Source organism: Rhodanobacter sp. UC4438_H5, from assembly GCF_052978405.1.
The window spans coordinates 3,333,119-3,556,062 of the sequence record NZ_CM129672.1; the positions used below are offsets into that span (position 1 = coordinate 3,333,119).

General features: G+C 69.0%; 204 protein-coding genes, 2 tRNA genes, 1 other RNA gene, 6 pseudogenes and 1 riboswitch (2 of these 214 running past the window's edge). Of the genes and pseudogenes, 131 read left to right on the forward strand and 82 right to left on the reverse strand.

What is annotated here, in order from left to right; translation table 11 throughout:
* The 5 genes and pseudogenes from ACVCL9_RS15180 to ung form a co-directional block, all read left to right on the forward strand.
* Positions 1-1,562 (forward strand): annotated as a pseudogene (locus ACVCL9_RS15180) (DEAD/DEAH box helicase); it begins 80 nt to the left of the window's first position.
* Positions 1,563-1,761: 199 nt separating this feature from the next.
* Positions 1,762-2,439 (forward strand): cell division ATP-binding protein FtsE, encoded by a 678-nt coding sequence (gene ftsE, locus ACVCL9_RS15185; RefSeq protein WP_136258070.1) that lies wholly within the window; start codon positions 1,762-1,764, stop codon positions 2,437-2,439.
* The gene (gene ftsX, locus ACVCL9_RS15190; protein WP_447097494.1) at positions 2,436-3,416 is read left to right on the forward strand and encodes a permease-like cell division protein FtsX; all 981 of its coding nucleotides are present in this window, start codon (positions 2,436-2,438) and stop codon (positions 3,414-3,416) included. Before ftsE ends, ftsX begins: the two co-directional genes overlap by 4 nt.
* Before the next feature lie 115 nt (positions 3,417-3,531).
* Positions 3,532-4,383, forward strand: a complete 852-nt coding sequence (locus ACVCL9_RS15195; RefSeq protein WP_395121039.1) for a response regulator — start codon at positions 3,532-3,534, stop codon at positions 4,381-4,383.
* Complete coding sequence (gene ung / locus ACVCL9_RS15200) at positions 4,380-5,087, forward strand: uracil-DNA glycosylase (protein WP_395121040.1); 708 nt, start codon at positions 4,380-4,382, stop codon at positions 5,085-5,087. Before ACVCL9_RS15195 ends, ung begins: the two co-directional genes overlap by 4 nt.
* On the opposite strand, the gene thiD is transcribed toward ung, so the two are convergent.
* The 7 genes from thiD to thiC are packed head-to-tail and all read right to left on the reverse strand — an operon-like array spanning position 5,033 to position 11,237.
* A complete protein-coding gene (gene thiD, locus ACVCL9_RS15205; protein ID WP_447097493.1) occupies positions 5,033-5,866 on the reverse strand; it encodes a bifunctional hydroxymethylpyrimidine kinase/phosphomethylpyrimidine kinase in 834 nt (277 codons plus the stop codon). The two genes, ung and thiD, sit on opposite strands and share 55 nt — an antisense overlap.
* Complete coding sequence (locus ACVCL9_RS15210; protein ID WP_447097492.1) at positions 5,863-6,849, reverse strand: ThiF family adenylyltransferase; 987 nt, start codon at positions 6,847-6,849, stop codon at positions 5,863-5,865. Before ACVCL9_RS15210 ends, thiD begins: the two co-directional genes overlap by 4 nt.
* Entirely contained in the window at positions 6,846-7,454 is a 609-nt protein-coding gene (locus ACVCL9_RS15215; protein ID WP_447097491.1) for a thiamine phosphate synthase, read from the reverse strand. The genes ACVCL9_RS15210 and ACVCL9_RS15215 overlap by 4 nt, the downstream gene beginning before the upstream one ends.
* Positions 7,451-8,221: a thiazole synthase gene (locus tag ACVCL9_RS15220; RefSeq protein WP_395121044.1), complete on the reverse strand. Its 771-nt coding sequence runs from the start codon at positions 8,219-8,221 to the stop codon at positions 7,451-7,453. The genes ACVCL9_RS15215 and ACVCL9_RS15220 overlap by 4 nt, the downstream gene beginning before the upstream one ends.
* A gap of 3 nt (positions 8,222-8,224) precedes the next feature.
* The gene (thiS, locus tag ACVCL9_RS15225) at positions 8,225-8,422 is read right to left on the reverse strand and encodes a sulfur carrier protein ThiS (RefSeq protein ID WP_447097490.1); all 198 of its coding nucleotides are present in this window, start codon (positions 8,420-8,422) and stop codon (positions 8,225-8,227) included.
* Positions 8,407-9,393 carry an FAD-dependent oxidoreductase gene (locus ACVCL9_RS15230; RefSeq protein ID WP_447097489.1) on the reverse strand — a complete coding sequence of 329 codons (987 nt, stop codon included), beginning with the start codon at positions 9,391-9,393 and terminating at the stop codon, positions 8,407-8,409. Before ACVCL9_RS15230 ends, thiS begins: the two co-directional genes overlap by 16 nt.
* A 5-nt stretch (positions 9,394-9,398) precedes the next feature.
* Positions 9,399-11,237 (reverse strand): phosphomethylpyrimidine synthase ThiC, encoded by a 1,839-nt coding sequence (thiC, locus tag ACVCL9_RS15235; RefSeq protein WP_447097488.1) that lies wholly within the window; start codon positions 11,235-11,237, stop codon positions 9,399-9,401.
* A gap of 69 nt (positions 11,238-11,306) precedes the next feature.
* Positions 11,307-11,407: riboswitch (TPP riboswitch) on the reverse strand.
* A gap of 268 nt (positions 11,408-11,675) precedes the next feature.
* Here thiC and rpoH point away from each other — a divergent pair.
* The gene (gene rpoH / locus ACVCL9_RS15240) at positions 11,676-12,536 is read left to right on the forward strand and encodes an RNA polymerase sigma factor RpoH (protein ID WP_447097487.1); all 861 of its coding nucleotides are present in this window, start codon (positions 11,676-11,678) and stop codon (positions 12,534-12,536) included.
* Between the two features lie 125 nt (positions 12,537-12,661).
* On the opposite strand, the gene ACVCL9_RS15245 is transcribed toward rpoH, so the two are convergent.
* The 3 genes from ACVCL9_RS15245 to ACVCL9_RS15255 form a co-directional block, all read right to left on the reverse strand.
* Complete coding sequence (locus ACVCL9_RS15245; RefSeq protein WP_447097486.1) at positions 12,662-13,948, reverse strand: NAD(P)/FAD-dependent oxidoreductase; 1,287 nt, start codon at positions 13,946-13,948, stop codon at positions 12,662-12,664.
* 55 nt (positions 13,949-14,003) lie between these two features.
* A complete protein-coding gene (locus tag ACVCL9_RS15250) occupies positions 14,004-15,359 on the reverse strand; it encodes a S41 family peptidase (RefSeq protein WP_447097485.1) in 1,356 nt (451 codons plus the stop codon).
* 110 nt (positions 15,360-15,469) lie between these two features.
* The gene (locus ACVCL9_RS15255) at positions 15,470-16,642 is read right to left on the reverse strand and encodes a murein hydrolase activator EnvC family protein (protein ID WP_447097484.1); all 1,173 of its coding nucleotides are present in this window, start codon (positions 16,640-16,642) and stop codon (positions 15,470-15,472) included.
* Between the two features lie 121 nt (positions 16,643-16,763).
* Between ACVCL9_RS15255 and ACVCL9_RS15260 the strand changes: the two are divergent.
* From ACVCL9_RS15260 to ligB, 3 genes and pseudogenes are all read left to right on the forward strand, one after another.
* Positions 16,764-17,087: pseudogene (locus ACVCL9_RS15260) on the forward strand (NRDE family protein); the annotation flags it as partial.
* A 463-nt stretch (positions 17,088-17,550) separates the two neighbouring features.
* A pseudogene (locus tag ACVCL9_RS15265) lies at positions 17,551-18,000 on the forward strand (NRDE family protein); the annotation flags it as partial.
* A gap of 100 nt (positions 18,001-18,100) precedes the next feature.
* Positions 18,101-19,780 carry an NAD-dependent DNA ligase LigB gene (gene ligB / locus ACVCL9_RS15270; protein ID WP_447097483.1) on the forward strand — a complete coding sequence of 560 codons (1,680 nt, stop codon included), beginning with the start codon at positions 18,101-18,103 and terminating at the stop codon, positions 19,778-19,780.
* Positions 19,781-19,783: 3 nt separating this feature from the next.
* Here ligB and ACVCL9_RS15275 read toward each other — a convergent pair whose 3' ends face one another.
* From ACVCL9_RS15275 to dinG, 6 genes are all read right to left on the reverse strand, one after another.
* Positions 19,784-20,185: a YchJ family protein gene (locus ACVCL9_RS15275; protein ID WP_395121054.1), complete on the reverse strand. Its 402-nt coding sequence runs from the start codon at positions 20,183-20,185 to the stop codon at positions 19,784-19,786.
* Positions 20,186-20,222: 37 nt separating this feature from the next.
* A complete protein-coding gene (locus tag ACVCL9_RS15280) occupies positions 20,223-20,819 on the reverse strand; it encodes a DUF938 domain-containing protein (RefSeq protein WP_447097482.1) in 597 nt (198 codons plus the stop codon).
* Positions 20,820-20,832: 13 nt separating this feature from the next.
* A complete protein-coding gene (locus ACVCL9_RS15285) occupies positions 20,833-21,030 on the reverse strand; it encodes a hypothetical protein (RefSeq protein ID WP_395121056.1) in 198 nt (65 codons plus the stop codon).
* Between the two features lie 91 nt (positions 21,031-21,121).
* Positions 21,122-21,700 carry an NnrU family protein gene (locus ACVCL9_RS15290; protein ID WP_447097481.1) on the reverse strand — a complete coding sequence of 193 codons (579 nt, stop codon included), beginning with the start codon at positions 21,698-21,700 and terminating at the stop codon, positions 21,122-21,124.
* 73 nt (positions 21,701-21,773) lie between these two features.
* On the reverse strand, positions 21,774-22,328 hold the full coding sequence (locus tag ACVCL9_RS15295; RefSeq protein WP_447097480.1) for a HutD/Ves family protein: 555 nt from the start codon (positions 22,326-22,328) through the stop codon (positions 21,774-21,776).
* On the reverse strand, positions 22,325-24,427 hold the full coding sequence (gene dinG / locus ACVCL9_RS15300) for an ATP-dependent DNA helicase DinG (RefSeq protein ID WP_447097479.1): 2,103 nt from the start codon (positions 24,425-24,427) through the stop codon (positions 22,325-22,327). The genes ACVCL9_RS15295 and dinG overlap by 4 nt, the downstream gene beginning before the upstream one ends.
* Positions 24,428-24,650: 223 nt before the next feature.
* On the opposite strand from dinG, the gene ACVCL9_RS15305 reads away from it, so the two are divergent.
* Positions 24,651-27,551, forward strand: coding sequence for a bifunctional diguanylate cyclase/phosphodiesterase (locus ACVCL9_RS15305; protein ID WP_447097478.1), 2,901 nt, complete (start codon positions 24,651-24,653; stop codon positions 27,549-27,551).
* A gap of 10 nt (positions 27,552-27,561) precedes the next feature.
* On the opposite strand, the gene ACVCL9_RS15310 is transcribed toward ACVCL9_RS15305, so the two are convergent.
* From ACVCL9_RS15310 to ACVCL9_RS15330, 5 genes are all read right to left on the reverse strand, one after another.
* Positions 27,562-28,224: a DsbA family oxidoreductase gene (locus ACVCL9_RS15310; protein ID WP_395121061.1), complete on the reverse strand. Its 663-nt coding sequence runs from the start codon at positions 28,222-28,224 to the stop codon at positions 27,562-27,564.
* Positions 28,225-28,300: 76 nt separating this feature from the next.
* The gene (locus ACVCL9_RS15315) at positions 28,301-29,959 is read right to left on the reverse strand and encodes an NAD(P)/FAD-dependent oxidoreductase (protein WP_447097477.1); all 1,659 of its coding nucleotides are present in this window, start codon (positions 29,957-29,959) and stop codon (positions 28,301-28,303) included.
* Between the two features lie 124 nt (positions 29,960-30,083).
* Positions 30,084-30,308: a hypothetical protein gene (locus ACVCL9_RS15320; RefSeq protein WP_395121063.1), complete on the reverse strand. Its 225-nt coding sequence runs from the start codon at positions 30,306-30,308 to the stop codon at positions 30,084-30,086.
* A gap of 223 nt (positions 30,309-30,531) precedes the next feature.
* Positions 30,532-31,038 (reverse strand): DUF1993 domain-containing protein, encoded by a 507-nt coding sequence (locus ACVCL9_RS15325; protein ID WP_447097476.1) that lies wholly within the window; start codon positions 31,036-31,038, stop codon positions 30,532-30,534.
* A complete protein-coding gene (locus tag ACVCL9_RS15330) occupies positions 31,035-32,390 on the reverse strand; it encodes a TCR/Tet family MFS transporter (protein ID WP_447097475.1) in 1,356 nt (451 codons plus the stop codon). The genes ACVCL9_RS15325 and ACVCL9_RS15330 overlap by 4 nt, the downstream gene beginning before the upstream one ends.
* A gap of 125 nt (positions 32,391-32,515) precedes the next feature.
* Here ACVCL9_RS15330 and ACVCL9_RS15335 point away from each other — a divergent pair, with 125 nt between their 5' ends.
* Positions 32,516-34,222, forward strand: a complete 1,707-nt coding sequence (locus tag ACVCL9_RS15335; RefSeq protein WP_447097474.1) for a dipeptidyl-peptidase 3 family protein — start codon at positions 32,516-32,518, stop codon at positions 34,220-34,222.
* Between the two features lie 88 nt (positions 34,223-34,310).
* Here the strand turns inward: ACVCL9_RS15335 and ACVCL9_RS15340 are convergent, their stop codons facing one another.
* Together ACVCL9_RS15340 and hemH are read right to left on the reverse strand one after the other, a co-directional pair.
* The gene (locus ACVCL9_RS15340; RefSeq protein ID WP_447097473.1) at positions 34,311-35,165 is read right to left on the reverse strand and encodes an alpha/beta fold hydrolase; all 855 of its coding nucleotides are present in this window, start codon (positions 35,163-35,165) and stop codon (positions 34,311-34,313) included.
* Positions 35,162-36,217 (reverse strand): ferrochelatase, encoded by a 1,056-nt coding sequence (hemH, locus tag ACVCL9_RS15345; RefSeq protein WP_447097472.1) that lies wholly within the window; start codon positions 36,215-36,217, stop codon positions 35,162-35,164. Before hemH ends, ACVCL9_RS15340 begins: the two co-directional genes overlap by 4 nt.
* Before the next feature lie 108 nt (positions 36,218-36,325).
* On the opposite strand from hemH, the gene ACVCL9_RS15350 reads away from it, so the two are divergent.
* The 4 genes from ACVCL9_RS15350 to tatC are packed head-to-tail and all read left to right on the forward strand — an operon-like array spanning position 36,326 to position 38,548.
* The gene (locus ACVCL9_RS15350; RefSeq protein ID WP_447097471.1) at positions 36,326-37,015 is read left to right on the forward strand and encodes a lipid-binding SYLF domain-containing protein; all 690 of its coding nucleotides are present in this window, start codon (positions 36,326-36,328) and stop codon (positions 37,013-37,015) included.
* Between the two features lie 59 nt (positions 37,016-37,074).
* Entirely contained in the window at positions 37,075-37,314 is a 240-nt protein-coding gene (tatA, locus tag ACVCL9_RS15355; protein ID WP_447097470.1) for a twin-arginine translocase TatA/TatE family subunit, read from the forward strand.
* Between the two features lie 27 nt (positions 37,315-37,341).
* Positions 37,342-37,782: a Sec-independent protein translocase protein TatB gene (gene tatB, locus ACVCL9_RS15360; RefSeq protein WP_447097469.1), complete on the forward strand. Its 441-nt coding sequence runs from the start codon at positions 37,342-37,344 to the stop codon at positions 37,780-37,782.
* Positions 37,769-38,548, forward strand: a complete 780-nt coding sequence (gene tatC, locus ACVCL9_RS15365) for a twin-arginine translocase subunit TatC (protein WP_447097468.1) — start codon at positions 37,769-37,771, stop codon at positions 38,546-38,548. The genes tatB and tatC overlap by 14 nt, the downstream gene beginning before the upstream one ends.
* 4 nt (positions 38,549-38,552) lie before the next feature.
* Here the strand turns inward: tatC and ACVCL9_RS15370 are convergent, their stop codons facing one another.
* Both ACVCL9_RS15370 and ACVCL9_RS15375 read right to left on the reverse strand, forming a co-directional pair.
* Positions 38,553-40,727, reverse strand: coding sequence for a primosomal protein N' (locus tag ACVCL9_RS15370; protein WP_447097467.1), 2,175 nt, complete (start codon positions 40,725-40,727; stop codon positions 38,553-38,555).
* Positions 40,728-41,101: 374 nt separating this feature from the next.
* Positions 41,102-42,295, reverse strand: a complete 1,194-nt coding sequence (locus tag ACVCL9_RS15375) for a DUF3667 domain-containing protein (protein WP_447097466.1) — start codon at positions 42,293-42,295, stop codon at positions 41,102-41,104.
* 106 nt (positions 42,296-42,401) lie between these two features.
* Between ACVCL9_RS15375 and ACVCL9_RS15380 the strand changes: the two genes are divergently transcribed.
* Both ACVCL9_RS15380 and sppA read left to right on the forward strand, forming a co-directional pair.
* Positions 42,402-43,805 (forward strand): MATE family efflux transporter, encoded by a 1,404-nt coding sequence (locus ACVCL9_RS15380; protein WP_395121075.1) that lies wholly within the window; start codon positions 42,402-42,404, stop codon positions 43,803-43,805.
* A 17-nt stretch (positions 43,806-43,822) separates the two neighbouring features.
* Positions 43,823-45,688 (forward strand): signal peptide peptidase SppA, encoded by a 1,866-nt coding sequence (gene sppA / locus ACVCL9_RS15385; RefSeq protein ID WP_447097465.1) that lies wholly within the window; start codon positions 43,823-43,825, stop codon positions 45,686-45,688.
* Positions 45,689-45,698: 10 nt separating this feature from the next.
* On the opposite strand, the gene ACVCL9_RS15390 is transcribed toward sppA, so the two are convergent.
* Positions 45,699-45,905 (reverse strand): hypothetical protein, encoded by a 207-nt coding sequence (locus ACVCL9_RS15390; RefSeq protein ID WP_395121077.1) that lies wholly within the window; start codon positions 45,903-45,905, stop codon positions 45,699-45,701.
* 109 nt (positions 45,906-46,014) lie between these two features.
* Here ACVCL9_RS15390 and ACVCL9_RS15395 point away from each other — a divergent pair, with 109 nt between their 5' ends.
* On the forward strand, positions 46,015-46,809 hold the full coding sequence (locus ACVCL9_RS15395) for an SDR family oxidoreductase (RefSeq protein WP_447097464.1): 795 nt from the start codon (positions 46,015-46,017) through the stop codon (positions 46,807-46,809).
* 22 nt (positions 46,810-46,831) lie between these two features.
* Here the strand turns inward: ACVCL9_RS15395 and ACVCL9_RS15400 are convergent, their stop codons facing one another.
* The gene (locus tag ACVCL9_RS15400) at positions 46,832-47,776 is read right to left on the reverse strand and encodes a DegV family protein (RefSeq protein WP_447099494.1); all 945 of its coding nucleotides are present in this window, start codon (positions 47,774-47,776) and stop codon (positions 46,832-46,834) included.
* Positions 47,777-48,134: 358 nt separating this feature from the next.
* On the opposite strand from ACVCL9_RS15400, the gene ACVCL9_RS15405 reads away from it, so the two are divergent.
* Positions 48,135-51,074, forward strand: coding sequence for a TonB-dependent receptor plug domain-containing protein (locus tag ACVCL9_RS15405; RefSeq protein WP_447097463.1), 2,940 nt, complete (start codon positions 48,135-48,137; stop codon positions 51,072-51,074).
* Positions 51,075-51,152: 78 nt separating this feature from the next.
* The gene (locus ACVCL9_RS15410) at positions 51,153-52,970 is read left to right on the forward strand and encodes a sulfotransferase (RefSeq protein WP_447097462.1); all 1,818 of its coding nucleotides are present in this window, start codon (positions 51,153-51,155) and stop codon (positions 52,968-52,970) included.
* 131 nt (positions 52,971-53,101) lie between these two features.
* Here the strand turns inward: ACVCL9_RS15410 and ACVCL9_RS15415 are convergent, their stop codons facing one another.
* Together ACVCL9_RS15415 and ACVCL9_RS15420 are read right to left on the reverse strand one after the other, a co-directional pair.
* Positions 53,102-54,739 (reverse strand): tetratricopeptide repeat-containing sulfotransferase family protein, encoded by a 1,638-nt coding sequence (locus ACVCL9_RS15415; RefSeq protein ID WP_447097461.1) that lies wholly within the window; start codon positions 54,737-54,739, stop codon positions 53,102-53,104.
* 6 nt (positions 54,740-54,745) lie between these two features.
* On the reverse strand, positions 54,746-56,329 hold the full coding sequence (locus ACVCL9_RS15420; protein ID WP_447097460.1) for a tetratricopeptide repeat-containing sulfotransferase family protein: 1,584 nt from the start codon (positions 56,327-56,329) through the stop codon (positions 54,746-54,748).
* Positions 56,330-56,478: 149 nt separating this feature from the next.
* Between ACVCL9_RS15420 and ACVCL9_RS15425 the strand changes: the two genes are divergently transcribed.
* Positions 56,479-57,798: an aspartyl/asparaginyl beta-hydroxylase domain-containing protein gene (locus ACVCL9_RS15425; RefSeq protein WP_447097459.1), complete on the forward strand. Its 1,320-nt coding sequence runs from the start codon at positions 56,479-56,481 to the stop codon at positions 57,796-57,798.
* Positions 57,799-57,858: 60 nt separating this feature from the next.
* Here the strand turns inward: ACVCL9_RS15425 and grxD are convergent.
* The 3 genes and pseudogenes from grxD to ACVCL9_RS15440 all read right to left on the reverse strand — a co-directional run.
* Positions 57,859-58,461: pseudogene (grxD, locus tag ACVCL9_RS15430) on the reverse strand (Grx4 family monothiol glutaredoxin); the annotation flags it as partial.
* Between the two features lie 62 nt (positions 58,462-58,523).
* Positions 58,524-59,147, reverse strand: coding sequence for an SGNH/GDSL hydrolase family protein (locus ACVCL9_RS15435; protein ID WP_447097458.1), 624 nt, complete (start codon positions 59,145-59,147; stop codon positions 58,524-58,526).
* Between the two features lie 9 nt (positions 59,148-59,156).
* On the reverse strand, positions 59,157-60,401 hold the full coding sequence (locus ACVCL9_RS15440; RefSeq protein WP_447097457.1) for an aminotransferase class I/II-fold pyridoxal phosphate-dependent enzyme: 1,245 nt from the start codon (positions 60,399-60,401) through the stop codon (positions 59,157-59,159).
* Positions 60,402-60,566: 165 nt separating this feature from the next.
* On the opposite strand from ACVCL9_RS15440, the gene rsgA reads away from it, so the two are divergent.
* The 5 genes from rsgA (at position 60,567) to aceE (ending at position 69,136) form a co-directional block, all read left to right on the forward strand.
* Positions 60,567-61,622, forward strand: a complete 1,056-nt coding sequence (gene rsgA / locus ACVCL9_RS15445; protein WP_447097456.1) for a ribosome small subunit-dependent GTPase A — start codon at positions 60,567-60,569, stop codon at positions 61,620-61,622.
* Positions 61,623-61,691: 69 nt separating this feature from the next.
* Positions 61,692-62,963, forward strand: a complete 1,272-nt coding sequence (locus ACVCL9_RS15450) for a flavohemoglobin expression-modulating QEGLA motif protein (protein WP_447097455.1) — start codon at positions 61,692-61,694, stop codon at positions 62,961-62,963.
* Between the two features lie 103 nt (positions 62,964-63,066).
* Complete coding sequence (locus ACVCL9_RS15455) at positions 63,067-65,358, forward strand: NADP-dependent malic enzyme (RefSeq protein ID WP_447097454.1); 2,292 nt, start codon at positions 63,067-63,069, stop codon at positions 65,356-65,358.
* A 34-nt stretch (positions 65,359-65,392) separates the two neighbouring features.
* On the forward strand, positions 65,393-66,259 hold the full coding sequence (locus tag ACVCL9_RS15460; protein ID WP_447097453.1) for a class I SAM-dependent methyltransferase: 867 nt from the start codon (positions 65,393-65,395) through the stop codon (positions 66,257-66,259).
* A 150-nt stretch (positions 66,260-66,409) separates the two neighbouring features.
* The gene (gene aceE, locus ACVCL9_RS15465) at positions 66,410-69,136 is read left to right on the forward strand and encodes a pyruvate dehydrogenase (acetyl-transferring), homodimeric type (protein ID WP_447097452.1); all 2,727 of its coding nucleotides are present in this window, start codon (positions 66,410-66,412) and stop codon (positions 69,134-69,136) included.
* 54 nt (positions 69,137-69,190) lie between these two features.
* Here the strand turns inward: aceE and ACVCL9_RS15470 are convergent, their stop codons facing one another.
* From ACVCL9_RS15470 to ACVCL9_RS15485, 4 genes are all read right to left on the reverse strand, one after another.
* Positions 69,191-70,789 (reverse strand): MFS transporter, encoded by a 1,599-nt coding sequence (locus ACVCL9_RS15470; RefSeq protein ID WP_447097451.1) that lies wholly within the window; start codon positions 70,787-70,789, stop codon positions 69,191-69,193.
* 108 nt (positions 70,790-70,897) lie between these two features.
* Positions 70,898-71,239 (reverse strand): hypothetical protein, encoded by a 342-nt coding sequence (locus ACVCL9_RS15475; protein ID WP_395121091.1) that lies wholly within the window; start codon positions 71,237-71,239, stop codon positions 70,898-70,900.
* Between the two features lie 91 nt (positions 71,240-71,330).
* The gene (locus ACVCL9_RS15480) at positions 71,331-72,002 is read right to left on the reverse strand and encodes a glutathione S-transferase family protein (RefSeq protein ID WP_447097450.1); all 672 of its coding nucleotides are present in this window, start codon (positions 72,000-72,002) and stop codon (positions 71,331-71,333) included.
* A 216-nt stretch (positions 72,003-72,218) separates the two neighbouring features.
* Positions 72,219-73,136 (reverse strand): arginine deiminase-related protein, encoded by a 918-nt coding sequence (locus ACVCL9_RS15485; RefSeq protein WP_447097449.1) that lies wholly within the window; start codon positions 73,134-73,136, stop codon positions 72,219-72,221.
* A 129-nt stretch (positions 73,137-73,265) separates the two neighbouring features.
* Here ACVCL9_RS15485 and ACVCL9_RS15490 point away from each other — a divergent pair, with 129 nt between their 5' ends.
* The 3 genes from ACVCL9_RS15490 (at position 73,266) to ACVCL9_RS15500 (ending at position 74,890) form a co-directional block, all read left to right on the forward strand.
* Positions 73,266-73,568, forward strand: coding sequence for a DUF3247 family protein (locus ACVCL9_RS15490; RefSeq protein ID WP_395121096.1), 303 nt, complete (start codon positions 73,266-73,268; stop codon positions 73,566-73,568).
* Between the two features lie 75 nt (positions 73,569-73,643).
* A complete protein-coding gene (locus tag ACVCL9_RS15495; RefSeq protein ID WP_447097448.1) occupies positions 73,644-74,372 on the forward strand; it encodes a hypothetical protein in 729 nt (242 codons plus the stop codon).
* Positions 74,373-74,440: 68 nt separating this feature from the next.
* Entirely contained in the window at positions 74,441-74,890 is a 450-nt protein-coding gene (locus ACVCL9_RS15500) for a DUF6491 family protein (protein ID WP_447097447.1), read from the forward strand.
* Positions 74,891-74,904: 14 nt separating this feature from the next.
* Here the strand turns inward: ACVCL9_RS15500 and ACVCL9_RS15505 are convergent, their stop codons facing one another.
* Positions 74,905-75,321 carry a universal stress protein gene (locus ACVCL9_RS15505; RefSeq protein ID WP_395121100.1) on the reverse strand — a complete coding sequence of 139 codons (417 nt, stop codon included), beginning with the start codon at positions 75,319-75,321 and terminating at the stop codon, positions 74,905-74,907.
* A 228-nt stretch (positions 75,322-75,549) separates the two neighbouring features.
* Between ACVCL9_RS15505 and ACVCL9_RS15510 the strand changes: the two genes are divergently transcribed.
* The 8 genes from ACVCL9_RS15510 to ACVCL9_RS15545 all read left to right on the forward strand — a co-directional run bounded on the left by ACVCL9_RS15510 (position 75,550) and on the right by ACVCL9_RS15545 (position 80,976).
* On the forward strand, positions 75,550-76,008 hold the full coding sequence (locus tag ACVCL9_RS15510) for a hypothetical protein (protein WP_395121102.1): 459 nt from the start codon (positions 75,550-75,552) through the stop codon (positions 76,006-76,008).
* Between the two features lie 105 nt (positions 76,009-76,113).
* On the forward strand, positions 76,114-76,644 hold the full coding sequence (locus ACVCL9_RS15515; protein WP_395121104.1) for a peroxiredoxin: 531 nt from the start codon (positions 76,114-76,116) through the stop codon (positions 76,642-76,644).
* On the forward strand, positions 76,644-77,195 hold the full coding sequence (locus ACVCL9_RS15520) for a hypothetical protein (protein WP_395121105.1): 552 nt from the start codon (positions 76,644-76,646) through the stop codon (positions 77,193-77,195). Before ACVCL9_RS15515 ends, ACVCL9_RS15520 begins: the two co-directional genes overlap by 1 nt.
* Before the next feature lie 74 nt (positions 77,196-77,269).
* Entirely contained in the window at positions 77,270-78,148 is an 879-nt protein-coding gene (locus tag ACVCL9_RS15525) for an energy transducer TonB (protein WP_447097446.1), read from the forward strand.
* A gap of 120 nt (positions 78,149-78,268) precedes the next feature.
* Complete coding sequence (locus ACVCL9_RS15530) at positions 78,269-79,054, forward strand: DUF2884 family protein (RefSeq protein ID WP_447097445.1); 786 nt, start codon at positions 78,269-78,271, stop codon at positions 79,052-79,054.
* 79 nt (positions 79,055-79,133) lie between these two features.
* The gene (locus ACVCL9_RS15535) at positions 79,134-79,709 is read left to right on the forward strand and encodes a DUF924 family protein (RefSeq protein WP_447097444.1); all 576 of its coding nucleotides are present in this window, start codon (positions 79,134-79,136) and stop codon (positions 79,707-79,709) included.
* Positions 79,710-79,755: 46 nt separating this feature from the next.
* Positions 79,756-80,058, forward strand: a complete 303-nt coding sequence (locus tag ACVCL9_RS15540; protein WP_395121112.1) for a hypothetical protein — start codon at positions 79,756-79,758, stop codon at positions 80,056-80,058.
* 75 nt (positions 80,059-80,133) lie between these two features.
* A complete protein-coding gene (locus tag ACVCL9_RS15545) occupies positions 80,134-80,976 on the forward strand; it encodes a mechanosensitive ion channel family protein (RefSeq protein WP_395121114.1) in 843 nt (280 codons plus the stop codon).
* Between the two features lie 9 nt (positions 80,977-80,985).
* Here ACVCL9_RS15545 and ACVCL9_RS15550 read toward each other — a convergent pair whose 3' ends face one another.
* Both ACVCL9_RS15550 and ACVCL9_RS15555 read right to left on the reverse strand, forming a co-directional pair.
* Positions 80,986-84,570, reverse strand: coding sequence for an ABC transporter permease/M1 family aminopeptidase (locus ACVCL9_RS15550; protein ID WP_447097443.1), 3,585 nt, complete (start codon positions 84,568-84,570; stop codon positions 80,986-80,988).
* A gap of 23 nt (positions 84,571-84,593) precedes the next feature.
* The gene (locus ACVCL9_RS15555) at positions 84,594-85,478 is read right to left on the reverse strand and encodes an ABC transporter ATP-binding protein (protein ID WP_395121118.1); all 885 of its coding nucleotides are present in this window, start codon (positions 85,476-85,478) and stop codon (positions 84,594-84,596) included.
* A 232-nt stretch (positions 85,479-85,710) separates the two neighbouring features.
* On the opposite strand from ACVCL9_RS15555, the gene aceF reads away from it, so the two are divergent.
* Positions 85,711-87,060 carry a dihydrolipoyllysine-residue acetyltransferase gene (gene aceF, locus ACVCL9_RS15560; protein ID WP_447097442.1) on the forward strand — a complete coding sequence of 450 codons (1,350 nt, stop codon included), beginning with the start codon at positions 85,711-85,713 and terminating at the stop codon, positions 87,058-87,060.
* Here the strand turns inward: aceF and ACVCL9_RS15565 are convergent.
* A complete protein-coding gene (locus ACVCL9_RS15565; protein WP_447099605.1) occupies positions 87,027-87,215 on the reverse strand; it encodes a hypothetical protein in 189 nt (62 codons plus the stop codon). The genes aceF and ACVCL9_RS15565 overlap by 34 nt on opposite strands.
* Between ACVCL9_RS15565 and lpdA the strand changes: the two are divergent.
* Together lpdA and dapB are read left to right on the forward strand one after the other, a co-directional pair.
* A pseudogene (gene lpdA, locus ACVCL9_RS15570) lies at positions 87,133-88,973 on the forward strand (dihydrolipoyl dehydrogenase). The gene ACVCL9_RS15565 and the pseudogene lpdA overlap by 83 nt on opposite strands.
* A gap of 103 nt (positions 88,974-89,076) precedes the next feature.
* A complete protein-coding gene (dapB, locus tag ACVCL9_RS15575) occupies positions 89,077-89,877 on the forward strand; it encodes a 4-hydroxy-tetrahydrodipicolinate reductase (protein WP_447097440.1) in 801 nt (266 codons plus the stop codon).
* Positions 89,878-89,973: 96 nt separating this feature from the next.
* Here dapB and ACVCL9_RS15580 read toward each other — a convergent pair whose 3' ends face one another.
* Both ACVCL9_RS15580 and ACVCL9_RS15585 read right to left on the reverse strand, forming a co-directional pair.
* Positions 89,974-90,438, reverse strand: coding sequence for a hypothetical protein (locus ACVCL9_RS15580; RefSeq protein WP_447097439.1), 465 nt, complete (start codon positions 90,436-90,438; stop codon positions 89,974-89,976).
* Positions 90,435-91,016: an RNA polymerase sigma factor gene (locus tag ACVCL9_RS15585; protein ID WP_395121126.1), complete on the reverse strand. Its 582-nt coding sequence runs from the start codon at positions 91,014-91,016 to the stop codon at positions 90,435-90,437. Before ACVCL9_RS15585 ends, ACVCL9_RS15580 begins: the two co-directional genes overlap by 4 nt.
* A gap of 115 nt (positions 91,017-91,131) precedes the next feature.
* Between ACVCL9_RS15585 and ACVCL9_RS15590 the strand changes: the two genes are divergently transcribed.
* The 4 genes from ACVCL9_RS15590 to ACVCL9_RS15605 all read left to right on the forward strand — a co-directional run bounded on the left by ACVCL9_RS15590 (position 91,132) and on the right by ACVCL9_RS15605 (position 94,525).
* Complete coding sequence (locus tag ACVCL9_RS15590) at positions 91,132-91,458, forward strand: hypothetical protein (RefSeq protein WP_395121128.1); 327 nt, start codon at positions 91,132-91,134, stop codon at positions 91,456-91,458.
* 57 nt (positions 91,459-91,515) lie between these two features.
* Complete coding sequence (locus tag ACVCL9_RS15595; RefSeq protein WP_447097438.1) at positions 91,516-92,142, forward strand: trimeric intracellular cation channel family protein; 627 nt, start codon at positions 91,516-91,518, stop codon at positions 92,140-92,142.
* Positions 92,143-92,261: 119 nt separating this feature from the next.
* On the forward strand, positions 92,262-93,212 hold the full coding sequence (locus ACVCL9_RS15600) for an ABC transporter ATP-binding protein (protein WP_395121131.1): 951 nt from the start codon (positions 92,262-92,264) through the stop codon (positions 93,210-93,212).
* Positions 93,209-94,525 (forward strand): ABC transporter permease, encoded by a 1,317-nt coding sequence (locus ACVCL9_RS15605; RefSeq protein ID WP_447097437.1) that lies wholly within the window; start codon positions 93,209-93,211, stop codon positions 94,523-94,525. Before ACVCL9_RS15600 ends, ACVCL9_RS15605 begins: the two co-directional genes overlap by 4 nt.
* A 7-nt stretch (positions 94,526-94,532) precedes the next feature.
* Here the strand turns inward: ACVCL9_RS15605 and coq7 are convergent, their stop codons facing one another.
* The gene (gene coq7 / locus ACVCL9_RS15610; protein ID WP_447097436.1) at positions 94,533-95,174 is read right to left on the reverse strand and encodes a 2-polyprenyl-3-methyl-6-methoxy-1,4-benzoquinone monooxygenase; all 642 of its coding nucleotides are present in this window, start codon (positions 95,172-95,174) and stop codon (positions 94,533-94,535) included.
* A gap of 194 nt (positions 95,175-95,368) precedes the next feature.
* Between coq7 and rplM the strand changes: the two genes are divergently transcribed.
* The 4 genes from rplM to ACVCL9_RS15630 all read left to right on the forward strand — a co-directional run bounded on the left by rplM (position 95,369) and on the right by ACVCL9_RS15630 (position 98,375).
* Positions 95,369-95,797: a 50S ribosomal protein L13 gene (gene rplM / locus ACVCL9_RS15615; protein ID WP_136258848.1), complete on the forward strand. Its 429-nt coding sequence runs from the start codon at positions 95,369-95,371 to the stop codon at positions 95,795-95,797.
* Between the two features lie 10 nt (positions 95,798-95,807).
* On the forward strand, positions 95,808-96,200 hold the full coding sequence (gene rpsI / locus ACVCL9_RS15620) for a 30S ribosomal protein S9 (protein WP_136258847.1): 393 nt from the start codon (positions 95,808-95,810) through the stop codon (positions 96,198-96,200).
* Positions 96,201-96,213: 13 nt separating this feature from the next.
* Positions 96,214-96,288: transfer RNA gene (locus ACVCL9_RS15625), tRNA-Gln, on the forward strand.
* Positions 96,289-96,452: 164 nt separating this feature from the next.
* Positions 96,453-98,375, forward strand: coding sequence for a chloride channel protein (locus tag ACVCL9_RS15630; protein ID WP_395121135.1), 1,923 nt, complete (start codon positions 96,453-96,455; stop codon positions 98,373-98,375).
* Between the two features lie 68 nt (positions 98,376-98,443).
* On the opposite strand, the gene rpiA is transcribed toward ACVCL9_RS15630, so the two are convergent.
* The 6 genes from rpiA to ACVCL9_RS15660 all read right to left on the reverse strand — a co-directional run bounded on the left by rpiA (position 98,444) and on the right by ACVCL9_RS15660 (position 101,178).
* Positions 98,444-99,085 (reverse strand): ribose-5-phosphate isomerase RpiA, encoded by a 642-nt coding sequence (rpiA, locus tag ACVCL9_RS15635; RefSeq protein WP_447097435.1) that lies wholly within the window; start codon positions 99,083-99,085, stop codon positions 98,444-98,446.
* A gap of 130 nt (positions 99,086-99,215) precedes the next feature.
* A complete protein-coding gene (locus ACVCL9_RS15640) occupies positions 99,216-99,668 on the reverse strand; it encodes an EVE domain-containing protein (RefSeq protein WP_395121139.1) in 453 nt (150 codons plus the stop codon).
* Positions 99,665-100,297: a 5-formyltetrahydrofolate cyclo-ligase gene (locus tag ACVCL9_RS15645; RefSeq protein WP_447097434.1), complete on the reverse strand. Its 633-nt coding sequence runs from the start codon at positions 100,295-100,297 to the stop codon at positions 99,665-99,667. Before ACVCL9_RS15645 ends, ACVCL9_RS15640 begins: the two co-directional genes overlap by 4 nt.
* Before the next feature lie 78 nt (positions 100,298-100,375).
* Positions 100,376-100,562, reverse strand: a non-coding RNA gene (ssrS, locus tag ACVCL9_RS15650) — 6S RNA.
* Positions 100,563-100,627: 65 nt separating this feature from the next.
* Positions 100,628-100,936, reverse strand: coding sequence for a cell division protein ZapA (locus ACVCL9_RS15655; RefSeq protein WP_395121142.1), 309 nt, complete (start codon positions 100,934-100,936; stop codon positions 100,628-100,630).
* Positions 100,937-100,944: 8 nt separating this feature from the next.
* Entirely contained in the window at positions 100,945-101,178 is a 234-nt protein-coding gene (locus tag ACVCL9_RS15660) for a TIGR02449 family protein (protein ID WP_136258838.1), read from the reverse strand.
* A 108-nt stretch (positions 101,179-101,286) separates the two neighbouring features.
* Here ACVCL9_RS15660 and ACVCL9_RS15665 point away from each other — a divergent pair, with 108 nt between their 5' ends.
* From ACVCL9_RS15665 to cydB, 4 genes are all read left to right on the forward strand, one after another.
* Complete coding sequence (locus ACVCL9_RS15665; RefSeq protein ID WP_447097433.1) at positions 101,287-101,850, forward strand: UPF0149 family protein; 564 nt, start codon at positions 101,287-101,289, stop codon at positions 101,848-101,850.
* Positions 101,847-103,187, forward strand: a complete 1,341-nt coding sequence (locus ACVCL9_RS15670) for an aminopeptidase P N-terminal domain-containing protein (protein WP_395121146.1) — start codon at positions 101,847-101,849, stop codon at positions 103,185-103,187. Before ACVCL9_RS15665 ends, ACVCL9_RS15670 begins: the two co-directional genes overlap by 4 nt.
* Before the next feature lie 100 nt (positions 103,188-103,287).
* Positions 103,288-104,664: a cytochrome ubiquinol oxidase subunit I gene (locus tag ACVCL9_RS15675; protein WP_447097432.1), complete on the forward strand. Its 1,377-nt coding sequence runs from the start codon at positions 103,288-103,290 to the stop codon at positions 104,662-104,664.
* Positions 104,665-104,666: 2 nt separating this feature from the next.
* Complete coding sequence (gene cydB, locus ACVCL9_RS15680; RefSeq protein WP_395121149.1) at positions 104,667-105,677, forward strand: cytochrome d ubiquinol oxidase subunit II; 1,011 nt, start codon at positions 104,667-104,669, stop codon at positions 105,675-105,677.
* Between the two features lie 106 nt (positions 105,678-105,783).
* Here the strand turns inward: cydB and pepQ are convergent, their stop codons facing one another.
* From pepQ to rph, 6 genes are all read right to left on the reverse strand, one after another.
* Positions 105,784-107,100, reverse strand: a complete 1,317-nt coding sequence (gene pepQ, locus ACVCL9_RS15685) for a Xaa-Pro dipeptidase (protein ID WP_447097431.1) — start codon at positions 107,098-107,100, stop codon at positions 105,784-105,786.
* A 111-nt stretch (positions 107,101-107,211) separates the two neighbouring features.
* Positions 107,212-107,571 carry a PilZ domain-containing protein gene (locus ACVCL9_RS15690; protein ID WP_395121153.1) on the reverse strand — a complete coding sequence of 120 codons (360 nt, stop codon included), beginning with the start codon at positions 107,569-107,571 and terminating at the stop codon, positions 107,212-107,214.
* The gene (locus tag ACVCL9_RS15695) at positions 107,568-109,901 is read right to left on the reverse strand and encodes a DUF1631 family protein (protein WP_395121155.1); all 2,334 of its coding nucleotides are present in this window, start codon (positions 109,899-109,901) and stop codon (positions 107,568-107,570) included. The genes ACVCL9_RS15690 and ACVCL9_RS15695 overlap by 4 nt, the downstream gene beginning before the upstream one ends.
* Before the next feature lie 73 nt (positions 109,902-109,974).
* A complete protein-coding gene (gene hemW, locus ACVCL9_RS15700; protein ID WP_447097430.1) occupies positions 109,975-111,141 on the reverse strand; it encodes a radical SAM family heme chaperone HemW in 1,167 nt (388 codons plus the stop codon).
* Complete coding sequence (rdgB, locus tag ACVCL9_RS15705; RefSeq protein ID WP_447097429.1) at positions 111,138-111,737, reverse strand: RdgB/HAM1 family non-canonical purine NTP pyrophosphatase; 600 nt, start codon at positions 111,735-111,737, stop codon at positions 111,138-111,140. The genes hemW and rdgB overlap by 4 nt, the downstream gene beginning before the upstream one ends.
* A gap of 1 nt (position 111,738) precedes the next feature.
* Complete coding sequence (gene rph / locus ACVCL9_RS15710; protein WP_395121160.1) at positions 111,739-112,464, reverse strand: ribonuclease PH; 726 nt, start codon at positions 112,462-112,464, stop codon at positions 111,739-111,741.
* Positions 112,465-112,540: 76 nt separating this feature from the next.
* Between rph and ACVCL9_RS15715 the strand changes: the two genes are divergently transcribed.
* The 9 genes from ACVCL9_RS15715 (at position 112,541) to ACVCL9_RS15755 (ending at position 118,962) form a co-directional block, all read left to right on the forward strand.
* The gene (locus ACVCL9_RS15715; protein WP_395121161.1) at positions 112,541-113,401 is read left to right on the forward strand and encodes a YicC/YloC family endoribonuclease; all 861 of its coding nucleotides are present in this window, start codon (positions 112,541-112,543) and stop codon (positions 113,399-113,401) included.
* Positions 113,402-113,538: 137 nt separating this feature from the next.
* Positions 113,539-114,078, forward strand: a complete 540-nt coding sequence (locus ACVCL9_RS15720; RefSeq protein ID WP_447097428.1) for an AHH domain-containing protein — start codon at positions 113,539-113,541, stop codon at positions 114,076-114,078.
* Positions 114,075-114,623 (forward strand): hypothetical protein, encoded by a 549-nt coding sequence (locus tag ACVCL9_RS15725; protein WP_447097427.1) that lies wholly within the window; start codon positions 114,075-114,077, stop codon positions 114,621-114,623. Before ACVCL9_RS15720 ends, ACVCL9_RS15725 begins: the two co-directional genes overlap by 4 nt.
* 96 nt (positions 114,624-114,719) lie before the next feature.
* Positions 114,720-115,349, forward strand: a complete 630-nt coding sequence (gene gmk / locus ACVCL9_RS15730) for a guanylate kinase (RefSeq protein ID WP_447097426.1) — start codon at positions 114,720-114,722, stop codon at positions 115,347-115,349.
* Between the two features lie 74 nt (positions 115,350-115,423).
* Positions 115,424-116,260 carry an ABC transporter ATP-binding protein gene (locus ACVCL9_RS15735; protein WP_447097425.1) on the forward strand — a complete coding sequence of 279 codons (837 nt, stop codon included), beginning with the start codon at positions 115,424-115,426 and terminating at the stop codon, positions 116,258-116,260.
* Positions 116,257-117,033: a lipid asymmetry maintenance ABC transporter permease subunit MlaE gene (gene mlaE / locus ACVCL9_RS15740; protein ID WP_447097424.1), complete on the forward strand. Its 777-nt coding sequence runs from the start codon at positions 116,257-116,259 to the stop codon at positions 117,031-117,033. Before ACVCL9_RS15735 ends, mlaE begins: the two co-directional genes overlap by 4 nt.
* Positions 117,034-117,067: 34 nt before the next feature.
* Positions 117,068-117,922 (forward strand): outer membrane lipid asymmetry maintenance protein MlaD, encoded by an 855-nt coding sequence (gene mlaD, locus ACVCL9_RS15745; protein WP_395121169.1) that lies wholly within the window; start codon positions 117,068-117,070, stop codon positions 117,920-117,922.
* 60 nt (positions 117,923-117,982) lie between these two features.
* Positions 117,983-118,666: an MlaC/ttg2D family ABC transporter substrate-binding protein gene (locus ACVCL9_RS15750; RefSeq protein WP_395121170.1), complete on the forward strand. Its 684-nt coding sequence runs from the start codon at positions 117,983-117,985 to the stop codon at positions 118,664-118,666.
* Positions 118,663-118,962, forward strand: coding sequence for an STAS domain-containing protein (locus ACVCL9_RS15755; protein ID WP_447097423.1), 300 nt, complete (start codon positions 118,663-118,665; stop codon positions 118,960-118,962). Before ACVCL9_RS15750 ends, ACVCL9_RS15755 begins: the two co-directional genes overlap by 4 nt.
* Positions 118,963-118,978: 16 nt before the next feature.
* Here ACVCL9_RS15755 and ACVCL9_RS15760 read toward each other — a convergent pair whose 3' ends face one another.
* Positions 118,979-119,779, reverse strand: coding sequence for an MlaA family lipoprotein (locus ACVCL9_RS15760; protein WP_395121174.1), 801 nt, complete (start codon positions 119,777-119,779; stop codon positions 118,979-118,981).
* A gap of 226 nt (positions 119,780-120,005) precedes the next feature.
* Here ACVCL9_RS15760 and rpoZ point away from each other — a divergent pair, with 226 nt between their 5' ends.
* The 7 genes from rpoZ (at position 120,006) to ACVCL9_RS15795 (ending at position 128,333) form a co-directional block, all read left to right on the forward strand.
* Positions 120,006-120,296 carry a DNA-directed RNA polymerase subunit omega gene (gene rpoZ / locus ACVCL9_RS15765; protein ID WP_007509529.1) on the forward strand — a complete coding sequence of 97 codons (291 nt, stop codon included), beginning with the start codon at positions 120,006-120,008 and terminating at the stop codon, positions 120,294-120,296.
* Between the two features lie 121 nt (positions 120,297-120,417).
* Positions 120,418-122,586: a RelA/SpoT family protein gene (locus ACVCL9_RS15770; RefSeq protein WP_395121176.1), complete on the forward strand. Its 2,169-nt coding sequence runs from the start codon at positions 120,418-120,420 to the stop codon at positions 122,584-122,586.
* A gap of 218 nt (positions 122,587-122,804) precedes the next feature.
* The gene (locus ACVCL9_RS15775; protein WP_447097422.1) at positions 122,805-123,188 is read left to right on the forward strand and encodes a RidA family protein; all 384 of its coding nucleotides are present in this window, start codon (positions 122,805-122,807) and stop codon (positions 123,186-123,188) included.
* A gap of 81 nt (positions 123,189-123,269) precedes the next feature.
* Entirely contained in the window at positions 123,270-125,384 is a 2,115-nt protein-coding gene (recG, locus tag ACVCL9_RS15780) for an ATP-dependent DNA helicase RecG (RefSeq protein ID WP_447097421.1), read from the forward strand.
* A gap of 73 nt (positions 125,385-125,457) precedes the next feature.
* Positions 125,458-126,393 (forward strand): nucleoside hydrolase, encoded by a 936-nt coding sequence (locus ACVCL9_RS15785; protein WP_447097420.1) that lies wholly within the window; start codon positions 125,458-125,460, stop codon positions 126,391-126,393.
* A 74-nt stretch (positions 126,394-126,467) separates the two neighbouring features.
* Positions 126,468-126,722, forward strand: coding sequence for a type B 50S ribosomal protein L31 (locus tag ACVCL9_RS15790; protein WP_395121183.1), 255 nt, complete (start codon positions 126,468-126,470; stop codon positions 126,720-126,722).
* 315 nt (positions 126,723-127,037) lie between these two features.
* Complete coding sequence (locus tag ACVCL9_RS15795) at positions 127,038-128,333, forward strand: citrate synthase (RefSeq protein ID WP_447097419.1); 1,296 nt, start codon at positions 127,038-127,040, stop codon at positions 128,331-128,333.
* Positions 128,334-128,414: 81 nt separating this feature from the next.
* Here ACVCL9_RS15795 and ACVCL9_RS15800 read toward each other — a convergent pair whose 3' ends face one another.
* Both ACVCL9_RS15800 and ACVCL9_RS15805 read right to left on the reverse strand, forming a co-directional pair.
* The gene (locus ACVCL9_RS15800) at positions 128,415-129,089 is read right to left on the reverse strand and encodes a hypothetical protein (protein WP_395121187.1); all 675 of its coding nucleotides are present in this window, start codon (positions 129,087-129,089) and stop codon (positions 128,415-128,417) included.
* Between the two features lie 57 nt (positions 129,090-129,146).
* Complete coding sequence (locus tag ACVCL9_RS15805; RefSeq protein ID WP_447097418.1) at positions 129,147-131,678, reverse strand: penicillin-binding protein 1A; 2,532 nt, start codon at positions 131,676-131,678, stop codon at positions 129,147-129,149.
* Between the two features lie 254 nt (positions 131,679-131,932).
* On the opposite strand from ACVCL9_RS15805, the gene ACVCL9_RS15810 reads away from it, so the two are divergent.
* The 11 genes from ACVCL9_RS15810 (at position 131,933) to ACVCL9_RS15860 (ending at position 144,391) form a co-directional block, all read left to right on the forward strand.
* Positions 131,933-132,991: a pilus assembly protein PilM gene (locus ACVCL9_RS15810; protein ID WP_395121191.1), complete on the forward strand. Its 1,059-nt coding sequence runs from the start codon at positions 131,933-131,935 to the stop codon at positions 132,989-132,991.
* Positions 132,991-133,710, forward strand: a complete 720-nt coding sequence (locus ACVCL9_RS15815; RefSeq protein WP_395121193.1) for a PilN domain-containing protein — start codon at positions 132,991-132,993, stop codon at positions 133,708-133,710. The genes ACVCL9_RS15810 and ACVCL9_RS15815 overlap by 1 nt, the downstream gene beginning before the upstream one ends.
* Entirely contained in the window at positions 133,707-134,357 is a 651-nt protein-coding gene (gene pilO / locus ACVCL9_RS15820) for a type IV pilus inner membrane component PilO (protein ID WP_395121195.1), read from the forward strand. Before ACVCL9_RS15815 ends, pilO begins: the two co-directional genes overlap by 4 nt.
* Positions 134,357-134,899, forward strand: coding sequence for a pilus assembly protein PilP (locus tag ACVCL9_RS15825; RefSeq protein WP_395121197.1), 543 nt, complete (start codon positions 134,357-134,359; stop codon positions 134,897-134,899). Before pilO ends, ACVCL9_RS15825 begins: the two co-directional genes overlap by 1 nt.
* Before the next feature lie 55 nt (positions 134,900-134,954).
* Positions 134,955-137,174: a type IV pilus secretin PilQ gene (gene pilQ, locus ACVCL9_RS15830; RefSeq protein WP_447097417.1), complete on the forward strand. Its 2,220-nt coding sequence runs from the start codon at positions 134,955-134,957 to the stop codon at positions 137,172-137,174.
* 170 nt (positions 137,175-137,344) lie between these two features.
* Complete coding sequence (locus ACVCL9_RS15835; protein WP_447097416.1) at positions 137,345-138,340, forward strand: AAA family ATPase; 996 nt, start codon at positions 137,345-137,347, stop codon at positions 138,338-138,340.
* Positions 138,337-139,272 carry a DUF58 domain-containing protein gene (locus ACVCL9_RS15840; RefSeq protein WP_447097415.1) on the forward strand — a complete coding sequence of 312 codons (936 nt, stop codon included), beginning with the start codon at positions 138,337-138,339 and terminating at the stop codon, positions 139,270-139,272. Before ACVCL9_RS15835 ends, ACVCL9_RS15840 begins: the two co-directional genes overlap by 4 nt.
* Positions 139,269-139,805: a DUF4381 domain-containing protein gene (locus ACVCL9_RS15845; protein WP_395121205.1), complete on the forward strand. Its 537-nt coding sequence runs from the start codon at positions 139,269-139,271 to the stop codon at positions 139,803-139,805. The genes ACVCL9_RS15840 and ACVCL9_RS15845 overlap by 4 nt, the downstream gene beginning before the upstream one ends.
* On the forward strand, positions 139,798-140,781 hold the full coding sequence (locus ACVCL9_RS15850; RefSeq protein WP_447097414.1) for a VWA domain-containing protein: 984 nt from the start codon (positions 139,798-139,800) through the stop codon (positions 140,779-140,781). Before ACVCL9_RS15845 ends, ACVCL9_RS15850 begins: the two co-directional genes overlap by 8 nt.
* Complete coding sequence (locus ACVCL9_RS15855; RefSeq protein ID WP_447097413.1) at positions 140,778-142,685, forward strand: tetratricopeptide repeat protein; 1,908 nt, start codon at positions 140,778-140,780, stop codon at positions 142,683-142,685. The genes ACVCL9_RS15850 and ACVCL9_RS15855 overlap by 4 nt, the downstream gene beginning before the upstream one ends.
* Positions 142,682-144,391: a BatD family protein gene (locus ACVCL9_RS15860; protein ID WP_447097412.1), complete on the forward strand. Its 1,710-nt coding sequence runs from the start codon at positions 142,682-142,684 to the stop codon at positions 144,389-144,391. Before ACVCL9_RS15855 ends, ACVCL9_RS15860 begins: the two co-directional genes overlap by 4 nt.
* On the opposite strand, the gene ACVCL9_RS15865 is transcribed toward ACVCL9_RS15860, so the two are convergent.
* Positions 144,378-144,929 carry an O-acetyl-ADP-ribose deacetylase gene (locus ACVCL9_RS15865; protein WP_395116005.1) on the reverse strand — a complete coding sequence of 184 codons (552 nt, stop codon included), beginning with the start codon at positions 144,927-144,929 and terminating at the stop codon, positions 144,378-144,380. The two genes, ACVCL9_RS15860 and ACVCL9_RS15865, sit on opposite strands and share 14 nt — an antisense overlap.
* Positions 144,930-144,993: 64 nt before the next feature.
* Here ACVCL9_RS15865 and ACVCL9_RS15870 point away from each other — a divergent pair, with 64 nt between their 5' ends.
* The 3 genes from ACVCL9_RS15870 to ACVCL9_RS15880 all read left to right on the forward strand — a co-directional run bounded on the left by ACVCL9_RS15870 (position 144,994) and on the right by ACVCL9_RS15880 (position 149,869).
* Positions 144,994-145,455, forward strand: a complete 462-nt coding sequence (locus ACVCL9_RS15870; protein ID WP_395116007.1) for a MarR family winged helix-turn-helix transcriptional regulator — start codon at positions 144,994-144,996, stop codon at positions 145,453-145,455.
* 177 nt (positions 145,456-145,632) lie between these two features.
* Complete coding sequence (locus ACVCL9_RS15875; protein ID WP_447097411.1) at positions 145,633-146,763, forward strand: efflux RND transporter periplasmic adaptor subunit; 1,131 nt, start codon at positions 145,633-145,635, stop codon at positions 146,761-146,763.
* Positions 146,764-146,770: 7 nt separating this feature from the next.
* Positions 146,771-149,869: an efflux RND transporter permease subunit gene (locus ACVCL9_RS15880; protein ID WP_447097410.1), complete on the forward strand. Its 3,099-nt coding sequence runs from the start codon at positions 146,771-146,773 to the stop codon at positions 149,867-149,869.
* Between the two features lie 40 nt (positions 149,870-149,909).
* Here the strand turns inward: ACVCL9_RS15880 and ACVCL9_RS15885 are convergent, their stop codons facing one another.
* The 3 genes from ACVCL9_RS15885 to ACVCL9_RS15895 all read right to left on the reverse strand — a co-directional run bounded on the left by ACVCL9_RS15885 (position 149,910) and on the right by ACVCL9_RS15895 (position 152,635).
* Positions 149,910-151,346, reverse strand: a complete 1,437-nt coding sequence (locus tag ACVCL9_RS15885) for a M20/M25/M40 family metallo-hydrolase (RefSeq protein ID WP_447097409.1) — start codon at positions 151,344-151,346, stop codon at positions 149,910-149,912.
* 106 nt (positions 151,347-151,452) lie between these two features.
* Positions 151,453-151,866: a large-conductance mechanosensitive channel protein MscL gene (gene mscL, locus ACVCL9_RS15890; RefSeq protein WP_395116015.1), complete on the reverse strand. Its 414-nt coding sequence runs from the start codon at positions 151,864-151,866 to the stop codon at positions 151,453-151,455.
* Between the two features lie 82 nt (positions 151,867-151,948).
* The gene (locus ACVCL9_RS15895) at positions 151,949-152,635 is read right to left on the reverse strand and encodes a fumarylacetoacetate hydrolase family protein (RefSeq protein WP_447097408.1); all 687 of its coding nucleotides are present in this window, start codon (positions 152,633-152,635) and stop codon (positions 151,949-151,951) included.
* 238 nt (positions 152,636-152,873) lie between these two features.
* Here ACVCL9_RS15895 and ACVCL9_RS15900 point away from each other — a divergent pair, with 238 nt between their 5' ends.
* Genes ACVCL9_RS15900 through ACVCL9_RS15915 form a run of 4 tightly spaced genes read left to right on the forward strand, consistent with a single transcriptional unit; the run spans position 152,874 to position 157,308 of the window.
* Positions 152,874-154,115: an efflux RND transporter periplasmic adaptor subunit gene (locus ACVCL9_RS15900; protein ID WP_447097407.1), complete on the forward strand. Its 1,242-nt coding sequence runs from the start codon at positions 152,874-152,876 to the stop codon at positions 154,113-154,115.
* Between the two features lie 43 nt (positions 154,116-154,158).
* Complete coding sequence (locus ACVCL9_RS15905) at positions 154,159-154,845, forward strand: ABC transporter ATP-binding protein (protein ID WP_447097406.1); 687 nt, start codon at positions 154,159-154,161, stop codon at positions 154,843-154,845.
* A gap of 10 nt (positions 154,846-154,855) precedes the next feature.
* Positions 154,856-156,022: an ABC transporter permease gene (locus ACVCL9_RS15910; protein ID WP_395116023.1), complete on the forward strand. Its 1,167-nt coding sequence runs from the start codon at positions 154,856-154,858 to the stop codon at positions 156,020-156,022.
* A gap of 11 nt (positions 156,023-156,033) precedes the next feature.
* Positions 156,034-157,308, forward strand: coding sequence for an ABC transporter permease (locus ACVCL9_RS15915; protein ID WP_395116025.1), 1,275 nt, complete (start codon positions 156,034-156,036; stop codon positions 157,306-157,308).
* A 41-nt stretch (positions 157,309-157,349) separates the two neighbouring features.
* Here the strand turns inward: ACVCL9_RS15915 and ACVCL9_RS15920 are convergent, their stop codons facing one another.
* From ACVCL9_RS15920 to ACVCL9_RS15930, 3 genes are all read right to left on the reverse strand, one after another.
* Positions 157,350-158,738: a short-chain fatty acid transporter gene (locus ACVCL9_RS15920; RefSeq protein WP_447099493.1), complete on the reverse strand. Its 1,389-nt coding sequence runs from the start codon at positions 158,736-158,738 to the stop codon at positions 157,350-157,352.
* Positions 158,739-158,927: 189 nt separating this feature from the next.
* Positions 158,928-159,851 carry a drug/metabolite exporter YedA gene (gene yedA, locus ACVCL9_RS15925; RefSeq protein WP_447097405.1) on the reverse strand — a complete coding sequence of 308 codons (924 nt, stop codon included), beginning with the start codon at positions 159,849-159,851 and terminating at the stop codon, positions 158,928-158,930.
* Between the two features lie 63 nt (positions 159,852-159,914).
* The gene (locus ACVCL9_RS15930; protein WP_447097404.1) at positions 159,915-160,193 is read right to left on the reverse strand and encodes a hypothetical protein; all 279 of its coding nucleotides are present in this window, start codon (positions 160,191-160,193) and stop codon (positions 159,915-159,917) included.
* 77 nt (positions 160,194-160,270) lie between these two features.
* Between ACVCL9_RS15930 and ACVCL9_RS15935 the strand changes: the two genes are divergently transcribed.
* Positions 160,271-160,642, forward strand: coding sequence for a Rieske (2Fe-2S) protein (locus tag ACVCL9_RS15935; RefSeq protein WP_395116031.1), 372 nt, complete (start codon positions 160,271-160,273; stop codon positions 160,640-160,642).
* A gap of 28 nt (positions 160,643-160,670) precedes the next feature.
* Here ACVCL9_RS15935 and ACVCL9_RS15940 read toward each other — a convergent pair whose 3' ends face one another.
* The 3 genes from ACVCL9_RS15940 to ACVCL9_RS15950 all read right to left on the reverse strand — a co-directional run bounded on the left by ACVCL9_RS15940 (position 160,671) and on the right by ACVCL9_RS15950 (position 165,889).
* Positions 160,671-162,512, reverse strand: a complete 1,842-nt coding sequence (locus ACVCL9_RS15940; protein WP_395116033.1) for an SLC13 family permease — start codon at positions 162,510-162,512, stop codon at positions 160,671-160,673.
* A 392-nt stretch (positions 162,513-162,904) separates the two neighbouring features.
* Positions 162,905-163,609 carry a tRNA (guanosine(46)-N7)-methyltransferase TrmB gene (gene trmB, locus ACVCL9_RS15945; RefSeq protein WP_447097403.1) on the reverse strand — a complete coding sequence of 235 codons (705 nt, stop codon included), beginning with the start codon at positions 163,607-163,609 and terminating at the stop codon, positions 162,905-162,907.
* A 147-nt stretch (positions 163,610-163,756) separates the two neighbouring features.
* Positions 163,757-165,889: a DUF6600 domain-containing protein gene (locus tag ACVCL9_RS15950; protein WP_447097402.1), complete on the reverse strand. Its 2,133-nt coding sequence runs from the start codon at positions 165,887-165,889 to the stop codon at positions 163,757-163,759.
* Positions 165,890-166,154: 265 nt separating this feature from the next.
* Between ACVCL9_RS15950 and ACVCL9_RS15955 the strand changes: the two genes are divergently transcribed.
* From ACVCL9_RS15955 to ACVCL9_RS15975, 5 genes are all read left to right on the forward strand, one after another.
* Positions 166,155-166,228: transfer RNA gene (locus tag ACVCL9_RS15955), tRNA-Gly, on the forward strand.
* A gap of 36 nt (positions 166,229-166,264) precedes the next feature.
* Positions 166,265-166,741, forward strand: a complete 477-nt coding sequence (locus ACVCL9_RS15960; RefSeq protein WP_395116057.1) for an ATP-dependent zinc protease family protein — start codon at positions 166,265-166,267, stop codon at positions 166,739-166,741.
* Entirely contained in the window at positions 166,738-167,625 is an 888-nt protein-coding gene (rimK, locus tag ACVCL9_RS15965) for a 30S ribosomal protein S6--L-glutamate ligase (RefSeq protein WP_447097401.1), read from the forward strand. The genes ACVCL9_RS15960 and rimK overlap by 4 nt, the downstream gene beginning before the upstream one ends.
* Before the next feature lie 527 nt (positions 167,626-168,152).
* Positions 168,153-168,839, forward strand: coding sequence for a response regulator transcription factor (locus ACVCL9_RS15970; RefSeq protein ID WP_395116067.1), 687 nt, complete (start codon positions 168,153-168,155; stop codon positions 168,837-168,839).
* A complete protein-coding gene (locus ACVCL9_RS15975) occupies positions 168,823-170,106 on the forward strand; it encodes a sensor histidine kinase (protein ID WP_395116069.1) in 1,284 nt (427 codons plus the stop codon). The genes ACVCL9_RS15970 and ACVCL9_RS15975 overlap by 17 nt, the downstream gene beginning before the upstream one ends.
* Before the next feature lie 41 nt (positions 170,107-170,147).
* On the opposite strand, the gene dinB is transcribed toward ACVCL9_RS15975, so the two are convergent.
* From dinB to ACVCL9_RS15990, 3 genes are all read right to left on the reverse strand, one after another.
* A complete protein-coding gene (gene dinB / locus ACVCL9_RS15980; RefSeq protein WP_447097400.1) occupies positions 170,148-171,233 on the reverse strand; it encodes a DNA polymerase IV in 1,086 nt (361 codons plus the stop codon).
* Between the two features lie 64 nt (positions 171,234-171,297).
* Positions 171,298-172,611 carry a hypothetical protein gene (locus tag ACVCL9_RS15985; protein WP_447097399.1) on the reverse strand — a complete coding sequence of 438 codons (1,314 nt, stop codon included), beginning with the start codon at positions 172,609-172,611 and terminating at the stop codon, positions 171,298-171,300.
* A 25-nt stretch (positions 172,612-172,636) separates the two neighbouring features.
* A complete protein-coding gene (locus ACVCL9_RS15990; RefSeq protein ID WP_447097398.1) occupies positions 172,637-173,551 on the reverse strand; it encodes an ATP-grasp domain-containing protein in 915 nt (304 codons plus the stop codon).
* Between the two features lie 93 nt (positions 173,552-173,644).
* Between ACVCL9_RS15990 and ACVCL9_RS15995 the strand changes: the two genes are divergently transcribed.
* The 10 genes from ACVCL9_RS15995 (at position 173,645) to ACVCL9_RS16040 (ending at position 186,925) form a co-directional block, all read left to right on the forward strand.
* Positions 173,645-174,982 (forward strand): APC family permease, encoded by a 1,338-nt coding sequence (locus tag ACVCL9_RS15995; protein WP_395116078.1) that lies wholly within the window; start codon positions 173,645-173,647, stop codon positions 174,980-174,982.
* 33 nt (positions 174,983-175,015) lie between these two features.
* The gene (locus ACVCL9_RS16000; protein ID WP_447097397.1) at positions 175,016-177,151 is read left to right on the forward strand and encodes a beta-galactosidase; all 2,136 of its coding nucleotides are present in this window, start codon (positions 175,016-175,018) and stop codon (positions 177,149-177,151) included.
* A 95-nt stretch (positions 177,152-177,246) separates the two neighbouring features.
* Positions 177,247-177,873, forward strand: a complete 627-nt coding sequence (locus ACVCL9_RS16005; protein WP_395116082.1) for an OmpH family outer membrane protein — start codon at positions 177,247-177,249, stop codon at positions 177,871-177,873.
* A gap of 67 nt (positions 177,874-177,940) precedes the next feature.
* Complete coding sequence (locus ACVCL9_RS16010) at positions 177,941-178,867, forward strand: M14 family metallopeptidase (RefSeq protein WP_447097396.1); 927 nt, start codon at positions 177,941-177,943, stop codon at positions 178,865-178,867.
* 327 nt (positions 178,868-179,194) lie between these two features.
* Positions 179,195-179,962 carry a TerC family protein gene (locus ACVCL9_RS16015; RefSeq protein WP_447097395.1) on the forward strand — a complete coding sequence of 256 codons (768 nt, stop codon included), beginning with the start codon at positions 179,195-179,197 and terminating at the stop codon, positions 179,960-179,962.
* 367 nt (positions 179,963-180,329) lie between these two features.
* The gene (locus tag ACVCL9_RS16020; RefSeq protein ID WP_395116088.1) at positions 180,330-180,530 is read left to right on the forward strand and encodes a hypothetical protein; all 201 of its coding nucleotides are present in this window, start codon (positions 180,330-180,332) and stop codon (positions 180,528-180,530) included.
* Between the two features lie 73 nt (positions 180,531-180,603).
* Positions 180,604-182,235, forward strand: a complete 1,632-nt coding sequence (locus tag ACVCL9_RS16025; protein WP_447097394.1) for a carboxylesterase/lipase family protein — start codon at positions 180,604-180,606, stop codon at positions 182,233-182,235.
* A gap of 93 nt (positions 182,236-182,328) precedes the next feature.
* A complete protein-coding gene (locus tag ACVCL9_RS16030) occupies positions 182,329-184,518 on the forward strand; it encodes a M3 family metallopeptidase (RefSeq protein WP_447097393.1) in 2,190 nt (729 codons plus the stop codon).
* Positions 184,519-184,682: 164 nt separating this feature from the next.
* Complete coding sequence (locus ACVCL9_RS16035; RefSeq protein ID WP_447097392.1) at positions 184,683-186,449, forward strand: sensor domain-containing diguanylate cyclase; 1,767 nt, start codon at positions 184,683-184,685, stop codon at positions 186,447-186,449.
* Positions 186,446-186,925, forward strand: a complete 480-nt coding sequence (locus tag ACVCL9_RS16040; protein ID WP_447097391.1) for a YbaN family protein — start codon at positions 186,446-186,448, stop codon at positions 186,923-186,925. Before ACVCL9_RS16035 ends, ACVCL9_RS16040 begins: the two co-directional genes overlap by 4 nt.
* Positions 186,926-186,973: 48 nt before the next feature.
* Here the strand turns inward: ACVCL9_RS16040 and ACVCL9_RS16045 are convergent, their stop codons facing one another.
* Positions 186,974-187,663 (reverse strand): murein L,D-transpeptidase catalytic domain family protein, encoded by a 690-nt coding sequence (locus tag ACVCL9_RS16045; protein ID WP_447097390.1) that lies wholly within the window; start codon positions 187,661-187,663, stop codon positions 186,974-186,976.
* A gap of 148 nt (positions 187,664-187,811) precedes the next feature.
* On the opposite strand from ACVCL9_RS16045, the gene ACVCL9_RS16050 reads away from it, so the two are divergent.
* Together ACVCL9_RS16050 and ACVCL9_RS16055 are read left to right on the forward strand one after the other, a co-directional pair.
* The gene (locus ACVCL9_RS16050) at positions 187,812-189,506 is read left to right on the forward strand and encodes a L,D-transpeptidase family protein (RefSeq protein WP_447097389.1); all 1,695 of its coding nucleotides are present in this window, start codon (positions 187,812-187,814) and stop codon (positions 189,504-189,506) included.
* Positions 189,507-189,733: 227 nt separating this feature from the next.
* On the forward strand, positions 189,734-189,979 hold the full coding sequence (locus tag ACVCL9_RS16055) for a hypothetical protein (RefSeq protein ID WP_395116102.1): 246 nt from the start codon (positions 189,734-189,736) through the stop codon (positions 189,977-189,979).
* Here the strand turns inward: ACVCL9_RS16055 and tsaA are convergent.
* Positions 189,974-190,537, reverse strand: coding sequence for a tRNA (N6-threonylcarbamoyladenosine(37)-N6)-methyltransferase TrmO (gene tsaA / locus ACVCL9_RS16060; protein ID WP_447097388.1), 564 nt, complete (start codon positions 190,535-190,537; stop codon positions 189,974-189,976). The two genes, ACVCL9_RS16055 and tsaA, sit on opposite strands and share 6 nt — an antisense overlap.
* 45 nt (positions 190,538-190,582) lie before the next feature.
* Between tsaA and ACVCL9_RS16065 the strand changes: the two genes are divergently transcribed.
* Together ACVCL9_RS16065 and ACVCL9_RS16070 are read left to right on the forward strand one after the other, a co-directional pair.
* Entirely contained in the window at positions 190,583-190,957 is a 375-nt protein-coding gene (locus ACVCL9_RS16065; protein ID WP_395116106.1) for a YciI family protein, read from the forward strand.
* A complete protein-coding gene (locus ACVCL9_RS16070; protein ID WP_447097387.1) occupies positions 190,957-191,676 on the forward strand; it encodes an HAD family hydrolase in 720 nt (239 codons plus the stop codon). Before ACVCL9_RS16065 ends, ACVCL9_RS16070 begins: the two co-directional genes overlap by 1 nt.
* 46 nt (positions 191,677-191,722) lie before the next feature.
* Here the strand turns inward: ACVCL9_RS16070 and ACVCL9_RS16075 are convergent, their stop codons facing one another.
* Complete coding sequence (locus tag ACVCL9_RS16075) at positions 191,723-191,977, reverse strand: hypothetical protein (RefSeq protein WP_447097386.1); 255 nt, start codon at positions 191,975-191,977, stop codon at positions 191,723-191,725.
* A 79-nt stretch (positions 191,978-192,056) separates the two neighbouring features.
* On the reverse strand, positions 192,057-194,045 hold the full coding sequence (locus tag ACVCL9_RS16080) for a winged helix-turn-helix domain-containing tetratricopeptide repeat protein (RefSeq protein ID WP_447097385.1): 1,989 nt from the start codon (positions 194,043-194,045) through the stop codon (positions 192,057-192,059).
* Positions 194,046-194,331: 286 nt separating this feature from the next.
* Between ACVCL9_RS16080 and ACVCL9_RS16085 the strand changes: the two genes are divergently transcribed.
* The 3 genes from ACVCL9_RS16085 (at position 194,332) to ACVCL9_RS16095 (ending at position 196,206) form a co-directional block, all read left to right on the forward strand.
* Positions 194,332-195,363, forward strand: a complete 1,032-nt coding sequence (locus ACVCL9_RS16085) for a hypothetical protein (protein WP_447097384.1) — start codon at positions 194,332-194,334, stop codon at positions 195,361-195,363.
* A 139-nt stretch (positions 195,364-195,502) separates the two neighbouring features.
* Positions 195,503-195,961 carry a putative toxin-antitoxin system toxin component, PIN family gene (locus ACVCL9_RS16090; RefSeq protein ID WP_395121324.1) on the forward strand — a complete coding sequence of 153 codons (459 nt, stop codon included), beginning with the start codon at positions 195,503-195,505 and terminating at the stop codon, positions 195,959-195,961.
* A 56-nt stretch (positions 195,962-196,017) separates the two neighbouring features.
* Positions 196,018-196,206, forward strand: a complete 189-nt coding sequence (locus ACVCL9_RS16095; RefSeq protein WP_395116116.1) for a CPXCG motif-containing cysteine-rich protein — start codon at positions 196,018-196,020, stop codon at positions 196,204-196,206.
* Between the two features lie 83 nt (positions 196,207-196,289).
* Here ACVCL9_RS16095 and pncA read toward each other — a convergent pair whose 3' ends face one another.
* On the reverse strand, positions 196,290-196,919 hold the full coding sequence (gene pncA / locus ACVCL9_RS16100; RefSeq protein ID WP_395116118.1) for a bifunctional nicotinamidase/pyrazinamidase: 630 nt from the start codon (positions 196,917-196,919) through the stop codon (positions 196,290-196,292).
* A gap of 108 nt (positions 196,920-197,027) precedes the next feature.
* Between pncA and ACVCL9_RS16105 the strand changes: the two genes are divergently transcribed.
* Both ACVCL9_RS16105 and ACVCL9_RS16110 read left to right on the forward strand, forming a co-directional pair.
* Positions 197,028-197,399: a hypothetical protein gene (locus ACVCL9_RS16105; RefSeq protein WP_395116120.1), complete on the forward strand. Its 372-nt coding sequence runs from the start codon at positions 197,028-197,030 to the stop codon at positions 197,397-197,399.
* A 705-nt stretch (positions 197,400-198,104) separates the two neighbouring features.
* Entirely contained in the window at positions 198,105-198,713 is a 609-nt protein-coding gene (locus tag ACVCL9_RS16110) for a hypothetical protein (protein ID WP_447097383.1), read from the forward strand.
* Between the two features lie 223 nt (positions 198,714-198,936).
* On the opposite strand, the gene cls is transcribed toward ACVCL9_RS16110, so the two are convergent.
* The 4 genes from cls to ACVCL9_RS16130 all read right to left on the reverse strand — a co-directional run bounded on the left by cls (position 198,937) and on the right by ACVCL9_RS16130 (position 203,209).
* A complete protein-coding gene (gene cls / locus ACVCL9_RS16115; RefSeq protein ID WP_447097382.1) occupies positions 198,937-200,328 on the reverse strand; it encodes a cardiolipin synthase in 1,392 nt (463 codons plus the stop codon).
* Positions 200,329-200,346: 18 nt separating this feature from the next.
* Positions 200,347-201,714 carry an FAD/NAD(P)-binding protein gene (locus tag ACVCL9_RS16120; protein WP_447097381.1) on the reverse strand — a complete coding sequence of 456 codons (1,368 nt, stop codon included), beginning with the start codon at positions 201,712-201,714 and terminating at the stop codon, positions 200,347-200,349.
* Positions 201,715-201,746: 32 nt separating this feature from the next.
* Entirely contained in the window at positions 201,747-202,325 is a 579-nt protein-coding gene (locus ACVCL9_RS16125) for a cysteine dioxygenase (protein WP_395116154.1), read from the reverse strand.
* 227 nt (positions 202,326-202,552) lie between these two features.
* A complete protein-coding gene (locus ACVCL9_RS16130; RefSeq protein ID WP_447097380.1) occupies positions 202,553-203,209 on the reverse strand; it encodes an energy transducer TonB in 657 nt (218 codons plus the stop codon).
* Positions 203,210-203,448: 239 nt separating this feature from the next.
* Here ACVCL9_RS16130 and ACVCL9_RS16135 point away from each other — a divergent pair, with 239 nt between their 5' ends.
* Together ACVCL9_RS16135 and trhA are read left to right on the forward strand one after the other, a co-directional pair.
* Entirely contained in the window at positions 203,449-203,877 is a 429-nt protein-coding gene (locus ACVCL9_RS16135; RefSeq protein WP_447099492.1) for a hypothetical protein, read from the forward strand.
* 94 nt (positions 203,878-203,971) lie between these two features.
* Positions 203,972-204,640: a PAQR family membrane homeostasis protein TrhA gene (trhA, locus tag ACVCL9_RS16140; RefSeq protein WP_447097379.1), complete on the forward strand. Its 669-nt coding sequence runs from the start codon at positions 203,972-203,974 to the stop codon at positions 204,638-204,640.
* A 9-nt stretch (positions 204,641-204,649) separates the two neighbouring features.
* On the opposite strand, the gene ACVCL9_RS16145 is transcribed toward trhA, so the two are convergent.
* Together ACVCL9_RS16145 and ACVCL9_RS16150 are read right to left on the reverse strand one after the other, a co-directional pair.
* Complete coding sequence (locus ACVCL9_RS16145; RefSeq protein ID WP_447097378.1) at positions 204,650-205,132, reverse strand: DUF456 domain-containing protein; 483 nt, start codon at positions 205,130-205,132, stop codon at positions 204,650-204,652.
* Positions 205,133-205,330: 198 nt separating this feature from the next.
* On the reverse strand, positions 205,331-206,107 hold the full coding sequence (locus tag ACVCL9_RS16150; protein ID WP_447097377.1) for a ferredoxin--NADP reductase: 777 nt from the start codon (positions 206,105-206,107) through the stop codon (positions 205,331-205,333).
* 409 nt (positions 206,108-206,516) lie between these two features.
* On the opposite strand from ACVCL9_RS16150, the gene ACVCL9_RS16155 reads away from it, so the two are divergent.
* The 18 genes and pseudogenes from ACVCL9_RS16155 to ACVCL9_RS16240 form a co-directional block, all read left to right on the forward strand.
* Entirely contained in the window at positions 206,517-207,497 is a 981-nt protein-coding gene (locus tag ACVCL9_RS16155) for a sigma 54-interacting transcriptional regulator (protein WP_395116164.1), read from the forward strand.
* Between the two features lie 263 nt (positions 207,498-207,760).
* Positions 207,761-209,206 (forward strand): C2 family cysteine protease, encoded by a 1,446-nt coding sequence (locus tag ACVCL9_RS16160; RefSeq protein ID WP_447097376.1) that lies wholly within the window; start codon positions 207,761-207,763, stop codon positions 209,204-209,206.
* 243 nt (positions 209,207-209,449) lie between these two features.
* The gene (locus ACVCL9_RS16165) at positions 209,450-209,725 is read left to right on the forward strand and encodes a hypothetical protein (protein WP_395116168.1); all 276 of its coding nucleotides are present in this window, start codon (positions 209,450-209,452) and stop codon (positions 209,723-209,725) included.
* Between the two features lie 37 nt (positions 209,726-209,762).
* Positions 209,763-211,280, forward strand: coding sequence for a phage tail sheath family protein (locus ACVCL9_RS16170; RefSeq protein WP_447097375.1), 1,518 nt, complete (start codon positions 209,763-209,765; stop codon positions 211,278-211,280).
* Between the two features lie 10 nt (positions 211,281-211,290).
* On the forward strand, positions 211,291-211,818 hold the full coding sequence (locus ACVCL9_RS16175; protein WP_447097374.1) for a phage tail protein: 528 nt from the start codon (positions 211,291-211,293) through the stop codon (positions 211,816-211,818).
* 5 nt (positions 211,819-211,823) lie between these two features.
* Positions 211,824-212,561, forward strand: coding sequence for a T4 family baseplate hub assembly chaperone (locus tag ACVCL9_RS16180; protein ID WP_447097373.1), 738 nt, complete (start codon positions 211,824-211,826; stop codon positions 212,559-212,561).
* Positions 212,558-213,304: a hypothetical protein gene (locus ACVCL9_RS16185; protein WP_447097372.1), complete on the forward strand. Its 747-nt coding sequence runs from the start codon at positions 212,558-212,560 to the stop codon at positions 213,302-213,304. The genes ACVCL9_RS16180 and ACVCL9_RS16185 overlap by 4 nt, the downstream gene beginning before the upstream one ends.
* Entirely contained in the window at positions 213,301-214,545 is a 1,245-nt protein-coding gene (locus ACVCL9_RS16190; RefSeq protein ID WP_447097371.1) for a DUF4255 domain-containing protein, read from the forward strand. The genes ACVCL9_RS16185 and ACVCL9_RS16190 overlap by 4 nt, the downstream gene beginning before the upstream one ends.
* Positions 214,542-216,692, forward strand: coding sequence for an ATP-binding protein (locus ACVCL9_RS16195; protein WP_447097370.1), 2,151 nt, complete (start codon positions 214,542-214,544; stop codon positions 216,690-216,692). Before ACVCL9_RS16190 ends, ACVCL9_RS16195 begins: the two co-directional genes overlap by 4 nt.
* Positions 216,689-216,976: a hypothetical protein gene (locus tag ACVCL9_RS16200; protein ID WP_447097369.1), complete on the forward strand. Its 288-nt coding sequence runs from the start codon at positions 216,689-216,691 to the stop codon at positions 216,974-216,976. The genes ACVCL9_RS16195 and ACVCL9_RS16200 overlap by 4 nt, the downstream gene beginning before the upstream one ends.
* Before the next feature lies 1 nt (position 216,977).
* Positions 216,978-217,799, forward strand: a complete 822-nt coding sequence (locus tag ACVCL9_RS16205) for a hypothetical protein (RefSeq protein WP_447097368.1) — start codon at positions 216,978-216,980, stop codon at positions 217,797-217,799.
* Positions 217,800-217,812: 13 nt separating this feature from the next.
* Positions 217,813-219,927 carry an eCIS core domain-containing protein gene (locus ACVCL9_RS16210; protein ID WP_447097367.1) on the forward strand — a complete coding sequence of 705 codons (2,115 nt, stop codon included), beginning with the start codon at positions 217,813-217,815 and terminating at the stop codon, positions 219,925-219,927.
* A gap of 52 nt (positions 219,928-219,979) precedes the next feature.
* The gene (locus ACVCL9_RS16215; protein ID WP_447097366.1) at positions 219,980-220,636 is read left to right on the forward strand and encodes a hypothetical protein; all 657 of its coding nucleotides are present in this window, start codon (positions 219,980-219,982) and stop codon (positions 220,634-220,636) included.
* Between the two features lie 22 nt (positions 220,637-220,658).
* Positions 220,659-220,742: pseudogene (locus ACVCL9_RS16220) on the forward strand (peptidoglycan-binding protein); the annotation flags it as partial.
* 45 nt (positions 220,743-220,787) lie between these two features.
* Positions 220,788-221,273, forward strand: a complete 486-nt coding sequence (locus tag ACVCL9_RS16225; protein WP_447099491.1) for a M15 family metallopeptidase — start codon at positions 220,788-220,790, stop codon at positions 221,271-221,273.
* 42 nt (positions 221,274-221,315) lie between these two features.
* Positions 221,316-221,636: a LysM domain-containing protein gene (locus ACVCL9_RS16230; RefSeq protein ID WP_447097365.1), complete on the forward strand. Its 321-nt coding sequence runs from the start codon at positions 221,316-221,318 to the stop codon at positions 221,634-221,636.
* Positions 221,629-222,765: a hypothetical protein gene (locus ACVCL9_RS16235; RefSeq protein ID WP_447097364.1), complete on the forward strand. Its 1,137-nt coding sequence runs from the start codon at positions 221,629-221,631 to the stop codon at positions 222,763-222,765. The genes ACVCL9_RS16230 and ACVCL9_RS16235 overlap by 8 nt, the downstream gene beginning before the upstream one ends.
* A protein-coding gene (locus ACVCL9_RS16240) for a phage baseplate assembly protein V (protein WP_447097363.1) crosses the window boundary here: on the forward strand, positions 222,762-222,944 show its beginning. It continues 324 nt past the right edge of the window; the window shows 183 of its 507 coding nt (coding positions 1-183); it begins with the start codon at positions 222,762-222,764; the stop codon falls past the right edge of the window. The genes ACVCL9_RS16235 and ACVCL9_RS16240 overlap by 4 nt, the downstream gene beginning before the upstream one ends.

A 222,944-nucleotide genomic window follows, 5' to 3' on the forward strand; every position in this document is an offset into this window, starting at 1 on the left:
CGGTTTCACCCGCTGCACGCCGATCCAGGAAATGACCCTGGCGCCGGCGCTGGCCGGCCGCGACGTCGCCGGCCAGGCGCAGACCGGTACCGGCAAGACCTGTGCCTTCCTGGTCGCGCTGATGAATCGCCTGCTCACCACGCCGGCCGTGGCCGACCGCAAGGATTCGGACCCGCGCGCGCTGATCATCGCGCCGACCCGCGAGCTGGCCATCCAGATCGACAAGGATGCCCAGGCGATCGGCCGCCACACCGGCCTGAAAACCGCGCTGATCTACGGCGGCGTCGACTACGACAAGCAGCGCCAGCAGCTGAAGGACGGCTGCGACATCATCATCGCCACGCCCGGCCGCATGCTCGACTACCACAAGCAGGGCGTGTTCAGCCTCAACAGCGTCGAGGTGATGGTGATCGACGAGGCCGACCGCATGTTCGACCTCGGCTTCATCAAGGACGTGCGCTTCATCTTCCGCCGGCTGCCGCCACGCGAGCAGCGCCAGGTGCTGCTGTTCTCCGCCACGCTCAGCCACCGCGTGCTGGAGCTGGCCTACGAGCACATGCACGAGGCCGAGAAGCTGGTGGTCGAGAGCGACCACGTCACCGCCGACAAGGTGCGCCAGGTGGTCTACTTCCCGGCCAAGGAAGAGAAGATGCCGCTGCTGCTCAACCTGATCGACCAGCACAAGCCCGCGCGCAGCATCATCTTCGTCAATACCAAGGCCGCCGCCGAGCGCGTCACCGAGCGCGTCAAGCGCCACGGCTGCCGCGTCGGCGCGATCTCCGGCGACGTGCCGCAGCTGAAGCGGCAGAAGTTGCTGCAGCGCTTCCAGGAGGGCCAGCTCGACATCCTGGTGGCCACCGACGTGGCTGCGCGCGGCCTGCACATCCCGCATGTCAGCCACGTGTTCAACTACGACCTGCCGCACGAGGCCGAGGATTACGTGCACCGCATCGGCCGCACCGCGCGGCTGGGCGCCGAGGGCGACGCGATCAGCTTCGCCTGCGACCTGTACGCGATGTCGCTGCCGGACATCGAGGCCTATATCGGCCAGAGCATCCCGGTGGCGTCGATCGACCCTGCCTGGCTGGTGATGCCCAAGCCGCATGCCGTGGACGCGGAGTTCGCCGCGAACGCGGCGGCCGACAGCGCGGCGTTCGGCGACGTGGTACCGCCGCGGCCGGGCGAGAAGCCGCGCCGTACCGGTGCGAGCGGCCGCGGGGGTCGTGACGGTGAGCGTGGCGCGTCGAGGCCGCGGCGCGAACACAAGCCGGCCGTGGCGGAAGCGCCGGCCGTGGCGGTCGCCGCGGCGGCGCCTGCCGCCGAGGCTGCACCGGCCAGCGACAACACCGAGGGCACGCGCAAGCCGCGTCGCCGTCGCGGCGGACGCAATCGCCGCCGCGACGGCGCGCCGGTGGCCGGCGCCGAGGTGACCACGCCGACGCAGGCAGCGCCTTCGGGCCACCACGGCGGTCGCGGCGAACGCCGTCCGCCGCGCGAGCGCACCGCGGGCGAAGCGTCCGCCGCCGTCCACCACGCCCGCCCGTCGCGCCAGGTGGCGGTGACCTCCGGCAAGGCGGTCGAGCATGCGCGTCCGGACAAGCCCGGCCTGTTCCGCCGACTGACCCGGCTGTTCACCGGCAAGTAGCCGCGCCCGCTCCGCGCAGACGACACGCATTCGGCGATGCCGGCAGCCGCACCTGGTTGCTTCGCTTCCCTTATCCTTGGGGTCGGCATGACCACATCCAGGTGCGGGGAGCGGCGGTGATCCAGTTCGATCAAGTCAGCAAACGCTACGAAGGCGGCCACGAGGCGCTGTCGCAGCTGTCCTTCGAGGTGCCCGACGGCGAGATGGCGTTCGTCACCGGCCACTCCGGCGCCGGCAAGAGCACCTTGCTCAAGCTGCTCGGGTTGATCGAACGCCCGTCGCACGGTTCGATCAGCATGGACGGCAAGAAGCTGTCGAAGATCCGCGCCAGCGGCGTGCCGAAGTGGCGCCGGCGGGTCGGCATGGTGTTCCAGGACCATCGGCTGCTGATGGATCGCACGGTGTTCGCCAACGTGGAGTTGCCGCTGGTGATCGGTGCGGTGGCGCGCGCCGAGCGCGCCCGCCGCGTTCGTGCGGCGCTGGAGAAGGTCGGCCTGCTCGCCTACGAACGGCAACTGCCGGCCACGCTGTCTGCCGGCGAGCAGCAGCGCGTGGGCATCGCCCGCGCGATCGTGGCCCGACCGGCGCTGCTGATCGCCGACGAGCCCACCGGCAATCTCGACCCGCAGCTGGCGCTGGAGATCATGGCGCTGTTTGCCGAGTTCCAGCAGGTCGGCACCACCGTGCTGGTGGCCAGCCACGACCTGCCGCTGATCAAGCGCATGAAGAAACGCGTGATCGTGCTCGATCACGGTCGGCTGGTGGCCGACCTCGCCGCGCAGGAGGTCTTGTGAACAAGGCACCCGAGCAGCGCGCCGCGCCCGCCGACGCACCGGCGCGCAACGAACACAGCCGCGGCCGGCGCTTCGCCAGCTGGCGCGAGCACCACGGCTGGAGCGCCGCGGCGAGCCTGCGCCGTCTCGCCGCGCGCCCGCTGGGCAGCGTGCTGACGATCGCCGTGATGGGCCTGGCGCTGGCCTTGCCGCTGGCGTTCTACCTGCTGCTGGGCAACGTGCAGCGGCTGGGCGATGCGCTGGGCCAGAACCCGGCGATCAGCGTGTTCATGAAGTCCGACCAGGGCGCGCAGCAGGCGCAACTGCTGGCCAGCGACCTGGGCGCCCGTGCCGAAGTGGCGTCGGTGGCGATCAAGACGCCGCAGCAGGGCATGGACGAGCTGGCGAAGATGCAGGGTTTCTCCGGTGCGCTGCAGACGCTCGGCGACAACCCGCTGCCCTACGTGCTGCAACTGCAGCCGCGCGACGGTGCCAGCGCCGCGGCGCTGGAACAACTGGTGGCCGACGTGCGCGCGATGCGCAGCGTCGAGCTGGTGCAGGACAGCGGCCACTGGCGCCAGCGACTGGAGGCGTTGCTGGGCGTGGGCAATCGCATCGTGCTGATCGTCGCCTCGCTGCTCGCGCTGGCGGCGCTGCTGGTGGTGGGCAACACGGTGCGGGTGGATATCGCCAGTCGCAGCGAGGAGATCGGCGTGCTGCTGCTGGTCGGCGCCGGCAAGGCGTTCGTGCGCCGGCCTTATCTGTATGCGGGGATCTGGTACGGCCTGTTCAGCGGCATCCTCGCCGCCGCGCTGGCGGTGGCGATCGAGCTGGTGCTGGCGCGGCCGGTCGCACGACTGAGCGCGGCGTACGATGGCCAGTTGCAGGTGGGCGGGTTGCCGGCCTGGCTGCTGCTGGCCGTGCCCGTGGCGGCCGCGTTGCTGGGCTGGCTCGGCGCACGCCTGGTCAGCGCCTGGCAACTGCGCACGGTGGCGTGATGGCGCGGCGCGGCGGTGACGTGAATCGCAGCCTGCGACGCCCTGCTTCGGGCATCATCGACGGATCGGGGTGCGCTCTTCGGCACGGATCGCGGATCAGTCGGGTGAGTGAGGCATGAGTACAAACATCAGCGGTCGTCTGCTGACCGAGGCACCGCGCGTGCTGGTGGTCGACGGGTCGCGCGTGGTGCGCAAGTTGATCGGGCGCGTGCTGAACGAGGAGCTGCCGGGCGTGGAGGTGGTCGGTTGCGACACCGGCGCCGAGGCGCAGCAGGTGCTCGGCGAGGGCGCCTTCGACTTCGTCACCATCGCGCTGCGCCTGCCGGACATGGACGGGCTGGAACTGGCGAAGTTCGTGCGCGAATCCGGCGCGCAGGCCTACGTGCCGATCGTGGTGGTGTCCGGCGACGTGGACGCGCGCCTGCACCGCCGCTCGCTGGGCGAGCACGTCACCGACTATTTCGACAAGGCGCTGGGTTTCCAGGCACTGGCCGAATTCATCCGCGGCTACGTCAGCCCGCAGGTCAGCGCCGAGGGCAGCGTGTTGTACGTGGAAGACAGCCGGGTGGTGGCGCTGGCCACCCGCCGCATGCTGGAGAAGATCGGCTTGACCGTGCGCCACGTGGTCAGCGTGGAGGATGCGATCGCCCTGCTGGAAACCGACCGCGCGCTGGGCTGGATCGGCGCCGACGTGGTGCTGACCGATGTCAGCCTGAAGGGCGAGCTGACCGGCGGCGACTTGCTCGAACACATCCGCACCGTGTTCGGCTACGGCAAGGGCCGCCTGCCGGTGCTGGTGATGACCGGCGACGAGAACCCGGCCAACCAGACCGCGCTGATCCGCGCCGGCGCCAACGACCTGGTCGAGAAACCGGTCGAGGAAAAATTGCTGATCACCAAGTTGCTGTTCCAGCTGCGCGTGGCGCGCCACCTGCGCGAGCGCGAGCGGGCCGACAAGGACGCATGAGCGGGCATCCGGTCAGGCTGGAGCCGTCCTGGAAGGCGCGCATCGGCGATTACCTGCAGCGGCCGGACATGCAGGCGCTGGCTGCCTTCCTGCGCGAGGAGAAAGAGGCCGGCAAGCGCATCTATCCGCCCGGGCCGGAGATCTTCGCCGCGTTCGCGCACACCCCGTTCGACGCCGTGCGCGTGGTGATCCTGGGCCAGGACCCGTACCACGGCCCCGGCCAGGCGCACGGCTTGTGTTTCTCGGTGCGCCCCGGCGTGCGGGTGCCGCCGTCGCTGGAAAACATCTTCAAGGAAATCCAGCGCGATCTCGGCATTGCGCGCCCTGACCACGGCTGCCTCACGCCGTGGGCCGACCGCGGCGTGTTGCTGCTCAACAGCGTGCTGACGGTGGAAGAGGGCCGCGCCGGCGCGCACGCCAATCGCGGCTGGGAAGGCTTCACCGATGCGGCAATCGACGCCTTGAACCGCGAGCGCGAAGGGATCGTGTTCCTGCTGTGGGGCAGCTACGCCCAGCGCAAGGGGCAGCTGATCGACGCCCGCAGGCATTGCGTGCTGAAGAGCGTGCATCCGTCGCCGCTGTCGGCGCATCGTGGCTTCCTCGGCTGCGGCCATTTCTCCGCAGCCAACCGCTATCTGGAAAGCCGCGGTCAAGCACCCATCGACTGGTCGCTGCCGCCGCGGGCTTCGTTTCCCGCCGGTTGAGATGCAGACGGTCGGTGCTGTCGACCGACCAGCACGGCTCGCACGTGGGCTTTCGCGCGACAGACGGCGTCACCCAATGGATAACCCCGGGCGACGTTGGCCGCGATGCCGGCCGCGAGCATGCAACCGGTGCCGTGCAGGCGGCGGGCAGCCACCCACGGCGCGGCGAAGCGCTGCGTGCCTTCGCCGGTAACCAGCAGATCGACCGCTTCCGGCAGCGCGGCATGGCCGCCCTTCATCAGCACCGCGTGCGGCCCGAGGGCGAGCAGGGCGCGGCCCTGCGCCGCCATGTCCGACTCGCTGCCGGCGCAGGACGTGCCCAGCAGCGTGGCGGCTTCGGCCAGGTTCGGCGTGAGGCAGTCGACCTGCGGAAGCAGGCGCGCGCGCAGCAGCTCCAGCGCTTCGGCATCGAGCAGCCGGGTGCCCGAACTGGCGTGCAGCACCGGATCGAGCACCACGAACGACGAGCGCCGGTATTGCAGGTGCTCGGCCGCGACCGCGACGATCTCCGCGTTCGCCAGCATGCCGAGCTTGACGGCACGGATATCCATCGCCTCGAACACGGACTCCAGTTGCGCCCGCACCATCGCGGCGGACATCACCTGGATGGCGCGGATGCCGTTGGCGTTCTGTGCGGTGACTGCGGTCACCACGGTGGCGCCGTCGACGCCGAAGGCGGCGAAGGTCTTCAGGTCGGCCTGGATGCCGGCGCCGCCGCAGGAGTCGGAGCCGGCGATCGAGAGCACGCTGACCGGCGGCGGCATGCGTCTGCGCGTCATGATGGCAGGCCGGCAAGAGTCACCAGTGCCAGCTGCCGGTAGCCGCGGGATTGCAGCTGCCGCGCGGCACGCCATGCGCGCAGACCGCTCTGGCAGCACAGCACCACCCGGCGGTCGGTGGGCGGGTGTTCGGCAGTGAACGCGGCGAGGCGTTCCGGAGTGAAGCGCAAGGCGTTCGCCAACGGCGAGGTCGGCGCTTCGTCAAGACCGCGCAGATCGATCACGACGTCGCGGGGCGTGACCTCGTCGACGTCGATGAAGCGCAGCACCTCGCCTGCGGGTTCGCCGGCGTGGTGGAAGTCGAAGCCGCCGAACGCCAGTCGGCCGGCGTCGAAACTCGTCAGTCGACCCAGCGGCGACGGCTCGATGCCCAGCAGCCACTGCAGCACGAATTGCGCCTGCAGGCTGCCAAGCAGGCCGACGACGCTGCCGAGCACGCCGGCGCTGCTGCAACTGGGCGCGCGTGCGGGCATCTCGGAAAATACCGCGCGGTAGCTGGGCGCGCCGGCACAGAAGCCGCCGACGTAGCCGGCCAGGCCGACCGCCGACGCGCTGATCAGCGGCGTGTGCTGTTGCAGGCAGGCGTCGCTCAAGACGTAAGTGGCGGCGAGGCTGTCCGCGGCATCGACGACGATGTCGGCCGTGGCGACCAGCGCCGCTGCGTTGCCTGGTGTCAGCCGCTGCGGCCGTGCTTCCACGGCGATGGTCGGATTCAGGCGCAGCAGGGCCGCGTGCGCCGCTTCCACCTTGCGAGCGCCGATGTCGGCCATCGTGTAGAGCGGTTGCCGGTGCAGGTTGCTCTCTTCGACGCGGTCAGGGTCGACGACGATCAGCCGGCCGATGCCGGCGGCGGCCAGGTAGTGCAACACGGGACAGCCGAGACCGCCGGCGCCGATCACCAGCACCCGCGCGGCCGCGAGTCGGGCCTGGCCGGTCGGGCCGACGTCGGGCAGGGCGATCTGGCGCGCGTAGCGATCGGTCATGCGCGCGCACCGGCGAAATCGACCCAGTCCGTGACGCGGAGAGTCGGGTCCGGATGCCGGGTCACGTCGCTGACCATGGCGACGCTGTCCGCGCCGGCATCGAAACAGCCGGCGGCGCGTTCCAGCGTGATGCCGCCGATCGCCACCAGTGGCCGCGCGCCGATCCGCCGCTTCCACTCGCCAATGCGCGGCAAACCCTGCGGCGCCCACGGCATCGCCTTGAGCGTGGTCGGATAGATCGGGCCCAGCGCGACGTAGTCCGGGGCGAGAGCCAGCGCCCGCTCCAGCTCGGCGTGATCGTGCGTGCTGATGCCGAGCTTCACGCCGCGCGCGCGGATCGCCGGCAGGTCCGCCGCGAGCAGATCCTGCTGGCCGAGGTGGATGAAGTCGGCGCCTTCGTCCAGCGCGATCTGCCAATGGTCGTTGACCACCAGTTGCACGTGTCGCGCGCGGCAGATCGCCAGCGCCGCGCGCACTTCACGACGGATCAGCTCCGGCGGCCGTTCCTTGATGCGCAACTGCAGCAGCCGGACGCCGAGCGGGGCGAGTCGGCCGACCCAGTCGGCGCTGTCCACGATCGGGTAGAACGCGGGGAACGCGTTCATGCCAGCCACGCCGTGCCCGCGACCGGCGTCGAGGGCACGGCGAGATCGCGCGGCTCCATCGGCTGCGCCTCGAAGCCGGCGCGACCCGCCTCGACCGCCCGGGCGAACGCCCCGGCCATCGCCACCGGATCGCCGGCCAGAGCCACCGCGGTGTTCAGCAGCACGCCGTCGACGCCCAGTTCCATCGCCTGCACCGCGTGGGACGGGCGGCCGATGCCGGCGTCCACGATCAGCGGCACGTCCGGGAAATGCGCGCGCAATGCACGCAGGCCGAACCCATTGTTGAGGCCGCGGCCGCTGCCGATCGGCGCACCCCACGGCATCAGCACGCGGCAGCCGGCCTGCAGCAGGCGATCAGCCACCACCAGGTCTTCGGTGGTGTACGGAAACACCTCGAAGCCGTCGGCGGCCAGTTCGGCCGCGGCCTCGACCAGGCCGAACACGTCGGGCTGCAGCGTGTCGGCATCGCCGATCACTTCCAGCTTGATCCATGCGGTGTGGAAGATGTCGCGCGCCATCTTCGCGGTGGTCACCGCCTCCTTCGCCGAGTGGCAGCCGGCGGTGTTCGGCAGCACGCGCACGCCGAGGCCGCGGATCAGCGACCAGAAGTCCTGGCCGCTGCGCTGCGTGCCGGCTTCGCGACGCAGCGACACGGTGACCACCTCGGTACCCGAGGCGCGCACCGCGTCGGCGAGGATCGCCGGCGAGGGGTAGCGTGCGCTGCCCAGCAACAGGCGCGATGCCAGTTCGACGTCGTAGAGCTTCATCGCTCAGCCGCCCTGCATCGGGGCGAGGATTTCCAGCGCATCGCCATCGGCAAGAAGCAACTCTTCGCGTGCGCCTGCCGGCACGAACACGCCGTTCACGGCGGTGGCGACGGCGGCCTGCCGATAGCCGAGCACTTCGAGCGCCTGTGCCAGGCGGGCCACCTGCAGGTCGTGGCTGACGCCATTCACGCGGATGTGCATGCGGGGGTTTCCGTGGTGTGGGGGAAAATCAGCCGTGCGGCCTGTTGCGCCATGGCGGGCGCCAGCAGGAAGCCATGGCGGTAGAGTCCGTTGAGGTACACGGTGCGGCCGCGCCTGAGCACGCGCGGCAGGTTGTCGGGGAAGGCCGGGCGCACGCCCACGCCCAGTTCCAGGATCTCGGCCTCGGCGAACGCCGGGTGCAGCGCATAGGCGGTGTTGAGCACGTCCATCGCCGAACGCACCGTCATCGGATCATGGCTGCTGCTTTCCAGCAGCGTGCCGCCAAGCATGAATACGCCGTCGCCGCGCGGCACCACATACAACCCGAAACGCGGATGCAACAGGCGCACCGGGCGCGACAACTGGATGTCAGGCGAGCGCACGACGATCATTTCGCCGCGCACGCCGCGCAGATCTTCCAGCGTGTCGCGCGCCGCAAGGCCGCGGCAATCGACTATCCGGTCCGCATCGATGCGCGCGGCATCGGCGTCCACGCCGTAGCGGATCGTCACGCCCGCGGCGGTCAGTTGCGCGGCCAGTGCGGGCAGCGCACGACGCGGATCGAGGTGGGCTTCGTCGGGGAAGAACAGACCCTGGCGGAAACGCCCGGCCAGCTCCGGTTCCAGCGCGCCGATGCGCTCGGCATCGATCGGTTCGAAGCGTTCGGTACGCCGGCCGAACAAGGCCAGCTCGCCGGCGTCGCGGGTGGCCGTGACGACCAACGTGCCGCGCTGCACGGTCCCGTCGAAATGGCGCTGCCACCACGCGACGGCGGGCGCGCCCAGCGTCGCCACCTGCGGTTCGGCGGTGGCCTGCTCGCACCACGGCGCCAGCATGCCGCCGGCGACCCACGCGCAAGCCTCGGCGTGGTCTGGCGCGCGCTCGATGATCTCCACCCGGGCGCCGCGCCCGGCCAGCTCCACCGCCGTGACCAGGCCGGCGACGCCCGCACCGAGAATGCCGATGCGCATGGCCCCTACTCCCCGGTCGGCACGTAGAGCGTGGCGCCGCGTTCGACGAACTCGCGCGACTTGCCGTCCATGCCGGCGCGCAGCGCGGTCTCCTCCATCGCGCGCACCTCGCGGCGCAGGTCCTGGGTGATCTGCATCGAGCAGAATTTCGGCCCGCACATCGAGCAGAAATGCGCGGTCTTGTGCGCCTCCTTCGGCAGGGTGGCGTCGTGGTAGGCGCGCGCCGTGTCGGGATCGAGCGACAGGTTGAACTGGTCCTCCCAGCGGAATTCGAAGCGCGCGCGCGACAGCGCGTCGTCGCGGCGCTGCGCGGCCGGGTGGCCCTTGGCGAGGTCGGCGGCGTGCGCCGCGATCTTGTAGGTGATGACGCCGGTCTTGACGTCGTCGCGATTCGGCAGGCCGAGATGTTCCTTCGGCGTGACGTAGCAGAGCATGGCGGTGCCGAACCAGCCGATCATCGCCGCGCCGATGCCCGAGGTGATGTGGTCGTAGCCCGGTGCGATGTCGGTGGTCAGCGGGCCCAGCGTGTAGAACGGCGCCTCGGCGCAGTGCTCCAACTGCTTGTCCATGTTGAGCTTGATCTTGTGCATCGGCACATGGCCGGGCCCTTCGATCATCACCTGGCAGCCGTGCGCCCACGCGATCTTCGTCAGCTCGCCCAGGGTTTCGAGTTCGGCGAACTGGGCCGCGTCGTTGGCGTCGGCGATCGAGCCGGGGCGCAGGCCGTCGCCCAGCGAGAAGGCGACGTCGTAGCGGCGCATGATCTGGCAGATCTCGGCGAAGTGCTCGTACAGGAAACTCTCGCGGTGGTGGCTGAGGCACCAGCGCGCCATGATCGAGCCGCCGCGCGAGACGATGCCGGTGACCCGCCGTGCGGTCAGCGGCACGTGGTGCAGGCGCACGCCGGCGTGGATGGTGAAATAGTCCACGCCCTGCTCGGCCTGCTCGATCAGGGTGTCGCGGAAGACCTCCCAGTTCAGCCGGGCCGGATCGCCGCCGACTTTTTCCAGCGCCTGGTAGATCGGCACGGTGCCGATCGGCACCGGCGAGTTGCGGATGATCCACGAGCGGATGTTGTGGATGTTGCGGCCGGTGGACAGATCCATGAGGGTGTCCGCGCCCCAGCGGATCGCCCACACCAGTTTCTCGACCTCCTCGGCCACGCCGGAAGACACCGCCGAATTGCCGATGTTCGCGTTGACCTTCACCAGGAAATTGCGCCCGATCACCATCGGCTCCAGCTCGCCGTGGTTGATGTTGGCCGGGATGATGGCGCGCCCCGACGCGATTTCGCTGCGCACGAATTCGGGCGTGACAAAGGCGGGCAGGGCTGCGCCGAACGCCTCGCCATCGGCCAGCCGGGCGGCGGCATCTTCATGCATCTGCGCGCGCCCCAGGTTCTCGCGCTGGGCGGCGTAGATCATTTCCTCGGTGATGATGCCGGCGCGGGCGAATTCCAGCTGGGTCACCGGCTGGCCGGCTTTGCCCATGCGCAGCGTACGTTGCGCGGGACACGGCGCCACCAGCCGTTCCGCGCCGACCCCACCGTTGTCCTCCGGGCGGGCGGCGCGTCCTTCGATGGCCGGAAAGCCGCGCGCCTCGATCCACGCGTCGCGCACCGGCGGCAGGCCCGCGGCGAGATCGATCCGTGCGTCGTCGTCGGTGTAGGGTCCGGACGGATCGTAGACGTGCAGCGCCGGCGTCAGCGGGTCCTTCAGCGCGATCTCGCGCATCGGCACGCGCAGCGACGGATGCCCGGGCGGGCTGACGTAGACCTTGCGCGAGCCGCGGATCGGGCCGGTGGTAACCGTCGAGGGTGCGGTGGCAGCGGCGGGATGGTTCATGGATCTCCTCCTTGGATGGAGATCCGGGGCGTGACGCTGCAACGGCGCACGGACGCGCCGATTGGGGCCGCCCGTGGTGATTCCCGTTCCTACGCCGGCATGACCCGGATCAGGTTCAAGGGTCAGCTCGCGCTATCTCAGCCCCTTGCGGGGCACCCCTCGGAATGCGGCGGAGGATGGCGGCGCGGGTTGGTGGCTGTCAAGCCGGCACGGCTGGATCGCGGACACGGCGCGGAGGGTTTGTGCGGCGGCTGACACGGTGCCATGACACGTTTTGAACGGCGTGCCGGGCAAGCTGGTCTTTACTCCCGGGACGGCTGGACAGTCGTCGCAAATATATGTACCATGCAGTTCATTAAAAGCCCGGAACCAAAGGCCGGGCTTAGCACTCCAATCACCCGAGTGCTAAACTTCGACGTCTTGCAGGAGGTTCCACCCATGTCCCAAGCCCTGGTGACCGCCAACTTCCCCTTGCCCAGCGTGGTTGGCAGCCTGGATGCCTACATTTCCGCAGTGCATCGCATCCCGGTGCTCAGCGTGGAAGAGGAACAGGCGTTGTCGCGTGATTATCTGCAGCAGGACAACTTGGACGCGGCCAAGAAGCTGGTGATGTCGCACCTGCGTTTCGTGGTGCACGTGGCGCGCGGCTACTCCGGCTACGGCCTGCAGCTTGCCGACCTGATCCAGGAAGGCAACATCGGCCTGATGAAGGCGGTCAAGCGTTTCGACCCGGACATGGGCGTGCGCCTGGTCAGCTTCGCGGTGCACTGGATTCGCGCCGAGATGCACGAGTTCATCCTGAAGAACTGGCGCATCGTGAAGGTCGCCACCACCAAGGCGCAGCGCAAGCTGTTCTTCAACCTGCGCAAGAGCAAGAAGCGCCTGGGCTGGATGAACGCCGCCGAGGTGAGCACGGTGGCGAAGGATCTCGGCGTGCCCGAGGCGACCGTGCGCGAGATGGAGTCGCGGCTGTCCGGTCGGGACGTGGGTTTCGAGGCGCCGGTGGATGCCGACGACGACGCCAAGCCGGCACCCGCCGCGTTCCTGATCGACCACGGCGCCGACCCATACGAGAACGTGGCCGACGAAGACCAGGCCGACAGCCAGTTGCAGACGCTGACCGATGCGCTGGGCCACTTGGACGCCCGCTCGCGCGACATCATCCAGCGTCGCTGGCTGGACGACGAGAACAAGGCCACGCTGCAGGATCTGGCCGACGAGTACGGCGTCTCGGCCGAGCGCATCCGCCAGGTCGAAGCCAACGCGATGAAGAAGATGCGCGCGTTGTTCGCGATGTAATGTCCCTCACAAGAGCCCGCACATCCATGTGCGGACTTCCGGAACGAGCGGCGATGTTGGCCTTGCTGCGCGGAGTTCCTGCAACGGCATCGACGGCCCGGGAAACCGGGCCGTTTTGCATGGGCTCATTCGTCGTGCGGCGGCGCCGTGCCGCTGACGATGCGGGCCTGGCGCTGGTGCGTCCAGTAGGCCCAGGCCCAGTCCAGCATCACCGCCAGGCGGTTGCGGAAGCCGATCAGAAAATAGATGTGCACCAGCAGCCAGACGATCCACGCCGGCAGCCCGGACATCTGCAGCTTGCCGAACTGCGCCACCGCCGCCATGCGGCCGATGGTGGCCAGCGAGCCGGCGTCGCGGTAGCGGAATGGCGGCCGCGGGCGGTCATCGCCGCGCAGTCGCCGCGCGATCGTGGCGGCCACGTACTTGCCCATCTGCTTGGCCGCCGGCGCCACGCCGGGGACCGGCGAGCCATCCGGCCGGAGCACGCTGGCGAGATCGCCGACGACGAACACCCCGGCGTGGCCGGGCACGCCGAGATCCTCGTCGACGCGCACGCGGCCAGCCTTGTCCAGCGGCACCCCGAGCATGGCGCCCACCGTCGAGGCAGCCACGCCCGCGGCCCACAGCACGGTGCGCGCGGGCAGGCGGCGCTCGCCGAGCTTCACGCCTGCGGCGTCGATCATCGTCACCGGCACACCGGTATGCACTTCCACGCCCAGGCGTTCGAGTTGGCGGCGTGCCTTGTCCGACAGCACCGGGTCGTAGCCGGCCAGCAGCCGCGGCCCGGCTTCCACCAGCCGCACGCTGGCATTGCGCGAATCGAAGTGGCGGAACTCCCCGCGCAGCGTATGCCGCGCCAGCTCGCCCAGCGTGCCGGCCAGTTCCACGCCGGTGGAACCGCCGCCGACCACGACGAAATTCAGCCACGCCTGGCGCCGCTCCGGATCGTCTTCGCGCTCGGCCTGTTCGAATGCGAGCAACACCCGGCGCCGAATCGACTGCGCGTCGTCGAGCGTCTTCAGCGCCGGCGCGAACGGCGCCCATTCGTCGTGGCCGAAGTAGGCGTGGGTGGCGCCGGTGGCGATCACCAGCCAGTCGTAGTCGAGCCAGCGCGAGCCGCAGCCCACCCGACGGGCGGCCAGGTCGACCGCGGTCACCTCTTCCATCAGCACGGTGAGGTTGCGTTGCCGCCGCAGGATGTGCCGCAGCGGTGCGGCGATCGAGGTGGCGGAAAGGCTGGCGGTGGCCACCTGGTAAAGCAGGGGCTGGAACAGATGGTGGTTGCGGCGATCGATGAGCGTGATCTGCGCGTCTGCGCCTGCCAGCCGTCGCGCCGCGCTCAACCCGCCGAAGCCTCCGCCGAGAATCAGGATGCGGGGCTTGCCCGCATCGGCAACACGTGGATCGCTCATTGCTGCAGCATGCGCGCCGTGCCGTGCACGCCGCGTCGACCGCGCAGGCGCCGGCTCACGGCTGCCGCGTCGCCGGCATGCGCAGCGCCATGCCCTTGAGCACGTTCAGCGCCTGCGCCAGCGCGTAATCGCTGGTGGCCAGCCTGGCGTCGGCGGCGCTGCCGTCGTCGTCGATGTCGGTTGCAGTGGCTGCCTTCTCGTTGGCGAGGTGGTTGGGCAGATCCGCCTCGGAGCTGATCAGCACCGGCGGGTGGTCGGCCTGGCTCACCGCGAGGTCGGCCAGCGCGATGTCCGGCTTGATTCCCTCGGCCTGGATGGACGTGCCGTTGGGCGTGTAGTAGCGCGCCGTGGTGATCTTCACCGCATGGTCGGCATCCAGCGGCAGCACGGTCTGCACCACGCCCTTGCCGAAGCTGCGCTGGCCCATGGTCAGCGCGCGGTGATTGTCTTTCAGTGCGCCGGAGACGATCTCGGCGGCCGAGGCGGTGCCGTGGTTGGTCAGCACGATCATCGGCGCGCCGTCCAGCAGGTCGCCGGGGTGGGCGCTGAAGCTCATGTTGGCGTCGGGCAGCCGCCCGCGCGTGGTCACGATGACGCCGCTGTCGAGGAAGTCGTCGCCGACGGCCACCGCCGCGGTGAGCAGGCCGCCGGGGTTGTTGCGCAGGTCCAGCACGGCGCCCTTCTGCGGGCCGTTCCTGGTGACCAGCTCGCCCAGTTTCTTCTGCAGGTCGGCGGCGGTGTCATCCTGGAACTGGCTGATGCGGATGTAGGCGTAGCCGGGTTCCAGTTCGCGCACCTTGACGCTGCTGACCGAGATCAGTTCGCGCACCAGCGGCATGTCGACCAGCTTGTCGCTGCCCTCGTGCATGATGGTGAGGGTGATCTTGCTGCCCGGCTTGCCGCGCAGCCGCTGGAACATCTCGTTGACGTTCTGCGGGTCCACCAGCTTGCCGTCGATCTTGACGATGTTGTCGCCCGGCTTGATGCCGGCGCGCGCGGCGGGCGTGTCGTCGATCGGCGAGACGATCCTGAGCCCGCCATCCACCTGCAACACCTCGATGCCCAGGCCGCTGTACTGGCCGGAGGTGTCCTCGCTGAGCTGCTGCAGGCCCTCCTTGTCGAGGTACTCGCTGTGCGGGTCGAGCCCGGCCAGCATGCCGGTGATGGCCGCCTTCATCAGGGTCTTGTTGTCGACCTTCTCGACGTAGGCCTGGCGCACCATCTGGTAGACGCGACTGAAATTGCGGATGTCCTGCAAGTCCACCGGGTCGGCCGCGGCGGTGCTGCCGGCGCGGGCCGGTTCGCTCGCGCTGGCCGCGCTGGCGGGCGTGGTCTGCGCCTGACCGGCGCCGACGGCCAGCAGCGACAGGAAGGCCATGCAGGTGGCCGCTCTACGGTGGGAACAAGGCATGCAGTTGACTCCGCTCGACGGAAAGACGGCGCGCCGCAGCGCCGCCGAAGTATGGCAGGAGGTGGGACCGCCGGATCGCGCAACAATTCACCACGCCGTGCGGCGGTGCCTCAGCCGTGCTTGCGCAGCCAGCTGGCCGGGTCCACCGGCTGGCCATTCTTGCGCAGCTCGAAATACACGCCGGTGTTGACGCCGGTGACCGCGCTGGCGGTACCGATCGCCTCGCCGGCCTCGACCTCGTCGCCAACGCCGTGCAGCAGGCTTTCGTTGTTGCCGTACATGCTCATCCAGCCGTTGCCGTGGTTGAGGATGAGCAGCATGCCGTAACCGCGCAGGAAGCCGGCGTAGATCACCCGCCCGCGCGCCACCGCGTGCACCTCGCTGCCGGCGGCGGCCTTGATCAGCACGCCGTTGCCGAACGGGTTGACCGCACCGCTGGCCGGCCACGGCAGCTTGCCGCGGATGTCGGCCGAGCGCGACGGCGGCGGCTGGCCGCGTTGCGGCGCGGCGGCCTCGTCGATGGCCTTCTGCAATTTGTCGAGCAGCTGGTTGAGCGATTGCGCGTTCTGTTTCATCGCGGCCAGGCGCTGCGCCTGGTCCTTGTACTTCGCGTCGGTTTCCGCGGCCAGCTTCTGCCGCGCCGCGCGTTGCCGCGCCAGCTGCTGCGCCTGCTGTTGGCGCTGGGCCTTCGTCGCCTGCAGCGTCTGCTGCTGGGCCGCGATCGAGCTTTCCAGTTCCTGCAGGCGGGCCAGGTCGCCCATCAGTTTCTCCACGCGCTGCACGCGATCGCGCTGGAAGTACTGCGAGTAGACCAGCGCGCGGGCGATCCGGGCCACGTCCTCGTCGCCGAGCAGCAGGCGCAGGTCCGAGCCGTGGCCCAGGGTGTAGGTGGCGCGCAGCAGGTCGGCGATCGCGGCGCGCTGGTGCTGCAGTTCGCCTTGCAGCGTGTCGCGCTGCTGTTGCAGCTCGTCGAGCTGCTTCTGTCCCGCCGCCAGCGCGGCATCGGTCTCGCGCACGGCCCTGGCCGCGGCGGCCAGCGCATTGGCCTGCTTCGCCAATTCCGCGTTCATGCTGTCGCGCCTGGCCGCGGTGTCGGCCTGCTCGGCGGCCAGCGCCTCCATCTTGCGGCGCAGGTCGGCCAGCTTCTGCCTGGCGGCGGCCTGTTCGGCGCGGCTCCCGTGCTGGCCGGCCGGCGCGGCGGGTGCGGCGTACGTCACGCCGAGGCAGGCAACGATGAGCAGCGCGCCGAGCACGCGGCGGATCGAACGGGATGGATTGCGCATCGGTCGATTATCACCGAGCCCGCGGCGCGGGGCGAGCGTGCCGGCGACGGTGCTATGTTGGCGCGACATCTGCGGCGCCACGGTGCGGCGCCGACGAAACGTCGAGAGAGGGTGTGGGTGCATGTGCGTGATCGCGTTTGCCTGGCAAGTCCATCCACGCTGGCGCCTGTTGCTGGCCGGCAACCGCGACGAGTTCCATGCGCGGCCCAGCGCCGCGCTGGCGCGTTGGGACGACGTGCCGATCCTCGCCGGGCGCGATCTGCAGGCCGGCGGCAGCTGGCTCGGCGTATCCGATGCGGGGCGTTGCGCGGTGGTGACCAACGTGCGTGATCCGCGCGACCCGCAGCTCGGCGCCTCGCGCGGCCTGCTGATCCGCGACTACCTGACGGGCGCCGAGGATGCCGCCGCGCATGCGGAGCAGCTGCTGCGCGTGGCTGCGGACTATCGCTTGAGTTAAGCGGCGGCGAAGCCGTCCGCCTTGAACGAGTGGTTAGGCGCGTACGCTATGGCGAGCACGGGAGCCCAGAGTAAAAAATACATAGCCAGAACATGCAATTGCTATAAGCGCGACAGCCGGTGGAATTAGAAAATATTCGCTAAGTAGGAATACTAGGCGGTAGTCCAAGATTGCCAAAGTCACCCAAGCCAAGATAAAAGCGAGGCTACTGTACAAAAGGAACGGTCTGCCACCGATACACCCGGCAGCAAACGCCAACGGAGCAGTTACGACAAGGCTGGCGATAGAGGCGCTCGGAAGCGCTGAACGCATAAATGATCCTGCGCTAGCCAAATTGTAGAATCCAAAGCGCGCGCCAATCGACGCACACACGACGCCAAAAACGAACGCATGCACGAGCGCAAGAAGCATAATGGCGGCTGACTTCGTGACTTTCACTTTTGGAGCCTAACGCCCGTTCAACCTGCTCACCTTCGATGCGCAGGCGGCGTTCTATCTCGGCAACCGGCCGCAGCCGGAGGCGCAGGCGGTCACGCCCGGCGTGCACGGCCTGTCCAACGCCGACTTCAATACGCCGTGGCCGAAGACGCGCGCGCTGATGCAACGCCTGCAGCGCTGGATCGACGATGGCGACGACACCGACTTCGCCGCGCTGTTCGCCGCGCTGGCCGACGAGCAACTCGCGCCGGACGAGCATTTGCCGGACACCGGCGTCGGCCTCGAGCAGGAGCGCCGGCTCTCCAGTGCCTTCATCCGCGGCGCCGATTACGGCACCCGTGCCAGTACCGTGGTGGCGATCGACCATGACGGCGCCGGCGTGATCGCGGAGCGTCGCTTCGGTCCGCACGCGCGCTACCTCGGCGAAACCTTGCTGCGTTTCGGTGGCCGATTGCCGGCCTGAGCGGACAGCGTTCACCTACGCAGCCCGGCGGCGCAGCCGGCTGGGTGGGCCGCCGGGCGGCGGGCAGGCTGGTTCCCTGGTCCGGGTCGAGGGGATGGGCATGCGCAAGGGATGGCTTCTGCTGGCGGCGATCGTGCCGCTCGCCCACGGCGTGCACGCGGGTTGCCCGGACTGGCCGCCCGCGCGGGCGCAACAGGAGTTGCTGGCGCTGCACGATCGCCTCGACGGCTGGAACCACGCCTATCGCGTCGAGGGCGCCGCGCCGGTGGACGATGCGGTGTACGACCAGGCCTTGCAGCGGTTCGAGCAATGGCGCCGCTGCTTCCCCGGGCAGGCGCCGGCGGCGCTGAACCACCTGGGTGATGCCGGTGGCCGGGTCACTTCGCCGGTGGCGCAGACCGGCCTGGCCAAGCTGCCCGATGCCGCCGCCCTGGCGCAGTGGATGCGCGCGCGCGGCGACCAGGATCTGTGGGTGCAACCGAAGGCGGACGGTGTCGCGGTCACGCTGCTCTACGTCGATGGACGCCTGCGCCAGGCCAGCAGTCGCGGCGACGGTTTGCACGGCTCGGACTGGACCGGACAGGCGCGGCGGATCGCCGCGATCCCCAGGCACCTGCCGCATGCGCCGGCGCGTGTGGTGCTGCAGGGCGAGCTGGTCTGGCGCCTGCCCGGCCACGTGCAGGCCACGGACGGCGGCCTCAACGCGCGTTCGGCGGTGGCCGCGGCGATGGCGCGCGATGAGCTCGGCGATGCGGCCGCGCACATCGGCCTGTTCGTGTGGGATTGGCCCAGCGGCCCGCCCGACATGCCGGCGCGGCTGGCAGGATTGCAGGCGATGGGGCTGGCCGACAGCGTGCGCTACACGCAACCGGTCGCCTCGCTGGCCGAGGTGGAGCGCTGGCGTGAGCAGTGGTATCACCACGCGATGCCGTTCGCGGCCGATGGCACCGTCGTGCGCCAGGGCCGGCGGCCAGCCGCCGCGAGCTGGCGTGCCGCGCCGCCGGAGTGGGCGGTGGCATGGAAGTATCCGGCTGCCTCCGCATTGGCCGAGGTGCGCGCGGTGGAATTCACCGTCGGTCGCAGCGGCCGTATCACGCCGGTGCTGCAACTGGAGCCGGTGCAACTGGACGACCATCGGGTGCAGCGCGTCAGCGTGGGCTCGCTCAAGCGCTGGCGCGAGCTCGACATCCGTCCCGGCGACCAGGTCGAGGTGGTGCTCGCGGGCTTGACCATTCCGCGCCTGCAGTCGGTCGCCTGGCGCGCGCTGCAGCGCGCGCCGGTGACGCCGCCGGACCCGCGCATGCACGGGCCGCTGACCTGCTGGCAGGCCACGCCGGGTTGCGAGCAGCAGTTTCTCGCCCGGCTGGCATGGCTCGGCGGCCACCACGGACTGCAGCTGGAAGGGTTGGGCGAGGGCACCTGGCGGGCGCTGGTCGACGCGGGCCTGGTACGTCATCTGCTGGACTGGATGAGTCTCACGCCGTCGCAGCTGGCCGCCGTGCCCGGCCTCGGCGCGAACCGCGCGGCCGCGTTGGCGCGGGTCTTCGCCAGTGCGCGCGAGCGTCCGTTCGCGCGCTGGCTGCAGGCGCTGGGCGTGCCGGCCGGACAGGCGCGCGGAGCGGCCGACTGGCCGACGCTGGAGGCGCGCGGAGCAGACGATTGGCAGGCGCAGGAGGGCGTCGGTGCCGGCCGCGCGAACCAGTTGGTGGCGTTCTTCGATTGCGCCGAAGTTCGCGAGCAGGCCGTGCGCCTGCATGCAGCCGGCGTGCCCGGCTTCTGAAGCTCAGCTCTTCAGTTCGCCGTCGTGGTAATACCAGCGGCCGTCTTCGCGCACGAAATGGCTGGTCTCGTGCTGCCGCTGCGCGCGACCGCCGCCGAGGCGATAGCGGGCGACGAATTCCACCGTGGCGTGGTCGGCATCGATCATCTGCTGGCGCCGCACCTCCAGCCCCAGCCAGGTCGGCGCAGGTTGCTGCGCGGCCAGCCGCAGCGAGGCGGGCCGGGTGTCGGCGTGCCAGCTGGCCAGCAGGTAATCCTCGCGCTTGAGCACGTAGGCGCTGTAGCGCGAGCGCATCAGCTGCTCGGCGCTGGCAGCGGGGGCGCCGTCGTGCAGCGGGCCGCAACAGGCGGTGTAGCCGGCGGGGTTGCCGCAGGGGCAGGGGGTCAGCGTGTCGATCGACTTCATGCGGCCTTTGTACCTGCTTCGGCCCCGACTTGCAGGTTCAGCCGTGCATGCGCTGCCATACGCGGCAGCGGTTGTGCGCCGGCATCGAGACGTCGAGCAGCAGGTGGAAGCCCGCGGCCTCGGCCAGCGCGTCCACCGCCTCGGCGTTGCGGATCGCCATGTGCGCGCCGCGCGTGCGCAGCCAGGCGTCGAACGCGGCGTTGCTGGCGCTGGTGTAGCGGCCATGCTGGTTGAACGGCCCGTAGATCGCCAGCACCGCATCGGCGGTGGTGACCGCGGGCAGCCGGGCGAACAGCCGCTGCACTTCCGCCCAGCTCATGATGTGCAGCGTGTTGGCACTGAACACCGCATCGAAGGGGCCGGCCGGCCAGTCGCCATTGACGTCCAGCTCCAGTGGCGGCGGCGTATTCGGCAATGCCGCCTCATCCAGCCAGGCGCAGATGCCCGGGAGATTCTCGGCGCGGTCGGAGCATTGCCAGCTCAGCCAGGGCATCGCCGCGGCGAAATGCACCGCGTGCTGGCCGGTGCCGCTGCCGATCTCCAGCAGGTGCCGGCATCCGGCGACGTGCCGGCGCAGCACGCCGAGGATGGATTCGCGGTTGCGTTCGCACGCAGGCGAGTGGGGTTTGTCCACGCCCGCGCCACGCTCAGGCGGGGCGACCGCGCAGCACGCGCGCCGGCAGCATCAGCAACGCGCCGAGGAAGGCGAACACCGCGCTCACGGTGATGCCGACCAGCCGCAGCGGCAGCAACACCAGCCACACGATCGGGTACAGCACCAGGGCGAGCAGGGCGATCGGCCAGCAGAACACCAGCAGCAACAGCCAGAGCAGGAAACCGACCATGCGTTGATCCTCCGCAGGGGTGGGGACGCCGGCACTGTAGCGCAGCGCGCGGCGCGCGCGCAGATGACTCCCGACACCCCCCGCCGCGATTTCAGGCCATCGGGCTCACGCCGATCAGCCACAGGTGCAGCCGCAGCACGAAGGCGAGCCAGAGCGCGCCGCCGATCACCACGGTGAGCACGTCGCCCTGCACCGTGCCGGCAGCGTAGACGGCGGCTTCGCGGCGATCGCGCCGGCGCGAGACGGCGAACAGCACGACCGCCCACAGCAGGAACGCGCCGAACAGCACCATGTCGTGCAGCATGCCGGTGGCCAGCAGGTGGCCGAATGCCCACACCTTCACCGCCAGCACCTGCGGGTGATGCAGCTTCGCCTTGAAATGGTTGCGCGGCACCCGCGCCGCGATGAACAACACGAAGGCCACCAGGGTGAACAGCGCATTGAGATGGCGCAGCCACAGCGGCGGCACATACAGCAACACCGGTTGCTGGCGCGCCAGTCCGAAGCCCCAGCAGAGCAGTACGAAACCGGCGATCGCCACCGCGGCATACAGCACCTTCCAGCGCATCAGGCCCATCCGCGCGATCTGCCGCCCCCGCCAGTCGTCGGCGAAGATGCGCAGCGAGTGGATGCCGAGGAACAGCACGAGGCCGAGAATCAACACGAGCATGGCGGGGTGACTCCGATGGCGGCGACGAAGGTCGAGGATAGGCCAGCGCGGCGCCGCGGCCCAGTGACATCCGTCAGGCGACGGGTTCGACGTGCACGACCAGCGCCACCGCATTTGGGTGCAAGGTCATCGATGCCGCGCCCGACGAAGGTCGCCAGGCATCGCCTGCTTGCAGCGTACCGTCGACGCAGTCGATGGCGCCGCGGGCGCAGTACACCAGCACGGTGGCGGCGCCCGTCGCGTGCGCTCCGGTATCCCGCCACACTTCGATGCCGCCGCGCGCGCGGCCGCGGCGCAGCATCAGGTTGAAGTCGCGGGTGGGGCCGCCGGCCAGTGCCACCTCGACCTTCGCCTCGCCGGGAAACGCGAACGGCACAAACGGAGCGGTCAGCGCGTGGCTGCGGCCGTCATCCAGCGTCATGGTGAAGCCGGCCCCGTCGAGAAGCGCGATCTGCCGGTCGATGCCGGGAAACGCGGAGAACGGCGCGGCGCTGTCGACCTCGGCGAGGCTGACGCGCCACAGGAAATCGTCCATGCCGGCGGCGGACGGCTGGACGGCTATTTCGCGGGTGCGGCCCAGGCCGTTCTTCCACGGCCGCAGCGGGCAGTCGGACAGGCGGACGATCATGCGGTTCTCTCGATGACGCGCTCGAACGGCGGCAATGCGCGCAGCATGCCGCTGCCGTAGCGCTTGGTGACCACGCGGCGGTCCAGCAACACGATGCGGCCGTGGTCGGTTTCGCTGCGGATCAGGCGGCCGCAGTACTGGGTGAGCAGGCGGGTAGCCTCGGGCACGCTGACCTCGATGAACGGGTTGCGGCCGCGCGATTCCAGCCACTCGGCGTAGGTCGCGCCGACCGGGTCGGTGGGCACGGCGAACGGCAACTGGGTGATCACCACCGTCTCGCACAGCTTGCCGGGCAGATCGAGGCCTTCGCCGAACGAGGCGAGGCCGAACAGCGTGCTGCCCTTGCCGGCCTCGATGTCGGCGCAGTGCTCGGCGACCAGTTGCGACTTGCCCAGCGACCCTTGCGCGCGGACCTTGCGCACGTGCGCGATCGGCAATTTCTGCAGCACGCGGTCGAGTTTCGCGCGCGAGGTGAACAGCACCAGGTTGCCGGCGTCCCAGTCGAGGTGGTCAGCCAGCCAGGCGCTGATTTCCTCGGCGTGCGCCTCGCGCGCGTCGGGAAGCGTGTGCATCGCGGGCACTTCCAGGCGTGCCTGCGCGGCGAGGTCGAACGGCGAGGGCAGGCTCAGCGTCACCGCATCGTCGGGCAGGCCCACGGCATCGGCGAAGCCGCGGAAGTTGCCGCCGGCACTGAGCGTGGCCGAGGTCATCACCACGCCGCTGGCGTTGTTCCACAGCACGTTGCGCAGCAGGCCCGCGGCGGAGACGGCCGAGGCATGGCAGACCAGTTGCTGGTCCGTGCCCAGGGTGACCCAGCGCGCCAGCGGCGGGGCGTTGTCCGGATCGTCGCTGGACCACGCGCGCCAGCAGGCGGCCTGCCGGCCGATGCGCTCCAGCGCGATGCCGAGCTCGCGCGACAAGGCCTCCTGGGTCGGTCCGCCGTCGGTCATCTCCACCACGGCGCGCCGCACCGCGGTGAGCCAGCGCTGCACCTCGCCGGTGAGCAGGTCGAGCGCGCGCGCATGCTCCACCCACGGCTCCGGCAGCTGGCCCAGCGAGCCGCGGTACATCGGTTCGGTCTCGGCCGGGTCGGGCAGCCAGGCGAGGCGGATTTCCTTCTCCAGCTCCTCCAGCGTGTTGCTCAGCTCCTGCAGCTTCTCGTCGCCCTGGTCCAGCGCGAGCTTGCCCAGGCGTTCCTTGTCGGTCAGCGAATAGGCCGCATGCACCTGCCGGCCGAGCCGGCTCAACTGGCGCACGGTGGCGGTCATGAAGACTTCGGCCGCGCCGCGTTCGATCGCCTTGCCGGGCACGTGGTGGCCTTCGTCGAAGATGTACAGCGTCTCGTCCGGGCGCGGCAGGATCACGCCGCCCCAGCTGTCGTCCTCGCCCGGCATGGTGAGATCGGCCAGCACCAGATCCTGGTTGGCCACGATGATGTCGGCGTCGTCGACCGCGCGGCGCGCGGCGAAGAACGGGCAGTTCATGAACTGCCCGCACTTGCGCCCGGTGCAGCCGCCGGCGCTGGTGGTGATCATCGGCCGCAGCAGGTCGCTGACCGGCTCCGGCGCGCTGTCCATGTCGCCGTTCCATTCGCCGCGGTCGAACGCGTCGCGCAGCTTGGCCAGCGACTGCTTGTCGCGCGGTTGCGGCGGCTTGTTCCACAGCAGCAGGTCGGCCTCGAAACCGGCCAGGCCAAGCTGCGCGTCGTGGATGCTGTTGGCCGCCATCAGCAGGTTGCGCGGGCACAGGTAGCGGCCGCGGCCCTTGGCCAGCGCCACCTTCGCTTCGATGTCGTTGAGTTTCAGGTACAGCGGAATGTCGCGCTGCACGAGCTGTTCCTGCAGCGCCACGGTGGCGGTGGCGATCAGCAGCTTCTTCTTCTGGAAGCGCGCCACTTCATGGCCGGCGACCAGGTAGGCCATCGACTTGCCGGTGCCGGTGGGTGCCTCGATCACCGCCACGCCGCCGGCGCTGGCCAGCGCCTTGGCGACCTCGGCGATCATGCGCCCCTGCGAGGCGCGCGCGCGAAAGCCCGGCAGGCCCGCCTTGACGCGGGCATAGGCGGCACGAATGGCGTCCTTGGTGGAGTCGGCGAGCATGCGGGGTGGCGGGTCCGTGACACGGTGCAGGGCCGGGGCGCGCCGCGCGCGTGCGCTGCCCTGCCGGCCGGCTGCCCAGTCTATCGGACATGTCAACGCGGCTGCGGCTTGCCGATGGCCCGCGGAATGTCGCACAGTGGCAGGCGCGTATGCTGGGCCGGGCCGCGGCTCGAACCTGATCCGGCGATATCCCGGCGACAGGAAAGGGGGCACGATGGAGTCGATGTCCATCGACGACTCGCTGCAATTGAATTGGCTGACCCATCTGGTCGGCGCCCGCTCGCCAGCGGAAGTGGCTGCGGCAATCGCCGCGCTGGCGCGAGACCGGCCCGGCTGCGAAGCCGCCAGCGTGTTGTGGCGGCTGCACGATCGGGCCGGCGTCTGCAGCATGCCGCCCATGCCGGTCGACGATGCCGATTGGCCGTGGATCGAACTGGCTGCCGGCACCGCCGGGGCACAGTGGCATGCGGACGGTCAGCGCGTGGCACTGCGCCTGTGCGAGCTGCCGCAGCCGGCCGTGCTGGTGCTGCGCCTGCAGCCTGCATCGGCGGGTCCCCGCTTTCTCGACGAGATGGCTGCGCTGCTGCGGCCGGCCCGCCTGCATCTGCAACGTGCGCTGGAATGGCTCGAACTGCAGCACTCGCACGAGCAACTGGAGCGCTCGGAGAACCTGCAGCGCGCCTTGTTCGCGATCTCCGACCTCGCCGGTTCCGAGCGCGACATGCCCACCGTGCTGCGCGGCATCCATGCCATCGTCAGCGGGCTGATGTACGCGGACAACTTCTTCATCGTGCTGCACGACGCCGCGCGCGACACGGTCCGTTTCCTGTACTACGTCGACGTGGAAGATCCCGTGGCGCCAGGCGGCGGCCTCGACATGCCGATCAGCGCGATCGAGCACACGCTGACCTGGTATGTGCTGCGCGACGGCAAGGCGCGCATGGGCGACGCCGAGGAGCTGCGCATCCAGGCGCAGGGCCCGGTGAAGGTGATCGGCACCGACAGCCGCGACTGGCTCGGCGTGCCGATGATGCGCGACGGCCGCCCCGGCGGGGCGCTGGTGGTGCAGAGCTACCGGCCCGAGATCGGCTACACCCCGGGCGACCTGGCGCTGCTGGAGTTCGTCGCCAGCCACATCCTGATCGCGCTGGAGCGCAAGCAGGGCAAGGAGGATCTGGAACAGCGCGTGCAGTTGCGTACCGCGCAACTGGCCGAAGCCAATCGTGGCCTGCAGCAGGAGATCGTCGAGCGGCAGCGCGCCGAGCACCTGCAGACCGCGCTGTTCCGCATCGCCGAACTGGCCACCGCGCACATCGACCATGGCGAGTTCTACCGCCGTGTGCACGGCGTGGTGGGCGAATTGCTCAACGCGCAGAACTTCTACATCGCGCTGCTCTCCGACGACCGCCAGCAGTTGCTGTTCCCCTACGCCGTCGACGCCAAGCTGCGTCCGCCGCCGAGCCGCCCGCTCGGCCGCGGGCTGAGCGAATACGTGCTGCGCCGGGGCACCGCATTGCGCGCCGACAACGCCGACATCGAGGAGCTGGAACGCAGCGGCGAGATCGTGGCCGGCCGTTCCGGCTCGCCTTCCACCTGCTGGCTCGGCGTGCCGTTGATCGTCGGCGACGAGGTCATCGGGCTGGTGACGGTGCAGAGCTACGACGCCGACGTCTCCTACGGTCCGTCCGAGCAGGAATTGCTGAGTTTCGTGGCCACCCAGGTCGCCAACAGCCTCACCCGCCGCCGTGCCGCCGAGGCCCTGCATCGCGCCTACGAGCAGCTGGAACACCGGGTGGAAGAGCGCACGCTGGCGCTGCGCAAGGAGATCATCGAGCGCGAACGCGTGCAGGATCAGCTCAAGCACCAGGTGATGCACGATCCGCTGACCGGCCTGCCCAATCGCAGCTATCTGCGCGACCGCATCGACCGCGTGCTGTCGACGCCGGCGTCAGGCACACGCCCGCGCTGCGCGCTGCTGTACATGGACGTGGACCGCTTCAAGATCATCAACGACAGCCTCGGCCACCTGGCCGGCGACGAGGTGCTGAGAGAGGTCGCCACGCGGTTGTCCGGCTGCGTGCGTCATCCGGACCTGGTGGCGCGGCTGTCGGGCGACGAGTTCGCCATCCTGCTGGAATCGGTGGAGCAGCCGGCCGACGCCAACGTCGTGGCGCAAAGGGTGATGGATGCGCTGGCCGAACCGATGCCCGCCGGCGGCAAGGAGTTGCAAGTGGCGGTCAGCGTCGGCATCGCCATCGGCGACGGCCGCTACCTGACCGCCGACGAGGTGCTGCGCGATGCCGACATCGCGCTGTATCGCGCCAAGGAACTCGGCCGCAAGCGCTACCAGCTGTTCGACGAGACGCTGGCGCGCAGCGTGGTCGACGTGCTGACGCTGGAAGGCGAGCTGCGCCAGGCACTGAAGCACGGCCAGTTCGAGCCGCATTTCCAGGCCATTTGCCGCCTGGAGGATCGCGCGGTGGTCGGCTACGAGGCGCTGATCCGCTGGAACCATCCGCAACGCGGCCTGCTGCTGCCGGGCGATTTCCTCAAGATCGCCGAGGACAGCGGGCTGATCGAGGCGATCGACTGGCACATGTTCGAGATCAGCTGCCAGCGCCTGCGCCGGCAGGAGCGCACCGACACCTTCATGACGCTCAACGTGTCGGCGATGCACCTGCGCCACGACAATTTCGACTCACGCCTGATCGAGCTGCTCGAACGCACCGGCCTGCCGCCCACGCGGGTGGTGGTGGAAGTCACCGAGGGCGCCCTGCTCGACGATCCGGAGCGCGTGCGCACCACGCTGGAGCGCCTGCGCGCCGCCGGCGTCGGCGCGGCACTGGACGATTTCGGTACCGGCTATTCGTCGCTGAGCTATCTGCACTCGCTGCCGCTGCGCATCCTGAAGATCGACCGCGCGTTCGTGAACGAGCTGGACAAGGGCGCCAACACCAGCAGTACCACCGTGGTCGCAGCGGTGCTTGCGCTGGCCCGCGCGCTGGACATCGACGTGGTCGCCGAAGGCATCGAGACCGAGATCCAGTACGCCGCGCTGCACGCGATGGGCTGCGCCATGGGGCAGGGCTACTGGATCGGGCGGCCCGCGCCGTTCGAGTCCTGAATCGCGCGCCCTATCGCGCGGCGGCGATCTGCCGCAACGCCTGCTCGAACGCCTCCGGCGGCTGACCGCCGGAGATCAGGTGCTGGCCGTTGACGATGGTGGCCGGCACCGAGTGGATGCCGCGCGACATGAAAAACTGCTCCTGCGCGCGCACCTCGTCGGCAAATTCGTCGCTTTCGAGCAACTGCCGCGCCCGTTCGCCATCCAGCCCCGCTTCGACAGCCAGCCGCGCCAGCGTGTCGTGCGAACTCACGTCCTCTCCGTCGGTGAAATACGCGCGCAGCAGGATCTGCTTCAGCACCAGCTGCCGCCCTTCCAGCTCGGCCCAGTGCAGCAGCCGGTGCGCGTCGAAGGTGTTGTAGACGCGGCTGCGCCGGTCCATGTTGAAGGTGAAACCGAGTGCCGCGCCGCGCGCACGGATCGCCTCGCGATTGGCGTCGATCTGCTCGGCCGAACTGCCGTACTTGCGCCGCAGGTGCTCGGTGGAATCCTCGCCTTCCGCCGCCATCTGCGGATTCAGCTCGAACGGCTGGAAGTGGATTTCCGCGGACACCTCGCCATCGAGCTTCGCCAGCGCATGCTGCAATGACGCCAGGCCCACGGCGCACCAGGGACAGGACACGTCGGAGACGAAATCGATGCGCAGCGGAACGGGAATCGCTGACGTGGACATGGGATACCTCGCAAATCCGGGGGGGAGGCAGCGGCGCTGCGGACCCGACCCAAGATGCGGCCGGGGCGCGGCACAATCAATCGTCTGCGCGAACCCGGCTTTTCGCCATGTCCAGTGCCAGCGCCTCGGCCACCTTGATGCCGTCCACAGCGGCGGAAAGGATGCCGCCGGCGTAGCCGGCGCCTTCGCCGGCGGGATACAGGCCGCGGACGTTGAGGCTCTGCAGGCTGTCGTCGCGCGTGATGCGGACGGGCGAGGAGGTGCGCGTTTCCACGCCGGTGAGGATCGCGTCGTGCATCGCGTAGCCGCGGATCTGGCGCTCGAACGCGGGCAGCGCTTCGCGGATCGCGGCGATGGCGTAGTCGGGCAGCGCGCTGTCGAGGCTGCCCAGGGTGACGCCGGGCTTGTAGGAGGGCTGCACGTCGCCCCATTCGCGTGATGCGCGACCGGCGAGGAAGTCGCCGACCAGCTGCGCGGGCGCGTTGTAGTTCTCGCCGCCGAGGGTGAAGGCGTGGCTTTCCAGTGCACGCTGCAGCGCGATGCCGGCGAGCGGGCCTTCACCGTACGGCGCGAAGTCGGACGGCTCGATGCCGACCACCACCGCCGCGTTCGCGTTGCGCTCGTTGCGCGAGTACTGGCTCATGCCGTTGGTGACCACGCGGCCCGGCTCGCTGGTGGCGGCCACCACGGTGCCGCCGGGGCACATGCAGAAGCTGTACACCGAGCGGCCGCGTCCACCCTGATTTCCCTTGCCGTGATGTACCAGCTTGTAGTCGGCCGCGCCGAGGATCGGATGGCCGGCCTGCGGCCCGAAGCGGGCGCGGTCGATCACCGACTGCGGGTGCTCGATGCGGAAGCCGATCGAGAACGGCTTGGCCTCCACGTATACGCCGCGCGCGTGCAGCATCTCGAACGTATCGCGCGCGCTGTGGCCGAGTGCCAGCACCACGTGATCGGATCGCAACTGCTCGCCGCTGGCCAGGGTGACGCCGCGGATCTGCTGCCGGCCGTCCGCGCGCGGTTCGAGCAGCAGATCGTCCACGCGCTGGCTGAAGCGGATCTCGCCGCCCAGCGACTCGATCGTGGCGCGCATGTGCTCCACCATCGTCACCAGCCGGAACGTGCCGATGTGCGGCTTGCTGACGTAGAGGATCTCCTCCGGCGCGCCGGCCTTGACGAACTCGGTGAGCACCTTGCGGCCGTGGTGTTGCGGGTCGCGGATCTGGCTGTACAGCTTGCCGTCGGAAAAGGTGCCGGCGCCGCCCTCGCCGAACTGCACGTTCGACTCCGGATGCAGGTTGCGCTTGCGCCACAGGTCCCAGGTGTCCTTCGTGCGCTCGCGCACTTCCTTGCCGCGGTCGAGGATGATCGGGCGGAAACCCATCTGCGCCAGGATCAGGCCGGCGAACAGGCCGCAGGGGCCGAAGCCGATCACCAGCGGGCGGTGTTCGAACCGCGGCGGTGCCTCGGCCACGAAGTGGTAGCGGGTGTCCGGCGTGGGCCGCACGTGCGCGTCGTCGGCGAAGCGTTGCAGCAGTTCGGCTTCGCGCGGGGTGTCGATGTCCAACGCGTAGATCAGCGTGATCGCGCCACGCTTGCGCGCGTCGTAGCCGCGGCGGGCGATGGTGTAGCCGGTCAGCTCGCCGGGTTCGAGCTCAAGCCGCCTGGCGATGGCAGCGGCAAGCGCGGCCTCGCCGTGGTCGAGCGGCAGCTTGAGGTCGGTGAGTCGCAGCATGCGTGGGGTCCGGTGCGCCGATGGCGCGCGCGATTCCCGGCGCCTTCGATGGGCCGGCCATTGTCGACGCCTTGCGTGCGGCCGACAAGGCGGCCGGCGAGCGGAAACTGACGCTGCGGGTCACTCAGGCCGCCAGCAGGGTCAGGAACTGCTCACCGGTTGCCCGCGGGTGCAGCAGGATGAAGCGCGTGTGCGCCGGGTCCGTGTGCTTGCGTGCCGCGGCGACGCAAACCTCGCCATCCTCCGCGATGATGGCGGGGGGCGTGGCACGCTGCTCATCCCAGGGCGCGCGGCACAGTTGGCCGTGTTGCGGGCCGCCGGCGATGATGCATTCAAAAATCCTGTTCATGGAAAGTCACTCGAAGGGGAAGAACCGTGGGGACGAGTGACAGCAAGCAGGGGACGCGCCAGCAGCGGGCAGGCAAAGGTGGTGTGCGTCACAGTTTGGGACATGCGCCGCCAGTCGCGGCTGATCGCCGTGGTTTCAACGAGTGGAGCGGCTGGGGCGACTGCTTGCGGTGGCGAGTCCGGCCTCCGCCCGGACTCGCTCCCGCAGGACGGAGTTCGCCCGCTCAGGCTTCGCCGATGAAGTCTTTCTTGCCGATGTCGGTGCCCGCTTCGCGCAGGATGTTGTAGGCGGTGGTGCAGTGGAAGAACAGGTTGGGGATGGTGAAGCCGAACAGGTACGCCTGACCCTCGAGCGTGACTTCGCCGGCGCGTGTCTTCATCACGATGGTGCGGGTCTCGCTGCCGTCGATCTGTTCGGCGCTGAAGCTCTTGACGTAATCGATTGCGCGCGCGATGCGGTCGTAGGCCTGGGGCAGGGTGGTCTCGTTGTCCTCGAAGGACTTCGGTTCGACGCCGGCGAGGCGTGCTGCGCCGCGCGTGGCCATGTCGCAGGCGATCTGGATCTGCTTGATCAGCGGCAGCATGTCCGGGATCAGCCGCACCTGCAGCAGCACCTCGTCGCTGACGTTCTTCGACTTGGCGTGTTGCTCGCCCTTCTGCAGCACATGGTTGAGGTTGCCCAACGCGCGGACAAAGACGGGGACGGAGGCCTGGTACATGGAAAGTGTCATGGTTTTTCTTCCTGCGGGTGAACCGCCTGCGGCGGATGGGTGGGTGTTGCCGGATGGATGGCGGACAGTGCCGGCGCGTCGCCGGGCAGCGGTTCGGCCGTGATGTGGGCGGCGGGTTGCGGCAGGCGCCGGGTGGCCCGCGCGGCGATCACCAGGCCCGCCAGCATCAGGCCCGCCGACAGCACGAAGGCGGCGCCGGGCAGGTGCAGCGGCGAGCCCGGCGCGATCGACAGCGCAAACACCTGGGCGAACAGGTACGGCCCGAAGATGCCCGCGAAACTGCCCAGGCTGCCGATCGCGCCCTGCAGTCGACCCTGCTCGGAGGGATCGACCTGCTGCGTCATCAGGGACTGGATCGGCGGCATCGCCAGGCCCCACAGGGCCAGCAGGGGGATGCCGAACAGGAAGGCCCAGCCGACATCGGCCACGCCCATCACCAGGAACGCGCCCACGCCGAACAGCATGCCGGCCAGCAGCACGCGGCGTTCGCCGAAGCGCGGCGCCAGCTTGCCGGTGAGCACCGCCTGCACGAAGCCGTCGCAGGCGCCGACCAGCATCAGCACGTAGCCCACCGCCTGCGGGCCCCAGTGGTAGCGGTAATCCGCGTACAGCACGAACACCGTCTGCAGCACGTAGTGGGCGAGGTAGACCAAGAACAGCACGATGGCCAGGTGGAACACCTGCCGCTGGCGGCGCAGCAGCTTCAGCGAGCCGAACGGATGCGCGCTGTGCAGCTCGATGCGCGCGGTGCGGCGTTCGGCCGGCAGCGACTCGGGCAGGATGAAGCAGCCGTACAGGAAGTTGCACAGCGCCAGCCCGGCCGCCACCCAGAACGGCAGCCGCAGCGCGATGCCGCCCAGGAAACCGCCCAGCCCCGGGCCGATGATGAAGCCCAGTCCGAACGCGCTGCCGAGGATGCCGAACGCGGCGGCGCGCTTCTCCTTCGGCACGATGTCCGCGATGTACGCGTTGGCGGTGCTGAAGCTGGCCGCCGTCATGCCCAGCAGCACGCGCGCGGCGAACAGCAGCCACAGCGTGGGCGCCAGCGCCAGGATCACGAAATCCACGGCCAGGCCGAGGTTGGAAACCAGGATCACCGGCCGCCGCCCGAAACGGTCCGACAGCGCGCCCTGCACCGGCGAGAACACGAACTGCACGATCGCGAACACCGTGCTGAAGATGCCCACCCACCACGCTGCCCGGGCGATGCCGCCGCCGGCCAGCTGCTCGATCAGGTGCGGCAGCACCGGGATGATGATGCCGAACGCCAGCATGTCGAGCAGCACGGTGACGTAGATGAAGGCCAGCGCGGCGCGATGGCGCGGAGCGACAGGCATCGACGGCTGGTCCATGGACGTGGCGAAGCGAGGGGAAGGCGACGATAACCCACGCCTGCCGCGGCCGCATGTGCAACCGGTCAGGTATCCCCGTGCCGCCGGAGCGATACCATGCAACATTCTCTCGCCAGGACACGATCATGCTGCGACGCCTGCTTCCCGCCTGCCTGCTGCTCGCGCTGTCCGCCTGCTCCTCCCATCCCGACGCCGCGCAGCCGGTGTCGAAGGAAGAGCTGGCGCCCGCGCCGACGACCTCCGTGGTCGCGCCCGCCGCCGTCGAGACGGCGGCACAGGTGCAGCGGCATCTGTCCGACTACGCCACGGTGAAACTCACGGCGGACCTGTCGGCGTTCGATGCCGGGCGGAAGCAGATGATCGCCCTGCTGGTGGAGGCCGCCGACAGCATGAACGCGCTGTACTGGAAGCAGAGCTGGGGCGACCGTGACGCTCTGCTGGCGAAGATCGGCGACCCGGCGGTGCGCGAATTCGCCGAGATCAACTACGGCCCGTGGGACCGGCTGGACAACGACAAGCCCTTCGTCGACGGCATCGGCCCGCGCCCGGCCGGCGCGCAGTTCTACCCGGCCGACATGACGAAGGAGCAGTTCGAGCAGTCGCCGCTCAAGGACAAGACCGCGCTGTACACCCTGTTGCGCCGCGACGCGCAGGGCCAGCTGCTCACCGTGCCCTACCACGAGGCGTACAAGGCCGAACTGGAAAAGACTGCCGGCCTGCTGCGCGAAGCCGCGAAACTGGCAAAGGACGCCGGCTTCCGCAAGTACCTGACGATGCGCGCCGACGCGCTGCTGAGCGACGACTACCAGCCCAGCGACTTCGCCTGGATGGACATGAAGAGCAACCCGGTCGACATCGTGATCGGTCCGATCGAGACCTACGAGGACCAGCTCTACGGCTACAAGGCCAGCTACGAATCCTACGTGCTGATCAAGGACCAGGCGTGGAGCGCGAAGCTCGCGCGCTTCGCCAAATACCTGCCCGAACTGCAGCGCGGCTTGCCGGTGGCCGACAAGTACAAGGCCGAGAAGCCCGGCTCCGACGCCGACCTCAACGCCTACTTCGCGATCTACTACGGCGGCGACGCCAACGTCGGCGCCAAGACCATCGCGATCAACCTGCCCAACGACGAGCAGGTGCAGCTGAAGAAAGGCACGCGCCGGCTGCAGCTGGAAAACGTGATGCAGGCGAAGTTCGACAAGATCATGCTGCCGATCGCCCATGAGCTGATCGCCGAGGATCAGCAGAAGAACCTCACCTTCGACGCATTCTTCCAGAACACCATGTTCCACGAAGTGGCGCACGGCCTGGGCATCAAGAACACGCTGGACGGCAAGGGCACCGTGCGCAAGGCGCTGAAGGACCAGGCCTCCAGCTTCGAGGAAGGCAAGGCCGACATCCTCGGCCTGTACATGGTCAGCAAGCTGGCCGACAAGGGCGAGCTGGACAAGTCGAAGCTGATGGACAACTACGTCACCTTCCTCGCCGGCATCCTGCGCTCGGTGCGCTTCGGCGCCAGCGATGCGCATGCCAAGGCGAACATGGTGCGCTTCAACTTCTTCAAGCAGCAGGGCGCGTTCAGCCGTGACGAGAACACTGGCCGCTACCGCGTCGACTTCGACAAGATGACCGCGGCGATGAACGCGCTGTCGGCCAAGCTGCTGACCATCCAGGGCGACGGCGACTACGCCGCGGCGAAGCAGCTCACCGAGCAGATGGGCGCGGTCGACGCCGAACTGGCCGGCGACCTGAAGCGGCTGGATCAGGCACACATCCCGGTCGACATCCGCTTCGAGCAGGGGTTGGACGTGCTGGGCCTGAAGAAGCTCTGACGAGTCTCGGACGCGGTAGGGCGGGCACTGCCCGCCGGCTTCTGCTCCTGCCTTGTGTCGTCATGCAGTGCGGCGGGCATTGCCCGCCCTACGGCAGCGGTGACGAGTTTTTGATCCAGTCGGTGACGGCTTGCGGGTGTTCGAGGTGCAGGTGGTGGCCGCCGTCCATGTGACTGACTGCGATGTGCGCCACGCAAGCGGCGCGGGTCTGCATCATCGCGTCGGGCAGGTAAGGCGTCGTCGGCTGCGCCAGCAACAGCGCGGTGGGTGCGGTGATGCCGCGCAGCAGCGCGTGCACTTGCGCCTCAGCCATCCGCACGGCGCTGGAACGGGTCAGCCGCGGGTCGCTGCGCCAGCGCCAGCCGCCGTCGGTTTCGAGCAAGCCGCGTTCGACGATCGGTCGTGCCTGTTCGGTGGGCAGGCCACTGGCGATGCTGCGTGCGCTGATCGCCTGGGCGACGTCGCGGAACACCCGCAGCGGCTTGCCGTTGCTCTCGCGTGGCGCCAGCGCGTCATGGAAGCGCTGCAGCGTGTGCGAACCGTCGTCGCCGAGCGGGCCGAGGCCTTCGATCAGCAGCAGGCGCTCGATCCGCTCGGGCCGCGCCGCAGCGACCAGGCTGGCGATGCCGGCACCCAGCGAGTGGCCGAGCAACGCGTAGCGATCCAGCTGCAGCGCGTCGACGGCTGACAGCACCGCCTGCACGTGGTCGACGTAGTGGTAGCTGGCGCCGGCGGGGAGATGGCCGGAATGGCCATGGCCCGGCAGGTCCAGCGCGATCACCCGCCAGTGCGCGGCCAATCGCGGCGCCAGGCGCGCGAAGCTTCCGGCGTTGTCGAGCCAGCCGTGCAGGGCCAGCAGCGGTGGCAACGTGGCCTCGCCCCAGACTTGCGCTGCCAGCGTCGACGCGGGCAGCGCGATGCGCCGCTCGACCGGTTCGGTCATGCGCCGCCTTCCGGCCAGCCACCGAGGTGTCGGTGTATCAGCGCGGCGAGGCCGGCCACCTGTTCGGCGCTGTCGTTCAGTGCGGGGATGTAGCGCAGCGTCTCGCCGCCGGCTTCGGTGAAGAAGTCGCGGTTCTGCATCGCGATCTCCTCCAGCGTCTCCAGGCAGTCCACCGCGAAGCCGGGGCAGGCCACGTCGAGCCTGCGCACGCCGGCGGCAGCGAGCCGGCGCACGGTGGCGTCGGTGTACGGCTGCAGCCAGCGCTCGCGCCCCACTCGCGACTGGAAACTGACGACCATGTCCGCTTCGCCCAGCTGCAACCGTTCGCGCAGCAGTTGCGCGGTGCGCCGGCATTGTTCCGCGTAGGGATCGCCGAGCCGCACGTAGCGCTCGGGAATGCCGTGGAACGACAGCAGCAGTTTCTCGCCGCGGCCGTTGGCCGCCCACCAGCGTTCGATGCTGGTGGCCAGCGCTTCGATGTGGCCGTCGTCGTCGTGGTAATCGTTGACCAGGCGCAGCTCCGGCGGCCAGCGCAGCGTCTTGAGCGCGTCGGCGACGGCGTCGATGACGGAACCGGTGGAGGTCGCCGAGTATTGCGGGTACAGCGGCAGCACCAGCAGCCGGCGCACGCCCTCGCGCTGCAGCTGTTCGGCGGCGCGTATCACCGACGGCTCGCCATAGCGCATCGCCAGTGCCACCCGCAGCGTGCCGGGTTGCCGGCGATCGAACTCGGCCTGCAGCGCCGCGGCCAGCGCCTCGCTGAGGTAGCGCAAGGGTGAGCCGCGTTCGTCCCAGATCCGCGCATAGGCGTGCGCGGAACGTTTCGGCCGCACGCGCAGGATCACCCCGTGCAGGATCGGCCACCACCGCCAGCGCGGGTAATCGATCACCCGGCGGTCACCGAGGAACTCGGCCAGGTAGGGGCGCACGGCGGCGGCGGTCGGCGCGGTCGGCGTGCCCAGGTTGACCAGCAGCACGCCAGCCTGAACGGTGGCCGGTGCGGCCTCGTGGGAATGGCCGGCAACGCCGGTATAGTGATCGGGCAAGGGCATCGTGACAGTCGTGAAGCGGCGCGGTCGTACCGGCCACAAACCGCAGTCTGCCACAAGCACGCCGGCAGCCGACGCCCGACGAAATCATCTCAAGCCTATGGAGCTCCCATGTCCAAGACCATGCTGCCCCACGTGTTGCTGATCGGCCTTGCCCTGCTGCTGCCGCTGACCGCGGCGCACGCTGAGGACCCGCCGCTGGTGCGCGCGACCAATGCGGTGACGGTGCTCAACGAAATCATGCAGGCGCCCGACAAGGCGATTCCGCGCGACCTGCTGCGCGACGCCAGGGCGATCGCGGTGATTCCCGGCATGCTCAAGGTCGGTTTCGTCTTCGGCGGCCGCCGCGGCGAAGGCCTGGTCTCGGTCAAGGCCGCGGACGGCACCTGGTCCAACCCCAGCTTCATCACCATGACCGGCGGCAGCGTGGGTTTCCAGGCCGGCGTGTCGTCCACCGACGTGGTGCTGGTGTTCCGCACTCAGAAGGGCGTCGATTCGATCGTGAACGGCAAGTTCACCCTGGGCGCCGATGCCGCTGCCGCCGCCGGCCCGGTCGGACGCACCGCGCACGCCTCGACCGATGCGCAACTGAAGGCGGAGATCTACTCCTACTCGCGCAGCCGCGGCCTGTTCGCCGGTGTCGCACTGGATGGCGCGGCGCTGCGCATCGACTATGATGCGAATGCCGCCGTGTATGGCACGGGCATCACGCCGCGCCGCATTTTCGAAGGCGGCGTCAGCAACGTTCCTGCGCCGGTCGTGAAGTTCCGCGACCAGCTCGAGGAGTACACTTCGCAATGATGCGGAAGGCCGGCGCGCGCGTCGCGATGGTTTCCGGCCGTCCGTTTTCGAGGTAACACATGAGCATCTGGCATCTCGTAATCCTGCTGGTCGTGGTGGTGGTGATCTTCGGCACCGGCAAGCTGCGCAACATCGGCTCCGACCTCGGCAATGCCATGCGCGATTTCAAGAAGGGACTGAACGGCGACGAGGAAGAAGCCCGGCGCAAGGAAGATGCCGAGCGGCTGCGCGCCGATCCGCCGGCCGGCTCCGCCGACCGGGCGACGCAAGGCCAGCGCGACTCCAGCGACCCGAAGTAAGCCGCGGGCGGCGGGCGGGTTGCGGCGATGATCGAGATCAGCTTCGGCAAGCTGGTACTGCTCGCGCTCATCGCGCTGATCGTGCTCGGCCCGGAAAAACTGCCGGGCGCCGCGCGCACCGCCGGCGCCCTGCTGCGCCGCATGCGCAGCGGCTGGGACAACGTGCGCGCCGAGGTGGAGCGCGAGCTGCAGGTCGAGGAGATCAGGCGCGCCGCACGCGAGGCGGCGGCACAGGCAGAAGCCGCGCAGCAGGAAGTCCGCGACGGCGTGGATCGGATGCGCGAGCCGCTGGCGCGAGCCGTCGATGAAGTCACTGCGGCCGGCGAGTCACTGACCGCGCCGACTCCGGCCGCAGTTTCCGCGGAGGAACCCGCCGAGCCCAACCCGCAGACCGAGTTGCCGCTGGGTGAACCGGCCGCGAACCAGACCGCGGCACCGACCCGCCGGATGGCCCATGGCGACAGCTGAACCGCGCGCGCCGGAGCCGGAGCAGGACGACCTGCAGCAGGGACTTTTCTCGCACCTGCTGGAGTTGCGTTCGCGCCTGCTCAAGGCCAGCGCCACCGTCTTGCTGGTGCTGCTGGCGTTGGTGCCGTTCGCCAACCGGCTGTACACCGAGCTGGCCGCGCCGCTGGTGACGCGCCTGCCCGCGGGCGCACACCTGATCGCCACCGAGGTCGCCAGCCCGTTCGTCACCCCGCTGAAACTGGCGTTCTACGCGGCGTTGTTCATCAGCATGCCGATGATCCTGTACCAGCTTTGGGCGTTCGTCAGCCCCGGCCTGTACAAGAACGAGAAGCGCCTGGCCCGGCCGTTGCTGGCCGCGGCGCTGGTGCTGTTCTACCTTGGCTGCGCGTTCGCATACTTCTTGGTGCTACCAGCGGCGTTCCGCTTCCTCACTGCGATCACCCCGCAGGGCGTGGAGATGATGACCGACATCACCCACTACCTCGACTTCGTGACGCTGATGTTCTTCGCGTTCGGGCTGTGCTTTGAGGTGCCGGTGGCGGTGGTGGTGCTCGCCGCGGTGGGCATCGTGGACGTGGACAAGCTGCGCGCCAGTCGCCGCTACGCCATCGTGGGCGCGTTCGCCGTCGCCGCCTTCATTACCCCGCCGGACATCACCTCGATGATCATGCTGGCGGTGCCGATGTGCCTGCTCTACGAGCTGGGCGTGGTGGCGGTGCGCTGGCTGGTGAAGCCGGGCGCCTCGAAACCCGACACGGCCCGCTAGCGCGTCAGTACAAATCGATCGGGTCGACGTCCAGCGACCAGCGCACCTTGCGTGCGGTCGGCAGTGCGCCCAGCGCCAGTTGCCACGGCCGCAACACGTTGCGCAAGCCCGCGCGGCTGGCCGATTCGATCAGCAACTGGCCGCGCTGGCGCCCGGCGCGCAGCGCCATCGGCGCCGGCATCGGGCCCGCGATCTGCAGCGCCGCGCCGGCGGGCAGCGCGGCATGGGCGGCGGCAAGGAACGCATCGACCGCCTCGCGCGCGGTCGCCTCGGCACGCAGCAGCACCTGGTGGCTGAAGGGTGGCAGCCCGGTCAGCCGGCGCTCGGCCAGCAGCTCGCGCGCCGTGGCCGCGTAGCCGTGGGCGAGCAGGTTGCGCAGCAGCGGGTGGTCGGGCTGGTGCGTCTGCAGCAGCACCTGCCCGGGCTTGCGCGCGCGGCCGGCGCGGCCGGCGACCTGCACCACCAGTTGCGCCAGCCGTTCCTCGGCGCGGAAATCCACGCTGTGCAGGCCCTCGTCCACGCCGACGATCGCGACCAGGGTGAGGTTGGGCAGGTCGTGGCCCTTGGCCAGCATCTGGGTGCCGACCAGGATCGCCGGCTGGGCGTCGTCCAGCGTCGCCAGCATCGTCTCGAGGGCATCCTTGCGCCGGGTGGTTTCGCGATCCACGCGCAGCACCGGCACTCCGGGGAAGTGCGCCAGCAGCGCTTCTTCCAGTCGTTCGGTGCCGTGGCCCTGGGCGGTCAGTTCAACGGCGCCGCAGGCCGGGCACGCCGTGGGCATGCGCTGGCGGCGGTCGCAGTGATGGCAGATCAGCTGGCGCCGCCCCGCGTGCAGGGTCAGCGGGCGCTGGCAGCTCGGGCATTCGGCGTGCCAGCCGCAAGCGTGGCACAGCAGCACCGGCGCATAGCCGCGGCGGTTGCGGAATACCAGCGCCTGCTCGCCGCGCGCGATCGTCTCGGCCACCGCACTCAGCAGCGCCGGCGACAAGCCGTGCTGCAGCCGCTGGGCGCGGATGTCGATGATCTGCACCTGCGGCGCCCGCACCGCGCCGGGGCGCGCGCGCAGGTGCAGCTGGCGGTAGCGGCCGGCCTCGGCGTTGGCCAACGACTCCAGTGACGGCGTGCCCGAGCCCAGCAGCACCGGGACGCCCAGCGCGCGGGCGCGCACCACGGCCAGGTCGCGGGCGTGGTAGCGAAAGCCTTCCTGCTGTTTGTAGGAGGCGTCGTGCTCCTCGTCGACGATGATCAGGCCGGCCTGCGGCAGCGGCGTGAAGATTGCCGAACGCGTGCCCAGGATCACCCGCGCGGTGCCGGCACGGGCACGCAGCCAGGCGCGCGCGCGGTCGCCTTCGGCGAGATTGGAGTGCAGCACCTCCACCGCCACGCCCAGCCGCTCGCGCAGGCGGCGCACGGTCTGCGGCGCCAGGCCGATCTCCGGCACCAGCAGCAGCGCCTGGCGGCCTTGCGCCAGCACCTGCTCGATCAGCGCCAGGTAGACCTCGGTCTTGCCGCTGCCGGTGACGCCATCGAGCAGGAACGGCTGGTACTGGCCGAGGCTGGCCCCGACGGCGGCCACCGCTTGCTGCTGCTCGTCGCTGAGGACGGGAGCCGTCGATGGGGGGGCACGCGGTTCGGTCGGCGGTCGGTCGCGGCGCTCGACCAGGTTGGCAGCGGCGAGGCGCCGGGCGGCCTCGCGCCAGCCGCTCTGGCGCTCGTTGAGCTCCTGCGCGCCGAGCGCGCCGTCAGCCAGCAGAGCCAGCAGGGCGCGGCTGCCGCCACGGCGACTGCCGGCCGCGAGCGCTTCGCGGCCGGTCGCGGTGAGCGCCCAGTATTCCTCGCCGATTGCCGGCAGCGGCCGGGCTTCGCGCAGCGCCAGCGGCAGCGCATTGGTGCAGACCTCGCCCGGCGCGCCCAGCCAGTAGTCGGTGGCCCAGGCCAGCGTCTGCAGCAGTTCGGCGTCGAGCAGGGGGTCGTCGTCCAGCGCCCGCAGCACCGGTTTGAGCCGGGGGCCGTCCAGCGTCGATTCGACACCGCTCTCCACCACCACGCCGACCAGCTTGTCGCGGCCGAACGGCACCAGCACCCGGCTGCCCGGGCGCGGTACATCCCCGGCGGGCGGCAGGTAGTCGAACAGGGTGGGCAGCGGCAGCGGCAGGGCGACGCGAAGAACGGTCGGCATGGGGACCTCGATGGCGTCCGCCAGTGTAACCGAGGGTGCTTTTCGGCCCGCCCCGCCGGCACCCGCAGCGACCCGTCGAGTTGCGTGCACTTGCTGGCCGAAGGTCGAGAAGTTCCGGGTAAGTCGCTATGGCTACGGTGTTTTCATGCTTATCCACAATCGCTGTGGATAACTCTGTGGATGCGGCGGGGAGCGCAGCCCGCGAAGCCCGTCGTGGCGCCTTCCGTGACGGCTTGGCGAGCTTTTCGTCATGAATAAAACCGGATTTTATTCAACGACTTGCAAAACGGGTTCGGTCACCGTTCACAGAATCGACAAATGCCCGTCACATCCTTGCCGGGCGTTGCGGTGCTGTGCAAAACCTCCCCGGGCGCTCATTCCGCCAAGCCCATCGCGGCGGCGCCGAGGATGGCAAACGCCAACAGCCAGCAGTAGCACCAGCCGACCACCAGATACTTCAGCACCGTCATCGGCCAGCCCTGCCGGTAGACGCGCTTCTGCATCACCAGCAGGTAGATCGGCGCCCAGATCCAGAGTGCGTTGATCAGCCAGCCCAGCGGCGTGGAAAGCCAGGGCGCGTGTGGCTCCAGCGCCACCGCCAGCAACTGGAACAGCACCCCCAGCAGCAGGCACAGGAACAGGAAGGCGTGGCTGTGCAGGGCCACGATGAGATGCTCGACGTACAGGCGGCGGCGGAACAGGTACATCACCTTCAGCAGCAGGGCGAACGCCGGCAGCATGAAGAACATCGTCCCCGGCAGGGCGGCGAGCACCTGGCCCAGCAGGCGTGCCTTGACCGCCGAATGATCGCCCGGACCGCGCATGGCGGCGAGGTTGTCGTGCATGCGCTGCAACGACCGGTTCATCCGCGTGTTGAGGAAATCGGGCAGCCAGCTCACGTGGACCGGGTATTTCTGCGCGTCCCAGGCCATGTCCAGCGGATTGTGCCGGGCCGCTTCGGAGGGCGCGCGCGGGGCAGGCAGCGCGGGCAGGTCGGCAACCGTCTGCGGCACCACCGCGGTGGTGTCGCCCAGCTCGATGCGCCGCTGCATCGCCTCGCGGGTCAGTTGCAGGCGCGCCTTGTCCAGTTGCTGCGCGGCCAGCGAACCGACCACCGGGATCTGCTCGGTCGGCGCGAACTGCTTGAGCTGCTTCTTCAGCAGGCGATCCACCTCGGCCGGGGTTTTCGCATCCTGGAAGCTCGCGCCGGCCACGGTCACCTTCATCGGCGTGTCCGCGGCGCCGCCGGTGTCCAGCGCCATCGGCAGCAGGAAGAATGCGGCCAGGCACAACAGGAACATGGTGCGGAACGGCGCCAGGTAGCGCACGCGGCGGCCGGCGAAGTACTCCAGGGTGAGGAAGCCCGGCCGCAGCAGGAGCGGCGGCAAGGTGTGCACCACGCGGCCGTCCCAGTTGGCCACCAGGTCGAGTGTGTCCTCCAGCATGCCGTGCACCGGCCGCAGCACGCTGCGTACCGATTGTCCGCAGGCGTGGCAGAACTCGCCCTGCAGCACGGCGCCGCAATTGGCACAGTGGCTTTCGGTGGGCAAGGTGAGGGCTTGCGGCATCGGGGTCCCCGGGCAACGGCGCCGCCGATCTTCGCACAGGCGGGCCGCGTCGTACCCATGACCGATGGCTCGGGTAAAATGCGCGGCCCTGGAGTCAGATCGTGTCATGAATCCGTTTCGTCCCGAGCGTGCGCGCCTGCGGCATGAGGTGCGCGCCACCGTGCGCCTGGCGCTGCCGCTGATCGCCGCGCAGCTGGCGGCGGTCGGCAGCAACGTGATCGACGCGGTGCTGGCCGGCCACGTCAGCGCGCACGTGCTGGGCGCGGTGGCGGTGGGCGCCAGCATCTGGTCGCTGGCGATCGTCTGCGGCATCGGCATGATGATGGCGGTGCCGCCGTCGGTGGCGCAGCTGGACGGTGCCGGTCGGCGCCATGAGGTCGGCGCGGTGTTCCACCAGGCGCTGTGGCTGGCGCTGGGCATGGGCGCGCTGCTGTGGTTCGCGGTGCGCCATGCGGAGCCGCTGATCGAGCTGATCGGGGTGACGGCGAGCCTGCGCCACGACGTGCAGCGCTTCCTGCTGGCGATCAGCTGGGGCGCGCCGGCGCTGACTTGCTATTTCGCCTTGCGCGGCCTGTCCGAAGGCCTGTCGATGACGCGGCCGTCGATGTACTTCAGCCTCGGCGGGCTGGTGCTGCTGGTGCCGCTGGGCTATGTATTGATGTTCGGCAAGCTGGGCATCCCGCCGCAGGGCGCGCACGGCTGCGGCGTGGCCACCGCGATCGTGCTGTGGCTGGAGTTGCTGGCGTTCGGCATCTACGTGATCTTCCGGCGCAACTACCGCGGGCTGGGCCTGTTCGAGCGTTTCGAGTGGCCGGACCTGCACCGGATCGGCCAACTGGTGCATATCGGGGCACCGATGGCGGTGACGCTGCTGGCTGAGGCCGGATTGTTCGTGGCCACCGCGCTGATCATCGCCACCCTGGGCGAGGACGTGATCGCCAGCCACCAGGTGGCCATCAACATTGCCTCGCTGTTCTTCATGATCCCGCTGGGCCTGGCGATGGCAATCACCGTGCGGGTGGGCAACGCGGTGGGTCGCGGCGACGAGCAGGGGGTGCGCTACGCCGGCTTCTGCGGCATCGGCCTGACGCTCGGGACGCAACTGCTGTCGGCGGCGCTGATGCTGAGCCTGCCGCACTTCATCGCGTCGCTGTATACGCACGACAACCGGGTGATCGCGCTGGCCGCGCAGCTGATCATGCTGGCCGGACTGTTCCAGTTCTCCGATGGCGTCCAGGTCGCCGCCAACGGCGCGCTGCGCGGGTTGAAGGACACCCGCGTGCCGATGGCGATCACCTTGTTCTCGTACTGGGTGGTAGGCATGCCGGTGGGCTGGTGGCTGGCCTTCCACCACGGCATGGGCGCGCGCGGCATGTGGGTCGGCCTGATCGCGGGCCTGTCGGTGGCGGCGGTGATGCTGTTCGTGCGGTTCTGGCGCAGCGCGTGGAAGCAGCGCTGGCGGGCGGCTGCCATGACCGCCGTGGCCCGACCGGTTACGCTTGACGCCTGATCCCCGGGACCCTTTCCATGACTCCACCCCTGCCGCCCCCGTCCCGCCGCCGCAGCGCGCTGCAGCAACTGGGGCACGGTCTCAACGTGGTGCGGCTGATCATCATCAACGTGGTGTTCTTCGCGTTCCTGGCGATCGTGCTCATTCTGGTGGTGGCCGTCACCGCCGCCGACGAGCATGGCGTACTGCCGGGCAGCGTGCTGGTGCTCAAGCCGCAGGGGCAACTGGTCGAGCAATACAGCGCCGCGCCGCTGCAGCGGGCGATGTCGCGGCTCTCCGGCGAAGACGTCAGTCAGGTGCAACTGCGCGATCTGGTCGGCGCGATCGACGCCGCGGCGAAGGATGCGCGGATCAGCCGCATCCTGCTCTTGCCAGGCGATCTGGACAGCAGCGGCTTCGCGGCGTTGCGCGAGGTGGGCGCGGCGCTGGACCGTTTCCGTGCCGCCGGCAAGCCGGTGATCGCCTGGGGCGTCAATCTCGACCAGGGCCAGTATTACCTCGCTGCCCACGCCGACCGGGTGCTGCTCGACCCGCAGGGCGGCGTGATGCTCACCGGGCTGGCCAACTACCGCCTGTTCTACAAGGATCTGCTCGACAAGCTCGGCGTCGACGTGCACCTGTTCCGCGTCGGCGAGTTCAAGAGCGCGGCCGAACCGTACATCCTCGACCACGCCTCGGCCGAGGCGAAGCAGGCCGACAGCTACTGGATGGACGGCTTGTGGGACGGCTACCTCGACGAGGTGGCCGGCCTGCGCAAGATCGACCCGGCCGCGCTGCGCGACGACGTCGACAACCTGCCGCAGCACATCGCCAGCACCCAGGGCGATCTGGCCAAACTGGCGCTGGACCAGCATCTGATCGATGGCACCGCCACCCGCGCCGAGCTGATCGCGATGCTGCGCGGGCAAGGCGTGCCGGCCGGGGAGAAGCAGCGGGGCTTCCGCCAGGTCGATCTGGCGCGCTACGTCGACCACCTGCCGCGCGAGGGCAAGCTGCTCGCGCCCGGCGTGACGGTCGTGGTGGCCGAAGGCGAGATCGTCGGCGGCAAGCGCGCGCCGGGCACGATCGGCGGCGAGTCCACCGCCGCGCTGATCCGCGCCGCGCGCGAGGACCACCGCACCAAGGCATTGGTGCTGCGCGTGAATTCGCCCGGCGGCGAGGTCTACGCCGCCGAGGAAATTCGCCGCGAAGTGGCGCAGACCCGCGCGGCCGGCATCCCGGTGGTGGTGTCGATGGGCAACGTGGCGGCCAGCGGCGGCTACTGGATCTCGATGAACGCCAATCGCATCCTGGCCGAGCCGAACACCATCACCGGCTCGATCGGCATCTTCGGCATGTATTACACGGTGCCCGGCACGCTGGCCAAGCTCGGCATCCACAGCGACGGCGTCGCAACCGGCCCGATGGCCGGAGCCTTCGACATCACCCGCCCGCTCGATCCGAAGGTCGGCACGGTGATCCAGGCCGTCATCGACAAGGGCTACCGCGATTTCGTCGGCAAGGTCGCCGCGGCTCGCGGCAAGACGTACCAGGCCATCGACGCGATCGCGCAGGGCCGCGTGTGGACCGGCCGTCAGGCACTCGAGCGCGGCCTCGTCGACCGGCTCGGCGGGCTGCGCGACGCCGTGATCGAGGCCGCGACGCTGGCCAAGCTCGGCAAGGATTATCCGGTGCGCTACGAGGAGGCCCCGCTGGGCGGTTTCGAGCGCTTCCTGGTCAACCTCAACCACGAGGCCGCCACGCGCGTGTTGCAATCGTGGGGCGTGCGCCTGCCGCGCTGGTTCGCGCAATTGCCCGAGCTGGCGCCGGAGCTTGAGCTTCTGCGCCACGCCAGGGCCGGTACGCCGAACATCTACGCCGACTGCTTGTGCAGTCCGCGCTGAGGCGCGGGCGTTACTGCTGTTGCGCCTCGATCTGCTTGCGCTGCTCCTCGGCGTGCTTGTCGACCAGTTTCTGCACGTCCTTCGCCCGCTGCTCGTCCGCCTTCAGCGCATCGAAGGGCGTGCTGGCGGCAGCGGCGGGCTTGGCCTCCGGCTCGGGCGGCTTGTTCGAACAGGCGGCCAGGGCCAGCACGCAAAGCAGGATCGGCAGCGGCTTCATTGAGCGGTTCTCGGCGAGATGACGCTGCGAGTGTCCCGCCGCGCGACGCGGCAGGCAAGCTGTTGCCGGCAGCCGCGCGCGAGCACGGACACGTTGCTAAGCTGGCGTCATGAACAGCCTCCCGTATAACCGCGCGGACGCGTGGCAACTGCGCGGGCATACCGCCCTGGTGACCGGCGCGAGCAAGGGCATCGGCCTGGCCACGGCGCGCGAACTGGCCGGCCTCGGCGCCGACCTGCTGCTGGTGGCCCGCGACGAAGACTGCCTGGAGCAGGTACGCGTCGAGCTGGCCGAGGACTTCCCCGCAGTGCAGGTGCTCGCCTGTGGCGCCGACCTGGCCGAGGCAGAGGAGCGCTTGGCGGTGTTCGACTGGATTGCCGACCTGGGCGTGCCGCTGTCGCTGCTGGTCAACAATGCCGGCGGCAACCAGAGCGCTGCCACCCTCGATTACAGCGACGAGGCCTGCCACGCGATCTTCGAGCAGAACCTGTTTTCCGCCTTTGCGATGTGCCGGCTGGCCCATCCGCACCTGGTCCAGCACGCCAATGCGGCGATCGTCAACGTCGGCTCGGTCTCGGCGGTCACCCATGTGCGCACCGGCTCGCCCTACGGCATGAGCAAGGCGGCGCTGCACCAGCTCACCCGCAACCTGGCGGCGGAGTGGGCGGTGGACGGCATCCGCGTCAACGCGGTCGCACCCTGGTACATCCGCACCCAGCGCTCGGAGCCCGCGCTGGCCGACCCGGATTACCTGGACGAGGTACTCGACCGCACGCCGCTGCGACGCATCGGCGAGCCCGAGGAGGTCGCCGCCGCGATCGCCTTCCTGTGCCTGCCGGCCGCCGGCTACGTCACCGGCCAGGTGCTGGCGGTGGATGGCGGGTTTCTCTCGTACGGGTTCTGAGCCGCGGAGCGCGGCGGCGGCCTCAGAACTCCGGTTCGTGCTCCTCGGCCACCAGGCCCAGGGTGACCGCGCCTTCGCCGACATTCACCATGCCGGTGATGCTCATCGGGGCTTCCATCAGTTCGACGCTGCTTTCTTCGCACGCCGCGCGCAGCTCGGCGTACCCGGGGAACTGGTCCAGCACGGCCAGGTCCCCGCCGTAGCTGACGCAGACCAACGGCACCAGCAGGCCGGCCCTGACCCGCTTGGCGGCGTAGCCGAACAGGGCTTCGGCGCCCTGCTCGAAGCCGCGCACCTTGCCAACCGGGCCGGTCTCGCCGCGGAAGCAGCGCAGGATCGGCTTGATGTCCAGTGCCGAACCCAGCATCGCGGTGAACAGGCTGACGCTGCGATCGTTCTTCTTCTTGGCACGCGCGCGAATGTAATAAAGGTCGCGCGGCAGCATGTAGCCGTAGGTGTGGTTGGCGAGATCCAGCAACCGCTCGCGGATCGCCGCGGGTGCGGCGCCGGCGGCGATCATGCGGGTGGCCGCGTACACCACCGGCGCGGCGCCGGCGAAGATATTGCGGGTGTCGATCACGCGCATCATGAACGGTCCGGCCACCCCGGCCTGCTCGCGGACCTGGCGGTAGTTTTTCAGGATGGCGAAGCTCGCCTTGTTGACGTTGTCGTTGATCGGGCTGCGCGTGGCGGTGATGGTCAGGCAGAACACGCAGTCCTGTTCCAGCACCAGCTTGCCCAGGAACAACTGCTGCACGTCCTCCACCGGGCAGGGCTCGGTCTCTGCCGAATGGCTGCGGCTGCCCAGCCGGCGAGCGATGAATCGCTGCAATTCGCCGGGCTTGCGATCGTCCATGAACGTTTCGCCGTCGATCTTCACCGTGATCGGCATGACGGCGATGTTGTTCCGTTCCAGGAAGGACTGCGACAGGTCGCAGGCCGCGTCGATTGCCAAGCCCATTCGCATCATGTCGCCCCCGCCATGAGTGACCATCAGAACATAGCACGTAGCCTGCCACACCAAGGCCGTCAGCGGAGCACGTGCGACCTTTTTGCGGTACGGCTGGCCGGGCGGTGGCGCGTCCTGCCCCAGCTTTTCACGGCCGAAATGCCGAAGCGGCCGCGCCAGACGGTTCAACAAAGGCTGAATGACGACGCTTCGCCAAGTGTATGATGTCGGTTCACATAGCGTTATTTGCCTGTTAGTATCGGCGCGGATCGGGAGCTCATGGGTCCGAAATCCATCGGTCTGAGAACAGGTCGGGTTGTACTTCTGGGCTGAGCGGTGCAGGCCCATGACAAAAATCAATTCGGAGGGTGTCGTAATGAAACTTGGGGTCAAGAAACTTTCTTCGGCAGTTCGCCTGGCGCTTTCGCTGGGTGCTGTCATTGCGGTCGGTGCTTCCGGCACGGCCTTCGCCCAGGACACGGGCAACCAGGATGCGGCCAACCAGCCCAGCACCCAGAAGGCACAGACGCTGCAGACGGTGGTGGTCACCGGTTCCAACATTCGCCGTGTCGACCTGGAAACCTCCAACCCGGTGGTTGTCATGGACGCGCAGGAGATCAAGGCCACTGGCGCGCTGACCGTGGGCGACCTGGTGCAGGAACTGCCCTCCGTCACCGGCGGCGTGGTCAACCCGCAGGTCAACAACGCCGGCGGCACCGGCGGCTCCTCGATCGGCCTGCGCGGCCTGGGTTCGCAGCGCACCCTGATCCTTGTCGACGGCCGTCGCGTCGTCAACACCGACCCCAACACGATTCCGGTCGACATGATCGAGCGCGTTGAAGTGCTGACCGACGGCGCGTCCGCCATCTACGGCTCCGACGCAATCGCCGGCGTGGTCAACTTCGTGCTCAAGAAGGACTACCAGGGCGCGCAGTTCTCGGCGACCTACGGCGAGTCCGATCGCAACGACGGCAAGTCCACCGGCTACTCCTTCACGTTCGGTCAGACCGGCGACAAGGGCAGCATCATGGGTGGCATCGACTACAACAAGACCGATGGCGTGGAGGCTTCGAACCGCGACTTCTCGAAGAACTCGGTCTCGATCACCGGCAGCCCGAACAGCGCGATCTACTCGTACATCGGCGGTTCCAGCTTCCCGGCCTACGGCAACATCCAGTTGCCGGCCGCGCTGCAGGCCCAGTACGGCTGCAAGAACGTGGCGCTGAATCCGGGTGCCAGCGGTCAGAACGTCAACACCGACTACCACTGCTTCGGCAACAGCGACAAGTACAACTACGCCACGGTCAACCTGATCCAGACCCCGCAGGAGCGCACCAGCGGCTTCATCAAGGGCACCTACAACCTGACGGATCATGTCGAGGCCTACCTGACCGCGTACCACAACAAGACGACCTCCGGCTTCCAGCTGGCCCCGTCGCTGTTCGGCGTCATCTACGGCGGTTACATCTCCAAGGACAGCTACTACAACCCGTTCGGCGTGGACTTCAACCCGGATGGCAATGACTTCCGCCTGCGCCTGGTGTCCGCCGGCAACCGTTCGGCCAACTTCGGTCTGACCACCGACCAGGTGGCGACGGGCCTGAAGGGTGACTTCACCATCTTCGACCAGAACTGGACCTGGGATGCCGGCTACAACTACGGCCATCTTTCCACGAACACCATCACCCGCGGCCTGCCCAACGTGGACCTGATGAACAAGGACCTCGGTCCGTCGTTCATGGACACCGACGGTGTCGTGAAGTGCGGCACGCCGGGCAACATCATCGCCGGTTGCACCCCGTTCAACCCGTTCAACCAGTTCGATCCGAACTCGGTCGCCGTGCTGCAGAAGATCGCCTCGCCGGCCATCAACAACCAGATCGACATCCAGAAGACCTACTCGGCCAACCTCACCGGCGGTCTGTTCGACCTGCCGGCCGGCACGGTGCAGCTCGCCTTGGGTGCGGAGTACCGCAAGGAGTACACCCACAGCACGATCGATCCGGTGCTGCTGCTCGACCCGGAGACCGGCAACTGCACCTTGGGCAGCCAGTGCAGCTCGCCCCTCCAGGGTGGCTACAACGTGAAGGAAGGCTACGGCGAGCTGTTCATCCCGGTGCTCAGCAACCTGCCGGGCATCCAGGCGCTGAACGTCACCATCGGTGACCGCTACTCCAAGTACAGCACCTTCGGCAGCACCAACAACTTCAAGTTTGCGTTGGAATACCGGCCGATCCAGGACCTGCTGCTGCGTGGCACCGTGTCCGACGTCTTCCGTGCCCCGACCACGTCGGATGTGTTCGGTGCTCCGCTCAGCGACGCACCGAAGCTCAGCAACGATCCCTGCGACGGCATCACCACCGCCGGCAACCCGGCTTGCGTGGGCGTGCCGACCGACGGCACCTTCGTCGACCGCGACGTCGCCCTGGGCCAGCAGAGCAAGGGCATTGCCGCCGGCTCGCAGTACTTCAACTTCCCGCTCGGGCCGGAGCAGGGTCGCTCGTTCGACTTCGGCGCGGTCTACTCGCCGAGCTGGGCCCCGGGCCTGTCGATGAGCGCGGACTACTGGCGCCTGTACCTGACGGACACGATCACTTCGATCGGCGCCCAGACGGTGCTTGACCAGTGCTATGCCGGCAACACCAAGTTCTGCCCGCTGATCACGCGCAAGCCGCTCAGCTCCAACGACCCGGGCCAGATCATCCAGATCGGCGAGCCGACCGGTAACCTGGGCCGTACCGACGCCAGCGGCGTGGACTTCTCGGTGCGCTACAAGCTGCCGCAGTTCAGCTTCGGCAACTTCGTGGTGGGCGTGGACGGCACCTACCTGACCCGTTACGACCAGCAGACGGCGCCGGGTTCGGACGCCAACGTCACCTATCATGACGCCGGTTACTTCGGCTTCTACGGTTCGCCGGAATCGGCTTCCTGCCCGAGCGGTGGCGGCGTCTGCCTGTTCCCGCGCTGGCGCGGCAAGGGCTTCGTGAACTGGAACCTGGGCAACTGGGATGCGTCCTGGCGCATGCGTTACATCGGTGGGTTCCAGATGGGCCGCGCAGTCCCGGGCTACGCCGCTTCGCCGATCCCGAGCTACCCCAACTACGTGATGAAGTTCGGTTCGACGATCTACAGCGACGTGTCGATCGGCTACAACATCGAGCCGCTCAACACCCGCGTGTCGTTCGGCGTGAACAACGTCGCCGACAAGCAGCCGCCGTTCCTGTATGCGAACAACACGCTCAACGCCAACACCGACCCCAGCGACTTCGACCTGCAGGGTCGCTACTTCTGGGGCCGCGTGGAAGTGAAGTTCTGATCGTTCGCGTCGGCTTCGGCTGACAACGTTGCAACGAGCCGCGCAGGGTTCCTGCGCGGCTCTTTTTTTGGTGCCATCGTGACCAACCAAGACATCATCGCTGCTCTGCAAACCGGCCGTCCGGACGTCGCCGAAGCGTTGTGCCGCCAGGCGCTGGCGCAAGGCGGAGACGACCCTGACACCTTGTTCCTGCTGGCTCTCGCGCTGTCGCATCAGAACAGGCGGGCCGACGCCCTGCCGGTCTACGCCCGGCTGGTGGAGCTGTGCCCCGGGGACGCGGTCCACTGGGGCAACTACGCCACCGTGCTGCGCCAGGACGGACAGCTGGCCGAGGCGGCGCGTGCCGTCGACATGGCGCTGCGGCTGGCGCCGGACAATGCGGAGCAATGGATCAACCGCGGTCTGCTGCAGTTCCACGACCGGGACTTCCTGGCGGCGCGGGACTCCCTGCTCAAGGCCACGGTGCTGGCGCCGGACTCGGTCGCGGCACGCATCCATGCCGCGCGCGCCTGCGCGGTCTGCCGCGATTACCGGGCCGACCAGCTCACCGAGCACTGGCGCGAGTGGATGCCCCTGGACGACGAGCTGCAGGCCCAACTGGCGGATCTCAAACTGGTCATGGGCGATGCCAACGCGTCGCGGGTGCTGCTGGAAGACCTTTGCGCCCGCTCCACGCCCTCACTGGGCGCGCGGTTGCTGCTGGCGGCGGTCTACGAGCGGGTCAACCAGCTCGACCGCTCGCGCGCCGTGATGCAGGAGATCAGCGCTCAGGCCGGGAAGCTCGACGACGCCCAGCGACGCGACCTTGCCCATCTGTCCGCCGCACTGGAGGCGCGCAGCGGCAATCATGCCGGCGCGCGCGAGCTGCTGGAGCAGACCGGTCCGCGCCACGACTACGATTTCGCGCACTATTTCGCGCTCGCCGAGGCTTGCGACAAGCTCGGTGACGTCGAGGCCACCCTGGCTGCGCTGGCCGAGGCGCATGCCCTTCAGGTAGAGGAGCTGAAGCAGGCGGTGCCGGCGCGATTCGAACCCGGCGCACCGCTTCTGCCGGCTGCCGTCGCCCGCGTGACGCGGGAGGATTACCAGCGCTGGCCACACCTGTCCGCCCCGGAGTCGAAGGACTCGCCCGTATTCATCGTCGGCTTCCCGCGCTCCGGCACCACCCTGCTCGAGCAGATGCTGGATGCCCATCCGACCTTGCAGTCGATGGACGAGCGGCCGTTCTTCAACCTGCTCGCCGACCAACTCGCGGACCATGGCCTGCACATGCCCGCCGATATTGCCCGGCTCGACCAGCATGCCTGCGACGAACTGCGCAAGGGCTACGTCTCCATGGTGTGCTCGAAGATCGCCCGGCGCTGGGACAGTCGCCTGGTCGACAAGAACCCGTTGAACATGCTGTGGCTGCCGATGATCCACCGCCTGTTCCCGCAAGCACGGTTCATCCTGGCCCTGCGCCATCCCTGCGACGTGCTGATCAGCAACTACATGCAGAACTATCGTGCCAGCGTGCTGGCGGCGGCCGGTGCCTCACTTGAGCGCCTGGCACAGGCCTACGTCGAGGCGATGCAGTCGTGGCTTCACCACGTCGAGGTTTTCCAGCCTTCGGTGCTGGTCTCGCGCTACGAGGACCTGGTGGCCGATCCGGCGACGCAGACGCAACGCATCGGCGATTTCCTTGGCCTGGACGATGCCTCGCCGCTGCTCGATTTCGACAGGCACGCACGACAGAAGGGTTACATCGCCACACCCAGCTACACGCAGGTGATCCAGCCGGTCAACCGCAAGGGGCTGGGGCGCTGGTTGCGCTACGGCGAGGCGCTGGCGCCGGCCCAGGCGATCCTGCAGCCCATGCTCGACCACTGGGGCTACACGACGGAAGGCGGTCACTGAGCCGCATCCGCGGTCCGCGAAAAGAAGCACGCCCGTGGCTTTCGATCGCAGGTCCGGCGCGTGCACGCTCGTGCCCGCCCGAATCAGGCGCGCTGGCCTCGCGGCGGATGCCGTGCCGTTTCGGTGCAGGCTCAGTCCTCGGCGATCTGCATGAGCTCGGGCAGGAACGGCGCGTAACAGCGCCACCGATCGACCGAGCGCGTGTGGACCGGCTGGCGCGCCTGCCACAGGCTGGCGGTGCTGATCGCATGATCGTGGTCGGTGGATGCGGCCGGTGATCGCGGCAAGCCGAGCCATTGCGCCAGTCCGGCCAGGGACGTCGCCGGGTCCGCCGCCAGTTCCTCGTAGCGGATCGTTCGCACAGCGTGCGGGTAGCGTGCCTGCCAGCCGGCCATCAATTGACGCGCGCCGCGGATGTAGGCCGCGATGTCGGCGAAGTCGCAGGAGAAATCCAGGCTGCGGTCGTGGAATGACTGCATCCACAGCGACAGCGCGATGTCGCGCGCGCGACGCTGGCACTGGATGATCCTCGCGTTCGGGAACAAGGAAAGAATCAGGTCGACATGCAGGAAGTTGCGCGGCTGCTTGTCGATGAACCAGCGCGCCGCGGGCGCATCGTCCTGGCGCAGCTGTGCGGCGTATGTCGCTGCGGCGTCAGCCAGTCGTTGCCGATAATCCCCGCCCTCCGTGCCGTCGATCCGTTCGGCCAGCGCGGGCAGCCACGGCGATTCGCCGCGATGGCAGACCAGCGCATGCTCCGCCAGCTGTCGCGCCACCAGGGTGGTACCCGAACGCGGTACTCCGACGATGAACACGGGCGTCCAGCCCGGCTCGGGCTCAAGGGTGACCGCGGGCAGCCGACGCTTGCGCCGAACTTCGATGCTCCGCGCCCACCGCTTGCGCGACCAGTGCGCCTTGGCCGCGGCGCGGGCGTTGGCATCGCGCAGGAAGTGCGCCGCTTGGGCGTACTCGCCGATGTCGTCATGGGCCTTGCCCAGCGCAAACAGCAGCGACGTGCGGGCGTCGTCGTTCAACGGCGCGGCCAGGTAGCGGCGAAACAGGGCAAAGTCAGGATGACCGGCATCGGCATAGCGTTGCAGCCCCGCCAGCCCCTGCGGCACGTGCCAGTCGGGAGCCTGCGGGCTGTTTGCCGCCACGAAGGCATAGCGCTCGCGCGCCACGTCGAAGCGGCCCAGTTGCGCCTGCAGCATGCCGGCGTAGGCATGCAGCCGCGGATCGGCATTACCGGCCGCGATCTCCACCTCGGCAAGGTCCGCCGCATCGTGCTTGCGCCCGCAGTCGTCCAGCAACTCGATGGCCTGGATGCGCTGTTCGAGGTCGCCTCCGGACGCAGGGAACGCACCGCGCATCACGTCGGCGACCGCGCGCATGCGGCCCTGGCCCTTCAGCAGCCGCGCCAGCGTGAAACTGCTGGCCAACTGCGCCGAGGGTTCCGCCAGCAGCGCCCGCAGCAGCTCTTCGGCGGCGCGGGCGTCGCCACGCTGGAGCAGCAGGCCCGCCTGCGCCTGACGCAATGCAGTGGAGCGGGGATGGGCCTGCAGTGCATGCTGCAGCATGTTCCACGTGCAGTGGTCGCGTTCCAGCATCAGGCGCTGGATCAGCGCCAGCCACTCGGCGTCGGTGGCGTCAGTCCAGGCCTGGAGCAGCAGCTTGCCGTCGTCCGGCGTCGATGCGGCCCGCCGCAGATGTTCGGTCAAGGCCTGTTCGCGCCGGGCGGCGACTGAACCGGGCTTGTCGGTCGCGCTCATCCCGGCTCAGTGGACCGCGGACTTCCACGGCGCCAATCCGAGCGCCCGGCGCAGCGGATCGAGCAGCTCGGCGTAAGCCGCGGTGTGCGCGGTGTCGCGCCGCAGCGGCTGACGCACCTGGCTGGCGCTGGGCGAGCGCACCTCGCGGCTGCTTTCGTGGAAGCGTTCGCAAGCCTCCTCGTAGGGCAGGTCGCAGAAATCCAGCAGCGCGCGGATATGCTGCGGCGGATCGGCCTGCAGATCCTCGTGGCGGAACTCCAGCACGTGCTGCGGATGCAGCCGCTGCCAATGCGTGAGGCTGCGATCGAAATCGCCCCAGAAGCTGGCCAGATCGTCGAAGTCGCGGGTGTACTCGTTGTTCTCCAGGCGTTGCCGGTAGCACGAGAAGCAGGTCTCGAGCGGATCGCGCCGACAGCCGATGATGCGTGCCTGCGGCAGCATGGCGCGGATCGCGCCGGCATAGATCCAGTTGCTGGGGAGCTTGTCGGTGAACATCGGACGATGGCGCCGCCAGTGTGCGGTCCGCTCGAGGTAACGCTGGCCCAGTCGCTGCCAGTCGGCCGGCTGCATGGCTTTCACCCACTGCGGGAAAGGTTGTCCGCGCCGACGCGATTCCTCGGCCAGCACCTGCGGGAGGTCGGACAGCTCGCCGGCGCCCTCCACCCGGGAATGCGAGGCGAGGATCTGCTCGACCAGGGTGGAGCCGGAGCGCGGCAGGCCGACGATGAAGATCACCTCCCTTCCCAGCTCGCCGGGCGCGCCTTCGGGCGGCGGGTCGAACGCCTGGTTGAGCGCCGTCACGCTGGCGGAGAACGCGCCGCGATCCCAGTGCCGGCGGCGTCGCGCCAGGTTGTTGGCCTGCTCGATGGCCCGCAGGGCGGCTGCCGGGTGACCATGATCGTGCAGCGCGGCGGCCAGCGCGAAGCCGGTCGCGATCAGGTCGTCGTCGCTGTTGCACCGGTCCTGCAGCGTCGCCTGCATGCTGGCGATGTCTTCCTCGCTGAACTGGCCGCTGCGCAGGTCGGCCAGGCCCCACCATGCCATGCCCGCGCCGGGGTTCTCGGCCAGCACGCGCCGATACTCGGCCGCGGCCTCGTCAGCACGACCCTGCATGCGCAGGATGTCGGCAAGCAGCGCACGTGCCTGCATGTGGCGTGGTTCCAGCTCCACTGCGCGTTGCAGCGCCGCGGTGGCCTCGTCGTTGCGCACCGAGCGCGTCAGCATCACGCCCAGGTTGTACCAGGCCATGCCCAGCGTCGGCTGCAGCTCGCAGCTGCGCCGCAGCGATTCGATTGCCGCGTCGTAATCGCCCGCCTGGCCTTGCAGGCTGCCCAGCGTGTTGTGGTAGACCGGGTCGTCGGGCCGCATGGCCATGGCGTCGCGCATGACGGCGATGGCGTCGCGGTGCTGACCGCGCATGCCGAGGATGCCGGCGTGCATGCGCAGGATTTCCGGATGGTGCGCCTCGTTGCGCTCGATGCCCGCCAATTGCCGCATCGCCTCCTCCACGCGTCCCGCGTCGAGCGACTCACCCGCCGCGACGACGCGGCGGGCGGTGGTCGGGGTAAGTCCATCCAGCCGCGTTGCCATGCTTTCTCCACGATCCGGTTTGGGTGAGCCGTGGCCGAAGGCGCGTCCGGCGCAGTCCGGCTGCCACCATCGAGCGGCAATGAACGCGTATTATGCCCGTTTGGCTCCCGCCCGTGCTGGCGCACGGCAGCACTCCAAGGCACTGTTCCATGGACATGACCCACCCGCTGACTCCCGAAGCCTGCCGCCGCGCCGCCCACGAGCGGTTGCAACGGCGTGACCCGGAAACGGCCGAGCAGTTCTTCCGTCACCTGCTGGAACTGCTGCCGCACGATGTCGAGGCGCTCAGTTTCCTGGCCAGCCGCCATTACGCGCGCGGCGAGCTGGTTCCGGCGAGGGATCTGTCATTGCACGCTGTCGCGCGGGAACCGGAGCGGGTCGACCTGTTGCAGCTGCTGGGGGCAGTGCAACTGGCCAATGGCGATTTCGGCGACGCCGCCGGCACGCTGCAGCGCAGCCTGCAACTGGCGCCGCAGGCATTTGTCGCGCGGCTGCAGCTGGGCGTGGCCCAGGAACAGCTCGGGCGCGCGCACGATGCGCTGGTGACCTGGTACACCGCCATCCGCACGGCGCAGAACCAGGGCCGCTGGACGAACGACCAGACCACCGCACCGGCCGTGCGCGAGCTGGTGAAGTACGCCATCAACTACGTGAACCGCGAACGTCGCCGCTTGTTCAGCGAGGTGCTGGAGCCGCTGCGCGATCGTTACGGCGCGTCGGAGCTGACCCGCGTCGAGCAAAGCCTTTCGATCTATCTTGGCGAGCAGCCGGCGAACATCCCCGACGCCCGCCAGCAGCCGAAATTCCTCTACTTCGCCGGCGTGCCGAGCCAGCCCTACTACGAGCGCTCGCGTTTCCCGTGGCTGGAAGCGCTCGAGCAGGCAACCGGCGATATTCGGGGCGAACTGGAAGAGCAGCTGGGCGCAGCGCGCGATCTCGAACCCTTCCTGGGCACATCCGCCGGCCCGGCGACCGGCGAGATGCTGAAGTCGTGGGGCAAGGACGAGGCGGCGTGGGACGCGTACTTCTTCTATCGCCACGGCAAGCGCTACGACGACCATTGCGCGGCTTGCCCGATCACCGCCGGCATCCTCGACCGGTTGCCGCTGGTCCGCATCCGCGACCACGCGCCGGAGACGCTGTTCTCGGTGCTGCGGCCTGGCACGCACATCCTGCCGCATCGCGGGGTCACCAACACCCGGCTGGTCACCCATCTGCCGCTGATCGTGCCGGACCATTGCGCCATCAACGTCGGTGGCCAGGAGCATGTCTGGCAGCCCGGCAAGTGCGTGACGTTCGACGACACCTTCCTCCACGAGGCGTGGAACCGCAGCGGCGAAACCCGCGTGGTGCTGATCCTGGACAGCTGGAACCCCGACCTGAGCGAGGCCGAGCGGGCCGCGGTGACCGACCTGGTCGAGGCGATCAGCGATTTCAACGACGCCACCGCCCCGCCCGCGCAAGCCTGATGGGGTCCGGCCGCCCGGGCCGGCGCAGAGCCGGCCGGGTGGGCGAAGGCGTGCTTACTTCGCGCCGGGGAAGGTCAGGCTGAGTCCCTCGCCCTGCACGGTGGAAACCCAGTCGATCACGATGCCGCGCGCGCGCTGGGCGCTGGCGGGGTCGAAATGCACTTCCAGTCCGTTGGACTGCGTCACCACGTCATGTTCGCCGGCCGGTGCCAGCTGGAAGCCGGCGCCGTGATCCGGGCCGATTTCCAGGTGCAGGACCATGCCTTGCGCATTGGCCGTGCCCTGGCGGATCGCCTCGGCGGCGGCATCGGTGATGGTGATTTCCGGCGGGGTGCGATCCGGTGCCGGCATGCCGAACACCGCATGCAGCTCGCCGCTGCGGTACATCTGGCTGATGATGTCGGCGCCGCCGATCAGCTCGCCGCCGACGTACAGCTGCGGGATCGTGGGCCACTCGCCGTAGAGCTTGATGCCCTCGCGGATCTCCGGGTCGTCCAGCACGTTGACCGTGTGGTACTCCGGCAGCAGCTCGTTGAGCGTGTTGGTCGCGGCGGCGGAGAAACCGCACATCGGCTGGTGGCGGTCGCCTTTCATGAACAGCACCACGCGGTGCTCCTTGAGCAGGCTCTCGATGCGTTCGCGGGTGGTGTTGTCCAGTGACATGCAGGGCTCCGGGTAAAGGGACAAATGATACGCCGTGGAGATGACGGCGCGCAGCGAAGCTTTCAAGGTGGCCGCGACAGCGCCGCGCGCGCGGCCGGCGCGATCGCATCTGCCCAAAGCGCGTACTGCTCCGCCGACGGATGCAGGCCGTCCGCGGCGACCAGCTCCGGATGCCGGCGCGAGATCGGGGTGATGTCGACAAAGCGGACGCCGCGGCTTGCCGCCAGGCCGCGGGCACGCGCGTTGAAATCGTCCAGTTCGCGGGCGATCCGCGCCGCATCGCGGCCTTGTTCGCGCGCAAAGGGGGTGACGCCCCAATCGGGGATGGAGACCACCAGCGTCCGCGCGACGCGCCCGCCGGCCAGCGCGATGGCGCGTTCGAGCAAGGCGGCGAACTGCGCCGCGTATTCATCGAGGCTGCGGCCGCGATACTGGTTGTTGACGCCGATCTGCAGGGTGACCAGATCGTAGGGCGGCGCCAGCGCGGCCTGATCCATGCCTCGTGCCAGCTCGTCGGTGGTCCAGCCGGTGACGGCCACGAGGCATGGCTCGTCGACCGCCGCGCCGCCGCGGCGCAGCTGCTGCGCCAGCACCGCGGGCCAGCACGCGTTCGCGGCCACGGCTTCGCCGACGGTGTAGGAATCGCCGAGCGCGAGGTGACGCAGCGGCGAGCGGGATGCGGGCATCGACAAGCCTCAGGCCGCGACGACGGCGTTGTCCGCCTGTTCGCGCGCCATCCGCTGCAGCACCTGCTCGATCCGCACGAACACCTCGTGCAGCTGCGCGGGCGGCGGCAGCAGGGTCAGCCGGAAGTGGCGGCTGCGCGACACGTTGAAGCTGCTGCCGGGCACCACCAGCACCGACTCCTCTTCGAGCAGGCGCAGGGCGAAGGATTCGTCGTCGAACTGCGGGATGCGTTCGGCGCGCACCGCGGGGAACGCATACAACGCGCCGGCCGGCGCCACCAGGTCGAGGTGTTCGCTGGCGACGACTCCCTGCAGCACCGCCGCGCGCGCCTCGTGCAGGCGCCCGCCCGGCGCGGTCAGGGCGCCGATCGTCGGCGCGTCCTGCAAGGCGGGCGGCACCGCCCACTGCGCGGTCACGTTGGCGCACAGGCGCAATGCGGCCAGCAGTTGCAGCGCGTCGCGATACACCGACGTTCCCGCGGGCGCGCCGGACAGGCTCATCCAGCCGACCCGATAGCCGCAGGCGCGATGCACCTTGCTGAGCCCGCCGAAGCTCAGGCAGGGCAGTTCGCCGGCGACTTCCGCCAGTGGCTGGAAGTGCGCGCCGTCGTAGAGGATCTCGTCGTAGATTTCATCGGCGAGCAGCAACAGGCCGTGCCGCGCTGCGACTTCGGCCAGCCGCTGCAGCAGCTCGCGCGGATAGACCGCGCCGGTCGGGTTGTTGGGGTTGATGAGTACCAGCGCGCGGGTGCGCGGGGTGACCAGCGCCTCCACCTCGTCCGGGTCGGGCAGGTGGCCGCGGCTGGCCGGGCAGCGGTAGTACTGCGGCCGTCCGCCGTTGAGGATGGTGGCCGCGCTCCACAGCGGGTAGTCCGGGCTCGGCAGCAGCACCTCGTCGCCGGGCTGCAGCAGAGCCCGCAAAGCCAGGTCGATCAGTTCGCTGACCCCGTTGCCGATGAAGATGCGCTCGGGCTGCACGTGCCGCGCTCCGCGGCTGCGTTGCTGCGCGGCGATCGCCTCGCGCGCCGCTTCCAGTCCCTGCTCGTGGCCGTAGGCGTCGCTCTCGTGCAGGTGGCTGGCGATCGCCTCGCGCAGGTGCGCCGGCGCCTCGAAGCCGTAGCGGCCGGGGTTGCCGATATTCAGCTTGATGATGTCGCGTCCGGCGGATTCCAGCTCGCGGGCACGGCGGGTCAGCGCACCGCGGATCTCGTAGCGCACGTCTGCCAGGTGCGCACTGGGGATGATCGGAGCCAACGCCTGGGTTCCTTTGCGGGTGGGAAACGGCGCGAACGCCGGCGACGTGGATGCTAGCAGCGTGATGCAGTGCAGCGCGAGCCGATCGGCGGGCGCGACGCTGACCATCGTCGGGCCGTGGCCGGGCAGGGCATAATCGCCCCACCATGCCAGGCAAGTCTCGCCATGAGTGATGTCGAAACGATCGAGCGGCTGCGGCATATCGGCTGGCGCGGCGACCGCCTGCCGGCCGGCGGCCTGCGCCTGGCGCGGGTGGTGGCGCAGCATCGCGCCGGTTATGAACTGCACGATGGCCACGCACTGTTCGGCGCGCAGCCGGACGGCCGCTTCCTCAAGCGCGGCATCGACCCCGCCGAGCGACCGGTGGTGGGCGATTTCGTGGAGGTGGCCGACGGCACGCCGCCGCACATCGTCAGCGTGGGAGCGCGCCGCAGCATGTTGTCGCGCGCCGCCGCGGGCGAGCGCTACGAGCGCCAGCTGATCGCCACCAATGTCGACTACGTGCTGGTGCTGACCGGGCTGGACGGCGACTTCAACCCCGCCCGCATCGAGCGCTACCTGTCGCTGACCGAAGGCTCCGGCGCGCAGCCGGTGGTGCTGCTGAGCAAGCTGGACAAGCACGAGGATGCGGCGGCGAAGGTCGCCGCGCTGCGCGCGCGCCTGCCGCAGGACACGCCGATCCATGCGCTCAACTGCAAGGACCCCGCCAGCGCGCAGGAGCTGGCGCGCTACCTGCAGCCGGGTGACAGCGCGGTGCTGGTGGGCTCCTCCGGCGCCGGCAAATCGACGTTGACGAATACCTTGTTCGGCACCGCGACCATGGCCACCGCCGCCGTGCGCAGCCACGACAGCCGCGGTCGCCACACCACCACCCACCGCGCGCTGCTGCAGTTGCCCTCGGGCGGTTGCCTGATCGACACCCCCGGCATGCGCGAGCTGAAACTGACCGGCGAGGAGCAGCTCGACCTGTTCGCCGACATCGAGGCGCTCGCCGAGCAGTGCCGCTTCGCCGATTGCGGCCACGGCAGCGAGCCCGGTTGCGCGGTGCAGGTGGCGCTGGACACCGGCGAGCTGAGCGCCGAGCGCTGGCGCAGTTACCTCAAGCTGCACGACGAGCGGGAGGAACAGGCTGCCACCCTCGAAGCGCGATTGCGCCGTCAGCGCGGCGGCCGCCCGCTGGAGCCGCCGCGCGGCCACCGCGTCAAGCGCGAGCGGGAGTAGTTCGATGGCGCGCGGGGGCAGCCCGGGAAGAATTCGCGCCGACGGTGCGCGGCGTGCCGGGGTCTCGCGATGAACGCGGCCATTGCACCGGAGCTGCAACGCTACGCGGCGCTGGACCAGCGCTTGCTGGCGGCGGTGCGCGGCATCCACATATTGCCCACGGTGGCGTGGCCCGCGTCGCTGGAAAACCGCATGATCGAGGCCTACGGCCAGGGCCGCTTCAGCCTGCCGGCGGTGTCCTACCAGGTGCCCGGGCTGGCGGCGGCGCGCACCGAACTGGCGGCGATCGAGACGGCGGCGGTGGAGGTCGGCGCGGGCGATCCGCTGGGCGAGTACCTGCGCCGCACCGCCGAGTCCTGGCAGGTCGCCGCGCAGATGCTCGAGGCGGTGGGTACGGCCGGCGTGACCGCGCCGTCGATCGCGCTGTACGGCAAGCCGGACGACCGCATCCCCGGCAGCCAGCGCAGCAACCTGGATGCCGCGCGCTATTTCGTCGAGCTGTCCGACGAACTGGGCGCCGACCTGCTCGCCGACGACGGCGGCGACATCGACGCGGAGGTGCTGCGCGCGGCGCTGGCCGAGACGCTGGATGTCTTCTTCGGCGACGGCACGATCCGCGTCGAGGTCGATCCCGAGCTCACCGCCAAGGCCGCCGCCGGCGCCACCCGCATCCGCCTGCGCGGCGGCGCCAGCTTCAGCCAGTACGACCACCACCAGTTGCTGGCGCACGAGGCCTTCGTGCATTCGCTGACCGCGCTGAACGGCCGGCGCCAGCCGTTGCTGGCGTCGCTGGGGCGCACCTCGCCGCGGGTCACCGCCACCCAGGAAGGGCTGGCGGTATTCGCCGAGCTGATGTCGGGGGCGATCGACATCGCCCGGCTGAAACGCATCAGCCTGCGCATCGTGGCGATCGACATGGCCCTGGGCGGCGCCGATTTCGTCGAGGTCTATCGCTACTTCCATGCGCGCGGGCAGAGCGTGGCCGACAGCTTCCATTCGGCGCAGCGGGTGTTCCGCGGCGTGCCGCCGGGCGGCGGCGCGGTGTTCGCCAAGGACAACGTCTACCTGTCCGGCCTGCTCACCGTGCACACGTTCTTCCGCTGGGCCCTGCGCCAGCGCCGGCTGGATCTGCTGCGCTATCTGTTCGCCGGCAAGCTGGCGCTGCACGACGTGATCAGCCTGCAGCCGCATTTCGCCTCCGGCGCGATCGTGCCGCCGCGCTGGCTGCCGCCATGGATGCAGCACGTGCACGGGCTGGCCGGAAAGCTGGCGTTCTCGGTGTTCATCAACGGCATCCACATGGATCGGGTGCGCGAGGACGACCTGCTGCCGGGCGCGTGAGGGCGCCGGGCGTGGGCCAGCGACGCAGGCCCAGGTGCTAACATTCTCGCCAGCCATCCGCGCTCGCGCGATGGCGCCCACTCACTGGAAAAAAGCCCCTCCCATGGCCCTCCCCGAAGAACTGCGCCTCGCCGCGCTGGAGTATCACCGTCATCCGCGGCCGGGCAAGATCAAGATCACCCCGACCACCGCCCTGCTGACCCAGCGCGACCTGTCGCTGGCGTATTCGCCGGGCGTGGCGGCGGCGTGCGACGCGATCGTCGAGGACCCCGCGACGGCGGCGGAGTACACCGTACGCTCCAACCTGGTGGCGGTGATCACCAACGGCACCGCGGTGCTTGGTCTGGGCGACATCGGGCCGCTGGCGGCCAAGCCGGTGATGGAAGGCAAGGGCATCCTGTTCCAGAAGTTCGCCGGCATCGACGTGTTCGACATCGAGATCGACGAGAACGACCCGGACAAGCTGGTCGAGATCATCGCCAGCCTGGAGCCCACCTTCGGCGGCATCAACCTGGAGGACATCAAGGCGCCGGAGTGCTTCATCGTCGAGCGCAAGCTGCGCGAGCGGATGAAGATCCCGGTGTTCCACGATGACCAGCACGGCACCGCGATCATCGTCGGCGCCGCCCTGGTCAATGCGCTGGAGGTGGTCGGCAAGAACATCGCGGACATCAAGCTCGCCACCACCGGCGCCGGTGCAGCCGGCATCGCCTGCCTCGACATGCTGGTGGCGCTGGGCGTGCGGCCGGAGAACATCCTCGCGTTCGACCGCGAGGGCGTGATCCACACCGGCCGCAGCAACCTCGACCCGGACAAGGCGCGCTACGCGCGCGACACGCCCAAGCGCAGCCTGGCCGAGATCGTGGCGGGGGCGGACGTGTTCCTGGGCCTGTCCGCCGGCGGCATCCTCAAGCCGGAGATGGTCGCCACGATGGCCGAGCGCCCGGTGATCCTGGCGCTGGCCAACCCGAACCCCGAGATCACCCCGGAAGACGCCAAGGCGGTGCGGCCGGACTGCATCATCGCCACCGGCCGTTCGGATTATCCGAACCAGGTCAACAACGCGCTGTGCTTCCCCTATATCTTCCGCGGTGCGCTGGACGTGGGCGCCACCGTGATCAACGAGGCGATGAAGACCGCCTGCGTGCGCGCCATCGCCGCGCTGGCACGCATGGAGGCCTCCGACCTGGGCAGTGCCTACGGCGGCGAGATCCCCTGTTTCGGCCCGGAATACCTGATCCCGCGTCCGTTCGACCGGCGCCTGCTGGTGATGCTGGCGCCCGCGGTGGCGCAGGCGGCGATGGATTCGGGCGTGGCCACCCGGCCGATCGTGGACATGGACGCCTACAAGGAGAAGCTCGGCCAGTTCATCTACCGCACCGGCCTGCTGATGAAGCCGGTGTACGAGCGCGCCCGCGCCGATCCCAAGCGGGTGGTATACGCCGAGGGCGAGGAGGAGATCGTGCTGCGCGCGGTGCAGACGGTGATCGACGAGCGCATCGCGCGGCCGATCCTGATCGGCCGCCCGGACGTGATCGACACGCGCATCCAGCGGCTGGGCCTGCGCATGCGCGCCGGCGTGGATTTCGAGCTGACCAACATCCACGACGACCCGCGCTTCAACGACTACTGGCAGCAGTACCACGCCATGACCGAACGGCGCGGGGTCAGCCCGGCGGCGGCGAAGAACCTGCTGCGCTCGCGGCCGACCCTGATCGCCGCGATGATGGTCGAACGCGGCGAGGCGGACGCCATGATCTGCGGCATCGTGGGTCGCTACCACAAGAAACTCGGCTACCTGCGCAGCGTGTTCGGGCTCGACCCCGGCGTGTCGTGCACCTCGGCGATGAGCGGCGTGATCAACGACAAGGGTGCGTGGTTCTTCCTCGACACCCACGTGCAGGTCGATCCCACCGCCGAGCAGATCGCCGAGGCGACGCTGCAGGCCTGCTACCGGCTGAAGAACTTCGGCATCGAGCCCAAGGTGGCGCTGCTCTCGCACTCCAACTACGGCAGCCACGACAACCCCAGCGCGGCGAAGATGCGCAAGGCCTGGCAGATCCTCAAGGCGCGCGCGCCCAAGCTGGACATGGACGGCGAGATGCAGGCCGACACCGCCTGGGACGAGGCGCTGCGCCTGCGCATGTTCCCGCACACCACGCTCAGCGGCCGCGCCAACCTGTTCGTGATGCCGAACCTGGACGCGGCCAACATCGCCTACAACATCGTGCGGGTGATGACCGACGGCGTCTCGATCGGGCCGATCCTGATGGGCGTCAACCGCTCCGCGCACATCCTCACGCCAGCCTCCACCGTGCGCCGCATCGTCAACATGACCGCGGTGGCCGCGGTCGATGCACAGATCCGCGCCGCGCAGGGCAGCCGGCGCGGTTGATCGGAACACACCACCACCGGCAGGGACGCAGCGCATGGCACGCAGTTCGATGGACGGCATGATGGGGCAACTGCGCCAGATGGCGAAACGCATCGCGCCGTTGTACTGGCTCGTCGGTGCCGCGAGGTACGCGCAGTTCCGCCTGCGGTTGGCGCGGGCGAACCGGGTGGACCCCGGCGTGCCGGCGCTGGGCCTGCCGCCGCCCATGCTGCGCTACCGGGTGCATCGGGCTTTCGATTCGGCCAGCTACCTGGCCAATGGCCGCCGCATCGCGCGCTGCCTGCTTGACACGCTGGCCGCGCACGGTGTGCGGCCGGAGCACCTGGTCGTGCTGGACTTTGCCTGCGGGCCGGGCCGGGTCATCGGCGAATTGGCGGCTGCCGCCAGCTCCTGCGAAATGCACGGCTCGGACATCGACGTGGAGGCCATCGACTGGGCGCGGGAAAACCTCTCCGCCGTGGCCCGGTTCGCGATCAACACCCCGGCCACGCCGACGGCTTATGCCGGCGGGATGTTCGACGTCATCTACAGCGTGTCGCTGTTCACCCACCTCGATGCGCCGGCGCAGGACGAGTGGCTCGCCGAAATGGCGCGGCTGCTGAAGCCCGGTGGCCTGCTGCTGGCCACCACCCACGGCCGTTCCGCCACCGGCAGCTGCACCGCGGAGGAACTCGCCGCGCTGGCGCTTGACGGGTTTGTCTATCGCACCGACCGCAAGGGTCGTTTCAAGGTCGACGGCCTGCCCGATTTCTACCAGACGACCTTCCACACCGTGGACTATGTACGCCGGCACTGGGCACGCCATCTCGCCGTGGTCGAGCACATCGAAGGCGGCCTGAACGGCAACCAGGACATCGTCGTGCTGCGCAAGCCCGTGCCGCAGCTCGTGCAAGCCGGATAGCCGTCCCTCTCCCGCCGGAAACCGTCTTCGTCGGTGCCGGCGCCATTGGCAGGTATCCGGGCAAACAACTAAACTCATGTGTTGTCGCGCCGCGGCCCCGGCGGCGCGAACCTTTTGCAGGCACACCCCACGGTGCCGTGGAGAACCCCGATGGACCAGCTCGACGAAATCCTGGACCAGGATCTTGACCCCACCGAAACCCGCGAGTGGATCGATTCGCTCGATGCGGTGATCCAGCACGACGGTACCGAGCGCGCGCATTACCTGCTGGAGAAGATGGTCGACACCACCCGTCGCTCGGGTGGCTACCTGCCGTTCAACCCGACCACCGAATACGTCAACACGATCCCGCCCGGGATGGAGGCCAAGAGCCCCGGCGATGCGGCGATGGAGTGGCGCATCCGCTGCCTGATCCGCTGGAACGCGATGGCGATGGTGGTGCGCGCCAACCGCCGGCCCGGTTCGCTGGGCGGCCACATCGCCAGCTTCGCCTCCTCGGCCACGCTGTACGACGTGGGCTTCAACCATTTCTGGCGTGCCCCCAGCGCCGACCACCCCGGCGACTTGATCGGCTACCAGGGCCACATCAGCCCTGGCATCTATGCGCGCTCCTTCCTCGAAGGCCGCATCGGCGAGGAGCGGCTCGACCTGTTCCGCGCCGACGTGGTCGGCGGCGAGCAGTCGCTCACCTCCTATCCACACCCGTGGCTGATGCCGGACTACTGGCAGGTGCCCACCGTGTCGATGGGGCTGGGTCCGATCCAGGCGATCTACCAGGCGCAGTTCTTCCGCTACCTGGAGAACCGCGGCCTGATACCCAAGACCGACCGCAAGATATGGTGCTTCCTCGGCGACGGCGAAGTGGACGAGCCGGAATCGCTGGGCGCGATCTCGCTGGCCGGCCGCGAAGGCCTGGACAACCTGATCTTCGTGATCAACTGCAACCTGCAGCGGCTGGACGGCCCGGTGCGCGGCAACGGCAAGATCATCCAGGAGCTGGAGGGCGTGTTCCGCGGCGCCGGCTGGAACGCCATCAAGGTGATCTGGGGCAGCTACTGGGATGCGCTGCTGGCGCGCGACAAGGACGGCACGCTGCGCAAGCTGATGATGGAAACCGTGGACGGCGAATACCAGGCCTGCAAGGCCTTCGGCGGCGCCTACACGCGCGAGCATTTCTTCGGCAAGTACCCGCAGACCCGCGAGATGGTGGCCAACTTCAGCGATGACGACGTCTGGCGCCTGAATCGCGGCGGCCATGATCCGCACAAGGTCTACGCCGCCTACCACGCGGCGGTGAACACCAAGGGCATGCCCACGGTGATCCTGGCCAAGACGGTGAAGGGTTACGGCATGGGCATCGGCTCGGGCGAGGCGGAGAACCCCACCCATCAGCAGAAGAAGATGACCGGCGATGCCGTGCGCACGTTCCGCGATCGTTTCCAGATTCCGGTGCCCGACGACAAGCTGGACAGCGTGCCGTACTACCACCCCGGCCCGAACTCGCCGGAGGTGGAATACATGCTGGAACGCCGTCGCGCGCTGGGCGGCTTCCTGCCGCAGCGCCGCCGCCGCACCGACGTGCCGTGCAAGGCGCCGGAGTTGTCCGCGTTCGAGCAGATCACCAAGGGCAGCGGCGAGCGCGAGATCTCCAACACCATGGCGCTGGTGCGCGGCATGAACCTGTTGCTGCGCGACAAGCAGCTCGGCCCGCGCGTGGTGCCGATCGTGGCCGACGAGGCGCGCACCTTCGGCATGGAGGGCATGTTCCGGCAGATCGGCATCTACGCGCCGTTCGGCCAGAAGTATCGTCCGCAGGATGCCGACCAGCTGCTGTACTACCGCGAGGCGCAGGACGGCCAGGTGCTGCAGGAAGGCATCTCCGAGGCTGGCGGCGTGTCGGCGTGGATCGCGGCGGGCACCAGCTATTCGCTGTCCAACCAGCCGATGCTGCCGTTCTTCATCTACTACTCGTTCTTCGGCTTCCGGCGCATCGGCGACCTGATCTGGGCCGCTGGCGACCAGCGCGCGCGCGGCTTCCTGGTCGGCGCCACCGCCGGCGCCAGTTTCCCCGGCGAAGGCCTGCAGCATTCGGACTGTGCCTCGCACCTGATGGCAGGCACCTTCCCCAACTGCCGCGCCTACGACCCGACCTGGTCGTACGAGGTGGCGGTGTTGCTGCACCACGGCGTCAAGGAGATGTACGAAGAGCAGCAGGACGTCTTCTATTACATCACCACCACCAACGAGAACTATGTCCACCCGGACATGCCCGAGGGCTGCTACGACGGCATCGTCAAGGGCATGTATCTGTTCCGGGACTCGGGATTGGGGAATCGGGATTCAGGCAAGGGCAAGAGCAAGGGCAAGACCGGCGCGCCGTGCGTGCAGCTGATGGCGGCGGGCGGTTCGCTGATCGAGGCGATTGCGGCGGCCGAGCTGCTGGATGCCGACTTCGGCGTGAAGGCCGACATCTGGTCCTGCCCCAGCTTCAGCGAACTATCGCGCGACGGCTTCGACTGCGAGCGCTGGAACCGCCTGCATCCGGAAGCGAAGCAGCGCGTGCCGCACGTCACCGCCAACCTGGCCGGGCGCGACGGCCCGGTGATCGCCGCCAGCGAATACGTGCGCGGCATGGTCGACCAGGTGCGCGCCTTCATGCCCGAGGGTCGCTCGTTCACCGCGCTGGGCGCCGACGGTTACGGCCGCTCCGACACCCGCGAGCACCTGCGCGAGTTCTTCGAGATCAGCCGCTACTGGATCGCCCACGCCGCGCTGGCCGCGCTGGCGAAGGAAGGCAAGGTCAACGCCAAGGACGTCAGCCGCGCGATCAAGGAGTACAAGCTCGACCCGGACAAGCCCAACCCGCTGACCGTCTGAGCCGGGTCGCCGCGATCGGAAAAGCCGCCCTCCGGGGCGGCTTTTCGCTGCCTGTCACTCCGCCGACAGAGCCTGCTGGATCGCTTCCAGTCCATGCCCGCGGGTCTCGATGCCGCGGCGGGCGAGCATCCATGCCGCCAGCCCCATCGGCAGGGCGATCAGCAGCGCCGACAGCACGAAGTGCCCGAACAGGCCGGACACGCCCAGCAGCGCGCCCAAGATGCCGCCGAACTTCGAGCCGCCGGCGATCAGTCCGGCGCCGGTGCTGCGCAGGTGCACCGGGTAGATCTCCGCCGCGTACGGGATCAGCGTGGCGATCACCCCGCTGATGCTCAGCAACAGCAGCACCGTGGCGGTGGTGGTCAGCGCCGGCGAGCGCAGCTGCATGGCGCCGATCGCGCAGAACAGCAACAGTGCGGCGGCGGTCAGGGCGATGAACAGCACCAGCGTGCGGATGCTGCTCCAGCGCTGATAGCCCCACACCACCAGGGCGATGCCGGGCAAGGCGAGCAGCGCCGAGCGCGCCAGCAACGCCGCGCTGGCCTGCGCATCGACGCCCAGCGTGACCAGGTTCGCCGGCAGCCACAGCAGGAAACCGAAGTTGGCCAGACCCCAGGCCACCGCGCAGGTCAGCAGCCCCCAGGTGATCGCGGCGTGGCGGCCGCGCAGCAGCGCGCGCATGCCGAGGCGCGCCGCATGGGCCGGCGCGATGACCGCCCCGGTATCGAGGTGGACCGGCGCCGCCTGCCCGGAGAAGCGCTGCAGCACCGCGCGCGCCTGCTCCTCCAGGCCACTCAGGGCGAGGAAGCGCGGCGACTCCGGAATGTAGCGGTTGAGCAGCACGATCAGCGCGCCGGTGGGCAGGTTCAGCAGCCACAGCGAGCGCCAGCTGTAGGTCGGCTCGAAGAGGGTCGCCGCGCCGGAGGCGAGCAGGTAGCCGGCCGAAGTGCCGACGCCGCCCAGCGCCACCAGCAGCCAACCGCGGTGCCGCGTGGGGATGGTCTCGGCCATCAGGGTGAAGGTGATCGGCAACATGCCGCCGGCAGCGGCGCCCATCATGAAGCACATCACCAGGTTGCCGCCGAACGCCGGCATCGCGCCGCAGATGGCCGTGCCCATGAACATCAGCGCCGACAGCAGGATCGCCGCGCGGCGGCCGAACAGATCGCCCAGCCGGCCCCATACCACCGAGCCGACCACGGTGCCGGTCAGCGCCGACAAGGCCAGGAAGCCCGCGGTGGAACCGCTGATGCCGTACTCGGCCGCCATGCCCGGCATCGCGAAGCCGATCGTGGCCGGCTTCATCACGTCCACCGCCAGCGCGACGGTGAGCACGCCGACCAGCTTCCAGTGCTCGCGGTTGAGCGGCACGTTGTCGGCGACGTGGAACGACACCGCGCCGCGATCCGGATGGGCGGTGCGGCGCATCTGCTCCATCCGCGGCATCAGCCCGTAGGCCGCCAGCAGCACGCCCAGCGGCACCAGCGCCATGCCGGCGAGCATCAGGCCGTCCATCGGCATGCCGGCGAGCCGGTAGTGCATCGGCGCGGCCATCGCCAGCATCGGCAGATGCGCCAGCACGCCGGCGATCACCGCGGCACAGCCAAGCCAGAATGCGACCGGGTGATGGAAAGTGAGATCGGTGCGAGCCATGCGACGACCGCCGGAAGGGCAAGTCGCAGCTTAGCAGCGACTCGGCGGCATGCCGCCACGACGCCGGCCATTACCGGTGCCGGGGCGGCTTGCGCGTGGTTCAGTGGTTCATTCGTCGTCGCTGCGGAATGCGCGACGCAACAGCAGGAACGCGCCGATGGTGCCGGCGATGATCGCGACCGTGGCCACCGGATGCCGCTGCACCTGGCGGCGTGCGCGGCGATAGCGGTAGTTCGCCTCGTCGGCGAGATCGCCGGCGACGCGCGTCAATTGCCGCCGGTAGTCGCTGCCGCGGTCGGAGAAGCGGTCGCGGATGCGCTGGCCGTGCCGGAACAGGCCACGCATCGCGCTGCCAGCGCCGTCGGCGTATTCGTGCGCACGGTCGCCGGCACGCTCGGCGGCGACCTCCGCGGCATCGCGAAGATGCTGCTCGATTTCCCGGTGATGCATGGCGGTCTCCTTCAGGTACAGCGGGAACGCCAATCTGCCTGTGGCGCCGTGACCACCGCGTAAAACCAGGTCGCCGTGACCATCGCGCCGTTCAGCCGCCGAGCCGATACTCGCCGCCGCGCTGCAGCGCGCGCTGGTAGGCGGGCCGCGCATGGATGCGCTGCAGGAAGGCGGACAGCCGCGGATGACGTGCATCCAGTCCGCCGCGCGCAGCGAAGGCTTCCAGCGGAAAACTCAGCTGGATGTCCGCCACGCTGAAGCGGTCGCCGACGAACCAGTCGCGCTGGCCCAGCTCGCCTTCCATGTAGTCGAGATGGAGTTTCAGTTGCGGATCGACGAAACCGCGCTGCGCCGTACGCGCGATGCGCTTCGCCACCGGCCTGGCGTAGAACGGCATCGGCGCCGCCTCGACGCGCCGGAACACCAGCTTGAGCAGCAGCGGCGGCATCGCCGACCCTTCGGCGTAATGCAGCCAGTAGTTGCAGCGCAGCCGTTCGGGCGTGCCGTGCGCGGGAATCAGCGTGCCGGCGCCGTGGCGATCGGCCAGGTACTCGACGATCGCGCCGGATTCGGCCAGCGTGAGTTCGCCGTCCGTGATGACGGGCGACTTGCCCAGCGGGTGCACCGCGCGCAGCTCCGCCGGGGCCAGCATGGTCCCGGGATCGCGCAGGTAACGCTTGATCTCGTATGGCAGGCCGAGCTCTTCCAGCAGCCACAGGATGCGCTGCGAGCGCGAGTTGTCGAGATGATGGACGGTGATCACCCGTGCATCAGAACGTACCGCACCGCCAGCTGCAAGCTCGGGGTTCCGGCACCGCGATCCGCGACAGCCCCGACCCCCCGCGTTCGTCGGATGCCTCCACCGTCACCACGTACGTCGCGCCCTTGTTCAGTGCGTGCAATTCCAGCCGCGTCGGCGGGCCCGCGAAGCGCTGATTCGTCTGGTGCTGGCGATCCGCGGAGATCTCCCGGCTCGCGATCAGTAGATCTCGCCCACGCAGCAGCGCAGGCTGCCGCCGGCCTTCTCGATCTCGCCCAGTTCCACTGCGCCGATGGTGAAGCCGTAACCGGCCAGCGCCGCGCGCTGTGCGCCGGTGAGCGAGGCGGCGGCGCGGGCGCTCATCCACACGCGCTCGTCGGAGAGCGTGATGGCGTTGCCGGCGAACGCCTGCTTCTGTGCCGGCGTCAGCCAGATCGCGCGATCGCCATACGCCGTGGCGATCGCCTGTGCCGCGGCCGGATCGCGGAAGCCATCGGCCGCGATGATCGCCGCGCGGCTGGCGAGCAGAGTCAGCAACACGTTGGTGTGGTATTCGGCGTCGGCCAGCTCGAAACAGTAGGTCAGGCGCAAGTCGAAAGCCTTGTGCATGGCTTGCGCGCCAGCCATGTCGCAGCGTTCGCTGAGGCCGCAGTAGCCGACGCCGCGGGCGCGGTCGATGACCAGCGAGCCGGTCAGTTCGGCGACCAGGCCCTCGCAGCCGGACAGGTCGATCTCGTCATAGCCCAGCACCTCGCCGAAGAAGGCGCGGATGTCGTGGCGTTCGGCCTCGCGCTGGCGCACCGGATGGCGCATGCGGCCGACGATCAGCCGCCCCGGCGCGGTGGCGAACACATTGTTGGGGAACACCGCGTCAGGGGTTGCCGGATCGCCGGGGAAGGTGATCACCGGCAGATCCGCGCGCAGTGCCTGCGCCAGCGCTCCGTGCTGGGCCAGCGCCTTGAGCGGGTCGACCGCCAGGTTCATGTCCATGTAGCGGTTGTCGCGTGCCGATTCCGCCGCCAGGGCGAACTCTGCCGGGGCCACCAGATAGGCGGCGCGCGCCGTGGCGGCGGCGCCGTCCCGTGGCGCGAGTGTGGCGAAGGCGTGCAGGAATTCGCTGGGCGACGTGGTGATCAACGGGACGGCTCCATGGGTTCTCGCGGGCTGGCAGCATATCCGTTCCCGTCCCCGGGCGCGCTTCGTTGACGCGCCCTTGCCGCGGACGCGGATAGGGTCGGGCTTCCACTGGTCAGTGAGGGCTGTCGCATGGGCCAAAACGCACCCAGCGTCCTCGTCCGCGAGGACGACATCGATCGACTGGAGGCACTGGTGCACCAGCTGCCTGCCAATGGCCACGTGGTGCTGTTGCTGAGCGATGGCAGCAGTTGCGACGGCGTGGTCAGCATGCGGCCCAGCGTGCAGGTGTTTCGCGACCCGCAGGGCCGCGAAGGCATCAACGCCGAGGTGCAGCTGGAGCGCCCGGATGTTCCGACGTGGCACCAGCGGGTATGGCTGGATCGGATCAGGCGGGTGGAGCACGTCGATTCGATCATGGCCAGCGAGAGCTGAAAGCATCCCGCGCGGTTGCACCGCGACCGCGGATCGTTCCAAGCTAGCCGCTGCCCTTCGCCTGGTATGCCGTCGATGAATCGCGTCCTGCTCCGTTGTGCCCCGCTGGCTTTCTGCGCCGTGCTGCTCGCCGGCTGTTCGCAAGGCCCGGGCACGCCCGAGCTCACCGCGCAGCAGCAGAAAGCCGCAGCCGACGCCGCCACCGCGGCGCGCAACCTCGACACCTATCGCCAATTGCTGAAACTGCACAACGACGAGATGGTGGTGACGATGGGCAAGGACATCGTGCAACGCTTCCCGCACAGCGATGCGGCGAAGGAAGTGATGCAGACGTTGCCCGCGATCGAGAAGCGCTACAAGGAAAACAGCGAAAAGAACCGGCTGGCCGCGCTGTGGACCTACCAGGTCGCGCCGATGGCCGGCGGCACGCAATCGACCGCCAGCATCTACAGCCAGGGCGACGACGGCGAGCCGGTGCGGCTGGTGCTGCGCCGGCATACCAGCTGGGGCCAGAGTGCCTTCCTCTATGGCAGCAAGCCCGGCTTCGTGTGCCGCGGCAACTGCACCATCACCGGCCAGGCCGACGGCAAGCCGGTGCGGATCAAGGCATTCGCCCCCGACGGCGGCGAACCGGCGCTGATGATCCGCGACGACAAGGCCTTCATCGCGCTGCTGGAGAAGACCCGCAAGCTGCAGCTGGACGTCACCCAGGTGGAGGGCACCAGGGATCGTCACCTGGTCTACGAAGTCGGCGGTTTCGACCCTGCCAGGTGGCAGCCGGTGCGCAAGGCGGGCAAGCGCTGAGCGTCGCGCGGTACACGTCACCGCGGGTTGGCGCGTTGTCCGTGATGTCTTTCCGTGGAGGATTCGCCATGTCCACTGTTCGTTCCTGCCTCGTTTTCGCGCTGGTTGCCGTGCTGGCCGCCTGCTCCAGCGTGCCCCTGGCGCAGCGCGAACGGCAGCGCGAGGCGGCATACGCCAGCGCGGCCGGTGCGCCGGTGCGCAGTTTCCATTTCTTCACCCTGTGGTCGTGGGAGCCGCTCGGCGACCACCAGGTGGTGGTCTACACCCGGCCGAGTCAGGCCTGGCTGCTCGACCTCGACGGCCCCTGCCAGAACCTGCCGTTCACGCAGGCGATCGGCCTTACCTCCAGTTCCGGCACCGTGTTCAGCCGCTTCGACAAGGTGCTGACCGGCGGGCCGTACGCGCCCTGCGTGATCTCGCAGATCCGGCCGATCGACGTCAGGCAACTGCACATCGCGCAGGAGGCGCAGCGCCAGATCGACGCCAAACCGCGCGAGACGCCGGCGGCCGACCACTGAGAAAACCGCTGCCGTCAGCGCACGATCGTCACCGGCACGTGCGCGCGCGCCAGCACGTTGCCCGAAACCGAGCCCAGCAGCCAGCGCGCCAGTGCACCGCGTTCGGTGTGGCCGATCACGATGTGATCCACGCCGTGCTCGTCGACCTGGCTGAGCAGCACGTCGCCGGGGCTGCCGTGGGTCAGCTCGATGTCCACCAGCTGGGCCGAGTCCGGCACGATCGTGGCCAGTTCGGCCAGCAGTTCCTGCGCACGCTGGGTGCCGGAGTCGGCCATCATCAGCGCGCAGGCGTCGGCGCCGCCTTCGCTGACCTGCAGCACCCACACCACGCGCACGCGGCCGCCGGTGCAGCGGGCCAGCTCGACCGCGAACCGGAATGCCCGTTGCGACGCATCCGAGCCGTCGTAACCCACCAGGGAATACTTGATCATCTCGATCTCCTTGCGCTGCGAGGCCCACCCTACGGCGAGCGCACGCCGCGAGGCAACCGTCACGCCGCAGTGCGCCTGCAGATGAACGGTGGTTCATGACCCTGCACGCGATTGTCACGCCGCGATGCACACGATTCGCACGTCGTTGCCGCAGCGCAACGAGCGGGCGGCCGCCGTGGCCAGAGTTCGGTGCCGCCTTCCATCCCTGCATTACAAGGAGCAAAGTCCATGATCAAGTCCACCTTTGGAATGGCCGCCCTGGTGCTGGCCTGCGCCGGCGCGATGACCGTGCTGCCGGCCGGCAACGCCCATGCCGCCGACGCCAGCGTGAAATGCGACATGGTCTACAACCTGTCCGGCTGGTCGTTGCTGTACAAGCACGCCGAAGGCACCGGCAGCGTCACCTGTGACAACGGCCAGCACGCCAACGTCAAGATCACCGTGGTCGGCGGCGGTCTCACCGCGGGCAAGTACCGCATCAACAACGGCAAGGGCGAGATCAGCAACGTGCACGGCATCGCCGATGTCTTTGGCGACTACGCCCAGGCCGGCGCCGAGGCCGGCGTGGTGAAGAGCTCGCAGGCGCAGGTGCTGACCAAGGGCACCGTTTCGCTGGCGCTGGCCGGTACCGGCGAGGGCGTCAACCTGGGCGTCTCGGTGGGCAAGTTCACCATCAGTCGTCCCTGATCGTTTCCGCCAGGAAAGCCGCGAGGGCGCCCGTCGGGCGCCTTCGCCTTTTCAGCGGCGCTACACTGCGCAGGTCGCCCCGTTTTTCGTCGTGGAGAAACCGCCATGCGCCGCCTCGCCCGCCTCGTCATCCTGTCGCTGTTGTGCGCATTCGCGGCTCCGGTGTTTGCCGCCGGCCCGCAGGTCGGCCAGGCCGCCCCGGCGTTTCGCCTGCAGGACCAGGCCGGCCATTGGCGCAGCCCGGCCGACTACCACGGCCACTGGCTGGTGCTGTACTTCTATCCCAAGGATTTCACCCCCGGCTGCACCACCGAGGTATGCACTTTCCGCGACGACATCGCCAAGCTGCGCCAGGCCGGTGCCGACGTGGTCGGCGTGAGCCTGGATGACGTCAAGTCCCACGCCGAGTTCGCCGAGAAATACCACGTGCCATTCCCGCTGCTGTCCGACGCCGAGCGCACGGTCGCCACCGCCTATGGCGTGCTTACCTCGCGCATGGGCATGCACTACGCCAGGCGCACCACCTTCCTGATCGATCCGCAGGGCCACATCGCCAAGGTCTACACCGACGTCGACCCGGAGAAGAACTCCGCCCAGGTGCTGGCCGATCTGGCCACGCTGAAGGCGGCTTCCTGATGCCGGTGGCGATGCGCGCGGAGCCGCTGTCGCGCGGTCGCCGGTTCATGCTGTGGCGTGTGCTGGTGTGGCTGTTGCTGCTGCTGGCGGCGTTCGGTTGCGTGCAGTATCTCAGCCACGCGCAACTGCTGTGGAGCCAGCGCCACGCCTACGCCGCCGACAGCGCCGCCCTGCGCACGCTGCACCGGCTGCTGGCCTGGGATATCGCCTACCTGCTGGCCGCTTTCACGCTTATCGTGCTGTGCGCCGGCTGCATCCTGCGCCAGGCCTGGGCGCGCCCGGCGATGCGCGTGGCCGCCGCGGTGCTGGCGCTGTGGATGCTGGCCAGCGGCGGCGCCATGCTGGCGCAATGGCCGCAGCTGCTGCAGGCCAGCCGCGACGCCCTGGGCCAACTGCACGACCAGGCCGCCCTGCAACAAGCCGTGCTGCACGCGCGCCGCAGCTACCTGCTGGCGCTGGTGCTGAAAGGCCTCGCCGTGCCGGTGCTGCTGTGGCTGAGCTGGCGGCTAGGCACGCCGGCGGTGCGCATGCAGTTTCACGCGCGGCGCTGAGAAGTCCGGCTGCGCAAAAGCCACGGAAGCATCTTCGGGCGGAACAGGCTGCCCGACAGCCAGGGGGAGAAACAATGAAGCGCTGCATGCTTGTCTTGTGCTGCATGATGTTGGCTGGCGTGGCCATTGCGAACGGGCGCGACGACCTGCGCGACCGCGTTCAGGCGAGCATGCTGGTCACCGGCACGATCGAAGTCGCGCCGGACGGCAGTGTCGTGACATACACGGTCGATCACCCGGACAAGCTGCCACCGGTGGTGAAGGACTTGCTTGCCAGGGCCGTCCCGGCGTGGAGGTTCGAACCGGTGACGCGTGACGGCAAGGCGGTCGGAGCCAAGGCGCCGATGGGGCTGCGCGTCGTGGCGAAGCCGGTGGGTCATGGCGGCTACGCCCTTGCCGTGGCCAGCAGCTGGTTCGGGCATTTGAACGACGAAGGCAGGCACGAGGCCGCGGCGGACGACTTCACGTACAAGCATCGGTTGTCGGTCGCGTACCCTTCCGATGCGGCGAGCGCCGGCGTATCCGGCACGGTGTATGCGCTGCTGAAAGTGGGCCGCGACGGCAAGGTCATCGACGCGGCGGCGGAGCAGGTGAATCTCCGCATTCGTGCCAGCGAGAGGGACATGGCGACATGGCGGAAAAAGCTGGCGGATGCTGCCTTGCGTGCCCTGCGACGCTACACATTCCATGTCCCCACGACGGGCCCGGATGCCGCCGAACCTTATTGGCTGGCCCGCGTCCCCGTGGATTTCGCCCTCCATGGATTCCATGCGCCGAAAGTTGCGCGGAAAGCGGATTACGGCCAATGGCAGCCCTACGTCCCGGGCCCGCTGCAGGAGCCGGACTGGGCCGACAAGCGCCGTCTCGCGGGGAGCCCGGATGCCACGCCCGAGGATGGGTCGCTGCTCGCCGACATGTCATTGCACCTGCTTGCACCGCTCGGTGGCAGCTGACCCGTTCCGCGGCGTGCGAGGCGTGCTGGCGAAGGCGCCTGAGCGGCGCGGTATTCCGTTCAGCACGGGTTGGCGGGTAGCTCGGTATCCATGCAGGTTGTCGTTTAAGGAAGATTGCCGATGCGCGTCCTGTTTTCAGCAGTGATCGCTGCCGCCGTGCTGGCGGCGATGCCCGTGCAGGCGCAGGACCTGGCGGCGACCTGCCACGCCAGCAGCAGCTATGACGTGACCCTGCAGCCGCAAGGCGTGCTGTTCGACCGCTCCACGCCGGCGCCGACGCGGGTGGAGCTGCACGACGGCAGCCTGCGCACGGATGGCGTGGCGGTGGTGTTGACGCCGCCGCAGCAGGATCGGCTCAGCGTGTTCCAGCGCGACCTGCAGGCGCTGGCGCCGCGGGTCCGCCAGGTGGCGCAGAACGGCGTGGACATGGCGGCGCAGGCGTTGCGCGAGGAAGTGGCCGGGCTGGGCTTGGCGGCGGCGACCCGGGTCGAGTTCGACCGCCGGCTGGCCGCGCACGCGAGCGAACTGAAGCAGCGCATCGCGCGCAGCCAGAGCACGCACGACTGGCAAGGCGACCTGATTCAGCAGTATGCCAATCAGGTCAGCGCCGACCTGATGCCGCTGGTCGCCGGCGATCTCGGCCAGCAGGCGATCGACGCGGCGCTGGCCGGCGACCTGCAGAGCGCGGCAGACCTGCGCGATCGCGCCGGTTCATTGGTCACCACCTTGCAGCCGCGCCTGCAGCAACGCATGCAGGCGCTGCGTCCGCAGATCGAGGCGCTGTGTCCGTCGATCCAGCGCCTGGCGCGGTTGCAGCAAGGCTTGCAAGACGCGCACGGCCAACCGTTGAACCTGCTGCATGTGGACGCGACCTCCGGCGCATCGGCGGCGGCGCCGGCGGATTGAATCGCCGCGCCGGCTTGCCCGTCGCGTGTCGCCACGTGAAGATGGACGCCCTTCATCGCAGGCTTCGGGCGAGGTGCGCATGGCCGTGCAACCGCGGGACGTTCTTGATTTCTGGTTCGACCCGGCGCATGCCGCGCACTGGTTTGCGAAGGATGCCGCGTTCGACGAGCAGATCCGTCGACGCTTTGCCGTAGCGGCCGACGACGCCGCGCAGGGGCGCCTCGATGCGTGGGCCAGCAACCCCGCTGACTGGCTGGCGCTGCTGATCCTGCTCGACCAGCTTCCGCGCAATCTCCATCGCGGCGATGCGCAGGCCTGGGCGGCCGACGTCAAGGCGCAGCGCATTGCCTTGTCGGGTCTGGCCGGCGGTTTCGATCAGGCACTGCCGCCGCTGCAGCGGGTGTTCGCCTACCTGCCGCTGGAGCACGCCGAGGACATGGGCTTGCAGCAGCGCGCGGTGACCTTGTTCGAGGCGCTGCACGCGCAGGCGCCCGTTGCGGGGCGTGCCCGCTTTGCCGAATTCCTGGACTATGCTCGGCGCCATCGCGAGGTGATCGCGCGCTTCGGCCGCTTTCCGCATCGCAATGCCGTGCTGGGCCGCGACAGCACGGCCGCGGAACGGGAGTATCTGGCGCAACCGGGCGCAGGCTTCTGACCGATCTGCGCGAGCACACCCCCCATCACCGACCAGGGAGCAGGTCATGCGCAAGATTCTCATCGTTGTCCTCGGGTTCGCCCTCGGCACGGCCGCGCAGGCGTCCAGCACCTTGCGCGTCGGCAGCCAGGTGCTGGTGGCTGGCGACAGCCAGGAGCGGGTGGTCGAGCTGCTGGGCAAGCCCTCCTCGAAAGTGCATCCGCATCGCGCGCGACACTCGCGCCGGCGCGTGCAAGTGCTGGAGCGCACCGACGGCGGCGAGCGCTGGCGCTATCGGCGCGAGGGTCACATCACCGTGGTCACGATCGTGGATGGCCGCGTGGTCGACATCGACGACCGCAAACTCTGACGCGACGAGTCGCAAGCGTTTCCCTGATGGCCGATTTGCTAGGCTGTCGCGGCCTTGTCGCAACGAGTCGATGTCATGCACGATTTTCTGGAGCAACTGCTGGGCAGCACGCTTTCCGAGGGCGTCATTCAGGCCGGGCTGAACCTGCTGGTGGCACTGGTGATCCTGCTGGTCGGGATCTGGCTGGCGGCGCGGCTGGCCAATTTCAGCCAGCGCGCGCTGCAGCGCGCCGCGGTCGACGTCACGCTGGCCGGTTTCCTGCGCAACCTGATCTACGGCGTGCTGGTGGCGGTGCTGATCGTGATGGCGCTGACCAAGGCCGGCGTGCCCTCGGCACCGCTGGTGGCGGCGCTCGGCGCCGGCGGGCTGGCGATCGGCCTGGCCCTGCAGGGCTCGCTGAGCAACCTCGCGTGGGGCGTGCTGCTGGTGGTGTTCCGGCCGTTCCGCGTCGGTGACTACGTCAGTGCCGGTGGCACCGAAGGCACGGTGCAGAGCATCAACCTGATGCATACCCTTGTTCTGTTGCCGGACAACCGCGAGGCCACCTTGCCGAACGCGAAGATCGGCAGCGACGTCATCGTCAATTTCAACCGGCGCGGCACGCGGCGTTTCGAACTCAAGCTCGGCATCGGCCATCGCGACGATACGGACCAGGTGATGGCAGGGATCGTGCGCCTGCTCGAAGCGGACGCGCGCGTCCTGAAGGACCCCGCGCCGGGCGTGTGGATCGACAGCCTGGCCGGCCAGACGGTGAACCTGGTGGTGCGCGGCTGGACCTCGAGCGCCGACGGCTGGAACACGCAAACCGACCTGCTGCGTGCGATCAAGCGGCAGATCGACGCCGGCCAGATCAGCATCCCGACCGCGCCGCTGGATGTCCGGCTGATGGGCGATGCGGCGGCGTCCGCGCGGGACTGAGCGCGGACGCTACTGCAGCGTCACCGCACGCCGGTTGTCACTGGAGACCTTGTCGATCAGCTTGTTGTACGGGTCGATGCCGGCCACCGCGGGCTTGCTGTCGACGGTGACGGTGACGGTGCTGTCGCCGTCACCGATCATCCGTTTCTCCAGGTACAGCGGCTTGCCTTCGATGCCGGCGCCTGCGGGCGCGGCGAACACGCCGACCTCGATCGGGAAGTCGATCTTCCCGCGGGTTTCCTTGCCCTTGCCGTCGACGTGGATCTTGCCGGCGTGCAGCTTCATGGTCACCTCGTACTTGCCGTCGGGCAGTTTCTTCGCGGTGGCGTCGGTCATGCGGTTGTCGAACAGGGTGATCTTCCAGAAGAAGTCGTCCAGCATCGGCTGCCACGTCGGGCCGAGGTACTTGCCCAGCGCGTCGACGAAGATCTTCGAGGTCACGTAGGGCGGCTGCTGGAAGCCGTAGTCGACGAGGAACTGCTTGAGGAAGGCGTCGAGCCTGTCCTCACCCACGTAGTCCTGCAGCGCGTAGAAGATCAGCGAGCCCTTGCGGTAGTGGATGTAGGGCTGGTTCTCCACCTTGGCCAGCGGCTCCTCGGCCACCTTCTCCGTGGCGCGTCCGGTGAGGTACATGTCCAGCTCGTACTTGAGGAACTTGCGCATGTGGTCGGCGCCGTACTTGTGCTTGAGCACCATCAGCGAGCTGTACTGCGACAGCGATTCGCTGAGCATGGTCGAGCCCTGCATGTCGGCGCCGATCACCCGGTGCGCCCACCACTGGTGCGCGATCTCGTGCGCGGTGACGTCATAGACGTAGTCGATGCGGCTCTTGTCGCGCAGGTCGGCGATGAATCCGATGGATTCGGAGAACGGAATGGTGTTGGCGAAACTCTGCGCGAACGCCATGTAGCCCGGGAACTCCAGGATGCGCAGCTGCTTGAACTGGTACGGCGTGTAGTGGCTGTCGTAGTAGGCAAGCGAATCGCGCGCGCTCTCCAGCATGCGGTCCACGTTGAAGGCATGCGCGGGGTCGTGATAAACCGACACCTTCACCCCGCCGACCTCTTCGCTCTTCACGGCATAGCGCGCGGAAAGATAGGCGAAAAAGTTCAGCATCGGCTGCTGCATCACGTAATGGAAGTAGCGGCGATCGCCCTGCACCCACTCCTTCTGCAGCGTGCCCGGCGCCAGCGCGATCTGGTCGGCGGCCGTCGACACCGTGGTGTCGAAGCTGATCCAGTCGGCGTCGTGGCTGATGTAGGTGTTGGCGCGCGCGGCCTGGTCGCCCAGCGGCGGCATGCGCGGCACGTCGAGCCTGAGGCCGTACTTCCTGCGGTCATTGCGGTCGGTGAGCTGGAACCGACTCTGGTAGCCGAACTGGGGCAGCATCTGGTTGTTGAAGAAGGTGCCGTTGTGCACCAGGAAGGTTTCGCCCGAGTCGTTGGTGAAGCCCCTGGGTGCGTAGTCGAGGGTGAAGTCGAAGGACATCGACGCGCCAGGCGCCAGCGGCGTCCTGAGCCGGTAGATGGTCACGTTGAGGCGCTTGTCCTGCTTCACCGTGTCGTGCGGCGCGAAGTCCAGCCTCGTGGGCGCGAAGCCGTCGGCATGGTTCACGAACAGCTCGGTCACCGGCACCGCGAGCTTGTTGGTGAGGGTGTAGTGCCCGCGGATGAGCAGCTTGCGCCGGTAGGGGTAGATGTCCACGTCGGCCTTGACTGCCGTGATGCGCGGCTGCGGCATCGTGGCGTATTCCGCATAGCGCTTTTCGTAGTCGGCCTGTTCGCGTTTCTGCTCCGTGCTGCTGGTGTAGGTGTTGAGCACGTGGGTGTTGTAGTAGATGAAGCCGCCCAGCCCGGCGAAGCCGAGCAGCGACAACGTCAGCACCGCGGCCAGCGCCGGGTTCGCCCGCGCGCGCGCCTCGCGCAGGCGGCCGCGCCAGCCGGCACCGGTGCCGCGTACCCACAGCAGCGCGGCGAGCACCAGCAGCGCCAGCGCCAGGCAGCCCCAGTACGCGTTGAACCACAGCGCGCCGACGATGAAATGGCCGAAGCCGTTCATGTCCGAGTACGGCACGCTGGGCGCGCTGCCGTAGTTGTAGAGGTTGTCTTCCCAATGCAGCAGGCTGAAAGCCAGTGAGCTGACCAGCCACAGGATGCTGAGCAGATACGCGGCGAACTTGTGGTTGCAGACCACCTGCAGGAACAGCGCCAGCGCCGCCACCAGCACGAACGGGATCGCGTACAACCCCAGCATGCGCAGATACAGCCACGGTTCGATATGCGTGTAGCCGTGGGCGAGTTGCCAGCCCATGCCGACCAAGGCGCCGGCAAGAAGCATCAAGACGATCACCGCGAGCAGCGCGCCGAGCTTCGCCAGCATCGCCACCCAGTCGGGCGCGGGGAAGGCGTCGCTCACTCCGGCCATGCCGTGCGTGCGTTCGCGCCACACCAGTTCGCCGGCGTAGAAGATCACCACGATCATCAGCGACAGGCTGAAACTGCCGTTGATGGTGGCGAGCACCTGGTGGGTGACCGGCCATACCGGCGTGCCGTAGACCAGGCCGGCCGTCGACAGCGAGACGAACATCACCGCCAGCGCCAGCAGCAGCAACACCAGGAACGCGGCGCCGCGCAGCACGCCCAGCGTGTCGAACACGAACTGTGCACGCAGCTGCGCCAGTCGTGCGCGACGGTCGTTGCCGATGGAAACTTTCGGCAACGCGAGCGCGCTGCTGCCGGCCTGCGGGCGCAGCATCGGCGGCTCCGCGCGTTTCTTGCGCCGCGGCAGCTTCAGGCCTTCGCGGTCGGTGCGGAACAGCGCGAACGCGGCCACCAGCAGCAGCGCCGACACCGCCAGCCATAGCAGGCGGTTGAACAGCAGCACGCCATCCAGCGCGGGCAGCAGGTGGTTGGTCTGCTCGGCCGTCCAGTAGCGGGTGACCAGGCCAACGGTGCGCCCGCCGAAGGGATCGAGCATCGCCGCGAGCCAGCGGTTGTCGAGGTCGCGGCTGAGTGCGCCGACGATGCCTTGCAGCACGAAGTAGGCGATCACGCCGATGTAGCTGGCCAGCAGCGAGCGCGTGACCGTGGCCAGCAGGAACAGCAACGCGGCGATGAACAGCAGATTGGGCAGCACCAGCACGCCGAAGCCCCAGGCGTAGCCGCGCCAGTCGGGCGCGCCCATGCGCGCGGCGTCCACCCACGGCATCGCGCCGCCCAGCGCAATGGCCAGCGCGCAGGCGGCGAGGATCGCCACCAGCACCAGGTAGCCGGCCAGGAAGCGCCCGCCGAGGAAGGCCTTGCGGCTCATCGGCGTGGCGAACAGCAGCTCCGCCGTGTTCTGCTCGAAATCGCGCGTGGCGGCGGCGGCGATGAACACCACCACCAGCAGGATGCTGAACACCGTCATCACGTCGAGCAGGCGCGCGATCACCAGTGGCGCGTTGCGCGTCACGTTGCCGGTGGCGCCGGCCACCACGATGGCATCGGTGCTGGCCAGTGCGAAGGCGATGCCCACGGCGGCGGCGAGGATGACCCAGAACAGCGGCGCCCTGAGCTGCTGGCGCCATTCGAAGCGGAGGATTTCGAGCAACATGGCTTCCTTCCCGATGGGCGACGTCAGGCGGCGCGCGCGGTGGCCTGCGCGCGCAGGCGGCCGAAGTAGACGTCTTCCAGGTCCGGCGCCACCGGTTCGAAGCCCGCTTCGGGCCGCTCGTCGGCGAGCACGTGCAGCAGGGTGCGCCCCGCGGCGAGGCGCGTGGAGAGGATGTTCATGCGCGCGCGGTAGCCGTCCAGCTCGGCCTTGTCGATGCTGCGCCGCCAGACCCTGCCCTCCAGCGCACGGATCGCCTCGTACGGTTCGCCGGTCAGCAGCACCTGGCCCTGGCCGATGATCGCCATGCGCGAACACAGGTCGGTGACGTCCTCCACGATGTGGGTGGACAGGATCACCACCATCCGCTCGCCCAGCTCGGCGAGCAGGTTGAGGAAGCGGTTGCGTTCTTCCGGATCGAGGCCCGCGGTGGGCTCGTCGACGATGATCAGGCGCGGTTCGCCGATCAGCGCCTGGGCAATGCCGAAGCGCTGGCGCATGCCGCCGGAGTAGGTGCCGAGCTTGCGCTTGCGCACGTCCCACAGGTTGACCTGGCGCAGCAGGGCCTCGACCAGCTCGCGCCGCTCGCCCTTCACGGTGACGCCCTTGAGCACGGCGAAGTGCTCCAGCATGGCCTCGGCCGAGACTTTCGGATACACGCCGAACTCCTGCGGCAGATAGCCGAGCAGGCGGCGGGTGGCCTGCTTGTCGGCGAGCAGGTCCATGCCGTCCAGCGTGATGGTGCCTTCGTCCGGGTCCTGCAGCGTGGCGATGGTGCGCATCAGCGAGGACTTGCCCGCGCCGTTGGGACCGAGCAGGCCGAACATGCCGGCCGGGATGTCCAGCGATACGCCGCGCAGCGCCCGGACGCCATTGGCGTAGGTCTTGGAAAGGTCACGCAGGATCAGCATCGAGAAGGTTCCTGTGCCGCGTGCTGCGGCTTGTCATGGCATCAGGGTAGGGCACGAACGCGAACGCCGCGCCCGCTCAAGGTAATGCATACGCCTGCGAATGGAAGGTGCCGTTGGTATGGCCCGGCATGGCGCCGCCCGGGCGCACCGCGCGCGCCTTGGTTATGATTGACGTCTTGACTGGCGCCGCGCCATCCCCGAGCGCCGCACCAAAAGCCTTGCAGGAGTCATCATGGCCGACCTCAAAGAAGCCCTCGTCCCCGACATCGGCCACGACGGCGTGCCCGTCATCGAAGTACTGGTCAAGGCCGGCGACAGGGTCGAGAAGGACCAGAGCCTGGTCACGCTTGAATCGGACAAGGCCACGATGGAAGTGCCCGCGCCGTTCGCCGGCACCATCAAGGAGATGAAGCTCAAGGTGGGCGACGAGGTTTCCGAGGGCGCGGTGATCGCCCTCATCGAAGCCGACGGCGCAGCCGCCGAAGCGCCTGCCGCCAAGCCCGCCGCCGCAGCGCCGGTGCCGGCGCCGCCCGCGCCTGCCCCGGCCCCCGCCGAACCGAAGCCCGCCCCCGTCGCCGCCCCGGCCGCCCAGCCGGGCCACGCGCCCGAAGGCGACGTGTCGCCGCAGGCGCGCCCGCCGATGGATGCCAGCATCGTGATGCCCGGCGACGCGCCGTATGCCAGTCCCGCCGTGCGCGCCTTCGCGCGCGAGCTGGGCGTGGACATCCGCCAGGTCAAGGGCAGCGGCCGTGGTGGGCGCATCCAGCGCGACGATGTCAGCGGCTATGTCAAGCATGCGCTGGCCTCCGGTGCGCGGCCGTCGGGCGGGGCCAGCGCTGCGGTCGGCGGCCTCAGCCTGCTGCCGTGGCCGAAGGTCGACTTCGCCAAGTTCGGCGCGATCGAGGAGAAGCCGCTGTCGCGCATCCAGAAGATCTCCGGCGCGAACCTGGCGCGCAACTGGGCGATGATCCCGCACGTCACCCAGCACGAGGACGCCGACATCACCGAGATGGAGGCGTTCCGCAAGCAGCTCGGCGCCGAGAACAAGGACCTCAAGATCAGCCCGCTGGTGTTCCAGATCAAGGCGGTGGTGGCCGCGCTGAAGCAGTTCCCGCAGTTCAACGCCTCGCTCGACGAGTCGGGCGAGAAGCTGATCCTGAAGAAGTACTTCCACATCGGCATCGCGGTGGACACGCCCGACGGCCTGGTGGTGCCGGTGATCCGCGACTGCGACAAGAAGGGCCTGCTCGACCTGGCGCGCGACCTGGCCGAAATCTCGAAGAAGGCGCGCGACAAGAAGCTCGGCCCGGCCGAGATGTCCGGCGGCTGCTTCTCGATCAGCTCGCTCGGCGGCATCGGCGGCACCTACTTCACGCCGATCGTCAACGCGCCGGAAGTCGCCATCCTCGGCGTCTCCAAGTCGGTGACCAAGCCGGTGTGGAACGGCAAGGAATTCGCGCCGCGGCTGATCCTGCCGCTGTCGCTGTCGTACGACCATCGGGTGATCGACGGCGCGCTCGCCGCGCGCTTCGCCAGCTTCCTCGCCAATCAGCTCGGCGACATCCGCCGGCTGCTGCTCTGACGGGGGGCGATGACCATGGCGAACACGATCGAGATCAAGGTTCCCGACATCGGCGGCCACGACAGCGTGCCGGTGATCGAAGTGCTGGTGAAAGTCGGCGACACGGTGGCGACGGAACAGAGCCTGATCACGCTGGAGTCGGACAAGGCGACCATGGAGATTCCTTCCAGCGCCGCCGGCGTGATCAGGGAGCTGAAGCTCAAGGTGGGCGACGAGGTTTCCGAGGGTGCGGTGATCGCCGTATTGGAAACCGACGGTGCAGCCGTCTCGCCGTCCCCCTCTCCCGCTTCGGGAGACGACCGCAAGGATGCGGGAGGTAGAGCAATGCAAGGAGCAATTGCCGAGGGCAGGGGTGAGGGTGCGGGGTCGCCGGGCAGCTCCAACGAAGAAGCGACCAAGAGCAGCCAGCCTCCTGCGAGCTCCCCCCCTCACTTCAATCTTCTCTCCAGGGGAGAGAGGAAGCGAAGGCGCCGCAGGCGGCAGCGGCATCGTCCAAGCCCGCCGACATCCAGTGTCAGCTGGTCGTGCTCGGCTCCGGCCCCGGCGGCTATTCGGCCGCGTTCCGCGCCGCCGACCTTGGCGTCGACACCGTGCTGGTGGAGCGCTATGGCACGCTCGGCGGCGTCTGCCTCAACGTGGGCTGCATCCCGTCCAAGGCGCTGCTGCATGCCGCCGCGGTGATCGACGAGGCCGCGGCGATGGCCGCGCACGGCGTCGCATTCGGCGCACCGAAGATCGACCTGGACAAGCTGCGCAGCTTCAAGGGCAAGGTGGTCGGCCAGCTCACCGGCGGCCTCGCCGCGATGGCGAAGCAGCGCAAGGTGCGCACGCTCGTGGGCACCGGCATGTTCGTGTCGCCGCACGAGATGGAAGTCCAGACGGCCGAAGGCACGAAGCTGATCCGCTTCGAGCATGCGATCATCGCCGCCGGCTCGCAGTCGGTGAAGCTCCCGGCGTTCCCGTGGGACGACGAGCGCGTGGTGGATTCCACCGGCGCGCTGGAACTCAAGGACGTGCCGAAGAACCTGCTGGTCGTCGGCGGCGGCATCATCGGGCTGGAAATGGCCACGGTGTACTCGGCACTGGGCAGCGCGGTGACCGTGGTCGAGTTCATGGACCAGCTGATCCCCGGCGCCGACGCCGACCTGATCCGGCCGCTGGCCAAGCGCCTGGCCGGCCGGCTCAAGGGCGTGCACCTGAAGACCAAGGTGGTCAGCGCGAAAGCCACGAAGAAAGGCATCGAGGTCGGCTACGAAGGCGACAGCATTCCCGAAACCACGCTGTTCGACCGCGTGCTGGTCGCGGTGGGCCGCTCGCCGAACGGCAACAAGATCGGTGCGGACAAGGCCGGCGTGGCGGTGAGCGAGCGCGGCTTCATCAACGTCGACACGCAGATGCGCACCAATGTGCCGCACATCTACGCCATCGGCGACCTGGTCGGCCAGCCGATGCTGGCGCACAAGGCCACCCACGAGGCGCACGTCGCGGCGCAGGCCGTGGCCGGGCAGAAGAGCCACTTCGACGCGCGGGTGATCCCGTCGGTCGCCTACACCGACCCGGAAATCGCCTGGGTCGGCGTGACCGAGCGCGAGGCGAAGGAGAAGGGCCTGAAGGTCGGCGTCGGCAAGTTCCCGTGGGGCGCCTCGGGCCGTGCCATCGGCATCGACCGCACCGAGGGTTTCACCAAGCTGATCTTCGACGAAGACACCCACCGCATCGTCGGCGCCGGCATCGTCGGCGTGCACGCCGGCGACCTGATTTCCGAGCTGGCGCTGGCGATCGAGATGGGTGCCGAGGCGGCCGACATCGCGCTCACCATCCATCCGCATCCCACCCTGGGCGAGTCGGTCGGCATGGCGGCGGAAGTCTACGAAGGCACCATCACCGACCTGTACCTGCCGAAGAAGAAGTAGGCAGGGCGGTGGCGGAAAGCGGAAGCCCGGGGTGATCCGGGTTTTTCCGCGGGCAGATCCGAAGGTAGCGCGAGCGCTGGGCGCTCAAGGCAGCGAGGCCGCCATGTCATTGAAGGTATGCGTCGCCGGCGCCACGGGATGGGCCGGCTCCGAACTCGCCCGTGGCATCGCCGCGGCCGGGGACCTGGCACTGCTGAGCGCGGTGTCGCGTCGCCATGCCGGGCAGCTGCTCGGTGACGTGCTGGGCGAACCGCGGCTGGCGGCGCCGGTGTTCGCCACGACCACCGAGGCACTGGCGCAACCCTGCGACGTGTTCGTCGAGTACACCCATCCGGACAGCGCCAAGGCGAACATCCTCGCTGCGCTGGAGCAGGGCGCGCACGTGGTGGTGGGCACCTCGGGCCTCACCGACGCGGATTACGCGCAGATTGACGCGCTGGCGCGCGAGCGGCGGCGCGGCGTGCTGGCCTGCGGCAACTTCGCGCTGACCGCGGTGCTGCTGATCAAGTTCGCCGAGATGGCGGCCAAGCTGATCCCGCAGTGGGAACTCATCGACTACGCCGGCGCCGGCAAGCCGGACGCGCCCAGCGGCACCGTGCGCGAGCTGGCCACGCGCATGGGCAAGGTGCGCCAGCCGCAGCTGGAGGTGCCGCTGGAGCGGACGGTCGGCCTGCGCGAGACGCGTGGCGGCACGCTGGCCGGCAGCCAGGTGCACGCGTTGCGCCTGCCCGGTTTCGTGCTCGGCGCCGAGGCGATCTTCGGCCTGCCGGACCAGACCCTGACGATCCGCCACAACGCCGGCGGCAGCGCCAAGCCCTACGTGGACGGCGCGCTGCTGGCGATTCGCAAGGCGCCCGGCCTGCTCGGCCTGCACCGCGGGCTGGACGCCGTGCTGGATCTGTAGGAGCCCGCTGGCGGGCGATGCTTTTACGTCACGCGACGAAGAGCATCGCCCGCCAGCAGGCTCCTGCAAGCCGGGTGGAAGGGCATCGTGGCCGGCTCAGTTTGGCCGCTTCCCTATCTGCCGCTGCCATAGTCCCAGCAGCCACGACGCGCCGAGGCAGCCGCCCAGCGCCAGCAGCCAGTGCGTGGCCGGGGCGTGCGGGGCCGGCAGCAGCGCCGCGAACGAGGGCAGCCAGGTGCCGCCGTAGATCGCCACCACCGCGCCCGCGGCCACGGCCAGGGCAATCGCCAGCGCCAGCGCCAGCAGGGATTCGACCGAGCGACCGGCGGGACCGGCCGCGACCCGCGCAGCCAGCTGTCGCGCGAAATCCGCCGGCAGCGCGTCCGGCAACGGTTCGCGCAGGGTGCGCGCGAGCAGGCGGTAGCGTCGGCTGCGCGCATCGTCGCCGGTGGAGTCGAGCTGCAGGCGCTCGCGCCGCATGGCGTTTTCCTGCGCCAGCCATTCGCGCTCCTGCGCGGCGTCGTCGAAGGGCGGGATGTGGTCGTCGATGTGCTGGATCATGCTGCAACTCCGGTCCGTGTTTCGAGCGCACCGCGCAGGCGCAGGCGCGAGCGGAACAGGTGGCTCTTGATGGTGCCGTTGGCCAGTCCTGTCATCCGGGCGATCTCCGGAATGGTGGCCTCTTCGAGGTAGTACAGGGTCAGCAGCGTGCGCTGCAGGGGCGGCAACTGCTCGATCGCGGCGTGCAGGTGCCGCGCCGTTTCCTCATCCGCGCAGGCCGCCTCCAGGTCGAAGCCGTCGCCGATGTTTTCCACCAGCGCGTAGTCGTCGCTGTCGTCGCTGGGCTCGACCAGCGCAATGCGCTTGTGCTGCAGGTGGCGCAGCGCGATGGTGTACGCGACGCGGCCGATCCAGGATTTCAGCGCGCTCTCGCCGCGGTACTGGTGCAGGCACTGGTGCACGCGCAGGAAGGTGTCCTGGCACAGCTCGCGCGCGTCCTCCGGGTTGCGCACCATGCGCTGGATGATGTGCCAGCACAGTCCCTGGTGTTCGCGCACGAGACGTTCGAACGCGCCCGGCCGGTTGGCCAGCACGGCGTCGACCAGCTCGCGGTCGGGGCTGCTGCGGATGTCATCCATGGGCAATGGATACGTGCCGGCGGGAAACGGTTGCGGCGATCTTGCTGCAACCGTTCGGTGAAAGCCCGTATCCAAGGTCACGAAGGTCCACCATCCGCCGCCGAGGAGTCACCCCATGAATTTCGAAGCCCTGATCCCGATCAGCCTGTTTGTCTGCATTGCCTATGCCATCAAGGTCGTGGTCGACGCGCGGGTGCGCCAGCGCATGGTCGCCGCCGGTGGTTCGGCGGACCTGGTCGACTCGGTGCTGCGCGACGAGGAGCTGCGCCGGCGCCATTCCTCGCTGCGCTGGGGCATCGTGCTGGTCGCGCTGGCGCTCGGCTTCGGCCTGATCCAGTGGTTCGGCTGGCAGGACGTCACCCCCGGCATGGTCGCCGTGCTGGCCGGCGCCACCGGCCTGGGCAACCTGGCGTTCTTCGCGATCTCGCGCAAGCTCGCCTGAAGCTGGTTCAATGGCGGGCATCGCCGCGCTGTCGGCATGCCCGCATGAGCCGGTCGCGTGAACGAACAACTGCTGTTCAACCTGGTGGACCTGGCCGGCACGTTCGCGTTCGCGATCAGCGGCGCGACCGCGGCCAGGCGCGGCAACCTCGATCTGTTCGGCATCCTGGCAATCGCCTTCATTACCGCGTGCGGCGGCGGCATCGCGCGCGACCTGTGCATCGGCGCGATCCCGCCGGCCGGCCTGTCGGACTGGCGCTACCTGTTCACCGCCGTGGTCGCCGCGCTGCTGACCATCGTGGCCTATCCGTGGGTGGAGCGGCTGACCTATCCGGTGCGGCTGTTCGATGCGATGGGGCTGGGCCTGTTCGCGGTGTATGGCGCGCACAAGGCGCTGGCGTACGGCAACAACGCCGAGGTCGCGATCCTGCTCGGCATCGTCACCGCGGTCGGCGGCGGCATGGCGCGCGACGTGCTGCTGACCCGCGTCTCGATCGTGCTGCAGCGGGAGATCTACGCTTCGGCGGCACTGATCGGCGCCGCACTGACGGTGCTTGGCGAACATCTCCACTGGCCGGCGGTGTGGGCGACCTGGCTGCCGATCCTGGTGTGCTTCGGCCTGCGCTTCCTGTCGCTGCACCTGCACTGGAACCTGCCGCGCTTCGGACGCAGCAAGCCGCACTGACGTGCCGCTCTTCCTCCCGTGCGCGGCACGCACTGCCATTGGTCACCTTTGCCCGGTTGGCATCGCATGCTAGTTTTCCGGATTCGGGCGGGGAGCCCGTCATTCCAGGGAACTGCTACATGACTGCAGCGAGCGTGCGCATCGAGTCCGTCACCAAGCGTTTTTCCGGGCACACGGCGGTGAATCGCCTGTCCATGGAAATCCCCGGCGGCGGCATCTTCGGGCTGCTTGGCCCCAACGGCGCCGGCAAGTCCACCACGATCCGCCTGATCATGGGCATCCTGGAGCCGGACGAAGGCAGGATCGTGCTGTTCGACTCGCCGCACAACAGCCGCGCGCTGTCCCAGCGCATCGGCTACCTGCCGGAAGAGCGCGGGCTGTACAAGAAGATGAAGGTGCTCGACCACCTGATCTTCCTGGGCGAGACCAAGGGCATCGGCCGCGCCGACGCGCGCAAGCGCGCGCAGGCCTGGCTGGAGCGGCTCGGCGTCAGCGACTGGGCGCAGAAGAAGGTCGAGGACCTGTCCAAGGGCATGCAGCAGAAGGTGCAGTTCGCCGGCGCGCTGCTGCACGAGCCCGAACTGGTGATCCTCGACGAACCGTTCTCCGGCCTCGACCCGGTCAATGCGCAGGTGATGAAGGACATCGTGGTGGCGATCGCCGCCGAAGGCCGCACCGTGCTGTTCTCCACCCACGTGATGGAGCAGGCCGAGCGCATGTGCGACCGCATCGCGATCATCGCGCGCGGCGAGATGGTGGTGAACGGCACGGTGGCGCAGGTCAAGGAGGATTTCGGCGGGCGCCACGTGGCGCTGGGCTTCACCCACGACAAGGCGCGCGCCGCGAACATCCTGGCCGATCGCGCGCTGATCGCCCGCGTCGACGATTATGGTGCCTCCGCCGAGCTGCAGATGGCCGATGGCGCCGACCCCGAACAACTGCTCGCGGCGCTGGTGCGCGAAGGCGTCGGCCTGCGCCGGTTCGAGGTGGTCGAACCGTCGCTGCATGCCATTTTCATCGCCAAGGTCGGCGCCGAAGCCGCCACCGCCCACGCCGGAGTCGCCGCATGAAGAAGATCATTGCCGTTGTCCGCCGCGAGTTCGTCGAACGCGTGCGCACCAAGGCGTTCGTGATTTCCACCGTGCTGCTGCCGGTGTTCATGGTGGCGATGGTGCTGTTGCCCGCGCTGATGATGAGCGGCGGCGACCGCACCAGCCGGGTGGCCGTGGTGGATGCCTCCACCACGAATCTCGGCCAGCGCGTCAGCCAGGCACTCGAGGCGGAAAAGATCGGCAAGGGAGCCGACGCCAAGTCGCGCTACACCGTGCAGGTGTTTCCGGCTACCGGCGATGATCTTGCCAAGGTGCGCGACGGGCTGATCGCCGAGACCGGTTTTTCCAGCAGCAAGAAGAAGGATGGCTGGAACGGCGTGCTGGTGCTCACCGATGAGACGCTGGCCACCGGCAAGCTTGCCTACTACGGCGGCAATGTCGGTTCGCTGGAAGCCATGAGCAAGTTGCAGCGCGTGGTGTCGAGTGCGCTGACCGGCGTGCGCCTGGCCAAGTCCGGCGTGGATACGGCCCTGCTCAAGGAGGCGATGAAGCCGGCCGACATGGACACCACCAAGGTCACCGACGGCAAGCAGACCGGCCAGAGCGGCACCGAGTCGTACCTGATCGCGTACTTCATGGGCTTCATCCTGTACATCGCGATCCTGATCTACGGCCAGCAGACGATGACCTCGGTGATCGAGGAAAAGACCTCGCGCATCATGGAGGTGCTGACCTCGTCGCTGACCCCGTTCCAGATGCTGCTGGGCAAGGTGCTCGGCGTGGGCCTGGCGGGGCTGGCGCAGATGGGGATCTGGGGCGGCACCGCGCTGGTGCTCAGCAGCCAGCGGTTGCCGCTGGCCGGCATGTTCGGCATGAGCGCCGATGCGGCGCAGAGCTTCCCGATCCCGAGCATGCCGCCGGGGTTGCTGGTGGTGTTCCTGCTGTATTTCGCGCTGGGTTTCATGCTCTACGGCGCGCTGTACGCGGCGATCGGCGCGATGTGCAACACGATCCAGGAGACCCAGCAGTACGCGATCTTCGTCACCGTGTTCATCATCGTGGGCTTCTTCGCGGTGTTCGCCCTGATCAAGGACCCGACCGGTCCGCTTGGCGTGACGATGTCCTACGTCCCGTTCTTCGCGCCGTTCACGATGCCCGTGCGCTGGTCGCTGACCTCGGTGCCGCCCATGGAACTGGTGTTGTCGCTGACGCTGATGGTGCTCGCCCTGCTGGCCTGCGTGTGGCTGGCCGCGCGGATCTACCGCACCGGTATCCTGATGTACGGCAAGAAGCCGTCGTGGGGCGAACTGTGGCGCTGGATCAGGGCGTGAGCGTCGCCTACACGCGGTAGGCGACGGTCTTCATCAGCATCGAGCTCACGTGCATCAACTGCGGCAGCGGAAATGGCAGCTCGATGCCGCCGCGCTGCTGCGCGGCTTCGGCGTGGCGGATCTCGTCGGCCTGCATGGTGGTCAGCACCGCGCGCGAGCGCGCATCCTGCGGTGGCAGCTTTTCCAGGTGTTCGGCCAGGTGGGTTTCCACCTGGCGTTCGGTTTCCACCACGAAACCGAGGCTGAGCGGGTCGCCGGCCAGTGCGGCGGCGGCACCGATGGCATAGCTGCCGGCGTACCACAGGGGATTGAGCAGGCTGGGGCGGCTGTGCAGTTGCTGCAGGCGTTCGGCGCACCAGGCCAGGTGGTCGGTCTCCTCGCTCGCGGCGTGCAGCAGGTGTTCGCGGTTGTCGGCGTCGCGGGCCAGCGCGGCCTGGCCCACGTAGAGCGCCTGGGCGCAGACCTCGCCGGTGTGGTTGACCCGCATCAGGCCGGCGGCGTGGCGGCGCTCGGTCTCGTCCAGGTCCGACTCGGCGATGCCGGCGGCGGGCGAGGGGCGTGTGGCGGGCGGCGTGCCCGCGATCGCTTCCAGGGCGCGTTCGCCGGCCATCAGCAGGCGATCGAGGCGGCTCAGGTGACGGATGCTCATGGTCTTCCAGGCGGCGGGCAGGGGCGGGACTTCTCAAGCCCGCCGACGTTCATGCTATCATTGCCGACTCACAGCTCGCCGGCCGGTGGGCTTGCGCCCTGGATGACAGCTCCGCTATCATCTTGCGCCTTTGTTCCACCGAAGCATGCTTCCCATCATGGGTACCGCCTCCCGGCGGTCGACAGGTATTTGAAATGAAAACGTTCAGCGCCAATGCCGACAACGTCAAGCGCGACTGGTTCGTGGTCGATGCCACGGACAAGACGCTCGGTCGCCTGTCGACCGAGATCGCCCGTCGTCTGCGCGGCAAGCACAAGCCGGAATACACCCCGCATTGCGACACCGGCGATTATATCGTCGTGGTCAATGCCCAGAAGGTGCATGTCACCGGCGCCAAGCTGGACGACAAGATGTACCACCGCTTCACCGGCTACGTCGGCAACCTGAAGACCATGAGCCTGAAGGACCTGCTGGCGACCCACCCGGAGCGCGTGATCGAGATCGCCGTCAAGGGCATGCTGCCGAAGAACCCGCTGGGCCGCGAGATGTACCGCAAGCTCAAGGTGTACGGCGGCGCCGAACATCCGCATACCGCACAGCAGCCGCAGGCGCTGGAGATCTAAGGAAATGAGCATGACGACCCAGCAGAATTACGGCACTGGCCGCCGCAAGACCTCCGCCGCCCGCGTGTTCCTGCGCAAGGGCAGCGGCGCCATCGAAGTCAACGGCAAGTCGCTCGAGCAGTTCTTCGGTCGCGAGACCTCCTGCATGATCGTGCGCCAGCCGTTGGAACTGACCGAGAGCACCGGCAAGTTCGACATCAAGGTGACGGTCGCCGGTGGCGGCATCACCGGCCAGGCCGGCGCGATCCGCCTGGGCATCGCCCGCGCGCTGGTCGAGTACGACGAAAGCCTGAAGTCGCCGCTGCGCAAGGCCGGTTTCGTGACCCGCGACGCCCGCGAGGTCGAGCGCAAGAAGATCGGCCTGCACAAGGCCCGTCGTGCGACCCAGTTCTCCAAGCGCTAAACTGAAGCTCTACAGCCCCGTCGCCAAGCGGTAAGGCACCTGACTCTGACTCAGGCATTCGGTGGTTCGAATCCATCCGGGGCTGCCAAATCCGATCGAAAGCCCGCCTTCCGGCGGGCTTTTTCGTTGGCGCGGCCGGTTGTGGCAGCGATACGCAAATTCGCAGAAAATTACGTGATCTGGCGCGGCCTTACCCTTTTTTTCTGCATTGCAGCAGCGTAAAATTCCCGCTTTCCACGCTGTGAAACCTCGATGACGCCAGCCACTGACGATCCTGTCGGGCACGCCGACGTGCGCACGGTCGGCAGCACCGACGCGCTACCGATCGCCCCCGCCCTGGGGCTGTCGCTGGATGCGGCGCGGATGCCGCGCAAGTCCACCCTGGTCAACCACCGCATCCTGCTGATCAGCGTGCTGGCGGTGATCCTGGGCGTGGCCTCGGCCTACGTGGCGCAGCTGCTGATGCTGCTGATCAACCTCATCACCGACCTGTGCTACTACGGCCGCATCTCCGACGTGATCGGGCCGAACGCGAGGCCAGGTTCGTTCGTGTTGTCGCCGGCCGGCACTGCCATCGGCGCCTGGGTGATCCTGATGCCGGCCATCGGCGGCCTGACTGCCGGCATCATGGCGCGCTGGGGCTCGCGCGCGATCCAGGGTCACGGCATCCCCGAGGCAATGGAGCAGATCCTCACCAACGAATCGAACATCCCCGCGCGGATGACCTGGCTCAAGCCGGTGTCCTCCGCCTTCGCCATCGGCACCGGCGGTCCGTTCGGTGCCGAGGGCCCGATCATCTCCACCGGCGGCGCGCTGGGTTCGCTGATCGGGCAGTTGCTGCGCGTCACCGCCAACGAGCGCAAGGTGCTGCTGGCAGCCGGCGCGGCGGCGGGCATGGCGGCGGTGTTCGGTGCGCCGGTGGCCTCGCTGGTGCTGGCCGTGGAGCTGCTGCTGTTCGAATTGCGCCCGCGTTCGCTGATCCCGGTGGCGCTGGCCACGGTGACCGCGGTGGGCGTGCGCTACGCCAGCTACGGCGCGGCGCCGGTGTTCCCGATGCCCGACGTGCCCGAGCCCGGCAGCCTGGCGCTGGCCGGTTTCGTGCTGATCGGCGGGCTGGTCGGCTACGCCTCGATCTGGGTGACCCGCGCGGTGTACGGCGTCGAGGACCTGTTCGAGAAACTGCCGATCCATTGGATGTGGTGGCCCGTCATCGGAGCACTGGTCGCCGGTTTCGTGGGCTGGATCGACCCGCGCACCCTGGGCGTGGGCTACGACAACATCGACGCCCTGGTGCAGGGGCATTTCGGCCTTGCCGTGCTGCTCAGCTTCGGCGCGCTGAAATTCATCTCCTGGGTGATCTCGCTGGGCAGCGGCACCTCCGGCGGCACGCTGGCGCCGCTGTTCATGATCGGCGGTTCGCTCGGCGCGGCGCTGGCCATCGGCTTCAACTACGCGCTGCCGGCATTCCACATCGACCTGCGCATCGCGGCGCTGGTGGGCATGGCGGCGATCTTCGCCGGCTCCTCGCGCGCACTGCTCACCGCCGTGGTGTTCGCCTTCGAGACCACGCGCCAGCCGGCGGCGCTGTTGCCGCTGCTGGGCGGCTGCACGGCGGCCTACCTGATCTCGGCGCTGATCATGCGCAACACCATCATGACCGAGAAGATCGCCCGCCGCGGCGTGCGCGTGCCCTCGGAATACGCCGCCGACTACCTGGAGCAGGTCAGCGTGGGCACGGCCTGTTCGCGCGACGTGGCCACGCTCAAGACCACCCAGGCGCTGGCCGAGGTACGTCGCTGGCTGAACGACGAGGCGCCGCACTCGCATCACCAGGGTTTCCCCGTGGTGGACGAGCGCGGCCGCGTGCAGGGCGTGCTGACCCGGCGCAGCCTGCTCGATCCGCAGTGGCATTACACGCTGACCCTGGGTGAGCTGATCACGCGCCCGCCGGTCGCGGTGAACGAGAACCACTCGCTGCGCGAAGCGGCCGACCACATGGTGGCCGAAAGCGTAGGCCGCGTGGTGGTGGTGAGCAAGGACGACCCGCACAAGCTGGTCGGCATCCTCACCCGCGGCGACATCCTGGCCGCGCACGGCAAGCGGCTGCGCGAGGCGCGCTACGCCGGACGCCACATCAAGCTCGGCAAGTCGAACAAGCCAAGCCCCGCCGCGTAGGGCAGGCACGGCCCGCCGCCCTCCCGCGAGCACCGACGACAGCGGCGCGCCGCGAGCGCCGCTCCGACTTACATCTCGCGATCGCCGACCAGCACCACGTCGGCCGGCCGGCGTGCGAACAGGCCGACGGTGACGATGCCCGGGAGCTGGTTCAGCTTCTCCTCCAGTCCTACCGGGTCGGTGATCTGCCAGCCGTGTACGTCGATGATCCAGTTGCCGTTGTCGGTGACCACGCCATCGCGCCATACCGGATTGCCGCCCAGCTTGACGATCTCGCGGCCGATCAGGCTGCGCGCCATCGGGATCACCTCGATCGGCACCGGGAACTTGCCGAGCAGCTCGACCTGCTTGCTGGAATCGATGATGCAGACGAACTTGTCGCTGGCCGCGGCGACGATCTTCTCGCGCGTGAGCGCCGCGCCGCCGCCCTTGATCAGCCGCTTGTGCCCGTCGCACTCGTCGGCGCCGTCGATGTAGATCGACAGCGGGCCGGTCGCGTTGAGGTCGAGCACCGGGATGCCGAGCTTCTTCAACTGCGCGGTGGATTGCTCCGAGCTGGACACCGCACCCTGGATGCGATCCTTCAGGTCGGCCAGCGCGTCGATGAAGAACGCCACGGTGGAACCGGTGCCCACGCCGACGATGGCGCCATCCTCGACATAGCGGATCGCGGCTTCGCCGGCCTGGCGTTTTTCGTTGGCGTTGCTCATGGGGGTGCGGTCCCGAAGAAAACCGCATTATGGCGGTCAGCAGTCCGCGCGGCGAGCACGGCTCTTGCGGCTCCCGATTCAGAGGGCGGGCAATGCCACCCTGCGAGCGGAGCCCGGTGGATGCGGGTCATCACTCGAGAGCGAGGATGTACTCCCAGTGCGCCGCCTCCACCGGCATCACCGACAGCCGGTTGCCCTTGCGCAGCAGGGCCATGCCCTCCAGCGCGGGATCGCCCTTGAGCTCGTCCAGGCTGATCGTGCGCTTGAGCTTCTTCACGAACTTCACGTCGACCAGCATCCAGCGCGGGTTGTCGCGCGAGCTGCCGGCGTCGAAGTACTTGCTCTTGGGATCGAACTGGCTGGGATCGGGGTAGGCGTCAGTGGCCACTTCGGCGATGCCGACAATGCCCGGTACGGCGCAGTTGGAGTGGTAGAAGAACACCTTGTCGCCGGGACGCATGCCGTCGCGCATGAAGTTGCGCGCCTGGTAGTTGCGCACGCCGTCCCAGGGTTCGCGCTTCTTGCGTTTCAGGTCATCGATCGAGAAGGCGTCCGGTTCGGACTTCATCAGCCAGTGGTTCATGCGGCGTGCTCCGGCGAGTCAGGATGGTCGGGACCGGTGCGGTTGCAGTCGATCAGTTCGCGTTCGGTGGCGACGAAATCCAGCGGCACGTCCCAGTCCTGCTCGTCGATCTCGGGCAGTTCCTGGAACGCATAGGCGATGCCGACCAGCAGTGGTTCGGTGGGGCGCACCTGTTCATTGAGGAAGGCGAAGCCGCGGTCGTAGTAGCCGCCGCCGTGGCCGAGCCGGTTGCCGCGGCGGTCGAAGCCGAGCAACGGGACCAGCACCAGGTCGAGCTGGAACGGTTCGAACAGTTCGCCCGGCTGCGCCGGTTCGGGAATGCCGTAGCGGTTGGCCTCCACCGCGTCGCCGGGCTTCCAGGCGGCAAAGCGCAGCTGCCGGCCCGGGCCGGTCACCGGCAACAGAAACTGCTGCCCGCGCGAGGCCAGCGGCGGGATCACCAGGTTCAGCGGCAGCTCGCCGTGGCTGGCCCAGTAGCCGGCGACCCGCTGGTCGGTGAAGTATTCCGGAAGTTGTTCCAGGCTGCGGCGCAGACCCTGCGCGGCCGTGATGCGTTCGGTGGGGGGCAGCGCGCGGCGCTGCTGGGCCAGGCGCTGGCGAAGCTCGCGGCGTTGGGCGGGGGCGTCCACGTGTCGCTCGGCTCCGTCATGGGTGCGCCCTGTTCGTCATCCGGCAATCCGGATGACGAACAGGGCGGGAATCAAGTGGCGTAAACCGCAATGCCGCTGCCCACCAAACGACCTTGATCCACGATGGATCAGGTGGGAGGGCAACATGGCCTCGAGGCTTTCCGCACGCGGCGGACATGCACAACAGCCGATGTAGAGCCGACCCGGGGCCGTATTTAGGAACAAGGCAAATGTAAGAGTGTGCTGGCGAACACCGCAGAAAACGCCGAGGTCAATTCTAGGCGCTTGCCCGGAAATGTCCACCGTTCGCCACGGCGCGGCGCGCGCCGTTCAGGACTTGGCCGGGTCGCCTTCGAGCGCCGCGCTGAGCTTGCTGCGCAGGCTGGCCAGCCCGTCGCTGAGGCGCTGGTTCTGCCCCTCGTGCTGCTTGCGCAGGATGATGAACTCGTGCGCGACGCTGATCGCCGCGAGTACGGCAAGGCGCTCGAAGCCTGGTGCCTTGGCGTGGGCGCGCAATTCGCGCATCTTGCGGTCGAGGTATCCGGCCGCCTCCAGCAGGCCTTCGCGTTCTTCCGGCGCGCAGGCGATCAGGAATTCGCGATCGATGAGTCGCAGCGCGACCGGTTCAGTGCTGGACATGGGTTCGGTCAACCGTTGCTCTCAAGCGATTTCAGCCGCTGGATCATCGCCTCGACCCGGCTGCGTGCCTGCTCGTTGCGTGCCAGCAGGCCGGCGCGTTCGCCGGAAAGCTGCTCCTGGCTCTGGCGCAGGCTGCGGTTCTCCTCGCTGAGCCGGCGCACGGTATCGAGCAGGCGATCCATCTGCTGGCCCAGGGCGGCCAACTCTTGCTGGACAGGGTCAACATGGTCTGGCGTGCTCATGCGCGAAACTATAGCAGGACGCCGGCGGATTTCCGCCTCGTGGCGCACGCTGCCGGCAGCGTGCGGCGGCTGCATTAAACTTGGCTCACTGACCGCAGGACAAGCGCCGTGACCGATACCGACGAGATGGACCACGAGGAGCTGCAGGCATTGGTCGTGCGGCTGCGCCTGGGCACCAGCGCCAGCGAATTGCATGGCTCGCTGACCGGCTACCTGGCCGGTGGCGGGGCGGTGGGCGGCGATGCGCTGCTCGGCGTGCTGGAACTGGATGGCGAGGCAACCGAACCCACCGCCACGGACCGCGCCGAACTCGATGCACTGGCACGGCAGAGCCAGGCGGCGCTGGTCGATGCCGAGCTGGGCTTCGAGCCGCTGCTGCCGGCGGACGACCGCCCGCTGCACGAACGCGCCGACGCCGTGGTGGAATGGTGCCGCGGCTTTCTCGGCGGCTTCGGCCTGGCCGGCGCCGCCGCCCAGGCGTCGCTGTCGGGCGAGGCGCAGGAGGTACTGCGCGACCTGGGCACGATCGCCGGCTCCTCGTTCGATTTCGGCAACGAGAGCGAGGACGAGGACGCGCTGATCGAGGTGCACGAATTCGTGCGCATGGCGGCGATGCTGCTGTTCGCCGAGTGCGGCGCGCGCGATGGCGTTGGCGGGAACACCGTGCATTGAATGCTCCCACGGCCAGCCTGGCGGGGCTTGCGATCGCCGCCGAGGAGTTCGCGCGCCGCCGCCGCCAGCTGATGCAGATGGCCGGCCCCGACGCGGTGCTGCTGGTGGCCGCCGCGCCCGAGCGCATGCGCAACGCCGATGCGGCGTGGCCGTATCGGCAGAACTCCGACTTCCACTATCTGGCCGGCTTCCCCGAGCCCGATGCCGTGCTGGCGCTGCTGCCCGGACGCGCGCATGGCGAGGCGGTGCTGTTCTGTCGCGAGCGCGACATCGAGCACGAGCGCTGGCACGGCCCCAGCATCGGCACCGAGCAGGCGGTGGCGGCCTGGGGCATGGACGATGCGTTCCCGATCGACGATATCGACGACATCCTGCCCGGCATGATCGAGGGCCGCGCGCGGGTGTACTGCCACTTCGGCCACGAGCCCGCGTTCGACGCGCAATTGCTGGGCTGGATGCGCCGCCTGCGCCAGTTGCGCGGCGGCGGCGTGGTGCCCAAGGAGTTCGTCGCGCTGGGCCACTTGCTGCACGATCTGCGCCTGTTCAAGTCGCGCGCCGAACTCAAGCTGATGCGCGCTTCTGCAGCGATCGCGGTGGAGGCGCAACTGGCCGCGCTGCGGCTGGCGCGGCCGGGTCGTCACGAGTACGAGGTCGAAGCCGAACTGCTGGGCACGATCCGCCGCCACGGCGCGGTGCCCGCGTTTGCGCCCACCGTGGCCGGCGGCGCGAATGCCTGCGTGATGCACTACCAGGGCAATCGCGCACCGCTGCGCGAGGGCGAGCTGCTGCTGATCGACGCGGGCGCGGAACTCGATTGCTACGCCTCGGACATCAGCCGCACGTTTCCGCCCAACGGTCGCTACAGCCGCGAGCAGCGCGCGCTGTACGAGGTGGTGCTGGCCGCGCAGCTGGCGGCGATCGAGCAGGTGCGGCCCGGCCTGCCGTTCAACGCCGCGCACGGTGCGGCGGTGCGCGTGCTGAGCGAAGGCCTGTGCGCGCTCGGCCTGCTCGACGGCGATGCGGACGCGGCGGTCGCCAGCGGCAGCTACCGGCGGTTCTTCGCCGCCAAGACCGGCCACTGGCTGGGCCTTGACGTGCACGACGTGGGCGACTACCGCATCGACGGCGAATCGCGCCTGCTCGAACCGGGCATGGTGCTGACGGTGGAACCGGGGCTGTACGTGGCGCCGGACGATCGCTCGGTGGCCGAGCGCTGGCGCGGCATCGGCATCCGCATAGAGGACGACGTGGCGGTGACCCGCGACGGCCACGAGGTGCTGACGGCGGCGATGCCGAAGGACCCGGTCGAGATCGAGGCGCTGCTCGCGGGGCGCTGATCCCCGCGCGGCGAAACGCCACGCGGCGTACCGCCGCGCACCACGAGGCGTGCACGTTTGCCGGCTTATAGTCGGGCGATCCAAGCCGCAGGCGATGACGATGACGGCCGAGTTCCTGTCGCGGATCCAGTTCGGTTTCGTGATGTCGTTCCACATCCTGTTTCCCGCGTTCACCATCGGCCTGGCCAGCTGGCTGGTGTTCCTGGAGGCGCTGTGGCTGCGCCGGCGCAGCGAGATGTTGCGCGACCTGTACTTCTTCTGGCTCAAGGTGTTCGCCGGCTCGTTCGGGCTGGGCGTGGTTTCCGGCATCGTGATGAGCTTCCAGTTCGGCACCAACTGGGCCGGCCTCTCCACCGTGGCGGGCAACGTGCTCGGGCCGCTGCTGAATTACGAGGTGATGACGGCGTTTTTCCTGGAGGCCACCTTCCTCGGCGTGATGCTGTTCGGCTGGAATCGCGTGGGCCACCGCACGCATTTCTTCGCCACCTGCATGGTCGCGCTGGGCACGCTGATCTCCAGCTTCTGGATACTGGCGGCGAACAGCTGGATGCAAACGCCGCAGGGCTACGCGGTCGTCGACGGGGTGATCCATGCCACCGACTGGTGGGCGGCGATCTTCAACCCGTCGTTCCCGACCCGGCTGGTGCACATGGTGCTGGCGTGCTTCCTGAGCACGGCGCTGGTGATCGGCGGCGTGGCGGCGTGGTATCTGCTGCGCGGCATCTGGCAGGACAAGGCGCGGCTGATGCTGCGCTGCGCGCTGGCGCTGGTGGCGTTGGTGATCCCGTTGCAGATCTTCGTGGGCGATCTCTCCGGCCTGGTGGTGCGCGAGTACCAGCCGGCCAAGCTGGCGGCGATCGAGGCACGCTGGACCACCGGGAAAAGCGTGCCGCTGACCCTGTTCGCGTGGCCGGACGAGAAGGCCGAGCGCAACGATTACGCGCTCGACGTGCCGCACCTGGGCAGCCTGATCCTCACCCACAGCTGGAGCGGCGAAGTGCGGGGGCTGAAGGATTTTCCCGTGCACGACCGCCCGCCGGTCGCCGCGCCGTTCTTCAGTTTCCGCATCATGGTCGGCCTCGGCGTGCTGATGTTGCTGCTGGCACTGACGGGCGTGCTGCTGTGGTGGCGCCGACGCCTGTTCGAGCACCGCTGGTACCTGCGCTGCTGGATCGCGATGATGCCGGCCGGTTTCATTGCCCTGCTCACCGGCTGGTACACCGCCGAGATCGGCCGCCAGCCGTGGGTGGTCTACGGCGTGATGCGCACCGTCGACGCCGCCAGTCCGGTGGCAGCCTCCAGCGTGCTCACCTCGCTGATCGTGTATTTCGTCACCTACATGATCCTGTTCGGCTTCGGCAGCTGGTACCTGTTCAAGGTGCTGCGCCACGGTCCGGAGGCGGCACCGCCGCGATTCGGCGCCGAGGCCACCGCGGCGCGGCCGCTGGCCGTGGTCGACGATGGCGGGGAGGACTGAGCATGGAACTTTCCACGACGCTGCCGGTGGTGTGGTTCCTGATCATCGGCTTCGCGATCATGATGTACGTGCTGCTGGACGGTTTCGTGCTCGGTATCGGCATCCTCACCCCGTTCGCCGATGACGAGGCGCAGCAGGAGCTGATGATGAACACCGCCGCGCCGATCTGGGACGGCAACGAGACCTGGCTGGTGATGGGCGGCGCCGGGCTGATGGCGGCGTTCCCGCGCGCCTATGCGGTGATCCTGTCCAGCCTGTACCTGCCGGTGCTGGCGATGCTGATCGCGCTGATCTTCCGCGGCGTGGCGTTCGAGTTCCGCTTTCGGGCGCATACCTCGCGACGCATCTGGGGCGTGGGGTTCCACCTGGGCTCGGTGGTTGCGGCGTTTGCGCAAGGCCTGATGCTGGGCGCCATCGTCGAAGGCATGCCGGCCGAAGGCGGCAAGTACCTGCACGGCGCGTTCGCCTGGTTCAGCCCGTTCGCGGTGATGACCGGCATGGCGCTGGTGTTCGGCTACGGCCTGCTCGGCGCGACCTGGCTGGTGCTCAAGACCGAAGGCCGGCTGCAGCGCATCGCGCGCGACCTGACCCGCCCGCTGATGCTTGCGGTGATCGCGTTCATGGTGATGGTGAGCGCGTGGCTGCCGTTCCTCGATTCGCGGTTGATGGATCGCTGGTTCGCCTGGCCGAACTTGCTGTATCTGTCGCCGCTGCCGATCCTCACTGTGGCAGTCGCCGCCTGGTTGTGGCGCGCGGTGCTGGCCAATCGCGAGGTGGCGCCGTTCGTGCTTGCGCTGAGCTTCTTCGCGCTGGGCTTCCTCGGCCTGGTGGCCGGCATGTGGCCGAACATCGTGCCGCCCGACATGAGCATCTGGGACGCTGCCTCGCCACCCTCCAGCCAGGGTTTCGTGCTGGTCGGCGCGGCCGTCATGATCCCGGTGGTGTTGTTCTATACCGCGTACTCGTACCGCGTGTTCCGCGGCAAGGTGCGCGCGGGCGAGGGGTATCACTGATTGGAGCAGGGAATCGGGAATGGGGAATAGGGAATAGAAAAATCAAAGCACCCCCTGCACGGCTGGGCGACGCTTTTACCATTCCCTATTCCCTATTCCCTATTCCCTATTCCCGCCCCCAGGCATCGCGGGTGAGATTCTCCGGCTCGCCCTCGGTGCACGCCACGTCGTCCTCGATGCGGATGCCGCCGTACTGCTTGAACGCCTCGACCTTGTGCCAGTCGATGTCCTTCGCCAGCGGCTTGTCGCGCAACTCGGCCAGCAGCATCTCGATGAAGTACAGGCCGGGCTCGATCGTCACCACCATGCCGGGCTCCAGCGTGCGGGTCATGCGCAGGTACGGGTGGCCGTCCGGCCGCGGTACGGTGTCGCCGCGGTCGTTCCTGGCGAAGCCGCCCACGTCGTGCACCTGCAGGCCGATCGAATGGCCCAGGCCGTGCGGGAAGAAGGCGCGGGTGACGCCGCTTTCGAGTGCCGATTCGGCCTCCATGCGGATGAAGCCGTGGTCCTTCAGCAGCGCGGCCAGTTGCCGGTGCGCATGCAGATGCAACTCGGCGTAGGGGCGACCGCTGCGCACCATCGCGGCCTGGCTTTGCTGGTTCGCGTCCATCGCGTCGATCAGCGCCTGGAATTCGCCTGCGTCGGCGGCGGCGTGGGTGCGCGTGATGTCGCTGGCGTAGCCCGAGGCGCTGGCACCGGCGTCGATCAGCAGCGAACGCGGGCGTGCCGGCGGTTGCCGGGTGAAATCCATGTAGTGCAGCACGGCGCCATGCTCGTTCAGCGCCACGATGCTGGAGTAGGGCAGTTCGGCGTCGATCTGGCCAGCCGCCGCCAGGTAGGCCTGATGGATGCCCAGCTCGCTGGCGCCGGCACGGAATGCCTGTTCGGCCGCGCGATGCGCGCGCGTGCCGATGCGGCTGGCCGCGCGCATCAGTTCCAGCTCGTACGGCGTCTTGTACGCGCGGTGGTAGTGCAGGTAATCCAGCACCGCGGGAGGGTTGTTGAACGCGATGCCGGCGACGGCGGCGTTCGCTTCGCCGATGCTGGCGCAGCGACCTTGCGGCAGCTCGGCCACCGCTTCCTCGGCGGTGCGCACCACGACGATCTCGAAGCCGTCCACCCAGTAGCCGGCGGGCGCATCCGGCACCACGTGCCAGTAGTCGCGCGGCTGCAGGAAGATCAGCTTCGGCTTGCGGCCCGGGGTGTACGCGACCCAGCTGCCCGGCGCGTCGGTCAACGGCAACCAGTGCTTGAATGGCGGGCTGACGGCGTACGGGTAGTGATTGTCGTCGAGGAACTTGACGCCGGGCATGCCGGCGGCAATCAGCAGGTGGTCGAAGCCGCCGCGGGCGAGCGCCTGCTCGGCATGGTGCTGCACCGTGGCCAGGTGCGCGGGATAAAGCGTGGCGAGTCGATCATGCATGGAGAACTCCCGGCAGGCGCACGGGAAAGGCCCGGCGAATCAGCAAAGACGAATCGCCATGATGACGCCCGCAGGTCGGCAGTTCCAGTGGAGGTGATGCGGCCAGTGCGCCTACGCCTGCGCCAGCCAGCTTTCCAGGCGCGCTGCGTCGATGTCGGTGATGGCGATGATCCGGTAGCCGGCCCAGATCTGGCCGGAGCTGGCGGCGTGCTCGTGCCATTGCTCCTGGATACCCACCTCGATCGGCTGCGACTGCACCAGCGCGCGGCCGGTGGCGGGCAGGTCGATGCGTACCTGGTACAGCGCCTCGCTGCGCGGTGCCTGCGAGGTGATCAGCAGCAGGCCGGTGCTGGACAGGTTGCCCAGGTGGCCGATCGGCTCGCCGCGGATCACGTCGGTGACGATGGCGTTGCCGGGCGCCCGCTTGCGCGGCGCACGACGCTGGTTGGCGGGGCTGTTGGGCGGATTCATCGGTGCCGGAACTCCGCGGGTTTGCCGCTGCGCCCGCTTGCGGCGGCCTGGCGCAGGCTGCCGGTGAGGCCGCGCCACGCGCGGTCGAGCAGGCTTTCCGGCTCGGCCGGCACTTCGCAGACGCGGCCGCGGGCAACTTCGTGGGCGAGCTGGGCCATGGTCATCTCCTCGCCGCGCTGGCCGCGCCGGCTGACCAGCAGGCAGCGTCCCGACATCGGCGAATACCAGGCCAGCTTGCGTCGCGCGATCTGCCCGCTGGCGGGGTCGATGAACTCGAACCAGCTGCCGAACGGCAACTTGCGCAGATGTTGCTCGATGCGCGCCTCGCGCGGATCGACCGCCGGTGGTCGGGTCGATGTCGCCGTTGTCGTTGCGGGCCGGGGCGGCGTCGGCTTGACGATCGGGCTGGCGATCGCGGCTTCGTGGCTGGCCTGCTGTTCACCCAGGCGCTGGTGCTGCTTCAGTCGCAGCGCGAGATCGGTGGCGCTGGGCAGCTCGCTGGCCGGATCGGGCGTACCGACGCCGAGCAGGCGTTGCGCCACCTGCACCGATTCCTCCGCGTGCATGCCGATCTGCTGCAGGCCGCTTTCCACTTCCTGCTGCAGCTGCCGCGGGTCGGGCACCGGCAGGCGGCCGAGCAACTGGTCGGTGATCGCCAGTTGCGCCTTGAACGCGGGGCTGTCCTCGCCATGACGCAGCAGGGTCAGCGCGAGCACGTCGGACCAGGCGCGGTCCAGCAGGGCGCGCAGCAGTCCGCGCGGCGGCGATTGCGCGAAGCGGTCCGCCATCAGCTCGCCGGCGCGATGGCGCGCCTGGTCCAGCCGTTCGCGGCCCTGCGCCGCTTCGACGTGGCGCCGCTCGGCGGCCTGCGCCTTGCGCGTCAGCAGCGCCAGATGGTGTTCGATATCCGCCAGCAGCGTGGTGTAGAGACCGGCGCTGGGCGGCTCCTGGTTGGCGCGGCTGACCAGTTGCTCCAGCTTGCTGGCCAGCGGACGGTTGCTCTCGTCGTCGCTGCCGTCGAGCCAGTCGTTGGCGGCGGCGGCGACGGTGTCGAGCAGCTTGCGCGCGGGATGGTCGCGCTGCTCGAAGAAGTCGTGGTCGGCCACCGCCACGCGCAGCACCGGCAGCTGCAGGTTGCCGAGCAGGCCGCGGGCGTTGCTGCCCTGCTGCAGTTGCTGGCCCAGTTGCTCGAACAGTTCGGCGACCAGCTCCACCGTGTCGCCCTGTTCGCTGGTGAGCTGGGTGCGCGGCGCGCCGGCAGGCTTGCCGAGGTTGAGCTGGGTCAGCAGCTCCTCGCGCAGGCGCGCGGCACTGCGCAGTTCGCGGCTGGCGTGGTCGGTGACCTTGGCCAGATGTTGTTGCAGCGCGCCCAGCGCCGATTGCAGTTCTTCCTCGCTGGCGGCCGGCCCGGCGGCTTCGCCGCTGCCCGTGCCCTGGCCGGCGCGCCGCTGCGACAGCAGGTCGCGCAGCGATTCCAGCACGTGGATGGAATCTTCCGGGGCGCCGCCGGTCGCCGGCTTGGCGGCAGCTTCTGCCGGCGCGGCGGGGGTTTCGCTGGCGGCGCCGATCTCGCCCGTGCCCTGGCGCGGGCGCTTGTTGACGTGGCGCGGTGCCGGCACGCTGCGCAGCTGCGGCAGGATGCCGTCGGACTGCCAGCGCAGGTTGATGGTGCCGTAGAGCTCGCTCAGCGCAGGGAGCACGCACTGGTCGAAGTGCTGCAGCAACAACAACTGGTGCTTGAGTGGCAGCTCCAGCGCGGCGCTGGCCTGGTGGAATGCCTTGGCCAGCGCATGCGGGCCAAGTGGCAGCGATGCGCCTTCCAGCGGCGGCGCGCCGATCAGCACCGCCAGGCGATGGCCCAGTTCGTACAGCGCGCGACCATGGCGTGCGTCGCCGCGGGCGCCGAGCTGGTCCAGCGCCATCGTCATCTCCTGCACGCCGGGGTCGAGCAGTTCCAGCGTCTGCCACGGACTGGCGGTGGCCGCGGTTTCCGCATCGGCGGGCCGGTGTGCATGGCGGTCAAGCTCATTGAGCGCCTTGCCCAGTTCTTCCATGAACGCCTGCACCAGCGCGTTCTGCCCCTGCAGCACGCGTTGGCGGCTGGCGAAGCACTCGTGCTGCTCGTCGGATCGGTGCGCGTGGTCGGCCAGCGCGAAGAGCTGCTTCTCGAATTCGCCGATGCAGCGGCGCACGGGTTCGTGGAGACCTTCCACGCACAGGGTGTAGGCGGTCTCGATCAATTGCTGGGCACGCGCCGGCCACCGCCCCTGATTGAACTGGGCCGTGCCGCGCGATGCCGACATGCGTCGCCGGTCTTGTCCGACGTCCATGCAAAACCTGTGATTTCCCCGGGTTGGCCAAGTCTATGCTGCTTGCCGGGGCTATGCCATCGCCGCGAGCGCGTCAGTCGAGGAAGCTTGCGATCACGTCGTTCAGGAAGCGCTGGCCCAGCGCGGTGGTCTGCAGGCGTTGCGCGTCGCCATGCAGCCAGCCGCGGTCGCGGGCGGCGGCCAGCGCCGCGGCGATCCTCTCCGGCGCCAGCCCCGTGCGCGCGGGGAAATCGGCCATCGGCACGCCGTCGATCAGGCGCAGCGCGTTGAGCATGTACTCGAACGGCAGCTCGGCGGGGGCGACCACGTGGTCGCCCCCGATCCGGCCCGCGCCGCCGGGTTCGCCCATGTACGCGCGCGGGCCGCGCGTTTTCCAGCGCCGGTGGATCTGGCTGCTGCCGGCGTCGCTGAGCTTGCCGTGGGCCCCGGCGCCGATGCCGAGGTAGTCGCCGAACCGCCAGTAGTTGAGGTTGTGTGCGCAGCGCCGGCCGGGCTGCGCGTAGGCGGAGATTTCGTACTGGCCGTAGCCGGCTTCGGCCAGGCGCGCCTCGCAGGCTTCCTGCATTGCCCAGGCGTGGTCGTCGTCGGGCAGCGGTGGCGGGTTGGCGGCGAACACCGTATTCGGCTCCAGCGTGAGCTGGTAGTGCGAGATGTGCGTGGGCCCGAGCGCGATGGCGCGCTCGACGTCGGCCAGTGCGCCGTCCAGTTCCTGCTTCGGCAGCGCGTACATCAGGTCGAGGTTGATGTTGGCGTAGCCGGCGTCCTGCGCGGATTTCACCGCGGCTTCGGCTTCGCCGGCCGAGTGGATGCGGCCGAGCCGCTTCAGCTTGTCGTCGTCGAAGCTCTGCACGCCGAACGAGATGCGGTTCACGCCGGCGGCGAGATAGCCGTCGAAACGGCCGTGCTCGACCGTGCCGGGATTGGTTTCCAGGGTGACCTCGGCGTCGTCGGCCAGCGGCAGGCGCTCGCGCACGCCGTCGAGCAGGCGCGCGATCAGCTCCGGCGCGAACAGGCTGGGCGTGCCGCCACCGAAGAACACGCTGATGACCGCGCGGCCCTCCAGCGCCGCGGCGAAGTCGGCGCGGTCGGCGTCGAGATCGGCCAGCAGGTGGTCGATGTAATCGGCGTACGGCGGCGGCTCGCTGCGCAGGCCGTGCGAGTTGAAGTCGCAGTACGGGCACTTCTTCACGCACCACGGCATGTGCACGTACAGCGACAGCGGCGGCGAGACGATGCTCATGGGCGAAGTTCGCGCAGGCGGTCGTGCAGTTTCGCCAGCGCCTGGCCACGATGACTGAGGCGGTTCTTCAGCGCCGGCTCGAGTTCGGCGGCGCCGAGGGTCTGCCCGTGTGGCAGGAACAGCGGGTCGTAGCCGAAACCTTGCGTGCCGCGCGGGGCGTCGAGCACGCGACCGTGCCAACGGCCTTCTGCGATCAGCGGCGCGGGGTCGTCGGCGTGCTGCAGCAGCGCCAGGACGCAGATGAAGAACGCGCCGCGTCGTTCCGTCGGCACGCCGTCCAGTTCGCGCAGCAGCTTCGCGTTGTTGGCGGCGTTGTCGCCGTGGTTGCCGGCATAGCGCGCCGAGTACAGGCCGGGCGCGCCGCGCAAGTGGTCCACGCACAGACCGGAGTCGTCGGCCAGCGCGGGCAAGCCGCTGGCGCGGGCGGCGTGGCGTGCCTTGAGCACGGCGTTCTCCACGAAGGTGAGGCCGGTTTCCTCGATGTCGTCCACGCCGAGGCTGGCCTGCGGCACCACCTCGAAGCCGGCGTTGGCGAGCAGGGCATGGAACTCGGCGAGCTTGCCGCGGTTGCTGCTGGCGAGGACGATGCGCCGCATGTCAGAGTGCGAGCGCCGCGCGCTGCGCGGCGACCAGTTCGCCGATGCCTTTTTCGGCCAGCGCCAGCATCTGGTCCATCTCGTCGCGGCGGAAGGCGTGGCCTTCGGCGGTGCCCTGCACTTCGATGAAGCCGCCGCCGTCGTTCATCACCACGTTCATGTCGGTGTCGCAGTCCGAATCCTCGGCGTAGTCGAGGTCGAGCACCGGCACGCCCTGGTAGATGCCGACCGAGACCGCGGCGACCGCGCCCACGATCGGGTTGCGCTTGAGGTTCTCGCGCTTCATCAGCAGGTTCACCGCATCGACCAGGGCCACATAGGCCCCGGTGATCGCCGCCGTGCGCGTGCCGCCGTCGGCCTGCAGCACGTCGCAGTCCAGCGTGATCACCCGCTCGCCCAGCGCCTGGCGGTTGACGCAGGCGCGCAGGCTGCGGCCGATCAGCCGCTGGATTTCCATGGTGCGGCCGCCCTGGCCGCCGCGGGCGGCCTCGCGCTGGGTGCGGGTGTTGGTGGCGCGCGGCAACATGCCGTATTCGGCGGTGATCCAGCCCTCGCCTTTGCCGCGCAGCCAGGCCGGCGCGCGATCCTCGATGCTGGCGGTGCACAGCACGCGGGTGTCGCCGAAGCTGACCAGCACCGAGCCTTCGGCGTGGCGGGTGTAATGACGTTCGAGGCTGACGGTGCGCAGCTGGTCGCTGGCGCGGCCACTGGGGCGGCTGGGATTCATGAAGGGTGGCCGGATTGGGCAAGGGGGACCGGAGAGTTTACCATTGCGTCCTTTCCCCGATGTCCGGAAGGCGCCGATGATCCGCAGCATGACGGCCTACGCCAGTGCCGAAACCACCGGCCCCGCGGGCACGCTCAGCTGCGAGCTGCGCACGGTCAACCATCGCTACCTGGAGCTGAGCCCGCGCTTGCCGGACGACCTGCGCGCGTTCGAATCGCAGTTGCGCGAGCGGGTGGCGGCGAAGCTGTCGCGCGGCAAGCTGGACCTCACCGTGCGTCGCGCGGGCGAGGGGCGCGGCGAGGCGTTGCAGGTGAACGGCGCACTGCTCGCGCGGCTGTCCGAGCTGAACCTGGACATGGCCGCGCTGTTCCCCGGCCTGCAGGTGCAGTTCACCGAGCTGCTGCGCTTTCCGGGCGTGATGCAGCAGGCCGAGGTCGATCCCGAAGCGCAGCAAACCGCGCTGTTCGACGTGCTCGACCGCGCGCTGGATGCGCTGGCGGCCACCCGCGAACGCGAGGGCGAGAAGCTGGGCGCGATCCTGCACGAGCGGCTCGACGCGATCGAGCGCGTGGTCGCCGAGGTGCGCGGCTGGATGCCGGAGATCCGCACCGCGCTGCGCACCCGGCTGGAAACCCGGCTGGCCGACCTCAAGCAGCCGGTCGAGCCGGGCCGGCTGGAACAGGAGCTGGTGCTGCAGATCACCCGCAGCGACGTGGACGAGGAGCTGGACCGGCTCGCCACCCACATCGCCGAGACGCGCCGCGTGCTGGGCCTGGCCGAACCGGTCGGCCGCCGGCTGGATTTCCTGATGCAGGAGTTCAACCGTGAGGCCAACACGCTCGGTTCCAAGTCGGTCGACGCGCGCAGCACCAACGCGGCGGTCGAGCTCAAGGTGCTGATCGAGCAGATGCGCGAACAAGTGCAGAACATCGAGTAGTGCCGGCCGGCCCGGATCGAGCCGCGGTTGTGGTTTCAAATGCATGCGTTCTGGAGATGGGCATGGCAAGAGACGGAAGGCCTGGTGCGCCCCGCGGGGGGTTGCGCCAACCACGGCGCACCACGGCGCAGCTCAGGGTGAATGCGGCTCGCTTAGTAGGCGGGCTCAACCCGAACGCTGCCGTCAATGATGTCATCCTCGAGGCCGCGAAAGCGGAGGTCCGTTACCGGAATGGAGTGACGCTGCCCGCAAATGCAGAGCGGCTTCTGGCAGACGCCAGACGCGAGGGTGCGAGACACTCGACTGACTTGGCGCGGAACTTGGCGTCGGCAAATATCGACCGGCCGAAGGGCGCCGCGGCCCACCACATCGTGGCCCATGGAGACTCGCGAGCTTTTCCGTCGCAGGAATTGCTGTTTGGCTGGGGTATCGCCATCAATGACGTTGACAATGGCGTCTATCTGCCCCGCTTCAAGAAAAGCATCGTCACCGGCATGCCTGACGCCATCAAGCACTCGGTTTTGCATACAGGGCTCTACCATCTTGAGGTCTATGCGCGACTGGTCGACATTGATCAGGGTGCGGAGCACAGTCAGGCAGGACGCGAAGCGCTTCGGGGAATCAAGACGCAGCTGCTTGACGGAACCTTCCCCTACCGGTCGGGAGACGGGGCATGACAGTCTGGGAGATCAAGGCTGGCCCAGCCGACCGGATGGCGATGCTGGTGGTGCCGCAGGCCGAACAGGTCATGGGCGCGATGAAGCGCTTCGGTGGCAATGGCAATGTTCTGCATTGGCACGAGCGACCAAAGCTGCAGGTGTACGCCGACAAGCGCCGGAAGCGCCTGCCACGAAGCGACGTCAGCCCCTTTGTCCCCGGGGCGTTGGTGTTGAATTCCAAGGCGTTCGCCACGCTGGGCGGGTTCCTGGCTGATTTCGGGCAGTTGCTGGAGCTCGATGTCGACGGCGAGGTCGAGTACTTCTTCAACGCCACGCACCTCGTGCCGTGCATAGACCGCGAGCGATCCGAAACGCGCCCCGGTGGCACGGTGGGCCGGGAAGCGTTTCTCGCCAACGCCGTTCCGTCCGAGGCTGCGGTGTTCAAGGATCCGGCGACCGCACGCTCGCGTCTTTACACCAATGATGCCGGCAAGCGAACCTTGGAGGATGTCGCCGCTGCACATTCCGTCAGCGGCTTGGTCTTTACTCGGGCCGGCCTGTGATGTGCGATGCCCTCCATGGTGGCTTGATTCGATGCAAGCGCGTTTGCCATGGAGCTTGCCGGGCATGACGAGGCACGCGAAAGGTTGCTTGTCACCATGATGGAAATCGGAACGCTGTTCGTGGTTGCCGCGCCTTCGGGCGCCGGCAAGTCGACCTTGGTCAATGCGCTGCTGGAGCGCGATAGCGCGATTTCGCTGTCGGTGTCGCACACCACGCGACCACCGCGGTCGGGCGAGCTGTACGGACGTCACTACTATTTCGTCGAGCGCGAAGTGTTCGAGCAGCAGGTCGCGGAAGGCATCTTCCTGGAGCATGCCGAGGTGCACGGCAACCTCTACGGCACCTCGCGCAACACCGTGCAGAAGCTGCTGGCGCAGGGGCGCGACGTGCTGCTGGAGATCGACTGGCAGGGTGCGCAGCAGATCCGCGCGAGCAAGCCCGACTGTGTCAGCGTGTTCATCCTGCCGCCGTCGCGGGCGGAACTGGAACGGCGCCTGCGCGGCCGCGGGTCGGACAGTGCCGAGGTGATCGAACGCCGGCTGCGCAACTCGCGCGGCGAGATCGCCCACGCCCACGAGTTCGACTACATCATCGTCAACGACCGCTTCGAAACGGCGCTGGACGATCTGCAGGCGATCGTGCGCGCGGTGCGCCTGCGCGGCGCGCTGCAACTGCGCCGGCACGAGGCGCTGATCGCCGAACTGCTGGACGGCGAGGCCGGTTGAACCGCGGCGCCTGCGCATGGTCTTAGTCCGACGCTTCCGCTACCTTGTCCGCTTACCCACCTCCTTTGCCGCCCATGAACGAAACCGCTCGCGCCACGCCTGACGACGCCACCCTGGTGCGCATCCGCGGGCTGACCACGGTGCTCAACGGCAAGACCATCTTCGACACGCTGGATCTCGACATTCCGCGCGGCAAGATCACCTCGATCATGGGCCCCAGCGGCACCGGCAAGACCACCCTGCTCAAGCACATCACCGGGCAGATGCGCGCCGATGCCGGCAGTGTCCACGTCGACGGCCACAATGTCGCCGAGCTGTCGCGCGAGGAGCTGTACAAGCTGCGCGAGGGCGTGGGCTACCTGTTCCAGAACTCCGCACTGCTGACCGATTTCGACGTGTTCGAGAACGTGGCGTTCCCGCTGCGCCAGCACACGAAACTGCCGGAGGTGCTGATCCGCAACCTGGTGCTGATGAAGCTGCAGGCGGTGGGTCTGCGCGGCGCGGCGCGGCTGATGCCGAACGAGCTGTCCGGCGGCATGGCGCGGCGAGTGGCGCTGGCGCGGGCGATCGTGTTCGACCCGCAGCTGATCCTGTACGACGAGCCGTTCGTGGGGCTGGACCCGGTGGCGCTGAACCAGGTGCTGAAGCTGATCCAGACGCTGAACCAGACCCTCGGCATCACCAGCGTGCTGGTCTCGCACGAACTGCCCGCGGTGCAGCGCATCGCCCACCACGTGGCCCTGCTGTCCAACGGCAAGGTGGTGGCACAGGGCAACCCGGCGACGATCGCCGACGACGGCTCGCCGTGGACGCGGCAGTTCTTCGGCGGCGAAGCGGACGGCCCGATCCCGTTCCGCTACCCGGCTGGCGACTACGCCGCCGCGCTGGGCTTTGCCGAGGCAACGAAATGAACGCGCACGCCCCGCAACCCCGCAACGTGTTGACCCAGTCGCTGGCGCAGATCGGCGGCTGCGGCCTGTTTCTGCTGACCCTGCTGGCGGCGATCCCGCGCAGCTTCCGCTACCTGCGCGAAACCGTCCGTCAGCTGTGGTTTGTCGGCGCCATGAGCCTGACCATCATCATGGTCTGCGGCCTGTTCGTCGGCATGGTGCTGATGCTGCAGCTGTACCACGTGCTGTCGATCTTCGGCGGCACCTCGGCCAGCGGCATGGTGGTGGCGCTGTCGGTGTACCGCGAGCTGGGGCCGGTGGTCACCGCGCTGCTCTTCGCCGGGCGCGCCGGCACCGCGATCACCGCCGAGATCGGCCTGATGCGCGCCACCGACCAGATTTCCGCGATGGAGATGATGGCGGTCGACCCGATCGCCTACGTCGCCACGCCGCGCTTCCTGGCCGGCCTGATCGCGATGCCGCTGCTGTGCTGCGTGTTCTGCGCCATGGCGATCTTCGGCGGCCACCTGGTCGGCGTGACCTGGCTCGGCATCGACAACGGCACGTTCTGGTCGAACATGACCGCCCAGGTCGACGTGCATACCGACATCGTCAACGGCGTGCTGCTGAAGAGCCTGGCCTTCGGCGCGGTGGTGGCGCTGATCGCGGTGTTCCAGGGCTTCACCACGCCGCCGACCAGCGAGGGCGTGGCGTACGCCACCACCCGTACCGTGGTCGCCTCGTCGATCGCCATCCTGGCGCTCGACTTCGTCCTCACCGCCTTCCTGATGTGACTGCCATGACCCATCGTTTTCCGAGGATTCTGCCGTGAGCCAACCGAGAAGTTCCTATGCCGTCGGCACCGGCCTGTTCATCGTGCTGGGCTTCGCCGCGCTGGCCTACCTGGCGACGCAGACCAGCTCGGTGGCCAACAACGTGCGCCAGGGCGACAGCTACGACGTCACCGCGCAGTTCACCAACATCGGCCAGCTGAAGGAGCGCGCGCCGGTGAAGATCGCCGGCGTGCGCGTGGGCCAGGTGCAGGCGATCACGCTGGCGCCGGGGCGCGACGCGGCCGAGGTGAAGCTGTCCATCGACAAGCGCTACGACCACATCCCGCAGGATTCGGTGGCGACGATCTTCACCAGCGGCCTGCTCGGCGACCAGTACGTGGGCATCGACTACGGCAGCGCGAAACAGATGGTGGCCGCCGGCGGCACGCTGGCGCGGACCAAGTCGTCGCAGCCGCTGGAGGAGATGCTGGGCAAGTTCTTCGGCGCCGGCGGCGTGGTCGACAACATCGGCGGCAGCTACACGGTCAAGGCCGATTTCACCAACGTGGGCACCTTGTCGGCGGGCGCGCCGGTGAAGATGGCCGGCGTGGTGATCGGCAGCGTGCAATCGGTGCGCGCCGACCCGACCAAGCTCAACGCCGAGGTCATCCTGGCGATCGACAAGCGCTACGACCAGATTCCCGACGATTCGGCCGCCGCGGTGTTCACCAGCGGTTTGATCGGCAGCCAGTATGTTGCGATCCAGCCGGGCGGCTCGCCCGACGTGCTCAAGAACGGCGACGAGATGATCCTGACCCAGTCCGCGATGCAGCTGGAGGATCTGATCGGCAAGTTCCTGGTCAACGGTTCGCCCGGCGACAAGAAGGACGCCGGCAGCGGCAAGCAGTAGAACCCCATCGAATCCCCGTCGGCGGCGCCTGCCGCCGGCCATGCCCCAAGGAGTAACCCCATGCTGCGCAGACTGGCCCTTGCCACCGCCCTTGCGTTCGCCACTGTTGTGGTCGGTGCCCCGGCGTTCGCCCAGGATGCGGCCACGGCCGCCGCGCCGGCGGCCGTCCAGCAGACCCCGGTGCAGATCGTGCAGGGCATCGCCGACCAGCTGGCCACCGCGATCGAGGGTCACCGCGACGAGCTCAAGCGCGACAAGGAAAAACTGATCGCCATCATCGACGACGTGTTCCTGCCGCACTTCGACATCGACTACGCCTCGATCCTCGTGCTCGGCCGGCATGCACGCGAGGCCACCCCGGCACAGCGCGACCGCTTCGCCAAGGCGTTCTACAACTCGATCACCCATCGCTACGCCGAGGGTCTGCTCAACTACACCCGCGGCAAGGTCAAGGTGCTGCCGTTCAACGGCGACCTCAACGACAAGCGCACCGTGGTGCGCACCCAGGTGGTGCTGGACGACGGCAAGCTGGTGTCGATCGACTACGCGTTCCGCAAGAGCCGCAGCGGCGACTGGAAGGCGTACGACGTGATCATCGAAGGCATCTCCTACGTCACCAATTACCGCAACCAGGTGGACGCGGAGATCCGCAAGGTCGGCATCGAGCAGCTGATCACCAACCTGGAAACCCAGGGCGAGAAGGCACTCGACACGCTCGACAAGGACAGCAAGGACAGCCAGTGAACGCGCCCACGGGTTTCCGCCTGGACATCGTGGCGCCGACTGTCCTGGCGGTGAACGGCGTGCTTGATTTCGGCACCGCCGCGGCTGCGCTCGCAGCCATGCGCGCGGCGCTGGATGGCGAGGTGACGCAACTGGACCTGGCGGGCGTCAGTCATTGCGACAGCGCCGGCCTGGCCTGCGTGCTGGCTGCCGCCGCGGAAGCGAACCGGCGAGGTCGTCCGTTGCGGGTGGTCGGGATGCCGGCCAGCATGCAGGCGCTGGCCCAGGTCTGCGAGGTCGATACGCTGCTGGCGTGAGTCGTGCCCGCAGGGCTCAGTGCTGGTCGTCCTGCTTGGGGTGACCCTTTTCCCAATCGTGCTGCTGTTCCAGCAGCTCGTCCGGGTCGAAGCCGGGCGTATCCAGTCCCTGCATCCGTTCGATCAGCGCCGCCGGCGGGTTGCCGTCGTAAAGCTTGTACAGGCGCTGTTGCCGGTAGGCGTCGCGGATGAACACGTACGGGTCGTAGGCCGATTGCAGGAAACTCTCCGCGTCGATCGCGCGCGAGCGCAGCGTGATCAGATACATCGCCTGCGGCGCGTACTGCAGGCCGTTGTAGTGGTGGTTGGCGGCGTACAGGCTCAGCGGATCGAAGAAATAGCTGTCCACCGGCATCCGCCACATGTCGCGTGCGGTACTGGGGCCGAACAGCGGCAGCATCAGGAAATCGCCTTCCGGCGCACCCCAGCGTGCCAGCGTGATGCCGAAGTCGTTGTCCTCGATCGGCAGTCCCAGTTGGCTGGCCGGGTCGAAGAAACCGCCGATGCCCAGGGTGAGGTTGACCAGGAAACGGGCAGTGCTCTGCAGGGCCTGCTTGGGCCGCGCCTGCAGCAGGTCGTTGGCGACCGTGACCGGGGTGCGGATATTGGTGAAAAAGTCGCTGAACGAACGCCGCACCGGCGGGTTGGTGACCTTGCGGTAGACCAGCGCCACCGGCCGTATGGCCACTTTGTCCACTGCAGTATTGAACTGGTACGCCTCGCGGTTGTACTTCTCCAGCGGGTCGTCGGTGCGCGGCTTGGCAATGGCGCAGCCCGCCAGCAAGGCGATCGCGAGCACCGCCAACCAGCGGCTCATGGAATGGGGGCGAGGCAATGAGGGCATCGTGCGGTGGGGATTCGCGTCGGGGACAGTATAAGTGTACTGTCTGGTTTTATATCTTGCACGGCTTTCGGGCCGCTTTCGTGAATGCAGCCGTATTCGCGGCCAGCCCACCATGATACGCGTCGCCCGCATTGCCAGCAAAGCACCTGCTGGCTACACTGGTCGACCGTATAAGTCACTATTCTCCGAAGGATTTCACATGGCACGCATTACCGTGGAGGACTGCCTCGAGGTGGTCGACAACCGATTCGAGCTGGTCCTGATGGCCACCAAGCGCGCACGACAGCTCGAGAAGGGTGCCGAACCGGCGGTCAACCCCGACCACGACAAGCCCACGGTGCTGGCGCTGCGCGAGATCGCGGCCCGTCGCATCGACCAGGCCACGATCGACCAGATCGACAAGGCCGAGCGCGAGCGCGCCGAGCGCGAAGCGCTGGAGTGGGCCGCCGCGGAAGTCGACGACGACCTTTCCAAGGGCGGCGACGACTGATGGGCGATGACTGCCGGCGCTGCCGCGATCATGCCTTGCAGGGCATGAGCAAGCGCGCGCGCCCGACAGTCTCCGGACACCTCGCTTCCGGGGTGGGCGCCTGAGCCGGCGCCAGGCACCGATGCCCGCGACCGCTCCACCGGCTCCGGTCGATCCGGCCGCCTGGCCACCCTACGTGCTGGCGCTGAAAGAGCGCATCGCTTATCTGCCCCCCGCACAAGTCACCCTGGTGTTGCGTGCGTACGCCGTCGGCGCACAGGCGCATGCGGGGCAGGAGCGCAAGAGCGGGGAGCCGTACATTACCCACCCGGTGGCAGTGGCCAGCATCCTGGCCGAGCTGGGGCTGGATGCCGAAACAATCATCGCGGCCATCCTGCATGACACGCTGGAAGACACCGAACTGAGCCGCGAAGCGCTGGCCGGCGAGTTTGGCGAGGTGGTGGCCGAGCTGGTGGACGGCGTCACCAAGCTGGACAAGATGCGCTTCGGCACGCGCCAGGAAGCCGATGCGGAAAGCTTCCGCAAGATGCTGCTGGCGATGGCGCGCGACATCCGCGTGATCCTCATCAAGCTGGCCGATCGCCTGCACAACATGCGCACGCTGGGCGCCAAGGACCAGGGTTCGCGCCGCCGCATCGCGCGCGAGACGCTGGAGATCTTCGCGCCGATCGCGCAGCGCCTGGGCATGAACAAGTTCAAGGCCGAGCTGCAGGATCTAGGTTTCCGCGCGCTGTATCCGGACCGCTACCGGGTCATCAGCGAGCGCATCCGCGCCGCGCTGGGCAATCGCCGCGAGGTGATGAGCAAGATCGAGACCGCGCTCACCACGCAGTTGGCGTCCGAGCATCTGAGCGCCCACGTGGTCGGCCGGATCAAGTCGCCGTGGAGCATCTACTCGAAGATGCGCAACGAGCACAAGACGTTCGCGCAGCTGATGGACGTGTACGGTTTCCGCGTGGTGGTCGACAGCGCCACCAGCTGCTACGTGGCGCTTGGTGCGGTGCACGCGCTGTACAAGCCGGTGGACCGGCGCTTCAAGGATTTCATCGCGATCCCCAAGGCGAACGGCTACCAGTCGCTGCACACGGTGCTGCTCGGGCCGTTCGGCGCGCCGATCGAGGTGCAGATCCGCACCGCCGAAATGGATTCCGTGGCCGAACGCGGCGTGGCGGCGCACTGGGCCTACAAGACCGATTCGGGCCCGGCCAACAGTGCCCAGGTGCGCGCGCGCGAATGGCTGGCGTCGATGGTGGACAGTTCGGCGAACACGGTGTCCTCCTCGGAGTTCATCGAGAACGTCAAGATCGACCTGTTCCCCGACGAGGTCTATTTGTTTACCCCCCGCGGCGACATCCTCTCGCTGCCGCGCCATGCCACTGCGCTGGATTTCGCCTACGCGGTGCACACCGACGTGGGCGACCACGCGGTGGCCGCGCGCGTGGACAAGAAACTCACCCCGCTGCGCAGCCGGCTCGAATCGGGCCAGCTGGTGGAAATCATCACCGCGCCCTCGGCCGTGCCCAACCCCGCGTGGCTGGAGGTGGTGGTCACCGGCAAGGCGCGCACCGCGATCCGCCAGTACCTGAAACATCTGCAGCACGAGGACGCGGTCGATTTCGGCCACCGGATGCTGGATCGCGCGCTGGATGCGCTCGGCAGCAGCCTCGACGCGATCGCGCCGACGACGCTCGACCGCTTCCTGAAGACCTCCAAGTTCAAGCGGTTGGAGGAGCTGCTCTCCGACATCGCGCTGGGCAACCGCATGCCTGACGTGGTCGCGCGCCAGTTGCTGGGCTCGCGCTGGAAGAAGGCCGCCGGCTCCAAGGCAGGCGTGGCGCTGGCGCAGGAGAAGATCCGCATCAGCGGCGGCGAGCGCGGCGTGCTCAGCTTCGCCAACTGCTGCCACCCGCTGCCCGGCGACGACATCGTCGGCTACCTGTCCTCCGGCAAGGGCATCGTGGTGCATCGCGTGGAGTGCCCGAACGTGGTCGAGTTGCGCCGCTCGCCGGAACGGCTGGTGGCGATCGAGTGGGATCGCGACGTCAAGGGCGACTACCGCGCGCAGTTGCACATCGAGGTGATCAACCGCCCGGGCGTGCTCGCCACCGTGGCGGCGGCGATTGCGGCGGCCGATTCCAACATCGAGAACGTCGAGTACGTCGAGCGCGATGCCTCGGCGGCCACGCTGCTGTTCTCGATGGAAGTGAAGAGCCGCAAGCACCTGGCCGACGTGATCCGCCGCGTGCGCCGCACCGGCGTGGTCAGCGCGGTGCGGCGGTATCCGTTGTAATGACCGGGAATAGGGAATGGGGAATAGGGAATAGGGAATAGGGAATAGGTCGCTCCGACCGATGCCGCGCGTAGGGCGGGCAACGCCCGCCGGCCTTGCATCGCAGTGGTGCGGGCGCCGTGCAGTGAAGCGGGGCCGAGTTATCATCGGCGGTCTCAATCGGCTGCAGCACGCTCCTTCGAATCTCCAATCCCGACTCCCGCCCCCAAGGAAACGCCATGCCTTTCGACATCATCGCCACCGACCAGGCACCGGCCGCCATCGGCCCGTATTCGCAGGCCGTGCGTGCCGGCAACACCGTCTATTTTTCCGGCCAGATCCCGCTGGACCCGACCACCGGCAGCCTGGTCGACGGCGACATCGGCGTGCAGACGCGACGGGTGTTCGACAATCTCGCCGCGGTGGCGCAGGCTGCCGGCGGCTCGCTGGCGCAGATCGTGCGCGTGGGCATCTATGTCACCGACCTGGCCAACTTCGCCGCCGTCAACGCGGTGATGGCCGAATACTTCCAGCAGCCGTATCCGGCGCGCTCGACCATCGAGGTTTCCGCGTTGCCGAAGGCGGCGCAGGTAGAGGTCGATGCGATCATGGTGCTGGACTGATCCACGTCGCGGCTGTCGCCGACAGCCCGCAGCGGCGGCATCCTTACGACTGACGGGGATGCTCGGTTAGGCTTGGGTTTCATGGCCACGCGCAACGCCCGTCCCGTTTCTCCCGCCATTGCCGACCCCGGCATCGCGCCGCTCGCCACGTTGCCCGGCGTGGGCCCGGCGCTGGTCGCGTCGCTGGGCAAGCTCGGCCTGACGCGGGTGCAGGATCTGTGGTTCCACCTGCCGTTGCGCTACGAGGACAAGACGCGCATCACCGCGATCGCGGACTTGCGCGCAGGGGAACGCGCGCAGGTCGAGGGCGTGGTCGAGGCCGTCGAGCGCGGCTTCCGCCATCGCCCGCAACTCAAGGTGGCGATCGGCGACGCCAGCGCGCAGACCCTGCTGCTGCGCTTCTTCCATTTCAATCGCGCGCAGGCCGAACAACTGGTGCCGGGCACGCGGCTGCTCTGCTACGGCGAGGTGCGCCACGCCGCGCAGGGGCTGGAGATGGTGCACCCGAGCTACCAGCGCCTGGGTGGCAGCGAAGCCTCGGTGGTCGACGAGCAGCTCAGTCCGGTGTATCCCACTACCGAGGGCCTGGGCCAGAAGCGCCTGGTCGCGGTGATCGGCAAGGCACTGGCCCTGCTGCCGCCGGCCGGGCAACTGGAGCTTATTCCGCCGGCGCTGTGCCGCACGCACGGCCTGACATCGCTGCGCGATGCGCTGCTCTACGTGCACCGGCCACCGCCGGACGCGCACCTGGGCCAGTTGCTGCTCGGTCGCCACCCGGCCCAGCAGCGGCTCGCCTTCGAGGAGTTGCTGACCCAGCACCTTAGCCTCAAGCGCCTGCGCGCCGTGGTGCGGCAACGCCGTGCGCCGGTGCTGGGCGCACCGCGGCAGCTGCATCGGCAATTGCTGCGCGCATTGCCGTTCCGCCTCACCGCGGCGCAGCAGCGCGTGAGCGAGGAGGTCGCGCGCGACCTGGCGCAGGCCCAGCCGATGCTGCGCCTGGTGCAGGGCGACGTCGGCAGCGGCAAGACCGTGGTGGCCGCGCTGGCCACGCTGGCCGCGGTGCACGCGGGCTACCAGACCGCCCTGATGGCACCGACCGAATTGCTGGCCGAGCAGCATCTGCGCAACTTCCGGCAGTGGTTGCAGCCGCTGGGCATCGAGGTGGAATGGCTGGCCGGCAAGGTCACCGGCAAGACACGCCGGCAGGCGCTGGCCCGCGTGGCCGACGGCGCGGCGGTGGTGATCGGCACGCACGCCTTGATGCAGGAGGGCGTGGCATTTGCGCGGCTGGGCCTGGTGATCGTCGACGAGCAGCACCGCTTCGGCGTGCAGCAGCGGCTGGCATTGCACGAGAAGGGCCGCCAGGACCGACTGGTGCCGCATCAACTGGTGCTCACCGCCACGCCGATTCCGCGCACGCTGGCGATGAGCGCGTATGCCGATCTCGACGTCTCGTCGATCGACGAATTGCCGCCCGGACGCACGCCGGTGCAGACCATCGCGGTATCCAATGCGCGCCGCGCCGAAGTGATCGAGCGCATCCATGCCGCCTGCGCCGAGGGGCGGCAGGTGTACTGGGTGTGCACCCTGATCGAGGAATCCGAGCAGCTGCGCGCGCAGGCGGCCGAAGTCGCCCACGCCGAGTTGTGCGCGGCGCTGGAGGGCTTTGCCGTGGGTCTGATCCACGGCCGCATGAAGGCAAAGGACAAGCAGGCGGTGATGGACGCGTTCAAGGCCGGCGAGCTGGCCGTGCTGGTGGCCACCACGGTGATCGAGGTCGGCGTCGACGTGCCCAATGCCAGCCTGATGGTGATCGAGAACAGCGAGCGGCTTGGCCTGGCACAGCTGCACCAGTTGCGTGGTCGCGTCGGCCGCGGCGCGGTGGCCTCCAACTGCGTGCTGCTGTATCAACCGCCGCTGGGCCAGCTCGCGCGCGAGCGCCTGCAGGTCATGCGCGAAACCAGCGACGGCTTCCGCATTGCCGAGAAGGATCTGGAACTGCGTGGCCCCGGTGAAGTGCTCGGCACCCGCCAGACCGGCCAACTCGCCTTCCGCATCGCCGACCTGTCGCGCGACGCGCACCTGCTGCCCGCGGTGCAGGCGGTGGGCGAACGCATGCTGGCCGAGTTCCCCGACCAGACCAGCCGGTTGATCGAGCGCTGGATCGGCGGCGCCGCGCGGTTCGCAGATGCGTGAGCGGTCATCGGCAGTAGTCGCCCCCCGCCGTTTCATCCCATAAACTGGACGGCTGGACAGGAACCCGATGCACATGACCAAGCCGCAACTCCTGATCGACACCGATCCCGGCGTCGACGACGCCCTCGCCATCCTGATGGCCGCCGCGCATGCCGACATCGCCGGCCTCGGCATTGCCGCCGGCAACGTCGGCCTGGAGCACACCCTGCGCAACGCACGCACGCTGGTCGACCTGCTTGGCCTGGCCACGCCGGTGTTCGCCGGTTGCGCCATGCCGCTGGTCCGTGCGCCGGAGGAAGATGCCGCGTTCGTGCATGGGCGTGACGGTTTCGGCGACGTCGGCTTCGCCGAGCCCGCCGCCGCGGTCGCCGCCGAGTCCGCTGCGCTGGCGCTGCTGCGCCTGACCCTCGAGCGTCCCGGCGAGCTGACCTTGGTGGCACTGGCGCCACTGACCAACCTGGCGCTGGCGCTGCGGCTCGACCCCGGCCTGCCGCAGCGGGTGAAGCGGCTGGTGGTGATGGGCGGCGCGGTGACCGGCCACGGCAATACCGGCAGGGTGCCGGCCGAGTTCAACATCGGTTTCGACCCCGAGGCTGCGCACGTCGTGTTCGAGGCGTTCCCGTCGTTCGACCTGGTGGACTGGGAGGCAACCCTGCGCCACGCCTTCGACGACGCGGAGTTCGACCGCTGGCTCGCTGCCGGTGACCGGCGCGCGGCGTTCTTCGGCAAGATCGCGGCGACCGCGCGGGGCTACAACGCCAAACACGACCGCCACGGGCTGGTGGCGGCCGATGCGCTGGCGATGGCGGTCGCGCTCGACCCGACCATCGTCACCCGCAGCGAACGCCGCGCGGTCGCGGTAGAGCTGGACGGCCGCCTGACCCGCGGCGCCACCGTGGTCGACTGGAAAGGGCGCCTGGGCCGGCCGGCGCAGGCCAACATCGTGCTGGAGGTCGACCACACCCGCTTTGCCGCGATGGTGCAGCGCGCGCTGGGGGTGCCCGGCTGAACCCCCGTGCTTGCGCGTTCCCGGCGTTGCCCGCTACAATGCCGCTCTTTTCACCGCCGCATTCAGAGTCTGTCATGAAAGCCGATACCCATCCGAACTACGCCCCGGTGGTGTTCCAGGATCTGTCGTCCGATTTCTCGTTCCTCACCCGGTCGACCATGTCCAGCAAGGAAACCGTCAAGTGGGAAGACGGCAATGAGTACCCGCTGATCAAGGTGGATATCTCCAGCCATTCGCACCCGTTCTACACGGGCAAGCAGAAGACCCTGGACGTGGGTGGCCGCGTGGACAAGTTCCGCCGCCGCTACGCCGGTTCGGTCAAGGAATAAACCCTTTTACCTCCGCTCCCTCCGGGTTGCGGGCGGTTCGAGACACGGGGCAGGCGCAGGCTTGCCCCGTGTCTTTTTCGTGCCCGGCGTACGACCATTCGCCATCGAATGCGCGACCGCCGTTGTGCGATAATGGGCAGTGGCCCGATGCCTGCAGCAGAGTGGCGCAAGTCTTCGCGGAGCTTGTTCCAGCCGGTTTCCGGCATCGGTTGCGTCGCGTGCTTTCCCCGGCTGCCGACATCCACCCTTTCCCTTGCCGCGCGATGACGTCCCCACCGTCGTCGCCGGCGACGAACCACATGCGAGGAGGTTTCCGTGTCCGACCCCAAGACCGTCAAGCTGGTCGATGAATCGAGCCACAAGAGCAGCGAACTGCCGCTGGTTTCCGGCACGCTCGGTGCCGCGTGCATCGACATCGGCACGCTGTACAAGGACACCGGCCATTTCACCTATGACCCGGGCTTCGGCAGCACTGCCAGCACCAAGAGTGCCATCACCTACATCGACGGCGACAAGGGCGTGCTGCTGTATCGCGGTTACCCGATCGAGCAGCTGGCCGAGAAGTCCAGCTTCCTCGAAGTGGCCTATCTGTTGCTCAACGGCGAGTTGCCCAATGCTGCCGAGTTCGACACGTTCGAACATGACATCACGCATCACACGATGATGCACGAGGCGCAGAAGAACTTCTTCCAGGGCTTCCACCACGACGCGCACCCGATGGCGATGCTCGCCGCGGCAGTGGCGTCGCTGTCGGCGTTCTACCACGACAAGCTGGACGTGGAAGACCCGGCCGACCGCAAGATGGCGGCGATCCGCCTGATCGCCAAGATGCCGACCATCGCGGCAGCCTGCTACCGCTACACGATCGGCTGGCCGGTGCGCTACCCGCGCAACAACCTCGAGTACGTCACCCGCTTCCTGCACATGATGTTCGAGGTGCCGAGCGAGCCGCTGCAGATGAACCCGGTGGCGGCCAAGGCGCTGGACCTGCTGTTCATCCTGCATGCCGACCACGAGCAGAACGCGTCCACCTCCACCGTGCGCCTGGTCGGTTCCACCGGCGCCAACCCGTATGCCTCGATCGCCGCCGGCATCACCGCGCTGTGGGGCCCCGCCCATGGCGGCGCCAACGAGGCGGTGCTCAAGCAGCTGGAGGAGATCGGCACGCCGGACAACGTCGAGTCGGCGATCCTGCGCGCCAAGGACAAGAACGACAGCTTCCGCCTGATGGGCTTCGGCCACCGCGTCTACAAGAACTTCGACCCGCGCGCCAAGATCATTCGCGAGATGTGCCACAAGGTGCTGGACGAGCTGGGCGTCAACGATCCGATGCTGGACGTGGCGATGAAGCTGGAAGAGGCGGCGCTGAAGGACGACTACTTCGTCGAGCGCAAGCTGTATCCGAACGTCGATTTCTACTCCGGCATCATCTACAAGGCGCTGGGCATCCCCACCGAGATGTTCACCGTGATGTTCGCCATCGCGCGCACCGCCGGCTGGATCGCGCACTGGATCGAGCAGCACGAAACGCCCGGATCGCGCATCGGCCGTCCGCGCCAGGTCTACACTGGCGCCGACGTGCGTGATTACGTGCCGGCCGGCAAGCGCTGATTCACCGCTTGGGCTGATCCTCGGTTTCGCGCAGAACGCCCCGGCCTGGCCGGGGCGTTCTGCATCTGGCGCTCGGCGCGGTCAGCGCAACGCGGCGCGCAGGCGCTGTTCGAAGCCCTCGTCGGCATCGTCCTCGGCCAGCAGCATCTCCACCTGGGCCAGCGCGGCGCGGCGCATCGGCCGGTCGTCGGTGCGATCCAGCGGCGCCTGGCGCAGCGCGTTGCGCGGCAGCACGGTGAGGTCGAACGGCACGGCGTCGGCGGCGAACAGCAGCACCGGGTACTCGGGCTGCTCGGTGCGGCTGTAGCGCAGGCGGCGCACCTGCATTTCCAGCGGCACGCCGTGCTCGCGCAGGAAGCGCACCACCGCTTCGGCATCGTCGCTGTACACGTGCAGGCACACCGCCGAATGCATGTCGGCGGTGCCGTCGAGCACGGCGCCGACCAGGCGCGGTTCGAACGGGGCGAGGAAGGTCATCGCCTCGACCGCCGCCTCGCGCCGCTGGCGCAGCAGCTGGGGTTGGCTGTCGCCGAGGAACAGGCGCTGGTGTTCGCGCAGCGCCTGTTCGATCTCGAGGTTGCGCGGCAGCGCCTGGCTGTCGAGTATGCCCAGCCGTTCGGCGGCCTTGAGCTTGGCATGGTGGAAATTGCGGATGCCGTGCTCGCTCATCAGCCGGGCCGCTTCCTGGGCCACGCGCAGGCGATTGCGTTGCAGCCGGTCATGGGCGTGGATGCGGTGGTGTTCGCCTCGGGACATGACGCACTCCTCGACATTGGATGGCGGCGTCCGGGAGCGGCGTCGCCTGCCCCCGGGTCAGAAGATCTCGTAGGCGTGCTGCTTGTCCTGCTCCTTCTGCTGGGCGGCCTGGCTGCGCAGGCGGTCGACGTCTTCCACCTTGAACATCTCGTTCATGCCGTTGGGGTCGTCCGCACCGGTCGGCAGGCCGCTTTCGCGGTTGATCCATACCGTACTGATTCCGGGCGGCATCGGCAACGTGCTGGGCGGCAGCCCCTTCAGCGCCGCGCCCATGTACTGCATCCACACCGGCAAGGCCGCCTTGGCGCCGAATTCGCCGCGGCCGAGCGAGCTGTAGTCGTCGAAACCCACCCAGACCGCGGTGGACAACTCGCCGTCGAAGCCGACGAACCAGGCATCGCGATGGTCATTGGTGGAGCCGGTCTTGCCGGCCAGGTCGGGGCGCTCCAGCGCGCGCGCGGCCGAACCGGTGCCGCGCAGGATCACGTCCTTCATCAGCGAGGTGATCAGGTAGTCGTTGCGCGGACCGATCACCCGCGGGGCGAGCACCGGCGCATGCCGGGCGCCGTCGTGGATGTCGGCCGGCAGCACCGCATCGCCGACACCGTCGACGCTCTCCGACTCGGCGGGCGCGTCCGTGCTGCCGGCGGTCGCCAGGCGATTGGCCGGCGGCCGGGTCATGTCCGGCGGCGGCGGGCCGGGCGGGCGCGTGTCGAGCAGGCGTTCCTGGCAGTTGCGGCAGGCGCGGGCGGGATTGGCCAGGTACACCGGCTTGCCGTCGCGGTCGTCGATCTCGTGAATGAAATACGGCGTGACCAGGTAGCCGCCGTTGGCGAACACGGCGTAGCCGCGCGCCATGCCCATCGGCGAGACCGAGGCGGTGCCCAGCGCCATCGACAGGTTGGCCGGGATCGCGTCCTGCGAGAACCCGAAGCGGGTGGCGTATTCGCGCATGTAGCTCACCCCGATGGCATCCAGCAGTCGCACCGAGACCAGGTTCTTCGATTGCACCAGCGCCTCGCGCAGGCGCATCGGGCCGGCGAACTTGCCGTCGTCGTTGGACGGCGTCCAGATGCCGTTGGGGCGCGAGGGGTCGGGCAGCGCCAGCGGTGCGTCGTTGACGATCGAGGCCGGGGTGAAGCCGCGATCGAAAGCGGCGGAATAGAGGTACGGCTTGAAACTCGAACCCGGCTGGCGCGCGGCCATCACGGCGCGGTTGAACTTGCTGCGGTTGAAGTTGAAGCCGCCCACCAGGGCCTCGATCGCGCCATCTTCCGGATTGAGCGAGACCAGCCCGCCCTGCACGGCAGGTATCTGCGCCAGCTGCCAGTTGCCCTTCTCGTCGCGGGCCAGGCGGATGACGTCGCCGCGCTTGAGCACGGCATCGACCCGCGTGGGCGCGGCGCCGACGCGGCTGTCGCTGATGTGCGGCCGAGCCCATTTCACCGCGTCGAGGTCGAGCCGGGCGCTCTCGTGACTGGACAGGTACACGCTGGCATGGTCGGCGTCGCTGCTGATGACCAGTCCCGGCTGCATACCCGAGACGCTGCCGTAACTGGCCAGCACCTGGTCGAAATCCGCCTCGCCGGCGCCCTCGGCCAGCTCCTTGTGCGCCTCCGGCCCACGCCAGCCATGGCGGTGGTCGTAGGCGACCAGGCCGTCGCGCAGGGCGTCCACCGCCTCCTGCTGGCGCATGCTCTGCACCGTGGTGCGGACCACGTAGCCTTCGGTCAGGGCGTCATTGCCGAGGCGGTCGAGCACCTGCCGGCGCACCATCTCGGCGAGGTAGGGCGCGTCGACCTCGATCGGCTGCTCGTGGGCAAAGGCGCGATTCGGCTCGGCCACCGCCTGTTCGTACACTGCCTGGGTGATGTAGTTGTGCCGCAGCATCTCGCCGAGCACCCAGTTGCGCCGTGCCATCTCGCGCTTGGGGCTGTTGATCGGATTGACCGCCGAGGGCAGCTGGAAAGTGGAGGCGATCGCCGCGCACTCCGCCACGGTGAGCTGGTCCAGCGTCTTGCCGTAGTAGTACTCGGCCGCCGCCGCCACGCCATAGGAACGATGGCCGAGGAACATCTTGTTGAGGTAGAGCTCCAGGATCTGGTCCTTGGTCAGCTCGTGCTCGATGCGCAGCGCGATGAAGATCTCGGTAAGTTTGCGCGAGTACAGCTTTTCCGGGCTCAGGAAGAAGTTGCGCGCCACCTGCTGGGTGATGGTGGAGCCGCCGGGTCCCTTGTCGCCGCCGGTGATGATCACGTGCCAGCCGGCCCGGGCGATGCCGCGCCAGTCCACGCCGGGGTGGTGGTAGAAGTCGGCGTCCTCCGCCGACAGCACCGCGTGCTTGAGCCGGTCGGGCACCTCGGCGATGTCCACCGGGATGCGCCGGGTTTCGCCGAAAGTCGCGATGAGCTTGCCATCGGCGCTCAGCACGCGCAGCGGCACCTGCATGTGATAGTCCTTGAGCACCGCCACCGAGGGCAGCCGGGGAGCTATCAACCAGTACGCCACGCCTGTCGCGAGCACTGCCAGAAGCAAACCGGAAAAGGCCAGGAGCAGTGCCCAGCGCAACAAACGCTTGAAAATTCGCATGGTGTGGATAGCGAGACCTGAGTCAAAGCATGACAGAGTATAGATGTAGCAACATGCTCGTCAGGCAACCGAGGACGGCTCCGCAAAGCAAGAGGCGCGCCAGCCGGGCAAGCTCTGCAAATGTGGTGGACATCACGCCAATTACTTGAGAAAGTTCCTGTAGACCGTTGCCATTGCGTTAATTTTTAGATTTAATGCCACTGCGCATCCCGCCAGAACTCTGGTCAGGGCGTCAGCGGCAAGGGGGACACACCGTGGGGCTCTTTACACCGAAGAAGCCGGCGCTGATCGGCGTCGACATCAGTTCGACCGCCGTCAAGCTGCTGCAGCTGAGTCAGGCGGGCGGGCGCTATCGCGTGGAGCACTACGCGGTGGAACCGCTCCCGCCCAATGCGGTGGTCGAGAAGAACATCGTCGAGGTCGAGGCGGTGGGCGACGCGATCCGCCGCGCCCTGGCCCGCTCGGGTTCCAAGCTCAAGCACGCCGCCGCCGCGGTGGCCGGGTCGGCGGTGATCACGCGGATCATCCCGATGACCAGCGAGCTATCCGACGATGACCTCGAGGGCCAGATCCAGGTCGAGGCCAATCAGTACATCCCGTATCCGATCGACGAGGTCAGCCTCGATTTCGAGGTGATCGGCCCGGTACGCGACAACCCGGACATGAACAACGTGCTGCTGGCGGCCTCGCGCACCGAGAACGTCGACATGCGCGTGGCGGCGTTGGATCTGGGCGGCCTCACTGCCGGCGTCATCGACGTGGAGGCCTTCGCGATGGAGAACGCCTTCGCGATGGTCGCCGACCAGCTCAACGTCGGCCGCGACGCCCTGGTGGCGGTGGTCGACATCGGCGCGACCATGACCACGCTTTCCGTGCTGCGCAACCAGCGCACCATCTATTCGCGCGAACAGGTGTTCGGCGGCAAGCAGCTCACCGACGAGATCATGCGCCGCTTCGGGCTCTCCTACGAGGAGGCTGGCCGCGCCAAGCGCAAGGGCGGCCTGCCGGAGTCCTACGAGACCGAGGCGCTGGAGCCGTTCAAGGAGTCGCTGATCCAGCAGATCAGCCGCCTGCTGCAGTTCTTCTTCGCCGGCAGCGAATACAGCAAGGTCGACCAGGTGGTGCTGGCCGGCGGCTGCGCCTCGATCGAGGGACTGGGCCCGATGCTGGAAGAGCAGCTCGGCGTGCCTTGCGTGGTCGCCAACCCGCTGGCCCGCATGTCGTTGTCGCCGCGGGTGCAGGCCCAGGCGCTGGCGCAGGATGCCCCGGCCCTGATGATCGCGGTCGGCCTCGCCCTGAGGAGCTTCGACTGATGGCACACGTCAACCTACTTCCGTGGCGCGCGGAGCGGCGCAAGCAGCGCGAACGCGAGTTCTACATGCAGCTGGCCGCCGCTTTCGTGGCCGCCGTGCTGCTGCTGCTGCTGTGGATCTTCTGGATGGACCAGCGCATCGACAACCAGAACGACCGCAACGCCTACCTGCAGACCGAAATCAAGCAGCTGGACGTGCGCATCGCCAAGATCAAGGACCTGGAAAAAGTGCGCGAGCACCTGCTGGCGCGCAAGCAGATCATCGAGCAGTTGCAGGCCGATCGCTCGCAGATGGTGCACCTGTTCGACGAACTGGTGAAAACCATCCCGACCAGTGCGCGGCTGACCGCGCTCAAGCAGAGCGGCCAGTCGATGTCGCTCGACGGCGTGGCGCAGTCCAACGCCAGCGTCGCCGAGTACATGCGCAACATCGAGTCCTCGCCGTGGATGGGCCATGCGGACCTGCGCAAGACCGAAAACACCCATGATGCGACCCGCATGCCCTACCAGTTCGGCCTCAACGTGACGCTGAGCCGGCCCAAGACCGACGAGGTCGACCCGACCAAGGCGCAGGTGGAACCGACTACCTCCACGGCCACGCCGGCCGTACCTGCAGCGCTCAACGCGCCGCCGGCCAGCGCGACCTCCGCCACGGCCAGGTCAACGCCGGAAGTCACGCCCACCCCTGCCGCCGCTGCCAAGGGAGGTGCCGGATCATGAGTTTCTTCAGCGATCTGCAAAACCTCGACAAGAACAACGTCGGCGGCTGGCCGCAGTCGGTCAAGATCTTCTTCACCGTGCTGGTCCTCGCGGTGGTGCTGCTGGTGGGCTGGTACTTCATCGTCAGCGACCAGCAGGACAGTCTCGACACGCTGGCCACCAAGGAGAACAGCCTCAAGCAGGAGTTCTCCACCAAGCAGGCCAAGTCGGTCAATCTCGAGGCGCTGGAGCAGCAGCTCAACGAGATGCAGGACATGCTGCGCCAGTTGCTGCGCCAACTGCCCAGCAAGACCGAGATGCCCGAGTTGCTGATCGACATCTCGCAGACCGCGCAGGCCGCGGGGCTGGAGAGTGACCTGTTCGTGCCTGGCGCGGAAACGCCCAAGGACTTCTACGCGGAGAGACCGATCGCCTTGAAGTTCACCGGCACCTACCATCAGTTCGGCACCTTCATCAGCGGCGTGGCTTCGCTGCCGCGAGTGGTCATCCTCACCATGCACGACGTCTCGCTGACGCCGAAGGCGCCGACCAAGGCGGGCACCGCTGGCACCGGACAACTGGTGCTGGAGGGCACGGTCAAGACCTACCGTTATCTCGATGACGACGAAAGCGCTGCCGCGGCAACCAAGGCGGGGGCGAAGAAATGATGAACAAGTCGATTGCCCGCAAGTCCGCCGGCGTGACGCGGCTGCTGCTGATCCTGCTGGCTGTGCTGGTTCTGGCCGGTTGCACCCGCGGCATGTCCGACCTGCGCACCTGGGTCGCGCAGGAGAAGGCCAAGAAGGGTGCGCCGATTCCGCCGCTGCCCGTGATCAAGACCTTCGAGACGTTCAAGTACGAAGACCAGGACAAGCGTGATCCGTTCAGCCCCAGCACGGCCGAACTGCAGAACGACAACGCGACCAGCGGACCGCGGCCGGACGCCAACCGGGCCAAGGAGCCGCTGGAGATGTTCGCCCTCGACAGCCTCAAGATGGTCGGTACGGTCGGTGTCGGTCCGAAGATGGAGGTCCTGATCAAGGACCCGGGTGGTGTCATCCATCGCGTCCATGTGGGGGAATACATGGGACAGAACTACGGACACATCACCGCCATCAGCGAAGACCATGTCGATCTGGTCGAGTTGGTATCCAACGGCAATGGTGGCTGGATGGAACGTCCCGCCAGCGTCGCACTCGGCGAGCAATAGGTACACAGGGGCAGATGCAATGACCAACCAATTCCAATCCGTGCGGGGCCGAGTCATGCGCCATGCGAGCCGTTACTTCCTGATGGGCCTGCTGATCGTCGGTGCCACCTGGGCCAGTGCCGCCATCGCGGCCACCACCACGCTGAAGAACATCAGCTACGACGCCTTGCCAGGCGGCAGCGTCCAGCTGCACCTGAACTTCGGCGACGGCCCGGTGCCGGAGCCGAAGATCTTCACCACGGACAATCCGCCGCGCATCGCGGTCGACCTGCCCGATACGACCAATGCCGCCGGGCGGCACATGGACATCGGCAAGGGTTCGACCTCCGGCGTCTCGGCAGTGTCTGCCGGTGGGCGCACCCGCGTGGTGGTCGAGCTGATGCGCGCGTCGAGCTACCGCGCCAGCGTCGATGGCAACAGCCTGGTGCTGACGATCAACAACGGCACCGCCGACCAGGCGGTCACCACCGCCTCCACGATCGACCCGACCAAGCGGCTGCCGTCGTCCTCCGATGGCCCGGCGATCTCCAACATCGACTTCCGTCGCGGCCCGAACGGCGAGGGCCGCGTGCTGGTCAGCTTCAGCGGCAGCGGCGCGCAGCCGGAAATGACCCGTCAGGGCGACAAGGTGGTGGTCACCATCGATCACGCCAACCTGCCGGCCAACCTCGCGCAGCGCCTGGATACGCTGGACTTCGCCACCCCGGTGCAGTCGATCACCAGCCGCGTCGGCAACGGCGGCGGCGCGCGCATCGAGATCGACACCAAGGGGACGGTCGAGACCTCGGCCTACCAGACCCCCGACCAGTACGTGGTCGAGGTGGCACCGAAGAAGGCCGCCGCCAAGGATGAGCGCCTGGCCAAGCTGGACGCGCAGCCCAATTACAACGGCAAGCGCGTCACCTTCAACTTCCAGGACATCCCGGTGCGCTCGGCGTTGCAGCTGATCGCCGATATCTCCGGGCTCAACCTGGTCGCCTCCGACAGCGTCGGCGGCAGCGTCACCCTGCGCCTGGTCAACGTGCCGTGGGATCAGGCGCTGGACGTGATCCTGCGCGCCAAGAGCCTGGACAAGCGCCGCAACGGCAACGTCATCTGGGTCGCGCCGCAGGCCGAGCTGGCCAAGTACGAGCAAGACCTGGCCGATGCCAAGCTGAAGGCACAGGACACCGCCGAACTGGTCACCGACTACGTGCCGATCAGCTACGGCAAGGCCTCCGACATCGCCAAGCTGCTGACCACCGGCAGCATGCAGGGCGGCGGTGGCGGCGGCTCCAACACCCAGCGCGGCTTCCTCTCGCCGCGCGGCAGCGTCTCGTTCGACCAGCGCACCAACACCCTGCTGCTCAACGACACGCCGGAGAAGATCAAGCAGTTGCGTGAGCTGATCGCCGTGCTGGACAAGCCGGTGCAGCAGGTGCTGATCGAATCGCGCATCGTGGTGGCCACCGACGACTTCACCCGCGAGCTGGGCGTGAAGTGGGGCGTGTCCGGCAACCAGACCAACAACAACAACATCATCACCACCGCACCGACCGGCGATGGCGCGCTGAAGTACGGCACCGGCGTGCACAACAACATCGTCAACTACAACAACGCAGTCACCGACTGGGTGGCCAACGGCAGCCAGGGTGCTCCGCCGCATCCGGGTGCGGTGACCTTGCCCGGCGGCTTCAACGTGAACATGCCGGTGAACGGCGGCAGCACGCTGGGCTTCGCCATCCTCGGCGCCAACTACGCGATCGACCTGGAGCTCTCCGCAGCGCAATCCGAAGGCCGTGGCGAGGTGATCTCCAGCCCGCGCGTGATCACCGCCAACCAGCAGGAGGCCGTGATCCGCCAGGGCCAGGAAGTCGGCTATGTCACCTACCAGAACCAGGGCTCCGGCACCGGTGGCGCACCGACCGCCTCGGTGCAGTTCAAGGACGCCGTGCTGGAGCTGAAGGTGACCCCGACGATCACCGCCGACAACCGCGTCTACCTGGCGATCAACGTGAAGAAGGATGCGCTGGCCGGCTTCCTCAACACGCCGAACGGCCAGGTGCCGCAGATCGACACGCGCGAGGTGAATACCTCGGCGCTGGTCGACAACGGCCAGACCGTGGTGCTCGGCGGCATCTACGAGGTCAACAAGAGCAACACCGTGTCCAAGGTGCCCGGGCTGGGCGACATCCCCGGTCTCGGCGCGCTGTTCCGCAACACCAAGCGCAGCACCACCAAGGCGGAGCTGCTGATCTTCGTGACGCCGCGCATCCTCAGCGACACCTTGCAGTAAGCCGCCACGCAGCGGCGAAGAAAAGGGGCGGCTTCGGCCGCCCTTTTTCGTGCGCGCCGGCCGCCGGCGCACGTCACATTAAACTTCCCGTGCCGATGATGGTCTGAAGCACGCCGACGCGTCCGCTCTCCAAGGATGCCGCAGGCCTTGCCCCGTAACTGGAACTGCCCATGGACATGCCCGAAAACCCGCCTCTCGGCGCGCTGCAGCAATCGTTCGCCCGCCTGCGCGAGGAGCTGGCGGATTGCATCATCGGCCAGCCGAAACTCATCGATTGCCTGCTGGTGGCGCTGCTGGCCGACGGCCACCTGCTGGTCGAAGGCGCGCCCGGCCTGGCCAAAACCACCGCGGTGAAGGCGCTGGCGGCGCGGATCGAGGCGGATTTCCACCGCGTGCAATTCACCCCCGACCTGCTGCCGGCCGACCTCACCGGCACCGACGTGTTCCGGCCGCAGTCGGGCAGTTTCGAGTTCGAGCGCGGGCCGCTGTTCCACAACATCATCCTGGCCGACGAGATCAACCGCGCGCCGGCCAAGGTGCAGTCGGCCCTGCTCGAGGCGATGGCCGAGCAGCAGATCACCGTGGGCCGCAGCACCTGGAAACTGCCCGAGCTGTTCATGGTGATGGCCACGCAGAACCCCATCGAGCAGGAGGGCACCTTCAGCCTGCCGGAGGCCCAGCTCGACCGGTTCCTGATGCACGTGACGATCGGCTATCCCGATGCCGCGGCAGAGCTGGCGATCCTCAAGCTGGCGCGCGAGCAGGCCAGCCGGCGCGCCCACCCGGCCGCGCCCCCACGCGCGCTGCTCAGCCAGCACGAGGTGTTTGCCGCGCGCGATGCGGCGATGGCCGTGCACATGGCGCCGGCGCTGGAGGAGTACCTCGCGCAGCTGGTGCTGGCGACGCGCGACGCCGGCCGTTATGGCGCGGAATTGAAGCGCTGGATCGCCTGGGGCGGGAGCCCGCGCGCCACCATCGCGCTGGATCGCTGTTCGCGGGCGCAGGCCTGGCTGGCCGGCCGCGCCTACGTGTTGCCCGAGGACGTGCATGCAATCGTCCATGAGGTGCTGCGCCATCGGGTGCTGCTCAGCTACGAAGCGCAGGCCGAAGGCGTCACTCCCGACCAGGTGGTGGCGCGCCTGCTGGATCTCGTGCCGCTGCCGTGAGTGTCCTGGCGTCACAAGTCGCGGATGGCAATGGCGCAAGCGAGGTGTCGCTGGCCGAGCTGATCGCGTTGCGTGCGCGCGTCGGCTCTGTGCGCATGGCGCCGCTGAGCACGCGCGCCGCCCGCCACGGCCAGCAGTCCAGCCGTCTGTACGGCCGCGGCATGGATTACGCCGAGTCGCGCGTCTACCAGGCCGGCGACGATGTGCGCCGACTCGACTGGCGACTCACCGCACGCAGCGGCAAGCTGCACACGAAGCTGTTCCAGGAGGATCGAGAAGGCTGTCTGCTGATCCTGCTCGATACCCATGCCAGCATGCATTTCGGCACGCGGGTGCGTTTCAAGTCGGTGCAGGCGGCCCGCGCGGCGGCACTGGCCGCGTGGTTTGCCACCCGTGCCGGCGAGCGCGTGGCGATGCTGGGCTTCGGCGGCGTCGACCAGTGGTTGGCGCCGCAAGCCGGTGCGCATGGTGCACTCGCCGTATGCGGTGCGCTGGCGCGATGGCACGCGGCGGATCGCGCCGACCAACAACAGCCGCTCTCCGATGCGCTGACACGCGCGGCACACGTGGCGCGGAGTGCGAGCCGCGTCCTGCTGCTCAGCGACGGCTTCAGTTGCGACGCCGCCGCGCGCCAGCGACTGATTGAACTGACCCGGCACGCGGGCGTGGCCGTGCTGGTCACGGCGGATGCGCTGGAGCTGGAGCTCGCGCCGCCGGGGCGCTATCCGCTGGAGCATGCAGGCGAGCGTCGCGAGGTGCGGCTGCAGTCGGCGCATCAGCGTGCAGATTTTCGCCAGGCATTGGGTGCAGGCGCCCGACGGCTGAGTGAGTTGGCCGGCTCGCTGGGTCTGCGCCACGCCACCATCGATACCGCGGCCGATCCGCTCGATGCCGTGGCGGGCCTGATCGGTCGCAAGAGGTCGCCGCGATGATCGCGGCGGCGACGCCGCCGACGGCCGCTGCGCCGGGGCCGGTACTGCGCGACATCCACCTGCCGGCCGAACCCTCGTGGTGGCCGCCCGCACCCGGCTGGTGGCTGCTTGCCGTGCTCGCGCTGCTGGTGTTTGCGGGCCTCGCGTGGGTTTGGCAACGCCGCTGCCGCGTGCGGCAACGGCAGCGGCGCATTCTTGGCGAGCTGGAGAACCTTGTCCGGCGGCACCGCGAGGACGGCGATCGCGCGGCCCTGCTCGGCGGCCTGCATCAACTCTTGCGGCGCGTCGCCCGTGAACAGGACGCCGCCGCGGTGCATCTGCGTGGCGATGCCTGGCGGCACGTCCTGGCGCGGGTGCCGGTGGACGCGGCCACGCAGGACAGCCTGCATCGGCTGGAGCAGCTCATCTACCAGCCACCCCGCAGCGGCGACGAGAACGATCTCGTCGAGGCCGCACGGCGGTGGCTGCGTTTGGCCGTAAAGCCGTCCACATGGAAGCGGAAGAAGCCCTCCTCGGAGCCAGCCGATGCCTGAATTCGCCTGGCCCTGGGCCGTACTGCTGTTGCCGTTGCCGTGGTTGCTGCGCTGGTGGTGGCGTGCGGCCGCCCCGGGCGTCGCGCTGCATCTGCCACAGCCGGGCGTGAAGCTGGATTCGGTGGCTGATCGGCGCAACCACGGTGCCGCGCCGTGGCTGCTCGGGCTGGCCTGGTTGTGCTTGCTCGCCGCCGCGGCGCGGCCGCAGTGGCTGGGTCCGCCGCAGGCGCAGCAGCGCAGCGGGCGGGCGATGATGATGGCGGTGGATCTCTCCGGCAGCATGCGCACGCCGGACATGCAGCTGGCCGGCCAACCGGTCAGCCGCTTCGGCGCGGTGGAGGCGATCGCCAGCGACTTCATCAGCCGGCGCCGCGGCGACGAAATGGGCCTGATCCTGTTCGGCAGCCAGGCCTATCTGGTCACGCCGCTGACCTACGACCTCTCGGCCGTGCGCGCGCAGCTGCAGACCGCAGCGGTGGGCCTGGCGGGCGACCAGACCGCGATCGGCGACGCCATCGCCGTGGCGGTGAAGCGATTGGCGGGCCTGCCGGAGGCAGCGCGCGTCCTGGTGTTGCTCACCGACGGCGTCAACAACGCCGGCGGCATCGCTCCGCGCGAGGCGGCGCGTGCCGCCAAGGCCGCGGGCGTGCGGATCTACGCCATCGGCATCGGCGCCACCGCGATGCAGGTGCCGGGATTCTTCGGCCTGCAGATGGTCAACCCCTCGGCCGACCTCGACGCCGACATGCTCAAGGCGATCACCGCCGAAACCGGCGGGCGCTTCTTCCGTGCCACCGACAGCAGCGAGCTGGCCGACGCCTACCGCACCATCAACGCGCTGGAGCCGATGCCGCGGCAGGGGCCGGCGTTGCGGCCGCGCCACGAACTGTTCCGCTGGCCGCTGCTGGCTGCGCTGGTGTTGCTGCTGCTGGCGATCGTGCCCACCCGGCTGCGTGTGCGGGAGCAGGCGGCATGAGCGAGCTGCTGCAACAGTTCCATTTCCTGCACCCCTGGTGGTTGCTGGCACTCCTCGGCCTGCCGCTGCTGGCGCTTCCGTGCTGGCGGCGCGACAGCGGCCAGCTGATCCTGTCGCGACTGGTCGACCCGGCTTTGCTGCCACGGCTGCTGCGCGGACAGCCGCGCCGGCGCCAGTTGCCGCTGTGGCTGTTCGCGCTGGCCTGGCTGCTGGCCACGCTGGCGCTGGCCGGGCCGACCTGGAACCGCGTCGAGCAGGCGCTGTACGCCAACCGTCCGGCGCAGGTGCTGGCGATCTCGCTGTCGCGGCACATGCTGGCGCGCGACGTGGCGCCGAGCCGGCTCGATCGCGCACGGCTCAAGGCGCACGAGCTGCTGGCGGCCAACCGTGCCGGCCTGAACGCGCTGATCGGCTACGCTGGCGAGGCCTTCGTCGTCGCGCCGCTGACCTCCGATGCCCACAGCCTCGACGATCTGCTCGACGCGATGGCGCCCGACACCATGCCGGTGGACGGCAACGACGCGGCCGCGGCGATCGACCGCGGCGTGCGTCTGGTCCAGCAGGCGAATGCCGACGGCGGCACGCTGGTGCTGATCACCGACCAGGCGGATACCGCCGCCGACGCGGCCGCGCGCAAGGCGCTCGCCGCCGGCGTGCGCGTCTCGGTGCTCGGCGTGGGCAGCGTCCACGGCGGCCCGGTCCCGCTGCCCGAGGGCGGCTTCCTGCACGACGCGCAGGACCGCATGGTGCTGGCCGCACGCGACGCCGCCGCGCTTGACGCGCTGGCGCGCGCAGGCGGCGGCGTCTACGTGGCGATGAGCGCCGACCACGGCGACATCGACGCCCTGCACGCGCAACTGCGCAGCAGCGGCGCCGCCCAGGCCAGCGGCCAGCACGGTGCGCAGTGGCAGGATCGCGGGCCGTGGCTGTTGCTGCCGCTGCTGCTGGTGGCCGCCACGGCGTTTCGCCGCGGCTGGATCATGCTCGTGCTGCTGGTCAGCCTGCCGCTGCTGCCGCGCACGGCGCAGGCCGGCACCTGGCAGGACCTGTGGCAACGCCCCGACCAGCAGGCCGTGCAGGCGCTGCGCGACGGCCATGCCGTGCAGGCGCAGCAACTCGCCCGCGATCCCGCCTGGCGCGGCGTGGCGGCTTACCGCGCCGGCGACTATGCCGCGGCGGCGGACGCGCTGCAGCACGCCCCCGGCAGCGATGCCGCCTACAACCGCGGCAATGCGCTGGCGAAAGCGCAGCAGTATCGACAGGCGATCGAGGCCTACGACCAGGCGCTGCAACTCGATCCGGCCAATGCCGACGCCAAGGCCAACCGCCAAGCCGTGGAAGAGTGGCTGAAACGGCGGTCGAAGCAGCAAAAATCCTCGCCGGACAGCGCGGGCCAGAACAAGTCCGAGCAGGACAAGTCGGGTGACGACAAGTCGGGCCAGGAGAAATCAGGCCAGGAAAAATCGGGTGGGAACAAATCGGAGCAGGACGAGTCGGGGCAGGGCAAATCCGACAAGAGCCAGCCGCCTTCCGGTGCGGGGGAACAGGACAAGTCGTCGAACGGTTCGCAGCGACCCGGCGACGCCGGCACGCACGATCAGCCCGCGCCACGCAGTGCGCGGGAGCGCGCCGAGCAGAAGGCGCAGGCCGAGCAGGCGCAGCGCGCCTTGAAGCAGCAGATGGACCAGGCGCTGGCCGCCGGCCAGTCCGCGGACGCGAAGTCGCCGGCCACGCACCAGCTCGGCACGCTGGACCGGGATGATCCGCAGTCGAAGCTGCCGGCCGACCTGCGCCACGCGCTGCAGCGCGTGCAGGACGACCCCGGCGGCCTGCTGCGGCGCAAGTTCGAACTGGAATATCGCGAGCGCCACGGTGGCGGCGCTCAGGAGGACGACCAGCCATGAGTCACGCACGCATCATCGTCTTGTGCCTGTTCGCGCTGATGCTGCTGCCGGTCGCGCACGCGGCGCAGGTGAGCGCGACGCTGGATCGCGATCACGTGCAACTGGGCGACACGGTCACGCTCAATATCCGCGTCGAGGGCGCCGCCGCGTCCGCCGCGATGCCCGACCTGCAGGCGCTGCAACAGGATTTCAGCATCCTCGGCACCTCGCAGAACAGCAGCCTGTCGGTCGAGAACGGCAAGGCGACGTCCAGCCTCACCTTCGGCATCGCGCTGCGGCCTCTTCGCGCCGGCAGCTTGCAGATCCCGTCGCTGCAGGTCGCCGGCGAACGCACGGCGCCGCTGTCGCTGCAGGTCGACGCGCAGGGGCCCGTGGCGGGTGCCGCGCCGAATCGCGACGTGTTCATGGAGGCGACGGTGGAGCCACAGCGCGGCTATGTCGGCGAGCAGTTCAGCTATGTGGTGAAGCTGTTCTACGCGGGCAACCTCAGCGGCGGCTCGATCGACATGCCCGATGTCCATGGGGCGACGCTGCAGCCGCTGGGCAAGGACATCGGCTACGACACGCAACGCGGCGGCCGCAGCTACCACGTGCTGGAACGGCGCTATGCGCTGATCCCGCAGCAGGCCGGCCGGCTGGAAATCCCTGCAGCGAGTTTCCAGGGCAGTGCGGTTGACCCGTACGACCCGGGCAGCTTCTTCGGCGCCACCAACAACGTCTCGGCCAGCGCCGCGCCGGTGGCGATCGATGTGCAGGCGGCGCCTGCGGATTGGGGCAACAAGGCGTGGTTGCCGGCGCGGGCGTTGAGCCTGACGATCGACGGCTGGCCGGACGCGCAGCAGCCGGTGCGCGTGGGGCAGCCGCTCAACCTCACCATGACGTTGCGCGCCACCGGCTTGTCCGACGACGCGCTGCCGAGCCTGAGCCTGCCGCCGCTGGACGGCGCCACGGTCTATCCGGACAAGCCGGTCAGCCGCAACCACGTCGCCGGGCAGTGGACCGTGGGCGAGCGCGAGCAGGCGTTCGCCATCGTGCCCGAGCGCCCCGGCCCGCTGACGATCCCGGCGACCACGGTGACCTGGTGGAACGTGCTCACCGACCGGCTGGAGGTGGCACAGATCCCCGCGCGCAGCATCGAGGTGCTGCCGGCGATCGGCGGCAGCACGGCATCACCTGCAGGCGCGGTCCCGGCGGCGACGACTGCGCCCGCCACGACCGCACCCGTGCCCATGCTCGCGCCCGCCGGTGCCATGCCATGGCGCTGGATCGCGCTGGCCAGTCTCGCGCTGTGGTTGCTCAGCGTGCTGGCCTGGTGGTGGCAGCGTCGGCGGCGCGCCATGCCCAAAGCTTCCCCGGCGCCCGCGGTTGTGCCGGACAGCGCGCGCCGGGCGCGACAGGAGTTCATCAGCGCCGCGCGCGGCACCGACGCCGCACGACAACTGCACTGCCTGATGGCCTGGGCGCGCGCCGAGCGACCGCACGTCCAGCATCCGGGCGAGTTGTCCGCTGCCCTGGACGATGCGGCACAGCGCGCGGTGATCGACGACTTGCAGCGTCGTCGCTACGCCGCCGGTACGGCGGCGGGCGACGTCGGCGGCACGGCACCGGCGGAGGCGTTCAAGCGGGGTTTCGCCTGGCGCCAGACTGGCACGGGCGATCACTCGGACGACGCGTTGCCGCCGCTGTATCCGTTCAAGCTGCGTTGAAGGGTGTGCCGTCGTCCGGCGTGGCGTCGCGCACACGCCGGAAGATGTCGGCCACGCTGTTGCTGAAGCAGCATACGGTGATGCTGACGCGATCGTCGCGGGCGAGTTCGTCGCGCAGGCTGGCCAGCGCCACCGCGGCCGCCTGCGCCACCGGATAGCCGTACACGCCACAGCTGATTGCCGGGAACGCGATCGTGCGCAAACCGTGCTCGCGCAGCAGCCGCATCGCGTTGGCGTGGCAACTTGCCAGCAGTCGCGCCTCACCTTGCGTGCCGCCCTGCCACACCGGGCCGACGGTGTGGATCACGTGTGCCGCCGGCAACGCGAAGCCCGGCGTGATGCGCGCCTCGCCAGTCGGACAGCGCACGCCCGGACGCACCGACGGAAGCTGCCGGCAGGCCTGCAGCAGCGCGGGACCGGCGGCGCGGTGGATCGCGCCGTCGACGCCACCGCCGCCGAGCAGGCTGGCATTGGCGGCGTTGACGATGGCATCCACGTGCAGCGTGGTGATGTCGGCAATGACGATGTCCAGGGGCATGGCTTTGCAGGAGGCGGGCGGCTTATGCTGGCCTCAGGTTTCGGGCGGCCGGGGGCAGCGCATCATGGCGAAAACGGAAGACCTATCCTTCGGGTATCTGCTCAACGACGTGACCTTGCTGTTTCGCAAGCATTTCGATCGGCGCGCGGTGAGATTCGGGCTGACCCGCGTGCAGTGGCGCGCCACCAAGATGTTGTACCACCGCGAGGGCCTGCGCCAGACCGAACTGGCCGAATCGCTGGAGATGGAGCCGATCGCGGTGGGCCGGGTGATCGACCGGCTGCAGGCCGCGGGCTTCGTCGAGCGCCGCGCCGATCCGCGCGACCGCCGCGCCTGGCGACTCTACGTCACCGACCGCGCACGCGTCGTCATCGGCGACATGGAGCTGATCGCGCGCGACCTGCGCAAGGATGCCACCGCGGGCATCGAGTACGCCGAACTCGAACACGCGCTGGGCGTGCTCAACCGGATCAAGGAAAACCTGCAGGCGCTGGATGCGGGCGAGAACCCGGGCGCCTCCGACTGATCCGCGCGATGTCATGTGCCATCGGTCCTGCACGGGTTGCCGGCGCGCGGGCGCAGAATGGAGCGTCGCCGGTACCGGGTGGGCCCCTGGCCCCCACGGCCGGGCAAAAGCATTGAATGTCGTGGTCAAGCCGCGTGTCGCCCACGCGCCGGTTGACCCGGCGTGGCCGGAGCGAGCATGCCGCAGAACAAATCCGGGAAACTGCTGTTGACGGCAGCTGCGCTGCTGCTCGCCGGTTTCGGGGCGCAGCAGTTCTGGCGCGGGCGTGATGGCGCGGCGAGCGCGCAGGCAACCCCACCCGCCCAGGCCGTGCCGGTCAGGGTCGCCACGGCGCAGCGCGGCGACATCGATCTCTCGTTGAAGGTGATCGGCAGCGCGCAGGCATGGTCCACGGTGACCGTGCAGTCGCGCGTCAGCGGCCAGTTGCAGGCGCTCTCGTTCAAGCCCGGCGGCCATGTCGCCAAGGGCGACACCATCATCCGCCTCGACCCCAGCCTGCTGCAGTCGCAGCTGGACGAGGCGAAGGGCAACCTGGCCCGCGACCAGGCGCAGTACGCCAACGCACAGGCCCTGCTGAAACGCTACGGCCCGCTGCTCAAGGACGGCTATGTGGCCAAATCGGCCTACGACGAGGCCAAGGCCAACGCCGGCCTGTATGCCGCAGCGATGAAGGCCGACCAGGCGGCGGTGGAACTGGCGCGCACGCAACTGGGCTATGCCACGATCCGCGCGCCGTTCGACGGCATCGCCGGTGCGCCGCTGGTGTATCCCGGCGCGCAGGTCAGCGCCAACAGCACCGATCTGGTGGTGCTCAATCAGGTGCAGCCGATCCACATCCGTTTCGCCGTGCCCGAAGCCGAACTGGCCGGGCTCAAGGCCGCGCATGCCCGTGGTGCGGTGCCGGTGATCGTGCGCTTGCCGGGCAAGGCCGCGTCGATGCAGGCCACGCTGGACTTCATCGACAACGCGGTGGACGCCAGCACCGGCACGATCCAGCTCAAGGCCCGCTATGCGAATGAGGACGATGAGCTCACGCCCGGCCAGTTCGTCGAGATCACCCTGCCCACCACGCGGCTGACCCACGTGGTGACGGTACCCGCGGTGGCGCTGCAGAACTCGCCGCGCGGCAGCTTCGTGTTCGTGGTTGATGCGGGCGGCGTGGTGCACCAGCGGATGGTCACGATCGGCAGTGGCACGGCCGACCGCGTGGTGGTCAGCAAGGGTCTGGACGGTGGCGAGCGGGTGGTCACCGATGGCCAGTTGCTGCTGGTCGACGGCGCGCGCGTGCGCGTGCTGAGCGGCGGTTGAGCGGGCCGTGAACCTGCCTGCGCTGTGCATCCGCCGGCCGGTGATGACCGTGCTGCTGATGGTTGCCCTGGTGGTGTTCGGCGTGGTGGCTTATCCGAAGCTGCCGGTGAACGAGTTGCCGAACGTGGATTTCCCCACCATCTCGGTCAGCGCCAAGCTGCCCGGCGCCTCGCCGGAGACGATGGCCACCGCGGTGGCCACTCCGCTGGAGAACGAGTTCTCCACCATCGCCGGCATCTCCACGATGACGTCGACCAGCGCCTTGGGCTCGACCTCGATCACGCTGACCTTCGGCCTGGACCGCAACATCGACGCCGCCGCGCAGGACGTGCAGGCGGCGATCTCGGCCGCGCAGCGGCAACTGCCCACGACCATGCCGACCCCGCCCACGTTCCGCAAGGTCAACCCGGCGGACAAGGCGATCCTGTATCTCACCCTGAGCTCGGACACCTTGCCGCTGTCGACGGTGAACGAGTACGGCGAGACCCAGCTGGCGCAGCGGCTGTCGATGGTCGACGGCGTGGCTCAGGTGAACGTGTTCGGCTCGCAGAAGTACGCGGTGCGCATCAGCGTGGATCCGAACAAGCTGGCCGCCAACGGCATCGGCATCGACACGCTGCAGCAGGCCATCGCCGACGCCAACGTCAACCTCGCCACCGGCTCGCTCAACGGCAGCCGGCAGTTGCTGCAGGTCAGTTCGGACGGCCAGCTGCAGCGCGCCGCGCCGTACAACGACATCGTGGTGGCCTATCGCAACGGCGCGCCGATCCGGCTGTCCGCGCTGGGCCACGCCAGCGACGGCGTGCAGAACGACCAGGTCGCCAGCTGGTTCGACGGCAAGCGCGCGATCGTGCTGGCGATCGACCGCCAGCCCGGCTCCAACACGGTGGCCACCGTGGACCGCATCCGCCAGGTGCTGCCGCAGTTCCAGGCCAGCCTGCCGCCGTCGGTCAAGCTCGGCGTGCTGTACGACCGCTCGGAATCGATCCGCCATTCGGTCGACGACGTGCAGTACACCCTGCTGCTGGCCGGCGTGCTGGTGATCCTGGTGATCTACCTGTTCCTCGGCAACGCCTCGGCCACGCTGATCCCGGCGCTGGCGCTGCCGGTCTCGGTGATCGGCACCTTCGGCGTGATGTACGCGCTGGGCTACAGCCTGGACAACCTCTCGCTGCTGGCGCTGACCTTGGTGGTCGGCTTCGTGGTGGACGACGCGATCGTGATGCTGGAGAACATCGTGCGCCACGTCGAGCACGGCATGGATCCGTACGAGGCGTCGCTGAAAGGCGCCGCGGAGATCGGCTTCACCATCTTCTCGATGACGATCTCGCTGGTGGCGGTGTTCCTGCCGGTGATGTTCATGGGCGGCATCGTGGGCCGGCTGTTCCACGAGTTCGCGGTGACCATCAGCACCGCGATCCTGATCTCCGGTTTCGTCTCGATCACCTTGACGCCGATGCTGTGCAGCCGCTTCATCAAGCATGGCGGGCACGCGGAGAAATCACGCGTGGTGCGCTGGTTCGACCAGGGCTTCAACCGCGTGCGCGACGGCTACAACCGCTCGCTGGCGTGGTCGGTGCAGCGCCCGCGCGTGGTGCTGGGGGTGTTCTTCGCCAGCCTGCTGGCCACCGCGGCGCTGTTCGTGCTGGTCGACAAGGATTTCATCCCGGCCGGCGACACCGGCCAGCTGATCGTCAACGTCGAAGGGCCCGACGACATCTCGATCACCGCGATGAAGGCGCGCCAGCAGGAACTGGCTGCGATCGTGGCGCAGGACCCGAACATCGACAGCTTCATGTCGTCGGTGGGCAGCGGCGGCTCGCGCGCGACCACCAACAACGGCACCATGTTCCTGCGCCTGAAACCCGCCTCCGAGCGTGCGCTCGATCCGGCGCAGATCATCCAGGAGCTGCGGCAGAAGTTCGCCCGCATCCCCGGCATCCGCGCCTACATCCAGAACCCGCCGGCAATCCAGGTCGGCGGCCGGCAGTCCAAGGCGCAATACCAGTACACCTTGCAGTCGGTCGACCTGGATGCGCTGTACGCGGCGTCCGGCAAGGTGGAGCGCGCATTCGGCGCCTTGCCCGGTTTCCAGGACGTCACCAGCGACCTGGACCTCAACGGCCCGGCGATCGCGGTGCAGGTCGATCGCGCCCGGCTGGCGCCGCTGGGCCTCACCATGCGCCAGGTGCAGAAGGCGCTGGGCGCGGCGTTCGGCGCCAACCAGGTCTCCACCATCTACGGCTCGGCCACGCAGTACTGGGTGATCCTGCAGGTCGCCTACGCGCTGCAGGATGATCCGGCGGTGTTGTCGCAGCTGTACGTCACCTCCGGCAGCGGCGCGCTGGTGCCGCTCAGCGCGGTGGCCAGCTTCCAGCGCACGGCGCGCCCGCTCACGGTCAACCACCAGGGCCAGCTGCCCGCGGTGACGATCTCCTTCAACCTGGCGCCCGGGGTCAGCCTGAGCCAGGCGGTGAGCCGCATCGACGGCGCGATGGCGCAGTTGCACCTGCCGGCGACGATCACCGGCAGCGTGCAGGGCACCGCGCAGGCGTTCCAGGATTCGATGCAGGGCATGGGCCTGCTGCTGGTGCTTGCGGTGTTCGTGATCTACCTGGTGCTGGGCATCTTGTACGAGAGCTTCATCCACCCGCTGACGATCCTGTCCGGCCTGCCGGCCGCCGGCGTCGGTGCGCTGCTGACGCTGATGATCTTCCGCGCGCCGCTGGACCTGTTCTCCTTCGTCGGCATCGTGATGCTGATCGGCATCGTCAAGAAGAACGCGATCATGCTGATCGACTTCGCGCTGGAGCGGCAGCGCGTCGAGGGCATGGCGCCGATGCAGGCGATCGTCGAGGCCTGCCACGTGCGCTTCCGCCCGATCATGATGACCACCATGGCGGCATTCGCCGGCACCTTGCCGATCGCGCTGGGCATCGGCGCCGGCGCCTCGGCGCGGCGGCCGCTGGGCCTGGCCGTCGTCGGCGGCCTGCTGGTGTCGCAGGTGCTCACGCTGTACCTGACGCCGGTGATCTACCTGTACATGGATCGCCTGCAGCAGCGCTTCGGGCGAAAGCGCAAGGCGCCGCAACTGGCTGCCGACTGAGGAACGGTCTCCCCCGCCGTTGCGGCGGGGCAACCAGGCATCATTCGCCGGTGCCGTCCTCGGCGAACGCACCCGGCGCCGAACCGAAGTCGCCATCGGCCTGTGCCGCCATGTACACCCACGCCGCGTAGACCGCCACGTTCTGCGCCAGGTCGGCCGGGTCGATCTTGTCCAGCGTGTCGTTGGCGGTGTGGTGCCAGTCGAAGTAATGCGTGCCGTCCTGGGTCAGGCTCAGCGCGGCCATGCCGCGGGCGTGCATCTGCGACAGGTCCGAGCCGCCGCCGCCGGGGCGGCTGGCGTCGTAGGCCACGCCCAGCGGCGCCAGCACGCTGGCGATCTGTGCGATCGCGCCGCGCGCCTCGGGTTTCACGCTGGCGCTCATGCGCCAGATCCGGCCAGCGCCGAAATCCGAATCGGTACCGAGCTGGAACTTCGCCACCTCGCCGGCATGCTTCTGCGCATAGGCGCGCGAGCCCCACAGGCCCATTTCCTCGTTGGCGAAGGCGATCACGCGGATGGTGCGGTCGGGGCGCTGCGGCAGGTCGCGGATCAGCTTGGCCGCGGCCATGGTGATCGCGATGCCGGCGCCGTCGTCGATCGCGCCGGTGCCCGGGTCCCACGAATCGAGATGGCCGCCGATGGCCACTACCTGGTCCGGATGCTTGCGACCGGTGATCTCGCCGATCACGTTGGCGCCGGTGTATTCGCCGACGATGCCGCAATCCAGATCCATCCGCACCGTCACCGGCTTGCCGTAGGCGAGCACGCGATCGAGCTGGTCGGCATCGGGGTTGGACAGCGCGGCGGCGGGAATTGCCCGGGCTTTCGGGTCGCGGAAGCCGGTGACGCCGGTGTGTGCGATGCGCTGGTGCTCATCCGTACCGGCCGAGCGCAGCAGGTAGCCGGCGGCGCCCTTGGCCGCGGCGATCACCGCGCCAGTGGTGCGCACGGCCGAGCCCATGCCGTAGTCGTGGCCGTCCTTCTGGCGATGCATGCGGTAGTCGACGTAGACGATGCGGTCCTTCACGCTGGCCGGGTCGGCCGCCTTGAGCGCATCGAGGCTGGTGAACTTCACCACCTGCGCGGTGAGTCCGCCCGCAGGCGTGGCAGGCGAATAGCCCAGTGCGGTGAGCACCAGCGGCTGCGGAAACGGGGCCACGATGGCACCGCTCTCGCTGCGGCGCTGCCACAGCGGAAACGTCACCGGCTCGCTGTAGACCTTGTCGAAACCAAGCGCCTTGAACTTCGCCAGCGCCCACTGGCGCGCGCGCAAGTCGGCTCCGCTGCCGGCCAGGCGCGGCCCCACCTCGGTGGTGAGCGAGGTCACCACGGCCATGGCGGTGCCGTCGTGCAGCGCCTGGTCGCGCAACTGTTCGGCCGTCTTTACGGCCGTGGCGGGAATCGTGGTGGCGGCGCTGGCGATGCCGCCGGCCAGCAGCAGGCCGGCAGCGAGCAAAGTGAGGGGGAGACGGCGCATCGGGGCACTCCGCGGAGGAAACCCCGATTATGGCGTGGCGGCCGGGTCGTGCTTAGGCCAGAAGTCATGGGCGGCGGCAGCGACCAGGGCCGCTACCGCCGGCGGGTCACGGCTGTCTGTTCTTCAGCAGGTCGCGAATCTCGGTGAGCAGGGCGACGTCGGCCGGCGGCGCGGCGGGCGCCTCCTCCTGCTTCCTCTGCATGCGGTTCATCGCCTTGATCACCATGAAGATCGCGAACGCGATGATGATGAAGGTGATGATGGTGTTGATGAAGCTGCCGTAGCTGATCGCCACCTCGGCAATCTTGTGTGCCGGATCGCTGTCGTCGGCCGGCTTGATCACCCACTTCAGTTTGGAGAAGTCGATGCCGCCGGTGATCCAGCCGATCGGCGGCATGATCACGTCGCTGACCAGCGAGCTGACGATCTTGCCGAACGCACCGCCGATGACGATACCGACGGCCATGTCCATCACGTTGCCGCGCATCGCGAACGCCTTGAATTCCTGCAGCATGCTCATGCGTTTCTCCCCGGGTTTTGCCAGATGGCAGGGGGGACTTTAGCGCAGCGTGAGGGCGCAGGACAGGCAGCGAAACGCGGTTTCAGACGATCTGTCCGGCCAGTTCGGCCACGCCGACCAGCTCGGCGTGAAAGCGGTCGCCGCGCTGGAGCGCCGCCACCCCGGCGGGCGTGCCGGTGAATACCAGGTCGCCGGGTTTCAGTTCGAACAACCGCGACAGCGCGGCGAGGATGTGCGGCACGTCGTGGATCATCTCGCCCAGGCGCGCCTGCTGGCGCAGCGCGTCGTTGACGTGCAGGCGCAGCACGGTGTCCGCGTCCACGTACGCCCGCGCCGCCGGGCACAGCGCGGAGACCGGCGCGGAATGGTCGAAGCCCTTGGCCACGTCCCACGGATGGCCCTTCGCCTTGGCCTGCGCCTGCAGGTCGCGGCGGGTCAGGTCCAGGCCCACGCCGTAGCCCCACACCAGCGCGGCCGCGGCCGCCGGTTCAAGCCCGCGCCCGCCTGCGCCCAGCGCCACCACCATCTCCACCTCGTGGTGCAGGTCGGCGGTCATGGTGGGGTAGGGTACGTCGCCGCCATCGGCCACCACCGCGTCGGCCGGCTTGCAGAAGAACATCGGCGCGGCCTTGTCCACCGTGGCACCCATTTCGCGCGCATGCTCGGCGTAGTTGCGGCCGATGCAGAACACCCGGCGGACCGGAAAGCGCTGGTCGCTGCCGATGACCGGCAGGCTGGGGATGGTGGGTGCGGCAAGGATGTAGTTCATGTCGGCAAGCGTAGCAAAGCCGGGCGGCGCAATGGCGGGGGAACCGCAGCAGGGCCGCTGCGACAGTGCTGCAGGGTGTCGATTCCACCCGACCTCGTTCGTCAATGCTTGATGGCGCCGGTCTCGGCACGGTGGCAGGTGACAGCTGTCACCAACGATGATTGATGCTGTGCCATGGCAGGGCGCAGCCACGTCGTCCATGCTGGAAGTCGTCACTGGGCAGCCGTAAAAAACGGGGATGGATGTGGATAACGATGAACTGTTGAAAGAACTGCGCATCGAACGCCACCAGCGCGAGGACCATGGTGATGGTCGTGGCCGCTGGCCATGGATCGCCGGAGGGCTGATTGCGGTGCTGGTGCTGCTCGGTGGCGCGGGCTGGATGCTGCTCGGGCATCGTGCGGTGGCCGTGCAGACGGCCACTGCGGTCGCGCCCACGGCCAACAGCGAAGCCGGCGCGGTGCTGCAGGCCACCGGCTACGTCACCGCGCGGCGGCAGGCCACGGTGTCGGCGCAGATCACCGGCACGCTGACCGCCGTATTGATCGAGGAAGGCGATCACGTGACGCAAGGCCAGGTGCTGGCCCGGCTGGACGACAGCGGGTACAAGGCCAACCTGGCGGCCGCGCGGGCGCAGGCGGACGCGGCCCATGCACTGGTCGCGCAGAACCGGGCGCAGCTGGCGCAGAGCGTGCACGATGCGGCGCGGCTGCAGTCGCTGGCCGCCCGCGGCCTGGTGTCGAAACAGAGTGCCGAACAGGCACAGACCCAGGTCGACAGCCTGCGTGCCCAGCTGGATTCGCAGCGGCAGCAGGCCAGGTCCGCCGACGCGCAGGCCCATGTGGCGAAGGTGAACTTCGACTACACCGTGGTACGCGCGCCGTTCAGCGGCGTGGTCACCACCAAGGACGCGCAGGTGGGCGAAATCATCTCGCCGCTTTCCGCCGGCGGCGGCTTCACCCGCACCGGCGTGGGCACCATCGTCGACATGGGTTCGCTGGAGGTCGACGTCGACGTCAACGAGGCGTACATCGGCCGCGTGAAGCCGGGCATGTCGGCCGAAGCGGTGCTGGATGCGTATCCGGACTGGCGCATTCCTGCCCACGTGGTCGCCATCGTGCCCACCGCGGATCGTGGCAAGGCCACCATCAAGGTGCGCGTGGCGCTGGAAAGGAAGGATGCGCGCGTGGTGCCGGACATGGGCGCGCGGGTGTCATTCCTGGAAGAAAAACAAGGCGCCAGCGCGCCGCTGCCGCAGGGCGTGCTGGTGCCGGCCACTGCAGTCGTGCGGCGCGATGGCCGCAGCGTGGTGTTCGTGGTCGACGGCGAGGCGGTGCGCCAGCGCACGGTGAGCCCGGCGGCGCAGGCCTATGGCGAGTTCCGCCTGTTGCCGGCCGCGGTGAAGCCGGGCGACAGCGTGGTGGTTTCGCCGCCGGCCGAACTGCACGATGGCTCGGCCGTCCAGACGAAGAAGCCGTAATTCGATTCACAACTCCTGCAAGCATGTTCACTGGAGATCCACCATGGGCGCATTGATCGAGATCCACGACCTTGCCAAGACCTACACGCGCGGCAAGCAGAAAGTCGAAGTGCTGCACCACGTCAACCTGGACATCGCCGAAGGCGATTTCCTGGCGCTGATGGGGCCATCGGGCTCCGGCAAGACCACCTTGCTCAACCTGATCGGCGGGCTCGACACGCCCAGCGCCGGCAGCATCCGCGTGGGCGGCCAGCGCATCGACCAGCTCGGCGGCGGCGCGCTGGCGAAATGGCGCGCCTCGAACGTGGGCTTCATCTTCCAGTTCTACAACCTGATGCCGATGCTCTCGGCCCAGCGCAACGTCGAGTTGCCGCTGCTGCTGACGAAGCTTTCGGCCGCACAGCGCAAGAAGAACGCGGCCATCGCGCTGCAACTGGTCGGCCTCTCCGATCGCGCCAGCCACAAGCCGAGCGAACTGTCCGGTGGCCAGCAGCAGCGCGTGGCGATCGCACGCGCGATCGTTTCCGACCCGGCCCTGCTGGTCTGCGACGAGCCGACCGGCGATCTCGACCGCCAGTCCGCCGAGGACGTGCTCGGCCTGCTTCAGCAACTCAACCGTGACCACGGCAAGACCATCGTGATGGTCACGCACGATCCGAAGGCCGCCGAATACGCCAGCCACACGCTGCATCTGGACAAGGGCACCCTGGTCGAACAGGCCGCGGCGTGAGGAGACGGCGATGAAATACTTTCATCTGATCTGGGCTGCGCTGTTCCGGCGCAAGACCCGCACGATACTCACGCTGGTGTCGATCATTGCCGCGTTCCTGCTGTTCGGCATGCTCGATGCGGTGCGCACGGGTTTCGACCAGGCCGGCAACAGCGCCAACGGCGCCGAGCGGCTGCAGACCGGCTCGCGGCTGTCCTTCATCCAGACCCTGCCGCAGTCGCTGGAGGCGCGGATCGCCCAGGTGCCGGGCGTGAAGATGGTCACCTATGCGAACTGGTTCGGCGGCGCATACCAGGACCCGCACAACCAGGTCTTCAGCTTCGCGGTGGAACCTAACTACCTCGACCTCTATCCGGAGATGGAAGTGAGTCCGGCCGAGCGCAAGGCGTTCGAAACCACCCGCACCGGCGCGCTGGTCGGGGAAAAACTGGCCCAGCGGTTCCACTGGAAGGTGGGCGACAAGATCCCGATGCAGTCGACCATCTTTCCCAACCATGAAGGCAGCAAGAACTGGACCTTCGACATCGTCGGCATCCTGCATTCGAAGGACAAGAAGTCCGGCGGCTTCTACGACCAGATGTTCCTGCTGAACTGGAAGTATTTCGACGAGACCACGCCATACAACCGCGGCCAGGTTGGCTGGTACGTCACGCGCGTCACCGATGTGAACCAGGCCGATCGCGTGGCCAAGGCGATCGATGCCATCTCGGCCAACTCCGATCACGAGACGCGCACGCAGACCGAAGCCGCCGCCACCGCATCGTGGATGAAGCAGCTGGCCGATATCGGCCTGATCGTCACCTCGATCATGGGCGCGGTGTTCTTCACCCTGCTGCTGCTGTCGGGAAACACCATGATGCAGGCCGTGCGCGAACGGACGTCCGAACTGGCGGTGCTGAAGACGATCGGCTTCTCCAGCCGCAGCGTGCTGGCGATGGTGCTGGCCGAATCGGTGCTGCTGTTGCTGCTCGGCGGCGTGCTGGGTCTGGCGCTGGCGATGCTGGTGGTCGGTGGCGTGCATGCGGCGATGGGCGGCGCGATTCCGATGGCGCCGGTGGATGCCGGCATCTGGCTGCGCGGCTTGTTGTTGATGATCGCCGCCGGCCTGCTGGTCGGTGCCTTGCCCGCGATGCGCGCGATGCGCCTGAACATCGTCGATGCATTGGCTGGCCGCTGAGGAGAACGACCATGTTCCTGCATTCCCTGATGTTGTTTTTCTCCGCACTCACCGTGTTTTCGGTCGTGTTGCTCGCCGTGTGGATGCTGTTCGCCCGCCAGGGCAGGCAGGCCATCTCGGTCACCGCGGTCGGCATCGGCACGCTGCGCCAGCGGCTTGGCATGTCGTCGGTGATCGTGATCGGCATCGCCGGCGTGGTGGCGGTGCTGGTGGCATTGCTGGCAATGAGCGATGGCTATCGCGAGACGCTGAGCAAGACCGGCAGCACGGATACGGCCATCGTGATGCGCGGCGCATCCGCCTCCGAGGTGATGTCGGTGCTCGACCATGACAGCGTGACGCTGATCCCGCAGACCGCCGGCATCGCCAAGGACGCCAAGGGCCAGCCGATCGCCTCGCCCGAGCTGGTGGTGGCCGCGAACCTGCCGATCAAGGGTGGCCAGCCGGACGAAGAGGGCAGCGTGCAACTGCGCGGCGTCAGCGACCAGGCCTGGGCGGTGCGGCCGAACCTGAAGATCGTCGAGGGCCGCAAGTTCACCCCAGGCATGCGCGAGCTCATCGTCGGCAAGGGCGCCGCGCGGCAATTCGCCGGGCTGGAGCCAGGCCATCAGGTCCGTCTCGGCAGCCAGCTGTGGACCGTGGTCGGCGTGTTTGCTTCCGGCGACTCGATGGATTCGGAAGTGTGGGGCGATGCCGGCGTCGTGGCCGATACCTACCGCCGTGGCAGCAGCCGCGCATCGGTCACCGTGAAGCTGGCCGATCCTGGCGCATTCGATGCCTTCAAGGCCACGCTGGAAGCGAATCCGCAATTGAAGGTGGACGTCAGCACCACGCTCGACTATTTCAGCAAGCAGTCCGAAGGCATGAGCAGCTTCCTGACCATCATCGGCATCGTGGTCGGCTCGATCATGGCGATCGGCGCGATCTTCGGTGCGCTCAACTGCATGTTCGCCGCGGTCGCGGCACGGGCGCGCGAGATCGCCACGCTGCGGGCGATCGGCTTCCGCGGGCTGCCGGTGGTGGTGGCGGTGATGCTCGAAACCATGTTGCTTGCGCTGCTCGGCGGCCTGATCGGCGGCTTGCTGGCGTGGCTGGTGTTCAACGGCTACAGCGCGTCCACACTCGCGGCCGGTTCGGTCGGCAAGCTCAGTTTCGAGCTCAAGGTCTCCGCCGAACTGCTGTGGGTGGGGCTGTTGTGGGCGCTTACCATCGGCTTCATCGGCGGACTGTTCCCCGCGGTCCGCGCGGCGCGATTGCCGGTGACGACGGCGTTGCGCGAGCTATAGCGTCGACGGCGGGAGCGCATGGCGCGCTCCCGCCCTGCCGGCTACGGCATCACCGGCGGCACGTAGTCCAGCGTCATGCCCAGCAGCCACAGCATGCCCAGCACCAGCGGCACGTGCACCACCAGTTGCACGAAGGTGTAGCCGACCACGTCGCGCGCTTTCAGCCCCAGCACGCCGAGCAGCGGCAGCATCCAGAACGGGTTGATCAGGTTGGGCAGCGCCTCGGCCGCGTTGTATACCTGCACCGCCCAGCCCAGGTGCACGTGCAGGTCGTTCGCCGCCTGCATCACGTACGGCGCCTCGACCAGCCACTTGCCGCCACCGGAGGGCACGAAGAAGCCGAGGATCGCCGAGTACGCGCCCATCACCGCGGGGAAGCTTTCCTGCCCGGCAATGTGCACGAACAGGTTCGACAACCGGTGCGCCAGGGTGGAGCCGTCGGCGCCGGGCACGTGGGTGAGCAGGGCGGCGATGCCGCCGTACAGCGGGAACTGGATCAGCACGCCGGCGGTGCTCGGCACGGCGCGATGCACCGCGTCGAGGAAGCTGCGCGGGCGCCAGTGCAGCAGGAGCCCTGCGGTCAGGAACAGGAAGTTGTAGGTATTGAGGTTGGCGATCGCGGTCACCGCCGGCTTGGTCGCGAACTCGTGGCCCAGCCAGCCCAGCCCCAGCAGGCCGATCGCCAGCGCCAGCAGCGGGCTGTATTCCAGCCATTCGCCCGGGCGCGTGCGCGGCGGCAACGCGGGCGTCGAGCTTTCGCCGATGTCGAAATCCTTCGAGGTGCGCGCGTTCGCATCCGACGGCGCGGTGAACCAGCACACCAGCAGCGACACCACGATCAGCACCGCGGTCAGCACGATCGACTGCCACAGGAAGATGGTCTGGCTGAAGGGCAGCACGCCGGTGATCGCGAGCAGGCCCGGCGGCATGCTGGCCGGGTTCGCCTGCAACTGCGCCGCCGACGAGGACAACCCCATCGCCCAGATCGCGCCCAGGCCGAGATACGCCGCCGCACCCGCCGCGCGGTAATCCATGTGCAGCTCGTCGCGCCGCGCCAGCGCGCGCACCAGCAGCCCGCCGAACACCAGCGAGAAACCCCAGGAAAGCAGCGACGCGAGCATGCTCACAAACGCGACGTACACGATCGCGCCGCGTCCGGTGCGCGGCGCGCGCGCCAGCACGTCGATGAAGCGCGCCACCACCGGCGCAGTGGCCAGCACGTAGCCGCCGATCACCACGAAGGCCATCTGCATGGTGAACGGGATCAGGCTCCAGAAGCCGTCGCCGAAGGCGTTGACCGTCGCCGTCGGCGTGGCCCCGAACGCGAATGTCGCCAGCGCCACCAGCACCACGCCCAGCGCGGCGAACACCCACGCATCGGGGAACCAGCGCTCCGCCCACGCCGCGCTGCGCAGGGCAGCGCGCGCCATCCAGCCGTCTTGCGATGCGTTCATGCCGTTCTCCGCCGTGGTCGGGTCATCGTCGCGCCGCGGCAGCCGTGCCGGCAAGCCGACCATGGTCGAGCGCACCATCAGGGGTAGGAGCCCGCTCGCGGGCGATGCTCTTGGGGCAGGGATTCGGGATTCGCCAGAGCAGGAGCATCGCCTGCGAGCGGGCTCCTACGGTTTCGCCACGCGCCGTGTCCTGGCGAGCGTGATCACCGCCACGCCGGCCAGGATGATCGCCATGCCGGCCAGGTCGAACGGCCCCACGTGTTCGCCGGCCAGCAGCACGCCGAACAGCACGGCCACCGGCGGGTTGACGTAGGCGTAGCTGGTGGCCAGCGCCGGGCGCGCGTGCTTGAGCACGTACAGGTAGGCGCTGAACGCGATGATCGAACCGAACACCGCCAGGTAGACCAGTGCCAGCGTGGCGCGGGTGCTCGGGTGTGCGGGCAGGTGCTCGCCACTGGCGAAGCCCACGACGAGCAGGGCGAGGCTGGCGCACAGCATCTGCGCGGCGGTGTTCATCGGGCCGGGCGGCATCATCTGGCGTCGGCTCCACACCGAGCCGAACGCCCATGCCGCCGCGGCCAGCAGCAGGGCGGCCGCGCCCAGCGACGAGCCGGCCAGGCTGCTGCCCAGGTTGAGCACGATCACGCCGGCGAAGCCGATCGCCAGGCCGATCGACTCGCGCCGGTGCGGCCACTCGCCGTACATGCCGGAAAACAGCGCCGCGAACAGCGGCATGCTGGCCACCGCCACCGCGGCGATGCCCGAGCTCACCCGTTCTTCGGCGAAGCACACCAGTCCGTTGCCCATGCCGAGCAGCAGCAGGCCGGTGATTGCCGCGTTGCGCCACTGCAGCGGTGTCGGCGGCGCCATCCCGCGCCAGCGCAGGAAGCCGTACAGCGCGATGCCGGCGCCGAGGAAGCGCACGCCGGCGAGCAGGAACGGCGGGTAGCTTTCCAGCGCGAAACGGATGCCCAGATAGGTCGAACCCCAGATCACGTACAGCGCGAACAACCCCAGCGGGATCAGGACGCGGGGATCGGTCAGGCGGCGCGGCGCGTCGGCCGCGAGGGAGGCGGGGATCTCGGACATGGGGAAGTATCGGGTGGGGGAGCCGCATTATCCCCGTGCCGCGGGTAAGCGCGCACGTGCGCCTCAATGCGTGACGGGACGCCCCTGGCGGATCACCCGGAACTCGCCTTCCAGCACCGCCGGCTGGGGCTTCGCCGGGCCCTGGGTCGGCACGCCGGCGGGTGCCTGCGCCTGCTTCCACTGGCGAATCGCCAGCACGATCACGCCGCCGATCAACAGCACGCCGGCCACCACCAGGCCGAACACCAGCAGCACGCCGATCACGGCCAGACCCAGCAGCAGCGACAGGAAGCGCGCCAGCGGATGGCGTGGGCGACGCATGGAATGCAGGTAGAGGCGCATGTGTTAAAAACTCGTGTGGTAAAATCAACGACTTACGCTACCACGATGGGGCCTCGCGAACCGCGAGGCAAGTGCCGATGGATACAGTGAACGAGACCGGATCGTCGCAGGCGCATGCCGTATGCGCACTGGAGCAGGTACCCGATGGCGGCGCCACCGCGGTGGACGCGATGCTGGCCGATGGCGAGGAGAGCCTGATCCTGCTGCGCCGGGGCGAGCAGGTCAACGGCTATCTCAACATCTGCCCGCATGCCGGCAACCGGCTCGACTACGCGCCGGGCAAGTTCCTGCTGAAGAACGCCAGCCTGATCTGCGCGGTGCACGGCGCCGTCTTCAACCAGGCCGACGGCCTGTGCACCGGCGGTCCCTGCCGCGGCCAGTCACTGCGCGCCGTGCCGCTGCGGGTGGTCGACGGCTTCATCTGCCTCGATCCCGCCGCGCTGCCCTGAAGTTCGCCGACTCCCGAATCCCGGCTGCTCAGCGGAACATCAGGTTCACCATCAGCAGCGTCGCCACCAGCATCAGAACCGTCAGCGGCGCGCCGACGCGCAGGAAATCCTTGCCCTTGTAGCCACCGGGGCCGGTGACCATCATCAGCGCGGGGTGGCCGGCGCTGATCAGGAAGGTGTTGGAGGAGGACACCGCCACGATCAGCGCATAGGCCGCCGGATTGGCGCCGGTGGCCACCGCCACGCTGATCGCCACCGGCACCATCATCACGGTGGCGCCCACGTTGGACATCACCTGGGCAAAGAGCAGGGTGAGCAACGCCACGCACAGTTGCAGCACCCACGGCGCGACGCCGCCAAGATGCGTCAACACCAGCTGCGCAAGCCAGGCGGCGGTGCCGGTGGCGTCCATCGACCAGCCCAGCGGGATCAGGCAGGCGACCACGAAGATCGTCTTCCAGTTGATCGCCTTGTACGCCTCGTCCATGTTCAGCACGCCGGTCAGCAGCATCGCGATCGCACCGGCCATCATCGACAGCGACAGGTCGAGCGGAGTGAACAGCGCCAACCCCTGCGCCATCAGGAAGAAACCCACCGCCTGCCAGATCTTGCCGGGGCGCTGCTCCTCCTTGGGGATGTCGGTGACCACGACCAGGTCCTTGTCCTCGGCGGCCAGCGCCAGGTCGCGCCAGTTGCTGTGCAGCACCACCGTGTCGCCGGCGCGCAGGCTGACCCCGCGCACGTCGTCGCGGAACACCTGGTCGCCGCGGGTAATCGCCAGCACCGAGATGCCGAAGCGCTTGCGCAGGCGCAGGTCGGCCACGGTCTGCTTGATGAAGCGCGACACCGGCGGAATCACCACTTCGGAAATGCCCGCGCGGGTGGGGTTGAACAATTCGCCCAACTGACGCATGCGGGTGGACAGCCGGCACAGCTGGTTGTTGGCGAACCGGTTCAACTGCTCGCGCGGGCCGAGCACGCCGAGTACCGAGCCGACCCAGATCACGTGATCGGCCGGCGGCGCCATGCGTGACTCGTTGCCGCTCTTGATCGCCAGGATCAATGGCGCCTGGTGCAGCGCTTCGGCTTCGCCGATGCTCATGCCCACCAGCGGGCTTTCCGCGGTGACGGTGAGCTCGGCGGTCTCGCCGCCGATGCCGTAGGTCTCGGCGAAGTAGCTTTCGGTGCGCCCGGGGGTCACCTTCAGGCGTTCGTCCTCGTGCCCGGGCAACAGCTTGTGTCCGAAGAAATAGAAATAGGCCACGCCCACCGCGGCCAGCACCAGGCCTATCGGCGTGACACTGAACAGGCCGAACTTGGGGATCGTGTGCGCGCCCGGCGGCAGGTTGAGGTTGGCGCTGGCGATCAGGTCGTTGAGGATGATCAGCGGCGAGTTCGCGATCAGCGTGGTGTTGGTGGCGGTGAAGATGCAGAACGCCATCGGCAGCAGCAGCCGCGAGATGGGTACGCCGGTGCGCGCGGCGAGTCGGCTGCTGATCGGGATCATCAGGGCCGCCAGCGCCTGGCTGGGGATCACCGCGCTGAACAGGCTGGCCACCACGTTGATGACCAGGCTCAGGCGCGATTCCACGCCGTTGGCCATGCGCATCATGACGCGCGCGGTATAGGTGAGCACGCCGGCGCGATCCAGGCCTTCGCCCATGATCATGATGGCGATGATCGAGATCACCGCGTTGCCGGCGAAGCCGTCGAACACCTTGTCCGCGGGAATCAGCCCGATCAGGCCGATGGCCACCACCACCAGCAGCGCCACCATGTCGGCGCGGATCCAGTCCAGCACCAGCATCAGCATGGTGAAGCCCGCCAGGCCCAGCACCAGGATCATTTCCGGGGTGAGCGACAGGCCCATCAGCGCAGGTCTCGCGGGGGCGACGCGCGCAAGTGGTCAGGCGATGGCAGTGGAAGCTTCACGCTGCGACGATTCGTCCCTGGATGGATCGCTTGAGTATAAGCGGGCCCGCGCGCGAGCTGGTGAATCGGAGGGCAAGAGCGGCACAGGGAGAATGCGGCGCGGCGGCATGGGCGTACCGATTCTGGCTCCTCCCCCTGCTGGCAGAGGGAGGCTGGGAGTACCGACGCCGGGTGCCGCCTTGGGTACTTCCTGCGCCGCCGCCACCTGGCCGGCCACGAGTTCCGCTGACAATAAATATCCGCTGGCCGGCCACAGCGCGGATCTCGTCTGCATCCCGACGCGCCTGTTGCACTTCCTCCCTCGCGAAACAGGGGAGGGTTGGGGTGGGGTCAAGCCTTTCGGTACAGCAGATCCCGCACCCCGTGCCCCAGCTTCAAGCCACGCCGTTCGAAGTGTGTCTCGATGCGCCACTCGGGTTTGTCGGCGTATGCGCCGGGGGCGATGGCGTTGCGCCAGCCGGGCGCGGCTTCCATCACCTCCAGCATGTGCTCGGCATAGGGCTGCCAGTCGGTGGCCAAGTGCAGCAGGCCATCGGAGGCCATGCGCGAGGCGAGCAGGGCGACGAATCCGGGTTGGATCAGGCGGCGCTTGTGATGGCGCTTCTTGTGCCAGGGGTCGGGGAACCAGATGCGCGCCTCGGCCAGCGTCGCGGGGGCGATTTCGTGCTCCAGCACCTCGACCGCGTCGTGCTTGTAGATGCGCACGTTGTCGGCGTCGCGCGCGGCCAGTGCGTTCATCAGGCGGCCGACGCCGGGCCCGTGCACTTCCACGCCGAGATAGTCGCGCGCCGGGTCGTGCTCGCTGGCCCAGGCCAGCGCCTCGCCGTTGCCGAAGCCGATTTCCAGCACGCGTGGCGCATGGCGGCCGAAGCTGGCGTCCAGGTCCCGCGGGGTGCCGGCGTAGTCCAGGCCATAGCGCGACCACAAGGTGTCGAAGGCGCGCTGCTGCGCCGGGGTCATGCGCCCCTCGCGCAGCACGAAGCTGCGGATGCGGCGCAGGTGCGCCGGCAGGTTGTCGGTGTCGCCAGCGGTCATGCGAGGGTCCAGGGGCCAGCAGGTGGCCGGCGCCACGAGGTCGCCGGCAGGAGCGGGCGAAGGCGCGCGCCCGCCGCGGGCGGCAGACTTTAGCAGGTCGGCGCGGGCGGGCTTTCCATCGCCCGTCGTGGCCGTCATCGGGTCAGCTCAGCGCTGGTGATCCTTGCGGGGGTCGGCTTGCCGCAAGCGTTGCGCGTCGGCGCGCGCCGGCGGCGGCGCCTCGCGCCGCGGCGGCGGCGTATAGCGCGGTGTCGGCGCGGGCGGCGGCGCCTGTCGCTGCATCGGCTGCGGCCGTGGTTGCTCGCGCGTGAACGTGGGGCGGGCGATCTCGCGCGGTTGCTCGCGATTGAAGGTCGGGCGGGCGACTTCGCGCGGTTGCTCGCGTTCGAAGTTGGGGCGGCTCATCTGCGCACGCTCGATGCGCGACTCGGGACGCGCGCGCGGCGGGTTGTCCACCGACTCCGGCATGCGGGCGCGGCGTTCCGGCATGGCCTGCCCGTCGGCATCGGCGCGGCGGATCGGCGCCACCCGCGGCAGCGAGGGTTCGCTGCGCGCGGCCGGGCTGATGTAGCTGACCCCGGGTCGCGGCATCGCCGCCGATTCATCGCGCCGACGCTCCTGCGGGTGGGCGTAGCGTGCCGAGCGCAGTTCCTCGCGCGGCATCGGCGTGGCGCGGTTCACGCGCTCGGGTACCGGCAGCGTGGCGGCGTCGTCAGCGCGGCGCGCCGGCAGCCGGGGCCGATCGGCGACCGCCGTCGCGGACATCTCGGCGCGGCGGGGATTCAGCACGCGCACATTCGATACCGGTCGCGGCTGCACTCGCCCGTCGCCTGGCCGGTGGGCGAGCTCGGCGGCCACCATGGGCGGCGCGCGGCGGGCGACCACCTCGCGCTGGAAGCCGCCGGTGGGCAGCTGGCGCACGTGCCCGCTGCGCTGGTCGATCGCGTTGCGCGGCAGCGGACGGATCATGTCGACGCCACGCGGTGCCACCCGGGTCGACGCCAGCCGGGCCGGATCGAGCTTGACCTGGTGGCGCTGCACGCCGGCACCGGCGGCAAACTCGCGTGCCGACATCGCGGTAATGCCTCGCGGCGCGTAGCGGTTGGCGTAGTGCTCGTCGAATGGCCGGTTGTTGCGGTAGCGGTCGTAATGGCTGGCGACGCGATCGTCGACGATCACGCGGGTGATGTGCCGGGTCACGCGGATGTTGTTGACGTTGACCCGGCGGTAGTAGTCGCGATCGCAGCGGTACCACGGGTTGTAGACCTCGCCCGGACCGAGCGGGAACCAGCCGACCGGACCACTGCCGATGCCCACCGAGAAACCGCCGCCGCCGATGAAGGCGACCAGTGCCGGTGCGTAGATCGGCCGCGCGTAACGCGGCCCGGGGATCCAGCCCCAGCCGCGATGGGTGTGCGCCCAGCGGCCGTAGTGGTACGGCGCGTAGCCCCAGGGCATGGCGTCGATCCAGGTCCAGCCCCACGGCGCGATGTAGGCCCAGTGGCCGTCACGGTAAGGCGCCCAGCCCACGGCGACGTTGCTCGGATACCACACGGCGCCGTAGTCGCTGTCGTCCTGCCATTCGCCGTACTGGTCCAGGTCCTGGTAGCCGACCACCTCGGGCGAGACGTACTGGCCGCTGCGCGACTGCGCATAGCGCTGGTCGCGCTGGTCCACCCAGGCGTCGAAATCGTCGCCGCCGTCGATGTCGCTGATCGCGATGGCGGCCAGGTCGGAGTCGACGAAGCGGTAGCTGCGCCCGGCGAACACGTCGCGCTGCGTGTTGTTCTCGCCGTACACGGTGGCCTTGCCGTCGAACACGGTGACGCGGGTGGCGCCGCGGTCGATATCCACGCGTACGCGGCCGGGCTGGTCGATCACCAGCGCCACCGTCGGCGTGTCGATCTCGTAGCTCTGGCCCTGCTCGAGCTGGCGCACACTGAGGCTCAGCGTGCCTTGGGTCAGTTCGATCTGCGCCAGTTGCTCGTCCAGGTCGAGCAGGCCCATGTCGGTGCGCTGGTCGAGCCGCAGCGTGGCGCCGCCCAGTTCCAGCTCAGCGCGCGCGTCGTCGCCGCTGGAGAGCTTGTCGCCGGTGGTCAGCGGGCGGTTGACGCTGGCGTCGCTCCAGTCGCGGGCACCGGCCGGCAGCAGGCCGAGGTCGCCGCTGGACCATGACAGCCGCGCCACCCGGCTCGGCGGCGCGTAGCCGTCGTCGCCAGCGGCCGTCTGCGCATGGGCGGCGCCGATGCCGGCGAGCAGCAGGCCGAGCGCGAGCAACACGGCATGTCGCGAAGGTGAAGCGAACAGTCTGGCCAAGATCCGCATGACGGTCTCCCCTGTGAACGGTGGGCGCCGGTGCCCGATGCGGGGGCGCATCGGCGGTCGCGTGTGGATTATGTGCATGGACAACGTTAGGCCAACCTTAGGCGCAGACGCGGCGACCGCCGCCGGTTCAGCCGCCGGCCATTCGCGGTTAAGCCGCCATTGGGCCGCGCCGGCAGTTCCAAAGCACGCGGCGCACGGGTTACCATGCGCCGACCCACCGGCGGGTGTAGCTCAATGGTAGAGCTGTAGCTTCCCAAGCTACTGACGAGGGTTCGATTCCCTTCACCCGCTCCACTCCCCGATCCCGCGATTTGCGAACTGTCTCGAACCATGGCGGATCCGATCGCTGCACGGCTGGTGATCCTGGGTTGGCGCGAGCGACTCGCCCTGCCGGCGTTGGGTATCGCGCGGCTCAAGGCCAAGCTCGATACCGGGGCGCGCAGCAGCTCGTTGCATGTCGACACGCTGGAACCGTTCCGGCGCGACGGCGAGGTGTGGCTGCGCTTCTCGCTGCATCCCGGACGACGCACACCGGTGGTGCACGCCGAGGCCCGCGCCGTGGACCGGCGCATGGTCACCGACACCGGCGGGCGCCGCTCCGAGCGCTGGTTCATCCGCAGTGAGGTGGAGCTGGCGGGGATGCGCTTCATTGTTGACATCAACCTCACCGATCGCCGCCATATGCTGTTTCCGTTGCTGCTCGGGCGCACCGCGCTGGCCGGGCGTTTCGTCGTCGACCCCTCGCTTTCCTATACCCAACCCTCGCCGTGGCCGACACCCGCCACGGACGTCGCGAGCCCCGCATGAAGATCGCCATCCTGTCGCGCAACACCCGGCTGTATTCGACCAAGCGCCTGGTCGAGGCGGCCCGCGAGCGCGGCCACGTGGTGCGCGTGCTCGATCCGCTGCGCTGCTACGTGCGCATCGCGCCCGGCGCGGTGGCGATCCGCTACAACGGCAAGCCGCTGCGCGACATTGACGCGGTGATTCCGCGCATCGGCACCTCCACCACGTTCTACGGCACCGCGGTGCTGCGCCAGCTGGAGATGATGGGCGTGTACACGCCCAACCCGTCCGATGCGGTGCTGCGCGCGCGCGACAAGCTGCGCTGCCTGCAGATCCTCGCCGCGCAGGGTATCGACATGCCGGTCACCGTGTTCGGCGACAACCCGGACGACACCGCCGACGTGCTGGCCCTGCTCGGCGAGCCGCCGCACGTGATCAAGCTCAACGAAGGCAGCCAGGGCACCGGCGTGGTGCTGGCGGAGAAGCGCAGCGGCTCGCAGAGCGTGATCGAGGCGTTCCGTGGCCTGTACGCGAATTTCCTGGTGCAGGAGTTCATCGCCGAGGCGAACGGGAGCGACATCCGCTGCTTCGTGGTCGGCAGGAAAGTGGTTGCAGCGATGCAGCGCGAGGCCAGCCCGGGCGATTTCCGCGCCAACCTGCACCGCGGCGGCAGCGCGGTGGCGGCGAACCTGAGCGCGGAGGAGAAGCGCCTCGCGGTCAAGGCCGCCGCCGCGCTGGGCCTGGGCATCGCCGGCGTCGACCTGCTGCGCTCCCGGCGCGGCCCGCTGCTGCTGGAGGTCAACGCCTCGCCCGGACTCGAAGGCATCGAGGCTGCCTCCGGTGTCGACGTGGCCGGTGCGATCGTGGGTCATCTCGAACGGCACGTGGCCCGGCGCGGGAGTTAACCGGCATCTAACCTGCATCTCGCTATAAGATCCGCGTTGTCTGTCGGCGGGTGAGCCCGTGATGGATGGCAGGTGATGGTAGCGGGGCAGTTGTTTGGGTCCAGGTGGGCGACGGCGAGTCGTGCATCTGGGCCTTTTTCTTGGAGACCCCGGGAAGAAGGCCACTTCCCGTGGCTTTCTTCTGTCGCAAGCCCGGTACGAGCCCGGACTTGCTCACGCGAACCAGGCACCGGTGTGCCCGATCCGCGTGCGGCCATCGGGCCACTGCTCCGGCATTGCCTCAACTCGGGCATCGGGCAATTGCTCCATGCATTGCCTCAACTCGGGCATCGGGCAATTGCTCCATGCATTGCCTAAACTCGGGTATCCATGCCCTCGCCATGCCCTCGCCATGCCCTCGCCATGCTCTGGCCGTGTCCTCGCCATGGCCGGGAGATTGAAAGTCGCCATCTTTCAGCGCCGCGTTCACGCAAGCTTGTTAAGCTGGCAATCCCACCGGCCCGGCGCCGGTTGTGCAGGAGTGGCACATGCGCGTATTGGTGATAGAAGACAACAGCGACATCGCCACCAACATCGGCGATTACCTGGAGGACCGCGGCAACGTGGTCGATTTCGCCGGCGACGGCGTGACCGGGCTGCACCTGGCGGTGGTGCACGATTTCGACGTGATCGTGCTGGATCTGACCCTGCCCGGCATGGATGGCCTGGAGGTGGCGCGCAAGCTGCGCCACGAGGCACACAAGCAGACCCCGATCCTGATGCTCACCGCGCGCGATGCGCTGGAACAGAAGCTCACCGGCTTCGAGTCCGGCGCCGACGATTACATGACCAAGCCGTTCGCGCTGCAGGAGCTGGCTGCGCGGCTGGAGGTGCTGGCGCGCCGCGGCAAGGGCCCGCAGAGCCGCGTGCTGAAGGTGGCCGACCTTACCTTCAACCTCGACACGCTCACCGTGAATCGCGAGGGCAAGTCGATCCAGTTGAACCCGATCGGCCTGAAGCTGTTGCAGGCGCTGATGGAAGCGAGCCCGTCGGTGGTCACCCGGCAGGACCTGGAACAGCGCGTGTGGGGCGAGGAGTTGCCCGATTCCGACTCCCTGCGCGTGCACATCCACGGCCTGCGCGCGGCGATCGACAAGCCGTTCGGCAAGCCGCTTATCCACACGCGGCACGGCATTGGCTACCGCATGGTCGAGCCGGATGCAGTCCAGGCGTAAGCTTCGTTACCGCTTGATCGTCTCCTTCGCGCTGTTCGGCTTCGGCCTCAGCGCGTTGTTTGCCGTGGCCTCGCTGTACGTGCGCGCCAAGGTGGAGGATCAACTGGTGGTGTCGGCGCTGCAGCACGACGTGGACCAGGCGGTCGACAAGGTGATCGCGCACCCCGACCAGCAGGCCAGCTCCGAACTGATCGACGCCTGGTTGTGGAGTGACCGCACCATCTACAAGGCACCGCTGGATTGGCAGGGGCTTTCCACCGGTGTCTACGACATGAACGACGTGGACGAACAGGGTCGCCCCCGGCACTACAAGCTGGCGGTGCGGCGCAAGGACGGCATCATAGGTTTCGTGCGCTACGACGTGAGTCGCGAGGAACTGGGCAAGCGTCAACTCATCACCGCGCTGGTGCTCGTGGTGTTCCTGTTCAGCGTGCTCTCGCTGGCGATCGGCGTGTGGCTGTCGCGCAAGGTGCTCAAGCCGGTCAGCGAACTGGCCAACCGCCTGCGCGATTTCCGCAGGGCCGGCAAGGCCGAGCCGCTGGCGCCGCATTTCGCCGACGACGAGGTGGGCGAGCTGGCGCATGCGCTGGACGAGTATTCGGCGCGGCTCACCGCGATGGTCGAGCGCGACCGCGAGTTCAACTCCGACGTCAGCCATGAACTGCGCACGCCACTGGCGGTGATCGCCAGCACCACCGAGCTGCTGCAGGGTTCGCCCGACCTCACGCCCAAGCTGGCCGAACGGCTCAAGCGGATCGAGCGCGCCTCGCGCCAGGCCACCGAGCTGATCGAGGCGCTGCTGCTGCTGTCGCGCGCCGAGCGGCGCGGCCCCACCCGCGGCGAGACCACCGACGTCGGCAAGGTCGCCGCCGACGTGATCGAGAGCCAGCGCCCGCAGATGCGCGGCAAGCCGCTGACGATCGAGCTGGACGTGCGCGGCGCGGTCAGCGTCAACGCGCCGGCCTCGGTGCTGGCGGTGGCGCTGACCAACCTGATCGGCAACGCGATCAAGTACACGCTGGAGGGCAGCGTGCAGGTGGTGGTCGGCGATGGCGGCGTCGAGGTGATCGACACCGGCCCGGGGATCAAGCCGGAGGAAGCCGAGCGCTTGTTCCAGCGCGGCGTGCGCGGCGAGGGCGCCGGCGGCAGCGGCGCCGGCCTGGGCCTGGCGATCGTGCGCCGCCTGTGCGAACTGTATGGCTGGGATGTCGCGATGCGCCCGCGCACCGACGCCAACGGCGCGATCGCCAGCATCGCGTTCTCCTAGGCGCAACCCCCGCGATCCCGTTAGCCGCTCCCGCGTGCGGGTCAGGACGTGGCGGTGTCGAACAGGTCCGTCTGTGCCTGGTAGCTGTCGCGGTCGACGAAACCGGCGAGCCCCACGCCGACCAGCCGATAGCGCGTGGTCGTCGGGCGTTCCACGCGCTCGCGCAACGTGCAGGCGATCTCGCCCAGCTCGCGTGCCGAACGTGGCCGCTGCGGCGGTGTGAGGCTGCGGGTCAGGGTGTGGAAGTCGGCCGTTTTCAGTTTCAGCACGACGGTGCGGGCGACCCGTTCGCGTTCGCGCTGATAGCCGCTCCACGCCTTGTCGGCCAGGCGGCGAATGTGCGGCTCCAGCTCGTCCAGCGGCAAGTCGTGCTCGAAGGTGTCCTCGGCGGAGATCTGCAGCGTGGGTCGCTCCGGCTGCACGGGATGCTCGTCGATGCCGTGGGCCAACTCGTGCAGGCGCCGGCCCCAACGCCCGAAACGCAACTCGAGCGTGGCGACGGCGAGCGCGCGCAACTCCCCCACGGTGGCGATGCCCAGCGCGGCGAGCTTGCCCTCCATCACCTTGCCCACGCCGGGCAGGCGACCCACCGGCAGCGGCGTGAGGAAGTCCAGCACCTGGCGCGGGCGGATCACGCACAGGCCGTCGGGCTTGTTCCAGTCCGAGGCGATCTTGGCCAGGAACTTGTTCGGCGCCACGCCGGCGGAGGCGGTCAGTGCGGTCTCTGCACGGATCGCCGTGCGGATCGCCTCGGCGGTGGCGGTGGCCGAGGGCAGCGCGGTTTTCGTGGTGGTGACGTCGAGGTAGGCCTCGTCCAGCGACAGCGGCTCGATCAGGTCGGTGTGGCGGGCGAAGATCTCGCGGATCTGTCGCGACACCGCCTTGTAGCGCACAAAGTCCGGCGGCACGAACACCAGCTGCGGACACAGGCGTTCGGCGCTGATCGCCGGCATCGCCGAGCGCACACCGAACACGCGCGCCTCGTAGCTGGCCGCGCACACCACCGAGCGCGCGCCGCGCCAGGCCACCGCCACCGGCTTGCCGCGCAACGCGGGATCATCGCGCTGCTCCACCGAGGCGTAGAACGCATCCATGTCGATGTGCAGGATTTTCCGGGGCGCTGGCATCAGGCAGTCGCCGGCACGGCGTGACGAGTGGATCCTGGCATTGTACGCAGCAACGGCGTGGCGTTCAGCGCCAGAATGGGATCACGTACTCGCTGGCCTGGTCGCGTCGGCGCTTGCTGCCCGGCTTGGCGGGTGCGCGCATTACGCGCAGTTCGTGGCGGCCCGGCGCGAGTGCGCGCAAGTCGATCATCGCCACCAGCGCCGGTCGCCGGGCGCGCGCGTCGCTGCCCGATTCGTAGCGCAGGCCCGGGATGGGCTTGCCGTCGAGCGTCGCCGCGTGCAGTTTGCCCAGGCAAACCAAGGTGCCCTCCGCGCGTGCTTGCGCGTCGGCCAGCGCCAGCATGGGTGCGCAGGTGCGCTGAAGGGCGTCGTCGTCGCGGTCGGGTTGGTAGGGCACCACCAGCCGCAGGTATGGGTCGGTGATCACGTCGCTCTGGATGAACGGCACCAGCTTGCTGTGCACCACGTCGCGCTGGTCGTCGTAGTACGACGAGCTCATTGTGTGGCTGCCGTCGGTGAAGTACGGGAACCTTGCGTAGTTGCCCAGCCAGCCGGGCGAGTTGAGCGTGATCAGACCCAAGCTGGCGCCGCCGCTAGCAAGGACGAAGACGAGCGCCACCAGCAGTGCCGCACGTACCTCGCCCGTCCGGCTGGATACCAGCACGCTCACGTAGGAGCCGCCCACGCCGGTGCGGGCATAGACCCGGTACATCCGAGTGAGTGCACGGCGCTGCCAGCTGGTCTCGGCTAGCGCTGCACCGAACCGGCGATCGAGCAGATGCGCCGCCAGGAACGGCAGCAGAAACACGGCGAGCATGCTGATCAGCACCAAGACGAGATCGAGACGGATACCCGTTGTCCAACGCAGCGCCGTGATCGCGCCGCACACCGCGCCAGCGACGAGACTGAACACCAGCATCAAGGTGCCCAGCGTCACGCCCAGAGCGAACACCATGGTGGCGCGGTTGTCGCTGCGCTCGATCGCGTCGCTGGTCGAGCCCAGCCGCTGTTGTTCCAGGGTGCGGCGGATCGGGCCGATGCGCAGGCGATCCCAGTGTACCCCGTCGGGGAATACCGAATGCATGCCCACCAGCGCGATCCAGTGTGCCCGCAGGGTCAGGTGCAGCATGAAGGTGATCGCCAGGATCAGGGAGGCGGATTTCAGATACACATACAGGACGGCCAGCATCCCGGCCGAATCGCTGTCGAAACGTGGAATCAGCGCAAAGAAGCGCTCGTCCAGCCAGCCCGGCAGCTGCAGCATGGCGAATACCGCCACGCCGGAGATCAGCAGTTCGACCTCCCAGGTCGGCGTGGTGTGGCGAGGCAGCGCACCGGCTTCCTGCACGGACTCGGTGGACGGATCGTTGACGGTCATGCAGCAAGGTTTCCGGTGGTTGGCTTCAATGGCTGGGCGAAGATAGCGCGGCACGCCGAAGCGCAGGATGGTTGGCCAGCAGGTGCGCGAAGCGCTCGGCCGCCTGCGGTTGCCCGGCGAGGAACAGCGACGGTTCGATCAGCTCCAGTTCCATCAGCACGAAACGCCCGCCGCTGACCACGCCATCCACCCGCGCATACGCCGGCACGTCGTGGCCCGCGACAGCGAGCGCGGCCAGGGCGCGCCCGGCCGCGGCGCGCGTCGCGGCATCGGGCACCGCCGGTTCGCTGCGGCCGCCGTGTTCGTCCTGCACGCGGTAGTCGCCCGCGGCGGGGCGCTTGATGACGGCGTGGCTGTACTCGCCGCCGAAATACAGCAGCGACCACTCGCCGGCGCCGGCGATTTCGGAAAGGTACGGCTGCACCAGGTAATCCAGCGCCGTCGGCAACTGCGCCACGGACGCGGCGAACGCATCGTCGCCGACCTCGCCACGCAGGGTCTGCCACGCGCCGCCGCTGATCGTCGGCTTGACCACCACCGACGCGCCGGGCATCGACGCCAGCACGCGCGCCAGTTCGCTGCCGTGCGCCAGCCGGGTCGGGATGGTCGCCACGCCCAGGCGCGCGAGTTCGAACAGGTAGCGCTTGTCGCTGTTCCAGCGCAGCAGGCGGCTGTCGTTCAACATGGCGACGCCGAGCCGGTCGAGGCGATCCAGCCATTGCCCGAACGCCGCGGGGTGCTTGTGGTAGTCCCAGATCGTGCGGATCAGCACGAGGTCGAATGCCGACCAGTCGACCTGCGCGTCGTTCCACACGCACACCGTCGGCGGTACGCCGAGTTGCGCCAGCGTGGCGGCGAGGTGCGCGTCGTCCGGGTCGATCCAGGGGCGCGCGGTACAGGTGGCGAGGGCGAGTCGGGCGGGGTGATCGGGCAACGGCATCGGCGCAATCTAGCAGCGCTGGCCGGCGTTGCGCGCGGTCCCGTGCCAGACGGGACTGGTGAAAGCGTCCCCGACAATGGCAAGGTAGCCGGCGTGCTGACCGAACCCGCCAATGCCTACGCCCGCCGCCTGAACACCTGGGACGCCGCGATGATCGTCATCGGCGGCGTCATCGGTGCGGGCATTTTCCTCACCCCGTCGACGGTGGCGCGGCATACGTCATCGGGCGTCGAACTGCTGATCCTGTGGGCGATCGGCGGCGGACTGACCCTGGCCGGCGTGCTGTGCTACGCCGAACTGGGCGCGCGGCGGCCGCAGGCGGGCGGCATCTACGTCTACCTGCGCGAGGCGTTCGGCCTGATGCCGGCGTTCCTGTTCGGCTGGACGATGGCGCTGATCAACTATCCCGGCAGCGTGGCGGCAGTGGCGACGATGTTCGCCGAATACCTGTGCAGCGCGCTGGGGCTTGGCGGGCAGGGTTACGTGAAGCCGGTGGCGGTGGGCGCGATCGTGTTCATCGTGGGCATCAACCTGTTCGGCATTCGCGCCGGCGCCTGGCTGCAGAACGTGTTCACCGTGCTCAAGCTGCTGGCGATCGCGCTGCTGGTGATCACCGGCCTGGTGCTGGCGCACGAACACCTGGGCGTGGCGCTGATCGGCCAGCCGGCCACGCCAGCCTCGCCGTGGGCGTTCGCCGGTGCGCTGCTGCCGGTGCTGTTTTCCTATGGCGGATTCCACTACCTCAACGACTTGGCCGGGGAGGTGCGCAATCCGCAGCGCACCCTGCCGCGCGCGTTGGGCATGGGCATGACCGGCGTGGTGATCTGCTACCTGCTGGCCAACTGCGCCTATCTCTCCGGCCTGGGGCATGCCGGCCTCGCCGCCAGCGACGCGCCGGCGGCGGACCTGCTGCGCCGCCTGTTCGGCGAGCGCGGCGCCACCGTGATCGCGGTCGGCATCGCCTGCTCCACCTTCGGTTATTGCGCGATCGCGGTTGCCGGTGGTGCGCGCGTGCTGCAGACGATGGGTGCCGACGGGGTGTTCTTCCGCGCCGCGGGGCGGGTCGACCCGCGCACCCGTGCACCGCAGGTGGCGCTGGCCGTGCTCGGGGCGTGGGCGGTGGTGCTGGCGCTGTCCGGCACCTTCGGCCAGCTGCTCAACTACACCACGGTCGGCGAGTGGCTGGGCCACGTGTTCGGCATCGGCACGCTGTTCTGGTACCGCAAGCATTTCATCGACGAGCCGGCGCCGTACCGGGTGCCGTTCTACCCGTTGCTGCCGCTGATCTTCGTCGTCACCGTGTTCGGCGTGATCGTCGCCAGCGCGATCCACGCGCCGCGCGATGCCGGCATGAGCCTGGTCATCATCGCGCTGGGCGTGCCGGTGTACTACGGCTGGCAGCGCTGGGTGCGCCGGCATCCGCTGGCGTAGGCTGGCGGCGGGTTGCTGCCGGCGGGGACGCCGATGAACGTGCGTGTGTGGATGGCTTGCTTCGGCCTGGCCCTGCTGGGCGCCGGCCATGCCGCGGGCATGGATGCGGCGCGCCGCGAGGTCGTCGGCACCCTCCAGCTGGAGCAGGTGCGACGGGTAGGCGGTGTCGAGCACGCCGCCGACGGCGTGCCCCAGCGCCGCTACACCTTCGCACCGGCGGCGCAGCCGTCGATCGTGCTCGTGCCGCGCAGCGGGACGTGGGACTGGTCGGACCAGGGCGAGCTGCACCTGCGCGTGCAGAACGCGATGCCGTGGGCGGTCACGCTCGATGTGGAGATCGACAGCGCCGGCCGGCGCCTGCAGGCGCGCGTGGGCTTGCCGCCGGGACCGGCGCAGACGCTGGTGGTGCCGCTGCGCGCCAGCTCGCCGCGCGCGCAGGGCATGCAGGTCGGCCCGCCGATGCCGTTCGATGATGGTGGTCACAAGGTGTTGCTGGCGATCACCGTGCGTGGCGCGCTGGACCGGCGCCGCGTGCAAGCCATCCGCCTCGGCATCCCCTCGCCGCAAGCGGAACAGACACTGCTGCTCGGCGGCATCGGCACGCGGCCGGGTGAGCCGACCGTGCACGCGGCCTACGCCGGCATCGTCGATCGTTACGGGCAATCCACCCGCGCGCAGTGGCCGGAGAAGATCGGCTCCGATGCCGCCTTGCGCGCGGCGGTGCACGCGGATGCGGGCAGCGCGGCCCCGGCCGCCGATGCCTACGGTGGACAGCCAGGCCAGGCGCTGGATCGCACGGGCTGGTTCCACGTGCAAAAGCGGGGCGGTCGCTGGTGGCTGGTGACGCCCGACGGCCACGCGTTCTTCTCGCTGGGCGTCAATGCGGTCAACGCCGGCGGCGGGCGCAGCTACGTGGAGAGTCGCGAGTTCATGTTCGACGACCTGCCGCCCGATCGCGGCGAATGGGCGGCCTTTTACGGACGCGGCGACAGCCGGCGCCCGGGCGAAGGCGCCAGCCAGGGCATCGCGTACAACCACGGCCGCTGGTTCGATCTCTACGCAGCCAATCTCCACCGGATCGACGGCAGCGACTGGCCGGCCGCCTGGCGCAAGCGCACGCTGGATCGGCTGCAGGCCTGGGGCTTCAACACCCTCGGCAACTGGAGCGATGCCGCGCTGGGTGCCGCGCATCGCCTGCCGTATACGCGTTCGATCAACATCGCCGGCGACTATGCCGACGTCGCCAGCGGCTACGACTACTGGGGCCGCATGCCCGATCCGTTCGACCCGCGCTTTGCCGCCGCCACCGAGGCGGCGGTAGCGAAGGCCAGCGCGGGTGTGACCGACGATCCGTGGCTGCTCGGCTACTTCGCCGACAACGAGCTGGCGTGGGCCGGCGAAGGGCCGCAAGGGCGTTGGGGATTGGCGCGGGGCACGCTCGCCGGCGACGCGCGAAGCCCGGCCAAGCAGGCTTTCGTCGCGATGCTGCGCCAGCAGTACGCCACGCCGCAGGCGCTGGGTGAAGCCTGGGGCATCGAGCTGCGTTCATGGGATGCGCTGCAGGCCACCGGCTATGCGGCGCCGGCGCCGAACGAGGCGCATCCGGCACTCGCCCGCGACTATGGCCACTGGCTGCGCCGCTACGCCGACGCCTATTTCCGCATCGTGGCCGCGGCGCTCCGCCGCCACGATCCGCATCACCTGTTTCTGGGCGGACGCTTCGCGGTGTACACGCCCGAGGCCGTCGCCGCCTGCGCGCGGTATTGCGACGTGGTCAGCTTCAACGCCTATGCCGACCTGCCGCAGCATCACGTCGACATGGCGTTGATGCGGACGCTGGATCGGCCGGTGCTGCTCGGCGAATTCCATTTCGGATCGAACGACCGCGGCCCGTTCGGTGCGGGCGTGGTGCCGGTGGCCGACGAGGCCGCACGCGGCGCGGCCTACGCGCGCTATCTCGCCGCCGCCACGACGAACCCGCTGGTGGTCGGCGCGCACTGGTTCGAGTACGCCGATCAGCCGCTCGCCGGTCGTCTGCTCGACGGCGAGAACAGCCACATCGGCCTGGTCGGCATCACCGACATTCCGTTCGGCGGCTTCGTGCGGGCGGTGCGTGCAGCCAACCGGAGCGTGGCGCCGCCGCCGCGGGGCGCCCCGAACGGGCGCTGAATCGCGACGCGCGCGCGATCGGCTATGCTGGGGAACCACGCAGCCGGCATGTGGTCGGCTGAACTCGTGACCTCAATTCATCCGGAACCGCCACCATGAACCTGCCTCGTCTCACGCTCGCTGCCGCGCTCGCCCTCGCCACCGGTTTGTCCGTCGTTCCCGTCCAGGGGGCGCACGCCCAGAGCGCGCAAGCCGCCGACGAGCTCGGCGGCAACGCGGTGGCCGGCGTGTGCATGCTCTCGCGCGAGGCCGTGTTCGCGCAGTCCAAGGTCGGCAAGGCCGCCAGCGAGCGGCTGGGCCAGTTGGCCGAGCAGGCGAACAGCCAGTTGTCGAACCAGCGCAAGCCGCTGGATGCGGACATCCAGGCCTTCCAGCAAAAGGCCGCTTCGCTCACCGAGGACCAGCGCAAGCAGCAGGGCGCGGCGCTGCAGCAGCGCATGCAGACCTTCCAGTCGCAGGCCGGCGAGCAGAACGAGCGCATCCAGCTCACCCGCGCCAAGGTGATGCAGCGGATCGGCCAGGAAGCGCAGCCGGTGGTTGCCGCCAGCTACAAGAAGCACCAGTGCGGCCTGTTGCTCAACCGCGACGCGGTGCTCGGCGGCAACACCAGCAACGACCTGACCAGCGACGTCGTGCAGGGTCTGGACGCCAAGCTCACCACGATCAGCTTCAACCTCGAACCGCTGCCGGCCAAGGGTGCCGCGAACGGCGGCGCGAAGTAAGCGTCCCCAGGTCATCGGGACCGGCGGCGCGGCCGTCGGCTTCCCGTCGCCCACGCACGGAACCACGATGAACCAGTCCAGCTTCTATCCCGTAGGCACGGCGCTCCAGCCCTGGGGCGAGGCCGAACGCGAGACATGGCGCTCGCGCCAGCGCGTGCAGCGCAGCTACGCGGATGACGTGTTGCGCCGGATCGACGCGCTGCGCGCGCACTGGGCGGTGGCACCGTACGGTGAGCTGGCCTATCCCGACGCACGCCATCCGCTGTACGCCCTGCGCAGTGCATCCTGGCGCGACGAGCTGCCGGTGATGCTGGTCACCGGCGGCGTCCACGGCTACGAAACCAGTGGCGTGCACGGTGCGCTGCAATTCGCCGAGCAGCATGCGGCAGACCTCGCCGGCCGGGCCAACCTGCTGGTGGTGCCGTGCGTGAGCCCGTGGGGCTACGAACGCATCCAGCGCTGGAATGCTGCTGCGCTCGATCCCAACCGCTCGTTCCATGCGCACAGCCCGGCACAGGAATCGGCCGCGCTGATGGCGCTGGTGGCGCCGCTGCGCGAGCGCGTGCTGATGCACATCGATCTGCACGAAACCACCGACAGCGACGAGGCCGAGTTCCGCCCGGCCCTGGCGGCCCGCGACGGCAAGCCGTTCGAACCCGGCACGATTCCCGATGGCTTCTACCTGTGCGCCGACAGCGCGCAGCCGCAGCCCGCGTTCCAGCAGGCGATCATTGCCGCGGTGGCCAAGGTCACCCATATCGCGCCGGCCGACCCCGACGGCACCATCATCGGCTCGCCGGTGGTGGCGCATGGCGTGATCGAATACGACTACGGCCGGCTCGGCCTGTGCGCCGGCATCACCGCCGCGCCGTTCAAGACCACCACCGAGGTCTACCCCGACAGCCCGCGCGCCACGCCCGCGCAGTGCAACGACGCCCAGGTGGCGGCGGTGGTGGCAGCGATCGACTTTGCGCTGGCGCATCCGGCCGGCTGACGCCGGCCGCCCGGCGTGGTCACGCGCCGGGGCTGTGCTAGCATCGACCGCTGAAGGGGAGTAGCTCCCGATCGCTGTCGCCGTCATGACGGGCCTTGCGCCCCGGTGCAGCAGCAAATGGCACAGCCATTTGCGAGCAAGACCTTCGCCGTCCCACGGCGAAGGTGCGTCCTGCAAAGATGCCTTTCCGCCGTGGCCCCAGAGCCTCACCGGAGCATCAACCCGCCCTTTGGCGTCCAGAACCCATCGTGAAGCGTGCTTGCGCGCCTTCGCCGTTTCCGCGGGCCAGGATGCTTTCCGGCCGGCGCCCTTCGATAGAGACCACCCATGGAACAACTGGCCAACCCCGAAATCTGGATCGCCCTCGCCACGCTGACCGCGCTCGAGCTGGTGCTGGGCATCGACAACATCATTTTCATCTCGATCCTGGCCGGCAAGCTGCCGCCGGAACGACGCGACAAGGCGCGGCGCCTGGGCATCATGCTGGCGGCCGTGTCGCGGCTGGGCCTGTTGCTGGCGATTGCCTGGATCGTCGGACTCACCGCGCCGCTGTTCGAGCTGTTCGGCCACGCTTTCTCGTGGCGCGACCTGATCCTGATCGGCGGCGGCCTGTTCCTGATCGGCAAGGCGACCCACGAGATCCACCAGAAGCTGGAGGGCGCCACCGAGCACGTCAGCACCGGCGGCGCGGCCGCGGCGACGGCCACCTTCGGCGGCGTGATCGTGCAGATCATGCTGCTGGACATCGTGTTCTCGCTGGACTCGATCATCACCGCCGTGGGCATGGTCGATCAGCGCTGGGTGATGGTCACCGCGATCCTGGCCTCGATCGTGTTCATGCTGATGTTCGCCAGGCCGCTGGGCGAGTTCGTCGAGCGCCACCCCACGGTCAAGGTGCTGGCGTTGAGCTTCCTGATCATGATCGGCCTGGTGCTGATGGCGGACGGCTTCGGCCAGCACATCCCGAAGGGCTACGTGTACGCGGCGATGGCGTTCTCGGTGTTCGTGGAGCTGATCAACCTGGCGATCCGCCGGCGCACGCAGCGCCCGGTGGCGCCGGTGGCGCTGCACGAAAAGTACGCACCGGGCGAGTAGCGGCACAGGCACGAAAAAAAACCCGCAGAGGGGAGTCTGCGGGTTGGGGGTCCATCTGTGTCGGGTGCGGAGGAGGAGGGGGAGCCTCGCCGCACGGTGGGAAGCGTGTCTCACGACATGGGGATAATGTACTAAGCGGTATGTTAATGGAGTGTGACTGGCCGGTGCGCCCGTGTGCAACCTCGCGGACGCAGCGGGCTGAACCGTTGTCCGGCCGCACGGGCGACGCTGTCCGCGGACAGCCGCCCGCAGCGGCAATCGACATCAAACATAAAGTAAATCAAAAGCTTGCAACAAATTTTCGGGTTGGCACGCCGATTGCTCCATGGACAGCACAGGGACTTTCTGTTCAATCGGAGAACGCGTCATGAAATTCGAATCCATCTTTCTGACCATGCTGTTCGTTGCCTGCTCCAGCGTCTGCGTGCTGGTGATGGGGGCAATGCTGGCCGCCAGCCCGTCGTCGTCGCAGCAGGCCAGCGCGCGCCGTGCCGCACCCGCGGTCGCCGTGCAGGCCGATTGCGCCAAGCCGGTTGCGATGGATGTGTGCGGCGCGGACGAGGTCTGAGGCGCTGCGCCCAGGGATGACATCGACCAGGCCGGCGCCTAGGCTGCAAGGCAGGTATTCACGGGCCGCCACGATGTTCGATCCGACTGCATCACCCGCGCCGCGGAAGGCGCGCCTGCTCGCCAGCATCCTCGCCGGGGTGATCGGCCTCGCTGCCTTCGCGGCTCACGCCGCCGCCCCGCTGCCTCCGCCTCGCGTGTCACTGGCCGATGGCAGGATCGAAGGCAAGCTTGCGAAGGCGAACGGCATGGCGCTGGAAGAGTTCCAGGGTATTCCGTACGCGGCGCCGCCGATCGGTCCGCTGCGCTGGAAACCGCCGCAACCCGCTCCGGCCTGGAGCGGCGTGCGCCAGGCGACGCGCTTCGGCCCGCGCTGCATGCAGCTGCCGCTGTTCGGCGACATGCGGTTCCGCTCCGCCGGCATGGGCGAGGACTGTCTCTACCTCAACGTGTGGAAGCCTGCAGGCGCGACCGCCAGGCTGCCGGTGCTGGTGTATTTCTTCGGCGGCGGGTTCGTTGCCGGCGACGGCTCGGAGCCGCGCTACGACGGCGCCAACCTGGCCAGCCGCGGCATCGTCACGGTGACGGTGAACTATCGCCTGGGCGTATTCGGCTTCTTCGCCACGCCGGCCCTCGCCGCCGAATCGCCGCAGCACGCGGCGGGCAACTACGGCTTGCTCGACCAGGTCGCCGCGCTGCGCTGGGTGCGCGACAACATCGCCGCTTTCGGCGGCGACCCGGCGCAGGTGACGATCGCCGGCGAGTCGGCCGGTTCGATCGCGGTGAGCGCGCTGATGACCTCGCCGCTGTCGCGCGGGCTGTTTGCCCGCGCGATCGGCGAAAGCGGCGCCCTGATCGCGCCGATCGCGCCGGTGCCGCTGGCGACGATGGAGCGCCGCGGCGAGGCGTTCGCGCAGCGTCTCGGCGCCGACTCGCTGACCGCGCTGCGTGCGTTGCCGGCCGATCGCCTGCTGCAGGCCACGCGCGAGCAGCACGGCGACGCCGACGCGAATCTCGACGGCTGGTTCCTGCGCGAGCCGCCAGCGGCCACCATGGCCCGCGGCGGGCAGGCACCGGTGCCGCTGCTGCTGGGGAGCAATTCGCAGGAGAGCCATTACACCGCGATCCTGAAAGATCAGCCGCCGACCCCTGCCAATTACCGCGCAGCGCTGAAGCGGCTGTTCGGCACGCAGGCGGCGCACGCACTGGCGCTGTACCCCGGCGACGACGCGACGCAGGTGAAATCCTCCGCCACCGCGCTGGCCGGCGACATGTTCATCGCGCACACCACCTGGCGCTGGATGGACCTGCAGCTCCGCCACGGCGGCGCGCCGGTGTATTTCTATTATTTCGACCAGCCGCGCCCGGCCAAGCTGGCGCCGGCGCCGGGTGAAACGCCCGATCCCGGCGCCGTGCACAGCGGCGAGATCGAGTACGCGCTGGGCAACCTGGCGGGCAATCCGGTCTACGCGTGGACGGCTGCCGACCGCGCCGCGTCCGCCACGATGGAAGGCTACTTTGCACAGTTCATCAAGACCGGCGATCCCAACGGCGCGGACCTGCCGCCCTGGCCCGCGGTGCGCGAATCCGCTGGCGGACTGCTGCGCCAGGTGATTGCGGCGCATTGCCGTACCGAGGTCGACCACGGGGCGGCGCGGCAAGCGTTCCTGCAGGCTTTCTTCGCCACGCATGCGGACCCGTTGTAGCGGATCTCGCGGTGTTCACCCATGGCTTTAGTCATGGGTGCGTGGCACAGGCTTTGGGTAGGATCGGGGTTCCCCCACGTCGAGCAGACCTTGATGAAGCCCACCCTTTCCCTGGCGATGACGATCGCGTTGACCAGCTCCATGGCGGCCTATGCCGACACCGCGGCGGACAAGCAGCACGCCGGCGCACACGCCTCCCACGCGGCGGCTGCCGACGTCCGCGCCAATCCGTTCTTCGCCGAAAGCACGCTGCCGCTGCACTACCCCGCGTTCGACAGGATCAAGGACAGCGACTACGCGCCCGCGTTCGACCGCGGCATGGCCGAGCAGCTGCGTGAAGTGGCGGCGATCAGCGCCAACCCCGCTGCGCCGACCTTCGACAACACCATCATCGCGCTGGAGAAATCCGGCGACGTGCTGCAGCGCACCTCGACCGTGTTCTTCAGCCTGTCCGGGGTCGAGAACAACGATGCGCTGAAGAAGCTGCAGGCCGAGTACGCGCCGAAGCTGGCCGCGCACCGCGACGCGATCACGCTGGACCCGGCGCTCTTCGCGCGCATCCAGAAGCTGTACGACGCGCGCGCCAGCCTGGGCCTGGACGCGCAGGGCGTGCGGCTGATCGAGCGCTACCACACCGATTTCGTGCGGGCCGGCGCCAGGCTGTCCGACGCCGACAAGGCGCACCTGAAGCAGATCAACGGCGAGCTGGCCAGGCTCGGCACCAAGTTCACCCAGAACGTGCTGGCCGAGGTCAACGACTCGGCGCTGGTGGTGGACAGCCGCGCCGAACTGGCCGGCCTCACCGACGCCCAGATCGACGCCGCGGCCGCCGCCGCCAAGGCGAAGGGGCTCGATGGCAAGTACGTGATCGCCCTGCTCAACACCACCGGCCAGCCGCCGCTGGCGCAGTTGGAGAACCGCGCGCTGCGCGAGCGCCTGTACAAGGCCTCGATTACCCGCGGCAGCCGCGGCAACGCGTACGACAACACCGCGATCGTGTCGCAGGTGATGAAGCTGCGTGCGGAGAAGGCGGGCATGCTCGGCTACCCGACCTGGGCTGCCTACGTGCTGGCCGATCAGACCGCGAAAACGCCGGAAGCGGTCAACGCCATGCTCGGCAAGCTGGCGCCGGCGGCAGTCGCCAACGCCAGGCGCGAAGGCGTCGCGTTGCAGGCGATGATCGACAAGGAACAGGCGGCGAAGGGCCAGCCCACGTTCGCGCTGCAGCCGTGGGATTGGGCCTACTACACGGAGAAGGTCCGCGCCGACAAATACAATTTCGACGAGAGCCAGCTCAAGCCCTACTTCGAGATGAAGAACGTGCTGGAGAACGGCGTGTTCTACGCCGCCGGCCAGCTCTACGGACTCAAGTTCAAGCAGCGCACCGACCTGCCGGTCTACAACCCCGACGTGCTGGTGTACGACGTCTACAATGAAGACGGCAGCCAGCTGGCGATCTTCCTGGCCGACATGTACGCGCGCCCGTCCAAGCGCGGCGGTGCCTGGATGAACTCCTACGTGGACCAGTCCGGGCTCACCGGCAACCTGCCGGTGGTAGCCAACCACCTCAACATCACCAAGCCGACCAGCGGCCCGACCCTGCTGACCTGGGACGAGGTGACCACGGCGTTCCACGAGTTCGGCCACGCATTGCACGGCATGTTCTCCAACGTGAAGTACCCGCGCTTCAGCGGTACCAGCGTGCCGCGCGACTTCGTCGAGTTCCCCTCGCAGGTGAACGAGATGTGGGCCGACTGGCCCAGCGTGCTGGCCAACTACGCCAGGCACTACCAGACCGGCGCGCCGATGCCCAAGGCGCTGCTGGACAAGGTGCTGGCCACCTCGAAGTTCAACCAGGGCTTTGCCACCACCGAGTATCTGGGCGCGGCGATGCTCGACCAGAGCTGGCACCAGCTCGGCGCGGACAAGATCCCCGACGCCGGCGGCGTGATGGCTTTCGAGGCGGCCGCGCTGAAGGCCAACGGCACCGATTACGCGCCGGTGCCGCCGCGCTACCGCACGCCGTACTTCAGCCACATCATGGGCGGCTACGCGGCCGGCTACTACGCCTACATCTGGTCCGAGGTGCTGGATGCGAACACGGTCGAGTGGATCAAGAGCCACGGCGGCCTGACCCGGGCCAACGGCGACCGCTTCCGCGCGACCCTGCTGTCGCAGGGCGGCAGCAAGGATGCACTGCAGCTGTTCCGCGATTTCGCCGGCCACGAGCCGCGGATCGAACCGCTGCTGGAGCGTCGCGGACTGGACGGCAGCGCCGAGTGACCCGCGTCGCCTGAGGGCGGCATGACGAAGCCGCCCGGAGCGATCCGGGCGGCTTTTTCGTGGCGGCAGCGGCCGAAACTGCGGTCGCGTGCGTGGCCGATTCAGATGCGGACTGCTACGGTGGCCACACGATGTGCCGACCCGCGAGCCGATTGCCGCCCCGTATGTCCGCTGCCTCCCACCACGCTGACGAAACGCTGCGCCTGGCGACGCTGCGCGCCATGGGTGCGCTGGATACTCGCGCCGAGCCGCTGTTCGATGCACTCGTGCGCAGCGCCGCGGCGGCGAGCGGGCGGGCGCTTGCGCTGATCGTGCTGGTCGATGCCGACGGCCGCGGGCTCGCCGTGCATGGGCCGGCGGCGGATATCGACGAGCCGAGCGTGCTGCGGGTGCTGGCCAAGGCGAGTTCCGGCGTGCTGGCGATTCCCGACGCACGGCTCGATCCGCGCTGCGCCGACGATCCTCTGGTTGCCGGCGCGGCGGGCATCCGTTGCTTCGTCGCCGTGCCGATCAGACGGGGCGAGAGCGCGAAGGCGGGCGCGTTGTGCGTGCTCGATCGCGTGCCGGGTACACTCGACGAGCGGCAACACGAGACGCTGCGGCAACTGGCCCGCGCGGTGGCACAGGTGCTGGAAACGCGGCCGGTCGCGCACCGGAACAAGCCCGCGCCGGTCGGCACGGCACCGTCGCTGCGGCAGCCGCCGGAGTCGGCCCGCGAGACGGAACCGAAGCGGCGCACCCACGCAGCGCTGCTCGAACGCACCGGATGCCTGCTCGGTGCCGGCGGCTGGGAGCTGGACCTGGCCACCAAGGCGATCACCTGGTCGGACCAGACCTGCCGCCTGCACGACGTGCCGCCGGGTTTCCACCCGAGCCTGGAAGAAGCGGTGAGCTTCTACGATGCGGGGGCGCGGCCGGTGATCGACGCGGCCGTGCGCAAGAGCATCGACACCGGCGAGGGATGGGATCTGCAACTGCCACTGACCACCGCCACTGGCCGGAGGATCTGGGTGCGCGCGGTCGGCATCGTGGAACGCGCCGAGGATGGCACCCCGCTGCGGCTGGCCGGCGCTTTCCAGGACATCACCCTGCAGCGGCGCGCGATCGCGGCGTTGGAGGCCAGCGACCGCCGCTACCGCAAGCTGTTCCAGTACAGCCCCGGCCTGATCTGCACGCACGACCACGAGGGCGTGCTGCTGTCGGTGAACCCGGCGGCGGCCAAGTCGCTGGGCTATTCGGTGGGCGAGATGATCGGCCGCCCGCTGACCGATTTCATGCGCGCCGAACAGCGCCCGCGGTTCGCCGAATATCTGCTGCGCATCATGCGCAAGGACAGCGACACGGGCATGCTGCAGGTGATCGCCAAGGATGGCAGCGAACACGTGTGGCAATACCACAACGTGCTCGACGACGATGTCGAGGGCGACGATCCCTACGTGCTGGGCCATGCGCTGGACGTCACCGAGCGCTTCCGCCAGGAGAGCCAGTTGCGCGAGTGGTCGATCCACGACGCACTGACCGGCTGCTTCAATCGCCGCTATCTGGCCGAGCTGACGGCCGGGCCGGCCGCGGGTTGGGGCTGCATCGTGTTCGACCTGGACCATTTCAAGCAGGTCAACGACACCCATGGCCACGCGCGCGGCGATGAGGTGCTGGTGGCCATGGCGACGTTCCTGCGCAACCATGTGCGGCCGCAGGATGCAGTGATCCGCCTCGGCGGCGACGAGTTCCTGGTGTTGCTGCGCGGAGCCGGCGAGGAGCTGACGCAAGGCGTGGTCGACCGGCTCGATGCCGATCGCGCCGCTGCGCCGATCGGCTTCACCATGGGCGCGACCACGGTGGTGCCGGACGCCTCGCTGGAAGCCGCGCTGGGCGAAGCCGACCGGCGTCTGTACAAGGCCCGCGAAGGCCGGCCGAAGCGCGCAACGTGAAGTCGTCCGATCGCGGGCAGCCGGCGGAACAGGGCGGTGGACACGACCCGCACCCCGCACATCCCCGCCACACCGGTCTGGTGCGCTGGCTGCTGTTCATCGCCGGCGGCGTGGCGTTGTTGCTGGGGCTGATCGGCCTGATGCTGCCGGTGATGCCGACCGTGCCGTTCCTGCTGCTGACGGCCGCGTGCTGGTCGCGCGCCTCGCCGCGCTGGCATCGCTGGCTGCTCTCGCTGCCCCGGTTGGGCCCGGCGATCGCGCGGTGGGAGCGCGAGCGCAGCATTTCGCGGCGCGCGCGCTGGATGGCGCTGGGCCTGGTCACGCTGTCGATGGCCGGCACGATCTGGTGGTTCCGCGGGCACGCCTGGTTGCCGTGGCTGCTGGCCGCGCTGGTGGTGCTGCTGTGGCTGCTGATCCTGCGCCTGCCGGTGACGTCGGACGAGGGCGGCGCGAGCCTGCAGCAGACTCGCGAGTGAGAGGTTGCCCGCCGCGCGCTCCGCGGGGAGGGCAACCGTGCGGATGGATCAAGGCGCGCTGAGCGCGGGCGTCATCGCCAGTCCGCCGCTGCACTTGAGGTAGGGCGAGGCGCCCAGCCACCTGGCATCGGGATAATAGGAGAACACGTACTGGCCGCCCTTGAGCGCGTCGATCAGCGGTCGCGCGATCGCGCTGCGCACGGCCGGGCAACCGTAGCTGCGGCCGATGCGGCCTTGCTCGCGGGCCAGTGCCGGGTTGACGTAGGCCGCACCGTGGATCACCAGCGCGCGCGCCAGTGCGCGGTCGTTGGTACCCGGCTCCAGCCCTTGCAGGCGCAGCGAGTAGCCGTTGCGGCCGGCATAGGTGTCCAGCGTGCGGAACAGGCCCAGGCTGGATTGCCGGCTTTCCGGCGCATTGGAGAACCTGCTCGCCAGGTTCTCGCCGGTGTTGCGCCCGTGCGCCACCAGTTCCTGATACAGCAGCTTGCGCCGGGCCAGGTCGAACACCCACAGCCGCGGCTCGGTGGATGGCCGGGAATAGTCGATCACCGCCAGTCGCGCGGGCGGCGGCTGGCCTTGCGCCGCGGCGCAGTCGGTGGCCGCCAGCGCCAGCGCGATCACCTGCGGATTCGCCTGCGGCGCGAGTTTGCTGAGCGTGTCGCGCAGTGTCGGCGCGGTCGCGTGCGCCGTACCACAGAGCGGCAGCAGCAGGATGGCAAGGAGGCGCAGTCGACTCATCGGGACGGCTTGGGCTTGGGGCGCGAACAGGCGTCGATGCTAGCAGTCGATCGTTAAGAACCTGTCCCGTGCGACCGGTCGCCGCGCCCGCCTGCGCCGGCCGGCGGTTGTGCTATGACTGGTCGCATCCTCCCGCACAGGACTTTCCATGTCGTCCGGCTTTTCCCGCGCCGTTTGCGCTGCCGCCTTGCTGGGCTGGCTGGCGGTCGCCGCGGCGCCTGCACAGCCGGCCGCAGTCGAGTCGGTCGGCATGGAACAAACCGTGGCCCCGCCGCCGGGCCCGGTGGCCGAGCAGATCCGCGAACGGATCGAGCAATGGCGCGTCGCGCAGGCCGATGGCGCGACGGCCGCGGCGCCGGTCGCCGCGGTGGCGGCGTTCTACGAGCAGAACCGGTTCGCGCCGGCATGGACGCGACCGGACGACCTCGACCAGTTGCTGGCCGCGCTGCGCGGCATGGCCGCCGACGGCCTCGACCCGCAGGACTACGCGCTGGACGAACTGCAACGTCGGCGCCACGTGCTGGACGACCCGCAGGCCACGGCGCAGCAACGCGCGCAGTTCGACCTGCTGGCCACCGACGCCTGTTTCACCGCGTTGCTGCACCTGTATCGCGGCAAGGTCGATCCGGCCACGCTGGACACGCACTGGAACTTCGACCCGCGCCAGCTCGATCAGGCGCGGGGCCTGCAGGCGGTGCGCGAGGCGCTGGCGCAGGACACGATCGGCGAGCTGTTCGCGCGGGCGCGGCCGCAGCACCCGTACTACGCCCAGCTGCGTGCGGCGCTGGCGAAGTTGCGCGGGGTGGCGGCGCAGGGCGGCTGGCCCGTGATCGCCGACGGCCCCACGCTGAAACCGGGCAGCCACGATCCGCGCGTGCCGACGCTGCGCGAGCGCCTGCAACGGGTCGGCTTTGCGGTGGGCGAGGGCATGGATGACCTGTACGCCCCGGCGCTGGAAGCTGCGCTGAAACAATTCCAGCGCGAACATTACCTCGTCGCGGACGGCCACCTGGGCAAGGCCACCCTGGCCGCGTTGAACGTGCCGGTCACCACGCGCATCGAGCAGCTGCGCGCGAACCTGGAGCGCGCGCGCTGGCTGCTGCACCAGCTGCAGGGCGAGTTCGTGGTGGTCGACATCGCCGGCTACCAGGTCGTCTACTACAAGGACGGCAAGCCGGTATGGCGCTCGCGCGTGCAGGTAGGCAAGCCGTACCGCAGCACGCCGGTGTTCAAGTCGAAGATCACCTACCTCACGCTCAACCCGACCTGGACGGTGCCGCCGACCATCCTGAAGAACGACATCCTGCCGAAGCTGCGCAGGAACCCGGGCTACCTCGCCGCCAACCGCATCCGCGTGCTGGACAGCCAGGGCCGCGAGCTGTCGCCGGCCAGCGTGAACTGGGCCAACCCGCGCGGCATCGTGCTGCGCCAGGACGCCGGCCCGGGCAATTCGCTGGGCCGGCTGGTGATCCGCTTCCCCAACGACTACGCGGTGTACATGCACGACACGCCGCACCAGGAACTGTTCGCCAGCGAGCAGCGCACGTACAGCTCCGGCTGCATCCGGGTGGAGCGCCCGCGCGAACTGGCCGAGCTGCTGCTGGACGATCCGGTGCAGTGGAATCGCGCGGGCATCGACCGCGCGATCGACACGCTGAAGACGCAGACCGTGATGCTGCCCAGGCCGGTGCCGCTGCTGCTGGCGTACTGGACGGTGGACCTGCGCGAGGACGGCCGGGTCGGCTTCCGCCCCGACGTCTACCGGCGCGACCCGCCACTGCTCGCCGCGCTGGCGCGCCCGCGCGTGTCGCCGTGGCTGCCGGCGGCCGCGACGCTGCCCTGAAAAAAGCCGCGCCGGCGGGAGTGCCGGGCGCGGCCAAGGTCTGAACCGATCCACTGCCAATGCATCGGGCGCCGGCGACGGAGCGAGCCGCGCCGGCCCGGGCAGTTTGCCGGGCGCAGGTCTCACCGGCTGGGATTGCCCTGATCCCGGTCAGGGCGCCGGGCCGTGCCGGGCGCCATCATCGCCCCCGGCGGATGTGCCGCCTCTCAACCCTGGAGACCGTACCGATGCTGTTTCAAGTGAAGGATCTTGCCGGTGATACCGGCGCCATCGCCGCCATCCTGCGTGCCCATGACGCCAACGCGCAGGTCACCGGCGATCCCGTCGCGGGACAGATCGACGTGGCGGCGCAGTTGACCTCCGGCCAGGTCATCACCGCCCTGCAGGAGGCCGGTTACGAGGCCAGCCGCGTGTCCGAGCCGCGGCAGATCCACGTCAGCGGCGGCAGCACCTGCTGCGGCAGCTGCTCATGAGCCGCTGACGTCCTCGCCGCGCGGCCGCTTGCGCGGCTTGCGCGGCCCCGGCGCAGAATGCCGGCCCTGCGCCGCGTCGATCGCGTCGATCCAGCCCGCGCGTGAACCCGGAAACGCATCCGCGTACGGCACGTACGGCTTGATGTCGAGGATCGGCGTGCCGTCCAGCAGGTCGACGCCGCGCACGCGCAACCCGCCTTCCTCCACCGCCACCAGCTCCACTGCTGACAGCCCGATCGCATTCGGCCGATGTGGCGAGCGCGTGGCCAGCACGCTGCGCTTGCCGCCGCCGCGCGGCGGGCGCACCTCGGCCTTCCAGCCCTCGCTGCGGTGGAACGCGAACAGCAGCCAGATCCGCTCGAAGCCGGCCAGGTCGCGCCAGGCCGCCGCCGGAAAATCCGCCACGAACGCGATCACCGCGTCGACTGCGGCCCCGCTTTCGGTGCCGGCCACCACGGTGGGCTGGTGCGGCGCGTCGATGCGCTGCGCGTAGGGCGAACGCACGAAGGCGATCGGCCGGCAGGACAATTCGCTGAAGGTATCGGCGCGGGTGTTCATTGCGGCATTATCCCTCTTCGCCCCGCCTTCCCCGCCGAGGACGCCATGAAATATCTCGTGATGATCTATTGCGACGACCAGCTGCTGGACGCGCTGCCCGAGGGCGAGTTCGACAGCCGCATGAAAAGCTGTTTCGGCAAGGCCGACGCGTTGCGCGCGCAGGGGCAGTTGCTCGATTCGCAGCAGCTGGAAGCGCCGGGGACCGCGCGCACCGTGCGCGTGCGCGACGGCCGCACCAGCGTGGTCGACGGTCCGTATGCGGAGACCAAGGAATACTTGGGCGGCTTCAACCTGATCGAGGCGGCCGACATGGACGAGGCGGTGCGCATCGCGCAGTCGTTCCCGTGGTCGCAAACCGGCGCCATCGAGATCCGTCCGGTGCGCGACATGGATGCGGTACGCGCACGGGTGGGCGCCTGATGCTGCAACTGGTCGGCTTCGACGGCGACGACACGCTGTGGCACAGCGAGGGCTACTACCGCCAGGCCGGCGAGGCGTTCGCGGCGATCATGGCGCGCTACGTGGACGTGGCCGATCGCGATGTGCACGAGCGCATGCTGGCTACCGAGCAGCGCAACCTCAAGCTGTTCGGCTACGGCGCCAAGGGCATGGCGCTGTCGATGGTGGAAACCGCCATTGCGGTCTCGGACGGGCGCATCGGCGCGGCCGACATCCACGCCTTGATCGAGCTGGGCAAGACCGTGCTGCAGCATCCGGTGGAACTGCTGCCGGGCATCCGCGCCGCGGTCGAGGCGGTGGCGCAGCAGTACGAGGTGGTGCTGATCACCAAGGGCGACCTGTTCCACCAGGAGAAGAAGGTGGCGCAATCGGGCCTGGCCGACCTGTTTCGCCGCATCGAGATCGTCTCGGAGAAGGACGCCGCCGCCTACCGCCGCGTGCTCGGCGAGTTCGACCTGCAGCCGGCGCAGTTCGCGATGGTCGGCAACTCGCTGCGCTCGGACATCGAGCCGGTATTGCGCTTGGGCGGCTGGGGCGTGCACATGCCCTACCACGTGACCTGGGCGCACGAACTGGAAAACGGCCTGGCCGCCGACGAGCCGCGCATGCTCACGGTGGATGCGCCCGCGGCCATCCCCGCCGCGGTGGAACGCCTGCGCGCGCTGGCTGCCGCGGCGTAGGGCGGGCACCGCCCGCCGTCCATCGCCACGAGCCGGTCCGGCCCGCCTAATCGTCGAAGCCGGTGTAGTCCTCGGGAAAGATCGGCGTGCCGTCCGCCTCCAGTCCCGTCATGTTGGCCAGCGCCTTCGCCGCGGCGGCTTCGGCCACGTCCTTGTCGCGGAAGCTGCGGTTCTCGCAGATCGCGTAATACACCGGAAAGCCGTGGCGGCGCGGCGTGATCGCCAGCCACGCCGCGTAGCGCGAGCCTTCCAGGGTGGCGCCGGAGCGGGCCAGGTAGTCGTCGAACGCGCGCTCGGCCATGGTCGTCGGTTCCGCTCGGAAAGCCCGCATTGTATCGGCTGGGTCCGGGTTTGCCGCCGATCCCGGCGCTTCCTGCGCCTCAGCGGTTGCGCGTGCCGTTCGCGGCGCGGATCTGGTCGATGCTCAACGCTTCGCTTTCGCCCGGGGGCGGCAGGCCGATCCTTTCGCAGAAGGCGATGAAGCGCGGATCGTCGCGCAGGTTCAGGATGAACGGATCGGTCGGCAGGAACAGCAGATCGGCGGCCGAAGCATGCTGCAACCATTCCACGGCGTGGCCGGCATCGCCGCGCAAGGCGTAGATCTGCGCGATCAGATGCGGATCGGCGTTCGCCTCGGCCTTGCCGGCGAGGGCGTTCGCCAGCGCGGTGTCCGCGGCGGCGCGATCCGGCCCGATCTGGGCCGCCAGCGCCGTGTACGGGTCGCGGTACTTCGCGGGCATTTGCAGCGCGCTGCCCATGGCCTTGACCGCGTCGCCACGCGCCAGGGCAACCGCCATGCGCAGGAACAAGGATGAATAGCGCCAGTGCGCGTTCGTCTGCGGCAGGCTTTCGGCGGTGCCAAGGTATTTCTCCGCTTCGTCCAGCCGGCCGGACGCCAGCAACAGCTTCGCGTACTGCTGGTAATTGATGATGTACAGCGGTTCGATTGAAAGCAGATGCTGCCTCGACCGGATTGCCTCGCGCAGTTTTCCGACCTGGGCAAACACATAACCGCAGCCATTGAGGACGGTCCCGTCCTCCGGCGCCAGTTGCACGGCGCGACGGCATTCGGCCAGGGCGCCGCGATGGTCGAAGCTGTAGACCATCAGGTAGGCGCGGGCCGCGTGGGCCGCCCCCAGCCCGGGCGCCAATTGCAGCGCCTGGTCCGCTGCGCGCCTTGCCTCGTTCATGTGCTGGCGGGCGGCCTCGGCGGGTTCGTTCGAGAACGTGGCGACGGTGCTCAGCGATCCCGACAGGTGTGCCCATGCCATCGCATAGCCGGGGTCGAGTTGCACGGCCTTGGCCATGTATTCGGATGCTCGGCGGAAATCCTCGTCGTGCCAATGCTTCAGGCCCTGCAGATAGGCGTTGTAGGCTTCGATGCTGCCGCTGGGCGGCCGGTCGTCATGCCTGACGGATTCGCCGGGCGACAGCAGCTTCACCTGCAACGCACCGATGACCGCGGACGCGATTTCGTCCTGCAGGGCAAACAGGTTCCGGTACGGGCGATCGTAGTGCTCGGCCCACAGCGTGCTGCCGTCGACGGCCCTGGTCAGCGCGGCGTTGATGCGCACGACGTCGCCCACGTGCTGCACGCTGCCGCTGAGCAGGTAGGACACACCCAGCTTGCGGCCGATGGTGCGGCTGTCGTCCCTGCTGCCGCGGAACTGGAAAGCGGAATCGCGACCGATCACCTTCAGCCCGCCGAAGCGGGAAAGGGAGTTGATCAGGCTTTCCGACAAGCCGTCGGAAAAGAACTGCTGTCCCTTGTCGTTGCTCGCGTTGACCAGCGGCAGCACCGCGATACTGCGCTCCGGCGCCGGCTTCGGCGCGCTCGGCGCATGCGGCCACCACTGCCAGCCGGCCACCGCGAGCAGCGCCAGCAGTGGCAGCAGCCACCACATGGCGCGCGGCATGCCGTGCCGGTCGCCGGCGCGCCGCCGGGCCACCGGAGGATGTGACGCGGCAGGCGGCACCGGCACCGGCACCGGCATCGTCGGCGCTTGCGACGCGGGGACCGGGACGGCCCGTGACGGCGCGTCGGGCGTGGCTTCGGGAAGGTCGAAGCGGTAGCCCACGCCATGCACGGTGTGCAGGTAGCGCGCCACTTTCGCGTCCTCGCCAAGCGCATGCCGCAGCAGGGTCATCAGCCGGTTCAGCACCCCGGGGGTGACGTGGCGGTGGCCCCAGACCGCGTCGAGTATCTCGTCGCGGGTGAAGACCCGGCCGGGCGTGCCGGCGAGCAGCGCCAGCACGGCGAAGGCCTTCGGTTCCAGCGGCTGCCCGATGCCCCCGCGCAACAGACGCCGGCCGGCGAAGTCGATCGTGCAGTCGTCGAAGGCGAGCGGGGCGGGCGTTGACGGGTCCATGGCGTCCTGTGGCGGGTAGCGCACGAGAGTGGACGAAAACCGGTGCTGCGGGCGACCCCAATGTTTTCCCAAGGAATCCAAGCAAAGTCCAGTCTTTCCCGAGCGGCCGCCTCAAGACCCGCCGCGCCACACCCCCGAAGCTGGGCGCGCCGGCCCTCGCCGGCACGCTCGCGTGCAGTCGCGATGCCCGCGCCTGCACAGGGTGAGCGACGCGTCGCCATGGCGCAACCAGTCCGCGGCGAAGGGTTTTCTCCGCGGTCGTCCACACCCATGCAAGGAGAGACCCATGAACCGCAAGTACCCACAGTGCGCACTGGCCATCGCCGCCATCCTGTCCGCCAATGTCTACGCGCAGCACTACGGCGCGTGGAGCAACGCGCAGCTTGCGCCCGGCATCAACACCGCGGCCGCCGAAGGCTGTCCGATCGAGTCGCCGGACGGGGACAACCTGTACTTCATGTCCACCCGCAATGGCGGCCTGGACAACTGGCGCGCAACGTGGAATGTCGCGATGCGCAGCTGGGACCACGTCACCAACCTCGGCGCACCGGCGAATTCGCCCACGGCCGCCGACTACTGTCCCACGCCGTTGCCCGGCAAGTGGCTGCTGTTCGTCAGCTCGCGGCAGAACGCCGAGGATTGCACCGGCTGCAAGGCGATGCCGCCGCCGCCGCCCGGCAGCCCGCCGGCCGGCGACATCTTTCTGACCCGCGAGAATCCCGCGCACGGCTGGGCGACGCCGGTGGATCTGGGCGGCTATGCGGACGGTGGCCCGAACACCAAGGGTTCGGAATACAGCCCGTCGGTAGTGAAAACCGCCCAGGGTACCTTCCTGTACTTCTCCAGCGATGGTTATCCGGACAGCAAGGGCCATGACATCTACATGAGCCGCCAGCGTGCCGACGGCAGCTTCGGGCCCGGCGTGCGCGTGGCCGAGCTGAGTACCGATGCCGCCGACCTGATGCCCAACGTGCGCAGGGACGGGCTGGAAATCGTGTTCAGCAGCAACCGGGCCAGCGCCGATCCGCGCAACCAGGACATCTGGTACGCCACGCGCCCGAACACCGCTTCGCCATGGACGGTGCGCGGCCGGATCGAGAATCCCGCGGTCAACACGGCGGACGGCGCGGAAACCCGCGCCACGCTGTCCAGCGACGGCACCCGCTTGTACTTCGGCCGCAAGCACTTCGCCCAGGTGCCGGCCGACCCGGGCGATGTCTACGTCAGCACGCGCGTCAGGTTGACGTGGGGACGCGGCCACGACGAGCACCACGGGCGCGGCCGGTCCCACGATCACCACGGACACGGCACGCACTGAACCCTGCGTCGGCGGGACGGAACATGCGGTCGCGGCGGTGGTCGTCGCCGCGACCGCATGCGCAGCCGGAGCCCGCTCGTCCGTGCCGCGGGGGAGGCATCACGTGCATCGCGTGACCCGCTTGCCGCATCATGTGCCGATGATCGCCGCATTCCCGAATGTGCCCCGTGTGGTGCTCGACACCAACGTGTGCCTGGACATCTTCCTGTTCCACGATGCGCAGTCCGCCGCGCTGCACGTGGCGATGCACGAGGGCCGCATCCAGGCGGTGACGCGCGCCGACTGCCGCGCCGAATGGCTGCGCGTGCTGCACTATCCGCAGGTGCCGCTCACCGCCGAAGCACGGCCCGGCGTCGAGGCCGCGTTCGATGCCCTGGTGCACTGCCTGCCCGACGATCAGGCCACGGCGTCGCCCGAGATGCCGCTTCCGCGCTGCGGGGATCCGGACGATCAGAAATTCCTGGAACTGGCACAGGCGGCGGGTGCGCGCTGGCTGGTCAGCAAGGACAACGAGTTGCTGAAGCTGGCCCCGCGCTGCAAGCGCGACGCGCTGTTCTGGATCGGCCTGCCGCAGGCGTGGTCGTTGCGCCACGCTTGACGATCGCGTCACCCGGAGCCGTGCTTCACTGGCCCGGCCATCCGCGGAGACACGCCATGCTCACGCCCCACACCATCGACTGCCCGTACTGCGGCGAACCCGTCGAAATCCTGCTCGACGCATCGATCCCCAGCCAGCAATACATCGAGGACTGCCAGGTATGCTGCCGCCCGATCACGCTGACGGTGGACGTGGACGACGACGGCGCGATCGCGGTGCGCGCCCGCGGCGAGAACGACGCCTGAGCGAACTTCATGCCAGCGCGCTCCGCACGCGATGCTCTTGCGAATCCCGAATCCGTGGGAAGAGCATCGCGCACAGGGCGCTCCTACAGGGCGTCGATGTCCTGCGCGAGCAACGCGGCGCGGGTGGCTTCGTCGCTGGCCGGGGTGACCGGGCGGGTGAGCTCCCACAGCATGCGCGCGCGAAAGCCCAGCGCCACGGCGTCCTGCGCGGTCCACAGCACGCACACGTCGCGCGCCAGTCCGCACACCACCACCTCGTCCACGCCGCGCTCGCGCAGCCAGCCGGCCAGGCCGGTGCCGGGGCGCGTGCCTTGCGGGCCGTGGTTTTCGCGAAAGCCGCTGTAGGAATCCACGCCCGGGTCGCTGCCCTTGCGGATCACCGCGTCCAGCGCCGACCAGTCCACCTGCGGATGCAGCGCGGCGCCCGCCGTGCCCTGCACGCAGTGATCCGGCCACAGGGTCTGCGGCTGGCCATGCAGGGTGATCTCGTCGAACGGCGCACGGCCCGGATGCGAGCTGGCGAACGACGCGTGGCCGCGCGGATGCCAGTCCTGCGTGGCCACCACATGGCGAAAGCGGCGCGCGCGCAGCAGCGCGTCGATGCCGTCGATGATCGCGTCGCCGTCGTGGCAGGCCAGCGCTCCGCCGGGCATGAAGTCGGGCTGCACGTCGACCACGATCAGGGCCGTCGTGGCGGAAACGGCGTGAGTCATGCAGACTGCTCCGGACAGGTGGAGCGGCAGTCTAGCGTGCGCGCGCGGCAGGCGGACACGCGCGCGGCATCCCGAAGGGGCAGCGCAGTGCATTACGACCAATCATGGATGGGCAGTGGCATCGTCGGCGGCCTGCAGGCCGGCGCGATCTCGGCAGCGGCCGGGCTACTGCTGTTCCTGGCGCTGCACTGGCTGGGCCGACGCCGCGGCTGGAGCGCTGCGCGCAAGATCGGCTGGGCGTTCCTGCTGGCCTGCGTGCTCACCGTCAGCGGCGACCTGTGGGACATGTTCTATCTCAACTACGCCAACCTGCAGTCGATCGCCCTGCTGCAAGCGGTGCTGGCCGGCATGCACGATCCGGAGCACCTCGGCCTGCGCGTGCTGTGCGAGTTGCTCGGCGTGTCGCTGGGCATCGGCGTGGGGTACGCATCGTGCGGTGGGGATCGACGCAGCCGTGGCGGCAGCGACGCACGGACGTGATGGCGAGTTGACCGTCTTTCTCCGGATGGCGAGCCTCGCTCTCGCGCGGTGAACTCAAGCCGTCGGCTGCACCCGATTTGCAAGTGATCGACGCGCCGATGGCACTCGTCATCCGGGAGTCGCCTCCGTGCGCCGGTGCGCGACGCCAGCGCCATCGCATCGCCGTCCGGGAGAATTTCATGCCGACTTCAGCGCCAGTCCTGGCCAGGATCGCCTAGAGCGACAGCATGGTTGACTCGTAGCATGGCGCTCGGTTCGTCGGTGCGTCGGGAGCGCACTCCATGCGCATCCAATGCGTGATGAACCAGGCCACGGGGGGCCTTTGCTGGAGGGGAACATGAATACTTGCGCACGCAAATCGCGTCCGCGATGCGCCAGCCTGTCGCTGTTGACGCCCGGATGCAGTCTGCCGCGCTATGCGGCACCGACAAAGGCCCGGAAAAAGGCACCGGCACCCGCCGCGACTGCCTTGCGCACCACCAGCTTGTTGCCGACGGTACGGCATCAGCAGGCCCGCCCACTCAAGCCGAGCGGGCGCCCGCCGCAATCGTCGTCGAAGGCTCACCTGTACACCGACTACGGTCGCCCGGAGCGCAATCCGTCGGCTTCGCTGCGCATGAGCGTGGCGGCCGCCGCCATCCATGATGTCAACGCGTTTGCGTCGGCCGGCGGCAGCAGCCTGGTCATCATTACTACGGACTGGAGTTGTTCCTCGAGCATCCGTTTGACGGCAAGTGGTTCGGCAAAGTTGACTACCTGTTCTCGCGCAGCTACGGCAACAGCGAGGGCCAGGTGCGTTCGGATATCGGTCAGGTGGACGTATCCGCCACGGTGGACTGGGATTATGCGCAGGTCATGGAGTACGCCAACGGCGAACTCTCCAACAGTCGTCGCCATCAGATCAAGGCGTATGGCTCCTACCAGCTGACGCCTGAGTGGATGTTGTCCGGCAACCTGGCCATCATTTCCGGTGCGCCGCGCAGTTGTCTTGGCATGTACGGCCTGGACGAGACCAACCCGGGACTTGGCTACGGCGCCTATTACCACTGGTGTGCCGGCAAGGTGTCGCGACCGGGCGACGCCGGCCACAACCCGTGGCAGTACACCGTCAGCCTGAGCGCCGAATACCGACCCTTGTGGGCCGACAAGAAGCTGGGCTTCAACGTGATGGTCTACAACTTGCTCAACAATCGGGTAACCACGCAGACCGACCCGTTCTACGGCGCGACCGGTGGCGAATACACCACCTACCGCATGGCAGTATCCCAGTCCCAGCCTCGTTACGTGCGCCTTGGCGTCAGTTACGACTTCTGACCGCGCGTGGCGCCGGCAGCATGGCTTGGCGGTATCGACAGGCCCGGCGCGTCGGACACTCCTCGGGAGCCCATGGAAAGGCGCTCCCGACACTCACGGTACGAAATGCACGTCAAGCGCGGGTTGCCGCGACAGGCCACCCGGCCCGGAGACTTTCCCCGAGGCTAAGCCGGCACAGGATGTGCCGGCTTCTTTTTCCGGTCGCGCGACGCTGCAGCCGCTCCTACAGCAACGGATCGAACAGCCGCGCCACGTGCATCGCGACGCGGCGAAGATACGACGCGTCGCGATACTCGCGCTCGTCGATCGCCACGGCACGACTGAAGTCCGTGCGCAGCATCGCTTCGACTTCGCCGGCGAACGCCCCGTCGACGACCAGCGCGCCGACTTCGAAGTTGAGTCGGAACGAGCGGCTGTCCAGATTCAGGCTGCCGATCGCGGCGGCATCGTCATCGATCAGCAGCGCCTTCTGGTGCAGGAAGCCCGGCTGGTAGCGGAACATGCCGATGCCGGCGCGCACCGCGTGGTAGGCGTGCAGGGTGGAGGCGAGGAACACGGTGTGGTGATCCGGTCGCGACGGGATCAGCACGCGCACATCGACCCCGCGCAGCACCGCCAGCTGCAATGCCGCGCGCACCGCGTGGTCGGGCACGAAGTACGGCGTGCTCAGCCACAGTCGCCGGCGTGCGGCGTGGATCGCCGCGGTGAAGAACAGCGAGCCGGTTTCCAGGCGGTCGGCGGGCCCGGCTGCGACCACCAGCGCGCTGGCGCGGCCTTCGTCCTGCGGTGCGTCCAGCAGCGGCGGCAGTTGCCCGGTGATCCATTGCCAGTCGTCGGCGAACACCTGCTGCAGGTCGGCCACCGCCGGCCCGCACAGTTCCAGCATGGTGTCGCGCCACGGCGACAGCGGCGGCTTGCGGCCCAGGTATTCATCGCCGGCGTTGAGGCCGCCGACGAAGCCGCGTGCGCCGTCGACCACCACGATCTTGCGATGGTTGCGGAAGTTGAGCTGGAAGCGGTTGCGCAGGCGATGCGTGGCGAAGCGGTGGATCGCCACGCCGCCCTCGCGCAGCGCCTGCACGTAGCGGCGCGGCAGCGCATGGCTGCCGACGCCGTCGAACAGCACGCACACTTGCACGCCGGCGGCCGCGCGCTGCAGCAGCACCTGCTGCAGGCGCCGGCCCAGCGCGTCGTCGTGGATCACGAAAAACTGCACCAGCAGACAATGCTCGGCCGTTGCCATCGCGGCCAGCATCGCCGCGAAGGTGCCTTCGCCGTCGATCAGCAGGCGCAGGCGATGGCCGCTGCGGAACGGCCGCCGCTGCAGCGCGCTGATCGCGGCGAAGCGTGCGCAGGCCGGCTCGACGGTCGCGGCTTCCGTGTTCGCCGTCACCGGCTGCGATGTCGGCGCGCCGTGGCCGGCGTGGTAGCCGAAGAACCGGCTGGAGCCCAGGTAGAGATAGGGCAGCAAGGTCACGTACGGCAGCAGCAACAGGCCCAGCATCCAGCCGATCGCACCCTGCGGCGTGCGTGCGTGGCGGATCGCGTGCAAGGCCGACAGCGCGCCGAGCAGATGCAGTGCGACGATGCAGGCGGTGAGGACGCTGGCAGTCATGGTGACGGCCGCGCCGGTTCAGCCGGCCAGGATCTGGTCGGCCAGGTTGCGGGCCTGCTGGCGGATTTCCGGCATCGCGGTGGATTCCCACAAGGTGCCGCGCAGCAGGCTGCCGATGGCGAACAGGTGCGGCCACGGCTGGCCGTCATGATGCAGGCGGCCATCGCGGCTGGCCACCAGGCCGAGGCCGAGCGGATCGCCGGTGACGTGGGCATTGGTGAGCAACTGGCGCACCAGTCGATGACGGCTGTGCCGCACGTCGGTGGCCAGCCCGGTGGTCTGGATCGCCAGGTCGGCGTGCTGTACCTCGCTGTGCCCGGCGTGCCGGAACTGCAACTGCAGGCCCTGACCGCTTGGCTCAGCGGCCTGCAGGCGGCCGCGTCGGCGCTGCAGGCGACCTTGCTGTTCGAGCGCGACGATGGCCTCGTGCACCTGCGGCGGCATGCGGTGGCGCGCACGTTCCCACGCCCAGCGGGCATGCCGCATGAAGCGCGCGCGCTGCTCGGGCGGCAGCTCGCCCCACAGGTCCGGCAGGTGTGGGCGCAGACTGTCGACGACAGTGCGCCACTCGATGCCATGCGGCGCGATCGCCTCCCGCAACAGGTGCATCCAGCGGCGGATCTCCGGTCCGTCGCGCATGGCATCCACCAGCTCGGCGCTGTCGCCGGCAGGCGTGCCGGCATGGGCCAGGTGCGCCTCGGGCAGCAGGCCATGGCGCGAGGTGGCGACGAAGGTGGTGTGTGGCCAGCGCGCGGAGAGTTCCAGCAACACGTCGACCGCGGTGAGCCCCAGGCCGATCACCGCCACGGTACGCGGTGGCGGCACCGCGTCGAGCTGCGCCAGCCAGGGCCACGGGTCGACGATGTAGCGACCGCTGTCCAGCGCGGCCGCGCTCACGCCCTTCAGCGGCTGCGGCGGCAGTGCACCCAGCGCCAGCACGGCGGCATCGGCGCGATGGCTGCGTTCGCCGTGGATCACGGTGACGCCGTCGCGTTCGGGCACCAGCGCATCGACCTCGAACGGCACCACGTTGACGTGATGATGGCCGCGCGCCATGCCCTGCTGCAGTGCGCGGGCCACCTCGGCCTCCAGGTAGTCGCCGTAGCGCCGGCGCGGCAGGAAATCGGTGCCGCCGATCGCCGGGTCGTCGCGCTGCACGAAATCCAGGAAGCCCTGCGGCTTGCCGGCGAACATGCCCATCGACGCGGCGCGCACGTTCAGCAGGTGGCGCTCCGAGCCAGTGCCGTAGGCCACGCCGCGCACCGATTCGCCGGCACCGGTGAACCAGTCCAGTTGCAGCGGTTGCGGCGGCTCGCGCTCCAGCAGCTCACTGAGCAGGCTGGCGGCCGCGGCGCCGCCGCCGATGATGGCGACCCGTCGAAACATGCGGTTTTCCTGTTCCCCTGGCGTGGCGTCGGTCAGGCCGGCCAGTGCCCGGCCACGGCGCAGTCGGTGGCCCGCGCGGTCCACGGCCCGGCGGGTGCGGTCTGCTCGTATGCCTGATAGTGGTTCAGTTCGCCGCCGTAGACGTGCAGGGTGAGCGCGGTCTCGTGCTGGGACAGATTGCGGCAGCGGTGCACGTGATTGGGGTCGCCCTCGAACCAGATGCCGTCGCCGGGGCCGAGCCAGTCGCGGCCCAGCGCGCGCAAGGTGCCCGAGCCCGGGTCGCGGCGCCACGACTGCACTTCCAGCGCACCGACCAGGGCCAGCTCCAGCCCCCACAGGCCGGCATGATCGTGCACCGGCGTGCAATGGTTTGCCGGCCACGCCATCACCAGCATGCTGACCGGCGGCTGGTTGCGCTGCGCCAGCTGCCAGCGACCGAGGCCCTGCCCGCGCCGCGGCAGGCGCGCCAGCCGCGCAGCGATCGCCGCGTTGTCGCGGTGCACCAGCTGCCCCAGCTCGCGTGCCATCGAAGCCAGGTCCGGGTGCGCCACGCTTGCGTGCTCCAGCGCGATCTCGCGCAACAGCTTCAAGGTTCGCCGTGGTCTGCCCATGCGGGCCTCCCAGCAGGATAAAGGGGCGCCAGTGGATCATGCGCCCGGTTAAAGTGGCGTAAGCCGGCCGGGGCGACGGGCTCCCCAATCGATCCGGCCAGGCTCGGAGTGGTCCGTGGAAATCCGGCGCGTGCCACCCACGCCCGTTATCGCAGGTTTTTCCGTTTTCCTCTCAACCGATCCGGCGCGGCTACGCTCAGAGAGATCGTGAAAACCGGCCGCCGCGGTCAGCCGCGCAGGGTGAACGTGACCGGCACGCTGGCCCAGGCGCGCGTCGCGTGCCCGTTTACGATGGCCGGCTGGAAGCGCCAGTGCGCCAGGACCTGCTCGCGGGCGCTGCGGTCGAGTTCCGCGTGGCCGCTGCTGCGCAGCACGCCGACTTCGAGCGGCTTGCCGGTCTCGTCCACCAGGACGCGCAGCACCACCGTACCCTCCAGATGCCCGCGCAAGGCATGCGCCGGGTAAGTGATGGGGTGGGCCAGGTAGGCGAGGCTGGCTTCGACCGCGGCGACGGGTGCCGGGGTGCCGCTGTCCGTTGCCGCAGCCGGCGCCGCGTCTTGCACGGGCGCGGCGAGCTGGCCGTCGGCGACCGGCATCGACGGTACACGGGCCACCGCCGGATGCGGCATCACCTGCGGCGTGGGCAGCGCCTGCGGCAGCGGCTTGAGTTCCACCGGCGGCGGTGCCGGCGGCTGCGGGGACGGCGATATCAGGCGCACCAGCGCCGGCGGCGGGACGAGTCGGGGCAGGGTCGGCAGCGACACCGGCAGCGGCCGTGCGGCGATCAGGATCACGGCAAGGTTCAGTGCGATGGCCGCACTGAGCGCGGCGATGCGGGCGGGTTCCGGGCGGGCTTGGGCAAGCGGCAGGCTGATGGAAGACATGACGACCTCCTGGCTGCATGGCGGGAGCGGCAGTCACGCGGCTCGCGCCGGGGGATCGTGCTGTCGCGCCTGCAGCCTATGCCTGTTGCGCCGACGCGCGCAAGTGGACGGCTGGACGTCCATCTGCCGCCAGGCCTCGCGTACGGCGATCGGCGAACGACGCAGGTGGCATCGGGCGCAACCTCTGCGACAATCGTCCCGCGGCGACGGGCCGATTCCACGGGAGCCAAGACATGCGCATGAACATCTGGTGGGCCGCGGGTCTGCTGGCGGCGGCGTCGATGCTGTCGGTATCGACGGCGCGGGCGGGCGACATCTCGTGCAAGATGACGTTCCAGCTGTCCGGCTGGTCGGTGTTCTACAAGACTGCCAGGGGCACCGGCACGGTCCGTTGCAGCAACGGCCAGAGCCTGCAGGTGAAGCTGCGCGCCAAGGGCGGCGGGCTGACCTTCGGCAAGACGAAGATCACCGACGGCATCGGCAAGTTCACTGGCGTCAGCAACGTGCGCGACGTGCTGGGCCACTATGCCGAAGCGGTGGCGCACGCAGGCGCGGAGAAGTCGGCGGCGGCGCAGGTGCTGACCAAGGGCAATGTCTCGCTGGCGCTCAGCGGCAAGGGCGAGGGCTGGAACCTCGGCGTGGCGTTCGGCGCGTTCATCATCGAATAGCGACACCGCGCGTGCGACCCTGTGCCAAGGCATGCAGGGGCGCACGTGCGCGATCAAGGTGTGTCGGCGCACCCCGCGCCACCGGAGGTTTCCGATGTCCGCCACGTCCGGCGCAGTCATTCCCAGCTACAGCTTCGGCGATGAGCTGGCCAGCAGCATCATCCACGGGCTGGGCATCGTGCTCAGCATCGCCGGGCTGGCCACCCTGGTCGCGTTCGCGGCGCTGCACGGCAATGCAGTGGCGGTGGTCGCCTGCGCGGTGTTCGGCGCATCGCTGGTGCTGCTGTACACCGCCTCCACGCTCTACCACTCGATCCCCGCGGCGGGTGCCAAGCCCACCCTGCGCGCACTCGACCACATCGCGATCTACGTGCTGATCGCCGGCACCTACACGCCGTTTACCCTGATCGCCCTGCCGGCCACATGGGGCTGGAGCCTGTTCGCGGCGGTATGGGCGCTGGCGCTGGCCGGCAGCGCGCTGGAGCTGGGCCTGCTCAAGCGCTACCACAAGCTGGCGGTGCTGCTGTACGTGGGCATGGGCTGGATCGGGATGGTCGCGTTCAAGCCGCTCAGCGAACACCTGCAGGCCGGCGGCACCGCGCTGCTGGTGGCCGGCGGGCTGGCCTATACGCTGGGCGTGCCGTTCTACCTGTGGCGGCGGCTGCCGTTCCACCACGCGCTCTGGCACCTGTTCGTGCTGACCGGCAGCGTGCTGCATTTCCTTGCGGTGTTGCTGTACGTGATCCCCGGCCCGCAGCGCTGAGAGGCGTGTTCAGCCCAGCAGCATGGCCAGGCCGAACAGGCCGACCATCAGGAACGACAGCACCAGCTTGAGCAGCGTGCCGAACAGGAGCCCGAGCCAGGTACCCACGCCCACGTGGGTCGCGCGCAGCACGCTGTTGCCCGAGGACAACTCGCCCAGCAGCGCCCCCGCGAACGGCCCCAGGACCAGGCCGGGGATGCCGAAGAACATGCCCACCACGGTGCCGATGCCGGCGCCCCACAACGCGCGCCGGCTGGCGCCGACGCGCTTGGCGCCCAGCGCGCTGGCGACGAAATCGACGACCACCCCGACCGCGCCGATCGCGCCGATGGCCAGCAGCCACCACAGCCCGAGATGGCGGTAGCCATCCACCGCCGCCGCCAGCCAGATCCCGCCGAACACCATCGGAATGCCCGGCAGCACCGGCAACACCGAGCCGGCCAGACCGCCGAGCATCAGCAGGGCGGCGAGGATGTAGAGGGCGATTTCCATGGCGGGCTTCCGTTGGCGCGGTCACGCGGGAGTCACGGCCGCACGGCCATGGGGGTGGGGACACTATGGCATGCAACCGCGCGTCGTTCGCACCATTCGCGGCCGTGGCCGGTCATCGGCGAACTGCAGGAACGCACCGTGTGCGCGATGCTTGCTTTTACGTGACGACCAGGTTGCGCACAGGGTGCGCTCCCGCAGCTATTTCTCGACGAAGGCGCGTTCGACCACGTAATCGCCCGGCTCGCGCGTGCGCGGCGAAGCTTCGAAACCGCGGCCGTCGAGCAGGGTGCTGAGGTCGTCGAGCATGGCCGGGCTGCCGCACAGCATCACGCGGTCGGTTTCCGGGTTGAGCGGCGGCAGCCCGGTGGCCGCGCTCAGCGCGCCGTCGACGATCGCATCGGTGATGCGGCCGTGGTGGCGGAACGGCTCGCGCGTGACGGTGGGGTAGTAGATCAGCTTCTCGCGTACCAGCTCGCCCAGGTATTCGTGCTGCGGCAGCTCGTGCTCCAGGTAGTGCGCGTAGGCGAGATCGTCGATGCGGCGCACGCCGTGGGCCAGCACGATCCGGTCGAAGCGCTCGTAGGTGTGCGGGTCGCGAATGATGCTGAGGAACGGTGCCAGGCCGGTGCCGGTGCCGAGCAGGTACAGGTTGCGGCCGGGCTTGAGGTCGCCGAGCACCAGCGTGCCGGTGGGCTTGCGCGTGACGATCAGCGGGTCGCCGGGCTTGAGGTGCTGCAGGCGCGAGGTCAGCGGGCCGTCGGCGACCTTGATCGAGAAGAACTCCAGGTGTTCCTCCCAGCTGGCGCTGGCGATGGAATAGGCGCGCATCAGCGGGCGGGTTTCCGCCTCCAGGCCGATCATCACGAACTGGCCGCTGTCGAAGCGGAAGCCGGGGTCGCGGGTGGTGCGGAAGCTGAACAGCGTGTCGTTCCAGTGCTGCACGTCGATCACGTGCTCGGTTGCCATGGCCACCATCAGGGGGTTTCTCGTCCGGGTGATCGGCGGCGCAGGGCGCCGGCCGTCGGGTTGCAGGAGGTCGTGGCCGCGGCCATGCAGCGGGGCGCGAAGCGCGCGGCGGTCAACCTGCAAGGATACGCCAGCACCCCGGTGATCGCCGAATCGGATTCCGTGACGGGTTGCCGCATCCCCCGTGCGGGCATCGTGTATCAGGTGATCGTAGGTCGCCGCCTACATCCTTGGCCTCCCGCGGATGGCAGCAGACGCGTTCTTGAACTACAGCCGCCGGCTGCGCATACTGCGACCGTTGCTCCGATCCGGCGGCGCCAGGCCGGACGGGAAGGAAGCCAGGGGGATTCCTAGGCACGCCGATCACGGCGCGGCGGGGTTTTCTTGAGGTCGACTTCGGGAGCTGATGATGCCGATCATGATCGGCCAATCCCAGGCAATCGTCGCGGTGCGCGCGCAGTTGCAGCGCTTTGCCGCCTGCGACGTGCAGGTGCTGATCGAGGGCGAAACCGGCACCGGCAAGGAAGTCGCCGCGCGCGAAATCCACTACGCCAGCGCTCGCCGGGATTTTCCCTTCGTGCCGGTCAATTGCGGCGCCATCCCCGACAGCCTGATCGAGAGCGAACTGTTCGGCCATGGCCGCGGCGCCTTCACCGACGCCAAGGTGGCCCAGCCCGGCCTGGTCGACCATGCGCGCGGCGGCACCCTGTTCCTGGATGAGGTCGATGCGCTCTCGGCCAAGGGCCAGGTGACCTTGCTGCGCTTCCTGCAGGACAGCGAGTACCGCCCGGTCGGCGGCGGTGCCATGCGCACTTCGGATGCGCGCATCATCGCCGCCACCAACAGCTGCCTGGCACGGCAGGTGGAAGCCGGCCGCTTCCGGCGGGATCTGCAGTACCGGCTCAATGCGCTGTACCTGCAGTTGCCGCCGCTGCGCGAGCGCGAGGGAGACGTTGCCCTGTTGGCGCAGCATTTCCTGCACGCGGTGGCGATTCGCCTGCACGGCCCCTTCAAGCACTGGAGCGAGCCGGCGATGGCGGCGCTGCAGGCACATGCCTGGCCGGGCAACGTGCGCGAGCTGGACAACGTCGCGCTGCGTGCCTACATGTGCAGCGACGACGCCATCGTCGGCCTGACCGCGCTGGCCGCAGCAGATCCGGCCTTCATCGGTCCGCGACCGCAGCCGCGGCGGCGGGCTAACGAACCGGAGCTCGGCTTCCGCGTGGCCAAGACCCGTGCGATCCACCAGTTCGAGCACGACTACCTGGTGCAGCTGATGCAACGTGCCAGCGGCAACATCAGCGCCGCCGCGCGGCTGTCCGGCACCGAGCGTCGCCAGCTCGGCAAGCTGCTGGTCAAGCACGGCATCGGCATCAAGGCTTTCCGCACCCGCCAGTGAATTTCCGAGGCCGCCGCGGCCGCGGGTGCGCCGTTACCCATGGCGCGCGCGGAACGGGTCAGCACTGCCCCGGCATCGAGCCGCGGAATCGTTCGCGCCCACCTGCCGCGCCATTTTTCGTCCTCCGTTCCATGGCATGCCTGTTGCCAGTCCAGCGATGGACTGGCGCCGCGGGGAGGTGACGAATCCCGCCGAGCCGGCCCCGCGTCGCGATCGTGGCTTCCGGGCCGCGCAAGGCGCGCCACCTGGCCGGGGAGAACGAGATGGCAACGTCGAAAACCAGCAAGTCGAAAACCGCATCCAGCCGACCCCCTGCGCGGTCGGCATCGGCCCGTGCGCGCACCGCCGCGGCCAGCGGGGGACAAGGGCAGAACTGCGCGGTGATCAACCCCTACGCACTGGCCGAGCTGGTCGCCGGCCAGCCGATTCCGTGGAGCGAGGTTCCCGATGTGCCCCGCGTGCTGGAACAGGTGCTGGCCACGCCCTACGAGGAGCTGTTCGATCCCAAGTTCGGCGGCCCGCTCTACATCGGCATGGCACTGGACGCGAACCTCAAGCTGGTGCCGCAGCGCTCGCCGCTGCTCGACCTGCCACCGCGCGGCGAAGGCAACGACGCCACCGGCGGTGGCCTGGAGAGCGTCGACCAGTACGCCACGCTGGCCGCGCTGGCCAGGGCGGGCGCGCTGAAATCCATCCTGGATTGGCCGATCCTGTGCGCCGACCTGTCGCGCTTCGCGCGACTGCAAGTGGTGCTGCGATTGCCGCCGGCGCTGCGCGACTTGCAGCTGGGCAACGCGCTGTCCGCCGACGTGGTGCGTGCGATCACCGTCGACACCCATCTCGTCAAGCAACTGGCCGTCACTGGCTGGACGCCGCCGGGCGCGCACTGGGCCGCATCGGGCGACTTCTTCAACGAGACTGCCGAGTTCTTCGATCCGGTGCAGGGCGCCGTGGCCAATTGCTATTACATCGCGGCGCTGTCGGCGGTGGCCTGGGCCACGCCGTTCCGGCTGGCGCACCAGACCCGCGCCACCGGCCCCAGCCAGGCGCAGTTCAACGACCAGATCAGTTTCTGCGAGCCCGACTCCGGTGGCACCCTGGACCGCGCGATCCAGGTGACCGAAGCGGTGCCGTTGACCGCGGGCGGCTACCCGATCTACTGCCGCTCCAGCGAAAGCGGCGAGAGCTGGCCGGCCATCTACGAGAAGGCCTACGCCAAGCTCAAGACCGGCACCGCCACCGACATGCCCGACATCACCCAGACCGCCTGGGGCGATTGCGTGTGGGCCACCGCCCAACTCAACGGCGGCACGCGTCACTACTACAACACCGCCGACCACAGCGCCGACGAGCTGTGGCAACTGCTGCGCTCCAACTGCCTGTCGTATCGCACCTTCAATCCGATGACGGCGTGGACTTACTCGACCGGCGATGCGGCGCCCGACCATGTCGACTACGCCAGCGCCCATGTGGTGGGCTCGCACTGCTACACCGTGCTCGGCTGGGCGTACGCCCGGTGCCGGCGCTGGATCGTGCTGCGCAACCCCTGGGGCAACGCCGAGGCCACCGCCAGCGTGCTGGACGCCACCATCTCGATGTACGACGTGAGCTGGTGGCGGCCAATCACGCTGAAGACCACCGATGGCGTGTTCGCGATGGAGATCGGCGCGTTCAAGAAATACTTCGCCGGTTTCGGCACAGCCCATTGAACGCGCCGTGCCCGCCCTCCGCACCAGTCCGAAGCCTGCGCCGCGTCTGCCCCGTGGCAAGCGGCGCGGGAGAAGCAACCGGGCAAACCGGGTGCAATCGTTCGCGCTGCGCCTCGGGGCCGGGTCAGTCCTGACCCGGTCGCAGCGCCGCCGGCGGGGCCGCGGCCCGGCGCCATGCCGTTTTCACGCCGGCGGCCACTGGCACACTCGTTGCCAGAGTCGACGCAGATGCGGGATGTCGCCATGACCAAGCCCTCGACTAGCGGGTCCCCGGCAAGCGATGACGACGAGATTCGCCATTCGGTGCTGGCGTATCTGCAGGATCACCCGCGCGCGGCAGACACCTTGCGCGGCGTCGTCAACTGGTGGTTGCCGCAGCAGCGCTACGAGAACAGCCGCCAGCGCATCGAGCAGGTGCTGTCGGCGCTGGTGGCGGAGGGCCTGCTGCATCGCGACCGGCTCCCCGATGGCGAGGTGTTGTACGCGTTGAACGAGCACCGGCGACCGCCGCCGCATTGATCGCCACAGGGGTTTTCACTTTCGGAGGACCGATCCCATGCCATCTGCGCTCACCTATCCGGGCGTCTACATCGAGGAAATTCCCAGCGGCGTGCGCACCATCACGGGGGTGGCCACGTCGATCGCGGCGTTCGCCGGCTGGGCGCCGCGCGGGCCGACCGGGCGCGCCGCCCTGGTGCTCGGCTACGCCGACTTCGCGCGCCAGTTCGGCGGCATCGACAGCCGCAGCCTGCTCGACTACGCGGTCAACCAGTTCTTCGCCAACGGCGGCCAGCAGGCTTACATCGTGCGCCTGGTCGACGCCAGCGCGAAGGCGGCCAAGGTCACCCTCGACGGCAAGCTGCTGCTTGCCGCGAGCAGCGAAGGTCTCTGGGCCAACGACTTCGCCGTGGTCATCCGGAAGTCGAGCTTCGACGCCAGCCGGTTCCGCCTGAGCGTGGTGAACTGGCAGCTCGACCCTGCCGGCGTGGCGGTGGAGACGTTCGACAACCTGTCGATGAAGGCCGACGACGCCCGCTTCGTCACCAGCGTGCTGGCCGCGCAGTCCGCCTACGTCACGGCTGCGGTGCAGGGTGGAGCCACCGATCCGCCCGCGGATACCGCGGCCGGCAACATTCCCGACGGCGCGAAGCTGGCCGGCGGCGCCGACGGCACGGTGCTGGCGCCGAACGACCCCGCGTTCGAGACCGCGCTGCTGCCGCTGTCCGGCACCGGTGGTCTGTACCAGCTCGATCGCGTCGACCTGTTCAACCTGCTGTGCGTGCCCGGCGAAACCGGTACCGGCACGATCTCCGCCTTGCAGAAATTCTGCCGCGATCGCCGCGCGTTCCTGATCGCCGACAGCGCCGATGGCACCACCTTCGACACGCAGAAGGACGGCCCCGGCGACATCACCGGCGACGACGCGATCAACGCCGCGTTCTACTACCCGTGGATCATCGCCGCCGATCCGCTGCAGCAAAACCGGCCGCGCGCGTTCCCGCCCAGCGGCTTCGTGGCCGGCATCTACGCGCGCACCGACGCAGCGCGCGGCGTGTGGAAGGCGCCCGCCGGCAGCGAGGCCAGCGTGACCGGCGCGCTCGGCGTCGGCACCGTGCTCACCGATGGCGAGAACGGCGTGCTCAATCCGCGGGCGATCAACTGCATCCGCAACTTCCCGGTCTACGGCACCGTGGTGTGGGGCGCACGCACCCTGCAGGGCAACGACGAACGCGGCTCGGAGTGGAAGTACGTGCCGGTGCGGCGCACCGCACTGTTCATCGAGGAGAGCCTGTATCGCGGCACCCAGTGGGTGGTGTTCGAGCCGAACGACGAACCGCTGTGGTCGCAGATCCGCCTCAACGTGGGCGCCTTCATGCAGAACCTGTTCCGCCAGGGCGCGTTCCAGGGCAAGACGCCGAACGACGCGTACTTCGTGAAGTGCGACAAGGAAACCACCACGCAGAACGACATCAACCTCGGCATCGTCAACATCGTGGTCGGCTTCGCGCCGCTCAAGCCCGCCGAGTTCGTGGTCATCCAGCTGCAGCAGATGGCCGGCCAGATCCAGTCTTGAGGAAACCACCATGGCTCAGTTCAGCGTCAATGCGCAGCGCTTCGATCCGTACAAGAACTTCAAGTTCCGGGTGAAGTGGGATGGCCGCTACGTGGCCGGCATCAGCAAGGTGTCGGGCCTGAAGCGCACCACCGAGGTGGTCAAGCACCGCGAGGGCGGCGACCCCAGCAGTACGCGCAAGTCGCCGGGGCGCACCGAGTACGAGGCGATCACCATCGAGCGCGGCGTCACCCACGACACCGAGTTCGAGAAGTGGGCGAACAAGGTGTGGAACTTCGGCGCCGGGCTCGGCGCGGAAGTCTCGCTGAAGGACTTCCGCAAGGACCTGATCCTCGAGGTCTACAACGAGGCCGGCCAGCTCGCGCTCGCCTACAAGCTGTACCGCTGCTGGGTCTCGGAGTACCAGGCGATGCCCGACCTGGACGCGAACGCGAACGCGGTGGCGATCCAGCACCTGAAGCTGGAGAACGAGGGCTGGGAGCGCGACGTCGGTGTGTCGGAGCCGGCCGAGCCGAGCTTCACCGTACCCGCCGGCTGAGCGCCATGCACACGCCCACGCCCGCGCAGCTGCTGCAGGTCTGGGAACGCGGGGGCGAGCCGTCCGCCGCGGCACGCGGACTGTTGCTGCTTGGCTGCAGCTGCGACGACGAAGCTTCTGTCGATGCACTGGCGGCGATGCCGCTGGGTCGGCGCGACGCGCGGCTGCTCAAGTTGCGCGAGCGCCTGTTCGGCGCCGCGATCGACGCGGTGGCGGCGTGCCCGCAATGCGCGGCCACGGTCGAGGCGACGTTCCGCTGCGATGACCTGCGGCTGCCGGATGCGGACGCCGCCGCCTCCACGCTGGAGCACGCCGCGCACGGCATCCGCGTGCAGTTCCGCCTGCCCGACAGCCGCGACCTGCTGGCGCTGGAAAGCTGCGGCGATGGCGGGGCCGCGCGTGCGCTGCTGCTCGAACGTTGCGTGCTCGCCGTGCAGCATGGCGGCGAATCGCTTGAGCCTCGCGGTTTGCCGCACGAGCTGCAGGCACAGATCGCGCAGGCGATGGCGCAGGCCGATCCGCAAGCCGACCTGCAACTGGCCTTCCGCTGCCCGGACTGCGGCCACGAATGGCAGCCGCTGTTCGATATCGCGCGCTTCCTGTGGCAGGAGCTGCACGCCTGGGCGCTGCACATGCTGCGCGAGGTGGACACGCTGGCCGCCAGTTACCACTGGGCGGAGGCCGACATCCTCGCGCTGAGCCCCCGCCGCCGCCAGGCCTACCTGGAGCTGTGCGCGCCATGAGCGATTTTCTCGACCGGCTGGCGGCACGCGCGATCGGCAGCGGGGCGGCGCTGGCGCCACGGCTGCCGTCGCTGTTCGAACCGCTGCAGCGCGCGCCGGTCACGCCGCCGGCCGACGAGAGCGAGGCGCTCGCGCGCGCTCGCGAGGCGAGCCCGGCAGTGCCGCCAGTGCCGGATGTCGCACCGCCACCGCGCGCGCCGACCCATGCGCGCGAGTCGATCGAGCCACGTGCCGCCCGCGTCGCGCCGGTGGAGCACCCGGCGTTGCCGACGACGGCAGGCACCGCCGCCGATGTACCGCACGCGCCGATGCCGTCGCCACCGCGCGCGGCCTCGCCGGTGCGCGCCATCGGCGCCGAACAGGCCAGCACGCCGCCCACGCCGGAACGTCCGGCGGTCACTTCCTCGTTCGCCTTCCCGCGCCCGCCGCGCGTGGCGCGCACTCGCCGGGAAGCCGCATCGACGCCCGCACCGAACGGCGTCTTGCTGCCTGCACCAGCACCGGTGTTTGCCGCGACCGGTGCGACATCCACGCGATCCGAACGCGCCGTCGCCGCGCGGGCCGCCGCCGCGCGAGCCGAAGGCAAGGCCGATGCAGCGCGCGAGCCGGTGGTACACGTCAGCATCGGCCGGCTCGAAGTGCGCGCCACGCCGGCGGCTGCCGCGCCGCCGCGTCGTCGCGACGGCCCGCAGCCGGGCAGCCTCGACGACTACCTGCGCCAGCGCGGCAAGGCCTCGCCATGAGCAACGTGCTGGCCATCGCCGCGACCACGCGCACGCTGCGCAACCTGCTGCTGGCGCAGATGCCCGTGCTGGATGCGGAACTGAGCGACCTGGAGGTGACCCTGCAGCCGCCCGACGTGGCGCGCAAGGGGATCAGCAAGGCGCAGCTCAACCTGTTCCTGTACCAAGTGGTGGCCAACGCGGCCTGGCGCAACCTCGACCTGCCGGGGCAAGTGCGTCCCGGCGAGACCGCGCCGCCGCCGCTCGCGCTGAACCTGCATTACGTGATCACCGCCTGGGGCCGCGGCGAGAACGACAACGACGCGCTCAGCCACCGCGTGCTGGCCGCCGCGATGAGCACCCTGCACGACCGCGGCGTGCTCGACGGCAACGACATCCGCAACGCGCTGCCGGACAACGACCTGGCCGGCCAGATCGAGCGCGTGCGCGTCACCCCGCTGCCGCAGAGTGTGGACCAGCTGTCCCGGCTGTGGACCGCGTTCCAGACCAACTACCGCGCCTCGGCCGTCTACGAGGCGGCGGTGGTGCTGATCGACAGCCAGGCGGCGATGCGTGCGCCGCTGCCGGTGCTGCGGCGCGGCGCGCAGGACCGCGGCGTGATCGCCACCGCGTCCGCCGCCGCGGTGCTGGATGCGCTCGACTACCCGCGCCATCAGGCTGCCGTGCGCCTTGGCGAGGACATCGTGCTGAACGGGCGCCAGCTCGCGACGGATCACGCGCTGGCCCGCTTCAGCAGCCTGCGCCTGGACGCACCGATCGATATCGCGCCGCGACCCGGCGACGCGGCCGGCAGCTTGCGCGTGCATCTCGCCGACACCGCCGACGATGCCGATGCCGTCGCGCGCTGGACGCCGGGCATCTACACCGTGGCCCTGTTGGTGCAGTCGCCGGGACTGCCGCCGCTGCTCAGCAACGAGCTGCCGCTGGTGCTGGCGCCGCGCATCACGCTCGGCTCGCTCGCCGCCGCGGCCGGCGACTTCGCCTTGAACCTGACCTGCACCCCGCGCATCCGCGACGGCCAGCGCGTGTTCCTGCTGTTCGGCGATCGCCTGCTGGCGCCGGCCAGCCTCGGCAACCCGGCCGACACGCACCAGCCGACCGCACTGGTCTTCCAGCTCACCGGCGTGGCCGCGGGCAGGTACACCGTGCGCCTGCGCGTGGACGGCGCCGACAGCATCCCGGTCGACTTCAGCGGCAGCGTGCCCGCGTTCGCCGCGGACCAGCAGGTGGTCGTGTCATGAACGACTACGCGCCGTGGCTGGAAGCGAACGACCGCTACCTCGCCGGTGCGCTGGCCGAGCTGCGCGCGCGGCTGGAACGCGCCGCGCAGCGGCACGACACGCCGCCGGCCGCACCGGCGGCGGCCACCGCGCTGATGGAATCCGCGCCGGCGGTGAGCGCGCCGGCCGGGCCCAAGCATTCCTGGGTCGCGCGGATCTTCAGCGGCCAGCACGCACCGCCGCCGCTCGCAGCGGCGGCTGCCGACGAACCGCCCGCCGCCCGACCGCTCGTCGCCGCGGTGCCGGACGACGGCGTGGCCGCTGCCGCACCGGACGACGACGAGGGCGGCCACACCCCGGCGCTGGCCGTGCTCGCGAACCGCCTCGGCCTGTCCACGTTCGAGCGCGACGTGCTCCTGCTGTGCGTCGGCATGGAACTGGACACGCGTTTCCCCGCGCTGTGCGCGCAGGCCCAGCACGATCCGGCGCGGCCGTATCCCACCTTCGCGCTGGCCTTCGCCGTGCTCGATGCGCCGAGCTGGGACGCGCTGTCGCCGCAGCGGCCGTTGCGCTACTGGCGCCTGCTCGACATCCACCAGCCCGGTGCGCAGCCGCTGATCGGCGCGGCGCTGAGTGCCGACGAGCGCGTGGTGAATTTCGTCAAGGGCATGAACTACCTGGACGACCGGCTGACGCCGCTGCTCACCGCCTTGCCGCCGGCCACGCTGCCGCCGTCGCAGCAGGCGATCGCCGATCAGCTGCTGGACAGCCTGCACCACGTGCCGCCGGGCGAGCCGCTGCCGCTGGTGCAACTGCTCGGCAGCGACAGCGTCAGCAAGCAGGCGATCGCGCAGGCCATCGCCGCCGCGTTTGGCGCGCAGGCCTATCGCTTGTCGGCGGAGCTGCTGCCGGCCGCGGTCGCCGAACAGGAAACCCTGCTGCGGCTGTGGCAGCGCGAGAGCCAGCTGCTGCCGCTGGCGCTGTACCTCGACGCGGCCGAGGTCGAACACGGCGACGCCACTGCCGCATGGGTCAAGCGTTTCCTCGCGCGCACCGGCGGGCTCGCCTTCGTCGACGCGCGCGAGCCGTGGGCGGGTGCGGCCACGCAGGCGCTCAGCGTCGACGTGGCCAAGCCCACCGCCATCGAGCAACGTTCGCTGTGGCAGCGCCTGCTCGGCGACGCCGCCGGCGCGCAGCCGCAGCAGCTGGCCGGCCACTTCGATTTCAACCTGGGCAGGATCGAGCAGATCGCACACGCTGCGCTGGCAGCGGCCGAGGACAAGCCCGCCGCGCTGGCGCCGACGCTGTGGCAGGGCGCACTGGCGCATACGCGACCGGCATTGGATCAACTCGCCCAGCGGATCGAGCCGAAGGCCGGCTGGGACGACCTGAAACTGCCCGACAGCGAGAAGGCCCTGCTGCGCCAGATCGCCGACCAGGTTGCCCAGCGCACCACCGTCTACGACGACTGGGGTTTCCGCCAGCGGATGAATCGCGGGCTGTCGATCAGCGCGCTGTTCACCGGCGAGAGCGGCACCGGCAAGACCATGGCGGCGGAAGTGCTGGCGCAGGAACTCGGCCTGTCGCTGTACCGCATCGACCTGTCGGCGGTGGTCAGCAAGTACATCGGCGAGACCGAGAAGAACCTGCGCAAGCTGTTCGACGCGGCCGAGGGCGGCGGCGCGATCCTGTTCTTCGACGAGGCCGACGCGCTGTTCGGCAAGCGCAGCGAAGTGAAGGACAGCCACGACCGCTACGCCAACATCGAGGTGAACTACCTGCTGCAGCGGCTGGAGTCGTTCCGCGGGCTGGCGATCCTGGCCACCAACATGAAGGGCGCGCTGGACAGCGCGTTCCTGCGCCGGCTGCGCTTCGTCATCAACTTCCCGTTCCCCGGCACGGCCGAACGCCGCGCGATCTGGGCCTCGGTGTTCCCGGCGCAGGCGGCGGTGGGCGCGCTGGACTTCGACCGGCTGGCGCGGCTCGCACTCACCGGCGGCAGCATCCAGGGCATCGCGCTCAACGCGGCATTCATGGCGGCCAAGGCTGGCGTGTCGATCGGCATGCCGCTGCTGCTGGATGCCGTGCGCACCGAATACCGCAAGCTGGACAAGCCGATCAACGAAGCGGACTTCCGCTGGCTGGAAAGCGCCGGAGGCAAGCCGTGAGCATCGAGCTGCACATCGAGCGGCTGGTGCTGGACGAGGCGCTGCTCGGCGGCGAACGCGCGGGCAACGTGCGTGCCGCGCTCGAAGGCGAGCTGGCCCGCTTGCTGACGCGGCCAGGCGCGGTCGACGCGCTGCGCGGTCTCGGCGCCGTGGCCACGCTGCCGCCGGCGAGGCTGCCGACTGCCAGCGATCCGCACGAGCGCCTCGGCCCGCGCATCGCCACGGCGGTGCAGCACGGCCTCGGCATCACGCCCGCCGCGCGCGTCGCGGGCAAGGAGCATTGACATGAAAGCGATCCCCAAACCCCGTCCCGACGGCATCGTGCGTTTCGGCAAACGGAAGGCCAGACGCGACGACCGCAACCTGATGTTTGCCGCCTTGCTGAAGGCGCCGCCCGTGCTGCCGGCCGAGTACGACTTCGACGTCGTGCACCACGGCATCCCCACGCCGATGTTCGGCAACGACCAGTACGGCGACTGCGTGATCGCCGGCCGCGCGCACCAGACCCTGCGCTTCGAGAAGGCCGAACAGAACAAGCTGATCGCGATCAGCGACAAGGACGTGCTGCACGAATACTTCGGCGAAACCGGTGGAGCGGACAGCGGCCTGGTCGTGCTCGATTCGCTGAAGAAGTGGCGCAGCAAGGGCTGGCTCGCCGCGAAGCGGCGCTACAGGATCAAGGCCTTCGCGCAGATCGACCAGGGCAAGCGCAGCGAGGTCAAGCGCGCGGTGTTCATGGATATCGGCGTCGGCCTCGGCTTCAGCCTGCCCGACGCGGCGCTGACCCAGTTCTATGCCGGCAAGCCGTGGGCCGTGGTAAGCGGCAAGGCCGGCCAGCCGAACCCGCGCAACGGCCACTACGTCTACGTGCCCGGCTACACGAAGAGCGGCCCGGTCTGCGTCACCTGGGGCCGCAAGCAGCAGATGAGCTGGGCCTTCCTCGTCAAGTACTGCGACGAAGCCTACGCGGTCATCGACGCGATCGACACCGCGAAGAAGAAGCGCGGACTGGATGCGGGCAAGCTCGACGCCTTCCTCGCCGGGTTGCGCAAGACGAAGCGGGCGGCGAAGAGGGCGGCTGCGCGCACCGGAGGCGGACGTGGCTGAGCGCAGCGCCAGCATGGCGGCGGCGCAGGTGGCCCCGGCAACCGCCTTCGTGCTGCAGCGGAAGTGCGGCTGTGGCCGGCATGTGCCGGGCGGCGGAACGTGCGCCGAATGCGCCCGCAAGCGCCATCCCTTGCAACGCAAGGCCGGGCCATCCCTCGCGTCCGGCACCCAGGCACCGGACGCGGTGCTGGCCGTGTTGCGTTCGCCCGGAACGCCGCTCGATCCGGCCGCCCGCCAGTACATGGAGCCGCGGTTCGGCCGCGATTTCTCCGCGATACGCGTGCATGCCGACGACAGTGCGGCGGCTTCGGCCAGGGCCGTGGGCGCGCTGGCATACACCGTGGGGCAGCACATCGTGTTTGCCGAGGGGCAGCTCGCCCCGCGCTCCGCCGCGGGGCGCCGCCTGCTGGCGCACGAGCTGACGCATACCCTCCAGCAGGGCACGTCACCGGCGTCGTTGAGTCCCCGGCTCGCCGTCGGTGCGGTGGATTCGAGCGCCGAAATCGAGGCGGATCGCGTTGCCGACCGGGTGGTGACCGGTGCCGCCGTGCCAGCCGTACGCGCCGCGCCTTCCGCCGCCTTGCAGCGCCGGCCCGGACCGACGCTGGCCGACACGCCGGATGTCGCCGACGCCGAACCGGATTTCAAATCGCCGCAACTGCGAGGCGGTCGCGGGCGTGCTGCCAGCGTCGATGGCGGAAAGCGTGGCGACGACCAGGTCGTCATTCGCATCATCCGCTATCTGTGTGCCTGCGCCGGAAGCAACGTCACGCGCACGAGGGCATCCGCGCAGCTGACCCCGAATCCCGGCGTGACGCTGGAGATCTGCAGCGGCAAGGTCACCGCGCGGGTCACTGGCGACATCGTTCCCAAGACTCTCACGACGGGTACGGCGAAGGTCGGCGTGGACGTCAACGTCGCAGGCAACGTGAATGTCGGCGTGCAGGGGCAGGTGCAGAACACCGGCAAGGAACCGCAGGCCGGCGGTTCGGCGGATGTCCGCGTCAAGCTGCCGAACGGCGGCCAGATCGGCGGCAGCGGGGGAGTCCTGAAGGGAACGCAGTCGGGAAAACTGGACATACAGGCGGGGGCCGGCTACGAAACGCCGGGTGGCACCAGGATCGGCGTTCAAGTAACCGATACGCCGGGCGGCCCCTTCACGATCACCGGTGGCGTGGGCGGAAATCTTCCCGGCCAAACCGTCAGCGACCAGACCTGCCGCGAATGCCGCTGCCCGGTTTCCTACCAGTGCTACGAGGACATTCCACCGCGCGATGTCCAGGAGCCGGTCACCGTGGATGTCGTGCAGCGTGGCCGGTTGCGCTACTACTTCAGTCTGGACAGCGACCGCGACACGCTTGATCCGCAGTTGAAGGGAGAGTCGAAGCACACCCTCGATGAGGTAGCGCAGCAGGTCGCGGCGGGAAGCCAGGTCAATTCCATCAGTGGCTATGCCTCGCCGGAAGACAACCGCGAAAAGCCCGAGCCGAACCAGAAGCTCTCGCTGTCGCGCGCACGGCGCCTGCGCGACCTGCTGGCCCAACGGCTCGGCCCGCGCGTCCCGCTGCCGGCGCCGATGGCCGGTGGCGAACTGCTCGGTCGCGTGCCGACGATCGCGCCGGGCAGCAGCCTTGCCGACGCCCTGCGCGACGTGGGCTTCGGCGATGCGGAAGACGTCACCCAGTTCCTAGTCGGCGGCGACATCCCCAACCCCCGGCTTGCCGATCAGTTCCTTGGCCTGCTCGATCGCGTCACCGACCCGGGTGAGCGGTTGAAGCTGTTCGGCGTGGCCGCCGATTCACCGGCGGCACCGAAGCTGCTGGCCGCGATCGAACAATTCCGCAGGAACCGGGGCCGGGGGCGTCGCCCATGGGAAGGCATCTTCGGCTACCTGCGCTACGCGACGGTCGAACTCGACACCACGCACAAGGAACAACGCATGGAGCAGCACCGGACCAGTGGCTCGCTCACCCCCATGAACGAGGCGGCCTGCAAGCCCCATTCGCGCCAGGCGGAGGACGCGGGCAAGTTCGGCCCGGCCGAGAGGGAGCCGGACAGGAATGCCGATTGTCCCCTGGGCGAACCACGCAACCAGCCGGAGACCGCAAAGCAATGCAACTACGACTGACTCTGCATGGGCCGGGCCGGCTGGACCGCTTGCCTGGCTGCGGCGGCCAGCCATGAGCACCTTCCCCGGCTCCCCGCGCATTCTCAAGGGCGGCATCGTGCTGATCGACGCGGCCAGCTCGGCGGTGCTGCGGGTGATAGCGCTGCAGTACAACCCCGATTCGCTCACGCGCTCGCTGCAGGTGCAGGCGGTCAGCGCGGATGGCGGCGATCGTTCCGAGGTGCTGCGCCTGAAGGGGCCGCCGGTGGAGACGCTGAAGCTGGAGGCGGAGATCGACGCCACCGACCAGCTGGAATTTCCGGAGCAGAACGGCGGGGTCGCCGAGTCCGGCATCTTCGCCCAGCTGGCGGCACTGGAAACCATGGTCTACCCGCGCAGCGGGCAACTGCGCGCGAACGATGTGCTGGCGCAGATCGGCACGCTGGAGATCGTGCCGATGGAGACGCCGCTGGCGCTGTTCGTGTGGAGCAAGTCGCGCATCCTGCCGGTGCGCGTCACCGAGTTCGGCGTCACCGAGGAAGCGTTCGACGCCGCGCTGAACCCGATCCGCGCCAAGGTCAGCCTGGGCTTGCGCGTGCTGTCGGTGAACGACGTGCCCTCCGGGCACAAGGCCGCCAGCCTGTTCATGAGCTACCTGCAGCAGAAGGAGCGCCTGGCCGGCGGCGCGGGCGGCCAGCTGTCCGCGCTCGGCTTGAGCGGCGTGCCGTGAATACCCCGCGAACACATCGGAGAGCGACATGCGTATCGAGGAAATGATTGCCGCCGTACAGCAGGCCCTCGGCGTGGAGGTGGACGGCAAGGCCGGCCCGCAGACCTGGGGCGCGATCTACGCGCGGCTGGTGGACAAGAAGATCGATCAGATGAAGCCGGCCGAAGCCGTTTCGCCGGTGGACGATCGCAGCGAGAAGGTGATCGCCACGCTGCTGCCGCAGGTACGCCCGATTGCGCGCGCCCTGGTGCAGAAGGCGGCTGCTGCGGGCATCAGCATCCGCGTGATCAGCGGCTTGCGCAGCTACGAGGAGCAGGCGGCGTTGTATGCGCAGGGGCGCACGGCGCCGGGGAAGAAGGTGACCAACGCCCGCGCCGGCTACTCCAACCACAACTTCGGCATCGCCTTCGACATCGGCGTGTTCGAGGGCAACCGCTACCTGCCGGAGTCGCCGAAGTACAAGGCCGTCGGCGCGCTGGGCATGGACCTGGGCCTGGAGTGGGGCGGCAACTGGAAAACCATCGTCGACCAGCCGCACTTCCAGTTGCGACCCGCCTGGGCGGCGGACGAAAGCGAACAGCAGATGCTGGCCGAGCTGCGATCCCGGAGGGATCGCGGCGAGGCGGTGTACGCCTGACGGAACCGGGTCGATCGACACGCCCGCGACGGAGAAGCCTCCATGACCTCGAATTTCCCGCCCACCAGCCGCTACGCGCTGACGCCCACGACCAGCCTCGTGCGCGCCGACGGCAGCATGGTGACGTACCTGAAGCGCCGCTTCGTGCCGCCGCCGGAAAGCCTCGCCCTGCTGCAGTGGCATCGCGTGGTGCAGGGCGAGCGGCTGGACAACATCGCGGCGAAGTACCTGGGCGATCCCGAACAGTTCTGGCGGCTGTGCGACGCGAACCGCGCGCTGCGCCCGGACGAGCTGACCGGGACGATCGGGAAAGAGCTGCGCATCACCTTGCCCGAAGGCATCCCGGGGGTGCCGCATGCTTGAAGGCGTGCACCTGACGCTGTTGGTCGGCCCGGTGGTGCCGGTGCCGGTGCCGCAGCTCGTGCTGGATGCGCTCACCCGGGTCGAGGTGAACGCGCCGGACGAGGCGGCCGGTGCGTTCACCCTGCAGTTCACGCTGAGCGTGCAGTCGCCGCTGCACACGCTGTTCCTGCTCTCGGGTGGCGGCGTGGTGCCGCTGCTGCGGGTGATCGTGGTGGTCACCGTGAACGGCATGCCGCAGGTGCTGATCGACGGCGTGGTGACCCGCACCGAAGTGGTGCCCGGCGCGGACCAGCGCCACACCACCTTGCAGGTCACCGGCGACGACCTCACCACGGTGATGACCAAGCTCGAATTCTCCGGCCTGCCCGGGGTGCCGTACCCGGCGATGCCGGCCGAGGCGATCGTGGCGCTGCTGCTGGCGAAATACGCCTTCCTCGGCATCGTGCCGCTGGTGATCCCCAGCATCGCGATGGACGTGCCGATCCCGACCAACCGCATCCCGACCCAGCAGGGCAGCGACCTGGAGTACATCCGCCTGCTGGCCGAGCGCGTGGGCTACGTGTTCTATCTCGATCCCGGTCCGGCGCCGGGCATGAGCATCGCGTACTGGGGGCCCAAGGTGAAGGTGGGCGTGCCGCAGCCGGCGCTGAACGCGGACATGGACGCGGCCAGCAACGTCGACGAGCTGAGCTTCAGCTACAACGGCAACGCGCGGCAGTTGCCGGTCGTCTACATCCAGAACGAGCAGACCAAGGTGCCGCTGCCGATTCCGATCCCGGATGTCGGCCCGCTGAATCCGCCGCTGGGGCTGGTCGATCCGCCGCCGCAGCAGTTCCGACCGCTGGACGAGACCGCGAAGTATTCGCCGCAGCGCGCGATGCTGCTGGGCATGGCCGAGGCGGCAAAATCGGCCGACACCGTCACCGGCCGTGGCAGCCTCGACGTGGTGCGTTACGGCCGCGTGCTGAAGTCGCGCCAGCTGGTCGGCGTGCGCGGCGTGGGGCCCGCATTCGACGGCCTGCACTACGTCAGCCAGGTGCGTCACACGATCAGGCGCGGCGAGTACAAGCAGAGCTTCGAGCTGTCGCGCAAGGGACTGGTCTCCGCCGTGCCGCTGGTGCTGCCATGAACAAGTTCTTCGGCAAGTACCGCGGCACCGTGATCCAGAACGTGGACCCGGAACAGCGCGGCCGCATCCAGGCGATGGTGCCGGACGTGTCCGGGCTGATCCCGTCGAGCTGGGCGATGCCGTGCGTGCCGATCGCCGGCAAGCAGAGCGGCGTGTACGTGGTGCCGCAGATCGGCGCC

What these genes read in the sequence shown, in the direction of transcription:
- ACVCL9_RS16090 (WP_395121324.1), top strand. Translation starts at nt 195,503, where the DNA reads ATGATCGCCGCATTCCCGAATGTGCCCCGTGTGGTGCTCGACACCAAC.
- ACVCL9_RS15555 (WP_395121118.1), bottom strand. Translation starts at nt 85,478, where the DNA reads ATGCTGATCCTGCGTGACCTTTCCAAGACCTACGCCAATGGCGTCCGG.
- ACVCL9_RS15545 (WP_395121114.1), top strand. Translation starts at nt 80,134, where the DNA reads ATGCACGATTTTCTGGAGCAACTGCTGGGCAGCACGCTTTCCGAGGGC.
- ACVCL9_RS15600 (WP_395121131.1), top strand. Translation starts at nt 92,262, where the DNA reads ATGACTGCAGCGAGCGTGCGCATCGAGTCCGTCACCAAGCGTTTTTCC.
- ACVCL9_RS15695 (WP_395121155.1), bottom strand. Translation starts at nt 109,901, where the DNA reads ATGGACGTCGGACAAGACCGGCGACGCATGTCGGCATCGCGCGGCACG.
- ACVCL9_RS16075 (WP_447097386.1), bottom strand. Translation starts at nt 191,977, where the DNA reads ATGGCCGAGCGCGCGTTCGACGACTACCTGGCCCGCTCCGGCGCCACC.
- ACVCL9_RS16000 (WP_447097397.1), top strand. Translation starts at nt 175,016, where the DNA reads ATGAACGTGCGTGTGTGGATGGCTTGCTTCGGCCTGGCCCTGCTGGGC.
- ACVCL9_RS15230 (WP_447097489.1), bottom strand. Translation starts at nt 9,393, where the DNA reads ATGCGCATCGGCATTCTCGGTGCGGGCGTCGCCGGCCTGGTCACGGCG.
- ACVCL9_RS15900 (WP_447097407.1), top strand. Translation starts at nt 152,874, where the DNA reads ATGGATGTGGATAACGATGAACTGTTGAAAGAACTGCGCATCGAACGC.
- ACVCL9_RS16065 (WP_395116106.1), top strand. Translation starts at nt 190,583, where the DNA reads ATGAAATATCTCGTGATGATCTATTGCGACGACCAGCTGCTGGACGCG.
- ACVCL9_RS15920 (WP_447099493.1), bottom strand. Translation starts at nt 158,738, where the DNA reads ATGGCGCGCGCTGCCCTGCGCAGCGCGGCGTGGGCGGAGCGCTGGTTC.
- ACVCL9_RS15335 (WP_447097474.1), top strand. Translation starts at nt 32,516, where the DNA reads ATGCTGCGACGCCTGCTTCCCGCCTGCCTGCTGCTCGCGCTGTCCGCC.
- ACVCL9_RS15790 (WP_395121183.1), top strand. Translation starts at nt 126,468, where the DNA reads ATGAAAGCCGATACCCATCCGAACTACGCCCCGGTGGTGTTCCAGGAT.
- gmk (WP_447097426.1), top strand. Translation starts at nt 114,720, where the DNA reads ATGATGGAAATCGGAACGCTGTTCGTGGTTGCCGCGCCTTCGGGCGCC.
- pepQ (WP_447097431.1), bottom strand. Translation starts at nt 107,100, where the DNA reads ATGCATGATCGACTCGCCACGCTTTATCCCGCGCACCTGGCCACGGTG.
- ACVCL9_RS15540 (WP_395121112.1), top strand. Translation starts at nt 79,756, where the DNA reads ATGCGCAAGATTCTCATCGTTGTCCTCGGGTTCGCCCTCGGCACGGCC.
- ACVCL9_RS15975 (WP_395116069.1), top strand. Translation starts at nt 168,823, where the DNA reads ATGCAGTCCAGGCGTAAGCTTCGTTACCGCTTGATCGTCTCCTTCGCG.
- ACVCL9_RS16170 (WP_447097375.1), top strand. Translation starts at nt 209,763, where the DNA reads ATGCCATCTGCGCTCACCTATCCGGGCGTCTACATCGAGGAAATTCCC.
- ACVCL9_RS15325 (WP_447097476.1), bottom strand. Translation starts at nt 31,038, where the DNA reads ATGACACTTTCCATGTACCAGGCCTCCGTCCCCGTCTTTGTCCGCGCG.
- ACVCL9_RS15380 (WP_395121075.1), top strand. Translation starts at nt 42,402, where the DNA reads ATGAATCCGTTTCGTCCCGAGCGTGCGCGCCTGCGGCATGAGGTGCGC.
- tatA (WP_447097470.1), top strand. Translation starts at nt 37,075, where the DNA reads ATGAGCATCTGGCATCTCGTAATCCTGCTGGTCGTGGTGGTGGTGATC.
- ACVCL9_RS16105 (WP_395116120.1), top strand. Translation starts at nt 197,028, where the DNA reads ATGGGCAGTGGCATCGTCGGCGGCCTGCAGGCCGGCGCGATCTCGGCA.
- ACVCL9_RS15370 (WP_447097467.1), bottom strand. Translation starts at nt 40,727, where the DNA reads ATGCCGACCGTTCTTCGCGTCGCCCTGCCGCTGCCGCTGCCCACCCTG.
- rsgA (WP_447097456.1), top strand. Translation starts at nt 60,567, where the DNA reads ATGAGTGATGTCGAAACGATCGAGCGGCTGCGGCATATCGGCTGGCGC.
- sppA (WP_447097465.1), top strand. Translation starts at nt 43,823, where the DNA reads ATGACTCCACCCCTGCCGCCCCCGTCCCGCCGCCGCAGCGCGCTGCAG.
- aceF (WP_447097442.1), top strand. Translation starts at nt 85,711, where the DNA reads ATGGCCGACCTCAAAGAAGCCCTCGTCCCCGACATCGGCCACGACGGC.
- ACVCL9_RS15675 (WP_447097432.1), top strand. Translation starts at nt 103,288, where the DNA reads ATGACGGCCGAGTTCCTGTCGCGGATCCAGTTCGGTTTCGTGATGTCG.
- thiC (WP_447097488.1), bottom strand. Translation starts at nt 11,237, where the DNA reads ATGAACCATCCCGCCGCTGCCACCGCACCCTCGACGGTTACCACCGGC.
- ACVCL9_RS15250 (WP_447097485.1), bottom strand. Translation starts at nt 15,359, where the DNA reads ATGCCTTGTTCCCACCGTAGAGCGGCCACCTGCATGGCCTTCCTGTCG.
- ACVCL9_RS15875 (WP_447097411.1), top strand. Translation starts at nt 145,633, where the DNA reads ATGCCGCAGAACAAATCCGGGAAACTGCTGTTGACGGCAGCTGCGCTG.
- recG (WP_447097421.1), top strand. Translation starts at nt 123,270, where the DNA reads ATGGCCACGCGCAACGCCCGTCCCGTTTCTCCCGCCATTGCCGACCCC.
- rimK (WP_447097401.1), top strand. Translation starts at nt 166,738, where the DNA reads ATGAAGATCGCCATCCTGTCGCGCAACACCCGGCTGTATTCGACCAAG.
- ACVCL9_RS15915 (WP_395116025.1), top strand. Translation starts at nt 156,034, where the DNA reads ATGTTCCTGCATTCCCTGATGTTGTTTTTCTCCGCACTCACCGTGTTT.
- ACVCL9_RS15770 (WP_395121176.1), top strand. Translation starts at nt 120,418, where the DNA reads ATGCCCGCGACCGCTCCACCGGCTCCGGTCGATCCGGCCGCCTGGCCA.
- ACVCL9_RS15525 (WP_447097446.1), top strand. Translation starts at nt 77,270, where the DNA reads ATGAAGCGCTGCATGCTTGTCTTGTGCTGCATGATGTTGGCTGGCGTG.
- ACVCL9_RS16020 (WP_395116088.1), top strand. Translation starts at nt 180,330, where the DNA reads ATGAAATTCGAATCCATCTTTCTGACCATGCTGTTCGTTGCCTGCTCC.
- ACVCL9_RS15340 (WP_447097473.1), bottom strand. Translation starts at nt 35,165, where the DNA reads ATGACCGAACCGGTCGAGCGGCGCATCGCGCTGCCCGCGTCGACGCTG.
- rdgB (WP_447097429.1), bottom strand. Translation starts at nt 111,737, where the DNA reads ATGCGGCGCATCGTCCTCGCCAGCAGCAACCGCGGCAAGCTCGCCGAG.
- hemW (WP_447097430.1), bottom strand. Translation starts at nt 111,141, where the DNA reads ATGAGCATCGTCTCGCCGCCGCTGTCGCTGTACGTGCACATGCCGTGG.
- ACVCL9_RS16080 (WP_447097385.1), bottom strand. Translation starts at nt 194,045, where the DNA reads ATGGACCCGTCAACGCCCGCCCCGCTCGCCTTCGACGACTGCACGATC.
- ACVCL9_RS16180 (WP_447097373.1), top strand. Translation starts at nt 211,824, where the DNA reads ATGCACACGCCCACGCCCGCGCAGCTGCTGCAGGTCTGGGAACGCGGG.
- ACVCL9_RS15455 (WP_447097454.1), top strand. Translation starts at nt 63,067, where the DNA reads ATGGCCCTCCCCGAAGAACTGCGCCTCGCCGCGCTGGAGTATCACCGT.
- cls (WP_447097382.1), bottom strand. Translation starts at nt 200,328, where the DNA reads ATGACTGCCAGCGTCCTCACCGCCTGCATCGTCGCACTGCATCTGCTC.
- ACVCL9_RS16215 (WP_447097366.1), top strand. Translation starts at nt 219,980, where the DNA reads ATGAGCACCTTCCCCGGCTCCCCGCGCATTCTCAAGGGCGGCATCGTG.
- ACVCL9_RS15855 (WP_447097413.1), top strand. Translation starts at nt 140,778, where the DNA reads ATGAGCGAGCTGCTGCAACAGTTCCATTTCCTGCACCCCTGGTGGTTG.
- ung (WP_395121040.1), top strand. Translation starts at nt 4,380, where the DNA reads ATGAGCGGGCATCCGGTCAGGCTGGAGCCGTCCTGGAAGGCGCGCATC.
- rpoZ (WP_007509529.1), top strand. Translation starts at nt 120,006, where the DNA reads ATGGCACGCATTACCGTGGAGGACTGCCTCGAGGTGGTCGACAACCGA.
- ACVCL9_RS15895 (WP_447097408.1), bottom strand. Translation starts at nt 152,635, where the DNA reads ATGAACTACATCCTTGCCGCACCCACCATCCCCAGCCTGCCGGTCATC.
- ACVCL9_RS15195 (WP_395121039.1), top strand. Translation starts at nt 3,532, where the DNA reads ATGAGTACAAACATCAGCGGTCGTCTGCTGACCGAGGCACCGCGCGTG.
- ACVCL9_RS15495 (WP_447097448.1), top strand. Translation starts at nt 73,644, where the DNA reads ATGAATCGCGTCCTGCTCCGTTGTGCCCCGCTGGCTTTCTGCGCCGTG.
- ACVCL9_RS15970 (WP_395116067.1), top strand. Translation starts at nt 168,153, where the DNA reads ATGCGCGTATTGGTGATAGAAGACAACAGCGACATCGCCACCAACATC.
- ACVCL9_RS16175 (WP_447097374.1), top strand. Translation starts at nt 211,291, where the DNA reads ATGGCTCAGTTCAGCGTCAATGCGCAGCGCTTCGATCCGTACAAGAAC.
- pilO (WP_395121195.1), top strand. Translation starts at nt 133,707, where the DNA reads ATGAGTTTCTTCAGCGATCTGCAAAACCTCGACAAGAACAACGTCGGC.
- ACVCL9_RS15530 (WP_447097445.1), top strand. Translation starts at nt 78,269, where the DNA reads ATGCGCGTCCTGTTTTCAGCAGTGATCGCTGCCGCCGTGCTGGCGGCG.
- ACVCL9_RS16230 (WP_447097365.1), top strand. Translation starts at nt 221,316, where the DNA reads ATGACCTCGAATTTCCCGCCCACCAGCCGCTACGCGCTGACGCCCACG.
- ACVCL9_RS15760 (WP_395121174.1), bottom strand. Translation starts at nt 119,779, where the DNA reads ATGAGCCGCTGGTTGGCGGTGCTCGCGATCGCCTTGCTGGCGGGCTGC.
- ACVCL9_RS15290 (WP_447097481.1), bottom strand. Translation starts at nt 21,700, where the DNA reads ATGCTCGTGTTGATTCTCGGCCTCGTGCTGTTCCTCGGCATCCACTCG.
- ACVCL9_RS16125 (WP_395116154.1), bottom strand. Translation starts at nt 202,325, where the DNA reads ATGGGCAGACCACGGCGAACCTTGAAGCTGTTGCGCGAGATCGCGCTG.
- ACVCL9_RS15905 (WP_447097406.1), top strand. Translation starts at nt 154,159, where the DNA reads ATGGGCGCATTGATCGAGATCCACGACCTTGCCAAGACCTACACGCGC.
- ACVCL9_RS15305 (WP_447097478.1), top strand. Translation starts at nt 24,651, where the DNA reads ATGTCCATCGACGACTCGCTGCAATTGAATTGGCTGACCCATCTGGTC.
- rpoH (WP_447097487.1), top strand. Translation starts at nt 11,676, where the DNA reads ATGTCCCAAGCCCTGGTGACCGCCAACTTCCCCTTGCCCAGCGTGGTT.
- ACVCL9_RS15885 (WP_447097409.1), bottom strand. Translation starts at nt 151,346, where the DNA reads ATGCGCCGTCTCCCCCTCACTTTGCTCGCTGCCGGCCTGCTGCTGGCC.
- ACVCL9_RS15390 (WP_395121077.1), bottom strand. Translation starts at nt 45,905, where the DNA reads ATGAAGCCGCTGCCGATCCTGCTTTGCGTGCTGGCCCTGGCCGCCTGT.
- ACVCL9_RS15505 (WP_395121100.1), bottom strand. Translation starts at nt 75,321, where the DNA reads ATGATCAAGTATTCCCTGGTGGGTTACGACGGCTCGGATGCGTCGCAA.
- ACVCL9_RS15375 (WP_447097466.1), bottom strand. Translation starts at nt 42,295, where the DNA reads ATGCCGCAAGCCCTCACCTTGCCCACCGAAAGCCACTGTGCCAATTGC.
- ACVCL9_RS15395 (WP_447097464.1), top strand. Translation starts at nt 46,015, where the DNA reads ATGAACAGCCTCCCGTATAACCGCGCGGACGCGTGGCAACTGCGCGGG.
- ACVCL9_RS15630 (WP_395121135.1), top strand. Translation starts at nt 96,453, where the DNA reads ATGACGCCAGCCACTGACGATCCTGTCGGGCACGCCGACGTGCGCACG.
- ACVCL9_RS15785 (WP_447097420.1), top strand. Translation starts at nt 125,458, where the DNA reads ATGACCAAGCCGCAACTCCTGATCGACACCGATCCCGGCGTCGACGAC.
- ACVCL9_RS15535 (WP_447097444.1), top strand. Translation starts at nt 79,134, where the DNA reads ATGGCCGTGCAACCGCGGGACGTTCTTGATTTCTGGTTCGACCCGGCG.
- ACVCL9_RS16050 (WP_447097389.1), top strand. Translation starts at nt 187,812, where the DNA reads ATGTCGTCCGGCTTTTCCCGCGCCGTTTGCGCTGCCGCCTTGCTGGGC.
- ACVCL9_RS15985 (WP_447097399.1), bottom strand. Translation starts at nt 172,611, where the DNA reads ATGACCGTCAACGATCCGTCCACCGAGTCCGTGCAGGAAGCCGGTGCG.
- ACVCL9_RS16210 (WP_447097367.1), top strand. Translation starts at nt 217,813, where the DNA reads ATGGCGGCGGCGCAGGTGGCCCCGGCAACCGCCTTCGTGCTGCAGCGG.
- ACVCL9_RS15510 (WP_395121102.1), top strand. Translation starts at nt 75,550, where the DNA reads ATGATCAAGTCCACCTTTGGAATGGCCGCCCTGGTGCTGGCCTGCGCC.
- ACVCL9_RS16195 (WP_447097370.1), top strand. Translation starts at nt 214,542, where the DNA reads ATGAACGACTACGCGCCGTGGCTGGAAGCGAACGACCGCTACCTCGCC.
- ACVCL9_RS15960 (WP_395116057.1), top strand. Translation starts at nt 166,265, where the DNA reads ATGGCGGATCCGATCGCTGCACGGCTGGTGATCCTGGGTTGGCGCGAG.
- tsaA (WP_447097388.1), bottom strand. Translation starts at nt 190,537, where the DNA reads ATGAACACCCGCGCCGATACCTTCAGCGAATTGTCCTGCCGGCCGATC.
- ACVCL9_RS16145 (WP_447097378.1), bottom strand. Translation starts at nt 205,132, where the DNA reads ATGGAAATCGCCCTCTACATCCTCGCCGCCCTGCTGATGCTCGGCGGT.
- ACVCL9_RS16165 (WP_395116168.1), top strand. Translation starts at nt 209,450, where the DNA reads ATGACCAAGCCCTCGACTAGCGGGTCCCCGGCAAGCGATGACGACGAG.
- dapB (WP_447097440.1), top strand. Translation starts at nt 89,077, where the DNA reads ATGTCATTGAAGGTATGCGTCGCCGGCGCCACGGGATGGGCCGGCTCC.
- trhA (WP_447097379.1), top strand. Translation starts at nt 203,972, where the DNA reads ATGTCCGCCACGTCCGGCGCAGTCATTCCCAGCTACAGCTTCGGCGAT.
- ACVCL9_RS15800 (WP_395121187.1), bottom strand. Translation starts at nt 129,089, where the DNA reads ATGTCCCGAGGCGAACACCACCGCATCCACGCCCATGACCGGCTGCAA.
- ACVCL9_RS16045 (WP_447097390.1), bottom strand. Translation starts at nt 187,663, where the DNA reads ATGAGTCGACTGCGCCTCCTTGCCATCCTGCTGCTGCCGCTCTGTGGT.
- mscL (WP_395116015.1), bottom strand. Translation starts at nt 151,866, where the DNA reads ATGAGCATGCTGCAGGAATTCAAGGCGTTCGCGATGCGCGGCAACGTG.
- ACVCL9_RS15320 (WP_395121063.1), bottom strand. Translation starts at nt 30,308, where the DNA reads ATGAACAGGATTTTTGAATGCATCATCGCCGGCGGCCCGCAACACGGC.
- ACVCL9_RS15850 (WP_447097414.1), top strand. Translation starts at nt 139,798, where the DNA reads ATGCCTGAATTCGCCTGGCCCTGGGCCGTACTGCTGTTGCCGTTGCCG.
- ACVCL9_RS15660 (WP_136258838.1), bottom strand. Translation starts at nt 101,178, where the DNA reads ATGAGCACGCCAGACCATGTTGACCCTGTCCAGCAAGAGTTGGCCGCC.
- ACVCL9_RS16135 (WP_447099492.1), top strand. Translation starts at nt 203,449, where the DNA reads ATGAACATCTGGTGGGCCGCGGGTCTGCTGGCGGCGGCGTCGATGCTG.
- ACVCL9_RS15275 (WP_395121054.1), bottom strand. Translation starts at nt 20,185, where the DNA reads ATGAAGTCGATCGACACGCTGACCCCCTGCCCCTGCGGCAACCCCGCC.
- ACVCL9_RS15255 (WP_447097484.1), bottom strand. Translation starts at nt 16,642, where the DNA reads ATGCGCAATCCATCCCGTTCGATCCGCCGCGTGCTCGGCGCGCTGCTC.
- ACVCL9_RS16025 (WP_447097394.1), top strand. Translation starts at nt 180,604, where the DNA reads ATGTTCGATCCGACTGCATCACCCGCGCCGCGGAAGGCGCGCCTGCTC.
- ACVCL9_RS16235 (WP_447097364.1), top strand. Translation starts at nt 221,629, where the DNA reads ATGCTTGAAGGCGTGCACCTGACGCTGTTGGTCGGCCCGGTGGTGCCG.
- dinB (WP_447097400.1), bottom strand. Translation starts at nt 171,233, where the DNA reads ATGCCAGCGCCCCGGAAAATCCTGCACATCGACATGGATGCGTTCTAC.
- cydB (WP_395121149.1), top strand. Translation starts at nt 104,667, where the DNA reads ATGGAACTTTCCACGACGCTGCCGGTGGTGTGGTTCCTGATCATCGGC.
- ACVCL9_RS16035 (WP_447097392.1), top strand. Translation starts at nt 184,683, where the DNA reads ATGTCCGCTGCCTCCCACCACGCTGACGAAACGCTGCGCCTGGCGACG.
- ACVCL9_RS15450 (WP_447097455.1), top strand. Translation starts at nt 61,692, where the DNA reads ATGAACGCGGCCATTGCACCGGAGCTGCAACGCTACGCGGCGCTGGAC.
- ACVCL9_RS16205 (WP_447097368.1), top strand. Translation starts at nt 216,978, where the DNA reads ATGAAAGCGATCCCCAAACCCCGTCCCGACGGCATCGTGCGTTTCGGC.
- ACVCL9_RS15935 (WP_395116031.1), top strand. Translation starts at nt 160,271, where the DNA reads ATGGATACAGTGAACGAGACCGGATCGTCGCAGGCGCATGCCGTATGC.
- ACVCL9_RS15605 (WP_447097437.1), top strand. Translation starts at nt 93,209, where the DNA reads ATGAAGAAGATCATTGCCGTTGTCCGCCGCGAGTTCGTCGAACGCGTG.
- ACVCL9_RS16085 (WP_447097384.1), top strand. Translation starts at nt 194,332, where the DNA reads ATGAACCGCAAGTACCCACAGTGCGCACTGGCCATCGCCGCCATCCTG.
- ACVCL9_RS15735 (WP_447097425.1), top strand. Translation starts at nt 115,424, where the DNA reads ATGAACGAAACCGCTCGCGCCACGCCTGACGACGCCACCCTGGTGCGC.
- dinG (WP_447097479.1), bottom strand. Translation starts at nt 24,427, where the DNA reads ATGCTCGCCGACTCCACCAAGGACGCCATTCGTGCCGCCTATGCCCGC.
- rph (WP_395121160.1), bottom strand. Translation starts at nt 112,464, where the DNA reads ATGAATCCCAGCCGCCCCAGTGGCCGCGCCAGCGACCAGCTGCGCACC.
- ACVCL9_RS15930 (WP_447097404.1), bottom strand. Translation starts at nt 160,193, where the DNA reads ATGCGCCTCTACCTGCATTCCATGCGTCGCCCACGCCATCCGCTGGCG.
- aceE (WP_447097452.1), top strand. Translation starts at nt 66,410, where the DNA reads ATGGACCAGCTCGACGAAATCCTGGACCAGGATCTTGACCCCACCGAA.
- ACVCL9_RS15475 (WP_395121091.1), bottom strand. Translation starts at nt 71,239, where the DNA reads ATGCATCACCGGGAAATCGAGCAGCATCTTCGCGATGCCGCGGAGGTC.
- ACVCL9_RS15580 (WP_447097439.1), bottom strand. Translation starts at nt 90,438, where the DNA reads ATGATCCAGCACATCGACGACCACATCCCGCCCTTCGACGACGCCGCG.
- ACVCL9_RS15815 (WP_395121193.1), top strand. Translation starts at nt 132,991, where the DNA reads ATGGCACACGTCAACCTACTTCCGTGGCGCGCGGAGCGGCGCAAGCAG.
- ACVCL9_RS16190 (WP_447097371.1), top strand. Translation starts at nt 213,301, where the DNA reads ATGAGCAACGTGCTGGCCATCGCCGCGACCACGCGCACGCTGCGCAAC.
- ACVCL9_RS16005 (WP_395116082.1), top strand. Translation starts at nt 177,247, where the DNA reads ATGAACCTGCCTCGTCTCACGCTCGCTGCCGCGCTCGCCCTCGCCACC.
- ACVCL9_RS16030 (WP_447097393.1), top strand. Translation starts at nt 182,329, where the DNA reads ATGAAGCCCACCCTTTCCCTGGCGATGACGATCGCGTTGACCAGCTCC.
- mlaE (WP_447097424.1), top strand. Translation starts at nt 116,257, where the DNA reads ATGAACGCGCACGCCCCGCAACCCCGCAACGTGTTGACCCAGTCGCTG.
- ACVCL9_RS15725 (WP_447097427.1), top strand. Translation starts at nt 114,075, where the DNA reads ATGACAGTCTGGGAGATCAAGGCTGGCCCAGCCGACCGGATGGCGATG.
- ACVCL9_RS15210 (WP_447097492.1), bottom strand. Translation starts at nt 6,849, where the DNA reads ATGACCGATCGCTACGCGCGCCAGATCGCCCTGCCCGACGTCGGCCCG.
- ligB (WP_447097483.1), top strand. Translation starts at nt 18,101, where the DNA reads ATGCGCAAGGGATGGCTTCTGCTGGCGGCGATCGTGCCGCTCGCCCAC.
- ACVCL9_RS15870 (WP_395116007.1), top strand. Translation starts at nt 144,994, where the DNA reads ATGGCGAAAACGGAAGACCTATCCTTCGGGTATCTGCTCAACGACGTG.
- ACVCL9_RS15865 (WP_395116005.1), bottom strand. Translation starts at nt 144,929, where the DNA reads ATGCCCCTGGACATCGTCATTGCCGACATCACCACGCTGCACGTGGAT.
- ACVCL9_RS15420 (WP_447097460.1), bottom strand. Translation starts at nt 56,329, where the DNA reads ATGGCAACGCGGCTGGATGGACTTACCCCGACCACCGCCCGCCGCGTC.
- tatC (WP_447097468.1), top strand. Translation starts at nt 37,769, where the DNA reads ATGGCGACAGCTGAACCGCGCGCGCCGGAGCCGGAGCAGGACGACCTG.
- ACVCL9_RS16015 (WP_447097395.1), top strand. Translation starts at nt 179,195, where the DNA reads ATGGAACAACTGGCCAACCCCGAAATCTGGATCGCCCTCGCCACGCTG.
- yedA (WP_447097405.1), bottom strand. Translation starts at nt 159,851, where the DNA reads ATGTCCGAGATCCCCGCCTCCCTCGCGGCCGACGCGCCGCGCCGCCTG.
- ACVCL9_RS15220 (WP_395121044.1), bottom strand. Translation starts at nt 8,221, where the DNA reads ATGAAGCTCTACGACGTCGAACTGGCATCGCGCCTGTTGCTGGGCAGC.
- ACVCL9_RS15845 (WP_395121205.1), top strand. Translation starts at nt 139,269, where the DNA reads ATGATCGCGGCGGCGACGCCGCCGACGGCCGCTGCGCCGGGGCCGGTA.
- ACVCL9_RS15295 (WP_447097480.1), bottom strand. Translation starts at nt 22,328, where the DNA reads ATGATCGTCCGCCTGTCCGACTGCCCGCTGCGGCCGTGGAAGAACGGC.
- ACVCL9_RS16055 (WP_395116102.1), top strand. Translation starts at nt 189,734, where the DNA reads ATGCTGTTTCAAGTGAAGGATCTTGCCGGTGATACCGGCGCCATCGCC.
- trmB (WP_447097403.1), bottom strand. Translation starts at nt 163,609, where the DNA reads ATGACCGCTGGCGACACCGACAACCTGCCGGCGCACCTGCGCCGCATC.
- ACVCL9_RS15835 (WP_447097416.1), top strand. Translation starts at nt 137,345, where the DNA reads ATGGACATGCCCGAAAACCCGCCTCTCGGCGCGCTGCAGCAATCGTTC.
- ACVCL9_RS16010 (WP_447097396.1), top strand. Translation starts at nt 177,941, where the DNA reads ATGAACCAGTCCAGCTTCTATCCCGTAGGCACGGCGCTCCAGCCCTGG.
- ACVCL9_RS16130 (WP_447097380.1), bottom strand. Translation starts at nt 203,209, where the DNA reads ATGTCTTCCATCAGCCTGCCGCTTGCCCAAGCCCGCCCGGAACCCGCC.
- ACVCL9_RS15860 (WP_447097412.1), top strand. Translation starts at nt 142,682, where the DNA reads ATGAGTCACGCACGCATCATCGTCTTGTGCCTGTTCGCGCTGATGCTG.
- ACVCL9_RS15585 (WP_395121126.1), bottom strand. Translation starts at nt 91,016, where the DNA reads ATGGATGACATCCGCAGCAGCCCCGACCGCGAGCTGGTCGACGCCGTG.
- ACVCL9_RS15415 (WP_447097461.1), bottom strand. Translation starts at nt 54,739, where the DNA reads ATGAGCGCGACCGACAAGCCCGGTTCAGTCGCCGCCCGGCGCGAACAG.
- ACVCL9_RS15565 (WP_447099605.1), bottom strand. Translation starts at nt 87,215, where the DNA reads ATGGTCGCCTTGTCCGACTCCAGCGTGATCAGGCTCTGTTCCGTCGCC.
- ACVCL9_RS15330 (WP_447097475.1), bottom strand. Translation starts at nt 32,390, where the DNA reads ATGGACCAGCCGTCGATGCCTGTCGCTCCGCGCCATCGCGCCGCGCTG.
- ACVCL9_RS15470 (WP_447097451.1), bottom strand. Translation starts at nt 70,789, where the DNA reads ATGGCTCGCACCGATCTCACTTTCCATCACCCGGTCGCATTCTGGCTT.
- ACVCL9_RS15715 (WP_395121161.1), top strand. Translation starts at nt 112,541, where the DNA reads ATGATCCGCAGCATGACGGCCTACGCCAGTGCCGAAACCACCGGCCCC.
- ACVCL9_RS15425 (WP_447097459.1), top strand. Translation starts at nt 56,479, where the DNA reads ATGGACATGACCCACCCGCTGACTCCCGAAGCCTGCCGCCGCGCCGCC.
- pilQ (WP_447097417.1), top strand. Translation starts at nt 134,955, where the DNA reads ATGCGCCATGCGAGCCGTTACTTCCTGATGGGCCTGCTGATCGTCGGT.
- coq7 (WP_447097436.1), bottom strand. Translation starts at nt 95,174, where the DNA reads ATGAGCATCCGTCACCTGAGCCGCCTCGATCGCCTGCTGATGGCCGGC.
- ACVCL9_RS16120 (WP_447097381.1), bottom strand. Translation starts at nt 201,714, where the DNA reads ATGTTTCGACGGGTCGCCATCATCGGCGGCGGCGCCGCGGCCGCCAGC.
- ACVCL9_RS16225 (WP_447099491.1), top strand. Translation starts at nt 220,788, where the DNA reads ATGAAGCCGGCCGAAGCCGTTTCGCCGGTGGACGATCGCAGCGAGAAG.
- ACVCL9_RS15310 (WP_395121061.1), bottom strand. Translation starts at nt 28,224, where the DNA reads ATGTCCACGTCAGCGATTCCCGTTCCGCTGCGCATCGATTTCGTCTCC.
- ACVCL9_RS16150 (WP_447097377.1), bottom strand. Translation starts at nt 206,107, where the DNA reads ATGGTGGCCATGGCAACCGAGCACGTGATCGACGTGCAGCACTGGAAC.
- hemH (WP_447097472.1), bottom strand. Translation starts at nt 36,217, where the DNA reads ATGCCCTTGCCCGATCACTATACCGGCGTTGCCGGCCATTCCCACGAG.
- ACVCL9_RS15315 (WP_447097477.1), bottom strand. Translation starts at nt 29,959, where the DNA reads ATGCTGCGACTCACCGACCTCAAGCTGCCGCTCGACCACGGCGAGGCC.
- ACVCL9_RS15500 (WP_447097447.1), top strand. Translation starts at nt 74,441, where the DNA reads ATGTCCACTGTTCGTTCCTGCCTCGTTTTCGCGCTGGTTGCCGTGCTG.
- tatB (WP_447097469.1), top strand. Translation starts at nt 37,342, where the DNA reads ATGATCGAGATCAGCTTCGGCAAGCTGGTACTGCTCGCGCTCATCGCG.
- ACVCL9_RS15490 (WP_395121096.1), top strand. Translation starts at nt 73,266, where the DNA reads ATGGGCCAAAACGCACCCAGCGTCCTCGTCCGCGAGGACGACATCGAT.
- ACVCL9_RS15460 (WP_447097453.1), top strand. Translation starts at nt 65,393, where the DNA reads ATGGCACGCAGTTCGATGGACGGCATGATGGGGCAACTGCGCCAGATG.
- thiS (WP_447097490.1), bottom strand. Translation starts at nt 8,422, where the DNA reads ATGCACATCCGCGTGAATGGCGTCAGCCACGACCTGCAGGTGGCCCGC.
- ACVCL9_RS15350 (WP_447097471.1), top strand. Translation starts at nt 36,326, where the DNA reads ATGTCCAAGACCATGCTGCCCCACGTGTTGCTGATCGGCCTTGCCCTG.
- ACVCL9_RS16155 (WP_395116164.1), top strand. Translation starts at nt 206,517, where the DNA reads ATGATCGGCCAATCCCAGGCAATCGTCGCGGTGCGCGCGCAGTTGCAG.
- rpsI (WP_136258847.1), top strand. Translation starts at nt 95,808, where the DNA reads ATGACGACCCAGCAGAATTACGGCACTGGCCGCCGCAAGACCTCCGCC.
- ACVCL9_RS15215 (WP_447097491.1), bottom strand. Translation starts at nt 7,454, where the DNA reads ATGAACGCGTTCCCCGCGTTCTACCCGATCGTGGACAGCGCCGACTGG.
- thiD (WP_447097493.1), bottom strand. Translation starts at nt 5,866, where the DNA reads ATGACGCGCAGACGCATGCCGCCGCCGGTCAGCGTGCTCTCGATCGCC.
- ACVCL9_RS15990 (WP_447097398.1), bottom strand. Translation starts at nt 173,551, where the DNA reads ATGCCGTTGCCCGATCACCCCGCCCGACTCGCCCTCGCCACCTGTACC.
- ACVCL9_RS15750 (WP_395121170.1), top strand. Translation starts at nt 117,983, where the DNA reads ATGCTGCGCAGACTGGCCCTTGCCACCGCCCTTGCGTTCGCCACTGTT.
- ACVCL9_RS16160 (WP_447097376.1), top strand. Translation starts at nt 207,761, where the DNA reads ATGGCAACGTCGAAAACCAGCAAGTCGAAAACCGCATCCAGCCGACCC.
- ACVCL9_RS15520 (WP_395121105.1), top strand. Translation starts at nt 76,644, where the DNA reads ATGCCGGTGGCGATGCGCGCGGAGCCGCTGTCGCGCGGTCGCCGGTTC.
- ACVCL9_RS15435 (WP_447097458.1), bottom strand. Translation starts at nt 59,147, where the DNA reads ATGCCCGCATCCCGCTCGCCGCTGCGTCACCTCGCGCTCGGCGATTCC.
- ACVCL9_RS15655 (WP_395121142.1), bottom strand. Translation starts at nt 100,936, where the DNA reads ATGTCCAGCACTGAACCGGTCGCGCTGCGACTCATCGATCGCGAATTC.
- ACVCL9_RS16185 (WP_447097372.1), top strand. Translation starts at nt 212,558, where the DNA reads ATGAGCGATTTTCTCGACCGGCTGGCGGCACGCGCGATCGGCAGCGGG.
- ACVCL9_RS16070 (WP_447097387.1), top strand. Translation starts at nt 190,957, where the DNA reads ATGCTGCAACTGGTCGGCTTCGACGGCGACGACACGCTGTGGCACAGC.
- ACVCL9_RS15245 (WP_447097486.1), bottom strand. Translation starts at nt 13,948, where the DNA reads ATGAGCGATCCACGTGTTGCCGATGCGGGCAAGCCCCGCATCCTGATT.
- ACVCL9_RS16095 (WP_395116116.1), top strand. Translation starts at nt 196,018, where the DNA reads ATGCTCACGCCCCACACCATCGACTGCCCGTACTGCGGCGAACCCGTC.
- ACVCL9_RS15285 (WP_395121056.1), bottom strand. Translation starts at nt 21,030, where the DNA reads ATGGTCGGTTTCCTGCTCTGGCTGTTGCTGCTGGTGTTCTGCTGGCCG.
- ACVCL9_RS15805 (WP_447097418.1), bottom strand. Translation starts at nt 131,678, where the DNA reads ATGCGAATTTTCAAGCGTTTGTTGCGCTGGGCACTGCTCCTGGCCTTT.
- rpiA (WP_447097435.1), bottom strand. Translation starts at nt 99,085, where the DNA reads ATGAGCAACGCCAACGAAAAACGCCAGGCCGGCGAAGCCGCGATCCGC.
- pncA (WP_395116118.1), bottom strand. Translation starts at nt 196,919, where the DNA reads ATGACTCACGCCGTTTCCGCCACGACGGCCCTGATCGTGGTCGACGTG.
- ACVCL9_RS15825 (WP_395121197.1), top strand. Translation starts at nt 134,357, where the DNA reads ATGAACAAGTCGATTGCCCGCAAGTCCGCCGGCGTGACGCGGCTGCTG.
- rplM (WP_136258848.1), top strand. Translation starts at nt 95,369, where the DNA reads ATGAAAACGTTCAGCGCCAATGCCGACAACGTCAAGCGCGACTGGTTC.
- ACVCL9_RS15515 (WP_395121104.1), top strand. Translation starts at nt 76,114, where the DNA reads ATGCGCCGCCTCGCCCGCCTCGTCATCCTGTCGCTGTTGTGCGCATTC.
- ACVCL9_RS15910 (WP_395116023.1), top strand. Translation starts at nt 154,856, where the DNA reads ATGAAATACTTTCATCTGATCTGGGCTGCGCTGTTCCGGCGCAAGACC.
- ACVCL9_RS15690 (WP_395121153.1), bottom strand. Translation starts at nt 107,571, where the DNA reads ATGAATCCGCCCAACAGCCCCGCCAACCAGCGTCGTGCGCCGCGCAAG.
- ACVCL9_RS15940 (WP_395116033.1), bottom strand. Translation starts at nt 162,512, where the DNA reads ATGGGCCTGTCGCTCACCCCGGAAATGATCCTGGTGCTGGGCCTGGCG.
- ACVCL9_RS15550 (WP_447097443.1), bottom strand. Translation starts at nt 84,570, where the DNA reads ATGTTGCTCGAAATCCTCCGCTTCGAATGGCGCCAGCAGCTCAGGGCG.
- ACVCL9_RS15590 (WP_395121128.1), top strand. Translation starts at nt 91,132, where the DNA reads ATGAATTTCGAAGCCCTGATCCCGATCAGCCTGTTTGTCTGCATTGCC.
- ACVCL9_RS15405 (WP_447097463.1), top strand. Translation starts at nt 48,135, where the DNA reads ATGAAACTTGGGGTCAAGAAACTTTCTTCGGCAGTTCGCCTGGCGCTT.
- ACVCL9_RS15400 (WP_447099494.1), bottom strand. Translation starts at nt 47,776, where the DNA reads ATGCGAATGGGCTTGGCAATCGACGCGGCCTGCGACCTGTCGCAGTCC.
- ACVCL9_RS15775 (WP_447097422.1), top strand. Translation starts at nt 122,805, where the DNA reads ATGCCTTTCGACATCATCGCCACCGACCAGGCACCGGCCGCCATCGGC.
- ACVCL9_RS15640 (WP_395121139.1), bottom strand. Translation starts at nt 99,668, where the DNA reads ATGAACCACTGGCTGATGAAGTCCGAACCGGACGCCTTCTCGATCGAT.